Source organism: Tenacibaculum singaporense (assembly GCF_003867015.1).
In the GTDB taxonomy this organism is placed as follows: domain Bacteria; phylum Bacteroidota; class Bacteroidia; order Flavobacteriales; family Flavobacteriaceae; genus Polaribacter; species Polaribacter singaporensis.
In genome coordinates this window covers 1,857,742-2,088,427 of record NZ_CP032548.1, presented here as the reverse complement: position 1 = coordinate 2,088,427, position 230,686 = coordinate 1,857,742, and the positions used below count along the sequence as shown (strand labels likewise).

Annotated in this window: 195 protein-coding genes, 2 tRNA genes, 3 rRNA genes, 1 other RNA gene and 2 riboswitches (2 of these 203 running past the window's edge); of the genes, 88 read left to right on the top strand and 113 right to left on the bottom strand. The window is 32.6% G+C overall.

What is annotated here, in order from left to right:
- The 5 genes from D6T69_RS09220 to D6T69_RS09200 form a co-directional block, all read right to left on the bottom strand.
- Positions 1–858: the 5' end (the start) of a M1 family metallopeptidase gene (locus tag D6T69_RS09220; RefSeq protein WP_125067462.1), read on the bottom strand. The gene continues 1,590 nt to the left of window position 1, outside the view; only the first 858 of its 2,448 coding nucleotides appear in the window; it begins with the start codon at positions 856–858; its stop codon lies off the left edge, out of view.
- 118 nt (positions 859–976) lie between these two features.
- Positions 977–1,537: a DUF4252 domain-containing protein gene (locus D6T69_RS09215; protein WP_125067461.1), complete on the bottom strand. Its 561-nt coding sequence runs from the start codon at positions 1,535–1,537 to the stop codon at positions 977–979.
- Positions 1,538–1,594: 57 nt separating this feature from the next.
- Positions 1,595–2,110, bottom strand: coding sequence for a DUF4252 domain-containing protein (locus D6T69_RS09210; RefSeq protein ID WP_047788704.1), 516 nt, complete (start codon positions 2,108–2,110; stop codon positions 1,595–1,597).
- 40 nt (positions 2,111–2,150) lie between these two features.
- Positions 2,151–2,621 (bottom strand): hypothetical protein, encoded by a 471-nt coding sequence (locus tag D6T69_RS09205; protein WP_047788703.1) that lies wholly within the window; start codon positions 2,619–2,621, stop codon positions 2,151–2,153.
- A complete protein-coding gene (locus tag D6T69_RS09200) occupies positions 2,608–3,117 on the bottom strand; it encodes an RNA polymerase sigma factor (RefSeq protein ID WP_047788702.1) in 510 nt (169 codons plus the stop codon). Before D6T69_RS09200 ends, D6T69_RS09205 begins: the two co-directional genes overlap by 14 nt.
- A gap of 158 nt (positions 3,118–3,275) precedes the next feature.
- Here D6T69_RS09200 and D6T69_RS09195 point away from each other — a divergent pair, with 158 nt between their 5' ends.
- Positions 3,276–4,724 carry a S41 family peptidase gene (locus tag D6T69_RS09195; RefSeq protein ID WP_125067460.1) on the top strand — a complete coding sequence of 483 codons (1,449 nt, stop codon included), beginning with the start codon at positions 3,276–3,278 and terminating at the stop codon, positions 4,722–4,724.
- A gap of 270 nt (positions 4,725–4,994) precedes the next feature.
- Here D6T69_RS09195 and D6T69_RS09190 read toward each other — a convergent pair whose 3' ends face one another.
- Positions 4,995–5,888 (bottom strand): DUF72 domain-containing protein, encoded by an 894-nt coding sequence (locus D6T69_RS09190; RefSeq protein ID WP_125067459.1) that lies wholly within the window; start codon positions 5,886–5,888, stop codon positions 4,995–4,997.
- Positions 5,885–6,844, bottom strand: a complete 960-nt coding sequence (locus D6T69_RS09185) for a patatin-like phospholipase family protein (protein ID WP_125067458.1) — start codon at positions 6,842–6,844, stop codon at positions 5,885–5,887. Before D6T69_RS09185 ends, D6T69_RS09190 begins: the two co-directional genes overlap by 4 nt.
- 150 nt (positions 6,845–6,994) lie before the next feature.
- On the opposite strand from D6T69_RS09185, the gene D6T69_RS09180 reads away from it, so the two are divergent.
- From D6T69_RS09180 to D6T69_RS09110, 15 genes are all read left to right on the top strand, one after another.
- Positions 6,995–8,041, top strand: a complete 1,047-nt coding sequence (locus tag D6T69_RS09180; protein ID WP_125067457.1) for a WD40/YVTN/BNR-like repeat-containing protein — start codon at positions 6,995–6,997, stop codon at positions 8,039–8,041.
- Positions 8,042–8,219: 178 nt separating this feature from the next.
- Complete coding sequence (locus D6T69_RS09175; protein ID WP_125067456.1) at positions 8,220–11,165, top strand: amidohydrolase family protein; 2,946 nt, start codon at positions 8,220–8,222, stop codon at positions 11,163–11,165.
- Positions 11,166–11,184: 19 nt separating this feature from the next.
- Positions 11,185–12,483, top strand: coding sequence for an amidohydrolase family protein (locus D6T69_RS09170; protein ID WP_125067455.1), 1,299 nt, complete (start codon positions 11,185–11,187; stop codon positions 12,481–12,483).
- Positions 12,484–12,875: 392 nt separating this feature from the next.
- Positions 12,876–13,673, top strand: coding sequence for a TrmH family RNA methyltransferase (locus D6T69_RS09165; RefSeq protein WP_125067454.1), 798 nt, complete (start codon positions 12,876–12,878; stop codon positions 13,671–13,673).
- A 282-nt stretch (positions 13,674–13,955) separates the two neighbouring features.
- Complete coding sequence (locus D6T69_RS09160; RefSeq protein WP_125067453.1) at positions 13,956–15,164, top strand: hypothetical protein; 1,209 nt, start codon at positions 13,956–13,958, stop codon at positions 15,162–15,164.
- 184 nt (positions 15,165–15,348) lie between these two features.
- A complete protein-coding gene (locus D6T69_RS09155) occupies positions 15,349–15,720 on the top strand; it encodes a hypothetical protein (RefSeq protein WP_125067452.1) in 372 nt (123 codons plus the stop codon).
- A 180-nt stretch (positions 15,721–15,900) separates the two neighbouring features.
- Positions 15,901–16,917, top strand: coding sequence for a hypothetical protein (locus tag D6T69_RS09150; RefSeq protein WP_125067451.1), 1,017 nt, complete (start codon positions 15,901–15,903; stop codon positions 16,915–16,917).
- A 107-nt stretch (positions 16,918–17,024) separates the two neighbouring features.
- Positions 17,025–17,312, top strand: a complete 288-nt coding sequence (locus tag D6T69_RS09145; RefSeq protein ID WP_125067450.1) for a YciI family protein — start codon at positions 17,025–17,027, stop codon at positions 17,310–17,312.
- 44 nt (positions 17,313–17,356) lie between these two features.
- Positions 17,357–18,388 (top strand): alpha/beta fold hydrolase, encoded by a 1,032-nt coding sequence (locus tag D6T69_RS09140; RefSeq protein WP_125067449.1) that lies wholly within the window; start codon positions 17,357–17,359, stop codon positions 18,386–18,388.
- Positions 18,389–18,693: 305 nt separating this feature from the next.
- Entirely contained in the window at positions 18,694–19,920 is a 1,227-nt protein-coding gene (locus D6T69_RS09135) for an autotransporter outer membrane beta-barrel domain-containing protein (RefSeq protein ID WP_240628293.1), read from the top strand.
- Between the two features lie 708 nt (positions 19,921–20,628).
- The gene (gene bla, locus D6T69_RS09130) at positions 20,629–21,387 is read left to right on the top strand and encodes a subclass B1 metallo-beta-lactamase (RefSeq protein ID WP_125067448.1); all 759 of its coding nucleotides are present in this window, start codon (positions 20,629–20,631) and stop codon (positions 21,385–21,387) included.
- Positions 21,388–21,429: 42 nt separating this feature from the next.
- Complete coding sequence (locus D6T69_RS09125) at positions 21,430–21,882, top strand: DinB family protein (RefSeq protein ID WP_125067447.1); 453 nt, start codon at positions 21,430–21,432, stop codon at positions 21,880–21,882.
- A 43-nt stretch (positions 21,883–21,925) separates the two neighbouring features.
- A complete protein-coding gene (locus D6T69_RS09120) occupies positions 21,926–23,086 on the top strand; it encodes a DKNYY domain-containing protein (protein ID WP_125067446.1) in 1,161 nt (386 codons plus the stop codon).
- Between the two features lie 102 nt (positions 23,087–23,188).
- Positions 23,189–24,019 (top strand): hypothetical protein, encoded by an 831-nt coding sequence (locus D6T69_RS09115; protein WP_125067445.1) that lies wholly within the window; start codon positions 23,189–23,191, stop codon positions 24,017–24,019.
- Between the two features lie 97 nt (positions 24,020–24,116).
- Complete coding sequence (locus D6T69_RS09110; protein WP_206197802.1) at positions 24,117–24,509, top strand: VOC family protein; 393 nt, start codon at positions 24,117–24,119, stop codon at positions 24,507–24,509.
- Positions 24,510–24,540: 31 nt separating this feature from the next.
- Here the strand turns inward: D6T69_RS09110 and D6T69_RS09105 are convergent, their stop codons facing one another.
- A complete protein-coding gene (locus D6T69_RS09105; RefSeq protein ID WP_164506712.1) occupies positions 24,541–25,389 on the bottom strand; it encodes an AraC family transcriptional regulator in 849 nt (282 codons plus the stop codon).
- 99 nt (positions 25,390–25,488) lie between these two features.
- Between D6T69_RS09105 and D6T69_RS09100 the strand changes: the two genes are divergently transcribed.
- The 8 genes from D6T69_RS09100 to D6T69_RS09065 all read left to right on the top strand — a co-directional run bounded on the left by D6T69_RS09100 (position 25,489) and on the right by D6T69_RS09065 (position 31,803).
- Complete coding sequence (locus D6T69_RS09100) at positions 25,489–26,472, top strand: polysaccharide deacetylase family protein (protein ID WP_125067442.1); 984 nt, start codon at positions 25,489–25,491, stop codon at positions 26,470–26,472.
- Between the two features lie 10 nt (positions 26,473–26,482).
- Positions 26,483–27,370: an SMP-30/gluconolactonase/LRE family protein gene (locus tag D6T69_RS09095; protein ID WP_125067441.1), complete on the top strand. Its 888-nt coding sequence runs from the start codon at positions 26,483–26,485 to the stop codon at positions 27,368–27,370.
- A 4-nt stretch (positions 27,371–27,374) separates the two neighbouring features.
- Positions 27,375–27,842: a cupin domain-containing protein gene (locus D6T69_RS09090; RefSeq protein ID WP_125067440.1), complete on the top strand. Its 468-nt coding sequence runs from the start codon at positions 27,375–27,377 to the stop codon at positions 27,840–27,842.
- Positions 27,843–28,265 carry a DoxX family protein gene (locus tag D6T69_RS09085; RefSeq protein WP_125067439.1) on the top strand — a complete coding sequence of 141 codons (423 nt, stop codon included), beginning with the start codon at positions 27,843–27,845 and terminating at the stop codon, positions 28,263–28,265. It begins immediately after the preceding gene.
- A gap of 13 nt (positions 28,266–28,278) precedes the next feature.
- On the top strand, positions 28,279–28,791 hold the full coding sequence (locus tag D6T69_RS09080) for a GNAT family N-acetyltransferase (protein WP_125067438.1): 513 nt from the start codon (positions 28,279–28,281) through the stop codon (positions 28,789–28,791).
- A gap of 10 nt (positions 28,792–28,801) precedes the next feature.
- A complete protein-coding gene (locus D6T69_RS09075; RefSeq protein WP_125067437.1) occupies positions 28,802–29,188 on the top strand; it encodes a cupin domain-containing protein in 387 nt (128 codons plus the stop codon).
- 99 nt (positions 29,189–29,287) lie between these two features.
- Positions 29,288–30,406: an alkene reductase gene (locus tag D6T69_RS09070; protein ID WP_125067436.1), complete on the top strand. Its 1,119-nt coding sequence runs from the start codon at positions 29,288–29,290 to the stop codon at positions 30,404–30,406.
- 113 nt (positions 30,407–30,519) lie between these two features.
- Positions 30,520–31,803 carry an APC family permease gene (locus D6T69_RS09065; RefSeq protein WP_125067435.1) on the top strand — a complete coding sequence of 428 codons (1,284 nt, stop codon included), beginning with the start codon at positions 30,520–30,522 and terminating at the stop codon, positions 31,801–31,803.
- Between the two features lie 41 nt (positions 31,804–31,844).
- Here the strand turns inward: D6T69_RS09065 and D6T69_RS09060 are convergent, their stop codons facing one another.
- Positions 31,845–32,879 carry an RluA family pseudouridine synthase gene (locus D6T69_RS09060; protein ID WP_125067434.1) on the bottom strand — a complete coding sequence of 345 codons (1,035 nt, stop codon included), beginning with the start codon at positions 32,877–32,879 and terminating at the stop codon, positions 31,845–31,847.
- A 16-nt stretch (positions 32,880–32,895) separates the two neighbouring features.
- Positions 32,896–33,477, bottom strand: coding sequence for a PASTA domain-containing protein (locus D6T69_RS09055; protein WP_125067433.1), 582 nt, complete (start codon positions 33,475–33,477; stop codon positions 32,896–32,898).
- Between the two features lie 154 nt (positions 33,478–33,631).
- On the opposite strand from D6T69_RS09055, the gene D6T69_RS09050 reads away from it, so the two are divergent.
- The 6 genes from D6T69_RS09050 to D6T69_RS09025 all read left to right on the top strand — a co-directional run bounded on the left by D6T69_RS09050 (position 33,632) and on the right by D6T69_RS09025 (position 40,781).
- Complete coding sequence (locus D6T69_RS09050; protein WP_125067432.1) at positions 33,632–34,609, top strand: D-alanine--D-alanine ligase; 978 nt, start codon at positions 33,632–33,634, stop codon at positions 34,607–34,609.
- A gap of 5 nt (positions 34,610–34,614) precedes the next feature.
- Positions 34,615–35,067 carry a pantetheine-phosphate adenylyltransferase gene (coaD, locus tag D6T69_RS09045; RefSeq protein WP_047788995.1) on the top strand — a complete coding sequence of 151 codons (453 nt, stop codon included), beginning with the start codon at positions 34,615–34,617 and terminating at the stop codon, positions 35,065–35,067.
- A gap of 21 nt (positions 35,068–35,088) precedes the next feature.
- Complete coding sequence (locus D6T69_RS09040) at positions 35,089–36,837, top strand: M14 family metallopeptidase (protein ID WP_125067431.1); 1,749 nt, start codon at positions 35,089–35,091, stop codon at positions 36,835–36,837.
- A gap of 62 nt (positions 36,838–36,899) precedes the next feature.
- Positions 36,900–37,418 carry an RNA polymerase sigma factor gene (locus D6T69_RS09035; RefSeq protein WP_125067430.1) on the top strand — a complete coding sequence of 173 codons (519 nt, stop codon included), beginning with the start codon at positions 36,900–36,902 and terminating at the stop codon, positions 37,416–37,418.
- Between the two features lie 73 nt (positions 37,419–37,491).
- Positions 37,492–38,412, top strand: coding sequence for a FecR family protein (locus D6T69_RS09030; protein ID WP_125067429.1), 921 nt, complete (start codon positions 37,492–37,494; stop codon positions 38,410–38,412).
- Positions 38,409–40,781 carry a TonB-dependent receptor plug domain-containing protein gene (locus tag D6T69_RS09025; RefSeq protein WP_125067428.1) on the top strand — a complete coding sequence of 791 codons (2,373 nt, stop codon included), beginning with the start codon at positions 38,409–38,411 and terminating at the stop codon, positions 40,779–40,781. The genes D6T69_RS09030 and D6T69_RS09025 overlap by 4 nt, the downstream gene beginning before the upstream one ends.
- 41 nt (positions 40,782–40,822) lie before the next feature.
- Here D6T69_RS09025 and D6T69_RS09020 read toward each other — a convergent pair whose 3' ends face one another.
- Entirely contained in the window at positions 40,823–41,998 is a 1,176-nt protein-coding gene (locus D6T69_RS09020) for a GlmU family protein (RefSeq protein ID WP_125067427.1), read from the bottom strand.
- A 104-nt stretch (positions 41,999–42,102) separates the two neighbouring features.
- Between D6T69_RS09020 and D6T69_RS09015 the strand changes: the two genes are divergently transcribed.
- The 6 genes from D6T69_RS09015 (at position 42,103) to D6T69_RS08990 (ending at position 47,797) form a co-directional block, all read left to right on the top strand.
- Positions 42,103–42,489 (top strand): hypothetical protein, encoded by a 387-nt coding sequence (locus tag D6T69_RS09015; RefSeq protein ID WP_047789000.1) that lies wholly within the window; start codon positions 42,103–42,105, stop codon positions 42,487–42,489.
- On the top strand, positions 42,479–43,027 hold the full coding sequence (locus D6T69_RS09010) for an acyl-CoA thioesterase (RefSeq protein ID WP_125067426.1): 549 nt from the start codon (positions 42,479–42,481) through the stop codon (positions 43,025–43,027). The genes D6T69_RS09015 and D6T69_RS09010 overlap by 11 nt, the downstream gene beginning before the upstream one ends.
- A 2-nt stretch (positions 43,028–43,029) precedes the next feature.
- The gene (locus tag D6T69_RS09005) at positions 43,030–43,722 is read left to right on the top strand and encodes a cyclase family protein (protein ID WP_125067425.1); all 693 of its coding nucleotides are present in this window, start codon (positions 43,030–43,032) and stop codon (positions 43,720–43,722) included.
- A 262-nt stretch (positions 43,723–43,984) separates the two neighbouring features.
- Positions 43,985–45,073, top strand: a complete 1,089-nt coding sequence (locus D6T69_RS09000; protein ID WP_125067424.1) for a hypothetical protein — start codon at positions 43,985–43,987, stop codon at positions 45,071–45,073.
- A gap of 9 nt (positions 45,074–45,082) precedes the next feature.
- Positions 45,083–47,170 carry a M64 family metallopeptidase gene (locus D6T69_RS08995; RefSeq protein WP_125067423.1) on the top strand — a complete coding sequence of 696 codons (2,088 nt, stop codon included), beginning with the start codon at positions 45,083–45,085 and terminating at the stop codon, positions 47,168–47,170.
- 75 nt (positions 47,171–47,245) lie between these two features.
- Entirely contained in the window at positions 47,246–47,797 is a 552-nt protein-coding gene (locus tag D6T69_RS08990; RefSeq protein ID WP_125067422.1) for a hypothetical protein, read from the top strand.
- A 57-nt stretch (positions 47,798–47,854) separates the two neighbouring features.
- Here the strand turns inward: D6T69_RS08990 and carB are convergent, their stop codons facing one another.
- Both carB and rpmH read right to left on the bottom strand, forming a co-directional pair.
- The gene (gene carB / locus D6T69_RS08985; RefSeq protein WP_125067421.1) at positions 47,855–50,707 is read right to left on the bottom strand and encodes a carbamoyl-phosphate synthase large subunit; all 2,853 of its coding nucleotides are present in this window, start codon (positions 50,705–50,707) and stop codon (positions 47,855–47,857) included.
- Between the two features lie 103 nt (positions 50,708–50,810).
- Positions 50,811–50,972: a 50S ribosomal protein L34 gene (gene rpmH / locus D6T69_RS08980; RefSeq protein ID WP_028891113.1), complete on the bottom strand. Its 162-nt coding sequence runs from the start codon at positions 50,970–50,972 to the stop codon at positions 50,811–50,813.
- A 229-nt stretch (positions 50,973–51,201) separates the two neighbouring features.
- On the opposite strand from rpmH, the gene D6T69_RS08975 reads away from it, so the two are divergent.
- From D6T69_RS08975 to D6T69_RS08965, 3 genes are all read left to right on the top strand, one after another.
- Positions 51,202–52,821 (top strand): CTP synthase, encoded by a 1,620-nt coding sequence (locus D6T69_RS08975; RefSeq protein ID WP_125067420.1) that lies wholly within the window; start codon positions 51,202–51,204, stop codon positions 52,819–52,821.
- A 195-nt stretch (positions 52,822–53,016) separates the two neighbouring features.
- Positions 53,017–54,891 carry a membrane protein insertase YidC gene (gene yidC / locus D6T69_RS08970; RefSeq protein ID WP_125067419.1) on the top strand — a complete coding sequence of 625 codons (1,875 nt, stop codon included), beginning with the start codon at positions 53,017–53,019 and terminating at the stop codon, positions 54,889–54,891.
- 126 nt (positions 54,892–55,017) lie between these two features.
- The gene (locus D6T69_RS08965; protein WP_125067418.1) at positions 55,018–57,465 is read left to right on the top strand and encodes a TonB-dependent receptor domain-containing protein; all 2,448 of its coding nucleotides are present in this window, start codon (positions 55,018–55,020) and stop codon (positions 57,463–57,465) included.
- Positions 57,466–57,628: 163 nt separating this feature from the next.
- Here D6T69_RS08965 and D6T69_RS15990 read toward each other — a convergent pair whose 3' ends face one another.
- Entirely contained in the window at positions 57,629–57,805 is a 177-nt protein-coding gene (locus tag D6T69_RS15990; protein WP_164505156.1) for a hypothetical protein, read from the bottom strand.
- 145 nt (positions 57,806–57,950) lie between these two features.
- Here D6T69_RS15990 and fumC point away from each other — a divergent pair, with 145 nt between their 5' ends.
- Positions 57,951–59,351: a class II fumarate hydratase gene (gene fumC / locus D6T69_RS08960; RefSeq protein WP_125067417.1), complete on the top strand. Its 1,401-nt coding sequence runs from the start codon at positions 57,951–57,953 to the stop codon at positions 59,349–59,351.
- Between the two features lie 76 nt (positions 59,352–59,427).
- On the opposite strand, the gene D6T69_RS08955 is transcribed toward fumC, so the two are convergent.
- Positions 59,428–59,676, bottom strand: coding sequence for a hypothetical protein (locus tag D6T69_RS08955; RefSeq protein ID WP_125067416.1), 249 nt, complete (start codon positions 59,674–59,676; stop codon positions 59,428–59,430).
- Between the two features lie 418 nt (positions 59,677–60,094).
- Here D6T69_RS08955 and D6T69_RS08950 point away from each other — a divergent pair, with 418 nt between their 5' ends.
- Together D6T69_RS08950 and D6T69_RS08945 are read left to right on the top strand one after the other, a co-directional pair.
- A complete protein-coding gene (locus tag D6T69_RS08950) occupies positions 60,095–63,283 on the top strand; it encodes a LodA/GoxA family CTQ-dependent oxidase (RefSeq protein WP_164506711.1) in 3,189 nt (1,062 codons plus the stop codon).
- Between the two features lie 8 nt (positions 63,284–63,291).
- Entirely contained in the window at positions 63,292–64,428 is a 1,137-nt protein-coding gene (locus tag D6T69_RS08945) for an NAD(P)/FAD-dependent oxidoreductase (RefSeq protein WP_206197801.1), read from the top strand.
- 239 nt (positions 64,429–64,667) lie between these two features.
- Here the strand turns inward: D6T69_RS08945 and D6T69_RS08940 are convergent, their stop codons facing one another.
- On the bottom strand, positions 64,668–66,173 hold the full coding sequence (locus D6T69_RS08940) for a hypothetical protein (RefSeq protein ID WP_125067414.1): 1,506 nt from the start codon (positions 66,171–66,173) through the stop codon (positions 64,668–64,670).
- A 219-nt stretch (positions 66,174–66,392) separates the two neighbouring features.
- On the opposite strand from D6T69_RS08940, the gene D6T69_RS08935 reads away from it, so the two are divergent.
- The 4 genes from D6T69_RS08935 to D6T69_RS08920 all read left to right on the top strand — a co-directional run bounded on the left by D6T69_RS08935 (position 66,393) and on the right by D6T69_RS08920 (position 69,390).
- On the top strand, positions 66,393–66,866 hold the full coding sequence (locus tag D6T69_RS08935) for a nucleoside deaminase (RefSeq protein ID WP_073184040.1): 474 nt from the start codon (positions 66,393–66,395) through the stop codon (positions 66,864–66,866).
- Between the two features lie 145 nt (positions 66,867–67,011).
- Entirely contained in the window at positions 67,012–67,593 is a 582-nt protein-coding gene (locus D6T69_RS08930) for a Crp/Fnr family transcriptional regulator (protein WP_125067413.1), read from the top strand.
- Between the two features lie 66 nt (positions 67,594–67,659).
- Positions 67,660–68,283: an FMN-dependent NADH-azoreductase gene (locus tag D6T69_RS08925; protein ID WP_125067412.1), complete on the top strand. Its 624-nt coding sequence runs from the start codon at positions 67,660–67,662 to the stop codon at positions 68,281–68,283.
- A 516-nt stretch (positions 68,284–68,799) separates the two neighbouring features.
- A complete protein-coding gene (locus tag D6T69_RS08920) occupies positions 68,800–69,390 on the top strand; it encodes a DUF6624 domain-containing protein (protein WP_125067411.1) in 591 nt (196 codons plus the stop codon).
- A 178-nt stretch (positions 69,391–69,568) separates the two neighbouring features.
- On the opposite strand, the gene D6T69_RS08915 is transcribed toward D6T69_RS08920, so the two are convergent.
- The gene (locus D6T69_RS08915) at positions 69,569–70,975 is read right to left on the bottom strand and encodes a glycosyl hydrolase family 18 protein (RefSeq protein WP_125067410.1); all 1,407 of its coding nucleotides are present in this window, start codon (positions 70,973–70,975) and stop codon (positions 69,569–69,571) included.
- Between the two features lie 577 nt (positions 70,976–71,552).
- Here D6T69_RS08915 and D6T69_RS08910 point away from each other — a divergent pair.
- Positions 71,553–71,804, top strand: coding sequence for a hypothetical protein (locus D6T69_RS08910; protein ID WP_206197800.1), 252 nt, complete (start codon positions 71,553–71,555; stop codon positions 71,802–71,804).
- A gap of 44 nt (positions 71,805–71,848) precedes the next feature.
- Here the strand turns inward: D6T69_RS08910 and D6T69_RS08905 are convergent, their stop codons facing one another.
- Complete coding sequence (locus D6T69_RS08905; RefSeq protein ID WP_125067408.1) at positions 71,849–72,274, bottom strand: DUF3995 domain-containing protein; 426 nt, start codon at positions 72,272–72,274, stop codon at positions 71,849–71,851.
- Positions 72,275–72,323: 49 nt separating this feature from the next.
- Between D6T69_RS08905 and hutI the strand changes: the two genes are divergently transcribed.
- Positions 72,324–73,556, top strand: a complete 1,233-nt coding sequence (gene hutI, locus D6T69_RS08900; RefSeq protein WP_125067407.1) for an imidazolonepropionase — start codon at positions 72,324–72,326, stop codon at positions 73,554–73,556.
- Between the two features lies 1 nt (position 73,557).
- Positions 73,558–74,565: a formimidoylglutamase gene (locus tag D6T69_RS08895; RefSeq protein WP_125067406.1), complete on the top strand. Its 1,008-nt coding sequence runs from the start codon at positions 73,558–73,560 to the stop codon at positions 74,563–74,565.
- Positions 74,566–74,684: 119 nt separating this feature from the next.
- Here the strand turns inward: D6T69_RS08895 and D6T69_RS08890 are convergent, their stop codons facing one another.
- From D6T69_RS08890 to D6T69_RS08875, 4 genes are all read right to left on the bottom strand, one after another.
- Complete coding sequence (locus tag D6T69_RS08890) at positions 74,685–75,473, bottom strand: PhzF family phenazine biosynthesis protein (RefSeq protein ID WP_125067405.1); 789 nt, start codon at positions 75,471–75,473, stop codon at positions 74,685–74,687.
- Between the two features lie 363 nt (positions 75,474–75,836).
- Positions 75,837–76,793: a methylenetetrahydrofolate reductase [NAD(P)H] gene (gene metF, locus D6T69_RS08885; RefSeq protein ID WP_125067404.1), complete on the bottom strand. Its 957-nt coding sequence runs from the start codon at positions 76,791–76,793 to the stop codon at positions 75,837–75,839.
- A 238-nt stretch (positions 76,794–77,031) separates the two neighbouring features.
- Entirely contained in the window at positions 77,032–79,707 is a 2,676-nt protein-coding gene (metH, locus tag D6T69_RS08880; protein ID WP_125067403.1) for a methionine synthase, read from the bottom strand.
- A 3-nt stretch (positions 79,708–79,710) separates the two neighbouring features.
- Positions 79,711–80,727 (bottom strand): homocysteine S-methyltransferase family protein, encoded by a 1,017-nt coding sequence (locus D6T69_RS08875; protein ID WP_125067402.1) that lies wholly within the window; start codon positions 80,725–80,727, stop codon positions 79,711–79,713.
- 50 nt (positions 80,728–80,777) lie between these two features.
- A riboswitch (SAM riboswitch) is annotated at positions 80,778–80,882 on the bottom strand.
- A 374-nt stretch (positions 80,883–81,256) separates the two neighbouring features.
- On the opposite strand from D6T69_RS08875, the gene D6T69_RS08870 reads away from it, so the two are divergent.
- The 3 genes from D6T69_RS08870 (at position 81,257) to D6T69_RS08860 (ending at position 84,656) form a co-directional block, all read left to right on the top strand.
- Positions 81,257–81,685, top strand: coding sequence for a hypothetical protein (locus D6T69_RS08870; protein ID WP_125067401.1), 429 nt, complete (start codon positions 81,257–81,259; stop codon positions 81,683–81,685).
- A gap of 339 nt (positions 81,686–82,024) precedes the next feature.
- Positions 82,025–84,007, top strand: coding sequence for a monovalent cation:proton antiporter family protein (locus D6T69_RS08865; protein WP_125067400.1), 1,983 nt, complete (start codon positions 82,025–82,027; stop codon positions 84,005–84,007).
- Positions 84,008–84,197: 190 nt separating this feature from the next.
- Positions 84,198–84,656, top strand: a complete 459-nt coding sequence (locus tag D6T69_RS08860; protein WP_125067399.1) for an SRPBCC domain-containing protein — start codon at positions 84,198–84,200, stop codon at positions 84,654–84,656.
- Between the two features lie 139 nt (positions 84,657–84,795).
- Here D6T69_RS08860 and D6T69_RS08855 read toward each other — a convergent pair whose 3' ends face one another.
- Positions 84,796–85,299: an ecotin family protein gene (locus tag D6T69_RS08855; protein ID WP_206197799.1), complete on the bottom strand. Its 504-nt coding sequence runs from the start codon at positions 85,297–85,299 to the stop codon at positions 84,796–84,798.
- Positions 85,300–86,001: 702 nt separating this feature from the next.
- Here D6T69_RS08855 and rsgA point away from each other — a divergent pair.
- The 3 genes from rsgA to D6T69_RS08840 all read left to right on the top strand — a co-directional run bounded on the left by rsgA (position 86,002) and on the right by D6T69_RS08840 (position 90,181).
- The gene (rsgA, locus tag D6T69_RS08850) at positions 86,002–87,069 is read left to right on the top strand and encodes a ribosome small subunit-dependent GTPase A (protein WP_125067398.1); all 1,068 of its coding nucleotides are present in this window, start codon (positions 86,002–86,004) and stop codon (positions 87,067–87,069) included.
- A 506-nt stretch (positions 87,070–87,575) separates the two neighbouring features.
- Entirely contained in the window at positions 87,576–88,208 is a 633-nt protein-coding gene (locus D6T69_RS08845; RefSeq protein ID WP_125067397.1) for an NAD(P)H-dependent oxidoreductase, read from the top strand.
- A gap of 242 nt (positions 88,209–88,450) precedes the next feature.
- Positions 88,451–90,181, top strand: a complete 1,731-nt coding sequence (locus D6T69_RS08840; protein ID WP_125067396.1) for a hypothetical protein — start codon at positions 88,451–88,453, stop codon at positions 90,179–90,181.
- 275 nt (positions 90,182–90,456) lie between these two features.
- On the opposite strand, the gene cysM is transcribed toward D6T69_RS08840, so the two are convergent.
- The 19 genes from cysM to msrB all read right to left on the bottom strand — a co-directional run bounded on the left by cysM (position 90,457) and on the right by msrB (position 110,658).
- Positions 90,457–91,341, bottom strand: coding sequence for a cysteine synthase CysM (gene cysM / locus D6T69_RS08835; protein ID WP_125067395.1), 885 nt, complete (start codon positions 91,339–91,341; stop codon positions 90,457–90,459).
- A 20-nt stretch (positions 91,342–91,361) separates the two neighbouring features.
- Positions 91,362–92,105, bottom strand: a complete 744-nt coding sequence (epsC, locus tag D6T69_RS08830) for a serine O-acetyltransferase EpsC (protein WP_125067394.1) — start codon at positions 92,103–92,105, stop codon at positions 91,362–91,364.
- Between the two features lie 22 nt (positions 92,106–92,127).
- Positions 92,128–92,463 carry a 2Fe-2S iron-sulfur cluster-binding family protein gene (locus tag D6T69_RS08825; RefSeq protein WP_125067393.1) on the bottom strand — a complete coding sequence of 112 codons (336 nt, stop codon included), beginning with the start codon at positions 92,461–92,463 and terminating at the stop codon, positions 92,128–92,130.
- 136 nt (positions 92,464–92,599) lie between these two features.
- Positions 92,600–93,655: an NAD(P)/FAD-dependent oxidoreductase gene (locus D6T69_RS08820; protein ID WP_124589042.1), complete on the bottom strand. Its 1,056-nt coding sequence runs from the start codon at positions 93,653–93,655 to the stop codon at positions 92,600–92,602.
- Between the two features lie 126 nt (positions 93,656–93,781).
- Complete coding sequence (locus D6T69_RS08815; RefSeq protein WP_125067392.1) at positions 93,782–94,357, bottom strand: precorrin-2 dehydrogenase/sirohydrochlorin ferrochelatase family protein; 576 nt, start codon at positions 94,355–94,357, stop codon at positions 93,782–93,784.
- Positions 94,357–95,124, bottom strand: coding sequence for a uroporphyrinogen-III C-methyltransferase (cobA, locus tag D6T69_RS08810; RefSeq protein WP_125067391.1), 768 nt, complete (start codon positions 95,122–95,124; stop codon positions 94,357–94,359). Before cobA ends, D6T69_RS08815 begins: the two co-directional genes overlap by 1 nt.
- A 15-nt stretch (positions 95,125–95,139) precedes the next feature.
- Positions 95,140–97,242, bottom strand: coding sequence for a HEPN domain-containing protein (locus D6T69_RS08805; RefSeq protein ID WP_125067390.1), 2,103 nt, complete (start codon positions 97,240–97,242; stop codon positions 95,140–95,142).
- A 37-nt stretch (positions 97,243–97,279) separates the two neighbouring features.
- Positions 97,280–97,630 (bottom strand): 4Fe-4S dicluster domain-containing protein, encoded by a 351-nt coding sequence (locus D6T69_RS08800; protein WP_125067389.1) that lies wholly within the window; start codon positions 97,628–97,630, stop codon positions 97,280–97,282.
- 13 nt (positions 97,631–97,643) lie between these two features.
- On the bottom strand, positions 97,644–98,891 hold the full coding sequence (locus tag D6T69_RS08795) for a sulfate adenylyltransferase subunit 1 (protein ID WP_125067388.1): 1,248 nt from the start codon (positions 98,889–98,891) through the stop codon (positions 97,644–97,646).
- A gap of 79 nt (positions 98,892–98,970) precedes the next feature.
- The gene (cysD, locus tag D6T69_RS08790) at positions 98,971–99,876 is read right to left on the bottom strand and encodes a sulfate adenylyltransferase subunit CysD (protein WP_125067387.1); all 906 of its coding nucleotides are present in this window, start codon (positions 99,874–99,876) and stop codon (positions 98,971–98,973) included.
- Positions 99,877–99,887: 11 nt separating this feature from the next.
- Positions 99,888–100,496, bottom strand: coding sequence for a phosphoadenosine phosphosulfate reductase domain-containing protein (locus D6T69_RS08785; protein ID WP_125069231.1), 609 nt, complete (start codon positions 100,494–100,496; stop codon positions 99,888–99,890).
- 11 nt (positions 100,497–100,507) lie between these two features.
- On the bottom strand, positions 100,508–100,762 hold the full coding sequence (locus D6T69_RS08780) for a DUF2061 domain-containing protein (protein ID WP_073182924.1): 255 nt from the start codon (positions 100,760–100,762) through the stop codon (positions 100,508–100,510).
- Positions 100,763–100,879: 117 nt separating this feature from the next.
- Complete coding sequence (locus tag D6T69_RS08775) at positions 100,880–101,287, bottom strand: RrF2 family transcriptional regulator (protein WP_047789518.1); 408 nt, start codon at positions 101,285–101,287, stop codon at positions 100,880–100,882.
- 23 nt (positions 101,288–101,310) lie between these two features.
- On the bottom strand, positions 101,311–102,477 hold the full coding sequence (locus D6T69_RS08770; protein WP_125067386.1) for an O-succinylhomoserine sulfhydrylase: 1,167 nt from the start codon (positions 102,475–102,477) through the stop codon (positions 101,311–101,313).
- Positions 102,478–102,775: 298 nt separating this feature from the next.
- Complete coding sequence (gene thrA, locus D6T69_RS08765) at positions 102,776–106,174, bottom strand: bifunctional aspartate kinase/homoserine dehydrogenase I (protein WP_125067385.1); 3,399 nt, start codon at positions 106,172–106,174, stop codon at positions 102,776–102,778.
- A 183-nt stretch (positions 106,175–106,357) separates the two neighbouring features.
- Complete coding sequence (locus D6T69_RS08760) at positions 106,358–107,650, bottom strand: O-acetylhomoserine aminocarboxypropyltransferase/cysteine synthase family protein (RefSeq protein WP_125067384.1); 1,293 nt, start codon at positions 107,648–107,650, stop codon at positions 106,358–106,360.
- 131 nt (positions 107,651–107,781) lie between these two features.
- Positions 107,782–107,895: riboswitch (SAM riboswitch) on the bottom strand.
- A 184-nt stretch (positions 107,896–108,079) separates the two neighbouring features.
- Complete coding sequence (locus D6T69_RS08755; RefSeq protein ID WP_125067383.1) at positions 108,080–109,645, bottom strand: protein adenylyltransferase SelO; 1,566 nt, start codon at positions 109,643–109,645, stop codon at positions 108,080–108,082.
- Positions 109,646–109,651: 6 nt separating this feature from the next.
- On the bottom strand, positions 109,652–110,197 hold the full coding sequence (gene msrA / locus D6T69_RS08750) for a peptide-methionine (S)-S-oxide reductase MsrA (protein WP_125067382.1): 546 nt from the start codon (positions 110,195–110,197) through the stop codon (positions 109,652–109,654).
- 14 nt (positions 110,198–110,211) lie between these two features.
- Entirely contained in the window at positions 110,212–110,658 is a 447-nt protein-coding gene (gene msrB, locus D6T69_RS08745; RefSeq protein WP_125069229.1) for a peptide-methionine (R)-S-oxide reductase MsrB, read from the bottom strand.
- Between the two features lie 214 nt (positions 110,659–110,872).
- On the opposite strand from msrB, the gene D6T69_RS08740 reads away from it, so the two are divergent.
- A complete protein-coding gene (locus D6T69_RS08740; protein ID WP_125067381.1) occupies positions 110,873–112,108 on the top strand; it encodes an alginate export family protein in 1,236 nt (411 codons plus the stop codon).
- Positions 112,109–112,113: 5 nt separating this feature from the next.
- A complete protein-coding gene (gene ric, locus D6T69_RS08735; RefSeq protein WP_125067380.1) occupies positions 112,114–112,833 on the top strand; it encodes an iron-sulfur cluster repair di-iron protein in 720 nt (239 codons plus the stop codon).
- Positions 112,834–112,875: 42 nt separating this feature from the next.
- Here the strand turns inward: ric and D6T69_RS08730 are convergent, their stop codons facing one another.
- From D6T69_RS08730 to D6T69_RS08715, 4 genes are all read right to left on the bottom strand, one after another.
- On the bottom strand, positions 112,876–114,159 hold the full coding sequence (locus tag D6T69_RS08730; RefSeq protein ID WP_125067379.1) for an acetyl-CoA hydrolase/transferase family protein: 1,284 nt from the start codon (positions 114,157–114,159) through the stop codon (positions 112,876–112,878).
- 70 nt (positions 114,160–114,229) lie between these two features.
- Positions 114,230–115,807, bottom strand: coding sequence for an L-aspartate oxidase (gene nadB, locus D6T69_RS08725; protein ID WP_125067378.1), 1,578 nt, complete (start codon positions 115,805–115,807; stop codon positions 114,230–114,232).
- Positions 115,808–116,734 carry a quinolinate synthase NadA gene (gene nadA, locus D6T69_RS08720; RefSeq protein ID WP_125067377.1) on the bottom strand — a complete coding sequence of 309 codons (927 nt, stop codon included), beginning with the start codon at positions 116,732–116,734 and terminating at the stop codon, positions 115,808–115,810.
- Positions 116,735–116,830: 96 nt separating this feature from the next.
- Positions 116,831–117,169, bottom strand: coding sequence for a winged helix-turn-helix domain-containing protein (locus D6T69_RS08715; RefSeq protein ID WP_125067376.1), 339 nt, complete (start codon positions 117,167–117,169; stop codon positions 116,831–116,833).
- A gap of 272 nt (positions 117,170–117,441) precedes the next feature.
- Between D6T69_RS08715 and D6T69_RS08710 the strand changes: the two genes are divergently transcribed.
- The 6 genes from D6T69_RS08710 to dsrP are packed head-to-tail and all read left to right on the top strand — an operon-like array spanning position 117,442 to position 123,700.
- Entirely contained in the window at positions 117,442–117,681 is a 240-nt protein-coding gene (locus tag D6T69_RS08710) for a hypothetical protein (protein WP_125067375.1), read from the top strand.
- A 45-nt stretch (positions 117,682–117,726) separates the two neighbouring features.
- The gene (locus D6T69_RS08705; protein ID WP_240628292.1) at positions 117,727–120,012 is read left to right on the top strand and encodes a molybdopterin-dependent oxidoreductase; all 2,286 of its coding nucleotides are present in this window, start codon (positions 117,727–117,729) and stop codon (positions 120,010–120,012) included.
- Between the two features lie 4 nt (positions 120,013–120,016).
- Positions 120,017–120,709: a nitrate reductase cytochrome c-type subunit gene (locus D6T69_RS08700; RefSeq protein ID WP_125067373.1), complete on the top strand. Its 693-nt coding sequence runs from the start codon at positions 120,017–120,019 to the stop codon at positions 120,707–120,709.
- Positions 120,710–121,336: a multiheme c-type cytochrome gene (locus D6T69_RS08695; RefSeq protein WP_125067372.1), complete on the top strand. Its 627-nt coding sequence runs from the start codon at positions 120,710–120,712 to the stop codon at positions 121,334–121,336.
- 8 nt (positions 121,337–121,344) lie between these two features.
- Positions 121,345–122,472, top strand: coding sequence for a 4Fe-4S dicluster domain-containing protein (locus D6T69_RS08690; RefSeq protein ID WP_125067371.1), 1,128 nt, complete (start codon positions 121,345–121,347; stop codon positions 122,470–122,472).
- Positions 122,473–122,482: 10 nt separating this feature from the next.
- Positions 122,483–123,700 carry a sulfate reduction electron transfer complex DsrMKJOP subunit DsrP gene (gene dsrP / locus D6T69_RS08685; protein ID WP_125067370.1) on the top strand — a complete coding sequence of 406 codons (1,218 nt, stop codon included), beginning with the start codon at positions 122,483–122,485 and terminating at the stop codon, positions 123,698–123,700.
- Between the two features lie 451 nt (positions 123,701–124,151).
- Here the strand turns inward: dsrP and rrf are convergent.
- The 12 genes from rrf to D6T69_RS08625 form a co-directional block, all read right to left on the bottom strand.
- Positions 124,152–124,260 (bottom strand): 5S ribosomal RNA (rrf, locus tag D6T69_RS08680).
- 99 nt (positions 124,261–124,359) lie between these two features.
- Positions 124,360–127,230: ribosomal RNA gene (locus D6T69_RS08675) — 23S ribosomal RNA — on the bottom strand.
- Between the two features lie 190 nt (positions 127,231–127,420).
- Positions 127,421–127,494: transfer RNA gene (locus D6T69_RS08670), tRNA-Ala, on the bottom strand.
- A gap of 90 nt (positions 127,495–127,584) precedes the next feature.
- Positions 127,585–127,658: transfer RNA gene (locus D6T69_RS08665), tRNA-Ile, on the bottom strand.
- An 81-nt stretch (positions 127,659–127,739) separates the two neighbouring features.
- Positions 127,740–129,261, bottom strand: a 16S ribosomal RNA gene (locus tag D6T69_RS08660).
- The 16S, 23S and 5S rRNA genes sit together here with 2 tRNA genes alongside, the layout of an rRNA operon.
- Positions 129,262–129,977: 716 nt before the next feature.
- Positions 129,978–130,718 carry a DUF4294 domain-containing protein gene (locus tag D6T69_RS08655; RefSeq protein ID WP_125067369.1) on the bottom strand — a complete coding sequence of 247 codons (741 nt, stop codon included), beginning with the start codon at positions 130,716–130,718 and terminating at the stop codon, positions 129,978–129,980.
- A gap of 107 nt (positions 130,719–130,825) precedes the next feature.
- The gene (locus D6T69_RS08650) at positions 130,826–132,079 is read right to left on the bottom strand and encodes an aminotransferase class I/II-fold pyridoxal phosphate-dependent enzyme (protein ID WP_125067368.1); all 1,254 of its coding nucleotides are present in this window, start codon (positions 132,077–132,079) and stop codon (positions 130,826–130,828) included.
- Between the two features lie 129 nt (positions 132,080–132,208).
- Positions 132,209–134,425, bottom strand: coding sequence for a xanthine dehydrogenase family protein molybdopterin-binding subunit (locus tag D6T69_RS08645; RefSeq protein WP_125067367.1), 2,217 nt, complete (start codon positions 134,423–134,425; stop codon positions 132,209–132,211).
- 12 nt (positions 134,426–134,437) lie between these two features.
- Entirely contained in the window at positions 134,438–134,899 is a 462-nt protein-coding gene (locus D6T69_RS08640) for a (2Fe-2S)-binding protein (RefSeq protein ID WP_125067366.1), read from the bottom strand.
- A 113-nt stretch (positions 134,900–135,012) separates the two neighbouring features.
- Positions 135,013–135,963: a phosphoribosylaminoimidazolesuccinocarboxamide synthase gene (locus D6T69_RS08635; RefSeq protein WP_125067365.1), complete on the bottom strand. Its 951-nt coding sequence runs from the start codon at positions 135,961–135,963 to the stop codon at positions 135,013–135,015.
- Positions 135,964–136,002: 39 nt separating this feature from the next.
- Complete coding sequence (locus D6T69_RS08630) at positions 136,003–136,602, bottom strand: hypothetical protein (protein ID WP_125067364.1); 600 nt, start codon at positions 136,600–136,602, stop codon at positions 136,003–136,005.
- Positions 136,603–136,605: 3 nt separating this feature from the next.
- Positions 136,606–137,559, bottom strand: a complete 954-nt coding sequence (locus tag D6T69_RS08625) for a PhoH family protein (RefSeq protein ID WP_125067363.1) — start codon at positions 137,557–137,559, stop codon at positions 136,606–136,608.
- Positions 137,560–137,678: 119 nt separating this feature from the next.
- Between D6T69_RS08625 and D6T69_RS08620 the strand changes: the two genes are divergently transcribed.
- The 5 genes from D6T69_RS08620 to gldG are packed head-to-tail and all read left to right on the top strand — an operon-like array spanning position 137,679 to position 141,726.
- A complete protein-coding gene (locus D6T69_RS08620) occupies positions 137,679–138,539 on the top strand; it encodes an SAM hydrolase/SAM-dependent halogenase family protein (RefSeq protein WP_125067362.1) in 861 nt (286 codons plus the stop codon).
- A 4-nt stretch (positions 138,540–138,543) separates the two neighbouring features.
- On the top strand, positions 138,544–138,840 hold the full coding sequence (locus D6T69_RS08615) for a putative quinol monooxygenase (protein WP_125067361.1): 297 nt from the start codon (positions 138,544–138,546) through the stop codon (positions 138,838–138,840).
- Positions 138,840–139,367, top strand: coding sequence for a GNAT family N-acetyltransferase (locus D6T69_RS08610; protein ID WP_125067360.1), 528 nt, complete (start codon positions 138,840–138,842; stop codon positions 139,365–139,367). Before D6T69_RS08615 ends, D6T69_RS08610 begins: the two co-directional genes overlap by 1 nt.
- A gap of 6 nt (positions 139,368–139,373) precedes the next feature.
- Positions 139,374–140,093, top strand: a complete 720-nt coding sequence (gene gldF / locus D6T69_RS08605) for a gliding motility-associated ABC transporter permease subunit GldF (protein WP_125067359.1) — start codon at positions 139,374–139,376, stop codon at positions 140,091–140,093.
- Complete coding sequence (gene gldG / locus D6T69_RS08600) at positions 140,086–141,726, top strand: gliding motility-associated ABC transporter substrate-binding protein GldG (protein ID WP_125067358.1); 1,641 nt, start codon at positions 140,086–140,088, stop codon at positions 141,724–141,726. The genes gldF and gldG overlap by 8 nt, the downstream gene beginning before the upstream one ends.
- A 22-nt stretch (positions 141,727–141,748) precedes the next feature.
- Here gldG and D6T69_RS08595 read toward each other — a convergent pair whose 3' ends face one another.
- From D6T69_RS08595 to D6T69_RS08585, 3 genes are read right to left on the bottom strand one after another with little or no spacing between them, the layout of a single operon-like run.
- The gene (locus D6T69_RS08595) at positions 141,749–142,507 is read right to left on the bottom strand and encodes an NAD(P)H-binding protein (protein ID WP_125067357.1); all 759 of its coding nucleotides are present in this window, start codon (positions 142,505–142,507) and stop codon (positions 141,749–141,751) included.
- Complete coding sequence (locus D6T69_RS08590) at positions 142,494–143,159, bottom strand: MIP/aquaporin family protein (protein ID WP_206197798.1); 666 nt, start codon at positions 143,157–143,159, stop codon at positions 142,494–142,496. Before D6T69_RS08590 ends, D6T69_RS08595 begins: the two co-directional genes overlap by 14 nt.
- Before the next feature lie 11 nt (positions 143,160–143,170).
- Positions 143,171–143,665 carry a DinB family protein gene (locus D6T69_RS08585; RefSeq protein ID WP_125067355.1) on the bottom strand — a complete coding sequence of 165 codons (495 nt, stop codon included), beginning with the start codon at positions 143,663–143,665 and terminating at the stop codon, positions 143,171–143,173.
- A 122-nt stretch (positions 143,666–143,787) separates the two neighbouring features.
- On the opposite strand from D6T69_RS08585, the gene D6T69_RS08580 reads away from it, so the two are divergent.
- From D6T69_RS08580 to D6T69_RS08565, 5 genes are all read left to right on the top strand, one after another.
- Positions 143,788–144,630 (top strand): DUF2911 domain-containing protein, encoded by an 843-nt coding sequence (locus D6T69_RS08580; RefSeq protein ID WP_125067354.1) that lies wholly within the window; start codon positions 143,788–143,790, stop codon positions 144,628–144,630.
- Between the two features lie 328 nt (positions 144,631–144,958).
- On the top strand, positions 144,959–145,123 hold the full coding sequence (locus tag D6T69_RS15985) for a hypothetical protein (protein ID WP_164506710.1): 165 nt from the start codon (positions 144,959–144,961) through the stop codon (positions 145,121–145,123).
- A 62-nt stretch (positions 145,124–145,185) separates the two neighbouring features.
- Positions 145,186–145,815: a hypothetical protein gene (locus D6T69_RS08575; RefSeq protein WP_125067353.1), complete on the top strand. Its 630-nt coding sequence runs from the start codon at positions 145,186–145,188 to the stop codon at positions 145,813–145,815.
- A gap of 5 nt (positions 145,816–145,820) precedes the next feature.
- Positions 145,821–146,351, top strand: coding sequence for a peroxiredoxin family protein (locus D6T69_RS08570; RefSeq protein ID WP_164506709.1), 531 nt, complete (start codon positions 145,821–145,823; stop codon positions 146,349–146,351).
- Between the two features lie 2 nt (positions 146,352–146,353).
- A complete protein-coding gene (locus D6T69_RS08565; protein ID WP_125067351.1) occupies positions 146,354–148,513 on the top strand; it encodes a peptidase domain-containing ABC transporter in 2,160 nt (719 codons plus the stop codon).
- Between the two features lie 321 nt (positions 148,514–148,834).
- Here D6T69_RS08565 and D6T69_RS08560 read toward each other — a convergent pair whose 3' ends face one another.
- The 4 genes from D6T69_RS08560 to D6T69_RS08545 all read right to left on the bottom strand — a co-directional run bounded on the left by D6T69_RS08560 (position 148,835) and on the right by D6T69_RS08545 (position 154,552).
- Positions 148,835–149,797: a succinylglutamate desuccinylase/aspartoacylase family protein gene (locus tag D6T69_RS08560; RefSeq protein ID WP_125067350.1), complete on the bottom strand. Its 963-nt coding sequence runs from the start codon at positions 149,795–149,797 to the stop codon at positions 148,835–148,837.
- Positions 149,798–149,807: 10 nt separating this feature from the next.
- A complete protein-coding gene (locus tag D6T69_RS08555; RefSeq protein ID WP_125067349.1) occupies positions 149,808–151,241 on the bottom strand; it encodes an ATP-grasp domain-containing protein in 1,434 nt (477 codons plus the stop codon).
- 181 nt (positions 151,242–151,422) lie between these two features.
- Entirely contained in the window at positions 151,423–152,241 is an 819-nt protein-coding gene (locus D6T69_RS08550; protein ID WP_164506708.1) for a copper resistance protein NlpE, read from the bottom strand.
- A 127-nt stretch (positions 152,242–152,368) separates the two neighbouring features.
- The gene (locus D6T69_RS08545) at positions 152,369–154,552 is read right to left on the bottom strand and encodes a DUF5916 domain-containing protein (RefSeq protein ID WP_125067347.1); all 2,184 of its coding nucleotides are present in this window, start codon (positions 154,550–154,552) and stop codon (positions 152,369–152,371) included.
- Positions 154,553–154,892: 340 nt separating this feature from the next.
- Here D6T69_RS08545 and D6T69_RS08540 point away from each other — a divergent pair, with 340 nt between their 5' ends.
- The 3 genes from D6T69_RS08540 to D6T69_RS08530 all read left to right on the top strand — a co-directional run bounded on the left by D6T69_RS08540 (position 154,893) and on the right by D6T69_RS08530 (position 158,958).
- Positions 154,893–155,855: a sensor histidine kinase gene (locus D6T69_RS08540; protein WP_164506707.1), complete on the top strand. Its 963-nt coding sequence runs from the start codon at positions 154,893–154,895 to the stop codon at positions 155,853–155,855.
- Entirely contained in the window at positions 155,852–156,553 is a 702-nt protein-coding gene (locus D6T69_RS08535; RefSeq protein ID WP_125067345.1) for a LytR/AlgR family response regulator transcription factor, read from the top strand. Before D6T69_RS08540 ends, D6T69_RS08535 begins: the two co-directional genes overlap by 4 nt.
- 86 nt (positions 156,554–156,639) lie before the next feature.
- Complete coding sequence (locus D6T69_RS08530) at positions 156,640–158,958, top strand: type IA DNA topoisomerase (RefSeq protein WP_125067344.1); 2,319 nt, start codon at positions 156,640–156,642, stop codon at positions 158,956–158,958.
- Here D6T69_RS08530 and D6T69_RS08525 read toward each other — a convergent pair.
- Positions 158,951–159,622: a TrmH family RNA methyltransferase gene (locus tag D6T69_RS08525; RefSeq protein ID WP_125067343.1), complete on the bottom strand. Its 672-nt coding sequence runs from the start codon at positions 159,620–159,622 to the stop codon at positions 158,951–158,953. The genes D6T69_RS08530 and D6T69_RS08525 overlap by 8 nt on opposite strands.
- Before the next feature lie 88 nt (positions 159,623–159,710).
- On the opposite strand from D6T69_RS08525, the gene D6T69_RS08520 reads away from it, so the two are divergent.
- Positions 159,711–160,400: an SIR2 family NAD-dependent protein deacylase gene (locus tag D6T69_RS08520; RefSeq protein ID WP_125067342.1), complete on the top strand. Its 690-nt coding sequence runs from the start codon at positions 159,711–159,713 to the stop codon at positions 160,398–160,400.
- 9 nt (positions 160,401–160,409) lie between these two features.
- Here D6T69_RS08520 and D6T69_RS08515 read toward each other — a convergent pair whose 3' ends face one another.
- The 9 genes from D6T69_RS08515 to D6T69_RS08475 all read right to left on the bottom strand — a co-directional run bounded on the left by D6T69_RS08515 (position 160,410) and on the right by D6T69_RS08475 (position 171,337).
- On the bottom strand, positions 160,410–160,883 hold the full coding sequence (locus D6T69_RS08515) for a DUF6495 family protein (protein WP_125067341.1): 474 nt from the start codon (positions 160,881–160,883) through the stop codon (positions 160,410–160,412).
- A 121-nt stretch (positions 160,884–161,004) separates the two neighbouring features.
- On the bottom strand, positions 161,005–161,703 hold the full coding sequence (locus D6T69_RS08510; RefSeq protein WP_125067340.1) for a peptidoglycan DD-metalloendopeptidase family protein: 699 nt from the start codon (positions 161,701–161,703) through the stop codon (positions 161,005–161,007).
- Positions 161,704–161,808: 105 nt separating this feature from the next.
- The gene (locus D6T69_RS08505) at positions 161,809–162,696 is read right to left on the bottom strand and encodes an anti-sigma factor (protein ID WP_125067339.1); all 888 of its coding nucleotides are present in this window, start codon (positions 162,694–162,696) and stop codon (positions 161,809–161,811) included.
- Between the two features lie 76 nt (positions 162,697–162,772).
- Entirely contained in the window at positions 162,773–163,444 is a 672-nt protein-coding gene (locus D6T69_RS08500) for a Crp/Fnr family transcriptional regulator (protein ID WP_125067338.1), read from the bottom strand.
- A gap of 104 nt (positions 163,445–163,548) precedes the next feature.
- Positions 163,549–165,816 carry an aconitate hydratase gene (locus D6T69_RS08495; RefSeq protein WP_125067337.1) on the bottom strand — a complete coding sequence of 756 codons (2,268 nt, stop codon included), beginning with the start codon at positions 165,814–165,816 and terminating at the stop codon, positions 163,549–163,551.
- A 186-nt stretch (positions 165,817–166,002) separates the two neighbouring features.
- A complete protein-coding gene (locus tag D6T69_RS08490) occupies positions 166,003–168,783 on the bottom strand; it encodes a bifunctional aconitate hydratase 2/2-methylisocitrate dehydratase (RefSeq protein WP_125067336.1) in 2,781 nt (926 codons plus the stop codon).
- A 289-nt stretch (positions 168,784–169,072) separates the two neighbouring features.
- Positions 169,073–169,383: RNase P RNA component class A (rnpB, locus tag D6T69_RS08485), an RNA gene on the bottom strand.
- Between the two features lie 184 nt (positions 169,384–169,567).
- Complete coding sequence (dnaJ, locus tag D6T69_RS08480) at positions 169,568–170,692, bottom strand: molecular chaperone DnaJ (RefSeq protein ID WP_125067335.1); 1,125 nt, start codon at positions 170,690–170,692, stop codon at positions 169,568–169,570.
- Between the two features lie 69 nt (positions 170,693–170,761).
- Positions 170,762–171,337: a nucleotide exchange factor GrpE gene (locus D6T69_RS08475; RefSeq protein WP_240628291.1), complete on the bottom strand. Its 576-nt coding sequence runs from the start codon at positions 171,335–171,337 to the stop codon at positions 170,762–170,764.
- A gap of 197 nt (positions 171,338–171,534) precedes the next feature.
- Here D6T69_RS08475 and D6T69_RS08470 point away from each other — a divergent pair, with 197 nt between their 5' ends.
- Positions 171,535–171,726, top strand: coding sequence for a hypothetical protein (locus tag D6T69_RS08470; protein ID WP_125067334.1), 192 nt, complete (start codon positions 171,535–171,537; stop codon positions 171,724–171,726).
- Between the two features lie 64 nt (positions 171,727–171,790).
- Here D6T69_RS08470 and D6T69_RS08465 read toward each other — a convergent pair whose 3' ends face one another.
- The 4 genes from D6T69_RS08465 to D6T69_RS08450 all read right to left on the bottom strand — a co-directional run bounded on the left by D6T69_RS08465 (position 171,791) and on the right by D6T69_RS08450 (position 177,013).
- On the bottom strand, positions 171,791–172,555 hold the full coding sequence (locus D6T69_RS08465; RefSeq protein ID WP_125067333.1) for a DUF6503 family protein: 765 nt from the start codon (positions 172,553–172,555) through the stop codon (positions 171,791–171,793).
- Between the two features lie 134 nt (positions 172,556–172,689).
- Entirely contained in the window at positions 172,690–174,003 is a 1,314-nt protein-coding gene (murA, locus tag D6T69_RS08460) for a UDP-N-acetylglucosamine 1-carboxyvinyltransferase (protein WP_125067332.1), read from the bottom strand.
- Positions 174,004–174,636 (bottom strand): DUF4290 domain-containing protein, encoded by a 633-nt coding sequence (locus D6T69_RS08455; RefSeq protein WP_125067331.1) that lies wholly within the window; start codon positions 174,634–174,636, stop codon positions 174,004–174,006.
- 46 nt (positions 174,637–174,682) lie between these two features.
- Positions 174,683–177,013 (bottom strand): ATP-dependent helicase, encoded by a 2,331-nt coding sequence (locus D6T69_RS08450; RefSeq protein ID WP_125067330.1) that lies wholly within the window; start codon positions 177,011–177,013, stop codon positions 174,683–174,685.
- A gap of 229 nt (positions 177,014–177,242) precedes the next feature.
- Here D6T69_RS08450 and D6T69_RS08445 point away from each other — a divergent pair, with 229 nt between their 5' ends.
- From D6T69_RS08445 to D6T69_RS08435, 3 genes are read left to right on the top strand one after another with little or no spacing between them, the layout of a single operon-like run.
- Positions 177,243–177,860: a SatD family protein gene (locus D6T69_RS08445; RefSeq protein WP_125067329.1), complete on the top strand. Its 618-nt coding sequence runs from the start codon at positions 177,243–177,245 to the stop codon at positions 177,858–177,860.
- Positions 177,857–178,570, top strand: coding sequence for a DUF3307 domain-containing protein (locus D6T69_RS08440; RefSeq protein WP_125067328.1), 714 nt, complete (start codon positions 177,857–177,859; stop codon positions 178,568–178,570). The genes D6T69_RS08445 and D6T69_RS08440 overlap by 4 nt, the downstream gene beginning before the upstream one ends.
- Positions 178,560–179,072, top strand: coding sequence for a DUF7935 family protein (locus tag D6T69_RS08435; RefSeq protein WP_125067327.1), 513 nt, complete (start codon positions 178,560–178,562; stop codon positions 179,070–179,072). Before D6T69_RS08440 ends, D6T69_RS08435 begins: the two co-directional genes overlap by 11 nt.
- A 35-nt stretch (positions 179,073–179,107) precedes the next feature.
- Here the strand turns inward: D6T69_RS08435 and D6T69_RS08430 are convergent, their stop codons facing one another.
- Together D6T69_RS08430 and D6T69_RS08425 are read right to left on the bottom strand one after the other, a co-directional pair.
- Positions 179,108–179,944 (bottom strand): sulfurtransferase, encoded by an 837-nt coding sequence (locus D6T69_RS08430; protein WP_125067326.1) that lies wholly within the window; start codon positions 179,942–179,944, stop codon positions 179,108–179,110.
- 6 nt (positions 179,945–179,950) lie between these two features.
- The gene (locus tag D6T69_RS08425; RefSeq protein ID WP_125067325.1) at positions 179,951–181,276 is read right to left on the bottom strand and encodes a dicarboxylate/amino acid:cation symporter; all 1,326 of its coding nucleotides are present in this window, start codon (positions 181,274–181,276) and stop codon (positions 179,951–179,953) included.
- Between the two features lie 130 nt (positions 181,277–181,406).
- Here D6T69_RS08425 and D6T69_RS08420 point away from each other — a divergent pair, with 130 nt between their 5' ends.
- From D6T69_RS08420 to D6T69_RS08410, 3 genes are all read left to right on the top strand, one after another.
- Entirely contained in the window at positions 181,407–182,057 is a 651-nt protein-coding gene (locus D6T69_RS08420) for a DUF937 domain-containing protein (RefSeq protein WP_125067324.1), read from the top strand.
- An 84-nt stretch (positions 182,058–182,141) separates the two neighbouring features.
- Positions 182,142–182,453 carry a DUF6787 family protein gene (locus tag D6T69_RS08415; RefSeq protein ID WP_125067323.1) on the top strand — a complete coding sequence of 104 codons (312 nt, stop codon included), beginning with the start codon at positions 182,142–182,144 and terminating at the stop codon, positions 182,451–182,453.
- Between the two features lie 148 nt (positions 182,454–182,601).
- Positions 182,602–183,564, top strand: a complete 963-nt coding sequence (locus D6T69_RS08410) for a hypothetical protein (protein WP_125067322.1) — start codon at positions 182,602–182,604, stop codon at positions 183,562–183,564.
- A gap of 15 nt (positions 183,565–183,579) precedes the next feature.
- Here D6T69_RS08410 and D6T69_RS08405 read toward each other — a convergent pair whose 3' ends face one another.
- The 22 genes from D6T69_RS08405 to D6T69_RS15975 form a co-directional block, all read right to left on the bottom strand.
- Entirely contained in the window at positions 183,580–184,446 is an 867-nt protein-coding gene (locus D6T69_RS08405) for a mechanosensitive ion channel family protein (protein WP_125067321.1), read from the bottom strand.
- On the bottom strand, positions 184,446–187,160 hold the full coding sequence (locus tag D6T69_RS08400; protein ID WP_125067320.1) for a DNA gyrase/topoisomerase IV subunit A: 2,715 nt from the start codon (positions 187,158–187,160) through the stop codon (positions 184,446–184,448). Before D6T69_RS08400 ends, D6T69_RS08405 begins: the two co-directional genes overlap by 1 nt.
- Positions 187,161–187,178: 18 nt before the next feature.
- The gene (locus D6T69_RS08395) at positions 187,179–187,376 is read right to left on the bottom strand and encodes a hypothetical protein (RefSeq protein ID WP_125067319.1); all 198 of its coding nucleotides are present in this window, start codon (positions 187,374–187,376) and stop codon (positions 187,179–187,181) included.
- Between the two features lies 1 nt (position 187,377).
- Positions 187,378–189,234 (bottom strand): DNA topoisomerase IV subunit B, encoded by a 1,857-nt coding sequence (locus tag D6T69_RS08390; RefSeq protein WP_125067318.1) that lies wholly within the window; start codon positions 189,232–189,234, stop codon positions 187,378–187,380.
- Between the two features lie 336 nt (positions 189,235–189,570).
- Entirely contained in the window at positions 189,571–190,041 is a 471-nt protein-coding gene (locus D6T69_RS08380) for a thermonuclease family protein (RefSeq protein WP_125067317.1), read from the bottom strand.
- A gap of 3 nt (positions 190,042–190,044) precedes the next feature.
- Positions 190,045–190,959, bottom strand: coding sequence for a hypothetical protein (locus D6T69_RS08375; RefSeq protein WP_125067316.1), 915 nt, complete (start codon positions 190,957–190,959; stop codon positions 190,045–190,047).
- A gap of 6 nt (positions 190,960–190,965) precedes the next feature.
- Positions 190,966–192,228 (bottom strand): ABC transporter permease, encoded by a 1,263-nt coding sequence (locus D6T69_RS08370; protein ID WP_125067315.1) that lies wholly within the window; start codon positions 192,226–192,228, stop codon positions 190,966–190,968.
- 13 nt (positions 192,229–192,241) lie between these two features.
- Positions 192,242–192,637, bottom strand: a complete 396-nt coding sequence (locus D6T69_RS08365) for a hypothetical protein (RefSeq protein WP_125067314.1) — start codon at positions 192,635–192,637, stop codon at positions 192,242–192,244.
- 4 nt (positions 192,638–192,641) lie between these two features.
- Positions 192,642–193,010 carry a DUF6804 family protein gene (locus D6T69_RS08360; protein WP_125067313.1) on the bottom strand — a complete coding sequence of 123 codons (369 nt, stop codon included), beginning with the start codon at positions 193,008–193,010 and terminating at the stop codon, positions 192,642–192,644.
- A gap of 27 nt (positions 193,011–193,037) precedes the next feature.
- Positions 193,038–193,286: a DUF4236 domain-containing protein gene (locus D6T69_RS08355; protein WP_125067312.1), complete on the bottom strand. Its 249-nt coding sequence runs from the start codon at positions 193,284–193,286 to the stop codon at positions 193,038–193,040.
- The gene (locus tag D6T69_RS08350; RefSeq protein WP_125067311.1) at positions 193,286–194,044 is read right to left on the bottom strand and encodes an ion transporter; all 759 of its coding nucleotides are present in this window, start codon (positions 194,042–194,044) and stop codon (positions 193,286–193,288) included. The genes D6T69_RS08355 and D6T69_RS08350 overlap by 1 nt, the downstream gene beginning before the upstream one ends.
- Before the next feature lie 7 nt (positions 194,045–194,051).
- Entirely contained in the window at positions 194,052–194,273 is a 222-nt protein-coding gene (locus D6T69_RS08345) for a hypothetical protein (RefSeq protein ID WP_125067310.1), read from the bottom strand.
- Positions 194,274–194,390: 117 nt separating this feature from the next.
- Positions 194,391–194,726 (bottom strand): YegP family protein, encoded by a 336-nt coding sequence (locus D6T69_RS08340; protein WP_125067309.1) that lies wholly within the window; start codon positions 194,724–194,726, stop codon positions 194,391–194,393.
- A gap of 85 nt (positions 194,727–194,811) precedes the next feature.
- Positions 194,812–195,369, bottom strand: coding sequence for an SH3 domain-containing protein (locus tag D6T69_RS08335; RefSeq protein WP_125067308.1), 558 nt, complete (start codon positions 195,367–195,369; stop codon positions 194,812–194,814).
- 80 nt (positions 195,370–195,449) lie between these two features.
- The gene (yidD, locus tag D6T69_RS08330; protein ID WP_125067307.1) at positions 195,450–195,731 is read right to left on the bottom strand and encodes a membrane protein insertion efficiency factor YidD; all 282 of its coding nucleotides are present in this window, start codon (positions 195,729–195,731) and stop codon (positions 195,450–195,452) included.
- A complete protein-coding gene (locus tag D6T69_RS08325) occupies positions 195,731–195,964 on the bottom strand; it encodes a hypothetical protein (protein WP_099216602.1) in 234 nt (77 codons plus the stop codon). Before D6T69_RS08325 ends, yidD begins: the two co-directional genes overlap by 1 nt.
- A 10-nt stretch (positions 195,965–195,974) precedes the next feature.
- A complete protein-coding gene (locus tag D6T69_RS08320) occupies positions 195,975–196,181 on the bottom strand; it encodes a hypothetical protein (RefSeq protein WP_125067306.1) in 207 nt (68 codons plus the stop codon).
- A 103-nt stretch (positions 196,182–196,284) separates the two neighbouring features.
- Entirely contained in the window at positions 196,285–196,455 is a 171-nt protein-coding gene (locus D6T69_RS15980; protein WP_164506706.1) for a hypothetical protein, read from the bottom strand.
- A 792-nt stretch (positions 196,456–197,247) separates the two neighbouring features.
- Entirely contained in the window at positions 197,248–197,913 is a 666-nt protein-coding gene (locus tag D6T69_RS08315; protein WP_125067305.1) for a response regulator transcription factor, read from the bottom strand.
- A gap of 2 nt (positions 197,914–197,915) precedes the next feature.
- Positions 197,916–198,431 carry a sensor histidine kinase gene (locus tag D6T69_RS08310; protein ID WP_125067304.1) on the bottom strand — a complete coding sequence of 172 codons (516 nt, stop codon included), beginning with the start codon at positions 198,429–198,431 and terminating at the stop codon, positions 197,916–197,918.
- Positions 198,432–198,478: 47 nt separating this feature from the next.
- On the bottom strand, positions 198,479–199,711 hold the full coding sequence (locus tag D6T69_RS08305; protein WP_125067303.1) for a tetratricopeptide repeat protein: 1,233 nt from the start codon (positions 199,709–199,711) through the stop codon (positions 198,479–198,481).
- A gap of 62 nt (positions 199,712–199,773) precedes the next feature.
- Positions 199,774–199,941 carry a hypothetical protein gene (locus D6T69_RS15975; RefSeq protein ID WP_164506705.1) on the bottom strand — a complete coding sequence of 56 codons (168 nt, stop codon included), beginning with the start codon at positions 199,939–199,941 and terminating at the stop codon, positions 199,774–199,776.
- Positions 199,942–200,314: 373 nt separating this feature from the next.
- Here D6T69_RS15975 and D6T69_RS08300 point away from each other — a divergent pair, with 373 nt between their 5' ends.
- Positions 200,315–201,082 carry a hypothetical protein gene (locus D6T69_RS08300; RefSeq protein WP_125067302.1) on the top strand — a complete coding sequence of 256 codons (768 nt, stop codon included), beginning with the start codon at positions 200,315–200,317 and terminating at the stop codon, positions 201,080–201,082.
- A 29-nt stretch (positions 201,083–201,111) separates the two neighbouring features.
- Here the strand turns inward: D6T69_RS08300 and D6T69_RS08295 are convergent, their stop codons facing one another.
- From D6T69_RS08295 to guaB, 8 genes are all read right to left on the bottom strand, one after another.
- Entirely contained in the window at positions 201,112–201,591 is a 480-nt protein-coding gene (locus D6T69_RS08295) for a hypothetical protein (protein WP_125067301.1), read from the bottom strand.
- A 184-nt stretch (positions 201,592–201,775) separates the two neighbouring features.
- The gene (locus tag D6T69_RS08290; protein WP_125067300.1) at positions 201,776–209,593 is read right to left on the bottom strand and encodes a T9SS type A sorting domain-containing protein; all 7,818 of its coding nucleotides are present in this window, start codon (positions 209,591–209,593) and stop codon (positions 201,776–201,778) included.
- An 11-nt stretch (positions 209,594–209,604) separates the two neighbouring features.
- Positions 209,605–211,704 carry a fibronectin type III domain-containing protein gene (locus D6T69_RS08285; protein ID WP_125067299.1) on the bottom strand — a complete coding sequence of 700 codons (2,100 nt, stop codon included), beginning with the start codon at positions 211,702–211,704 and terminating at the stop codon, positions 209,605–209,607.
- Entirely contained in the window at positions 211,697–216,313 is a 4,617-nt protein-coding gene (locus D6T69_RS08280) for a hypothetical protein (protein WP_125067298.1), read from the bottom strand. Before D6T69_RS08280 ends, D6T69_RS08285 begins: the two co-directional genes overlap by 8 nt.
- A 53-nt stretch (positions 216,314–216,366) precedes the next feature.
- Positions 216,367–217,083 carry a hypothetical protein gene (locus tag D6T69_RS08275; RefSeq protein ID WP_125067297.1) on the bottom strand — a complete coding sequence of 239 codons (717 nt, stop codon included), beginning with the start codon at positions 217,081–217,083 and terminating at the stop codon, positions 216,367–216,369.
- 13 nt (positions 217,084–217,096) lie between these two features.
- The gene (locus tag D6T69_RS08270) at positions 217,097–222,418 is read right to left on the bottom strand and encodes a DNA/RNA non-specific endonuclease (RefSeq protein ID WP_125067296.1); all 5,322 of its coding nucleotides are present in this window, start codon (positions 222,416–222,418) and stop codon (positions 217,097–217,099) included.
- A gap of 17 nt (positions 222,419–222,435) precedes the next feature.
- Positions 222,436–224,901, bottom strand: a complete 2,466-nt coding sequence (locus D6T69_RS08265; RefSeq protein ID WP_125067295.1) for a TonB-dependent receptor — start codon at positions 224,899–224,901, stop codon at positions 222,436–222,438.
- A gap of 152 nt (positions 224,902–225,053) precedes the next feature.
- On the bottom strand, positions 225,054–226,529 hold the full coding sequence (gene guaB / locus D6T69_RS08260; RefSeq protein WP_125067294.1) for an IMP dehydrogenase: 1,476 nt from the start codon (positions 226,527–226,529) through the stop codon (positions 225,054–225,056).
- A gap of 254 nt (positions 226,530–226,783) precedes the next feature.
- On the opposite strand from guaB, the gene D6T69_RS08255 reads away from it, so the two are divergent.
- The 3 genes from D6T69_RS08255 to D6T69_RS08245 all read left to right on the top strand — a co-directional run bounded on the left by D6T69_RS08255 (position 226,784) and on the right by D6T69_RS08245 (position 228,529).
- Positions 226,784–227,548: a hypothetical protein gene (locus D6T69_RS08255; RefSeq protein WP_125067293.1), complete on the top strand. Its 765-nt coding sequence runs from the start codon at positions 226,784–226,786 to the stop codon at positions 227,546–227,548.
- A 118-nt stretch (positions 227,549–227,666) separates the two neighbouring features.
- Positions 227,667–228,254, top strand: a complete 588-nt coding sequence (locus D6T69_RS08250; RefSeq protein WP_125067292.1) for a hypothetical protein — start codon at positions 227,667–227,669, stop codon at positions 228,252–228,254.
- A 5-nt stretch (positions 228,255–228,259) separates the two neighbouring features.
- Entirely contained in the window at positions 228,260–228,529 is a 270-nt protein-coding gene (locus D6T69_RS08245) for a hypothetical protein (RefSeq protein ID WP_125067291.1), read from the top strand.
- On the opposite strand, the gene D6T69_RS08240 is transcribed toward D6T69_RS08245, so the two are convergent.
- Together D6T69_RS08240 and D6T69_RS08235 are read right to left on the bottom strand one after the other, a co-directional pair.
- Entirely contained in the window at positions 228,530–229,273 is a 744-nt protein-coding gene (locus D6T69_RS08240) for a LytR/AlgR family response regulator transcription factor (RefSeq protein ID WP_047789510.1), read from the bottom strand. It abuts the gene before it with no gap.
- A gap of 3 nt (positions 229,274–229,276) precedes the next feature.
- On the bottom strand, positions 229,277–230,686 hold the 3' portion of the coding sequence (locus tag D6T69_RS08235; protein ID WP_164506704.1) for a tetratricopeptide repeat-containing sensor histidine kinase. Its footprint extends 18 nt past the window's final position; 1,410 of the gene's 1,428 nt are visible here — the last part of the coding sequence; the start codon falls outside the window, past its right edge — the gene reads right to left on this strand; the stop codon is at positions 229,277–229,279.

The following is a 230,686-nucleotide window of genomic DNA, read 5'->3' as shown; positions in this document are numbered from 1 at the left end:
TACAATTTGCGCATATTTATTCCATGGATATTCTATTCCTGTAATTTTTGAAAAGAACGCTAACATTTCAGGTGTATTTCCAAAAATATCTTTTGCATACGGAGCATACTCCTTCTCTACATAATAATCTACAGGAATATCTTTGTATTTATCTTTAATAACCTCGTACTCTCCTACTCCCATAAAAAACAGATATGGGGCATGCTTTTGAGTAAAATTCCAATAATCGGTACGAGTTCCATCAGCATTGGTAGTTTGCTTTTCTAATTTCCCGTTAGAAAGCGTTACATACTTTTTCGGAACAGTAATATAAATTTCTTGTGATGTCTTTTGGTTTGGAGCATCTATTGTTGGAAACCAACAACTACTTGCTTCTGTTTCGCCTTGAGTCCAAATTTGAGTTGGTTTGTTTTTATCAAAACCTGTTGGATTGATAAAGTACAACCCTTTTGCTGATGTAATAGCAGCACTTCCTTTTTGTTTTACCCTTTCTGGTCGCGCCGTATACTTAATATATAATGTAAACTCTTCGTTTCGCTTATAGGCACGAGGTAAGTTGATAATTAACTCATAGTCGTCATAATTATACTCTAATGGCTGATTATTCATTGTTACTTTATAAATAACCATTGCTTTAGCATCTAACGTAACCTTATCCGTTTCATAAAAATGAGGTGTTAAGGTTACCCATTCTTCCCCATTCATTTCTTTTTCTTGAAAGTTAAAATCTACTTTTAACTTCGTATGAACTAAATTATGAACTTTATCTCTTTCAGCTCTATATACTTTAGTTGATTGGGAAAATAAGCTTGCTGTAAAGAAAACAGCGATAAAAACAAGGAGTTTGTTAAATTTCATATGTTTTTGTTTAGAGTTCAAAAATATGAAATTCTATTGGGAGGCTTGTTAATGAGCCGTTAAAAAGAAAAAGCCACCAGATGATCTGATGGCTTCTCTATATTTTCAATATTAATTTTTATTCTGTTTCTTCAGATGAACGATGCTTTTCATCAAAAAGCATTTTGAATTGCTTTAAGTCTAAATTTCCAGCATCCATTTTAGCTTTTTGCATCATTTGAAGAATTTTTCCTGGATTCATATTTTCTCCCAAAACACGAGCAACTCCCACTCCCATTTCTTTTCCATAACCAAAAGCTACGATTTCGTCAATGGCATCAGCATCTCCTGTGTAGTAAATCGCTGCATTGGCTCCATCTTTTTTAAACTTCATTAACTGTTTATAGCTAGATTTTTTTAAGATTGATTTTAACTTCTCTTTCTCTGCTTCATAACTAGCTTCGTCTAAGTTCTTATAAGGAACTCCTGTTATGTTTATTTTTTTAATACTTTCATACGCTTGCTTATCTTCTTCAGATGCCTTATCCATACTTAACTGTAATACACTAGCTGGTACATCAAACGTAATAAAGCCTTCCTTTTCTTGGCTTTCTACCAAATAGCTTTGTAAAGATTCTGTTTTACAAGAAACTGTTACAAACGCTACTAGTAACATTGAGTATATAAATAGTTTTTTCATTGTTGTTAGTTTTTGATTAAAAGCAGCGTTAATTTGTTAACGCTGCCTTATTTGTTTTTATTTGTTCTTCTTTCCGTCTTTAGAAAACGTCTCTGCTAATTTTGACATTTTGTTGATGTCGATATTACCAGTTAACGAAACTATTACAGATTCTGGTGAGTTACCATTAGAATTTTTGTCTTTTACAAACATTAATACTTCGCTTACAAAGTCTTTGTTTTTTGTAGACTTTACATAGATTTTAACACGAGAATCTTTGTCTTTTACACGCATTAACTCTATTAAATTACTTTTTTTAATGGCAGACTTTACCATGCTTTCCATTTCAGCAGACACTTTTGCGCTTTCAGTTGAAAATACTTTTAATTCTTGTAAGTCTTGAATCATTTTAAAAACCTCCATTGCTTCGTTATCTTCTGACTCTACTTTGAATTTAGATAAAATCTCAAAAGCATCTTTATTTACTACCACTGATGATACCTCATCTAGGTCTTCTAATTTATCGAACATTGATTGTCCGAAACTAACATTAGCTATAAATACGAATGCGAATAATAATATTACTTTTTTCATGATTTTCTTGGTTTATAAGTACTTGGTTTTACTTTCTTAATTAATTTACTGTGTTTATTACTTTGTTTACTGTTTCTTCATAGGCCCCTAATTGTTCAATAGCATCATTTCCTTTTTTTAGGTTGTTTGAAACTGCATATAATGCATCGTTTCCTTTGTTTAGATTGACCGAAACTAGTTGCAACGCTTCTTTAATTTGTGCAAACTGTTTACGTTGTTGATACTTTTTGTACTCTTCATTGCCCATGAATACACTAAATAGTAAGACTACTGACGCTGCTACTGATAACCATTTCCAGTTCTTCTTAGTTTTCTCAGGTTTTAACTGAATGGTTTTCGTAAAGGTTTCGTCTTTACTTTGTTTAAAATAGCCAAACATCATACTATATTCTTGCAAATGCGGTGCCACGTTGTTTGAGGTAAAATACTCTTGTAACGTTTGCTCTTCTTGCAATGTTGTTTCTGCGTCTAGGTATTTATCTAATAACTTCTCTATGTTAGCTAACTCCATAGTTGTGTTGTTTTATTAATTCTTGTCTTATTGCTTTTCTAGCTCTTGATAATGCTACTCTTACAGCTGTCGGTTTCATATCGACCATTTTACATATTTCATCAAAATCATATTGTTCAATATCTCTTAATTGTATGATTATTTTTTGCTGCTCTGGTAACTTCTCTATAAGCTCATGTACTCGGTTTACACTGTCGTTATGTTCTACTCTCTTTTCTAGAGGAGTGTCTTTCTCTTTATAATTACTATGAACCAATGTTAAATTACTTGCTTGTTTAGACTTTAATCTGTCATAACAGTAATTCTTTGTCATAGTCATTGCAAATGCCTCTACATTTTTATAATTAGAGAGCTTCTCTCTATTTCTCCACAATTTAAAGTACAACTCTTGTGTAGCGTCCTCAGCTTCTTCAGTAGAAACCAATAATCTCTTCGCTAAACGAAAGACTTTGTCTTTAAATGGTAATACAACTTTTAAAAAGTCCGATTGGTTCATGGTTTGGTTAATTAGTTCTGTAAGCCTATTAAAACAATTGCGTCTTATTTAACAGGTTTACATATCTACGACGACGCAGTTTCAAGTTTGTTACATCAATAATAAAAAAAATAATATTATTCAGTAAATTGCGTTGTTGTTAGAACTAATATACTCTTATGAAATTACTTAAAGCATCCCTTATTGTCTTATTTTCAATACTACTTGTTTCATGTAGTGAAAAAGACGATGCCCCCAAGAATATTGAAGTCCAAAATTTCGTTTGGAAAGGTTTAAACGCTTACTACTTATGGCAAGACTTAGTTCCTGATTTAGCTGACAGACGTTTTAATAACGATAATGAACTGTATAGTTATTTATCAGCGTATGACGATCCTGCTAATTTATTTTACAGTTTATTATACATGCCTAACGAATACACTAAAGATCCTAACAGAACCTATTCATGGATTGTAGACGATTATATTGCATTAGAAGAAGCTTTTGCAGGAATACGTCTTACAAGTGGGATGAAATTAGAAGGAGCTGACTATGCTGATGGTTCTGGAGGCTATTATATATATGTATACGATGTTGTTGCTGGTTCTAATGCAGATGCACAAGGAGTTACTCGTGGAATGATTATTACTGAGATTAACGGAACAACTATAACTAGAGGTAATGTAAATGATTTATTAGATAACGATACATTCACTATTCATTTAGCTGATTATAATGGAGGGAATCCAGTTAGTAACGGAACAACTATTACAGTTACGAAATCTCAAGTAACAGAAAACCCTATAAAAGTTACCAATGTAATTACTAATGGTAGCCATACCATAGGGTATTTAATGTACAATCAATTCTCTAGAAACTTTGATGGAGAGTTAAATGCTGAATTTGCTAAGTTTCAATCAGCAGGTCTTACCGACTTAATCATCGATTTACGTTATAACGGTGGTGGTTCTGTACAAACAGCTACTTATTTAGGAAGTATGATTACCGGACAGTTTAACAATGAGTTATTTGCGAAACAAGTATGGAATCATAAAGTAATGGAGGTAACAAATCCTGATTTATTGATTAATAACTTTACTAATCAGATTTTAAATAAGGACCAACAAGGTAATGTGGTCTTAGATGAAGCTATTAATAGCTTAAACCTAAATACTATTTACTTTATAGTTTCTGATGATTCTGCCTCTGCATCCGAATTAGTTATCAATGCACTAAAGCCTTATATTGATGTAAAGTTAGTAGGAACTCAAACTTACGGAAAGCATGTTGGTTCTATTACCTTATACGATTCTGACGATTATACTCGTAATGGCGATAACTTAAAGAGTCATACGTGGGCAATGCAACCCATTGTATTAGAAATTCAAAATGTAGATGGTGAAAATGCTCCTGAAGGGTTTATTCCTGAGGTTATCATTGATGAAGACCCAGGTAACTTAGGTGTTTTAGGAGATCCAGCAGAACCTTTACTAGAAAGAACTATTCAATATATCACCACAGGAGCAAAAGGAGTACCTACCATGAAAAAAGGAGTTCAATTTTCTCCATCATGGAATTCAAATATGATGCGCCCTGATTATAACAATATGTATGTGGAGTTGAAATAAAGAACAAAACGATATAAAATAAAATCCAGCTGAGTAAGCTGGATTTTATTTTTAGAAAAAAGAATTAAACGTCATTTCGACCAAAGGAGAAATCTTTTAAATATTTGTAGATTCCTCCTCGTACCTCATTCGGAATGACAATACATATTACTTTTTTATATTAGGCCTCGTCATTTCGAGCGATAGCGAGAAATCTTAAAACCGTTTGTTACTCCATACAAAATATTCCTCCTCATATCTCGTTCGGAATAACTAAACCATCTTACTTTATTACAACAAACTCATTTGTTGGTTATTCTCTTCATTAGGAATCTTTAAGTCTACTCCTAATTCCTTGTTTAACTTTTTTATAAAGTAGGCTGCCAACAATGGTGATTCTACTTCTAAATTTTGATGGATAAAAAAGTGAATGTTATCCAAACCTAAATCATTCCATTCTTTTAAACGAACCACCCAATCATCCAAGCGTGTATAATCTGACGGGTGATTTGCTCCAACATAACGAACAAAAGCTTCGTTATTCGTTAAGCGCATATGCATCATATCTCTTCTACCTGCTGTATCTACTAACACATTGGCTATGTTATGTTCTTCAAACAGCTGTGTAAACTCTTCAAACACCATTATATCTTCAAACCAATCCGGATGGCGTACCTCTATAGCTAATGGTATACCTTTAGGCCAGCTCACTACAAAGTTTTGTAGTCTTTCAAAGTTTTTATTTCCAAAGTTAGCATGTAACTGTAAAAAGATAGTACCTAACTTCTCTTGCAAATGCGAGGCATTGTCTAAATAAACATTTACCGCATCTTGTACACCCTGTAAACGCTTCCAATGGCTTATCTCCTGCCCTAGCTTGGGAAAGAATTTAAAGTTTTTAGGAGTTTTAGCCTTCCACTTTTCAAACTGTTCTGCAGGAAACTGTCGGTAAAAAGTAGCATTAAGTTCTATAGAGTTAAATTGTTTCGAATAATACTCCAATTCATCTTTAGTTCCTCTCGGATAAAATCCTTTCAAATCTGCTTTATTCCATTTTGCACAGCCCACATACACATTAGGTGTACGACTCTTTTCATAAGAGTTTAATAGCTCTATTGTTTTAGGGTGTGTTTCAGGTAATGTAAAATCTATTAACTCTGGTTGTGCTACTTTTCCAAACTTCATACTTCACTATTTTCTATTCCTTCCTCTATTTCCTGATTATCTACCATCTCTGGTCTAAACTCTGTCATTCTATCATCATTCAGCTTTTTCGCATACTTATAGCCCGATTTCCACCATTTCTTCATTTTCTCTTTATCAAAAACTAACGAATTGGTTGTTAATACCGTTGGCGTATAGTATAAATTCAGCTTTACATTATGTTGTTTTGCAGAAAGCTTTCCTATGGTAATATTATGTCGCTCAACATTCTCCAACATAAAATCAAACGTATCCATCATCAGCGAAAAAGGGTTCTTAGCAGGCAATCTGTTCATTTGTGTTACTTCTGTTGCTAAAATAATGGCATCCACCTCCGTCGCACCTCTTGCTATAGCTTCTCGTATAGGTATTAAACTTCCAAAACCACCATCTGCATACTGACAATGATCTTTTTCCAGTAAACTCATAAAAGGCACATAATTACACGACCCCCAAATCCAATCGCAAAAATCTTCATATTCACATTCTAAGATAGACTTGTACTCAATTTGATTCGCTGTTAAATTAGATACTGTTACCACTACCTCTTTATTCAGCCTTCTAATTTCATCGTACATTTCTCTAGTAACACTCTTAGTAATAAGCTTTCGTAAGTTCTTACTCTCACCAAAAGTTTTACGACCATTCAAAAAGTTCCAAAAGGTATTTCTATGTCGTATAGAAACCACCTTTTCTCCGTGTACCGATTTTATTCTAAACGGACTGTTACTAAAAATAGCTTTTTGATCTACCGATGTATATATTTCTTTTAATTCATCAACCATACCCAAAGCCAAATGTGAAACCATTAAACTACCTGTTGATGTTCCTAAAAGCATGTCGTAATCTTTATTTTTATAATTCATTAGGTATTGTGCAACACCGCCCGCAAAGGCTCCTTTACTTCCTCCTCCTGAAATTACTAAGGCTTTTTTCATTGATTTAAGTTTGGTTTTCCTATTTTTAGTTCTGTAAAAATATCAAAAATATGGAACCAACATAGGTAAAGTAAACTTTCTCTACATATTTACTAATTAATTTAAATTCCTAAGGTTACTTGCTCCATTTAAAACAACTAAAACAAACACATGAAACGATTATCATTCCTTTTCTTACTCTCTTTAACAATACTATCTTGTAAGCAAGAAAAGAAAACCCCAAGAACTTTTGAAACTATTAAAATTACCGAGTTAAAACAAGATAGCACCAGTATTAGAGCTATACTAGCTATTAGTAACGATGAGTTAATTTTTGCAGGCTCTAAAGGAGATATTACAACAACAAAAGATGGTGGTAGAACATGGCAAACACAAAGTTTAAAGTATAACGATACTATTATACCGCACTTTAGAAGCATTGCTAAAAATGGTGAAAATATATTTGCCTTATCGGTAGCAAACCCAGCCTTACTATATAAAGGAAATAAAAACAAGTATGAATTAGTATATACTGAAGAACACGAAAAGGTTTTTTACGACTGTATGCAATTCTTTGCCGATGGAAAGCATGGTATTGCCGTTGGTGATCCTACAGAAGATTGTCCGTCTGTTATTCTTACCTCAGACGGAGGAAATACGTGGACAAAACTACCTTGCTCACAGCTGCCTACTTTTGAAGAAGGAGAAGCTTTCTTTGCTGCTAGTAATACCAATATTGCTATTGTTAACAATACTGTATGGATAGGTTCTGGAGGAACCAAAGCACGTATTTTAAAATCTACCGACTTTGGAAACACTTGGGAGATTTTTGATACTCCAATTATACAAGGTGACGGACCACAAGGAATTTACTCTATTGATTTTTATGATGAAAACCATGGAATTGCTATTGGAGGAAACTACTCAAAACCAGAAGACAATAACGCTAATAAAGCAATTACTACCGACGGTGGTAAAACATGGACACTCGTAGCTAATAATATGAATCCTAATTACAAAAGCTGCGTACAGTATGTACCTAATACGAACGGAGAAGAAGTTTTTGCTGTTGGAAAAACAGGAATATCATTTTCTAACGATGGTGGGCATACTTGGAAACAAATAAGCAAGGAAAGCTACTATGCTATCCAGTTTATTGATAGTAATACAGCCTGGTTATCTGGTCATGAAAAGATTGGAAAGCTAGTTCTTAACTAAACTATCTTAGGGTAAGTAAACAAAGAACTATAAGAAAACCTATTTTAAGTCTATTAGGTAAGCCTTGGTGGATTAAATTTTTGGCTATCACCCTGTGATTAATTCTTAATGTTTTGTTAAAAGGAATTGTTTTCCTCTTTAACTATCTATTTTTATGAGCTAATCAACTCAATTTTAAATGAAAAAAATACTATTCTTACTCTTATCCCTGTGTATTAGTAGCTCTTTTGCACAAGAGTACTTTCCTACCAACACAGGAGTAAAGTCATCCAAAAACAGCGTGTATGCATTTACCAATGCTACTATTTATGTTACCCCTACCCAAGTAGTAAAAAAAGGAACACTACTTATTAAAGACGGTAAAGTTGTTGCTGTAGGTAAATCGGTTAACATACCTAACGAAGCACAAGTAATTAACCTAGACGGAAAATCTATGTATCCTTCTTTTGTTGATGCCTATTCAACCTTTGGTATTGCAAAACCTAAACGTGAAAGTGGTCGTGGTAAAAGACCACAATACGATGCTGGTAGAAAAGGATATTACTGGAACGATCATATTCGTCCTGATGTAGGCGCTGCTACCGAGTTTAACTTTGATGCTAAAAAAGCCAAAGAATTATTGTCTTTAGGTTTTGGTGCTGTAAATACACACGTAGCAGACGGTATTATGCAAGGAAACGGTATTTTAGTTGCTTTAAACCCTAATAGTTCTGATGCTTACAGAATATTAGACAAACAATCAGGAAACTACTTATCGTTTTCTAAAAGTGCTAAATCACGTCAAAGCTACCCTACTTCACGTATGGGAGCCATGGCACTATTACGTCAAACTTATTTAGATGCTGATTGGTATGCTAAAGGAAATGCAAAAAACACCGATTTAGCTTTAGAAGCTCTAAACAATAAAAAAGAGTTACCTCAAATATTTAATGCAGGTGGATATTTAGATAATATGCGTGCTGATAAGATTGGGGACGAATTTGGAATTCAATATACCATTGTAGGCGGAGGAAATGAGTATGAAAGAATCAATGATATTAAAGCAACCAATGCTACTTATATTCTTCCTATTAACTTTAGAAATGCTTACGATGTATCAAATCCATTTTTAGCAAATAAAATTGCGCTAAGCGATATGCGCTCTTGGAATCAAGAACCAGCAAACCCTTCAATTTTAGCAAAAAACAATATTCCTTTTGCTTTAACTACCTATAAATTAAAGAAAGTAAAAGAGTTTAATAGCAATCTTCAAAAAGCTATTACTTACGGATTAGATAAGACTACAGCTTTAGAAGCATTAACTACAGTACCTGCCAAGATTTTAAAGAATGATAAAATAGGAAACTTAAAAGCTGGTAGTTATGCAAACTTCTTAATTACTTCTGGTGATATTTTTGACAAACAAACTACTTTATATGAAAACTGGGTACAAGGTGATAAAAACACCATTAACTCAATGGATATTAAAGATGTTACAGGTAAGTACACGTTAACAGTTAACGGGAAATCGTATGATATGACCATTACTGGTAAAGGAGCTAAACAAACAGCTGCTTTAAAAAGTGGAGATAAAAAGGTAAACAGTAAATCGTCTTTTAGCAACGACTGGTTACATATAACTCTTAAAGATGGTGACAACTACACTCGCTTAACAGCATTAGTACAAAACAAGCAACAAATTACGGGTACAGCTACCGACAACGATGGGAATGAAAGCACTTGGAATGCTACTTATACTGGAAAAGCTGATACTAAAAAGAAAGGCGGCAAGAAAAAAGAGACCACTCCTGAAGTAGTAGCTGTTTCATACCCAAATATCGGATTAGGAAACCCAACCGCTCCGCAAAAAGAGACTATTTTAATTAAAAATGCTACGGTTTGGACTTCTGAAAACAACGAAGTACTAAACAATACCGATGTATTAATTAAAGATGGAAAAATAGCTAAAATAGGTACCAACTTATCTTCAAGAGGCGCTACAATTATTGACGGAACTGGTAAGTATGTAACCGCAGGTATTATTGATGAGCATTCACATATTGCTACTTCTGCAGTAAACGAATCAGGGCATAACTCAACAGCTGAGGTTACTATTGAAGATGTTATCAACCCTAACGATGTAAATATTTACAGAAACATTGCGGGTGGTGTTACTTCTATTCAGGTATTACACGGTTCTGCCAATCCAATTGGTGGACGTTCAGCAATTATCAAACTAAAATGGGGAGAGAATGCTGACGGAATGTTATACAACAACACACCTAAGTTTATCAAGTTCGCTTTAGGTGAAAACGTAAAACAATCTAACTGGGGAGATTTAAATACCATTCGTTTCCCTCAAACACGTATGGGAGTTGAACAGGTATATATCGACTACTTCCAAAGAGCGAAAGAATACGATGCTAAAAAGAAAAGCGGACAACCATATCGTAAGGATATTGAGTTAGAAACCTTAGCAGAAATTATTAATAAAGAACGTTTTATTTCTTGTCACTCTTACGTACAGTCAGAAATCAATATGTTGATGAAGGTTGCAGAACAATTCAACTTTAACATCAACACCTTTACCCACATTTTAGAAGGATACAAACTAGCAGATAAAATGAAAGAACACGGAGTTGGTGGTTCTACTTTTGCTGACTGGTGGGCATATAAATATGAGGTTAACGACGCTATACCATACAACGCTGCTATTATGCACAACCAAGGTGTTACCGTTGCTATTAATTCTGATGATGCAGAAATGTCTCGTAGATTGAATCAAGAAGCTGCTAAATTGATTAAATATGGAGGTTTAAGCGAACAAGAAGCTTGGGCTACAGTTACTATCAATCCTGCAAAACTATTACACTTAAACGACCGTACAGGTAGTATTAAAGAAGGTAAAGATGCTGATGTTGTAGTATGGAGCGGAAATCCACTTTCAGTATATTCTAAAGCAGAGAAAACAATTATTGACGGAGCTGTTTATTTTGATATTGAAAAAGACTTAGAAAAGCGTAAAGCTATTAAAGCAGAACGTGCTAAGCTAATCAATATGATGCTACAAGAGAAGATTAAAGGAGGTAAAACACAAGCTCCTAAAAAGAAAACTCAGAAATTATTTCACTGTGATACAGAATAAGAACTTAAAAACACACAACATGAAAATTAAATTAATATATAGTTTATTATGTTTCTTATTCTTAGGAAATATAATAGCGCAACAAACACCAGCACCCAAGCAAACTGAAGCTTATAGTATTGAAGGTGCTACAGCACATTTAGGAAACGGAGAAGTAATTGAAAACTCCTTAATCATGTTTTCTAACGGTAAAATAGCCCATGTAGGAAATGCTAATAGCAGAATTGCTCGTATGGGAACTGTTATTAATGCCAAAGGAAAACACGTGTACCCAGGTTTTATTGCAGCAAACACCTCTTTAGGTTTAGCTGAAATTGATGCTGTACGTGCAACAAGAGACTTTGATGAGGTAGGTTCAATGCTACCACACATTCGTAGTATTATTGCCTATAATGCAGAAAGTAAAGTGGTAGAGACCATGCGTCCTAACGGAGTATTAATGGCACAAATTGCTCCACGTGGTGGTGTTATTTCAGGAACCTCTTCGGTAGTACAATTAGATGCTTGGAACTGGGAAGATGCGACTATTAAAACCGATGATGGTGTTCACATGAACTGGCCTCAGGTATTCTCTAGAGGTCGTTGGTGGATGGGTGAAGATCCTGGATTAAAGCCTAACAAAAACTATCAAAAAAGCATTGATAAGCTTACAAAATTTTTCGCCAATGCAAAAAGCTACCTAGCAGGTAACAAAACACCTAAAAACTTACCATACGAAGCTTTACAAGGCGTTTTAAACGGTACGCAAAGAATGTTTGTACACGTATCAGGAGAAAAAGGAATTACTGATGCTGTAACTATTTGTAAAGAATTAGGTGTTAAAAATATCGTGATTGTTCGCGGACAAGAGGCTGAAAAAGTTGCTGACTTATTAAAAGCAAACAATATACCTGTTATTTTAGAACGTGCTCACCGTTTGCCTAATGGTGAAGATGCAGATTATGACAGACCTTTTAGAGCAGCTAAGATATTAACCGATGCTGGTATTTTAGTAGGTTTAGGTATGGAAGGAGATATGGAACGTATGAGCACACGTAACTTACCTTTTTATGCAGGAACTTATGCTGCTTACGGATTAGGTAAAGAAAAAGCTTTACAATTAATTACTCAAAACAATGCTAAAATTTTAGGTGTTGACAACAACGTAGGAACCATAGAAGTTGGTAAAGACGCTACCCTATTTATTTCTGAAGGTGATGCTTTAGATATGCGTACCAATATTTTAACAACTGCTTTTATTCAAGGTAGAAAAATTAGCCTAGAATCGCATCAAACAAAATTATGGAAGCGTTATGCTAATAAATATAAAAATCAATAAACACCAGCCTTAACGAATGAGATAGCAAAATCTCATTATTAGAACTTAAAAACATCATTCTGTAAAAGAGTGATGTTTTTTTATACATGAATAATAAGCATGCGCTACTGTATGGTAACTTCATACACCACTGTATTATAACACCATACAGTAGTGTCGGGTGACTTCATACACTACTGTATGAAGCTTAATACAAACTAGTACACCCCATATTTTGGTTTTGTTTGAAGATTCAAACAGTAGCATCTGGTGTTAAACAACAGTGGTGTTTGGTGTTGGGTAACAGTACTGTTGTTTGCCTAACAACAGCAATAGCTAGTAATTATTCTTTTAGTAAGATGGTATTTTATTATAAAACAGAATAGTACTTTTGTATTCTGATATAATAGCAGATGAAACAGATTAGTAGTACACAAAACGCCTATATAAAAGAGCTTTTAAAGCTTCAAGAGAAATCTAGAGAACGTAAGAAAAAAGGATTGTTTTTAGTAGAAGGACAACGTGAAATTTCGTTAGTTGTTAAAGGAGGTTATGAAATAGACACCCTGCTGTTTGTTGCTGATATGTTTACCGAAGAAAGTGTAAACAAAATTCTAAATAAGGCTGCTAACCGTATAGAAATAACAAAAGAAGTATACCAAAAGCTTGCCTATCGTGATACTACCGAGGGTATTATTGCTGTAGTAAAAGCTAAAAACTTCGATTTAGACGCTATTGAATTCAACACCACTACCCCACTCGTTTTGGTTATGGAAGGTATTGAAAAACCAGGAAACATTGGTGCTATGTTACGTACCGCCGATGCTGCTAATGTAGATGCTGTTTTTATTGCCAACCCTAAAACGGATTTATTCAATCCTAATATCATACGTTCTAGTGTGGGTTGTGTATTTACCAATCAGATAGCTACAGGTACTTCTGAAAACATTATAGCGTACTTACAGGAGCACAACATAAATATTTACAGTGCTACCCTACAAAACTCAAACGAATACCATAAAAACGATTATACTAAGGCTACTGCTTTGGTAGTGGGTACTGAAGCTACAGGATTAACGCAAATTTGGCGAGACCAAGCTACTCAGAATATCAACATCCCAATGCAAGGGGAAATAGATTCTATGAACGTATCGGTTGCCGCAGCCATCTTAACTTTTGAAGCGAAACGACAACGTAATTTTGTACAATAAGCTTACTTATCAATGTTGAAAAACATCTTTTTAACCGTGCATTTTTGTACGGTTTTTTATTTTGTTTTACCTTAGCTAGCGCTTAATAAAAAAGAATAAAATTGCTATAGAATTCCTTTTTTTTCAAAACTAGTAAGCTTAGCAATAAATATAAAAGAGCAGTAAAGTATTCTTATAACTCCTTTTTGGTTGTATAACGATGTATTTTACATCTATATAAACAGGTTAGCTGCTATACAAAAGAGATTGCAAATAGAGTTGATAGAAATGAATTAATTTAAGATGCCAAGAGATAATTTTACAAAAGATACAATTCTACGATTAGCTCAAAGAGCTGGTTATACTTGTTCAATCTGTGAAAGTTTAACAGTAGGACCTTCGGAGGAAAAAGAAAATTCAGTTAATATTACTGGAGTTGCTGCTCATATTTCTGGAGCATCAGAAGGACGAGGAAGCAGACGATATAGGTCAGACATGACTACAGAAGAAAGAAAAAGTATATCTAATGGGATTTGGCTTTGTGAAACTCACGCAGACTTAATAGATGGTGATGAAGTTACTTATACAGAAAAGCGTCTACATGAGATTAAAGATAGGCATGAAACAAAAGTACAATATAAGCATGCAGGAGTTAATATTGATAAAGGATTGTTTACAGAGATTGAAATATGCAACCTTGCAACATTTACTTCCTCAACCAGAATAAAATTTCAGCAAAATAATTTAATAATTGGTCAAGGAAGTCCTGGTAAAACAATTCTTTGTGAGTTCTTAGCTAGTTTAAAAAATCCAAGTTTACTAAAGCGTTGGGAAGACAATAAAAATAGAGGGAATTCATTTTTTAGTATCAAATACTTTAGGACTGAAGAATTAACCTACAATATTCGAATTGATTCAAAAAGGAAAATTACATATGATTTAAATGGAGTTGGAACTCCAGTTTTAATTCCGTCATCAACAATATTCCATTTGAATAAATGTTTTCGTGATTTTGTTATTGAAAACGAATTGGATTATAAGATTAAGAAATCCTTTATGGAGTACTTCGGATTAAGAGAAATCGAATATTTAAATTTTATAGCAGATGTTGCGACAAAAAAGAAATATATCATAGAGGATTTTGAATACGATACCGAAGAGGATTATTTATCTGTTAAATTAAAAGATCGTACTAATTACAGGAGTTTTCAAAGTTTGTCATCGGGTGAAAAAGATAGGGTTATTCTAGAAATGACCTTGCAATTGGCAATTTTCTATTCAAAATTCAATTCGACAATTACAATAATTGACCAAGAAGCATTTCCAACTATGGACTCCGCAGGTTATTGTAACTTAATAAAGGTTGTTGTTGAAAATTGTTTTGACTTTCAATTTATTGTAGCCACATTCTTCGAAAAGAACGAATTACCATATAAATTATTAAACACGATTGAATTAACAGTTGTTGAAGGAGATACAAAAGTACAGCAGCTAACAATGCATCATAAGTAATACGGGGAATGCTGTATTTATGAAGGTTTCTTCGACATTTGAGTCCCGCCACATCTACGATTTGACGAGCTAATTAAATTTGAAAGTTAACTATAAAATCATAGATTTGGCTACTTAGCAATTTGAGACAGTTGTGGGTTAAATCCCGCACTACTCATATGCGAGCCGTTAAAACATTTAAGGAATGACGTTAAAAGATGAATTAAACGCTGAAAATGGCTCTTTTTTACTTGAGTTAAGGACTTCCTTGAATTGGAATCACGGTTCATTTATTAACCTTCTGACTGAATTAGATAAGGAATGTAAGCGGTCAAAAGAAAAACTGAATTTATCACGAGATACTGCTTCTGGAATTTGGTACATCTCTGATTTTATCAAAAATTGGACTGAACATCAAAATTTTCCAAAAGAATTCGCTGAAGAGTATTATAAAAAAGCCTATGAATTAATAAATGATTTGGCTTACACATACTTTATGGCTGAATCGCCTTATGAATCGGATTCTGAAATTGAAAATAAAATAACCGAATTAAAAACGTTTTACAACAACATATAACCGTAATTACGGCAGATTCATAACTTACTTATTGAGAGCTAAAAAATAAACTACTTTAAACCGTACATTTTTGTACGGTTTTTTATTTTGTTTTATCTTGGCTAATGCTTAACAAAAAGAATAGTAAAGTATCCTAACACCTACAAAATTGTTTGCATAAATAAGCTATAAGACGTTAAAATGAACAAAACATTAAATCTTCAGAAAAAACTAATAATCTTTGGTTTCCCTATGTTAATTATAGGATTGATGGTTATGGTTTCAAAATCAACAGTTTTTAACAAACATCCGGTGAGTCTATCAACTGGAATTACATTTGATTTATTATTGACAGTTCCTTTAATCTACTTTTTACTAATCAGGAAAACAAATATCCCAAAGACTACAGTAGTCCCTTTTTTAATTATTGGAATGGTAATTTGTTCTGTAATACTTCCTGCACAAAATCAACATTATCTTAATCTTTTTAAGACTTGGGTGTTTCCTATAGTTGAACTTTCAATAGTATCTTATGTAATGTACAATCTAAGCAAAGCCATAAAGCGCTATAGGCTAAATAAACATGAAGATATTGACTTTTTCACAGCTTTAAAAAATACTTGCTATGAAATACTTCCAAAAAGATTAGTTATTCCTATCGTAACCGAAATTGCTGTTTTTTACTATGGTTTTATTAATTGGAAAAAAAGAAAGCTGAATGAAAATGAGTTCACTTATCATAAAGATAGTGGAACAGTTGCTCTTTTAATTGTCATAATTTTTATCATTGCAATAGAAACTATTGTTTTACATGTTCTTCTTCAGAAATGGAATGTTACAGTTGCCTGGGGTTTAACTTTTTTAAGCATTTATTCTGGAATCCAACTTCTTGGATTTCTAAAATCTATATACAAAAGACCTATATCAATAAAAAATGAAAAACTGTTTCTTCGATATGGTATTATGAACGAAACAATTATTGATTTAAAAGATATCGAGAGCGTCGAAATTTCATCAAAGGATATAGAGTTAAACAAAGAAACACGAAAATTATCGTTTTTAGGTGAATTGGAAAGTCATAATGTAATTATCAGATTAAAAGAAGAAAACGAATTGACTGGACTATACGGAATTAAACGTAAGTACAAGAACTTAGCATTGCATGTTGATAAGAAAAATGAATTTAGAAATCAAATAAATAATGCTTTACAACATTAACCATAAATAATTACCTCACTTAGGCTACGTATCTACTCATCGCCAAAACCGCTATGATTCATACCCAAACAAACGTAAAAAAACTATAACTGAATAAAAAACTTTAAATGTTTATAATTAATCTGACTTATAAAACAAAACTAAAAAAAATTGACCACTTTCTTAATGAGCATATTGAATTTCTAAATGAGCAATATGAATTAGGGAATTTTATAGCTTCTGGACGAAAAATACCAAGAACAGGCGGAATAATATTATCAAACGTCAAGTCTAAACCTGAATTGGAGAAAATTATAGAAAGAGACCCTTTTAAGAAAAACGGATTAGCAGATTATGAACTGACTGAATTTGTACCGAGTAAAACTTGTGAAGAATTGAAGTTCTTAATGGAATAAAAGAATACGAACACACAATAAGTTTATTATATATAAAAATTACTATGAAATTAATTCTAAAAACCTTCAAATGGATAGGTATATTTTTAGTTGGAATTATACTACTCTTAATAGTATCAGGAGCATGTTACCGATTGTTTAGTTCAAAACCTATTCCTCCAGGAAAATTAGTCGATGTCAATGGAACAAAGCTTCATATAAGAGCTGAAAGTGAAAAAAACGATTTACCAACTGTTATTCTTGAAGCAGGAGCAAACAGCCATACAGATATGCTTCATTGGATTGCGGAAGGATTGAAGAAGAATATGAGAGTAATACGCTATGACAGAGAAGGAAAATGGTTTAGTGAATCAAGTAAAGATAGTATTACACCTGAATTTTATGCGCACCAATTACACGAATTACTTGAGAAAAATGGAGAAAAGCCTCCTTATATATTAGTTGGTCATTCTATGGGCGGACCCTATAATCAAATATTCAGAGATCTATATCCGAATGAAGTAAAAGGAATGGTCTTCTTAGATTCTAGCCACCCTGAACAATGGGAACGACTAGCCCAAAAAGAACTGATTCCAAAAGAACAAATTAACCTCCTAAAAATTACTGCTGCTATTTCAGATATGGGAATAAGAGGAGTTTATAATAAAATAACGAGTCCTAAGGCTAAAAATGATGGTTTACCTAAAGATTGTCATATCCGTAACCTCAATCTTGCTTCTTATTCAGGTAAGGTTTACCATAGATATTTAAAAGAAAACCGCATCAATAAAGATATTCTTAAGCGAGCAGGTCAAGCAAAAAGTTTAGATTCGTTACCTATTTTGGTCTTTACCGCAACAGAACAGTATAGAGAGTCTCAAAAAGAAAGATATAGAAAGAAAGGAATTGATCCTGACAAACAAATTCAATTATGGTTAGATATACAAAAAGAACTGGCAAAACTATCTACTAACAGTAAACAATTTGTTATTGAAGCAAATCATGGTACCATAATTACCAAAAAAGAAAACGCTGATATAATTAATAAAGAAATACTATCAATGGTTGAAAAAATTGAAAAAGAAAATCGTAAGTAAAATATTATATAGCCACATTATAATGGATTCTAAATTCACCTATAACAGCTAAAAAACAATATTTTAACCGTGCATTTTTGTACGGTTTTTTATTTTGTTTTATCTTGGCTAACGCTAATAAAAAAGAACAAAAATTGCTAAAAAATTCCTTTTTTCATTTCCTAAACAAGGTGCTTAGTAATAAAAATAATAAAGGTACTCTTATACTTCCTTTTTGGGGTGTATAACCTACATATTTTATGCTCATATAAACAAGCTATGGGTTATTTGAACTCAACTAGACAAATATTAACAAATTTAAATTAATGATGAAAAAACAATTTTTATTTATTTTAATAACAATTTTAAGCTTTAATAGTTATTCACAAATTTCTTTTGAAAAAGGATATTACATTGATAATACTAATCAAAAAACTAATTGTCTAATCAAGAATGTTGATTGGAAAAATAATCCAACTGAATTTGAATATAAACTATCCGAAAACAGTGAGTCTAAAAAGGCAACTATAAAATCAATTAAAGAATTTGGTATTGATAATATTACAAAATACATCAGAAGTACTGTAAATATTGACAGGTCTAGCGAAAACACCAATAATTTAAGTAATCATAAAAACCCTATATTTCAAAAAGAAGAACTTTTTTTAAAAGTATTAATTGAAGGAAAGGCTAATTTATATCAATACATTGATAGTAACTTAAAAAGATATTTTTATAATAAAGAGAACTCCAATATTGAACAATTAATTTTTAAAAGTTATAAAACCACTGAGAATAATATTGGTGAAAATAATAGATTTAGACAACAGCTATGGCTTGATTTGAAATGTCCAAATTTTAAAACTAGTAAAATTGAAAATGTAAAGTATAAAAAAAATGATTTAGTACGATTTTTTACTGAATACAGTGAATGCTATAATAACGAACTAATTATTTTCGAGCCAAAACAAAAAAGAGATTTATTTAATTTGACAATCAGACCTCGTATAAATAGTTCTTCATTAGCTATACAAAATTCTGTTTCTAATTCTAGAAATACTGATTTCAAGAATAAAATAGGGTTTGGACTTGGATTAGAGGCTGAGTATATTTTACCTTTTAATAAAAATAAATGGGCAATTACAATTGAGCCAACTTATCAAAGTTTCAAGTCCGAAAAAACAACTGAAGTAAATAATGTTTCTGGAGGAATATTAATAGCTAATGTTGATTATAGTTCTATTGAAATCCCTGTAGGTTTAAGACATTATTTCTTTCTAAATAATAATTCTAAAATTTTTATAAATGCTTCTTTCATCTTTGATTTAAACTCAAAATCATCAATTGAATTTACCCGAAATGATGGTTCGAATTTAAATTCATTAGAAATTGAAACAAGAAATAACCTAGCTATGGGAATTGGTTATAAACAAAATGACAGATATAGTTTAGAGTTTAGATATCAAACCAATAGAGAACTTTTAGGAAACTACTCGTATTGGACTTCAGAATATAGAACATTATCAATAATATTTGGTTATTCATTATTCTGAAAAAACTCCCCATAACAACAGGTTCTATAGACCTAATAAACTAAAGGTTATTTAGATAGTAAAAGAGTAGGGATTTACATTATTGACGGAATCTTAAAGTTCCTATGGCTATAATAACCTTACTCTGCCCTTTTATTCTTTATTAATAAAATGTCTAATTTAAATGAATTACAAACTTAGGATGGCTGTAAGTAATTGCTTGTTCTCGCCTACTTCTTATAATCTTAGCGGATTTTAAGTTTGATGTCTACTTGCAAATTAAGTGTTAAACCACGTAAATACTTATTTATAGCCAAACAAACGTAAAAAAAACTATAAAAACTTTATATGTTTATAATTAATCTGACTTATAAAACAGAGCTAAAAAAAAATTGACGCCTTGTACGAATACACAACAACATATAGCCACAATTAAGGTAGATTCATAATCTTACTCATAAAAGCTAAAAAACAACATTTTAACCGTACGCTTTTGTACGGTTTTTATTTTGTTTTATCTTGGCTAATGCTTCCTAAAAAAGAATGAAATTGCTAAAGCTCCTAAATTAGTTGTAACAAAGTAAGTAAACAAAAAGTATTTCAGCTACTCAAGTAAAAATTCAATCAACAAATTCAATAAAAATAAAAAATATGAAGTTCGTGAGTTATAATTAGACGAATACAAGCTATAAAAAACTAAATCAAGAAAACATTAATATCTATACCTAAATGAAAACCACAATAAAAGTTTTATTTATAATTTTAATTTCTTTAACAACATTAAGTTGTAAATATCAAAAGAACGACTCATTTAAACCTAAAGAGGTTTATAAAACTAAAAACTTGATTGTCACTCAAATTTCTGAAAACTCATTTCAACATACTTCTTTCTTACAAACTGAAAGTTTTGGAAATGTTCCTTGTAATGGTTTGATTGTTAGCAACCAAAATGAAATTGTAATTTTTGATACACCTACTACTGACTCAAGTTCAGAAGAATTAATAAAATGGGTAAACGAAACTCTTCATTCAAAAATTAAAGCAATCATTCCCACTCATTTTCATGATGACTGTTTAGGCGGATTAAAAGCATTTCATCAACATAAAATTCCTTCTTATTCATATTATAAAACTTTAGAGTTTGCTAAAGAAAATAACTATGAAACTCCACAAAATAGTTTTAAAGAGCCCCTTGTACTTAAAGTTGGTGATAAAGATATTATTGCAAAACATTTTGGTGAAGGACATACAAAAGATAATGTTGTTGGTTATTTTCCGCACGAAAATATTATGTTCGGAGGATGTTTAATAAAAACACTGAATGCTAACAAAGGTTATTTAGGTGATGCCAATGTTTCTGAATGGTCAAATACTATTGAAAAGATTAAGCTAGAATATCCAAACATAAAAATTGTTGTTCCTGGACACGGAAAATACGGAGATATAAAGTTATTAGATTATACTATTAACTTGTTTAAAACTGAATAAAAAGCTTCTATCAAACACCTTTAACAAAACTCTAAAAATAAAATGAAAGAGACTATACATAAACTAAATCAATTATTAAAATCTGGGAGAGACTACCTTTCCAAAACTTCAGAATCTGAATTGGCTACAAAAGCTTCTCCAGAAAAATGGTCAAAAAAAGAAATACTTGGACATTTAATTGATTCTGGAATTAACAATCTACAACGATTTACTGAAATCCAGTTTGAAAACAAACCCTATAAAATTAGAAAATACAATCAAAATGAGTTAGTGAAAGTAAATGACTATCAAAATTCAGACATTAAAGAAATTCTTGAATTTTGGTGCTCAATAAATAGTAGAATAAAAAAAGTGATGGAGTTACAAACTAATGACTCTTTGAATTATAAAATAGAACTTGAAAAAAATAACATATCAGATTTAAGGTTTTTAATGACTGATTATGTAAACCATTTAGAACATCACCTTAACCAAATAATGGATAAAAACTCATAGTTTTATTACCTTATAAATTATAAAACCCCATTATAGTTACTGAATGAATTTAATTACAGACCATCCTTATATATCAATAATTATAATTATTTTGAATTCTATAATAAAAAAAATTACACGAGCTAAACATTCGCCACTTGCAAAAGTGTTCTTATTTATCATAACTATAATTTCTCAAGCCTGCAGTCCTTTTGATGGACCAGTTGATAAATCCATTTCAGATTCTTATTACTATTCAAAATCAAAAAGTAACATCTGTTATTCCCCTATGGGAAATTGGTTTGAATTGGGTAATACCAAATTAAATGCCGATGTAGAGAGCTTTAAGGTTTTAGGAAGAGACTTTGGGAAAGATAAAAACCACTTATACTTCAAAACTCATATTATTGATGATGAAGTAGACGTTGCTACCTTTTATGTTGATGATGACAATTACATCTGTTTTGATAAAGACCATGTATATAGAGCTTTAAATTATTTACCTCACGGCTTTACTCAAACTAATCAAGAAAAAAAACACTTATGGAAAATAGCTAAAGCAAATCCAAAAACATTTCAAAAAATTAATAACGACTGGTCTAAAGACGATAAACATTACTTTTATAATTACAAACCTGTAGATGTAGACTACAACTCATTTACAATTATAAATAACAATTTTGTTAAAGATCAAAATAAAGTATACTCATTAAAGAGTTATGAATTGCTAGCTTCTTCAATAGATCCTACTACAGCAAAAAAAATCAATAGTAGATATATTGCAGATAAAAACAATGTTTATGATTTTCAAGAATATCAGAATGGTAAAATAGTAGATTCTCTAATCTCAATACCTTACCAAAACATCGATGATTTGACTATTTTAGAGGATAAATTTCTACTATTTGACAATAAAGTTATTTACGATGCGGCTATAATTGAAAATGCGGACGCTTCATCTTTTCAAATAATTCAATTTCCGTATTCAAAAGATAAGAATTACGTATTCTACCACGGAGATATAATCGAAAAAGCCGACCCAAAAACCTTTAGTGTTTTTGAAACATCATATTACTCAAAAGATAAAAATCATGTATTTGTTTATGGAAAGCTACTAAAAGATGCTGATGTAGCTACTTTTGGTCCCATAAACAAGAAACATTCCTTATTATACAAAGATAAAAACCACACCTACCGTGGAGATCAAATTGTAGAGAACAATTAAATATTAGTTATAAACACAATATTAAACACCTTAAAATGAAAACTATAATAAAATGGTTTTCATTTTTTTTTGTATTTTAATATGCCATAAAATTATAAAATCATGAAAAACTTATTAAACTCTACCCCTATTTCAATTTTATCTTTCTTAATTTTATTTTTGTCTTTTTCTGCTACTGCACAGAACAACTCTGATACAGTTATTATGATGGATGGAAAAGAAAGAAAAGGAAAAGTAACAGCTATTAACGACAATGAAATTACATTTATTTATACTGGCGAAACCCTAGAATATAAAATAAACAGAGTAAAAGTCAACAAAATTATTTTTGCTAGTGGACGAACTCAGTTGATTTCTGAAAAATCAACAAAACAAAATACTCAAAGTACCTCAAACCTTGCTATTAGAAAAGGTAAAATGGCTGTACTGCCCTTTAAAGTTATAACTAATATGCCTTCAGTAGATAAAGAGGCTGTTGGAAGACAAATTCAAACTGATTGCTCTAATACTATAAAGAAAGACGCTCCTATGATTGAAGTTATAGACCCAAGAATTGTAAACGCTACTTTAGCCAAAAATAATATTTCTGTTAATCAACTAGAGACAATTCTACCTAGTGAGTTAGCTATTACACTAGGTGTTGAACATGTTGTTTTTGGCTCTTATGATGTTGAAAATACAGGAACTAGAACCTCTGGATCAACCGTTACCTCATACAAATCGAAGAAAAACAGAAAAGGAACTGCTATTAGCTCTGGAAGCTCATATACATCAGACACTTATGACTCTAAGATTACAATGGATATATACAATGATAAAGGCTCTAATATTTATTCTGTTTCTCGTAAACCATTTATGGCTGGTTTAGACAAATACCACAGTACAATTAAGTATTTAGTTAAAAGAGCCCCATTTGGTAGTAAACATAAATAGCAAATCTTATATTAACATCCATAATTCATATCATGAATTAGCTTTTTTGTACAAGATGTCTAAAAATTAAGTAGTTTTACTTATTTAAAAAGCTATAATGAAATACGGATACACTATACTTTATGTTGAAAACGTAAAAGAAACAATTAACTTTTACGAAAAAGCTTTCGGTTTCACCTCTAAATTTATCACTCCTGAAAATGATTATGGTGAGTTAATTTCAGGAGAAACAACCATTGCTTTTGCTTCTTATGAATTAGGAAAATCTAACTTTAAAAAAGAACTTATCAAAGCAAATACATCTAATAAACCTTTTGGAATAGAAATGGTTTTTGTGACTGAAAATATAGAAGCCGATTATAAAAAAGCTATTGATATGGGAGCTATTGAGTTTGAACCAATCAAAGAAAAACCCTGGGGGCAAAAAGTAGGCTATGTAAAAGACATTAATGGTTTTTTAATAGAAATTTGCTCGCCCATGAAAGTTTAAGTACAGTGAGCGACTTTAATGCTACTTCTATTTATTTTGAAGTCTGATATTCGCTCGGATTTTTACCCGCGTACTTTTTAAATGTTTTATTAAAATGACTAGAGTCTGTGAAACCTGTTTTCTCAGCAATTTCACCAATACTCAAACTACTTTGTTTTAACAAGCTCTCTGCCATTTTTATTTTGGTTTCCATTATATAACGCTGTAACGATATACCTGTATGTTTCTTTACAAAAATGCCAACATAGTTTGGGGATAAATGAAAAGTTTCTGCAATAACATCAACCTTAATAAGCTCTTTATTTTGTACATTTTGTCGTATATACGTCAATATTAAATCTACCTTATTCTTATCGTAAACATGTCCGCTATTTTTTAATGTAGACTTTAAGTTTCTAGACAGTATAATCAACAAAGCTCCAAACAATTCAGATAATACATTACGACTGTAAGTTAACGGACTATGCAATTCACTTTTTATTAAATGATAAAGTCTAAAAAGCTGCTCTTTATCTGTTTTGCAACTAATTACACTTTTAGCAACAATATTCTGATGAAAAATTACTGCCTCTAAATTCTTTCTCCAATAAGTACTTGTAGAAAATGTAGCCTTTTCTAAAAACATCTGTTCTGTAAATTTTAGTACTCCAAACCTTGTTGGCTCACCAATAATAAACTCATGTTCATCCTTTGGAGTTAAAAAAAACAAATCTCCCTCTTTATAATCAATAACACTTTCGTTTAAAACATGTTTTCCGCTTCCTTTTAAAACAAAAGTCAACTCAAAAAAATGGTGCTTATGCCTTGGGTAGCCCCACTCCTTCTCTGCATCAAACTCAAATACATCTAAATTCTTGGTAATATAAAAACGTTGCGTCATCAGAATGTTTTTATACAAATATACAATGTATTTATACAATAACATAACTTAAAATAGCCACTAATTTTGCAGTCACAACAGTTAATTAAACAATATAAAATGAAAAATAATAGCATTATAGCACTAGTTATCATAGCGGTAAGCTTAACATTAAATGCTTGTAAAAAAGAGCAAAAGAATACAAGTAAAATAAGTTCTACTTCAACAAAAACTGTAGCAAAAAAAAGCTATTGGCCTAACGGAGCACAATTAGTCATTTCTTTTTCAATGCAGTTTGAAACAGGAGGACAACCTGAAGGAGCTGAAAGTCCTTTTTCAGGAAACCCATTACCTAAAGGAAATCCTGATTTGCCTGCTGAAAGCTGGTTTCGCTATGGAGCAAGAGAAGGAATGTGGCGAATGATGGATTTATGGGATAAACACAATATAAAAGTAACCTCTCATGTTGTAGGCGAAGCTGCAATAAAATACCCTGAAATAGCTAAGGCTATGGCTAGTAAAGGACATGAAATAGCTGCTCACGGAATTGCTTGGGACGATCAGTGGAATTTAAGTTACGAAGAAGAACTTGCCTTTGTTAAAAAAGGAATTGACACAGTAGAAGCAATTACAGGAAAAAGAGGACGTGGATACAATGCCAACTGGTTACGTAGAAGTCCTAACACTCTTAAGGTTTTACAAGAACTTGGTTTTTTATACCATATTGATGATGTAAGTCGTGATGAACCTTTCATTACTAAAGTAAGAGGTAAAAACTTTGTTGTAATGCCTTATACACTGCGTAATAACGATATTGTAAATATTGCTGGTAAAAACTGGTCGCCAGATCAATTCTTATTCCAGCTAAAAACAGAATTCAATCAGCTTTATAAAGAAGGTTCCTCTAAAAGAAGAATGATGAGTGTGAGTTTACACGATAGAATTGGAGGTGCTCCAGCAGTAGTTAATGTTGTAAATCAATTTATTGAATATGCAAAACAACATGAAGGTGTAGTATTTATGCGTAAAGATGATATTGCTAAAATGGTAATAAACGACCCTAATACACCAATTGATAACGCCGAATTAAAATTTAACAAATAAGAATACCAACATGAAACATGCAATCTATTTATACCTTGTATTTAGTACACTAACAATTATTAATGCGCAAAACAAATTACCTTTTCAATTAGAAAAAGATTGGGAATTAAAAGGGTTAAAGAACCCTGAAAGCGTAGTGCTCGATAAAACAAACCAAGTATTATATGTGTCTAATGTAAACGGTGCTCCTACTGATAAAGATGGTAATGGTTTTATATCTAAAATAAGTTTAGACGGAGAAATAATAGAACTAGAATGGCTTAAAGGATTAGATGCTCCTAAAGGACTTACTATTCACAAAGGAAAATTATACGTTACGGATATTAATACTATTGTTGAAGTTGATATAGCAAATAAACAAGTCCAACGATTTACAGCCAAAGATGCTACCTTTCTCAATGATATTGTTGCTGATAAAAAAGGAAATATTTATGCTTCTAACACTTTTGGACTTAGTGGTATTTACAAACTTCCAACTAAAGGGGCTAGAAAAGTTGAGTTATGGTTAAAAGATGATAAATTAAATATGCCTAATGGCTTATCTCTATCAAAAAATAACTTAATAGCTGCTGGTTGGGGTATAGATTTAGATGCTAAAACATTTGCTACTAAAACACCAGGGCATTTGGTTAAAATCAATTTAAAAACAAAAAAAATAAAAACCATAAGTCAACCTTTTGGAAACTTAGATGGACTCAGCGAAACTTTACACGGTTTTTTAATTACTGATTGGTTAGCAGGAAGCCTATTCTACTTGAGAAAAGGAAGTGATAAAGGGCAACTTGTAATTGATTTACCTCAAGGAAGTGCTGATACGTACTTTGACAAAGCTACCAAAACATTATACATCCCTTTAATGTTGAATAATAAATTATTGAAGTATCACTTTAAAAAGTAACATCATGAACATAAAACTAATATTCTTAGGTAGTTTATTAATTTTTTTCGGACAAATAGCTGCGCAAGAGACTACTACACTTCTAGGTAAAAAAGTAGAAAGTATTCAAGTTATAGACTTTGAATCTATGCCACACGATACCATTAGCGAAGGAATTACACGACAATGGTTTCATGGGGCCAAAGGACAAATGGCCTATTTTCATTTAAAAAAAGGTGCGCATATTCCTATGCACAAACATCCCAATGAGCAAATTACTTATATCCTCAAAGGAAAAGTAAAAATTAACACTATTGATAAAGGAAAAAGAAAAACCTATATCATCTCTGCTGGTCAAGTAATTGTTTTTCCAGAAAATGTATCTCACGAATTTTTTGCGCTGGAAAACACACTTGATTTAGATGTACATGTACCCGTAAGACAAGATTGGTTGACTAATGAACTACCAGCATATTTAAAGAAAAGTAAATAAATGAAAGCCACACCTAAACAAACAGCGTATGCATTGCTACGTATTACTATGGGAATTAACTTTTTCGGACATGGATTAGCAAGATTGCCAAAAATCCCTTCATTCCGTGACTGGATGGTAAGTCAGTTTCAAGAAAGCATACTTCCAGAGTTTCTTGTGTATGCTTGTGCTAGCGTACTACCCTTCATTGAATTTTTTATAGGTATCCTACTAATCATTGGTCTATTTACCTGCAGAGTAGCTATAATAGGCGCTATTGTAATTACAATACTTATTCTTGGCTCGTGTTTAACAGAGCATTGGGAATGGGCTGGTGGCCAAATGCTATATGCTTTATTTTATTTCTTTATTATAAGTCAAGTATCAGAAAATAAATGGTCTATCGACAATAAATTATTAACATCAAAAAGTTACACCCCGTAAATAATCAAAATAAATGAGTTCACAATATCAAACTGAGAGGTTAATCATAAGACCAACAAATGCTGAAGATATTAACTTTATCTTCAACTTATTTAACTCTCCTAAATGGATTGAAAACATTGGAGATAGAAACATAACTTCAACTACTCATGCAAAGCAATATATTGAAACAGTTATGCTTAAACAACTCAAGAAATTAGGATACTCTAGCTATACTGTAATTAGACAATCTGATAATCAAAAAATAGGAACTGTGGGACTTTATGATCGTGAGGGAGTTGATGGAATTGATTTTGGTTTTGCCTTTTTACCCCAATTTGAAGGTAAAGGATATGCCTTTGAAAGTGCATCAAAAATAAAAGAAGCAGCTATAAATGAGTTCAGAATTCAAAATCTAGTGGCTATTACACGTCCTAGTAATACTGGCTCACAAAAATTACTTAATAAATTAGGTTTCAGCTTTAAAAAAGACATCATTCTTCCTAAGCATGAGTTTAAAGAATGGTTATTATATGCTATAAACTAATACCTTCCTTATGAAAGTAGAAACAATAAACACCGCTGGTAATTGGTCTGTACATTGGACAGAATCCTTAAAAAAAGCCATTCAATTAGGAGTTAATAGTCATAAAATTGGACAACAATTATTATTAGAAAATAAACGTGTTAAGATATGGCATATTGAATTGGAACCCGGAAAAACTCTTCCGTTTCATAAACATGATAAACCTTATTTTTATGTTTGTCATACAAGAGGTAGCTCTCGTTCCTATTTTTCTAATGGTGCTGTAATTGAAACATCCTACGAGCCTAATGATATTAAGTACTTTAATAATTTAAATACTAAGAATTTCTTTATACATAATCTAGAAAATATAGGTACTACCACCCTACATTTTACAACTGTAGAGTTTACGGAATAACACAATGTTTTTTCACAAGTAAAACATGAAATTATACAACAACTACATCTTCAAACCGTAGTAAATTTGTACTATTAAATAATTAAAACTTTGTAAATCATGGCTTTTAAAAAGTTATATCAACCCTATAATAAAAATGGCTTGACATTAAAAAACAGATTTTTAATGGCTCCTATGACACGTTCCAGAAGTTCACAACCTGGTGATATTCCTAATGAATTAATGGCTGAATATTATGGACAAAGAGCCTCCGCAGGAATAATTATATCTGAAGCTACTCAAGTTTCATTACAAGGAAAAGGCTACGCTAAAACACCTGGAATTTATACACAAGAACAAATTGAAGGTTGGAAATTAATTACTGACGAAGTCCATAAAAAAGGAAGCAAAATATTTTTACAATTATGGCATGTTGGTCGCGTATCTAGTTCTAAAGTAAACGGACTACAGCCTATTGCTCCTTCTAAAAAAGCAGCCAAAGACACCAATGTTTATATTTTTAATGGAGCTCCTAATGGTGATGCTACTTTTGTACCTGTAGAAGAACCTAGAGCAATGACAAAAGCAGACATCAATCAAGTAATTGAAGAATTTAAAACAGGGGCAAAAAATGCTATTAAAGCAGGTTTTGACGGTGTTGAAATTCACGGAGCCAATGGATATTTGATAGATCAGTTTTTAAGAAGTAATTCTAACCAACGAACTGACGAATATGGGGGAACTAAAGAAAATAGAGTTCGATTACTAACCGAAATCACTCAAGCAGTTGCTCAGGAAATAGGTAATGAAAAAACCGGAGTTCGCCTCTCCCCTTTTATTAGTTTTAAAGACATGAATGATCCTGAAATATTAGACACTATAATGATTGCTACCCAAAAACTTGAAAAAATTGGGGTTACCTATTTACATCTATGTGAAGCAGATTGGGATGATGCTCCTAAAATTCCTAATGATTTTAGACAGAACCTACGCAAAATATTTAGTAAAACTATTATTGCTACAGGAAATAAAACACCTGAACAAGGGGAAGATTTATTAAAAAATGAACTAGTTGATTTAATTGGCTTTGGACGTAATTTTTTAACGAACCCAGATTATCCAATAAGAGTAAAACTAAATGCTCCATTAAACAAAATTACTGATACTCATACGTTATTTGGTGGTGGGGATGCTAGAGGATATACAGATTATCCTTTTTTGAAACAAGTAAACGATTAAAAAAGTACAGATAACTTGAATAAAACGCTCCTTTTTATAATACTTCTCATTATCAATCTTTAAAAATAAATAACTATTTTAGTGACTGTTACACTAACTAACAGTCACTAAATATGTCTAAAAAAATAGGATTAAAAGAAGCTATTTCAATAGGAATTGGTGGTATGGTAGGCGGCGGTATTTTTGCCGTTTTAGGTCTTGCTGTTTTACTTGCCAAAGGTGGAACTCCAATTGCTTTTTTACTTGCAGGTATACTAGCTTTACTAACTTCATACAGCTATGTACATCTTTCTAAGAAGTACCCTGATAGAGGTGGAACCGTAAAGTTTATTAATCAAGGTTTTGGAAGAACTATTTTTAGTGGAGCTATTAACAATCTATTATGGATAAGCTATATTGTAATGCTTTCTTTATATGCTTCTGCTTTTGGCTCTTATGCTCCTAACCTATGGGAAATTACTCAAAACAAAACAATCAACTTCCATATATATGCTAGTGCTATTATTATTATAGCTACAGCAATTAACTACTACAGTATTGTTGTAGTGGGAAAAATTGAATCGTACGCAGTAGTTATTAAACTTATAATTCTTATTGGTTTTATTGCTATCGGAGCCTATGGATTAATAGGAAATCCTAATATGGCACAACTATCTATTAGTAACTGGGAGAATCCTATCAAATTATTTGCTGGTGGTATGGTCATTTTTGTTGCTTATGAAGGTTTTGAGCTAATTGCTAATGCTGCTCCCGATATTTTAAATCCTGAAAAAAACATAGCAAAAGCTTATTACTATTCTGTAATATTTGTAATTGTATTGTACATTATCATTGCTCTTGTTACTGTAGGTTCTCTCCCATTTAATCAAATTGCCAAAGCACAGGATTATGTACTAGCAGAAGCTGCTAAACCAATGTTAGGACAAATAGGTTTTACTATTATAACCATAGCCGCATTAATATCTACATTTTCTGCTATTAATGCTTCATTATACGGAGGAAGTAAAGTGAACTATGAAATTGCAGAAGATGATGAACTACCACATCACTTTCTTGCCAAGTTTTGGAATCAACCTATCGGATTACTAATTACAGCTATAGCAACTTTGATATTAGTTAACACCTTGAATTTAGAGAGTATTTCTACCGCTGGTAGTGTTGGTTTTATCCTTATTTTCGGAATTGTGAATTACGTAGGCTTTAAGCTTTCAAAAGAAACAAACTCTAATAAAGGAATTCCTTTATTCGGTTGTATTTTATGTGCTGTTGCCCTAATTATTCTTATAAAACAACAATTAGAATCAAATCTTGTTGGTGTATTTGTTTCTCTTGGTATTATTACCCTATGTTTTATTATTGAGTGGATCTACAAGAAAAATGAAACAAAGGCTATATAAAATGAATTCATTTTATATAGCCTTTGCCTTTGAATAAGTTTTTATTCTTCCAATTTAGAATGTTCAGAATAAGTTCGCCACTTTTCTAAACAAGCGGTAATGTCTTCTGGTACTTCAGAGTCAAACTGTAAAAACTCTCCTGTAGTTGGATGTGTAAAACCTAAGGTTTTTGCATGCAAAGCTTGTCTTGGCAACACTTTAAAGCAATTATCTACAAATTGTTTGTATTTAGTAAATGTAGTTCCCTTTAAAATAGCATTCCCACCATAACGTTCATCGTTAAAAAGTGTATGTCCAATGTGTTTAAAGTGAGCTCTAATTTGATGTGTTCTACCCGTTTCTAACTTACATTGTACCAAGGTTACATACGTAAGTCTTTCTAATACTTTATAATGGGTTACTGCATGCTTACCATGTTCTCCATCAGGAAAAACATCCATTTGTAAGCGATTTTTAAAGCTACGTCCTATATTTCCTTCAATAGTTCCTTCATCCTCTTCAATATTTCCCCAAACTAAAGCATAATACAACCGTTCAGTAGTACGATCAAAAAACTGCTTAGATAAATGAGCCATTGCAAACTCAGTTTTTGCAACAACTAGTAATCCACTAGTATCTTTATCTATTCGATGTACTAAACCAGGACGCTCGTTAGAGTTAGTCGGTAAGTTTTCTATATGATGAATTAATCCGTTCACTAATGTTCCTGAATAATTTCCATGGCCAGGATGAACTACCATACCTGCTGGCTTGTTCACCACTATTACTTCATCATCCTCATATACTATATCAATAGGAATATCTTCTGCTACTAATAAATTTTCGTGAGGAGGGTATGTTAATACAACTCTAACTACATCTTTTGGTTTTACCTTATAGTTAGGCTTTACTGCTACATCATTAACTAAAACATTACCTGCTTTAGCTGCTTGCTGTATTTTATTTCGAGTAGCATTTTCAATAAAGTTCATTAAAAACTTATCTACTCGTAAAGGTACTTGACCATCTGTTGCTACAAACCTATGGTGCTCGTACAAATCATCATTCTCTATCTCTGGAGTGTTATCTTCCTGCATCAATCAGTTATAAAAATTAGTATCCATTACCATCACCTAAAATCAAGTCGATGGTTGTTTGTTTTGGTAACTTAGTACCTGGTTCTATTTTTTGCCCGTTATGTTTCAATCCACGAACCACATCTTTTCCTATATCGTGAACCCAAGTAACATTGGTTCCCACTTTAAATCCTATTGAACGTAAGTGTGTTGTTGCTTGACGCCTTGTACGTCCATTTAAATTAGGTACTTCTACATCTCTATACTTTGACGGATTTAAGGTTAAGTATATTTTACGTTTTTCTTTTACAAAGTCACCAGCCTCTGGATCTTGTTCAATAACTGATTTTTTTGGATATTCAGGATTATAGCTTGCACTATCAATTACCACAAAATCTAAATTTAATTCACTCAGTTTCTGCTCAACATCTGCCAACGACATTTTATGTAAGTTAGGCACTTGTACTTTTTGATTGTGATTTGTTGTAACTCCTAACCACCATTGTAAAACAAATACAAAAACTAGTATTGAAACAACTGCTATAATTACGTTTTTTAAAAAAGATTTACTTTTAATAAACTGAAATAAACCTTTAAAACTTTCTGTAAAATTACTCATATCATTTTTTTGTAAGATCGCACAAATTTACAGTAAAAATATTACTATTTTAAATTCAACAAGTCTTAAACGAGTTTTTTTGGTAAGTTTGTATAATCCAACGATTGGATTTTAGACAAACAATGATAAAAACAGTAATTGAAATACATTTGAAGTGAAAAAAAACATCGCTATTATTATGGGAGGTTATTCCTCTGAAGTAGGAATTTCTCTAAAAAGTGGTAATGTAGTTTACAAACATATTGATACAGAAAAATATAACGCGTATAAAGTTCATATTTTAGAAAATAAATGGGTGCATGTTGATGACAACGAAGAAGAATATCCAATAAACAAAGAAGATTTTTCAACTGAAATTAAAGGTCAAAAAATTACGTTTGATTGTGTTTTTAATGCTATTCATGGTACACCAGGCGAAAACGGTATTATTTTAGCTTACTTCGATCTTATTGGTTTAAAACACACCTCTGCCCCATTCTACCAAATGGCTTTAACCTTTAATAAGCGTGATACTTTAAGTGTAGTAAAACAATACGGAATAGCAACAGCTGTTTCTATATATCTAAACAAAGGTGATGAGATTGATTGTGATGCTATCATAAAAAAAGTCGGACTTCCTTGCTTTGTCAAACCAAACGGAGCAGGTTCTAGTTTTGGTATTTCAAAAGTATATACTAAAGGAGAGTTAATTCCTGCTATAGAAAAGGCTTACGAAGAAGATACTGAAATATTAATTGAAAGCTTTTTAGATGGAACTGAGGTTTCTGTTGGAGTAATTCAATACAAAGGAGAAACAAAAGTATTACCTATAACTGAAATTGTTTCTGAAAATGATTTCTTCGATTACAAAGCTAAATATGAAGGTGAATCACAAGAAATCACCCCTGCGCGTTTAACTGATTCTCAAAGAAATAGAGTTAAAGAAGTAGCCAAACGTGTATATGAAATTTTAAATATGCGTGGTTTTTCTCGTTCAGAATATATTTTAGTTAACGATGAGCCACATTTTATAGAAATGAATACTGTTCCAGGATTAACTGAAGCAAGTATTTTACCACAGCAAGCCAATCACGCAGGTATTTCTTTAACTGAATTATTTGGAAATGCTATTGAAATGGCTTTAAATAACTAAATATAATGAAGAGAGCGATTTTCCCTGGATCTTTTGATCCAATTACTTTAGGACACTTAGATATTATTGAACGTGGTGTTACTCTTTTTGATGAATTAATCATCGCAATTGGAGTGAATGCTGATAAAAAATATATGTTTTCTCTAGAGGAGCGTCAACGTTTTATCGAAGAAACTTTTAAGCATGAGCCAAAAATAAAAGTACTTACTTATAGTGGACTTACTGTAAACTTTTGTAAAGAACAAGACGCTCAATTTATTTTAAGAGGTTTACGTAATCCTGCCGATTTTGAGTTTGAAAAAGCCATTGCACATACTAATAGAAAACTTTCTGAAATTGAAACTGTGTTTTTACTAACCTCTTCAGGTAAAAGCTATATTTCTTCATCTATTGTAAGAGATGTTATCAGAAACGATGGAGACTATACAGGCTTGGTTCCAGATGCGGTTAGAATTTAAACTTTTTAAAACACTATTCTTTTGAAAAAACTATTTGTATTACTCCTAATAATAGCTACTGCTTGTAAACAAAAACCTACAAAAAAAAACGTCGATTTCACCACCCTGTTTGAAACATCAAACGGAACGGAAACTCCTACTTATAAAGAGGTTATTTCTTTTTATGAAGAGTTGGCTAACTCTTATCCTGAAATTTCCTTGTTTGAGATTGGTACTACTGATATTGGCAAACCTTTACACTTAATTGTTTTTAATGCTGATGGAAAAACCAATATTAAAGAGCTCAAGAACTCCTCAAAAAATAGAGTTTTAATCAATAACGGAATTCACCCTGGAGAATCTGACGGAATAGATGCTTCAATGCTTTTATTAAGAGACATCGTTCAAAATGATTCTTTTAAAAAAAACTACAAAAATTCTTTAATTTGTGTTATTCCCGTATACAATATTGGTGGCGCCCTAAACAGAAACTCACACACGAGAGCCAACCAAAATGGTCCAAAAGAATACGGTTTTAGAGGAAATGCTCGTAACTACGACTTAAATCGTGATTTTATTAAACAAGACACTAAAAATGCTGCTGCATTTACTGAGATTTTTCACACTGTAAATCCAGATGTATTTATAGATAATCATGTAAGTAATGGAGCAGACTATCAGTACGCAATTACACATCTTTTTACACAGCACAATAAATTGGGTGGAAAATTAGGTGAGTTTATTGAAACAAAAATGCGTCCTGAAATAGAACAATCCTTAGCTCAAAAAGACATCATCATAACCCCGTATGTAAATGTTTGGGGGACAACTCCAGAAAAAGGATGGTCACAGTTTTTCGATTCACCCAGGTATTCTACTGGGTACACTACCCTCTTCAATACCTTAGGATTAATGGTTGAAACTCATATGTTGAAACCATACAAAATTCGAGTAGAACAAACCTATGAATTGTTGTTTTCTGCTTTAGATTTTACCGAAGAAAACAGCAGCAAAATAAAAGATTTACGAAAAAATGCTGTTGAAGAAATAATAAATAAGAAAACGTATCCCATTATATTTACAGTTGATAAGAATAATCCTACAGCTCTTCATTTTAAAGGATACGAGGGAACTTTTATAGACAGTAAAGTTACCAATGGAAAACGTTTGTTTTATGATAGAACAAAACCTTACAATAAAAAAGTTTCTTATTATAACTACTTTGTTTCCACCAAAGAAATCACCATACCTAAAGCCTATATATTAGAACAAGGTTGGCATGACGTTGTAGAACGATTACAAAATAATAAAGTTGAATTTACTCGTTTTAAGAAAGATACTACACTAACTGTTGAAATTCAACACATAAAAAACTTCAACACTCGAAAAATGGCATATGAAGGTCATTATTTACATTACAATACTGAAGTTACCAAAACAAAAGATCAGCAAGTTAAATTTAATAAAGGAGATATTTATATTCCTACAAATCAAACAGGGATTCGCTATATTGTAGAAACCTTGGAAGCTGAGGCTGTAGATTCCTTCTTCAACTGGAATTTCTTTGATACTATTTTACAACAAAAAGAAGGTTACTCTGCATATGTTTTTGAAGACATTGCCGAAGCTTTTTTACAAGAAAACCCTTCAATTAAAAAACAGTTTGAAGAAAAGCTAAGCATCGATGAGAGTTTTGCCAAAAATCCACAAACTCAACTATACTGGATTTACACAAAAACGCCACATTATGAAAAAGCACACAAGAAATTACCAATTTACAAGTTATATTAATAATTTTTTAACCCCTTAATTACATTTTCATACATTTGTTACCGATTAAGAATTTAATCTAAATGAATAAAGAACCCTTAAAATCTGTTTGTGATCAGAAAAATTTTGAAGAAATTTTTAATCAACATTCACAAACATTAAGAAATTACATATACTATAAGTGCGGTGATACTCAGCAAGCAGAGGATATCGTACAGGAAGCGTATATAAAATTATGGAGTAATTGCGCTAAAGTTTTTTTTGATAAAGCTAAATCTTACCTCTATACAGTGGCTAATAATCATTTTTTAAATGATGTAGCACATAAAAAGGTTGTTTTGGAACACCAAAAACAAAGTGTATCCTCTGGTAATACTAATGAGACACCTCAGTTTCTTCTAGAACAAGAAGAATTTCATATAAAACTAAAAAAAGCAATTGCTGACTTGCCAGAAAAACAGCGGGAAGTTTTTTTACTTAGTCGAATAGACAAGAAAAAGTATAGTGAAATTGCAGTTATAGTTGGAGTTTCTGTGAAAGCAGTAGAAAAGAGAATGAGTAAAGCTCTTCTTACACTAAAAGAGCAAATAGGTAAAGTCTAATAAAAAATAATATTTGTAGTAGGGTAATTAGTCTTTTACCTGTTTTTAATACAAATAGCACGAACAACAGAAAATGAAAATAAATTATAAAGATGAAACCTTTTTAGCCAGATGGATAGCCAATGAGCTATCTGCTGAAGAATTGAAAGAGTTTCAACAAACAGAAGCTTATCATCAATTTAAAGCTATTGATGAAGCTTCTCAGTTACTAAAAACCCCTTCTTATAACAAAGAAGAAGCTTTTAGTAAAATAAAAACAAACTTAGGGTCAATAAAAGCTAACAAAAAAGTAGTAAAATTAATTCCTACTTGGATGTATGGAGCTGTTGCCTCTATAGTTTTATTAATTAGTTTTTTATATTTTAACAACAACACCGTTGACTTCTCTACAAATTATGGAGAACAACTAACAATTACTTTACCTGATAATTCTAAAGCCCATTTATCTCCTAAATCTGAAATAACATACAAAAAACAAAATTGGGAAGATAAAAGAGAGTTGTCTTTAGAAGGAAAAGCTTATTTCGAAGTAGAGAAAGGAAAATCTTTTACTGTAAAATCTACTCAAGGAAATGTAACTGTGTTAGGTACTAAATTTACTGTCAATACTTCGAATAACTATTTTGAAGTTAAATGTTATGAGGGTAAAGTAAAAGTTACTTCAAAAAACAAAGAAGAAGTTATCTTAACTAAAGGAAAAGCTTACAGAAATTACAGTAATTCTAGTGAAAAATGGGAATTTGTAGATAGCGTTCCTTCTTGGTTTAAAGGTGAAAGTTCATTCAGTAATACTCCTTTAGATCAAGTTATAAAAGCTTTAGAAAATCAATTCAAATTAAAATTTGATGCTTCAAGAATAGATACCTCTCAACGTTTTACAGGTACTTTTACACATAAAGATGTTAATATAGCATTACAAACTGTTTTTGCTCCTATGAAAATTTCTTATAAATTAGCAGAAAATAGTTCAGTTGTATTGACATATAGTAAATGAAGATAAACTTAAGTATACTTTTTATATGCTTAGCGATGTCTATTTTTTCTCAGGAAAAGGTAGACATTTCTTTTATTGATGCGCCTTTATTAGATGTATTAAAAGAAACAGAAACCTATTATGGTGTAAAATTTTCTTTTAATACAGAAATAATTAATGGTAAAAACTTTTCTTTTAAAAAGAAAAAATGTGAATTAGTATATCTTATTGGAGAAATTGAACGCCAAACTCCTTTAATTTTTAACCAAATTAATGAACGTTATTACTATATAACAAAAAACTCAAACTTCAAACCTAACGAATACAACCTTTTAAAAGAAGTTCTTGTTACTAACTATATAACCTCTGGTATAAATAAAAAAAGAAACGGAACTATTTCAATTCTACCAAGTCAATTAGGTGTTTTACCTGGTTTAACAGAACCAGATGTATTAGAAAGTTTAAAAATTATCCCAGGTGTTCAGAGTCCTAATGAAACAGCCGCCGGTATTTACATAAGAGGCGGAACACCAAACCAAAACTTAGTTTTATGGGATGGAATCAAAATGTATTATTCTGGGCATTTCTTTGGAATGATTTCAGCATTTAATCCTTATACCACCAAAGAAGTCACTCTTTCTAAAAGCGGTACGGGAGCTAGATATGGAAACAGGGTTTCTGGGGTAATCGATATTAAAACAACAGAAAAAATACCTGAAAAAATCACTGGAAATTTTGGTTTGAATATGACCCATGCTGATGCGCTTATTTCAATTCCTTTTTCAGAGAAAACAGCTCTTTCTTTTTCTGTTAGAAGATCTTTTTCTGATGTTTTAAAGACATTTACTTTTGATAAATTATCTATGCGCGTTTTTCAAACATTTGATGATAATCAAGAAAATCAAATTATAGATAAGAATATTAAGTTTGATAGAAATAATAAGTTTAAGTTTTCAGATTATACTACAAAATTTATATACAAACCTAATGAAAATGAGTCTTTAAGCCTAAGTTTCTTGCATACAAAAAATCAAATGTTTAACGACTTTACTATTCCAATATATAAAGATAAATACAATGATAAATTAGATATTGATAATACTGGTTTAAGCATAAATTGGAAAAAACAATCATCTGAAAAAAAGACGCATAATATAAAAAGTTATTTTTCCAAGTTTCACTTAGATTATGTGGGTAATTACAACTACATAGATGATTACCTCATTCTACTATCAACCAAAAGCAATTCTTTAACCGATTTTGGTATTTCATACAATATGAACTATTCTTTTAATAACAGAACTGATTTATTTTGGGGATATGACTTTACGTCAACTAAAGCAGCTTATGAATTAAAATATTTAGCTGATGTTGAAGGTCAAAATAGATATTCATCAATACAAGAAGATGAAGGTACAAATAACACACATTCTATTTTTGCTGAATATCTATACGATAACGACAATTGGAATATTAATTCTGGAATACGATTGAATTACTTTTCTAAAATCGACAAACTTGTTTTTGAACCCCGGTTATATTTTGAAAAAAAACTTACATCAAATTTAAGCTTCAAAGCTTCTTTTGAACAAAAACACCAAACATTAAGTCAAATTATAGAATTTCAAACCTCTAGTTTAGGTTTTGACTTAGAAAACCAAATTTGGGCGCAAGTAAATAATGACAATATTCCTCTTCAAAAAAGTTTACAAGTTTCTACTGGAATACTTTTTAATAAAGATAACTGGAAAATAGATATCGAACCTTATTATAAAAAGGTTAGTGGGATGACATCACAAACGAGTGGTTATAATGACCAAACTGCTGATTTTTCTAATGGGAAAGGAAAAGTATATGGTATTGACGTGTTAATTAACAAAAAGTTTAATAATTACAGAACTTGGGTCAATTATTCGTACACTAAAAACAGATTTAAGTTTTTAGATTTAGAAAACAAATTTTTTCCTGCAAATCATGACATAACAAACTACTTTTCTTGGTCTCATGCTTATAAGTTAAATAACTACGAGTTTTCTCTTGGTTGGATACATAGAACTGGTAATCCTTATACTGCTGTTAAAGAGTTTTACACTGATGATAATGGAGCTCCTCATATTAACTTAGATTCTGATAACATTAATGCCCTTAGGCTTCCTAATTACAGTCGATTTGATGCCTCAATGACCTACTCTTTTAATTTTTCTAAAAGGTGGAAAGGTAAGTTAGGTTTCTCTTTACTGAACATTTTTAACAAAAAAAATATTTTAAGTAGAACCTATAATGCTATTCCTATTAGAAATTCTGATAACCAGATTGAATATAAATTAAAAGAAGTGAACAAAATATCTCTAGGAATTACACCTAACTTTGTTTTTAGGGTTAATTTTTAACTAAAAAAGACTTTACTAAATGTAAAGTCCTTTCTTTTAGTTTAATAATTTCTGTATTGTTTTGTTTCTTCAAAAACATGATCTAGAATTTGTTTTTCTCTTTCATCAAACTCAATACCTCGTCTTTTCATTACTACATCAGCTACTTCAAAAACTTTATTTGTTTTGTATTCGGTAAAACCTGATGCTCCTCCCCAACTGAATGAAGGAACAAAATTTCTTGGAAATCCACTTCCAAAAATATTCGCAGAAACACCAACGACTGTTCCTGTATTAAACATTGTATTAATTCCACATTTTGAATGATCTCCCATCATCAAACCACAGAATTGTAATCCAGTTTTAGCGAAACGTCCTGTTTCATAATTCCACAACTTAACTTCTGCATAATTATTTTTAAGGTTAGAATTATTACTATCGGCTCCAATATTACACCATTCGCCTAATACTGAGTTTCCTAAAAATCCATCGTGTCCTTTATTTGAATACCCAAATAATACTGAGTTATTCACCTCTCCTCCTACTTTACAATAAGGTCCTAAGGTAGTCGCACCATAAATTTTAGCTCCCAATTTTAATACTGAATTTTCACACATGGCCAAAGCACCTCGAACAACTACCCCTTCCATTATTTCAGCTTTCTTACCGATGTAAATTGGACCAGTAGAAGCATTTAATGTAGCAAAAGTTAGTTTAGCTCCCTTTTCTACAAAAATGTCATTTCTATTAACACAATTAACAGTTTCAGGAATTGGCTCCGATTTTCTGCCTTCAGTTATTAAATCAAAGTCAGCTCTAATTGCTTTGTCATTTAACGAAAAAATATCCCACGTATTTTTTATTTGAATTATATCATCTTCAAACTCTATATGCTCATAAGAAGAAAAATCTACCTCTTCTTGAGTATCGGCAGCATGAAAAGCAATTACATCCTCTCCTTTGAAAATAGCTTGATTAGCTTGCAGGTTTTTTACCATTTCAACCAAAGGCTTAGTTGGTAAAAAAGAAGCATTTAATAATACATTTTCTTCCATTTCAACCATAGGGTATTTCTCTTCTAAATACTCTTCCGTTACAGTTGTAGTTGTTAAACCTAAGTATTTTTCCCATTTTTCTCTAATGGTTAAAATCCCAACTCTAATATCGGCTACAGGTCTCGTATATGTAAATGGTAGTAAGGCTGTGCGTACATCACCATCAAATAAAATATAACTCATATTAATCATTTTTTGAAGCAACACAAACTTACCACTTTCAATTCATTTTACAAGTCAAAATATAAACCTTACTTTTGTTATTATACATTCTTCAATATGTTACTATGAAAAAAATTTTAGGATTAATTTTAATTGGCATTGCTCTTATAGCAGCACTATACTATGCTTTTATTTATTTTGTTCCTTATAGTGAAGGTGTTCGCTCGGGTGAACTTATTAAAATTAGCTACAAAGGTGTGGTAGTAAAAACATGGGAAGGTGAAATTAGCCAAGGTATTTCCGGAGCACAAATTTTTGCCTTCTCTGTAGAGGACAATCAAAAGGAAGTCATAAAAAAACTTCAAGAATATCAAGGTCGTTATGTAAAAGTTACTTACAAAGAACGTTTTGGAACGTTCTTTTGGTTAGGTGACACAAAGTATTTTATAACCCATGTTGAAGAAGAACAATCTCCTCACTTTAGAGGAATAAGAAAAGATAATGAACAATAATATTTATAGAAATATAGAAGATACTCGCATTACTATTTCTGAGTTAATGCTTCCTTCTCATGCTAATTTTAGCGGTAAAATTCACGGAGGGTACGTTTTAAAGCTAATGGATCAAATAGCTTTTGCATGTGCTTCTAAACATTCGGGTACTTATTGCGTAACAGCATCTGTAGATACCGTTAACTTTATAAACCCTATTGAAGTAGGCGAATTAGTTACCATGAAAGCGTCTATTAACTATGTAGGCAAGACTTCAATGGTAGTTGGTATACGTGTAGAAGCACAAAACATACAAACAGGAAAATCCAAACACTGTAATTCTTCTTATTTTACTATGGTAGCAAAAAAAGATAACGGTGACAATGCCAAAGTTCCAGGAATCATTATTAATGACGATAATGAAATGCGTCGTTTTTTAGAAGCTATTCATAGAATTAAAATGAAGAAAAATAGACAAGAGAAGTTTGATAATGATAATTTTACTCCTCAAAACTATATCGAGGAGCTTAAAAATTATAATGTGAAGATTGAGTTATAACTATGACTGAAATTATAGATCTAAGTCAAGATATTTTTGATGGAATGCCTGTTTATAAAAGTCTTCCACAAGTTAAAATGTCTGTGCACAACACCCATGAAGAATGGGATGGAATTGAAAACCCAACAACAAAAACTCCTGCTGTATATAAACTAGAGATGGGAGAACATACAGGAACTCATGTTGATGCTTTAAATCATATGGCTGCTAAACATGAAGGAAAATCTATAGATACTATGCCACTTAGTATGTTTTATACTGAAGGAATTTGTTTAGACTTTTCTCATAAGAGCTTACAGGAATTAATTACTTCTGAAGAAATTAGAGAACAACTAGATAAAGAAAAACTTAGTATTAAGAAGGGCGATACTGTTCTTATTTGTACAAAGCATTACGACAAACATTTTAATACTGAAAACTGGGGAAAAGGTCCTGGTATTACCGCTGAATGTGCTACTTGGCTTGGCGAACAAAAAATTGCAGCTTTTGGTGTAGAAACCATGTCTCCAGGAGTTCCGAAAATTTCCAACAAAGAAGTACATCATATTTGTGGAGAAATGGGTTTTACACACTATGAAAATATGATAAACCTTGACAAACTACTGGGTAGAGGTAGATTTCGTTTTATAGCTTTACCCTTAAAAATTAGAGGAGGAACTGGATCTCCAGTTAGAGCGGTTGCTATTTTTGAATAAAGCATCCTACTTTTTAATTTAACTTCTACTTATCCATACACCTTCATGGCTGTATGGGTAACACATCATTGTCTCTACTTGTTTATAACCATACTTTTACGCTTCTTTTCAAGGAAAAAATATATCATATCTACAATATATAACCTGTAGAAAAAGAGGGAAAACCCCTCCTTTAAAACCATTCTTTTGCATTCTCTCAAAAAACAAGTCTCAAAGTAACTTTGTAAACTAATAATCAACTCATTAACTTAAAAATACTGTAATGAAAAAACTAACAATTGTAGTAATTTGTTTATTTATGACTAATTATTTGTTTTCACAACAAGTAAACATTAAGTATAACGTAAACAATCACACACTATCGGGTAAATTAAACAGAACCTCTATTTCTTCAGTTATAAAAGAACTTTCTAAACAAAACTTTCTTTTATTTATAGTTGGAGATAATAAAAACTTCAATGTCACAGGTCAATTAGCAAACACACCTGTTGATCGTGCCCTTTCAGAAATCATTCCTTCTAACATCAAGTACTTTTATAAGATAGACTCTAAAGAAGGAGAAAAAAATATGGTTTCTAAAACTACCAATAACCTAGTAAGCTTAAAAACTCCAAAGTTACTCTTACTAAAACAAACAAATGATAAAAACAAAAATATAGACAAGAACAAACCCAAACTAGGAGTTAGTACTAACCTACTTCAAGTAAAAAGAATTAACACTTTTAAGAATATAAAAAAAGTAAAAGATCCTTTTAAGCCTAAGAATGTAAGATTTAGAGGTACTACAGCAATGAGTAAATCAGGAGGAATAAAACCTGCCTCTGCTAGGAGTATCAGAAAAATTGACAATCTATCTCCTGAACTTAGGTTACAAAACAAAAAAAACAGAGTCAGTAAAAAACACTTAGTAGTAACATATAAAATTACCAACAACGGAATGACCCCTGTTTCAAAAACTGAAATAGATGGTAGTTACTCTTTACCAACTGAAGAATCTGGAGATTGGGCAATCATTGGTTTAGATGGCAACAATACAGTGCTTGCTGAAACTTTTGAAAACCCACTTAGTTATAGAACAATTTTTGATCCTAAAAAAAGTGATCATAAGGAGTTTACTTCAACAGAAGCATATGTTTCTGTTAAGATGCCTATTAAGTACAAATCTAAAGTAGCTTCAGAAAAATTAGATTTAAAACTAGTTAAGTTTAAAGATGCTTCAAAAGCTAAAAATGTTTTACAAAGAGTAAAAAGGAAACAGTTAAGAAAAAGTGACCTAAACACCTCTTTTCAAATTTTAAGAACAGCTCCTAAAGCTGATTTTTCTAAACTGAAAAAAATTACTAACCAATAATCAGAAAAAATGAAAAACTTACATAAAACATTAATAATATTAATGACATTTCTAGCTGTTACAGCTTATTCGCAAACAAAAAGCACCTTACTTTATAACGGAAGTTCAGCTTCAAAATTTGACATTGTATTCATGGGAGATGGATTTACTTCATCCAACCAAACTGAATTTAACAACTTAGTTGCTGATTATTTTAAAGCAATGTTTACACATGAAAACGGTAATTTAGATAACGTTTTATCTGAGTTACAAGATGCTTTTAATGTATACAGAGTAAACTTAAACTCAAGTCAATCTGGAGTAACTCAATATACATGTGACAACGATGACTGTAGTAGCAATCCTGCTAGCAGTAGAAATACGGCATTAAACTTTAAATATTCAGGATGTTGGAATTGTTGCTGGATGTCAAAATCTAGTAATACTGATAGTAAAATTAACAATGCTTTAAACACTGTTGGTCTATCTGGTGCCGAATTTGTTGTTGTTATCCTTAACGAATCTGGTTTTGGAAGTTGTTCATACGGTAAAGTATTATCTATTACCAAATCTACCAGTAATAATGTATTATTACATGAACTAGGGCATTCTGTTGGTAAATTAGCAGACGAATATACAAGACCAGGTTGTTTTAATGGTACAAATCCTTCTGCCGTAAACGTTGATAAAAATAGCAATCCTAATAAGTGGAATAAATTTGCTAGAAGCACTGTAACTACTGGAGCTCCATCAGAATATAATGTAGATGGTTTTGAAGGTGGGCGTTATAATGAAACGTGTATTTATCGCCCTTCAAACAACAGTACTATGAAAGGCAATACCAACTTATTTAATCCACCTAGTTATAACGAATTTTGGACAAGAAATAAATCAAAAAGTAATTATAACTTCAACAAGCCAATTATAGGCAACTTTCAAGGAAACAGCTATAACGATGTGGTACTTCATTACGGAAATTATATTGCTGCCTACCCTACCGAACACCCAAAAGGTTTTACAGGTAGTGGAGCAAACATAACGCGTCCCGCTAACTCTTATGTAACCACAAAAAGGGTTAAAGGTCCAGGTGGCACATGGTATGTATCTTCAAAAGACAAGTTTTATGTAGGTGACTTTACCGGTGATGGATACGATGACTTACTTGTATTCTATCCTAATAATCAATATTCAAGATTAGGAATATTAAAATCTACTCCTGACGGGTTTGAATGTATTAAAAAGATATATTATAACCTAAACGGTTGGCAGATGCGAAATGGCGACAAGTTCTTTATTGCTGATTTTAATGGAGATGGGAAAGATGACTTCTACATATTTAATGCTACTAACTGGAATCAAGGATATATGGGAATGTATAGATCTACAGGTAGTAACTTCTCTTATGTAAGACGATATGATAAATATTTGCCTGGTCATTATATGAGTTCTACTGACAAGTACTTTGTAGCAGATTACACTGGTGATAACAAAGAAGAATTAGTATTATTCAATACAAGTTCTAAAGTTACTAGAATGTTTAAATCTACAGGAAGCTCGCTAACAAAAACTAAGGAATATTTTGCCAGTTTACCAGGCTGGACAAGCAAGTCTGGAGACAAATATCATATTGCTGATATTAATGGTGATGGAAAAGATGACGTTTATATTTTTAATGGTACCAACTGGGGACCAGAATATCTATTATTACTTAGGTCTGACGGAAACGAATACAAGTATATTAAAAGATATGATGATGCCTTACCAGGTTGGAACATGAATAACCGTGATAAATTTTATGTTGCCGATATTAATGGTGATGGAAAAGACGATTTATATGTTTTCAATAACCAAGACTGGTCTACTCAGTACTTAGGACGTGTAATCACCAATGGAAGTACAGTTAGTGCAAGCTATCAAAGCGATTGGATTGGTGGCTGGAATCTTGGAAGCAGTGATAAATTAATTGTAGACGACCGTAAAACAGGAAGGGATAATTTATTTATACACAATACTAACTGGTTTGCTTATATGTGGCCAGGATCATCTAACATGTATATAAAAGGAATGTATAAAGATTATATTCATGCCTTTAAGTATCATGATTACGGATGGTATTAATATCGTAACTTTATAAAAAGAATAACACGGTTATTTCATAGTCGTGTTATTCTTTTAATTCTAACGTTTTTTATTATGAAACATCTTGCTTTATATCCTTTATTTTTTTTATTTCTTGTTTTAAACTGTAAAAATTATACGACCAAAAAATCTCAAAACGATTTTAATTCATCAGTAAATATCTCAAAAAAACAAGAATACTATTTCACCGTCAACTTTGAATTTACCAAAGAGCGTTATCAACTAATTTCAAAATCTCAAAATGAAGGAAATTTGTTATTTGATATCCAAAACCCTACCGATATGTTTTTGGTAGCCTATCAAAATGAAGATTTATTCTTTTATAGTGAATTAAATGATCCTTTAACCATAAGACCAGTTGGAGGAAGAGAAATAGAAAAAACAGTAGAAAAAGGCTCTGAAAACATCAATTTACCTAAAAAGTTTGCTCAAAAAAACAATGCTAAAAACCTAGATATCTATATTTATAAAGTAAATGGATATATAGAAAATTTTGACACAAAAATTTATTCAAAAGAAAAGATAAAGCAATTAGAAAAAGAAAAACTAATTAAAAAAAGATATACTATTGACGCTAATCAATTAGTTAATTTCTTAAACCAATAAAAAAATCCGAAGTAAAAATTTACTTCGGATTTTTTATATTATAATTCTAAAACGCTTTTATTTACTTAAGTACATTTTACGTCTTGCATATAAATCGTAAAAAGCATCATCTCTAAGTGAATCTATAAATAAAATGCTTTCTCCTGTTGATTTCATCTCAGGTCCTAAGTTCTTATTTACATTTGGGAACTTGTTAAAAGAGAATACTGGTTGCTTAATTGCAAAACCTTCTAACTGTGGATTGAATTCAAAATCAGTTACTTTCTTCTCTCCTAACATTACCTTTGTAGCATAGTTTACATAAGGTTCTTTATAAGCTTTTGCTATAAATGGAACCGTACGAGATGCACGTGGATTCGCTTCAATGATATATACTTTATCATCTTTAATCGCAAACTGAATATTAATTAATCCAACCGTATCAAGTGCTAAAGCAATTGTTTTAGTGTACTCTCTAATTTGCTCTAATACTAATTCTCCTAAGTTGAACGCTGGTAAAGTAGCATTTGAATCTCCTGAGTGAATTCCACAAGGCTCAATATGCTCCATAATTCCGATGATGTATACATTCTCTCCATCACAAATAGCATCAGCTTCTGCTTCAATTGCTCCTTCTAAGTAATGATCTAATAATAATTTGTTATTAGGAATCTTACGTAATAAATCTACTACATGCTCTAATAACTCTTCCTTATTAATCACAATTTTCATTCCTTGTCCTCCTAATACATATGATGGACGTACTAAGATTGGGAAATCTAACTCGTCAGCTAAAGCTAAAGCTTCATCTGCAGTTTCTGCTACTCCAAATCGTGGATAAGGAATGTTATTATCTTTTAATAAAGTAGAAAAACTACCTCTATCTTCAGCTAGGTCTAACGCCTTATAACTAGTTCCTAAAATAGGAATTCCGTAACGTTCTAGTTTTTCAGCTAATTTTAAAGCTGTTTGTCCTCCTAACTGAACTATAACTCCTTCTGGTTTTTCATGTTTGATGATATCGTAGATATGTTCCCAGAAAACTGGCTCGAAGTATAATTTATCTGCTGTATCAAAATCAGTAGAAACAGTTTCAGGGTTACAGTTAATCATAATGGTTTCGTAACCACATTCTTTTGCTGCATATACACCATGAACACAACAGTAATCAAATTCAATTCCTTGTCCAATACGGTTTGGTCCTGAACCTAATACAATTACTTTTTTCTTATCAGAAACTACACTTTCATTTGACACAGAAACTTCACCTTCTGCTGTTTCTATTTCACTTTCAAATGTAGAATAGTAATAAGGAGTTTGTGCTTTAAACTCAGCAGCACAAGTATCTACTAACTTATATACACGCTTTATTTTTAATTCTTCACGCTTTTTATACACTTCACTTTCTAAACATCCTAACATATGAGCGATTTGACGATCACCATATCCTTTTTGCTTAGCTTCTAATAATAATTCTCTATCAAGTGTATCAACAGTATATGTAGAAATTTCTTTCTCTAACATATACAACTCTTCATATTGACGCAAATACCACATATCAATCTTAGTGATTGCATGAATTTTACTTAACGGGATTCCCATTTGAATTGCATCATAAATAGCAAATACTCTATCCCAAGAAGCATACTTTAATTTATCAATAATCTGGTTATAGTCTTTATACCCTTTACCATCAGCTCCAATTCCGTTACGTTTAATTTCTAACGATTGTGTTGCTTTGTGTAATGCTTCTTGGAATGAACGTCCAATTCCCATTACTTCTCCAACCGCTTTCATCTGTAAACCTAATGTTCTATCAGAACCTTCAAACTTATCAAAGTTCCAACGAGGTATTTTTACGATTACATAGTCTAATGTTGGCTCAAATAAAGCTGAAGTAGACTTAGTAATTTGGTTATCTAATTCATCTAACGTATAACCTGTTGCTAATTTAGCAGCAATCTTTGCAATTGGGTATCCAGTTGCTTTTGATGCTAATGCTGACGAACGAGATACACGTGGATTAATCTCAATCGCAATAATATCTTCTTTCTCATCTGGTGAAACCGCAAACTGAACGTTACATCCTCCTGCAAACTCACCAATAGAGCGCATCATTTTAATTGCCATGTCACGCATTTTTTGGAACGTTTTGTCCGATAACGTCATGGCTGGAGCTACTGTAATAGAATCTCCTGTGTGGATTCCCATTGGATCCATGTTTTCAATAGAACAAATAATTACAACATTATCATTATCATCACGTAATAATTCTAACTCGTACTCTTTCCATCCCATCATTGCTTTATCAATCATTACCTCATGAATTGGAGAAATTTCTAATCCTCTAGATAATGATTCTTCAAATTCTTTCTCATCATATACGATAGATGCTCCTGCTCCCCCTAAAGTAAACGATGCTCTAATACATAATGGAAATCCGAATTCTTGTGCTATTTCTTTTCCTTTTAAAAATGATGTTGCAGTAGCTTGAGGAGCCATAGGCACCCCTATTTCTTCCATTAATAAACGAAACTTATCTCTATCCTCTGTAATATTAATAGCATCAATATCTACTCCTATAATTTCAACATCAAAGTCTTCCCAAATTCCTTTTTCATCAGCTTCAATACAAAGGTTTAATGCAGTTTGCCCTCCCATAGTAGGCAAAACAGCATCAATTTGTGGATGCTCTTTTAAAATTTGAATAATAGACTTTGTATTCAACGGCAACAAGTATACATGATCAGCCATCGAAGGGTCTGTCATAATAGTTGCAGGGTTAGAATTAATTAAGATGGTTTCAATTCCATCTTCTCTCAAAGATCTTAACGCTTGAGATCCTGAATAATCAAATTCACATGCTTGACCAATAACAATTGGTCCTGATCCAATAATTAAAATCGATTTAAGGTCTTGTCTTTTAGGCATTTTAGTCTGTGTTGTGTTGTGATGTAAAAATAAAAATTGTTTGGTTATAAAAAAAGGCGATACTTAATAGTAACGCCTTTAAAATATTAACAATAGTTAATCATTATTTCTTTGGTCTTGATTCAGATGAAACAGACAACTTTTTTCTTCCTTTTGCTCTTCTTCTAGCTAATACTTTACGTCCATTAGCAGAAGCCATTCTTTCGCGGAAACCGTGTTTGTTTCTTCTTTTTCTCTTCGATGGTTGGTACGTTCTTTTACTCATTACAGTATATCTTAAATATCTTCTTTAAAAATGTTTTGCTTTTGTGAAATTCCGTCTGCTAAAAGCGTGGGCAAATATACAACAGTTTTTCAGTCTGACAAACCCTTATTTTATTTTTTTTAAAAAAAAGTTCGTTTGGCAAACATACATAATTTTTCTGCACGTTTTTTCTCTTTTTTATTTGTTGTAATTGCCAGACTTCTTACTTTTGCGCAAACCTAACAGTACCATGAACAACACAAAATACGTTTTTGTAACCGGAGGCGTAACTTCATCACTAGGGAAAGGAATTATTGCCGCTTCTCTAGCCAAATTATTACAAGAAAGAGGATACTCTGTAACCATCCAAAAGTTAGATCCATATATTAATATAGATCCAGGAACATTAAACCCATACGAACATGGAGAATGTTATGTAACTGACGATGGAGCTGAAACCGACTTAGATTTAGGACACTACGAACGTTATTTAAACATTCCTACCTCACAAGCTAACAATGTTACTACAGGAAGAATATATCAATCTGTAATTAACAAAGAGCGTAAAGGAGAGTTTTTAGGAAAAACCGTTCAAGTTATTCCTCATATTACTGATGAAATTAAAAACAGAATCCAAATTTTAGGGAATACAGGCGATTTCGACATTGTTATTACTGAAATTGGAGGAACCGTTGGTGATATTGAATCATTACCATACATAGAAGCTGTTCGTCAATTACAATGGGATTTAGGAGAAGATAATGCTATTGTTATACACCTAACTTTAGTTCCTTACTTAGCTGCCGCAGGAGAATTAAAAACGAAACCTACGCAACACTCTGTAAAAACTTTAATGCAAAGTGGTGTAAGTCCTGACATATTAGTATGTCGTTCAGAACATGAAATCTCTGATGACATTAAACGTAAATTAGCCCTATTTTGTAATGTTAAAAAGCAAAATGTAATTCAGTCATTAGATGCTGAGACTATTTACGATGTTCCTAACTTAATGTTTAAAGAAGGACTAGATTACGTGGTATTAGATAAATTAAATTTATCTACACGTAAACAACCTAACTTAAAAACTTGGAATAAGTTCTTAGAGCGTCATAAAAATCCAACTTCTTCTGTTGAAATTGGTTTGGTAGGAAAATATGTCGAGTTACACGATTCATATAAATCAATTACTGAAGCTTTTATCCACGCAGGAGCTGCAGCTACTAATAAAACAAAAGTTAACGTTCGTTGGATTCATTCTGAAGAACTAACTCCTGAGAATGCTGCCAAACAACTAGAAGGACTAAACGGTGTATTAGTTGCTCCTGGATTTGGTGATAGAGGTATTGAAGGTAAAATAGCAGCAGTACAATATGTACGTGAAAACAATATACCTTTCTTAGGTATTTGTTTAGGTATGCAAATGGCTGTTATTGAGTTTGCTCGCAACGTATTAAATTTAAAAGACGCTAACTCTACAGAAATGAATCCTGATGTAGCACACCCAGTAATTAACTTAATGGAAGAGCAAAAAGATGTTACTGAAAAAGGTGGTACTATGCGTTTAGGGGCTTGGGACTGTCAATTAACACAAGATTCTAAGGTTTTTCAAGCTTACAAAGAAGAATTAATTAGTGAGCGCCATCGTCATAGATACGAATACAATAACGATTATAAAGAGCAATTAGAAAACGCTGGTATGAAAACAGCAGGTGTTAACCCAAAAACAGGGTTAGTAGAAATTGTTGAAATCGATTCTCACCCTTGGTTTGTTGGAGTTCAATATCATCCAGAATACAAGAGTACAGTTTTAAATCCGCACCCATTGTTTGTAAGCTTTATTAAAGCAGCTTTAAAACAATCAAAGAAATAAATTTAAAAATCCTGTAATTAAGTTTACAGGATTTTTTATTGTTTATAAAAATTGGAATACTGTTTGAACTACCATTACTAACAAAATTATTCACCGTAAAACCTCAAAAAAACTATAGGGTTTTACTACCTTTGTCGGGTTTTTCAGCTTTTAAGAAAAACTTTAAATGACAAGTTGACATTTTAACATATATCAATGGAACAAAAAAAATTTGATTTAAATTCCTTTATAGGAATGCTTTTATTAGGAGGAATTATGCTTTGGTGGATGAACACTCAAAAGCCAGAAGAAACTCCTGAAGCTACTACCCAGACAGAGCAAACTACTGATGCTACAACAACTAATACTCAAAACAATTTAACCGATAATGTAGTAGTAAACGACTCATTACAACAAATTGCTTTACAAAATAAGTTTGGTGCCTTTGCATACGGAGCTTCAAAAAGCCAAGAAGGAAATACTACACTTGAAAACGATCTAGTAAAGTTAACTATCGATAATAAAGGTGGACAGATTATAGAGGCCTTAGTTAAAAACTACAAAACTTACGATTCATTACCACTTTACTTAGTAAAAGATAATAATGCTTCTTTTAATATTAACTTCGGAACTACCGATAACCGAATTTTAAATACTAAAGATTTATTATTTACTCCTACTCTAACCAAAAATGGAGATACGCAAGTACTTTCTATGAAGTTAAAGGTTTCTGAAGCTAAGTTTTTAGAATACCGCTACGAAATGAAAAAAGGTGATTACCGTGTAGGTTTTGCCGTTCGTTCACAAGGGTTGAGTAATACAATTAATAGTTCACAAGAAATAAATTTAGATTGGAGTTTAAAAGGTTTTAGACACGAAAAGAGTTTGAAAACCGAAAACATGTACTCTTACTACTATTATAAAGCCGATGATGAAGTAGATTACTTACAAATGAATGATGATGATGTTGTGAGTGATATTGATTGGGTTGCTTATAAACAACACTTCTTTTCTTCTATTCTAATCTCTGATACACCTTTTAGTAATGCTACTTTGAAATCTGTTGACTTTGCAGGTGAAGATAAAGATAGTGTGTACACTAAAACTTACGGATTAAAAACTCCATTAGCTTTAACAAACGGAGAATTAAATTATAATATGCAATGGTTTTATGGACCTACAGATTATAATTTATTAAAATCTTACAAAGGAACAAGTTTAGACGAAATTGCTGATTTAGGTTGGGGAATTTTTGGTTTCTTAAACCGTACCATATTCTACCCTGTATTTAATATGTTAAAAGGTTTTATTGGTAACTTTGGATTAATCATCATTTTAATGACAATTGTAGTACGTATAATCATGTCTCCAGTATTATACAAGTCGTACCTATCAAGTGCTAAAATGAAAGTGATTCGTCCAGAAATGGAAGAAATCAATAAAAAGTATCCTGGGAAAGAAAACGCTATGAAGCGTCAGCAAGAAATTATGGCAGTACAGCGAAAAGCTGGAGTAAGTATGATGTCTGGTTGTATTCCTGCTTTAATGCAAATGCCAGTATTCTTTGCGCTATTTAAGTTTTTCCCTACCAACATTGATTTCCGTCAAAAGAGCTTCTTATGGGCAAATGACTTATCATCTTATGATACTATTTTTAAATTACCATTTAAAATTCCTTTCTATGGAGACCACGTAAGTTTATTTCCAATCTTAGCTTCTGTAGCCATTTTCTTCTACATGAAAATGAATCAAAGCCAGCAAGCTAATATGCAAGCTCCTACTCAAGAAGGAATGCCTGACATGAGTAAGATGATGAAATGGATGATTTACTTCTCTCCTATCATGATGTTATTCTTCTTTAATAACTATGCTAGTGGATTGAGTTTATACTACTTTATCTCAAACTTACTAACCATTATAATTATGTTTGTTATTAAGAACTATGTTATTGATGAAGCTAAGATTCATGCTAAGATTGAAGAAAACAAAAAGAAGCCCGTTAAAAAGAGTAAATTCCGTGAGCGTTTAGATGCTGCCATGAAACAAGCTCAAGAGCAACAAGCCGCACAACAACGTGCTAAGAAGAAATAATTTTCTGTATATTTTTAATGAAAAGGGTGCTTTTTAGCACCCTTTTTTTATTTAACATTCTTTTAACTAAACCCCGTTAAACCTTTGGGGAAATTTGCGGTCAAACAAGCTTTATAAATCAACATAATGAAGAAAATTACACTACTTATTTTACTAATTAGTTTTACAGCTGTTGCACAACGTACTACAAAAGGTATCGCTTCTAAAATTACCCTAACTGGTAAAGTATTAGAAACAAACTCTAAACAACCTTTAGAGTACGCAACCTTAGTACTAACAAATACTAACACACAACAAATTATTGGAGGAGTTACTGATGCTAACGGAAGTTTCTCTATAGATGCTTCATCTGGTACATATGATATAAAGGTTGAATTTATAGGCTTTAAAACTAAAAGTTTAGGAAATCATAATTTAACTGAAAATAAAAGCTTAGGAACTATTTTACTATCTGAAGACGCTGAAACATTAGAAGAAGTTGAAGTTATTGCAGAAAAATCTACTGTTGAAATACGCTTAGACAAAAAGATATACAACGTTGGAAAAGATATGACAGTAAAAGGTGGTAATGCCTCTGATGTTTTAGATAACGTACCATCAGTAAATGTAGATGCTGAAGGAGCTGTAAGCTTACGAGGTAATGAAAATGTACGTATTTTAATTGACGGAAAACCTTCTGCTTTAGTTGGTTTAAGTGGTACAGATGCTTTACGTAATTTACCTGCTGATGCTATTGAAAAAGTGGAAGTTATCACTTCTCCCTCTGCTCGTTACGACGCTGAAGGTACAGCTGGTATTTTAAATATTATTCTTAGAAAAGGAAAAGTAAGAGGTTTTAATGGTTCTCTTAACTTTTCAGTTGGTAACCCTGATTTATATAGAATAAGTAGTAACTTAAACTACCGTACAAAAAAATTCAATATTTTTTCTAATCTTGGATACTCTTACAGAAAAGGACCAGGAAATGCTTTTAGCGACTTCACATACTTAACTGATGGAGTTATTGATAGTTTAAGTATAGAAAAAAGAGAATACGACCGAAAAAACAAAAGTTTTAATGGTTCTTTTGGAATGGAATACTATTTGAATGACAAAAGTTCTCTTACTGGAACCGTTTTTTATAGAAATAACGACGGTAAAGACATTGCTACTAACAATACCGATGTTTTCTCTCCTGCTAACGACCCTATAAGAAGTTTGAAAAGAGTAGAAACCGAAACCGAAGATGATATAGATATTCAATATTCATTAAACTATACCAATAATATTGATGATAAGGGGCAAAAATTAATCATTGATTTACAATATAGCGAAAATGAAGAGGATGAGCTTGCTGACATTACCAACAATAACATTTTAGCTGAACAAAATAGTCAAGTTACCAAATCTAAAAACAGGTTATTACAAATAGACTATGTGCTTCCTTTAGGAGAAAAAAGCCAGTTAGAATTAGGTCATAAAGCAGATTTACAGGATTTAACTTCTGATTTTAGAGTTCGTGATGAAAATGGGCAACCTTTTGATTTCGATCCTTCCAATGCTATTGATTTTAAACAATACATTTATGCATACTATGCTCAATATGGTAGTAAAATAGATAAATTCTCTTACTTGTTAGGTTTACGTGCTGAATATACTGATGTTGACTTAGAAGTCTTAAATACAGGTGAGTTTTCTGATAAAAACTATACTGAATGGTTCCCAACCGTTAATTTAGGATATGAATTCAGTGAAACAGATAACTTAACTTTAGGATACGCGCGTAGATTACGAAGACCACGTCACTGGTTTTTAAACCCATTCGAAACACGTAGTTCAGACACTTACGTATTTAAAGGAAATCCAGATTTAAACCCAACATACACTAGTTCTTTCGACTTAGGGTATACTACAAGAGTTAGTAAAGTAACCTTAAACTCTTCATTATACTATCAATTTTCAACTGATTTAATCAGACCTGTTTCTAGAATTGAAACAAGAGATAAAGGAAATGTTTTTGTACGTCAGTTCTTAAACTTAAATGATGAAGATCGTTACGGTTTTGAATTAACAACAAACTATAATCCTGCAAAGTGGGCTCGTTTATCAGCAACTTTTAACTACTTTAAGTTTAGAACAGATGCTTTCGACTACACTTATTCTTATACTAATCCTATCAATGGTGATCTAGTAACCGAAACTGAGTCTTTACCTGAAGTAAATAGTAGCAGTTGGTTTGCTCGTTTTAACTCAAGAATTACTTTACCTGCAAAAATTGAATGGCAAACACGTATTATGTATCGAGGACCACAAGATGATGCACAAGGTAGTAGAGAAGGTATTTTTGTTACTAACTTAGCATTCAGTAAAGATATATTCAAAGACAAGGCCTCATTAGTGTTAAACGTTAGCGATTTATTTAATGAGCGTAAAAGAAAGAGCTATACGAATACAGCTAGAGTAATGTCTTATCAAGAATTTCAGTGGAGAGAACGTCAAATTACATTAAGCTTTACTTATAGATTTAATCAGAAGAAAAAACGTGAACGCTCAGGTCGTAATGGTGACTTTGACGGAGGCGGTGAAGGTTTTTAATTCTTAAACATTATAAAACTTAATAAAAAAGAGAGCTATAATAGCTCTCTTTTTTATTTACTCTAAGGATTAAATCAGATTAAAGTCTCCCTAAACACTAAAACTAAATCATAAAAAAACCACGCAATTAGCGTGGTTTTTAAAATATATTTTAATAAAAAGCTTACTTACCTTCCTCAGCAGCTTTCTTAGCTTCTCTCTTTAACTTCATGTTTTCCCAGATAGTTCCACCAATCCAGTAAGGAACTACAAATGTTAATAAGAAAATTAACAGCCAAAATCCAGCTGTAAAAATAAACATGAATAATACCAATCCTGAGAATTCTGAAAAATCTAACATTTGTTTCTTATTAATAATTGTTATGCCACAAAATTATAACTATTTTTCTTTTCCTCCAATAAAATCTAATAAAAATCACTATTAAAAACTATTAGAATTTGTAATTTTGGACATCATTAATTTTAAGCATTTTAAATCATTCCAAATGACAAAATATAGAATTGAGAAAGATACAATGGGACAAGTAGAAGTTCCAGCTGATAAATATTGGGGAGCACAAACCGAGCGTTCTCGTAATAACTTTAAAATTGGTCCTGCTGCCTCTATGCCATTAGAAGTAGTATACGGGTTTGCATACTTAAAAAAAGCAGCAGCTTACACTAATGCAGAATTAGGTGTATTAGCTACTGAAAAACGTGATTTAATCGCACAAGTATGTGATGAAATTTTAGCTGGAAAGCACGACGACCAATTCCCGTTAGTAATCTGGCAAACAGGTTCTGGTACGCAGTCTAATATGAATGTAAATGAAGTAATTGCGAACCGTGCACACGAAATAGCAGGAAATGTAATTGGTGAAGGTGAAAAAACTATTCAACCAAATGATGATGTAAATAAATCACAATCATCTAACGATACGTTCCCTACAGGAATGCATATTGCAGCCTACAAGAAAATTGTAGAAGTAACTATTCCTGGTGTAGAGCAATTACGTGATACCTTACAAGCAAAAGCTGAAGCTTTTAAAGATGTAGTTAAAATTGGTCGTACGCACTTAATGGATGCTACTCCCCTAACCTTAGGACAAGAGTTTTCTGGATATGTAGCACAATTAAACTTCGGATTAAAAGCGTTAAAAAATACTTTAGCACACTTAGCTCAATTGGCTTTAGGAGGAACTGCTGTTGGAACAGGATTAAATACACCAGCTGGTTACGATGTATTAGTTGCTAAATATATTGCTGAATTTACAGAATTACCTTTTGTAACTGCTGAAAATAAATTTGAAGCTTTAGCTGCACACGATGCTTTAGTTGAGACACATGGAGCCTTAAAACAATTAGCCGTTTCGTTAAATAAAATTGCTAACGATATTCGTTTAATGGCATCAGGACCACGTTCAGGAATTGGAGAAATCATTATTCCTGCAAACGAACCAGGTTCTTCTATTATGCCAGGAAAAGTAAACCCTACACAAGCAGAAGCTATGACTATGGTTTGTGCACAAGTTATGGGTAATGATGTTGCGGTAACTGTAGGTGGTACACAAGGTCACTACGAATTAAACGTTTTTAAACCTATGATGGCAGCGAATGTATTACAATCGGCTCAATTAATTGGAGACGCTTGTGTATCGTTTGATGTAAACTGTGCTGCTGGTATTGAGCCTAACCAAACAAGAATTACTGAGTTACTAAACAACTCACTAATGTTAGTTACAGCATTAAATACTAAAATTGGATATTACAAAGCTGCTGAGATTGCAAACACTGCACATGCTAACGGAACTACTTTAAAAGAAGAAGCGGTACGTTTAGGCTATGTAACTCCAGAGCAATATGACGAATGGGTAAAACCAGAAGACATGACTGGAAGTTTAAAATAATATAAACTCACTTATAGAGATAAAAAAACCACAACAAAATGTTGTGGTTTTTTATTTAACGAACTTTTAAAATAAATTATATCTCTTGATATGTATAGGTTTTAGCTATTTCTTTTATTCTTTCAGGAGTAACAATTCCTTTTTGAACCTCATAATCCTCAGCGGTTTTTCTTGGTATACGAATTGCTCCGTTAGATAATTTTACGGTGTATCCAAAATGTTCGTTTATAAAATGCTCTTTATATGAACCAATATTCTTATCTATTAAACTTGCTTGTCGGGTAATACCTATTACCCCTTTCCTATTCTTTTCTGTCTTTATCATAATTATTTATTTAGATTTTTAGTAGTTACTTTTTTACAATTACTTTGTGTTTCCGAACACATAAACCACGATAATACACTTCTACGCCTATACGTTGTGTACTCTTAGCTCTATTAAAAAAATAAAAGGAATGTAGTAAGGATTACTTTTGCTTTTTCAAAGTTTGAAGGTACAAATAACAAACTACGCTACAAAAACATATACGTTAATTCTATAAAAACTTCTCTTCTTAATTGTTTAAAAAAGCCCTCAACTACTATTGTTACTAACATTGGTGAGTTTTATAAGTGTCCTCTCAAATCTAAATATCAACAACTAATACTCAAAAACCTAACGCTTAAGAATTTCTTAAAACCAATTCTAACTTATATTCCTTATTTTTAAAGGTATATAATGTCAAACTAAAACTAACCAAAAAATGACAAACCCCTCACAAAATCAATCTTCATCATGCTGGAACTGCGATGGAGACATTACCCAAGTTACACAACGTTTAAAAGAAATGTTTGTAGAAATGGGACAAAAAACCCGTATTGAAAACGGACAACAACCTGCAGAGAGAGCTGTATTTAGAAAACAACACGGTATCGCTTACGGTCGTTTTGTAGTAAACAAAGACATCGAAGAAAAATTCAAAATCGGAATTTTTGCCGGTGACGCTTACGAATGTGCTGTTCGTTTTTCAAGTGATACGGGACCCACTTCTCCTGATTTACATTCTACTTTAGGAGTCGGTTTAAAACTCTTTGGTGTAGAAGGTCCTAAGCTATTAGGAGATGGTACCAATGCCGATTTTATCTTTCAAAACATCGACCGTTTTTTTGCACGTGATGCACAACAAATGTGTAGCTTTACCACAGCTGGTGTTATTGACCGTGATTACGACTCATACATAGCAAAACACCCTGAATTAGCTAGTATTTTAAAAGCAATGACCAAAGAAGAAGCTAGTGTATTAAGCGCTAGTTACTGGGCAATTCTACCTTTTAAATTAGGTGATTCTCAAATTGTAAAATATCGTTTAGTACCTGAAGACACTTACAAAGGAACTCCTTTTAACGATAATAATTATTTAGGTATCGATTTACAACAACGGTTGTTAACCAAAGAAGCTACCTTCCGTTTCGAAATACAATTGCGTACCAACGATGCTACCATGCCTTTAGATGATGCACAGGTAGTTTGGAGCACAGAAGAAAGTCCGTATATATGTATTGCTAAATTACATTTACCTCAACAAGATGTGGCTAGTATTGGTCAAGCGGAGTTTGGAAGCAACTTAGCCTTTAATATTTGGAGAACCTTACCTCAACATGAGCCTTTAGGTTCTATTGCGCAAGCAAGAAAAGTAGTATATGCGGCAAGTGCCGAAGCACGTCATCAAGCCAACGGACAACAACTACAAGAACCTAAAGAAATCAATCCTCAATTTGAAGGTAACACCGATGAAAATAGTGACTGTATCGTAAAAGCAGGTATCTACCCTCCTATTGGCGTAATGCGTGTAGGAAATAGTGAAAACGAATACTTTATCGGTCCGTTGGTTGATAATCCTGAACCACAAACCGATCCGTATGCGTATCGAGATAAAACAGGAGCCTTAAAAAGACAAGCAGCACAATTTAGAATCTACGGATTCAATGCTGCTGGAAAAGCGGTAAAGGAATTAACTGCTGAAAATGCCAAAATTACGTGGCATAGCCATTTAGCTAATCAAAAATCGTCTTGGTATCAATTTAACATTGCCTTAGATATTCCCGAAGCAGCAGATATGCCTCCTTCTATGTTACGTAATATTGATGTAAAAGACCGTAACTCTTTATTAATTGATGGAGGTGCAAAATCTATTACCGGAACCAATGTTACCGAAGGCCCTTTCTTTGAAGGAGAGTTTCTTTCAAAAAAAGTATACTTAGGTGAAATGCGTACGGATGAAAAAGGACGCCTAATCATGTTAGGAGGACACGGAAAATCGGAAAACATCAATGGTGATATAGCCATTACATTTGCCAATAACGAAGGTTGGCACGATGATATTTCGGACGGACCTGTTACTGCGGAAGTAGAATACGAAGGAACAAAATTAAAAGTAGACCCAGCCTGGGTTATTTGTGCTCCACCAGATTATGCACCGATGCAAAAATCGGTACGTACGATGTGGGATTTAATGCGCGACGTTGCTGTGAAATCTAAAATGTTGGTGCGTCCTGTAAGACCATCGTTTACCAAGGATATTTTACCAATCTTCCAGCGTATGACTGATTTACAGTGGGTAAATGCTGGTTTTGCCGGAGCTTTTGGTTTTGGAGGTCAGTTTGATTACACCACAAAAGAATGGATTAAACGATTAGGAAATCCATCACCTGCTTATATGGAAATGCGAAGAACGATTTCTAACAACTTCCGTCGTTTTGATGTATCTGGAGCAGAAGCACCTCAACTATGGCCTTGGCTATATGGTGATGCAATCAGCATTCCTTCCACAGGCTCTGTACGTCAACATGCTACCTTATCAGACTTACAATTAGAGTTTTTAGACCAGTGGGTTGAAGGTGATTTTGATGCTGATTATGTAGACATGACTGGATGTCCGCACGTACCTAAACCACCAACGATAGACGAACTTCCTGTTTCAGAACAACCAGATATGTTAACTAAAGCAGCTATGGAGTTTTGTTTAGCTGATGCTTTTCACCCTGGTTGTGAAATGACGTGGCCTATGCGTTCATCTGGAATGTACATGGCTCCTTTTAGAATTAAACATGCACCTAAAACACCGCCTGTTAATACTACGTATTATGGTCCAATGATGAATAACGATATATTACCATTGGCAAAAGGACCTATTTTAGGCGGACAAGTAGCTGGGGGAATTACTCGTTGGATGGCGATTCCTTGGCAAACAGATACCGCTAGTTGTAGAGATGGATACACTAGTGAATACGATCCATATTTACCAACGTTTTGGCCTGCGAGAGTGCCGAATAACATCTTAAACGAAAAGCGTTATAAAGAAACGATGAATACTAATTTATCAGAGGAAACCCGTATTCAAGCCTTTAATTTCCGTTCCGATTGGCTAGATAATCTTCCCTTAGATGGTCAAGCACCAACCTATACGAATCAAATTAATAGCATGATTAAGTATTTTGATAAGTTAGCGGTGGTTCAAAAGCGCCCAGGAGTTCAGCATGATCCAAATTTCCCTGAAGAAATGCAGGTGGGTATTACTCCTACTCCAGAACAAGAGGCAACATTATTAAAAGCTACCATACAAGAATTACAAGGTGTTTTAACCGCTAAACATGCGTTAAAGAAAGGACTTCAAAATACAATAGATGCAGCCGTAGATAAACTATCACACGATAATTTATTAAACGAGCAATTTGTATTGGAAGATGCACAACGTAGTTTATTAAGCTTAACGGAAGATGAACTAGAAAAAGACTTTAAAGCAACACCAAATGTTATTAAAACCATACATTTAATTGCTTCTAAGTTACATCATATGAAACAGTCTGATTCACATCAAGAAGCAGCTCCTAAAAGAGTTGAGGTTGGTATTCCTGAGAAGATGACACGTTTTTCAAGATATATTCCTAAATAATATACGAATTGAAAGAATATAATAGTACTACTGACATACTAATTATAGGTGGTGGCATTGCAGGTTGCATTGCCGCCATTTCTTTAGTTAATCATTATAATGTTACATTGCTAGATAAACTAGTGGAACCTGTTGATAGAATTGGAGAATCACTAGCACCTGCTGCACAACGAATTTTAAAAGAGTTATATTTATTAGAAAACGAATCGGATGCTGTAAAACAAACCATATTTCGTAATAATTTAGGAATGCAATCCTATTGGGGAAGTAATCAACTTCAAATTGTTGATCACATGAGGAACCCCGATGGATTCTCTAGAAGTTTGGATAGAAAGAACTTTGAAGTTTACCTAAGAAAGATCGCTACTGAAAGAGGTGTTAATTGTATTTGGGGAACACGACTTTCTAATAGCTCTTATGAAAATAATTACTGGAAAATAACCACAAAGTCTGATGATTTAAAAAATAGAATCACACATACTATTCAGGCAAAATTCGTAATCGACGCCACTGGTAGACAATCACATTTCACTAAAAGCTTAGGCATTAAGCGTACACAGTACGATAAATTGATTTCTTGTTGGATGAGCTTACCTAATACTCAAGAAAATACTATGAGCACCATTGTTGCTGATGAATTAGGTTGGTGGTATAGTGCTGTACTTCCCGATAATAAAAGGGTCATCGCTTTTCAAACGGATGCTGATTTAGTGGATAGAAACACCTTTAAGCATGTAAATTCGTTTTTACCCTTTGCCAAAGAACACAAACTCTTTCAACCTTTAATTGAAGGTAATGAAACTACTGTTAACTTTCATGGTACGATAAGTGCTAACTCTACTCGTTTAGAACAAGTAACAGGTAAACAATGGGTTGCTTTGGGTGATGCAGCTATGAGTTTTGATCCGCTTTCTTCTCAGGGGATGTTCAACGCTATGGCAAATGCAATGCAGCTTCAAAAACTACTTATTAACTATGATTTTATTAAGGGTTTGGACTCCACTAAGGAGCAACAATTCAATAGATTGTATGAAAATCAACTACAACAAGTTTGGAATCATTATCTAAAGCATAAAAACTTTTTCTATAGTACTGAGACTAGATGGAAAGAGGCTACTTTTTGGAAAAGACGTAGTATTAACTGATAATTTTATGGACAGATTACTTCGTCATATCCTCCTCTTAATGGCGATAAAAAGAAACAAAAATAAAGACTTACAATAAAAGAATAAGAGTAACTCCTTTGAGTGAGATTCCTCACTACCGTTCGGAATGACTGTTCTTTCAGGTAAAACATGCCAACAACTAACAACTAACAAAATAAAACCTCCCCAGTAATAAAACAAACTGGAGAGGCTTTTTTGTAAAGTCAATCTTAAAAACTTTACTTTAAGCTGTTTTTCATAAAGTCTTCTACTTCTTGCTTTGCTTTAATAGCTTCAACTTCATTAAATGTTTTTCCTTGTCCTCTTAATAAGTAAGCGTTAAACACGTGACTTATATACAATGGTGATTTATTATTAGTTGAAAAGTTTACAGCATTATGACAACTAAAACAGTTTGCTAAATTATCTGCTTCAATATCTTTTAAACTACTTTTAAAAGTTTGCGTGTATGTTTCCATGGTAACATTTGCACAGTTTACAGATCCTCTTGCTACTGAAGTACTATCTGGTGTCGCATTTCCTATATTTCCTCCCAAACTATTTATTTTAGCGGTTTGTTCTTCAGGAGTCATTCCATCAGTATCAATCCAAAGAGAACCATTATAAAAATAGTTTTTCCATACATCGGTTAAGTTTTCTTTTACACAAGTATTAAGGTTTTCTATATTATCAAAATTTATAGGTTCTTCTTGACTTGTCTTCATAAAGTTTCCTACGCTATCTCTTGGAACTCCGTACTTAAATAAATCGTACGCCTTATAAGGTAATTTTGCACTACCATTACTCCACACAATACCGTCAATTCCTGTAGTAGTCCCTTCAGCAAATAATAATTTATTGGTAGATGAAGATGCTTTGTTTTCTTTCCAGTTATAGTTTGGTGCTAAATCGTCGTGTTCAAACGTAGCCCAAATAAATTCGGGATGATTTTCTACAATACCTACAACATGCATTCCTAATAAAGCTACCTCAGTATTCGTATATGTTTCTCCATCTCTACTTAAAGCCGCTACTGTAGTATAATAATTACCTATCTCTTCTTCAGCAATTGCAGTTACTGGTGTCCATGATACTTTTAACTCTAAAGAACCTACTGGAAAAGATGCTTGGTTATTTCCACTTAAAGTTTCATTAACTATAGAATCTCTATACTTTCTTGATGACTCCTTCATAGTAGGGCTTACGTGAATTGAGTAAAACACGGTTTCTGAAACTCCATCTTCGTTATACGCAGGATTTGTTTTTAACGTTCCACCCGATCCTGCCTGAGCAGTATCTATTAATACTAAAGCAGCTCCTTCTTTTTGTTTTACATCTTGCATATGAGCCGTTACTTGATGCATTTTCTTTGGATTTAAAAACAATGGTAATATTTCTCCCACATACAAAGGAACCTCTTTCCCATCCTGTTTTACTACTAGTTTTTCTATTTGATGTTCTGGTTTTGTAAGCCATAAAAACTTTTGCCAAGACCATTGGTGAAAAATTGCATTGGTTGTGCTCGATACATCAAACGGACTTCCTTTTCCTTCTGCAGGGGCTGGGGTTTGTGTGTGAGGGAACCAATCACTTTCACATAAACTTTCGGTGGCTGTTTTGTTGTAAGCTACTTCTTCTAATGGCTCTACAGCATCATTTTCTTTTTTCTTCTTTTTACAAGAATTAAAAAACACAACACCCATTACAAGCATTGCATTTAAAATAAGTTTGGTTGTTAATTTCATGATTGATTAGTTTTTATAATAGTTACAAATTAGCAAATATTTTACTAGCCTGTTTAAAAAGATGTCATAAACCCATAAATTACAGTTATAAAAAGCTATTTTTTGATACCAAGTGTATATTACCCTTATAAACAACCCCTAAAAAGTATTTTATTTACTAAATTGAACCAAAGAAAAGACTTAATTTTGTTTCCCCTTTTTTGATAAAAATTATAAATAATGAATACACACGAAGAATATATGAGTGAAGCTGTAAAAGCAGCTTTAAAAGGAATGCAGAACAACGAAGGAGGTCCTTTTGGTTGTATTGTAGTAAAAGATGGTAAAGTTATTGGGCGCGGAAACAACAAAGTTACCTCTACCAACGACCCAACAGCTCACGCAGAAGTAACTGCTATTCGTGATGCTTGTAAAAATATAGGTTCTTTTCAGTTAGATGGTTGTATTGTTTATACTTCTTGTGAACCTTGCCCTATGTGTTTAGGAGCTATTTACTGGGCACGTCCTGATAAAGTTTTTTACGGAAGTAATCAGCAAGACGCTGCTAATATTGGTTTTGATGATGAATTTATATACAAAGAAATTCCGTTACCATACGAAAAGAGAAGTATTCCGTTTGAGCAAATAGGACGTGATATTGCCTTAGAACCTTTTCAGAAATGGTCTGAGAAAGAAGATAAAATAGAATATTAAAATACTAATGATTTACTAAAACACCGTCATTCTGAATAATAATGAGAATTCTTCTCTTTAGTTGGAATGGCGTTTCTTTTTATTCAAAATCTAACTTCTAGCCTAGTTCTTATCTTCCCCCCCTACTAACTTTATTTATTGTATTATGATAGAACCGTTAATTACATCAATTTCAAAATACATTAAGTTAACTTCAGAAGAAGAAAGCATCATTAAAAGTTTTTGGACTGAAAAAACTCTTCAAAAAGGAGCATATCTTCTAAGAAATGGTGATGTGTGTAGAACCGATAATTTTGTAATTAATGGAACCCTTAAAGCCTTTTATATAAACGCTGCTACTGGAACAGAAGAAGTTTTATACTTTGCTATAGAAAACTGGTGGGCAACTGATATTGATAGCTTTCAAAAACAACAACCTTCTATTTACAATATTCAAGCAATAGAAAAAACCAACTTGTTACAAATACGTTATGATTCTTTTCAGGAAATGCTAAAGCAAGTACCTAAATTGGAGCGTTTTTTTAGAATTATACTCGAAAACTATCTTGGTAGCTTGCAAAAAAGAATAATTCACAACAATGTCTATGATGCAGAACAACGGTATCTTGATTTTATAAAAGACTACCCAAAAATAGCAGACAAAGTTCCTCAATACTTAATTGCTTCGTACTTAGGTGTAACTCCTGAGTTTTTAAGTAGAGTTCGTAAAAAACATAAGCCATCTTAAACTAGGTCAATTTTTTTTACTTTTTATACAACGAACTTTGCCATATCATGTAAACTATATTAAGATATGAACAAAGTACTTATTATTAATGCTAGTGTAAGAAACCAAAAATCGCACAGCAGAAAACTAACACAACTTTTTGTAGATAATTGGCAACAAAAGCACCCTGACGATACGTTTTCGTACCGGGAAGTTGGATTAAAAGAAATTCCTCACATTAACGAAAAATGGATTGCTAGTGCCTTTATTAAGCCTGAAGAAAGAACAGCAGAAAATCAATCAGGAGTCGCTTTGAGCAATGACCTAATTAAAGAGTTTAAAGAGCACGATGTATATGTTCTTGGAACACCTATGTACAATTGGTCTATACCTAGCGGATTAAAAGCTTACATAGATCAACTTATGAGAATTAATGAGACATGGAAATTCCGCTCAGGTACACCCGATGGTGATTATGTTGGCTTACTGAAAAACAAAAAAATGTTTATCCTATCAAGCCGAGGCGATACTGGCTATGGTGAAAATGAAAAAAACGAACATATGAACTTCCAAACAACCTATTTAAAATTTGTTTTTGGAATTATGGGTATTAAAGATGTTACTATAATTTCTTTAGATAATGAAGAGTTTGGAGGGGCTATTTTTGAAAACTCTAAAAAGAAGATATATCAAGAAATTGAAGCTATTTAACCCACTATTAAAATGCTGTTTACATTTATCTAAACAGCATTTTTTTATAATCTCTTTATATCCTACAGCACCTAACAAACATTTTTCTACACACGTACCTATTTTTTTATCTTTTTTGTTGTTTGAAGTTACTCCCCTTAGGCAATAAATGACACTCCCCTTACCGAGGGAGTGTCACTCTCCTTAGGCAAGGAGTGTTGACCCGATTAGGCTTCGTGTGTCGACCCGATTAGGCTTCGTGTGTCGACCCGATTAGGCTTCGTGTGTCGACCCGATTAGGCTTCGTGTGTCGACCCGATTAGGCTTCGTGTGTCGACCCGATTAGGCTTCGTGTGTCGACCCGATTAGGCTTCGTGTGTCGACCCGATAAAAAAGTTACACTTTTTTATCTTCCTTTTTTTATATTTGGATGAGTAAAAATTGCTATACCTTCTAATTATTCTACTATTTAAGGCTGTGTTAGTGTTTTTATTACAGATATGAATAAGTTATGTATAATATAAACCAAAAAGAGAAATGAAAAAGAAAAAATTATTCCTAAGCATATTTACCGCTTTTATTTTAATAATATCTCTATTCCTTTATATGAATAAAGATAAATTTGTCTATGTAGGGTCAGTAGACATTATCGAAGTTGATTGTAGTAATAAACATCAAATCCTGAGTGAAGTTTATGAAAGTGACCAAAGGATTAGAAAATCAAATGAACTCATCAAATACGCTAAAGAGGATCATAGGAATCAAGAATTAGTGATTAGCATTATTGAAAAGTGTGGTATGCCAACATTAAATGAGGTTACTCAAAAACATATGAATGCAATCTGGTTGGGGCTGCAACATAGTAATAAAAAAATTAGAAAAAAGTATTTTCCGCAAATAGGGAAAGCGGTAGAAAATGGAGACTTATCTAAACAGCAATATGCATTGATGAAAGATAGGATCTTAATGGATGAGGGTAAACCTCAAATATATGGTTCGCAAATAAAAAACGGTAAATTGTATAAATTAGAAAATCCTGAAACTGTAAATGAAAGAAGAAAAAAAATGGGAATGGGGACAATAGAGGATTATTTAAAGCTTTTCGACATTCAGTTTAACCCGAATTAAAAATACAACACACAACAATGACCATAAATAATTCTTTACTCTAATCTAATTCTTATACTATTTACTTCAAAAAGCTTGTAAGATAAATTGAAATAATAGTAAGGCTATATGCCGCTTTAATAACACATAGCCTATGTTATTTTAAAAGTATCTTATATACTCTTTACTATACTAAAACTTAAAGAGAAAGCGTCTTTTCGTTTAATTTCTGAGCTACAAAAGGCTTAGCAAAAACAGCATTTAAACTGGCAATAACTTCTGTATGACTACCATTAGCCAACGGAACGCTTACAGTAGCACCTTTAAATGCTACTAAACTTTGTCCTGCCTCAGCAGATTGTTTAAAAGGTGTTTGCATAGCTGAACCATTCATAGTTCCGAAAGGACCATAAGAAGCTCCGCTTTTACCTATTAAAGTTATTTGTAATACGCATCGCCAACCATACCACACACCTGTATAACCAGAAACAGCCACAATTGGATCGTTTAACGGAATATCTATCGTTTTAGCTACTCCACTATCTCCACCATGCTGTAACAAAGTAAATACACCTGTATTATTACCCTGAGTACCCGTATTGTAAGGTCCAGTTCCAGTATTTACGGTCTGAATAGCATCTAGTACATCACCCGAACGAATCGTTATTTGCGTAATGTTTGGATTCCCAGCCGCTCCAACTATCGGAGTATCATCAAATGTATTACTTGGTAATGGATTGGCTAACTGATTAAGAATCATAAACTGGGCTTGTTCAAACTGGAAGTTTCCAGAGTTAAAACGCCACATAAAAATATCTTGATAATCATAAGAAGTTCCGTTACTGGTAAAACCATTAGAAACTTTCTTCCAAACTTGTTGAGCACTAGAATTAGGTGCTGCATTTCCTGGTTCAAACTGCGCACCATAACCAATTTTCTCTGGCGATATTCCAGCACTTACAAATTCAGATAATGGCATGCCATCATAAAACTGAGGTGATACAAAATCAAACGCACTATTTACGGTTGGATAATCAATCGAATTAGTTGGCCATGCAGGAGTAAACGATAAATAATACTTTACTGGCTGCTTATCAAACACTGAGCGAATCGTAGAAAACAACGTTTTAAATTGAGATTGAGTCATACGTGTAGACACATTACCTTCCCAGTCAACATCCAATCCGTTCATTCCATTCTCTTTTAAATAAGCTACCAAATTATTAGCAAAATTAGTTGCTTCTTCTTGTTCGTTTCCACCAGGTGAAAAAATTGATGCCAATGTATTATCTCCCGAATATACCATCGTTGCTAAAAACTTAATATTCGGATTCACTTGTCGAGCATCTCTTAATACATAATTTAAATAATCTTGATTCGTAAGCCCACCTGGGTGTGATGAGTCTCCCATTTTAATGGTTGAACCTTTGGTGGCGGGAACCACTTCAAAAAAAGCAATTCCAAGAGATGTTACACTGTCATATACTTTGTATTTAATAAGCGATTGAAAACAGCTGTCAGGACTATTGTAGTTCGTCTTTGGTGGTTCATCTTCATTTAAAAAGATCCAAGCGTTAATGCCGTAGGGGAATTGAGAATTTTTCATAATATATTCTATTTAATGTTTACTAAATTATTTTCGACATCAGATTAAAAACCTAATCAAATACATTGTATATCTAACAAACTTTTAGGCTTTACCTGAGTATGAATGCAGTTTTTTAAATCCCCCTACTGTACTTATTATTTTATGTCATTTGCTATTATAAAGTTGAGAAATTGATAAATACATTTAAAAAAAAAGGTAGTAAACGACTGATAATCAATCACGAACACACATATTATATGTATAAAAGAAAAACACATAACTAACTGATGTACAAGACCTTTAAAAGAATACGCCATACTATGCTAACAAACATTTTTCTACACACGCATCTATTCCTATCCCTATACTTGTTTGAAGTTACTCTCCTTAAACAAGAAGTGTCTTTCCGATAAAAACTGTATTCGCTCTTGTGTTTATTTTTTATATTTGGAAGGATAAAAATTGTTAATTGCCCTATATATAACAGGAACAATATATAAGAGTAACCAGCAAACTAAAAAAATCAACAGTTAACCATATTTACCTTCAAGTAAAACACATATTTAGACAATTTTAAATCGAAAAAAATATTATAATGTTTATAGAAATAGAAGTAAAATTAGGCATCATTGTTCATGGATACGATGATAAAAATAAAGAGATTGAAGAGGTTTTCAATGAAACTGATTATATGAAAAAAATTATCTCTATAGAGCGTATACAATCAATTAGCGAAAAATATATTTTAGTAAAATCTTCTCATGGTAGAGTTATGTATTGGGAATACAAAGGAACTATGGAAGAATTAAAACAAAAGCTATTGGATATTAATATAAATATTGCGTAAAAAGCTACAATACTGTATAAAAATAATTGCTAGTACAAAACTATTTACAAAAACGCTATCAACAACCCAACCACACCTAAAAATAAACATAGTGGAGAAAAATACTTGGTATCGTTTATGGCAAACTCTGTCTCTTTAACTTTCTTAAAAAAGCCTACATACTTAAAATCTCCTATAGCTCTAATGAGAAAAATACTAGCTACCACATAAAGTCCATACTCTTTTAGCCATGTGGGCATTGAATGCAACGTAAATAGTTGTATTTTTTCTGCATACACCACAGCAAAACTACTGATAACCAAAGCTACTACAAACGTTAGTAGTTTAGGCGGATTCATTGCTTTTTCATTGGCTGTTCTGGTTGGTATAACAGCATTTACCCATAAAGTTCCACCAAAAGCCCAATAAACGTGAATTAGCGAGATAAAAAAGAGAATTAAAACACAAATCACTCCTAAAAAATGTACCATAAATTGTAGTTTTTACCGTAAGTTTGTCTAACAAATTTAAGCATTTAACATGACAACTTTATTCATAAACATCAAAGAATTAATCCAAATTAGAGAAACAAGTACAAAAAAAGTATCAGGAGCTTCGATGAACATTTTACCAACTATAAAAAATGCTTTTTTATTGGTTGAAAATGGTATTATTACCGACTATGGAAGCATGAAAAAAGCCCCTACTTCTGCCGATAAAACTGTGGATTGTACTGGTAAAATGATGTTACCTACTTGGTGCGATTCGCATACACATATTGTATATGCAGGCAATCGTGAACAAGAATTTGTGGATAGAATTAACGGATTGAGTTATGAAGAAATTGCCAATCGTGGTGGTGGTATTGTAAATTCGGCTAAGAAGTTACAAGAAACTTCAGAAGAAGAACTATACCAACAATCGGCAAAACGATTAGAAGAAGTGATTGCTTTAGGTACGGGAGCAGTTGAAATAAAATCAGGATATGGTTTAACCGTAGACGCTGAGTTAAAAATGTTACGTGTTATAAAAAAGCTACGCGAAAATTATAACATTCCTATCAAAGCTACTTTTTTAGGAGCACATGCCTTCCCTACCGAATATAAAAACAATAAAGAAGGGTACATCAATTTAATTATTGAAGAAATGTTACCTAAAGTTGCTGAAGAAAATTTAGCGGATTTTGTAGATGCTTTCTGTGAAACGGGTTACTTTTCAGTAGAAGATACAGACAGAGTTTTAACTGCTGCGCAACAATACGGATTAACGCCAAAAGTACACGTAAACCAGTTTACAAGTATTGGTGGTGTACAAGTAAGTATAAAACACAATGCGTTGTCGGTAGATCACTTAGAAGTAATGAACTCAGAAGATGTTGAAGCTTTAAAGGAAAGTCAAACAATGCCTGTTGCCTTACCTTCTTGTTCGTATTTTTTAAGTATTCCGTACACCCCAGCTCGTGATATTATGAATGCAGGGTTACCGTTAGCACTAGCAACCGATTACAACCCAGGGTCTACTCCATCAGGAAATATGAATTTTGTGGTAGCAACTGCTTGTATTAAAATGAAAATGACACCAGAAGAAGCCATTAATGCAGCAACCATTAACGGAGCGTATGCAATGAACTTATCGGATGAGGTTGGAAGTATTACCAAAGGAAAAAAGGCGAATTTAATCCTAACAAAAGAAATTCCTTCGTATGGGTTTTTACCGTATTCATTCGGAAGTAATTTAATTGATTCAGTGTTCATCAACGGAAAAGAGGTGTAATATGCTAACAATATTCAACGAAAAAGATATACAAGAGTTTGTAACCCCACGTAAAGGAGAAACAAAACTAGGAGAGTGCGTTGCTGTAATCGACTCTAAAAAAGAACTACAATCAGCACTTGAAAGTTCAGATGCTTCTTTTGTTATTTTAGGAGTTCCAGAAGATATTGGTGTTCGTATGAATGGTGGAAATGGTGGCGCACATACTGCTTTTATTCCCGCTTTAAAATCATTTTTAAACACCCAACAAAATCAATTTATTGATGGGAAAAACATCTTAGTGTTAGGCTATTTAGACTGTTTAGATGAGGTTTATAGCTTTGATATTTCTGATAGAGAAAAAGGTGATTTATTAGTAAAAGCGATAGATAAAGAGCTTTCTAAACTTATCAGAACAATTGTTGAGAGTGGAAAAACTCCTATTATCATTGGTGGTGGACACAACAATGCTTACGGAAATATTAAAGGGCTTTCTGAAGGGAAAAATCAACCTGTAAATGTGATTAACTTAGATGCGCATACCGATTTACGTCGTTTAGAAGAACGTCATAGCGGTAACGGATTTTCATACGCCTTACAAGAAGGCTTTATTCAAAATTACTTTATGTTCGGGTTGCATGAGAACTATACACCTCAGTATATTTTTGAAATGATTCACGATAGTTTAAACTTAGAGTACAACACCTTTGAAGAGTTAGAAGTATATCAGTCTACTTCTTTTGAAGGTGAATTACAACGTGCTGAAAGTTTTATAGAAAACGCTCCCTTCGGAATTGAAATTGATTTGGATTGTGTGCAACACTTCCCTAGTAGTGCTATGACACCTAGCGGATTTACTCCTCAGCAAACTCGTAGATTTACACATTATTTTGGAAAGCTACAAAATGCTTCTTATTTGCATATTTGTGAAGGTGCTCCTACTGTAGTTAAAGATGATATTGCTAACGGACAAGTAGGAAAGTATATCAGCTACTTAATTTCTGATTTTATAAAGGCTAAAAGCAATTAATTATACGTCATTTCGAACCGAGTGAAACGAAGTGTGAGAAATCTTAAGTAAATGAGTAACTTAACTTAATGAGATTCCTCCTCATACCTCGTTCGAAATGACGATTCCTTAAACACTAGTTATTCTATCCACAAGTTTCCTTCTGAATATGTCTTGGCTTTACCACTAATTATAACCCGATCCTTTTTATTTTGACACTTTAATACTCCTACTCTTTCAGAAACTTGTATTGCGTCAAGATTATCTTTATTCAATCGAGAGCTCCAAAATGGTACCAATGAACAATGAGAAGAACCAGTAACAGGGTCTTCCAAAATAGAAGATTGTGGTGTAAAATATCTTGACACAAAATCGGATTTATCTCCTACAGCTGTAACTACTACACCACCTGGATCTAGATTTATTTGATCAAAGGTTTGTCTGTCTACTTTCACATTTTTTATTTCCTCTTCTGAATCATATACCAATACATAATCTCTCGACTTTAAAACCTCTTTAGGTACTATATTTAAAGACTTCTGAATAATTTCAGGTAACTTAGAAGCAACAGGCATTCGAGAGGGCAAATCCATCGAATAAAAGTCTTCTTGAATGGTAATAGTTAAATCACCACTCAAGGTTTCAAATACTATTTTGTTATGAGGGTAGTTTAAAATTGAGTGCAAACAATGGGCAGTAGCAAGTGTAGCATGTCCACACAAATCCATTTCAATTTCTGGAGTAAACCATCTTAGGTGTATTTTCTCTCCCTTATCAACAAAAAAGGCTGTTTCTGCCACAGCATTTTCCTTAGCTATTTTTAAAAGAACATCATCTGGCAGCCAATTTTGTAACGGAACAACACAGGCAGGATTTCCTCCAAATACTTTATCTGTAAAAGCATCTATTTGATATAATGGTAATTTCATCTTTTTCTTTGTTTAATTATGTAAATATATTGCTTTCAGTTTTGTTTTATAAAAGAGATAACCACGTCATAATAACAATAAAACTTCTTACTCTTTTGGATGAGATTCCTCTCTACCGTTCGGAATGACGTTAGTAATATAACTTCAAAAGAGCTTTTGTTCACGTCATTGCGAACGAAGTGAAGTAATCTGTAAATCGATAAACAGATTACTTCGTCGTATACTCCTCGTAATGACTGTTTGTCATTTCGAACCGAGTGAAACGAAGAGTGAGAAATCTTAAGAAAATGAGTTACTCACTTTAATGAGATTTAGCTTCGCTGAACCTTACGGTTTCTCGTTTCTCTCGAAATGACTATTTATTTAGAAAACAGCCTCCGCAATTTTTTGAATATTAGTTGATCTTCCCATTGAGTAATAATGTAAAATAGGCACTCCTTTCTGTTGTAACTCCTTACTTTGAGCAATGCACCACTCCACTCCTACTTGTCGTACCTCTGCGTTACTCTTACAATTCACAACCTCTTTTACCAAAGCATCTGGTAAGTCAACTTTAAAACGATGCGGAATTAAATTCAATTGTTTTTTGGTTGAGATTGGTTTTAACCCCGGAATAATAGGAACCGTAATTCCCTCTTCTCTACATTTTTCTACAAACTCAAAATACTTTTGATTGTCGAAAAACATTTGTGTTATCACATAGTTAGCTCCGTTTTTAATTTTCTTCTTTAAAAAGTGAATATCAGAATCTAAACTTGGTGCTTCCATATGTTTTTCAGGATATCCAGCTACTCCAATACAGAAATCGGTTTTTGACGAGTTTTGCAAATCATCATCTAAATACCTACCCTTATTTAAGTTCTCTATTTGTGTAACTAGTTCGCTTGCGTATGCATGTCCATCTTTTTCAGGTTTAAAATAAGTTTCGCTTTTTACTGCATCACCACGCAATGCAACAACGTTATCAATTCCTAAAAAATCGAGGTCAATTAAGAAGTTTTCAGTGTCTTCTTTAGTAAACCCTCCACATAAAATATGCGGAATAGCATCTACTTGATATTTATTTTGAATCGCCGCACAAATACCAACAGTACCTGGACGTTTTTTTACTACTTGCTTTTTTAACAGTCCGTCTCCTAACTCTTTATATACGTATTCCTCACGATGATAGGTTACGTCTATAAACGGAGGATTAAACTCCATTAACGGATCAATATTTTTGAATATTGACTCTATTGTATCTCCCTTTAATGGCGGAAGTATTTCAAACGAAAACAACGATGCTCCGTTAGCTTTTTCTAAATGTTCTATTACCTTCATAAGTGTATCTTATAAAGGCGTATTTAACTATACCAATGAAGCTGCAATTAACGATATTGCTGCCATTACCAGTAGCTGTATTGCAAATCGAATCTCTAAATTATACTTTTTCATTTGTCTAATTTTATTGATTTTTTATATGGCAATATTACTACTGTTTTGTAGTTTTTAGTTTACCTAACTTAAAACTTATTGTTAATTAAATACGCTCTTTTGTTTGTTTATTTTAAAGTTATTATTAATTGTCTGATATGTTTGGATGTAACCATTTTCTAGCTTTTTCTAAGGCTATGTTTTTCCGTTCTGCAAAATCTCTTACTTGATCGTCTGTTATTTTACCTAAACCGAAGTACTTAGCTTCTTCATTAGCAAAATAATATCCTGAAACGGCCGCTGCAGGCCACATAGCTAAACTTTCTGTTAAACTTACTCCTATGTTCTCTTCTACCTGTAAAAGCTGCCAAATCGTTTCTTTTTCTAAATGATCAGGACATGCAGGATACCCAGGTGCTGGACGAATACCTTTGTACGCTTCTTTTATCAACTCATCATTCGTTAAGTTTTCTTCGGATGCATAGCCCCAATGTTTCGTTCTCACTCTGTGGTGTAAGTATTCAGCAAAAGCTTCAGCAAAACGATCGGCAATGGCTTGTGCCATAATTGCATTGTAATCATCGTGATTTTCTTTGTATTGTAATGCTAATTCATCAGCACCAAAAATGGCGGTACAGAAAGCTCCTATATAATCCGTTTTATCTGTTTCTTTGGGCGCAATAAAATCTGCCAAAGCAAAACTTGGTTTACCTTCACGCTTTTTTAATTGCTGACGTAAAGTTCTAAATACTGCGACTTCTTTTCCTTTCTTTTGAACTGAAATGTCATCGTCATTCATAGAATTCGCTTCAAACAAACCAAAAATAGCTTTGGGCTTTAATGCTTGTTTTTCTATGATTTGTTGTAACATTTTTTGTGCATCTGCAAACAAATTGGTTGCCTCTACTCCTACTACTTCATCTTCTAAAATATCAGGAAACTTTCCATGTAAATCCCACGAGCGAAAAAACGGACTCCAGTCAAAATACGGTACTAAGTCTTTTAAACTTACTTGCTCTAGCTTTTGTACTCCTAATTCTTTTGGTTTAGTAATGTTAGTAGCCTCCCAATCTATTCTGAATTTTCGCTCTCTAGCTTCCTCAATCGGTATGTAGTGCTTCTGTTTTCCTCGTTTTAAGAATTTATCTCGAAACTCTTCGTAATCTTTCTTCAACTTGGCAACATACTCGTTTGAGGTTTCTTTATTCAATAAATCTCCTACAACGGTTACTGCTCTTGACGCATCGTTTACGTGTACCACTGCATTTTTATACTGCGTATCAATTTTTACAGCGGTATGCGCTTTCGAGGTTGTTGCTCCACCAATCAATAAAGGAATTTCCAAATTTTGACGTTCCATTTCTTTGGCTAAATACACCATTTCATCCAACGAAGGTGTTATCAATCCACTTAAACCAATAGCATCTACGTTCTCCTTTTTAGCAGTTTCAATAATCTTCTCTGGTGGAACCATGACTCCTAAATCGACAATTTCATAATTGTTACAACCTAATACTACGGATACAATGTTCTTACCAATATCATGCACATCTCCTTTTACCGTTGCCATCAATATCTTTCCGATAGCTTGTTGTTCCTCGCTTTTCTCTGCTTCAATAAAAGGGTTCAAATAGGCTACGGCTTTCTTCATTACTCTGGCAGATTTTACAACTTGTGGTAAAAACATTTTTCCAGCACCAAACAAGTCTCCTACTACATTCATCCCTGTCATTAAATGTCCTTCAATTACATGTAGTGGTTTTGCTACACTCAAACGGGCTTCTTCAGCATCCTCTTCTATAAAAGCGTCTATTCCTTTTACTAAAGAGTGTGTAATGCGTTCTTGAAGTGGCAAACTTCTCCATTCTAAAACTTGCTCACTACTTTCTTTTTTAGTTCCTTTTACCGTTTCAGCAAATTCTAATAAGCGTTCTGTAGCATCGTCTCTTCTATCTAAAACAACATCTTCAATATGTTCTAATAAATCCTTCGGAATATCATCGTAGACTTCTAACATGGTCGGATTCACAATTCCCATGTTCATCCCAGCTTTGATGGCATAGTATAAAAATACCGAGTGCATCGCTTCACGAACGACGTTGTTTCCTCTAAAAGAAAATGATACGTTACTTACTCCTCCGCTTACACTTACATGTGGTAAGTTTTCGCGTACCCAACGGGTAGCTTCAATAAAATCCAACGCATTTTTTCGGTGTTCTTCCATTCCCGTAGCTACAGGAAAAATATTTAAATCGAAAATGATATCTTCTGGCGGAAAACCAACAATGTCAGTTAATATATTATACGAACGTTCTGCTATTTCTATTCTTCGCTCGTAAGTATCTGCTTGTCCTACTTCATCAAAAGCCATGATAATTACAGCAGCTCCATATCGTTTTATCTGCGTAGCTTCCCAAATAAATTTTTCTTCTCCTTCTTTTAAAGAAATGGAATTTACTACCGATTTTCCTTGTACTACCTGTAATCCAGCTTCGATGATTTCCCATTTAGAACTATCAATCATAATAGGAACTCTGGCAATATCAGGTTCAGAAGCTATTAAGTTTAAAAAGCGTACCATCGCTTCTTTTCCTTCTATCAAACCATCATCCATATTAATGTCGATGATTTGCGCTCCTCCATCCACTTGATGACGCGCAATCGCTAAGGCTTCATCGAACTTTTCTTCTTTAATCAATCGAAGAAATTTACGCGATCCTGCTACGTTTGTGCGCTCCCCTACATTGATAAAGTTACTTTCGGGTGTTATAATTAACGGTTCTAACCCCGATAATTTCATGTATCGTCTTTCCTCACTCATCTACTAACTATTTTGTACTGCTGCAACAAATTCAGCTTTTCGTGGTTTGTACTTCGCTGCTATTGCTGCGATAGCTGAAATATGTTTAGGCGTGGTACCACAGCACCCTCCTATAATGTTAATTAAGTTTTTCTTTAAATATTCTTCTATTTGCTCCGCTGTTTCTTCTGGAGTTTCATCATACTCTCCAAAGGCATTAGGCAATCCAGCATTTGGATGTGCAGAAATAGCAAACTCTGTTTTAGAGGCAATTGCTTCTAAGTGAGGTTGTAATAAATTGGCTCCTAAAGCACAGTTGAATCCTACAGATAGCAACGGAATATGTGATATTGAAATCAGAAAAGCCTCTGCTGTTTGTCCTGATAATGTTCTACCTGAAGCATCGGTAATGGTTCCTGAAACCATGATAGGAATTTCTATATTTCGTTCCGCTTTTACCTCTTCAATGGCAAATAAAGCGGCTTTGGCATTTAGGGTATCAAACACCGTTTCTACCAACAAAATATCTGAACCACCATCAATTAAGGCTTCTACTTGTTGTTTGTAGGCAATGCGTAATTCGTCGAAAGTTACCGCTCTATACCCTGGATCGTTTACATCAGGTGACATGCTTGCGGTACGGTTGGTAGGTCCGATAGAGCCTGCTACAAAACGAGGTTTATGTGGTTCTTTCGCTGTAAATTCATCGGCCACCTCTTTGGCTATTCTAGCAGACTCGTAATTTAACTCGTATACCAACTCTTCCATTTGGTAATCTGCCATGGCAATGGTAGTTCCTGAAAAGGTGTTGGTTTCTACAATGTCTGCTCCTGCCGCAAAGTATTTTCTATGTACTTCTTTTACGGCTTCGGGTTGCGTAATGGACAACAAATCATTGTTTCCTTGCAACGGTGTTGGGTAGTCTTTAAAACGTTCTCCACGAAAATCTTCTTCAGTAAATTTATATTCCTGAAGCATGGTTCCCATAGCGCCATCGAGTACGAGGATACGTTTTTGTATTTCTTGATAAATGTTTGACATTCCTGATATTTAGTGTACTGTTATCAGGAAAAGAGGAAATAAAATTCTTTTCGTTATCTCTCTGCCGAAGCAGTAGAATGTAGCACCTTCTTTGTTTGCACAAAGGGTTGCTAAGGTTTCAAAGGGTCTATTCCCTCCACCTTTCTTGATAACATCAATACGTTAATGAACGGGGCAAAGTTATAGTATTATTTTTTATTTACCCAATTTTTATTTTCATAATTAAATAACTAAATAAAAAAGAGCCTTTTGCTACTAGTCAACAAAATAATTTTGTTTTATCTTGGGTACTTGAAACAAGAAAAGTGAAAATTGCTAAAAACTTCTACTAATCACTTTTAATTGCATCGATAAAAGACGTTTTAGTTCTTTTGTAACAAGTTAGCCACCATTTAAAAAAAAATTACTAGCATATAAAAAACTGATTAACTGATTTTTAAAAATAAATTTAAAATAATTACGTTTTCAGTTCGGGAGTTTTATCTACTTAGTTGTTTTATAATAAAGTGGAATAACAAAAATGAATAAAATGAAAACCTCAAATTTTAAACTACTTACAATTTTTACTGCAATGGTATTATTTATTGGAACATTCTCATCTTGTTCAGATGACGATGGACCTACTGCGAATATAACCGTCAACGAAGGTCCATCAGGCGACATTGGTGGTGATTTTACTGGAGACGGTGGAAATGCGTCGCGAACAATAAACTGGACTAATAATTTGGCTACAGCTGACTATAATGCTGATATAACTGCTACTACAACTGGTACATTTAATATAGTAGTTGCGGATTCAGAAGGAACTGTAGTACTTGACAGAACTCTGGATGGCGGAACTGAACCTGATACTATCGACGGAGTTACACAAGCTGGTGAGCCTGGAAATTGGACGGTAACAATTACAGTTATGTCATTTAATGGAGACGGAAGTTATTCTTTAAGTGCTGGAAACTAATAAAGAATTGATAAATAAATTATTGAAAAGGCTGTCTGAATTGATAGCCTTTTCTATTTGAAAATAAAAACTACAGCAAACGCTGGCTATAATTCATTGTAGCTAAATTTTCTACCAAAAATTTCTAACAAATTTGTTATCTTCGGTTTACGGCAGAAAATCATACCCCAACACACGTTGCATTTCCTTGTAAAGGAGACAGAAACTAAGACAGTTAGACCATTATACTTGACTTAACAGGTAATATTATGAATCGTAATAAAATTAGCTATTGCAATTTTGTGGACAAAGGTGAGTACAAAGGAAAAAATATAAACAACTCAAAGAGAAAGTAAACAGATGCATATACCATTATTACAAGACATACTTATACTTCTCGGGTTCTCTGCCATAATTGTTTTTGTGCTTCAAAAACTTAAACTCCCATCTATTATAGGCTTTCTGCTCACAGGAATAGTAATTGGTCCTTATGGACTTAGCCTTATCAATGCTGTAGAAGAAGTTGAAGTTTTATCTGAAATCGGAGTAATTCTTCTGTTATTTGTAATTGGAATGGAGCTATCTATAAAACAATTGGCTTCAATAAAGAAAACCATCTTTATTGGAGGGTTTCTTCAAGTTGGCATGACTGCAATAGTAACAGGAGTCATCTATTATTTCCTTGGATACTCATGGAATGAATCTGTTTTTGTTGGCTTTCTTTTTTCATTGTCAAGTACAGCAATTGTTCTAAAAACGCTTCAAGACAGAAAGGAAATTTTAACACCACATGGTCGAAATGCACTTGCAATCCTAATCTTTCAAGACATTATTATTGTTCCCATGATGCTTATTACACCGCTTATTGCAGGTGAATCAACAAACGTTGGAATGAGCATTCTCTCATTGGTTGTAAAGTCTGTTATTGTGATAGTAATTACATTAATAAGTGCTCGCTATATCGTACCCAAATTGATGCATGCTGTAGCAAAAACCAATAGTAAGGAATTATTCCTTTTGGTAACATTTACGTTATGTTTCGCTATTGCTTTTTTTACCTCTGAAATTGGCTTATCCTTAGCTTTAGGAGCTTTCATTGCAGGTTTAATCATTTCAGAATCCGAATACAGTCATCAAGCAACCAGTATTATTCTACCATTTCGAGAGCTATTTACCAGTTTCTTTTTCGTTTCAGTAGGTATGCTGCTTGACCTAAGTTTTTTTCTTGACAAGATTCCAACAATAATGCTTTTAGTGCTTTTGGTATTTATAACTAAATCCATTATTGCAAGTATTGCAGTTGCTGCACTACAATATCCTACAAGGACAGTTTTACTTACAGGTCTTTCCCTTTTTCAGATCGGTGAGTTTGCTTTTATATTATCCAAAGTAGGTATTGAGTACAATTTATTAAGTGCGGAAACCAATCAATATTTTTTATCTGTATCAATTGTTTCAATGATGTTAACTCCATTCGTAATCATTTTTTCTGAAAGGATAGTTAACAATTTTATTGGAGTTTCTAAAAAAATGGGGGTTGCCCCTACATTAGTCTTGGATAAAAATATATCAAAAATAGGAGATCTTAATTTGGAAAACCATCTTATAATTATTGGTTATGGCATAAATGGTAGCAACTTAGCGAAAGCAGCCGCAGCAAGCAATATTCCTTTTGTTGTAATTGAAATGAATGCTGAAACAGTTCGTCAGGAAAAATTCAAGGGACTTCCAATCATTTTTGGTGACGCTACTCAAGATCATATACTAGAAGCTGTTCACCTTTCTGATGCCAGAGCAGCAGTGATAGCGATTTCAGATAATACAGCAACTAAAACAATAATTAAAAATATTAGGTATCATTCAGAATCACTTTATCTTGTGGTTAGAACAAGATATGTAAAAGAAACTTCGGAACTTATCGCATTGGGTGCTGACGAAGTGATACCAGAAGAATTTGAAACTTCTGTACAAATATTTACTCACGTGCTTCAAAACTTCCTTGTTCCTGAAGATGATATTAACCTACTTGTGGATAAAGTACGTGCTGACAACTATCAGCTATTTAAAGGAGAACTTAAACACCCAAAAACTTATCGACCCAAAAACATTACCGATTTCAATATAACATGCTTAAGACTAAATTCTGACAGTAATATGTTTTTAGGAAAACCTTTAAAAGAATTGAATCTGAGGGCAGTTCATGGAATAAATATCTTGGGTATTAAGCGAAAAAATGAAGTACTAGATTCTATTCACCCAGAAGAAGTGTTAAAACAAGGTGATATTATCTATGTTCAGGGAAATCAAAACAAGATTGAGCAATTTCATAAAATAATTAAATAAAAATCAAGACAGAGATAACACTGGCTAACTATGAAAAAACAATTCTAATATTAATTCAACCATAAGTTCCCAAATAAAAAACAGAAAATCACTAACTTTAATCCCATAACTAACAGTTATACAAAACCGTTGGTATCTATTACCCACTTGTATAGACAAGACTAAAAAATCTTTAACCAATACACTAACCATGAAAAAGCTACAATTTAAAAAAGACATTAATGCTTCTGCTGAAAAGGTATACAATACAATGCTTGGTATTGATACTATTGAAACCTATGAGCAATGGACAGCTGAATTCAATCCAACTTCAACCTATGAAGGAAGCTGGGAAAAAGGAAGTAAAATCTATTTTGTAGGAACGGATGAAAATGGTAAAAAAGGTGGAATGGTCTCTGAAATTGCAGACAATATTCCATTTCAGTTTGTTTCCATTCGCCATTACGGGATGTTAGATGGTGAAAACGAAATTACCGAAGGTCCTGAGATTGAAAAATGGGCAGGCTCCCTAGAAAATTATTCATTCCATGAGCAGAACGGAGTTACAACGGTAACAGTAGAATGTGATACAGCGGAAGAATACCTTGATTATTTTAACTCAACTTGGGATAAAGCCTTAAATAAACTTAAAGAGCTTTCGGAAAAATAGCACATAGATAAAATCTCATATAAAGCAGTACCTATTAAAGAAAAAAAGTAGTGTAGTAATTCTATAAAAAAGAAAAGCAGCAAATAGTATTTGCTGCTTTTATTATATAAATCTGGAATAAATCACAGTGCTATTAAGTTTATTTTTGTTTTACCTCACTTGCATGATACACATCATCTTCTGCCTTGAATATCTTAAACTGAACATCGTAACCTTCTGGAATATAAATAACAATTGGTAATTTCCCGTTGTATCTTACTGTTGTTGGTTGACTGGCAACAAACTTTCTGACTGTACTACTTTCAAAACAAGCTTTTCTGGTAGATATAACTCCGCCATCAGTAGTAAAATTATAATACGAATATCCCCATCCTTTAAGGTCCTTTTTTTCTATACTTCCTACAAGACCGTGTTTATTACAAGTATCTACTTCCATCCATTTTCCAATAACAAATTCTATTTTTTTATTACTATCGTTAGCTGAATGAGGAACTTCTATAACCATTTGTTTAAATCCTTTCTCTGGTTTAGGATATATTGATGCATCTACTTTTTTTAAAGATGTTTGTCCTACTGACATAGAAGTAATAGTTAAGAATGCTATTAAAAATAATTTGTTGATTTGCACTGAAATTGTTCTCATAATAAAATAATTTTCCTAGAGCTTTTCAATATGCATGCCAAAAGTTCATCTAACTAAGACTTTTGTATTCATTGTTAAATCATTTACCATTCTTTTAACAACTATGAAAAGTGATGTTAGAATACAAACACATTCTCTGCTCGTTTAAAACCTTATGCTAAATACTTAATATTTATTGCTATGGTTACCACTTTTGATGCTATCCCTAGCAAAGAAAAACACTTGTAAATAACATATTATTTTTATGCCTTACTTTTTTTACATGCGTTTATGAGTGGTTCGACTAAAATCATGTACGACGTCACCACTACGAACAGAAGATATGCTATTCCAATTAAGGTATAGAGAGTTCTCATGTAATCATTTTTAGTAACTTACATTAAAGTTACTAAATATTTAAGAGTTCTTAAAACAATAACGTAAAGCATTCTTTTTTTCTGTAAACTTCAAAAAGATATTTTTTATAACTTTGTCTTCTAATATAATTTTATGTCTACTACATCTATATCGTATTCGGATATTGTAAAATAGATAGTCAATTTTCTTAAGGCTATCACCACTATTTACTTCAGATATCATCTGGAGTATTCTTATTTATTTACATTTTACATATAAACACATTAATTGTGAACGCTTATATATTTAAATTCATTTCATTAATGAAGAATTTAAGTGTTTGCTATATTTTACAATACTTAAAATATGAAACTAGAAGATTTCGGATATAACGATAAGATAGAAAAACTAAAGATTGAACATAACTTAGAAGACTTTGAAATTGGAAGAATTATTTCGGAGCATAAGGAACGGTATGTTGTTACAACAGAAGAAGGCGAATTTGACGCAGAAATTACAGGAAACTTAAGATATACTGCAAATACCCGTGAAGATTTTCCTGCTGTAGGAGATTGGGTTGCATTAATAATATATGATACTTATAGTACTATAATTCATAAGGTACTTCCTCGAAATTCAATTATTTCAAGAAAAGCAGTTGGTCATTTTGGCGATTTACAAATAATTGCGACAAATATAGATTACGCCTTAATTATGCAGGCAGTTGATAGAGATTTTAGTATCAATAGAATTGAAAGGTACCTTACCATTTGTAATACATCAAACATTCAGCCTTTTATTATTCTCACTAAAATTGATTTGATAAACGAAGTTCTACTAAATGAATTGATAGCTACCTTAAAAAAGAGGATTAACAAGGTACCTGTAATTGCAATTAGTAATACCTCTAAACAAGGTTATAAGAAGCTAAAAGAAGTTATAGTAAAAGGTAAGACATATTGTCTTTTAGGTTCCTCTGGTGTTGGTAAATCAACCCTCGTTAACACACTTGCAAACAAAGAATTGATGGATACTAAAAATGTTAGTAGCTTTTCTAAAAGAGGGAAACATACAACTACACATCGGGAACTTATACTTCTTGATAACGGCGGCATTTTAATTGACAACCCAGGAATGAGAGAAGTTGGAATAACAGATACATCGCATGGTCTAGAAAAAACATTTGAAACAATTTTTGAACATTCTAAACATTGTAAGTTTAAAGACTGTACACATACTATAGAAATTGGATGTGCGGTTATTGAAGCTCTTGAAATTGGAGAAATCGATGATTCTTCTTATAATAACTATTTAAAAATGAAGAGAGAAAAAGAGCATTTTGAAGCTACTGTTGCTGAAAAAAGGAAAAGGGAGAAAGATTTTGGAAAAATGGTCAAACATTTTAAAAAAATTAAAAAGTCTAGTAAATACTAAACAGAACTAGATGCATAGATAACAGCGGTTTGAGTTCCTATTCAAACCGCTTTTTTTATGTAGTAAAAGCTTTGTAACTAAAAACCTGTAGCTCAATTATTACTTGTTTACACACAGTAATTTTTACCTGTTTAATAGAAAACTGTTTGTTTACATTCAAAACTTAGTTTATTTGTTCTTAGGAAGGTTCAGCGTGACGCGCTGACGGTTCCGTTGTATTGAGGAAAGTTCAGCGTGACACGCTGACGATTCCGTTGCCTTGAGGAAAACTCAGCGTGACGCGCTGATGGTTTCGTTGCATTGAGGAAAGACCAGCGTGACGCGCTGATGATTCCGTTGTGTTGAGGAATGACCAGCGAAACTCGCTGACGGTTCCGTTTACTTAGATTTTCACCCCTAACTCCTTTGAGAAAGAAAAAGTACGTTAAAAATTGTGGAATCAACATATGTAAAGGCGTTGTAGCTACTCCTCTTCTACTTTTGTCATATTCTTAAACAATTATAGTATGACTTTAATAGACAACCTAGAATGGCGATATGCCACTAAAAAATTTGATGCTTCTAAAAAAGTTTCAGCACAGAATATAGAACTTTTAAAGAGAGCGATTCAATTAGCTCCTTCTTCTTACGGTCTGCAATTGTATACCGTTTTGATTATAGAAGACAGTGCAATAAAAGAACAATTAAAAGCTGTTTCTTACGGACAGAGTCAAATTACTGATGCTTCTCACTTGTTTGTGTTTTGCAATTATTCAAAGGTTACCAATGACCATATAGATGCTTATTTTTCTTTAAAATCTGAAATAGAACAAGTAGACATTTCTAATTTTAAAGAGTATGCTGATTTTATTAAGTCTGACGTTACGAGCAGAACTTTGGTTGAAAAAAATAGGTGGACTTCTAACCAAGTTTACATTGCTTTGGGCAATTTGCTAAATGCTTGCTCAGAACTTAAAATAGATGCTTGTCCTATGGAGGGATTTGATGCCGAAGCTTATAACAAAATATTAGACTTGGATAAGTTTGGGTTAAATGCTGCTGTAGTTGCTCCTGTTGGTTATCGTTCTGACGAAGATAGTTCACAAAACACTCACAAAGTAAGAAAGCCTATAGAGAGTCTTTTTATAGAGTATAAGTAATTACAACTCTTGAAATACAATAGTATAACCGTACATTTTTTGTACGGTTTCTTATTTTGTTTTATATTGGCTAGCGCTTACTAAAAAAGAATAAAATTGCTGCCACTTCCTTTTTTAATTTCTTTAACAAGGAGATAGCAACAAAAATAAAAAACAGCAAAGATGCACTTATACCCCCTTTTGGTTGTATAACGATGTATTTTATGCGTATATAAACAAGTTCGACATAATACATGAACTGAATGGATAATCGAATACCAAATATCATTAAAGATTTTGAAAAGACAAATCTTAATAAATCAGAAATTGATTTTTTATCCTTTAATGATTGGCTTTCTGAAAATAACAATGTTCAAAAGGATTGGGTTGTTTTTGCCCAAAGTAAAGAAACAGAAAAGCTTGAAAGTTATTTTATAACAAGTTGTTTAATAAAGGTAAATGAACAATCATTAAATCAATTTCTATCCGATTCTCATTGGTTCATAAATACTGAATTTGGTATTCCAGAAAAATACCAAAAACCTTATGAGAACAAAGAATATGATGATGGACTTAAAGCTAAACTAAACGGTGTTATATATACCCCTTTTGTATTCAAAAGATACTTTTATGGTTATGTCCCAGACCGTTTTCAAATCATTGAACATTTTTTATTGTATTATAATTGCTTTTGGGTAGAAGACAAAAATGAATATCAAACCATTAATGATAAAGGTGAAATTAAAACAGTTATCAAACACATAAAAACCCAAAAGGAGGAAACTTTTTTAATAGACACACATACATTAAAAGATTATCTAGCTGTTAAAGGTGTTTATTTAGCTCGATTTCATGACCATCGAAGACAATCAAAAAATGATATTTCAGACTTCTTAAAAAAGAAGTTTAAAACGTTTGAGCTTTCAAACACAATGTCTTTTTTTGAATTAGATTTAAGAACTGACATTCAATACGATAATATAAAAAGTACTTCAAGATTACTTGGAAAAGATATTGTTAAACCATACTCTGAAGCAGAATCACATGAATGTTCTACTGAAAAAGACCAAAATGAATTTCTTGATTTCATAATTGGAAGAGATGAAAATGGTAAGGAAATCAAATCAACCTGTCAACCAAATAAATTAAGCAGTTATTTTGAAGACAAAGGAACTCCACACTTTCTAACCCCTGTATATTTTAAAAGAGAATTGCTTCAAAAATATTATTCTGAACCAAAAAAATATGACACTTCTGAAAATTCAATTAAGTATTTGATTTTTTGGCGAATAGAAATTGACTTGACACAAGAAAATTTAATTCAAGTCTATTTAGGTGACATTGGTCGTAACCTTACTTATAACGAACAACTTCATTGGAGACAATTTAATGTTGTTCCTAAAGGAAAAATATCGGGTCATCGATATAAAAGAGATTTTCTCGCTGAGTTTGCTTCTCCTAAAATAGAAGAAGCTCCAATCCTACATTTTAAACAGTCTTTTGAAAGGCTTCAAAAAAGCTTTATATCTTTAAACGGAGAAGAGTTATTTAAAAGTTTAGCCAAAGACGACCTACATCTTTTCACTACATTACATATTCCTGTAACTGATGAATGGAAAGAATTAGATGAACAAATATTAGCCTTAGCTAAAGTTACTACTGACTCATTTAATTACAAAATTCTTACTAAATTAACAGGAAAAAAAATAGGAGATATAGGTATGAATGACAAACCTATTAAAGGTTTACTAGCTCTTTTTTATGAACTTTTATCGATAACTATTGAAAATGAAGATTATATTAATTCACTAATTACTCCGTTTAATATGATACAATCATTACGTTCCTCTAGTGTTGCTCATAGAAAAAGTAAAGACTTGGAGAAAACGCTAAAAAAATATAATTTAGATAAATTGAGTAATGAACAAAAATTTAAGACTATAATAGTAGAATTAACCAGATCAATAGAATCCATTAATAAAGAATTAAAATAAAGCACTATGCCAAACACAATGTATATTACAAATAAAAATACTACAGACAGTCTTTATTTTCTGGAATAACAATCCAAGATTCAAGCTAGAAACCCCGAATAATTACACTAATTTTAAAGTATTAATTACAATACTATATATACACAATGTAGCCGACTTTCAATGAAAAACATGAAAGAATTATATAGAGCTTATTCAATACAATAAAAATATTTAACCTAATGATTAAAAATGTATCAGACTCCTAGAACTGATACATTTTTTTGTTTTTTAAGTTAAAACAAATCCGAAGATAAATAACGATCGCCTCTATCACAAATTACCGCAACAATTACCCCTTTATCAATAGTTTTGGCTATTTCAAGCGCTGCATGTACTGCTCCTCCACTACTCATTCCTGCAAAAACTCCTTCTTCTTGTGCTAACTTTCTAGTCATGTTTTTAGCATCATTTTCATCTAACTCTACCACTTGATCTACCTTACTTTTATTAAAAAATTTTGGTTGGTATTCTGGCGACCACTTACGAATTCCTGGTATTCTAGCTCCGTCTTTAGGTTGTGCTCCTACAATTTGTACTTCAGGATTTTGTTCTTTTAAATAGGTAGACACTCCCATAATGGTTCCTGTGGTTCCCATCGCTGAAACAAAATACGTTATTGTTCCTTCGGTATCGTTCCAAATTTCTGGGCCTGTAGTTTTATAGTGTGCTTTCCAGTTATCAGTATTTTCAAACTGGTTCAACATAAAATAGCCTTTTTTGTAACGTAATTCTAAGGCTACATCTCTAGAACCTTCAATACCTTTTTCTGCATCCGTTAAAATAACCTCAGCTCCGTAAGCACGCATAGTTTTTACACGTTCTTCAGTAGAGTTTTCTGGCATTACCAATACCATATTTACTCCTAAAACTTTTGCCATGAGTGCTAACGCAATTCCTGTGTTTCCACTAGTTGCTTCTACTAAATAATCTCCATGACGGATATTTTTCCTTTTAATAGCTTCCGCAATCATATTAAAAGCTGCTCTATCTTTTACACTTCCACCAGGGTTATTTCCTTCTAGTTTTAATAATAGCTTTACGCCTTCTTTTTGAAGAATGTTTGAAACTTCTATTAATGGCGTATTCCCTATACTATCTATAATTGTTTTAGTTTTCATGGTTGATTTTCGTACCTACATCACTTAACATAGGATTTTCTAGTGGTTATTTTATTTTCTGACTCATAGGTTACAATAGATCCTTCGGGTACAGAGGTGGTTACGCAAACATTAGCGCCAATTATACTATCTCTTCCTATCACTACATCGCCTCCTAAGATAGTTGCGTTGGCATAAATGGTTACATTATTTTCAATGGTTGGGTGCCTTTTTGTGGATGCTAATTCTTTCTTTACTTGAATTCCTCCTAGGGTGACTCCCTGATATATTTTTACGTTTTCTTTAATAATCGTGGTTTCTCCAATCACAATTCCTGTTGCATGATCTATAAAAAACGAATCGCCAATGGTTGCTCCTGGATGGATGTCTGTTCCTGTTAATCCATGCGCATATTCGCTCATCATTCTTGGTAAAATCGGAACTTCCATTTTATACAATTCATGACTCAATCGATATACAGCAATAGCGTGAAACCCTGGATAGGCTAAATACACTTCTCCTAAGCTTTTACAGGCAGGATCGGTCTTTTCAAATGCTTTGGCATCTAAATCTAACTTTTCTCGTATTTCACAAAACGTTTGTTGGTATGCTGTCCATACTTCCGAAGCATTTTTAACAGCTAACCCTTTTAAAATTTTTTCAAACTTTTCTTTTAAATGATTTGCTTTTTCTTGGCACGCATCATTAAACAATGCATAAAATAATTGTTTGGTAAAAACTTCTACATCATCTTTTAATGATAAATCGTATTGTTTGAATTGCATCTACTCTTTTTTACTAAAATAACTAATTTTCAGGTGCTAATACTACTTCTAACCCTTCTAATTCAGGAGTTATATGAATTTGACACCCTAATCGACTATTCTCTTCTACATGAAAAGCTTCTGCTAACATTGCATCTTCATCGTCATTCATTTCTGGCAATTCATGGTTCGATTTTACATAACATTGACACGAGGCACACATCGCCATTCCTCCACAGATTCCAATAGTTCCTTCAGGAGCTAATTCGTATGATCGAACTACTTCCATTAAGTTCATTGCCATATCTGTCGGAGCAACTACCTCATGCATTACACCATCACGGTCTGTTATTTTTATATTGATGTCTTGATTATCCATTTGTAACAATTTCTTAAAGGAATCAGTAGTTAGGTAGGCTATTTTAGTTTTGTTGGTGAAGGAGTTCTTACTTAAAACTTGTAATTACAACAAACTTATCCGCTCAGTTCCTAACTACTTTCATCCTAATCCCCAATTATTGAATTGCTTTTACTACCGCTTTTGGTGCTTCTTTTCGGGTTCCATCAAAACCGTCTACACCGCCAACAGTGGTATATTTCATTACATATTTTTTATCTGGATGAATACGTTTGTAAGCACTTTGACACATGAGTGTTGCTTCATGGAATCCACATAAAATCAATTTTAGTTTTCCTGGATAAGTATTCACGTCTCCAATGGCATAGATACCTTCTACATTCGTTTGGTAATCTAGCGCATTGTTTACTTTTATAGCATTCTTTTCAATTTCTAATCCCCAATTGGCAATCGGCCCTAACTTAGGAGCCAATCCAAATAATGGAATAAAATGATCGGTATCTATCATGTAAGGTTCTTTCCCTTTTTCTTCTACCACAACTCCTGTTACATGATTTTCTCCTAATACTGCTTTTACCTCAGCAGGTGTAATTAAGTTTATCTTTCCTAAATTCTTTAATTCTTGAACTTTTTCTACAGAGTCTAACGCTCCTCTAAACTCGTTTCTTCTATGAATTAAGGTTACCGATTTTGCTACATCTGTTAAGAAAATAGACCAATCTAAGGCAGAATCTCCACCTCCAGCAATTACTACATCTTTGTCTCGATACAGTTCTGGTTCTTTAATCATATACTCTACTCCCTTATCTTCAAAATCAGCAATGTTTGGAATCGGTGGTTTACGAGGTTCAAAACTTCCCAGTCCTCCTGCAATAGCTACAACAGGTGCTTGGTGTTTGGTTCCTTTATTAGTGGTTACAATGAATGTTCCATCATCTTGCTTTTCAATAGTATCTGCACGCTCACCTAAGGTAAACCCTGGTTCAAATTGCTTGATTTGTTCCATCAAATTCTTAGTTAAATCTCCTGCTAAGATCTCTGGATATGCTGGAATATCGTAAATAGGTTTCTTTGGATAAATTTCTGAACACTGCCCTCCTGGTTGTGGTAAGGCATCAATTAAATGACAACGTAATTTTAACAATCCTGCTTCAAAAACGGTGAATAGCCCTGTTGGACCTGCTCCAATAATTAATATATCTGTTTGTATCATGTTCTCTTTATTTTGTCACTTCGACTACGCTCAGTGACCTCTCTCTATTTTATAAGTTTATAGATTTCTTCATTTTAGCCTGTCTTGAGCCTTTTGACTTCTCTCAAGATAAACTTAGGCGAAAGATTACTTTACTAAACTCTCAGTTAGCTTATTTAATGTTTCTACTTTTTGTTCAAAGTTTCCTTTGATGGTTTTTCTATAACTATTTAAGTTTTGTACTAATTGATTGATGTCTTCTGGAATTACTTCTTCAAAAAACTGACGTAATCTTTTAGCAGTTGTTGGCGATTTTCCATTGGTTGAAATGGCTACTTTTACATTTCCTTTGGTAACTATTCCGCCCATATAAAAATCACAGTATGGTGGATTATCTGCTACATTCACCAATTTATTTTGACTCCTACAATCTTTATATACTTGTATATTTACTTCAGGAACATCTGTGGTTGCAATCACCAAATGTTTTCCCTGCAAATAGGTATCACTATAGCTATCTATTATCCTATTTACCTTACCTTTTTGGGCAATGGCAATGGTTTCTTCTCTAAAAAAAGGAGCGACCATCGTTACCTTAGCATCTGGACTCGACTTTAATAAAAAACGTAGCTTTTCTTCTGCTACGAACCCTCCTCCTACAATTAGCACTTCCAGTTCTTTAGTCTTTAAAAAGATTGGATATAGATTATTTCTTTCTTCCATTATACCACCTCTTTTAAAGCTACTTCTTGTTGTATTTGTAGTAATTGCTGTCTGTGATTTACTACATCTCCTAACAGAATAATAGCAGGGTTACTCAAGTTGTTTTTAGCCACTACTTCTTCTATCGTATCTACGGTGCCAATTCCTATTTTTTCTTCAGGAGTTGTTCCATTTTGAATAATAGCAACTGGTAATTCATTCTTTCCTTCTGCCTTAAAAAGCTGAATGATCTCTGAAAGTTTACCCATTCCCATTAAAATAACAACCGTTGCATTGGATTTTGCTGCCAAAGCAACATCATTTGATAATTGATGCTGTTTTGTAGTTCCTGTAATTACCCAAAAACTTTCTGAACTTCCTCTTTTTGTCAACGGGATATTCTGATACGCTGGTACTGCTAACGATGAAGAAATCCCTGGCACTACAGCAACCTCCAATCCGTGTTTAGCTGCATATTCCATTTCTTCTGCCCCTCTACCAAAAATAAAAGGATCACCTCCTTTTAAACGTACTACATGTCCGTGAGAAAATCCTCTAGCAACAATCAAGTCATTGATTTGTTCTTGTTGATATCGATAGCATCCTCTGCGTTTTCCCACAAAAATTAATTCTGCATCCGGATTCACATATCCTAACAGTTCATTATTCACCAATGCATCGTACAATACCACATCAGCTTGTTCTAATGCTTTGATGGCTTTTAAGGTGATTAAATCAGCATCTCCTGGTCCTGCACCTACTACGGTTAATTTCGGTTGATTTTTCATTGGACTCTCCTTTTTTTAACTTTCTACGGCTGCCTTTCTATAAACATCTACTGTTTTATAAAATGCTGTTGCACTTTCTAAATATGCTTTTGCAAAAGCTTCCGTAGGTTCATTCTTATTAATTTGATAAATCAATTCTGCAAATGAACTTGATAATTCTATTTTATTTGTTGCTACAAACAGTTCATCAAAATTGGTGATGATTCCTGCTTGTGTATTGGTTTTTGCTCCTTCTGCTATCAACAAGGCTTTAGCAGTGTTTACCATGGCTGCATAAGCGTGATAAATACTATCTGACCACTGTTGACTATTCAAGGCTTGTGTTGCATTTTCTAATTTTTCTTCACTTTCAAATAATAACGTGGCTACTAAATCAATTACAACTCCAGCACATTCCCCTACTCCTATGGCTTTTACATAGTTTTTATCGTGACCCCAATCAATAAAATCATCTTCCTTTAAATTGGTGGTGTCTGATAATTCTTTTAATAGCTCATAGAAATATGTTTTTCCTTGTCTATCGTAATAGCTTAAGAAGTCTTCATCTGCTTGCTTATGACTTTCGAAATCGTTTAATAAGATTCGTAAAGATTCTGGTCCTCTTTTACTTGGGATTTTAATCAACTTATCAGCAAAACGTCCATTTCCGCCACCTAAAACTCCTCCTCCAACTAATACTTGTAAAGCCGGAGCTAATAACTTCCCTACTTTTATAGACATTCCTTGAAAACCAATGTGTGCCATGTTGTGTTGCCCACAAGCATTCATACATCCACTAATTTTAATGGTAATATCTTTGTTATTTACATACTGTGGATATTCAGCTTTTAACACACGTTCTAACTCTGCTGCAATTCCTGTACTGCTAGCAATACCTAAATTACATGTATCGGTTCCAGGACATGCAGTAATATCATTCAAACTATTATATCCTGCGTCTGCAAAACCTAACTTTTGTAGTTCCGCATAGAAAAATGATAAAAACTCCTCTCTCACGTGACGAATCAAAATATTTTGACGTAGCGTAAAGCGTAACTCGTTTGCTCCATACTTCTTGATTAAATCAGCTAACAAACGTGCTTTATCGGTATAAAAATCTCCTAAATGTACTTTAATACCTATCGCGTATAATCCAGCTTGTTTTTGCTTGAAAACATTGGTTGTTTTCCAGTCTTGATAGGCTTCTTCATCTTTTAGTACTACAGGTGGAACTTCGTTGGTTTCAAAAACAATACCTTGTTCAAAATCGGTAGTATTTATCGGATACGTTTTATACGCTAAAGCAGCTCTTTCTGTTGCTACCAATTCTAAGAAAGCTTCTACTCCTAAATCTTTTACCAAGAATTTTAAACGGGCTTTGGCTCTTTTAGCACGCTCTCCATAACGATCGAACACTCTTAAAACACCTTCGATAGTTGGTATTAATAAGTCTGCTTCTAAAAAGTCATAAATTACATCTGCATGACGTGGTTGTGAGCCTAATCCTCCTGCTAATAATACCTTGAATCCTTTTACTTCTTTACCTTCTACTATTTTTGTTTTAGCAATAAATCCTAAATCATGAATAAAACTCAATGCGGTATCTTCTTCTGTTGCAGAAAAAGACATCTTGAACTTCCTTCCCATTTCTTGACAGATTGGATTACGTAAGAAGAATTGGAAAGTAGCATGTGCATACGGTGTTACATCAAACGGTTCTTTCGGATCGATTCCCGCAGTTTCTGAAGCCGTAACATTACGTACGGCATTACCACATGCTTCTCGTAACGTAATATCGTCTTTCTCTAACTGTGCCCATAACTCTGGAGTTCTGTCTAAACTTACGTGGTGAATTTGAATATCTTGACGTGTCGTAATGTGTAAACGACCACGAGAATATTCATCAGAAACATCTGCAATTCTGTGTAATTGTTCGCTTGTAACTTTACCATACGGCAATTTTATACGAATCATTTGTACCCCAAACTGACGTTGCCCGTAAATTCCTCTGGCTAAACGTAAGCTTCTGAAACGTTCTTCATCTATTTTTCCTTCGTTAAACAAACGTATTTTACGCTCTAACTCTAGGATATCCTTTTCTACTAAAGGATTTTCTATTTCTGATCTAAAACTTTGCATGTGGTTTTTTAATAGTTGTTTGCTTGTAAAAGCGTTGTTATTCGTTATGTAAGAACTCTTGTTTTGCTAACAATTGTTCTTCTGTTTCTACATGTGCATCATCTGGCACACAACAATCTACCGGACATACTGCCGCACATTGTGGTTCTTCATGAAATCCTTTACACTCAGTACATTTATCGGGTACTATAAAATAATACTCATCTGACACCGGTGCATTCTCCTCATTTGCATTTACCGAAGTTCCATCCAATAAGGTTACATTTCCTTGTAATGAAGTTCCTTCGCTATATTTCCAGTCACTCGCTCCTTCATAAATGGCTGTATTTGGGCATTCTGGTTCACAAGCCCCACAGTTGATGCATTCATCTGTAATGATTATTGCCATAACTTTTTATTATTTACTTGATAAAACCAACTCCTGACGTATTGTTCGTTTTGGGGTTGATAATGATAAATGCTCCGTTTGCCTTATTTTCTTCATATGAATCAACAAACAAAGGCTTGCTTACTTTTAAACTTGCTTCGCCTATTTCGTTTAATGATAATTTGGCAGGCGCTTCTTCTACTCCAGAAAAATCAGTGCGAACAATTGTTTTTAACTCCGTTATTTTCGCTTGTACATCGTTTACTCCATGTTTGATGTAATACTTTTCTGAAGCTTGTAATGGTGCCTTATCCATCCAACAAATGGTAGCTTCTAACTGTTTTACCACATATGGTTCTTCACCCGTTTTAACCAACATATCACCTCTACTTACATTTACATCATCTTCTAAAGTGATGTTTACAGAGCTTCCTCTTTTTGCTCTTGCATATTCTTTATCAAAAAATCGAATGCTTTTTATGGTAGATTCTGTTGCTGATGGTAATACTGTTACGCTATCTCCTACTGCTAAATCACCTCCGTACAATTTCCCTGCATATCCTCTAAAATCGTGATATTCATCCGTTTTAGGTCGGATAACTGTTTGCACTGGGAAACGTGCTTTTGATACTTCTTGCGTATCTTCAGATCCCAAGTTTTCAAGGTAATTCAGTAATGTTTCTCCTTTATACCAAGGGGTGTTTTCTGAAGACTTCACAACATTATCTCCTTTCAAAGCTGAAAGAGGTATGAATGTGATATTTTGATTTTGATAGTCGCTCTTCTTAGCTAGATACTCTATTTCTCCTTTAATCTGATTGAATTTTTCTTCTGAAAAGTCTACCAAATCCATTTTGTTTACAGCTACTATCACATCTTTTACTCTCAATAAATTATTGATAAAGAAATGACGATAGGTTTGTTCTACCACTCCATTTCTGGCATCTACCAAAATGATAGAAGCTTGTGAATTTGATGCTCCAGTAACCATGTTTCTGGTATACTCAATATGACCAGGAGTATCAGCTATGATAAAACTTGTTTTTGGTGTTGAGAAATATATGTGAGCTACATCAATAGTAATTCCTTGTTCACGTTCTGCTACTAATCCGTCAGTGGCTAAAGAAAAATCTAAGTAATCAAATCCGCGTTGCTTACTTTTTTCTTCTATTGCTTCTAATTTATCTTGGGTTAATGATTTTGTATCGTATAAAATTCGCCCTATTAGTGTGCTCTTTCCGTCATCTACACTTCCTGCTGTTGCTATTTTTACTACGTTCATGTTGTTTTAGTATTGAGTGATTAGTATTGAGTTTTGAGTATTTTTTCTCATTACTCTATACTAAATACTAGGTTTTCTTTTAAAAATATCCTTGTTGTTTACGTTTCTCCATTGCTGCTTCTGAGCGTTTATCATCTATCCTTGCTCCTCTTTCTGATATAGTTGATTCTCTAATTTCGTCTACTACTGTATCAATGTCTATTGCATCTGATAAAACTGCTGCCGTACAACTCATATCTCCTACTGTTCTAAAACGAACCATACGCTCTTGTACTTCTTCTTCCTCTTCTCTATACACAACTTCATCATTTGCAGACCAGATTAACCCATCTCTAATAAAAGTGGCTCTTTTATGAGCGAAATAGATGGATGGAATTTCAATTTTCTCTTGTTGTATATACGACCAAACATCTAATTCTGTCCAGTTAGAAATTGGAAAAACACGTACATTTTGACCTAAATCAATTCTTCCATTTAGCATATCAAACAACTCTGGACGTTGATTCTTTTCATCCCATTGTCCAAAATCATCTCGTACTGAAAAAATACGCTCTTTAGCTCTCGCTTTTTCTTCATCTCTACGCGCTCCACCGATACATGCGTCGAAACCAAATTCTTCAATGGCATCTAATAACGTTTCGGTTTGTAACATGTTTCGGCTAGCGTACTTTCCTGTTTCTTCTTTTACTTTACCAGCATCAATATTGTCTTGTACTTCTCTTACGATTAACTCAACACCTAATTCTTCTACCAAACGATCTCTAAATTCAATCGTTTCAGGAAAATTATGTCCTGTATCGATATGCAATAAAGGGAACGGAATTTTTGCTGGATAAAATGCTTTTTGAGCAAGTCGCACCAGTGTTATGCTATCTTTGCCCCCCGAAAACAATAACACCGGTTTTTCAAATTGCGCGACTACTTCTCTTAATATATATATGGCTTCACTTTCTAAAGCTCCTACTTGTATCGTTTCTATATTCATAATCATGTTCTTTAAATATGTAAACCACATTCTCTATTACTTTCTACTTTTGTGGGATCGAAGTACTTAAACTCGTTAGGTAATTGATGCTCTTCTAAATAAGTATCTAACTTCTCATCTGACCAATGGTAAAACGGACTCACTTTTAATACTCCGTCTTTACTTTTTGAAACAATATCAATACTATCTCTAAAAGCTGTTTGTCCTTTTCTTAAATTGGTAAACCAAACATCTGGTTTATGCTCTTTCATTGCTCTTTTAAAAGGCTCTAACTTCACTTGCTCAGTAAATACCGCATGTTTTGGATCATCAACTGTTGGTAATCCTAAAGTGATATTTCTGTGTGCAACCGTTTGTTTAGGTACATACAACTGAATGTTTAATTGTAATTTTTCAATTAACTCTTCAGCATGTTTATAGGTTTGTGGAGTATTATATCCTGTATCACACCAAATAACATCTATACTATTTTTTACTGATGCTACTGCGTGCAAAATGGCTCCTTCATAGGGGCGAAAGTTTGTGGTTACTACGGCTTTATTTGCTTGTAATAATGCCCAAACAATAATCTCTTTTGGAGATTTGTTTTTTAACTCTGCGTTTACGGTTTCTAAATTCATTGTTTCTATACTCATTTTTTGCCCCATTTAATACTGTTCCAAACTCTTTCGTGAAAAAAATACAATAGCATTTTTGTTACTAATTCTACAGCTCCAATTGAAAAAGCTGTTTTTACTTGTCCTGTAATTACCCATGATATTAATATTGTATCTATGGTACCAACAACTCTCCAACTTATTGACTTTATAATGCTTCTTAGTGGTTTTTCAGAAAGCTTATCTTCTTTATAATTAGCTTTATTTTCTACTACTTGTTCTACAATCATTTTTAAAATACCATTACCCTATCGGAATACTAGGTTTTAAGTCGACAAATATACAGATGCTTTTTAATTCTCCAAGGGGAAATCAAAAAAATATTTGAATTTTACAATTTGTTAATACTACACTAAATCTGCAAGTGTGTTATTACGAAGTACTTGTAGCGTATTATCTCTTACTTGAATCATTAATTTGTGTACTGAGCATGCTTCTTCATCTGGACAGTCATCACATTTTTCATAATAATTCAAACTAACACAGGGTACCATAGCTATGGGGCCTTCTAGTGTTCTAATAACATCAGTCATTTTAATTTCGCTCGCAGGCTTTAGCAAATAATAGCCTCCACCCTTTCCTTTTTTTGCTCCTAAAATCCCTGATTTTCGTAAGGTAAGTAATATGCTTTCTAAAAACTTGTGTGAAATATTTTCGTTTTCTGAAATGGTAGCTATTTGTACCATAGTGCCCTTTTCTTGTTTTGCAATAAAAGTAAGCGCCTTAATTCCGTATTTTGTTTTCTTAGAAAGCATATCACAAATATATGCTTTACTTCTTAATTATTTAATGCTTGATTTAAATCGTTAATTATATCCTCTACATTTTCTAGTCCTAACGAGCATCGTACCAATCCATCTGTTATTCCTACTTCTAACCTATCCTCTTCACTTAACTTACTGTGAGTGGTTGATGCCGGATGTGTTACAATCGTTCGTGTGTCTCCTAAATTTGCTGATAATGAGCATACTTTTATACTATTTAAAAAGTTGCGTCCAGCTTCAATACCTCCTTTTACTTCAAAAGCGACAATGTTTCCTCCCAATCGCATTTGCTTTTTTGCAATTTCATGCTGCGGATGCGATTTTAAGAATGGATACTTTACCAAGTTCACCTTTGGGTGCTCTTCTAAAAACTGCGCCACCTTCAACGCATTCTCGCAATGTTTTTCCACTCGTATCGATAAAGTTTCTAAACTCTTAGACAGCACCCAAGCATTGAATGGTGACATTGTAGGTCCAGTGTTTCTTGAAAACAAATAAATTTCTCTTATCAGTTCCTCTTTTCCTACCACAACACCTCCTAAGACACGACCTTGTCCATCTATTAGTTTTGTAGCTGAGTGAATAACCAAATCTGCTCCAAATTTGATAGGATTCTGTAAGTACGGAGTTGCAAAACAATTATCTATCACTAACAATAAATTGTGCTTCTTTGCAATGCTTCCTAACAACTCTAAATCTAAAATATCAACTGCTGGATTTGTTGGAGTTTCAGCATACAATATTTTTGTATTCGGCTGAATTAAACTTTCAATCCTATCTATCTCATTAATTTTAAAATAACTCGTTTCTATATTCCATTTAGGTAAATACTTTGTAAACAAACTATGAGTTGACCCAAAAACAGAGCGACACGACACAATATGATCTCCCGCATTTAACAGAGCTCCAAAAGTTGAAAATACAGCTGCCATACCGGTTGCAAACGCATATCCCGCCTCGGCACCTTCCATAGCCACTATTTTGTCGACAAATTCTGTGGTATTCGGATTTGAAAATCTACTGTATAAATTCTTCTCCTTTTCTTCGGCAAACGATGCTCGCATGTCTTCAGCATCATCAAACACAAAACTTGAGGTTAGGTATAAGGGTGTAGAATGCTCTGAAAATTGTGAACGTTCTGTTTGCGTTCGTATGGCTTGTGTTTCAAAATTTTTGCTCATGTTGTTTTTTTAGATGTTTGACCGCTTTGCTTCTAGATAAAAGAATCAAGATTTTTGAGTCTTAATTCTTGTATCTTTTTTCTCTGCTCTATTTTTGAGGTTCTTGTTTCTAAGTTTTCTATTCCTTTTTTCTGATGTCACTTCGAGTAAAATTATTGAAATGAAATAAAATAATTTTGTATCGAGAAGTATTCTAATCGTTCTCGATACAATTTTTACTTCGTTAACACTCCATAAAAATCACTCGAACTGACAAAGGCTTTAGCAAATCTTATCTCTATTTTCTTTGTTCTCTTTTCTAGTTATTATTCTTTGCTAATCGTAAGATGTCTCCAAATACACCCCTAGCAGTAACTTTTGATCCTGCTCCTGCTCCTTGTATTACTATGGGTTGTTCTCCATAAGACTCCGTATAAATTTCAAAAATGGCGTCAGAACCTTTTAAACTTCCTAAAGGTGAGCTCTCTAGCACCGAGACTAATTTTACATCTAACTCTCCTTTTGTTTGTTGTAAATCTCCATGTAAATCTCCGATATATCTCAGTACGTGTTTCTCTTCTTGTGATTCTTTTTGCTGTTGAAATGTAGCATCTAGTTTTTCTAAGTTTCCTAAAAACTCATCAGAAGAAACTTCTCTAAACTCCTCTGGAATCAAGTTTTCTATCTGAATATCATCAAACTCGTTTTCTAAATCTAATTCACGTGCCAAAATCAATAGTTTTCTGGCAACATCATTTCCACATAAATCTTCACGAGGGTCTGGTTCTGTAAACCCTTTATCAATAGCTTCTTGTAACACCGTTGAAAATGTTACGTCTTCCGAAGAAAATTTATTGAATAAATAACTTAATGATCCTGAGAACACTCCTCGAATTCTGGTTATATTCTCTCCTGAATCGTGCAATAATTTAATCGTATCAATCAATGGTAAACCTGCGCCAACATTGGTTTCATACAGGTAACTCTTCTTATTTTTATCTAAGGTTTTACGTAGTTCTTTATAAAAATCGTACGAAACAGTATTCGCTATTTTGTTAGAAGAGACTAAGTCAAACCCAGCATCGACTAACGGAATGTAATTTTCTATAAAGTCTAAGCTAGCTGTATTGTCTACTGCTATTAAATTTTCTAAATGATGTTCTTTTGCATAGTCAATTACACTATCAACTGTATGCTTATCTTCTACTGCTTTTTCAAGCTCATTCAGCCAATTAGTTCCAACTCCATTTTTTTCTAATAATACTTTTTTAGAATTAGCAATCGCAAAAATATTCAAGTGAATTTTACGTCTTTCTAAAATTGATTTTGAATTCTCTAGAATTTGTTCTATCAAAGTTCCTCCAACTAATCCCTTACCAAAAACAGCAATGTTAATCTTTTTAGCAACTCCAAATACCTGACCGTGAATCACATTCAACGCCTTGTGTAATTGCTCTTTCTTCACTACCAAGCTTACATTTTTACCTGTAATCGTATTGTTGAATAACAAGGGAACTATTTGGTTCTTAATTAAAGCGTTGTATGGCTGATGAAACTCACTTAAATCTTGCCCAATAATTGAAATTACAGATACTTCTTCCTGAATTGAAATTTGATTTACATCTTTTGTTTGTATGTCATTTTCAAACTCTTGCTCTAAGGCTTTTACAGCAGCAGTTGCATTCGATTTGTCGACCACTAAACCAATTCCTCTTTCTGAAGAACCTTGCGAAATAATGCTCACGCTAATTCCATGATTACTCAATGCTTTAAAAATACGTGCATCAACCCCTACTTTACCTAATAAACCTCTTCCTTCAAAATTGATTAAAGCAACCTTGTCTAAAACCGATAATGATTTGATTCCTTTTAAGGTTGATTTTGCTGTAATCAATGTACCATTATCGTTAGGATTGAAGGTATTTAAAATTCGTAGATTGATATTTTTCTCTAACAACGGAATAATTGTTTTAGCATGTAAGATGTTCGCTCCAAAGTTTGCCAATTCATTTGCTTCTGAAAATGATAATACCTCTATTTTCTTAGCATCTGCCACCAAATCAGGATTTGCCGTGAAGATTCCATCAACATGCGTGTAGTTTTGCAACTCTTCAGCATCTAGATAGTTCGCTAACAACGAGGCGGTATAATTACTTCCGTTTCTACCCAACGTAGTAGTTTCGTTTTTTAGGTTTGAAGCTATAAACCCTGCTACCACATTCACAGTTGTTCCGTTATATTGTCTAAAGTGATTTAATACATTTTCTTTAGAAATTTCAACAATCGATTGCCCTTTGCCAACTATCTCATCCGTTTTTAACAACGTTCTTGAATCTGTAGCTAGGGCATTGATCCCTTTTTGTTGCAACAAGTCGGTTACCGTTTTTATCGATAATAACTCACCTTGAGCTAACACTTCATCTTTTATCTTTTCGCTATAATCTCCTAACAAACTAACTCCCTCAAACAACTTTTCTAAGCGATTAAATTCCGTAGAAAAATCTACTAACGGAGTTAATTTCGTTTGCTCATATCGAAATGCTTCTAATTGTTCTTTAAAAGTTTCATTTTTAGCAGCTCTTTCTAAGAGTTCTTCCAGTTCATCTGTAGCATTTCCTCTTGCTGATACTACCACTGCTATCTTCTCTCCATTATTAATTTTCTGTTCTATGATAGATACTACATTTTGTATCCCTTCATTCGACAAAGATTTTCCGCCAAACTTTAAAATTTTCATTCTCTTACTTGTTGATTTTTGATTGAATATAGGTTCAATAATTTTTTCTAATTGCTTGTATTCTATTAAGAAAGCATCATGCCCATGATCTGAATTAATTTCATTGTAGGTTACATTCGCATGGGCAGATGCCAGTTGTTTGTGTGTTTCTCTGTTTTCTTCCGCAGTAAAAAACAAATCGGAATCTACGCCTACAATATGGATGTCTGCCTCGATTCTCTCTAATACATCTAGCTCTTCTCTTCCTTTTGTTACATCAATGGTTTTTAATAACTGATTCATCAATTTGTAAGAGGCTAATTGGTAGCGTTCTTGTAACTTTTTTCCATGGTGCAACAACCAACTTTCTACATTAAAAAGCGCTGATTCTTCATTTTTTGAACGCTGAAAACGTTTTTTAAACGATTCTGGTGTTCTATAACACAACATTGCATGCATACGTGCATCATGCACAGGATTACTAGAATTGATTAAAAATTGCTCTTGTATTTGACAATTCGCTATCAACCAATCGGTCGATTTCCAATCAGTTGCTACCGGAATTAAATGCTCAGTAATTTTTGGATTCAACACAGCCATTTCCCATGCAATTCCTCCTCCTAAAGACCCTCCTATCAGCGCAAATAGTTGTGTTATGTTGAGTTGTTCTAGCCCTTGTAGAAAAATGTTTGCAATATCACGTGCTACGAAACCTTTGTAATCATCTATTAAGAAATTATCATAACCATTTCCTGGAATGTTAAAGCATAAAATGGTATATTCATTAGTATCTATAACCTTATCTTCTCCTATTAAATCTTGCCACCAACCTTGGCTTCCAGCAACATTGCTATTTCCTGTGAGTGCGTGGTTAATAAGTACCACAGGAGCGGTACTCAATGCTTTTCCAAAAACTTGATAGCTTAACGGAATTGTATCGAATTGTGTACCGCTTAATGTGGTATAACTAAGAATATTAATATGTTGCAAATCACTTTTCATTATTGATGTCTTTATGGGCGTTCCCTTAAAGGGTCGGGCTTTCCGTTATATCTTTTGTTGGTTCTCGATACTTGCTTCGCAAACTCGAACTGACAACAAAAGGATGCCACCGCAAATGCGAAGCATTCAACGAAACCAATAAGTAAATAACCTATTATGAGTTAATCCCTAACGCAAGTTGTTTTAAACCAATACTTCTTTAGGAATTTGAGCAAATGCTTCTTGTAAATCGGTTTTTAAATCTTCAATATTTTCCAAACCAACTGATAAACGGATTAAGTCTTTAGTAACTCCTGTGCTTTCTTGAGCTTCATCACTCAATTGTTGGTGCGTAGTACTTGCTGGATGAATAATTAAAGATTTAGTATCTCCAATATTGGCTAGTAATGAAAAGAGTTTGGTATTGTCAGCAATGGTTTTAGCAGCTTCGTAACCTCCTTTTACTCCAAAAGTTACCAATCCACTTTGACCTTTTGGTAAGTATTCATCTGCTAAGTTTTTGTACTTGTTGTCTTCCAACCCTGGATAATTTACCCAAGCAACTTCATCTTGCTCTTGCAACCACTTTGCTAGTTTCAATGCATTTTCACTATGCTTTTGAATTCGTACTTCTAAGGTTTCTAATCCTTGAATAATGTTGAATGCGTTTGTCGGACTTAATGCCCCTCCAAAATCACGTAAGCCTTCTAAAATCAGCTTAAATGTATACGATGCTGCTCCTAAAGTTTCGTGATATACCAATCCGTGATATCCTGCTGAAGGTTCTGTAAATTCAGGAAACTTCCCATTTGCCCAGTTAAAAGTTCCAGCATCAATAATAGCTCCTCCTAACGAGTTTCCTTGTCCTCCAATGTACTTTGTTAAGGAGTGAATTACAATATTTGCTCCATGCTCTATTGGGTTTAATAAAGCTGGCGTAGCTACTGTATTATCTACAATAAAAGGCACTTCTGCTTTTTTTGCATGTGCAGATATCGCTTTTAAATCTAAGACATCTAATTTCGGATTTCCTAAAGACTCTACAAAGAAAGCTCTGGTATGCTCTTGTACAGCTTCTGCAAAACTATCTGGGTTAGATGCATCTACAAACGTAGTAGTAATGCCTAATCTTGGTAAAGTAACGTTTAACAAATTATAGGTTCCTCCGTACAAACTACTCGAAGCTACGATATGATCTCCTGCTTTTAGTAGGGTTAGTAAACCTGTTGAAATGGCTGCCGTACCCGAAGCAAACACTACAGCTCCAATACCACCTTCTAAAGCAGCTAAACGATCTTGTAAAATTTGATTGGTGGGATTGTTTAATCGGGTGTAAATAAATCCCAACTCTTTTAAAGAAAATAGGTTTGCTGCATGTTCTGCATCATTAAAAACATACGAAGTAGTTTGATAAATAGGAACTGCTCTTGTTCCTCCGTTTTGTGTTACATCGTGACCTGCGTGCAACGCGTTTGTTGCGAATTTTTGTGTACTCATTTTTCTTGTTTTTGAGTTAATAAAAAATTAAACCAAAAGCCAAAACACATCTATTTTTAGATGTTGCTTACTAGAAAAATGTTATTAAGAAATTATAAGAAGCTTCTTGTAGATATTAAAGAAACTTCTTTGGGTTATCTATCCACGAGTTTGTACACTCTGGTAGAATTTAGCACCTTCTTTGTTTGCACAAAGGGTTGCTAAGGTTTCATAGGGTCTAATCCCTCCACCTTTCTTGATAACATCGTCAATAAGTGTTTGAACTTTTACGAGCACAAATATTCAATTATAAAAATGGATTTTCCAAATTTATTTTGATTTTTATTTAAAAAAGTATTTTGAATTATTTTTAACAACAAAACATAAACAACTATAAATCAATATGTAAAAATATCTTATTTAAACTAAAGATTTACACCTGTTTTTATCTTAAGAACTACAAGATAACATAGAGCATCCTACTTTATTTCGAGCCCATTCTGGTCGTTTTGCGAACCATTTTTCATATTTTGGTTGCTCATTGTAAGGATTTTTGAGCAGTAAATATAACTCATTTAACAATACAAAGTCATTTTTATTTGCATCATCAATGGCTAATTGTGCCATATAATTTCTGAGTACATATTTCGGGTTTATAGCATTCATTTTTTCTTTTCTGTCTTCATCTGAAACAGTTTCGTTTTGTAATCTATCTATATAACTTTGGAACCAGTTTTCCCAAGATTTTTTTATTTCGTCTACAACTTCTGAAGGCGTATAAAATGCTTTTTCTATTTTTTTGATTGCTTCCTCTATGCTATCATCTTTTGAAATGCTTGACAACAATCGAAAAAAAATAGTCATGTCTGTTTCTATTTTTTGAAGTACTTCTTCAAGGTTTGAAACTAACGTTCCATCTAATTCTTGCGAAGAAAAAAGTCCTAATTTTTCTCGCATCATTTGCATATACTTTTCAGGAAACTGCTCTTGGTAATTTTCCAAAACTGCTTCTAAAGGTTCTGCTTCTTCAATTAAAGGATATAAAGCATTTGCCAACTGATATAAATTCCATAAAACCATCTCTGGTTGCGAACCATATCTGTAACGCTTATGGGTATTATCCGTTGTATTTGGTGTCCATCCGTGGTCATAACCTTCTAACCATCCATAAGGCCCATAATCAATAGTTAAACCTAAAATCGACATATTATCGGTATTCATTACTCCATGTACAAAACCTACACGTTGCCAGTGAATTACCATTTCTAAACTACGCTCTGCTACCTCTTTAAAAAAGGAAACATACGTTTCTTTTGAAGGTTCACCTAAATGAGAATAATGATGTTTAATGGTATAATCAACTAATGTTTTTAATGTTTTTACATCTCCTCTGGCAGGAAATATTTGGTAACTACCAAAACGTAAAAAAGACTCGGATGTTCTACATACAATGGCTCCTTTTTCATACGCAGCGTTTCCGTCGTATAGTACATCTCTTAATACTTCATCTCCCGAAAAAGCTAAGGAGAGAACTCTTGTTGTAGGAACTCCTAAATGATACATGGCTTCACTACACAAATACTCACGAATAGAGGAACGTAACACTGCTAGTCCATCCGCAGTACGTGAATACGGTGTTTCTCCAGCTCCTTTTAACTGCAAAGCCCATTTTTTATTATCATAGACTGTTTCAAACAAATTAATTGCTCTGCCGTCTCCTAATTGTCCTGCCCAATGTCCAAATTGATGTCCGCCGTAGCACATCGCATACGGTTGTGTGTTTTTATATACATGATTCCCTGTAAAAATGTTCTTAAACTCCTCTGAAGCTATTGCTGTTTCTGAAAGCCCTAATGACTTCGCCATTTCATCCGAAACATGAATCATTTTTGGATTGGATGTTTTTTTAGGTGTTACATACGAAAAACAAGCTTCTGTAACCTGTCTTCGAGTATTTTCTTGAATTGGGTCTGCTGGTAATTCTTTAGTAAAGGTATTTTGTATATTGAATTTCAACACGTTCTATTGTTCTTTTAATTTACTTGCGTACAGCTTTTTCAATTTTGCCAATTTAGGCGAAATCACTACTACACAATACATTTGATCTTTATTTTTTTCATAAAAATCTTGATGACTCTCATCTGCTTTATGAAATGTAGATGCTTGGCTTATTTCTGTTACAATTTCATCTTTATAATAAGGAGATAACTTTTCTACTACTTTTTCAGCAATTTGTTGTTGTTCTTCATTGTGATAAAAAATCACTGAACGGTATTGCGTTCCTACATCAGCTCCTTGCCTATTTAAAGTTGTTGGATCATGACTTGTCATAAACATTACCAACAACTCTTCATAGCTTATTATTTCAGGATTAAATGTTGCTTGTACTACTTCTGCATGCCCTGTTAAACCTGAACAAATTTCTCTATAAGTTGGTGTTCCTGGTATGGTTCCTCCCATATAACCAGATACAACTTCTTCTACTCCTTTTATTTGATTTAAAACAGCTTCTACGCACCAAAAGCAACCGCCACCAACGGTAATTAGTTCTAATTTATTATTTGTCATTTATATACTTTCTTTTATTCAGTATCTAAAATCATTGATGCTGAGTTAATACAATAACGTAATCCACTTGGTTCTGGTCCGTCAGGAAATACATGTCCTAAATGAGCATCGCAAGTATTACACATTACTTCCACGCGTACCATACCAAAAGTAGTATCTTTTTCATATTGAATAGCATTCTCTTTTATAGGTTGCGTAAAACTAGGCCAACCAGTACCTGAACTAAATTTAATCGTTGAATCGAACAAAGGTGTACCACAACATACACATTTATACTTACCAGCATCATACACACTACACAATGCTCCTGAATTTGGTCTTTCTGTTCCTTTTTGTCTGGTAATTCTAAACTGTTCTGGGGTTAAAAGTTCTTGCCACTCTGCTGCTGTTTTTTCCACTCTTTTATCAGGTGTTGGATTACCATTAACTGCAAAATTAATTACGTCTTTCCAAGTTAAAATTTTGTCGCTCATCCTGCTCTTACGTTTTATTTAACTTATTAGTAGTTTCTTTTCTATCTTACTTACAAAACTACAATTCATTATCAACTATACTCATTTTAATTCTCACTATTTATAAAAGATATTTTCATCCTTTTTTCATCTAACTGATTTTTATCATGTTTTATACTAGCATTTATCTAGAAATTTGGGACAATGTTAATTTAAATGAATCATGAAAAAATCAAAAATTATAATAGCATTACTCTTTTTTGCTACAACTACAATTTTTGCTCAATTAAAAATTGATGCTGAACTTCGTCCACGTGCTGAATACAGACATGGATTTAAAACTTTATTCCCTGATAATACTAACCCAGCCCTTTTTGTTTCGCAAAGAACCCGACTGAACACTACCTATAAAACTGAAAGGTTAAACTTTTATGTTAGTTTTCAGGATGTAAGAGTTTGGGGAGATGTTCCGCAACTTAATAATGCTGACAACAGTGGTTTAAGTGTTCATCAAGCATGGGGAGAAATATTTTTAGATTCTAATTTTTCTGTAAAATTAGGACGTCAAGAAGTTATATACGATGATAGCAGGATTTTTGGTAATGTAGATTGGGCGCAACAAGCTCGTAGTCACGATATGGCTATGCTTAAATATCAAAAAGATGATTTTAAATTTGATATTGGTTTAGCTTTTAATCAGTCGAAAGAAAACCTAACAGGAACAAACTTAACTACACCTAATACGTATAAAGCAATGCAATATGCGTGGTTGCATAAAGATTGGAATGACTTTTCTGGTAGTTTCTTATTTTTAAATAATGGAATGCAATCTCCTAATGGCCTTACATACAGTCAAACTGTAGGAACTCATTTAACTGCCAAAAAGGATAAATTTAATATTACTGCTAATTTATATTATCAATTTGGGAATGATGCTTTGGATAGAGAGTTAAGTGCTTACTTACTTGGTTTAGAGGCTATGTTTAAAGCTTCAGAAAAAACAAAGGTTGGTTTAGGTGTTGAGTTACAAAGTGGTAATGACTACAATACTCCTGCTGATGAAAACAATGCTTTTACTCCTTTCTATGGAACTAACCATAAATTCAACGGTTTTATGGATTATTTCTATGTGGGTAATCACATAAACAGTGTTGGCTTACTAGATTTATATGCGAAAGCTAATTTTAAATTAAACTCTAAATCTGGTTTAACAGCTTTTGTTCATAATTTTTCTGCTGCTGCAGATATTAATGATACTGTTTCTAATCAATTAGGAACTGAAGTAGATCTTGTATACGGATATAAGTTTACAAAAGATATTGGTTTTAAAGCTGGATATTCTCACTTATTTCCTTCTGAAGGAATGGAAGTTTTAAAAGGAAATTCAGATGGTAACACAAATAATTGGGCTTGGGTTATGGTAACTATTAAGCCAACTTTATTTTCATCAAAAAACTAGAAATTATGGTAGTATCAAGTAACAAAACTGTAGCTGATTATGTTACAGAAAATATAAAAACAGCACATATTTTTAAGAAATACGGAATTGATTTTTGCTGTGGTGGAGGTATTTCTGTTGAAAAGGCTTGTGCAAAAAACAATGTAGATCAAGCAACTCTTGAAAAAGAACTAGCTGAGGTTGATGTAATAAAAGATGTTATTGAAGATTATGATAAGTGGGAATTGGATTTTTTAATGATTTATATTGAAAATGTACATCATACCTATGTAAGAGAAAGTCTACCTATCATTTCTCAATATGTTAATAAAGTTGCTAAAGTACATGGACACCATTATGCTGAAGTCGTAGAAATAAATCAATTATTTCATGAAGTTGCTAATGAGCTTATATCACATATGCAAAAAGAAGAACAAGTACTGTTTCCTTTTATAAAACAATTAGTGCAGGCAGAAAAAGAAGGAATAAAAAATACAACACCTCCTTTTGGAACTGTAAACAACCCTATACGAATGATGGAGCACGAACATGAAAGCGCAGGAAATATTTTTAAGGAAATATCAAGACTGTCTAACAATTATACTCCTCCAGAAGGAGCCTGCAATACTTTTAGAGCTTTGTATGCTAAGCTAGATGAGTTTGAACAAGATTTACATAAACACATTCATCTCGAAAATAATATTTTGCATCCAAAAGCAATTCTTTTAGAAAAGAAAATGTCCTAATCACTAAAAAAGGAGTAGTTAATTAACTACTCCTTTTTTATTTTATAACTTGGTAAACCTATTAAAGGCTTCTCGCTCTAGTTCTTCTCTAAAATTAGGATGTGCTATAGAGATTAAGGCTTTTGCTCGTTCTTTTAAGCTTTTTCCAAACAAATTAACTACTCCATACTCGGTTGCTACGTAATGTACATGTGCTCTTGTGGTTGTAACCCCTGCTCCTTCTTTTAAAAACGGAGTAATTTTAGAAACTCCTTTAGCTGTTATCGAAGGCATTGCAATAATAGCTTTTCCTCCTTTTGATAACGATGCTCCTCTAATAAAATCCATTTGCCCTCCTACTCCTGAATATTGATATTTACCAATAGTATCAGCACAAACCTGTCCCGTTAAGTCGATTTCAATAGCGCTGTTTATGGCAGTTACTTTGGGATTTAGTTTGATGATAGATGTATCGTTCGTATACCCCGCTTCTTTAAAGTGCACTAACGGATTATCATCAATAAAATCATACAGCTTTTGAGAACCAACAGCAAAACAAGTAACAATTTTACCTGTTTTTATTTCTTTTTCTTCTCCAGTTATTACGCCTTTTTCTATTAAAGGCAATACACCATCAGAAAACATTTCTGTATGTATTCCTAAACGTTGATGATTTGTTAAGTTATGTAATACAGCATTAGGGATGTTTCCTATTCCCATTTGTAAAGTCGCTCCATCTTCAATCAATCCTGCTACGTTTTCCCCTATTCTCGTTTCTATTTCCGAAGGGGTTCCTGTAATAGATTCATGTATTGGCGAGTTGACTTTTACCGCATAATCGATATTGCTTATATGAATAATACCATCTCCATGAGTTCTTGGAACATTAGGATTAACTTGAGCTATTACTGTTTTAGCTGTTTGTATAGCTGGTAAAGTAATATCTATCGAGGTTCCTAAAGAACAATATCCGTGTTTATCAGGCGGAGAAACCTGGATAAATGCTACATCTAATGGATAAATATTACGACGGAATAACCAATGTATTTCACTTAAGAAAATAGGAATATAATCTCCGTTATTCATATTTACTCCTTTTCTTACGTTATCTCCAACAAAACAGCTTATCAGTTTGAATGATTCACTGTAAGGCTCTTCTAAATACTTAGCTTTACCATGAGTGTGAATTTGAATAATCTCCACATTAGTTACCTCTTGATAACGTTCACACAAAGTATCTATCAATAAATTAGGAGTCATTGCAGCTCCTTGGAAAAATATTTTATTATTTGATTTTACAATAGCTACCGCTTCTTCAGCAGTTACAATCTTTAAATTTTCTGACATTTTACTCATTGTTTTATCTATACAAAAATCACAAAAAAGTACTGTTTAATTAATGATAAAAGTCATGGGATTAGACTAATTTACAAACCTGATTAGTAGTATTATCAACATTAAAAAAACCACCTCTATTCTCCTTTCTTTCTATGGATTGGTTAATGATTAAATATGCTACATTAATCATATTTCTTAGCTCACATAAAGCAGTCGTTACTTTAGATTCTTTATATAACTTTTCTACTTTAGTATAAAGTATTTCAAGTTTGTTTTTTGCTATCATTAGCCGTGAATTACTTCTAACAATTCCTGCGTAATCTCGCATTAAAGTTTGTAACTCTTTTAAGCAGTTATCAATTACTTCAGTCTCTTTATTTATCAGCACTCCCTCATCATTCCATTCAGGTATGTCAACAGGTAAGTAAGGTGAATTATTTTCTGATAAAAATTTAAAAATATTATGAGCATACACCAATGCTTCTAACAAAGAATTAGAAGCTAACCTATTAGCTCCATGTAACCCTGTTCTTGAGGTTTCACCACAGCAAAATAAATTTTGAATAGTTGTTTTTCCATATTTATCAACCACAATACCTCCACATAAATAATGTGAAGCAGGTACTACTGGTATCCAGTCTTTTGCGACATCAATACTTAAACTCTTGCATTTTTCATAAATAGTTGGAAAATGCTTTTGAAAAGCTATTATATCTAGATGTGTACAATCTAAAAACACACAAGAGTCTCCTGATTTCTTTAGTTCTTTGTCTATAGATTGAGAAACAATATCTCTTGATGCCAATTCTGCTCTAGTATCATAGTCTAGCATAAAGCGATGTCCCTTTTTATCTCTTAAATAAGCCCCAAAACCTCTAACTGCTTCGGATATTAAAAAAGATGAACCTCCTTCTTTGTTATACAATACAGTTGGATGAAATTGAACAAACTCCATATCTTTTATTAGTGCTTTGGCTCTGTACGCCATTGCTATACCATCTCCAGTGGCAATTATAGGGTTTGTGGTATGTCCGTACACTTTCCCTATTCCCCCAGAAGCTAGTATCGTATTATCCGCTTTAATTGTAAGAATTGTTCCTGATTTCTCATTTAGCACATAAGCACCATAGCATCTTGTTTGTTTCTTTTCTATTGACGTTACCTGGGGTTCAGTAATCAAATCAATAGAAAAATGATGCGGCAAGAGTTTTGTATTTTTTAATTGATGGATGCGTTGTAACAAAGCTCTTTCTATTTCATATCCTGTAATATCTTTATGGTGCACCACACGATATTCTGAATGACCTCCTTCTTTACCTAAATCAAATTTTCCTGCTGTATTTGTATCAAAATTAGCTCCCCAAGTAATCAATTCATTAAACCGTTTTGGACCTTCATTAACAACCATTTCAACAACTGCTTCATCACACAAACCATCACCAGCTATTAATGTATCTTGAATATGTTTTTGAAAAGAATCTTCTTCTTTATTTAAAACAACTGCAACACCTCCTTGTGCATACTTGGTGTTTGATTCATCTTCATCTCCCTTAGTTATGATGGTTACTGTTTTATTAGGAAATTTTTCTCCCATCTTAACCGCAAAAGTAAGTCCTGCCACACCAGACCCTATCACTAAATAATCGGTTATTATCATTTATTTTGAAAGTTCTAACATACGTTGAATTGGTACTAATGCCTTTTCTCTAATATTTTTTGGCACCTCAATTTTGGGGCTTTCATTTAACAAACAGTCGTATAACTTTTGCATGGTATTCACTTTCATGTAAGCACATTCACTACACGCGCACGTATTATCTTCTTTAGCTGGAGCAGGAATTAATTCTGTATTTGGAACTTCTTGCTGCATTTTATGTAAAATTCCTGCTTCTGTTGCTACGATAAACTTTTGATCGGAATGTTCTTTTACATACTTAATCATTCCTGCAGTAGAACCAATGTACGTTGCTGTTTTTAAAATATGTTCTTCAGATTCAGGATGTGCAATTATTTTATAGTCAGGATATTTTTTATGTAATTCTATCAGTTTATCTATAGAAAAAGCTTCATGTACCACACAGCTTCCATCCCACAATAACATATCTCTTCCTGTTTGCTTGATAATATATTTTCCTAAATTTCTATCAGGAGCAAAAATAATTGGAGTTTCTTTAGGTATAGAGGCTACTATTTTTAATGCATTTGAAGAAGTACACACAATATCTGTTAATGCTTTAACTTCTGCACTACAATTTACATAAGTTACTACTTTATGATTAGGGTGCTCTTTTATAAATTTTTCAAACTCTTTAGGTGGACATGATTCTGCTAAAGAACAACCAGCATTTACATCAGGTAGAACAACAGTTTTTGTTGGATTCAAAATCTTAGCAGTTTCTGCCATAAAATGTACTCCTGCAAATACAATTAAGTCTGCATCTGTTTCAGCTGCTTTTTGTGACAATCCTAAACTATCACCTACATAATCTGCTACATCTTGTATTGCCGTTTCTTGATAATAATGAGCTAGTATAACTGCATTTTTTTCCGTCTTTAAACGCGTAATCTTTTCTTTTAATGTCATATGTATTAATAATTCTTGATGCGAAAGTAGTAGGACAGTAAAATTTAAAACATGATATTAATCATGCTTCCCAACACTAGGTATTCTCACTTATAATCAATCCAATGAGTATTTCTTTAGCTGTTTATCCAAATACTTCCAACAGTTAGTATTGATCGTGTCATACATTTCAATTAGTTCAAGACCGCGTTCTGTTAGCGTTGTACCACCACCTCCTGAACCTCCAGATTTTCTTACAACCACAGGCATATCTGCTTTTTTATTAACAGAATCAATTAAATTCCATGCTTTCTTATAGGATATACCTAATTCTCTTGCCGATTTTGATAATGATTTTGTTTCTTTGATTGATTTCAATAACCTAACTCTTCCTTCTCCTAAAAAAGTAGTATTATCTACTTCTATCCATATCCTACTTTTAATTTTATACGCCATAAATTTAACTTCAACTAAATTGCAAAATTAAAAGCTAGCTCACTTTCAGATTATGAGGCTAATCATAAACAATAAATTATTTAAAATAATTATAAATTACATTCTTTCATTATTTCAAAAAAAGACACAAAAGTCTTTAATCACCTCACTTTCAATGCTATTCGTTATTACTTTAAAAATATAACGTATTGAAAAACTACAAGTTATGATAAATATCATTTTTTCCGTATCCATATATTTATTAATTTGTTAAGGAAATTAACAACTATTTTATGCCTATAAAAAGTTATTTAGCCCATCCACACGATGGCAAAAAAGAAGAACTTATCAAAGCTTTATCATCATTAAATGAATGTGAAGTAATACCTGCTGAAAATAAAGATGTTTTGGTAGTAGTAACCGAAACAGAAACCAAAGCAGCAGAAGAGATTTTAAAACAAAAATTAGAAACCATTAGCAGTTTAAAATTATTAGCAATGGTATCAGGATTTAATACACCCATAAAGAATTAGCCCATGTACACTTCAACAACAAACAGACGAAGTTTTATAAAAAAGATGGCAGTATTATCTGCCATGACAGCAGCAGCTACTATGTTTCCAGGAATTATGTTTGCTGGCGAACAAGAAGAACAATTACCTAAAGGAGGAAATTTAGATTGGAAAAAAGCACCTTGCCGATTTTGTGGTGTAGGTTGTGGTGTGATGGTAGGTGTCGAAAACGGTAAAGCTGTCGCTGTAAAAGGTGATCCTAAATCTCCTGTTAACAAAGGTCTATGCTGTGTAAAGGGATACCATTCAGTAATGGCAATGTACGGTAAAGACCGTCTAACAAAACCACTAGTTAAAAAGAATGGTAAATATGTAGAAACCTCAATGAAAGAAGCGTTAGATTTAATTGCTTCAAAAATGAAAGAAACCATTAAAGATTATGGTAAAGATGCAGTATCTATTTATGGTTCAGGTCAGTGGACTATTCCTGATGGATATGTAGCTTCAAAGCTTTTCAAAGGATGCATAGGAACAAATAATGTTGAGGCCAATGCACGTTTATGTATGGCGAGTGCTGTTACTGGTTTTTTAACTTCTTTCGGAATTGATGAACCAATGGGTTGCTATGAAGATATTGATCATGCTGATGTTTTTGTTTTATGGGGAAATAATATGGCAGAAATGCACCCTGTATTATTTTCAAGATTACTAGATCAACGTTTAAAAAGAGGAGTAAAAATTATCGATTTTGCCACGCGTACCACGCGTACCAGTATGGCAGCAGATAAATCTATTCTGTTTTTACCTCAAACTGATTTAGCAGTTGCCAATGCTATTTGTTATGAAATTATAAACAATGGTTGGGTAAATACATCTTTTGTTGAAAAACACTGTAATTTTAATAAGGGCTTAACCAATATGGGCTATGGCTTAGAAGATAAGTACAAGTTTAAAGACAAGCCAGAAAAAATTAGTTTTAAAGAATACAAAAAGTTCTTAGAAGATTATACTCCCGAAAAAGTAGAGAAAATATCAGGAGTATCTGCTAAAGACATTAAATATATGGCTGCCTATTACGGTGACCCTAACAAAAAAGTAATGTCACTTTGGTGCATGGGACCTAACCAACACAGTAGAGGTACCTGGATGAATAACTTAATTTATAATATTCATTTACTCACAGGAAAAATTTCTACTCCAGGTAATAGTCCTTTTTCATTAACAGGACAACCATCTGCTTGTGGTACTGTTAGAGAAGTTGGAACCTTAACCCATAAATTACCTCATGGTGTGGTAATGAACAAAAAACATCGTGAATTTGCCGCTAAAATTTGGGACGTTCCTGTAGAAAATATCGCCCCAAAACCAACCTATCATACCGTAGAAATGTTTAGAGCCCTAGACAGAGGAGACATACGTTTTATGTGGATTCAGGTTACCAACCCAATGGTTACCATGCCTAAGTTAAAACGCTATAGAGATGGAGCTGAAAAAGAAGGTCGCTTCATTGTAGTATCAGACATTTACCCTACTCCAACTACAGATATTGCCGATGTAATTTTACCATCTGCCATGTGGGTAGAACGTGAAGGTATGTATGGTAATTCTGAACGTAGAACGCAATACTTTGAACAAATGGTACAACCTCCAGGAGAAGCCATGAGTGATACCTGGCAATTAGTAGAAGTTGCAAAAAGATTAGGGTACGAAAAACAATTCTATTATAAAGAAGATTCTCATATCGAAGAAATTTATGCTGAATATCGTAAACACCACGATAATAAAAAGCATAACATGGCTCCTTTAGAAGTTTTAAAAGAAAACCCAGGAATGCAATGGCCTTATGTTGAAGGAAAGCCTACTAAATGGCGTTTTAATTCAAAGTATGACCCTGCTTGTAGCAATGGAGAAGATTTTCATTTTTACGGAAAACCAGATGGTAAAGCGGTAATTTGGCAACGTCCTTATGAACCCGCTGCCGAAGAACCAGATGCTGAATATCCATACTGGTTAAATACAGGTCGTGTTGTTGAACATTGGCATACGGGTTCTATGACAAGACGTATTCCTGTATTACATAGAGCAATGCCACATTCATATGTCGAATTAAATCCAGACGATGCTAAACGCATGCAGATTAAAACAGGTGATATGGTAAAGCTAACCACTCGTCGTGGACAAATAAAATTACCTGCTTCTGTTAATGAACGTGGTGTACCTGCACCAATGCAAGTGTTTGTTCCTTTCTTTGATGAAAACATGTTAATTAATGAAATAACACTAGATTCTTTTTGTCCGATATCAAAAGAGCCAGACTATAAAAAATGTGCCGTTAACGTAGAAAAAGCTTAATATTATGAAAAAACGTTTAGGTATCATATCGCTTTTTATTATTCTATTCATCGCCTTTATTACTGTGTGGAATTATAGTTATTATCAAGGTCAAGAAGAGGCATATATCCCCATTGAAAATAACCAACCTACACCTATAATTCCTTCTGAAGCTGGGGTTTTTGAAAGATCAAAGTATGCTTTAGATTATACGAAAATGCCAGTTGACGAAATACATCAACGAACTATGAAAAACTATTATGATAATAGAGCTTTTCATGGAGCACCTCCAAGCATACCTCATGAAGTAAGTAGTGGTGAACGCAGTATGGGTGAAAATAATTGTTTAAAGTGTCATGAAAATGGTGGATATGTAGAAAAGTTCAAAGCATATACGCCTGTTACTCCTCATCCAGAAAAAATTAACTGTCGTCAGTGTCATGTTCCTCAAAAAACACAATCATTGTTTAAGGAAACAAACTTTAAAAGAGGGACTATTCCTGTGGTGGGGACAAATAATGCTTTAGCAGGAAGTCCTCCTATAATTCCGCATCAATTACAACTAAGAGAAAATTGTTTGGCTTGTCATGCAGGACCAAGTGCCCCTAAAGAGATTAGAGTTACACACCCTGAAAGAGTTAATTGTAGACAATGTCATGTTCCTAATAATAAAGTAACTGAAGACATTGGTAATTTTATTAGAAAAATTGAAAACTAAATGAGAAATCATACGTATATAAAGTTAGTTTGCTATACTGTTTTATTCGTGGTTATAACTGTTTCTTGTAAACATAAAGAACATGAATATCATAGCATTACAGATAAAATAGAAGCTGAAAGCAAAAATTATAAAGGTGTTTCTATCTCTTCTAAAAAGTATTTAGAAGGAATGAAAATGATGGAAGTAACAGAAAATGAAATTACATTTTTAATTCCTACTAGAAAAGATAAAATCAAATCATACAAATGTACTGAGTGCCACACTCAACCTTTAGCTAAAATGCAAACTAAAGATATTAAAAAGGCGCATTGGAATGTTAAATTAGAACATGCTTCATTAAATACCATGAACTGTATTACCTGCCATGATGGTAATAACATGGATAATTTAAAAAGTATAACAGGACATTCAATCGATTTAAATACGAGTTACAAACTATGCAGCCAATGCCACCAAAAACAATACAAAGATTGGACAGGAGGTGCACATGGAAAACGAATTGAAAGTTGGGCTTCACCAAGAGCTTCTATGACCTGTGTTAATTGTCATAATCCACATTCTCCTAGTTTTGATACCAAATGGCCCGCACGATTTAATACTCAAAAAATAAAAGAACGTAAATAAATTTAGGCATGAGCAACAATAACAAAAAATGGTTTACGCTAAACCTAAATAGTAGGCATAAACAGCAAAATAGTTCTTGTGGTTGTGGAAAAACATCCGAAGGATGCAATTCACATGCTACAAACGATGAGTTAAGTGAAAAAGCTTTTTTTGAAAAAGCAGTAAATGCTTCAATAGGAGAAGAAAGATACAAAGACGGTTTTGAACAAGTCTTTGATGTAAAAATGGACCGTAGGTCTGCCTTTAAAAAACTAACCGCCAGCTTATTAATTGGAGCTGGAGCCATGTCTTCTTGTACAAGTATCACTTCTAGTGACGAATCTAAAGAAAAAGCGCAAATAGATTGGGAAGAGCAATTTAAAGGAAACTATAAACTAATGACAGATGAAGAAAAAGAAGCTACTGTAAATAGATTAATGCGTTCCTATCAGCTGCGTACAGGAAAAACAATCAATATGTCTTCAAAGAATGCAGAAGAAGACGTGTTATTTGGTTATGCTTTTAATATCTCAAAATGTCAAGGATATATGGATTGCGTAAGTGCTTGTGTTGAAGAAAATAACCAAGACAGAAATTCACAAATGCAATACATACGAATTCACGAAATGAAAGATGGTAAAGGATTCAATTTCAATGAAGCTGATGATAATTACTACCATGAAGTACCTGCGGAAGGACATTTTTATATGGGAACCCAATGCTTTCATTGCGATAATCCACCTTGTGTAGAAGTTTGTCCTGTACAAGCTACATGGAGAGAAAAAGATGGATTGGTTGTGGTTGATTACGATTGGTGTGTAGGTTGTCGTTATTGTATGGCTGCATGCCCATACGATGGTCGTCGATTCAACTGGAGTAAACCAGAAGTTCCAGAAGAGGAAATTAACCATAATCAACATTATTTAGGAAACCGAATGCGAAAAAAGGGAGTTATGGAAAAGTGTACTTTTTGTGTGCAACGCTCTAGAGCAGGTAAAAATCCTGCATGTGTAGAAGCTTGCCCTACTGGAGCTCGTATTTTCGGAAACTTGCTCGACCCTAATAGTACCATCCGATGGGTATTAGAAAACAAAAAAGTATTCAGATTAAAAGAAGATTTAGGCACCGAACCAAAGTTTTGGTACTTCATGGATTAAAAAATATACAATGAGAAGACTTAAAGTTTTTACAAGTTTAGTTAAAGACAGTTTAGATATTATTACTAAAGGTTCAAAAAAATATCACCTTTGGATGGCTTTTTTAACCCTGGTCATCCTCGTAGGAATGTATTGCTATTCAATTCAGTTAGAACACGGATTAAGCGTTACAGGAATGACAGATAGAGTAAGCTGGGGATTATATATATCTAACTTCACGTTTTTAGTAGGAGTTGCAGCCGCTGCCGTTATGTTAGTAATGCCTACCTATGTATTAAAAGATATTGACTTTAAACAAGCCGTTTTAATTGGTGAAGGTTTAGCCGTTGCAGCACTAATTATGTGTTTAGCCTTTGTTGTTGCCGATATGGGAGGGCCTTCTGTTTTATGGCATATGATTCCTGGTTTTGGTGTTTTTAATTTTCCTAATTCTATGCTTACCTGGGATGTAATTGTATTAAACGGATATTTGTTTCTAAACATCACCATTCCTTTTTATATCTTATTCAGACATTATCAAGGAAAAGAAGCAAAGGCTAGTGTGTATGTACCGGGAGCCATATTATCTGTTTTTTGGGCGGTAGGTATTCACTTAGTTACAGCATTTTTGTATCAAGGTTTACAGGCGCGTCCTTTTTGGAATAATGCATTATTAGGGCCTAGGTTTTTAGCTTCAGCATTTGCTGCTGGTCCAGCTTTAATTATTTTAGTTTTAGCAATCATTAGAGCTTTTACAGCATTTAAAATTGAAGATAAAACTATCAAGAAAATAGCAATGGTAGTTACTGTCGCTGCTCAAATAAATATTATCATGCTAGTCTCTGAATTGTTTAAAGAATTTTACGCTCCAACTCACCATAGTGAGAGTGCTTATTATCTATTTTTTGGTTTAGATGGAAAAACAGCTTTATTACCTTGGATATGGACTGCTATATCTCTAAATGTTTTAGCAACTGTTATTTTAACATTCCATAAACTTCGCAACAACTTAAAAGTGTTATACTTTGCTTGTTTCATATTATTTATAGCAATATGGATTGAAAAAGGATTCGGTTTGATTGTCCCTGGATTTATACCTGGTCCTTATGGGAAAATTGCTGAGTATACCCCTACAGGTATAGAAATAGGAGTTACTTTAGGTATTTGGGCTTTAGGAGCTCTTATTTTCACCATTCTAGCTAAAACAGCTATTGGTATCGAAACTGGTAAATTGAAGTATAAAAAATAAAATCATTTCAGATATAATAGAAAAAGACTAGCATACTTTATGTTAGTCTTTTTTATTTGCAGTTATATATACTATCGATAAATCTATCTTAAAATAAAATTACTAGGTATTAAAAATTTTAAAAACACAATATAAAATGCTAATAAAATCACCTCTCCTCCTTTAAAACTAGCTGCATAATTATATTTTAGATTCAAATTGATAAAACTTTATTGTTTACTTTTTCATTCAATGTACAAATCTCATTTACGTTAATACTTCTTAAATTATTTAGTTATTTAAGACTCATACAACAACGATTAAAAGATATACAGATTTTCCTGTAAAGAGTTTTATTGTGAGTAATAAATGAACTCTCTGTATATAAGCTCTACACATTAGTAATAAAGCTTTCCCAAAAAATAAGAGCAAAAAAAAACCTCAATCTAATCAAAGATTGAGGTTTGTTAAAGAAAGGCAACGACCTACTCTCCCACCTGTGGCAGTACCATCGGCGCTAATGGGCTTAACTTCTCTGTTCGGAATGGTAAGAGGTGAGCCCCATTGCGATAATCACCTTAAATCGTTTCAGTATATCTCAACTGTAAAAGTTAACATATTAGTAAAATCATATCCTAAATCATCAAAGAGTTTGCTCCCGGCCACTAGGACCGGGATACGTACATAAGCCTATGGGTTATTAGTACTACTCAGCTACATACATTACTGCACTTACACTTATAGCCTATCAACGTGGTGATCTTCCACGACCCTTTAAAGAAATCTCATCTTGTGGTGGGTTTCGCGCTTATATGCTTTCAGCGCTTATCCCTTCCCGACGTAGCTACTCTGCAGTGCCCCTGGCGAGACAACAGATACACTAGAGGTCAGTCCAACTCGGTCCTCTCGTACTAAAGTCAGATCCACTCAAATTTCTAACGCCCACAGCAGATAGAGACCGAACTGTCTCACGACGTTCTGAACCCAGCTCGCGTGCCACTTTAATGGGCGAACAGCCCAACCCTTGGGACCTTCTCCAGCCCCAGGATGTGACGAGCCGACATCGAGGTGCCAAACCCCCCCGTCGATGTGAGCTCTTGGGGGAGATCAGCCTGTTATCCCCGGAGTACCTTTTATCCTTTGAGCGATGGCCCTTCCATGCGGAACCACCGGATCACTATGCTCTACTTTCGTACCTGATCGACCTGTATGTCTCTCAGTCAAGCTCCCTTATGCCATTGCACTCTACGCACGGTTACCAAGCGTGCTGAGGGAACCTTTAGAAGCCTCCGTTACTCTTTTGGAGGCGACCACCCCAGTCAAACTACCCACCACGCACTGTTCTCATTGCTGAGTTAGGCTCTAGATAAGCAAAGGGTGGTATTTCAAGGATGACTCCACAACGCCTAGCGACGCCGCTTCAAAGTCTCCCACCTATCCTACACATTACTTATCCAAAGTCAATACGAAGCTATAGTAAAGGTTCACGGGGTCTTTTCGTCCCGCTGCGGGTAATCGGCATCTTCACCGATACTACAATTTCACCGAGCTCATGGCTGAGACAGTATCCAGATCGTTGCACCATTCGTGCAGGTCGGAACTTACCCGACAAGGAATTTCGCTACCTTAGGACCGTTATAGTTACGGCCGCCGTTTACTGGGGCTTCATTTGATTGCTTCGCCGAAGCTAACAACTCCACTTAACCTTCCAGCACCGGGCAGGTGTCAGGCCTTATACATCATCTTTCAATTTAGCAAAGCCCTGTGTTTTTGATAAACAGTCGCCTGGATCTTTTCACTGCGGCCAACATTGCTGTTGGCGACTCTTCTCCCGAAGTTACGAGTCTATTTTGCCTAGTTCCTTAGCCATGAATCTCTCGAGCACCTTAGAATTCTCATCCCAACTACCTGTGTCGGTTTACGGTACGGGTTCTTATAATCTGAAGCTTAGAGGTTTTTCTTGGAAGCCTTTAGGCACACTATCCACGCATCCGAAGACTTGTGGTACTATCGTACTTCAGCTAGATCTGCGGATTTGCCTACAAATCTAATACCTACATACTTCAACGAGCTATTCCGTCAGCTCGCGGTGCTTTCATTACTCCGTCACCCCATCGCAATTATAAGAAGTACAGGAATATTAACCTGTTGGCCATCGACTACTCCCTTCGGATTCGCCTTAGGTCCCGACTAACCCTCAGCTGATTAGCATCGCTGAGGAAACCTTAGTCTTTCGGTGAGGGGGTTTCTCGCCCCCTTTATCGTTACTTATGCCTACATTTTCTTTTCTATACGTTCCAGCATACCTCACAGTACACCTTCAGCACATATAGAATGCTCCCCTACCACTTTAATAAGTCCATAGCTTCGGTAATATGTTTATGCCCGATTATTATCCATGCTCGACCGCTCGACTAGTGAGCTGTTACGCACTCTTTAAATGAATGGCTGCTTCCAAGCCAACATCCTAGCTGTCTGGGCAGTCAAACCTCGTTTTTTCAACTTAACATATATTTGGGGACCTTAGCTGATGGTCTGGGTTCTTTCCCTCTCGGACATGGACCTTAGCACCCATGCCCTCACTGCTGAGAAACATTTTATAGCATTCGGAGTTTGTCAGGAATTGGTAGGCGGTGAAGCCCCCGCATCCAATCAGTAGCTCTACCTCTATAAAACTTTTAATCAACGCTGCACCTAAATGCATTTCGGGGAGTACGAGCTATTTCCGAGTTTGATTGGCCTTTCACCCCTACCCACAGGTCATCCAAAGACTTTTCAACGTCAACTGGTTCGGTCCTCCACTGTGTGTTACCACAGCTTCAACCTGCCCATGGGTAGATCACTCGGTTTCGCGTCTACTACTACTAACTATAATCGCCCTATTCAGACTCGCTTTCGCTTCGGCTCCAGACCTTAAATCTTTAACCTTGCTAGCAACAGTAACTCGTAGGCTCATTATGCAAAAGGCACGCCGTCACACAGTAAATGTGCTTCGACCGCTTGTAGGCGTACGGTTTCAGGTTCTCTTTCACTCCCTTACTTAGGGTTCTTTTCACCTTTCCCTCACGGTACTAGTTCACTATCGGTCTTTCAGGAGTATTTAGCCTTACCGGATGGTCCCGGTGGATTCATACAGGATTACACGTGTCCCGCACTACTCAGGGTACTGCTATATCCTCTTCGATTACCTGTACGAGACTATCACTCTCTATGGTTCGTCTTTCCAAACGATTCCAGTTCTCTTAGATTCTAATGTCGCAGCCCTACAACCCCAATATTGCCGTAACAACATTGGTTTGGGCTAATCCGCGTTCGCTCGCCACTACTAACGGAATCACTTTTGTTTTCTCTTCCTATGGTTACTTAGATGTTTCAGTTCACCACGTTTGCCCCCTTGCGGGTAATACATCTTCAATGTATTGGGTTGCCCCATTCGGAAATCTACGGATCGATAGGTATGTGCCCCTCCCCGTAGCTTATCGCAGCTTATCGCGTCCTTCTTCGCCTCTGAAAGCCTAGGCATCCTCCATACGCCCTTATTTAGCTTATTGTACTTTTTGCTGTAGTATCTCTACTACAACGAGCTCTTTATAATTCTTGTTCTTATAAAAATATGTTGTTAGATGTTATCTAACTCTCTATCTTGATTCTTTACGATATCATTTTACCAATATGTCAATGAACTTGTGGCGTGTCGCCACTGACAAGTATTTAAACTTCGTGGACAACTTAATGCCGTTGTGGAGAATATCGGAGTCGAACCGATGACCTCTTGCGTGCAAGGCAAGCGCTCTAGCCAGCTGAGCTAATCCCCCATACTTCTAGTGATGAGTTTTTAGTACATGAGTGAAGCATTTAATCACTCACTCAACCTCTAGAATTTCCTTTACTAAGTCTTAAAATTGTAGTCTCGGGCAGACTCGAACTGCCGACCTCTACATTATCAGTGTAGCGCTCTAACCAGCTGAGCTACGAGACTATTAAGATCTTAGTCTATTTTTTAAAATTAACAGCAAAGAGTAAAATAAAACCTCTTATGTAACTCACCATCTTTCTCTAGAAAGGAGGTGTTCCAGCCGCACCTTCCGGTACGGCTACCTTGTTACGACTTAGCCCTAGTTACCAGTTTTACCCTAGGCAGCTCCTTGCGGTAACCGACTTCAGGCACCCCCAGCTTCCATGGCTTGACGGGCGGTGTGTACAAGGCCCGGGAACGTATTCACCGGATCATGGCTGATATCCGATTACTAGCGATTCCAGCTTCACGGAGTCGAGTTGCAGACTCCGATCCGAACTGTGATATGGTTTGTAGATTCGCTCCAACTCGCGTTGTGGCTGCTCATTGTCCATACCATTGTAGCACGTGTGTAGCCCAGGACGTAAGGGCCGTGATGATTTGACGTCATCCCCACCTTCCTCACGGTTTGCACCGGCAGTCTCGCTAGAGTCCTCAGCTTTACCTGCTAGCAACTAACGATAAGGGTTGCGCTCGTTATAGGACTTAACCTGACACCTCACGGCACGAGCTGACGACAACCATGCAGCACCTTGTAAAGTGTCCGAAGAAAAAGCTATCTCTAGCCCTGTCACTCTACATTTAAGCCCTGGTAAGGTTCCTCGCGTATCATCGAATTAAACCACATGCTCCACCGCTTGTGCGGGCCCCCGTCAATTCCTTTGAGTTTCAATCTTGCGATCGTACTCCCCAGGTGGGACACTTATCACTTTCGCTTAGTCACTGAATATAAACCCAACAACTAGTGTCCATCGTTTACGGCGTGGACTACCAGGGTATCTAATCCTGTTCGCTCCCCACGCTTTCGTCCATGAGCGTCAGTATATACGTAGTAGACTGCCTTCGCAATCGGTATTCTAAGTAATATCTATGCATTTCACCGCTACACTACTTATTCTATCTACTTCCGTATAACTCAAGTCAACCAGTATCAAAGGCAGTTCCATAGTTAAGCTATGGGATTTCACCTCTGACTTAATTGACCGCCTGCGGACCCTTTAAACCCAATGATTCCGGATAACGCTTGCACCCTCCGTATTACCGCGGCTGCTGGCACGGAGTTAGCCGGTGCTTATTCTTACAGTACCGTCAAGGAACTACACGTAGTTCTGTTTCTTCCTGTATAAAAGCAGTTTACAACCCATAGGGCAGTCTTCCTGCACGCGGCATGGCTGGTTCAGAGTTGCCTCCATTGACCAATATTCCTCACTGCTGCCTCCCGTAGGAGTCTGGTCCGTGTCTCAGTACCAGTGTGGGGGATAATCCTCTCAGACCCCCTACCTATCGTCGCCATGGTAAGCCGTTACCTTACCATCTAGCTAATAGGACGCATAGTCATCTTGTACCGATAAATCTTTAATTATAAACTGATGCCAGTTCACAACACTATGGAGTATTAATCTTCATTTCTAAAGGCTATCCTCCTGTACAAGGCAGATTCTATACGCGTTACGCACCCGTTCGCCGGTCGCCGACATCTAGCAAGCTAGATTCGCTGCCCCTCGACTTGCATGTGTTAAGCCTGCCGCTAGCGTTCATCCTGAGCCAGGATCAAACTCTTCATTGTATAATCTTTAATATTATAAATGTTAAGTTCCAAAAGAATTTCTAACTTCGTAGAAGTTATGGTCATTCTACTCTTTGTTTTACGCTGTCAATTTCAATATTTTCAATGAACTTGTGGCGAGTCGCCACTGACAAGTTTTTACTTATCTTACGACTCATCCTCTTGTAGAAACACTAGACTCGAACTAGTAACTTATCGTCTTCCAAAATTTCTGTGATCGTGTCGCTTTGTGAAAACGGATGCAAAACTACAAACTCTTTTTAATCTGACAAAACTTTTTTTGAAGTTTTTTTCGCTTGTTTTTGCTACACTATTTTAATGAACTAATTCCCTAAAAATCGGACTGCAAAGATACTCACTTTATTTATTAATAAACAAGAAAAATTTAAACTATTTTTTAACCTTTTCCTTTAAATATCTTAAACCCTATTTTAATGAACTCTCACCAACTTCCTAGCTTACCGCTTATCCGTTTGCGGGTGCAAATATAGATACCTTTTTCTTTACAACAATGACTTTTTTTGCCTTTTTTTATCACCTTCTTTTAATCCGCTATAATCTAATACTTTATATCTGAAAGTTTTTTCTAACCAACCCCCTCTCCTTCCTTTGTTTATTATACTTATTACTATTTTAATACTTCTATATGAAGAGTACATACAGCTGTTATAGTACTTAATTATGAACTCTAGTAATAATTCTAAACCCTAATCTGTTTACTTTTTCTTTCGTTTTCGCTTCTTTCGCATCTTAGCAAACATCTCTTTATACTCGGATACATCAACATATCCTCTACTTTTCGATACAATTACTAAATAGTTCTTACGTAATTTAGGCTCTTGATACTCTAACTTTTCTTCTATATATGCTCGCTGTATAATGTCCTCTACTAAATAATCTTCGTTTTCCGTTTCAGGTTTATACTCTGACTTTAATGATAGTTTAAATAAATTTGCTGTAGTATTGTACCAAAAAGCTTTCCAACCACTTCTTAATTCTTTTACATTATCAAAGGCTGTTTTTCCTGTTTGACGATGAATTAGCTTTAACAAAATCCTTCCTTCTGTTCTTGTTAACTTTTTTAAGGGAGCTGTTAACTCTTCTTCTAAATACTTTTGAATTCTTTTTATGTATTTTCTTTTTTTACTTTTTGATTTAATTCTAGCTAAACGTGAATTTACACTATCTACTCTTTTTGCTGCTAAAATTGCATAAGGATATGCTTTGAATACTTTTTTTCGAAGCCAATAATAATAAAGAATATCTTTTTTTTCTTTAAACTTATGTTTTGGAAGTACCGTTACTTCATTTAGCTCTATCATTAAACTATCACCTTCTCTTATTAAGATATATTCATCGTTAAAATTTGGTAATGTATCTTTAATTTGTGCATTTAATCCTGCTACAAATAATAATAATAATAATAATAATAAGTATATGTATAGTAATTTTTTCATTTTATTTTGATAAGCAAAAAGAATTCCAAATGTATCATTTCTCTTTTAAAACAAAAAAACTCATGAAGTATTTCATGAGTTTTTATCTATTTTTTTGCAGCTTCTTTCTATTCTGCCATAATTGAGGCTGCTACTTGTTTATAAGTTCCATTCTCTAACTTTTCACGAATTGCAGAAAAAGCTTCAATTGTTTCATTTACATCTTCAATTGTATGACGAGCTGTTGGAATTAGTCTTAATATTATCAATCCTTTTGGTATTACTGGGTATACTACAATTGAACAAAATACTCCATGATTTTCTCGTAAATCATTTACCATTGCCATGGCTTCTGGAATTTCCCCTTTTAAGTATACTGGTGTAATACATGTTTGCGTTGTTCCTAAATCAAAACCTGCTTCACGTAAACCTGATTGTAATGCATTGGTTATTTTCCAAAGGTTTTCTTTTAATTCAGGCATAGTACGAATCATATCCAAACGTTTTAATGCTCCTTTTACCATTGGCATTGGTAATGATTTAGCAAACATTTGTGATCTCATATTATATTGTAGGTATTGAACAACATCTTTGTCTCCTGCAAAAAAAGCTCCAATTCCTGCCATAGATTTTGCAAATGTTGCAAAATACACATCAATTCCGTGTTGTACTCCTTGTTCAAATCCTGTTCCTCTTCCTCCTTCACCCAATGTTCCGAACCCGTGAGCGTCATCTACTAATAAACGGAAATTGTATTTTTCTTTTAAAGCTACTATTTCTGCTAAACGTCCTTGCTCTCCTCGCATACCGAAAACACCTTCTGAAACTAGTAAAATTCCTCCTCCAGTTTTTTCTGCCATTTTAGTAGCACGTTTCAAGTTTTTCTCGCAACTCTCTATATCGTTGTGACGATACACAAAACGTTTTCCAGCATGTAAACGAACTCCATCAATAATACATGCATGTGTATCCATGTCATATACTATGATATCATCTTTACCTACTAAGGCATCAATTGCCGATACCATTCCTTGATATCCGAAGTTTACTAAATAAGCTGCTTCTTTCCCAACAAATTCAGCACATTCTTGCTCTAATTGTTCATGGTATTTTGTATGACCTGACATCATACGAGCTCCCATAGGGTATGCCATTCCGTCTGTAGCAGCAGATTCTCCATCTACTTTTAACACTTCTGGATGGTTTGCTAATCCTAAGTAGTCGTTAATACTCCAAGTTATTACTTTTTTTCCATTGAAAGACATACGGTTAGAAATTGGTCCTTCTAATTTAGGAAACACATAATATCCTTCTGCTTTATCTGCCCATTTTCCTAAAGGTCCTTTATCTCCTTTAATTCTTTCAAATAAATCTTTAACCATTGTTATTTTTGATTTTTATAGGTTGCGAAAGTAGTGCTTTTTTAACAGATTTTCAAAAATTACCGAGTGTTTCATTTTCAATAAATAATAAAAACACTACTTAATTATACCTACAAAGTTCTTTAGTTTTTAGGATAAAATGTTTGAATTTAGTTCTTCTACAAATGGTTGTTTATATAGTCTTTTACCTATAGCTTTATGAATTGCATTTGCTACTGCTCCTCCTGCTGGTGGTAAGCCTGGTTCACCTAACCCGGTTGGTGCAATTTCGTTTTCAACAAAGTGCACTTCAACTTTTGGAGTTTCATTTATTCTTATTAATCGATAGTTGTCAAAATTTCTACTTGATGGTTTCCCCCCGTTAAAGGTTAAATTACCATACATAGCATGTCCAATACCATCAATTACCCCTCCTACAACTTGATTTTTAGCTCCTGTTGGATTTACAACGATACCACAATCAACAGCTGCTACTACTTTTGTTACAACTGGTACTCCATCTTTTAACTCTACTTCTGCTACTTCTGCTACATGAGTATTATGACTGTAATACGCTGAAAACCCTTGATAAACTCCTTGCTTTGATTTTCCCCAGTTTCCTTTCTCTGCAGCCAATCTAATTGCATCTTGCATACGCTTTCCTGAATACTGTATCTTTTCGTCTTTTGTTTCTTTTACATTTTCTAGTAAGTCTAAACGTAATTGCACTGGGTCAATATCTAGTTCTTGTGCTAATTCATCAAAAAATGATTGTTCTGCATATCCTAAAAAGTTAGTGTAAGGTGCTCTCCATGCTCCTGTACTGATATTACTTTTGTAGTTTCCTGTGGATACTTTATAATTTGGAATACATCCCGCTGGGAAGAAATGTGGGATTAATCCATACATATTGTCATTAATTGCTGCTTCTTTTAAGTGGTATCCTGTTATTTTTCCATCTTTAATTGATGCTGCTATTCTATATTTAATAGCTGGTCGGTAAATACCTGCTGTTATGTCTTCTTCTCTTGTTGAAACCATTTTTATTGGTTTCTTAATTTTATCAGATATTTCAAGAGCTTCATATACAAAATCACCATACAACCTTCTTCCGAATCCTCCTCCCATTCTTGTCATTTCTACATGTATCTGCTCTAAATTACGATCTAACATTTCTGATGCTACTTGAGCTGCATACTCTGGTGTTTGCACAGGACCTACTAAGTGTACCTTTTCTGGTGTTACATTTGCAAAAAAGTTCATCGGCTCCATACAGTTATGTGGTAAGAAAGGCGAATGATATGTGCGCTCTATAACTTTATCTGCTTCTGAAAATGCTTTTTTCACATCGCCATCTTCTCTTCTTACATCAAGTTTACCTCCATCTAATAAGCTTAATAGTTTTTCATCATGAAGCTTTGTGTCTTCAAGTTCTGAGGCTGCTCTCCATGTAGCTTTGATAGCTTTTGCTCCTTTTATTGCCGCCCAAGTATTTTCTGCAAGCACTACTACCTTGTCTGATTTTGACAATTTGAAAGTCCAGTTATCTTTACCAGATTCAATAAAATTTCTTGCTTTTTCTCCGATGGTGATAACATCTATTACCCCAGAAACTTTTTTTGCTTCAGAAGCATCAAACGATTCCAATTCTTCACCAAAAGAAGGTGGTCTTACAACTGCAGCATATACCATCCCTTCCTCTTTATAATCTAATCCAAATAATGGTTTTCCTGTTACTATTTTTTCTACATCAACATTAGTGACATTTTTACCTATAATAGAAAAGTCTGAAGGTTTTTTTAATGTTACTTTTTCTGGTATTTCTAAAATTGCTGCTTCTTTTACCACTTCTCCATACCCTAACTTATCTCCATTAGCATTGGTAATGATTCCTTTTGAAGCTGAGCAAGTGGTTGCATCCACTCCCCACTTTACTGCTGCAGCATTTATTAGCATTTGCTTAGTTGTGGCTCCAGTTTGTCTTAATGCAGTCCATCCTTGGCGTATAGATTGACTTCCTCCAGCTAATTGACGTGTATAATTTTTTGTATCTAGTGGTGCTTGTACCACATGTACTTTATCCCACTCTACATCTAATTCTTCAGCAATAATCATTGGCATAGAAGTTTTTACGCCTTGACCTATTTCTGGATTTGGTGAGTAAATAGTTACATAACCTTCATCAGATATTTTTATAAACGCATTAAAATCGTTGAAATTTAAGTTTTCAACATCCACAGATGGTTTTACATTAGGCTTACATGCTGTAAACAAATTAAACCCAATCATAATTCCTCCACTTGCTAGCGCAGAGGCTCTTAAAAAATTTCTTCTACTAAATGTTACTTTGTTTTCTTGTGTACTCATGATTGAAAAATTTTAAGACATTTTTTCGGCAGCTAAAGCAACTGCTTTTTCTATTCTATTATAAGCTGCACAACGACAAATATTTCCTTGCATTGCTTCTCTTATCTCTTCTTTTGAAGGGTTTGGATTTTCCTTTAGAAATGATGCAGCCGTCATAATTTGACCTGCTTGACAGTAACCACATTGTGGAACATCTACTTCTTTCCAAGCTTCTTGAAGCGGGTGATCTCCTTCCGTCGATAGTCCTTCTATCGTGGTAATTTCTTCATTTTCTAGCATAGAAACTTGTAATTGGCAACTTCTCATTGCTGTTCCGTCTACATGAACAGTACAGGCTCCGCATTGTGCTATTCCGCAACCGAATTTAGTTCCTACCATATTGAGTTCATCACGTAAAACCCATAACAATGGTGTATCTGCATCTGTAGTAAAGGATACAGATTTTCCGTTAATCTTTAATGTATAATTTGGCATTTTAAGGTAGTTTTTAGAATCCGTAAAAGTTACGAAAAAAATAAATGCCTATATATTGATGAAGTTCTTTTAAGACAACTTTAAATAAAAAGAGAGGCTTGAGCCTCTCTTTTTTATCTATTTTGTAAAAATGTTTTTACATTTTTCTCTATTCTTTCAAGTACGTTTTCTGTATTCGCTTTTACAAAAGTTTCCCCTGTAATTTGTTCGTATAGTTCAATGTATCTGTTTGAAATTTCAATAACTTTTTCATCAGACATTTCAGGAATTCCTTGTCCTTCTTTTCCTTGAAAACCGTTCTCAATTAACCACTGACGCACAAACTCTTTTGACAATTGTTTTTGCTTCTCTCCTTTTTCTTGACGCTCAGCATACCCATCAGCATAAAAATAACGAGAAGAATCTGGTGTATGGATTTCATCTATCAATACAATTTTACCATCTTTAGTTTTTCCAAACTCATATTTGGTATCTACTAAAATCAAACCTCTTTTAGCAGCTAATTCAGTTCCTCTCTGAAATAGTTTTCTTGTATAATCTTCTAATACTAAATAATCTTCTTCAGAAACAATTCCTTTTGCTAAAATATCTTCACGAGAAATATCTTCATCGTGTTCTCCATTATCTGCCTTTGTTGATGGTGTAATAATTGGCTCTGGGAATTTATCATTTTCTTTCATTCCTTCAGGCATTGCTACTCCACAAAGCATTCTTTTTCCTGCTGCATATTCACGAGCTGCATGACCAGATAAATATCCGCGGATTACCATTTCTACTTTAAAAGGTTCACATAAATGACCTACTGCTACATTTTCATCTGGGTTTGCTAATAACCAGTTTGGAACGATATCCGCAGTATCGTTCATCATTTTTGTAGCAATTTGATTTAGAATTTGTCCTTTAAAAGGAATTTGACGTGGTAAGATTACATCGAAAGCGGAAAGACGATCAGAAGCTATCATTACCAATAAATCATCATTGATGTTATATACTTCTCTTACTTTTCCTTTATAAACTTCTTTTTGCCCTTGAAACTGGAAATTTGTTTCGTTAATTGTATTCATTAGTATGTTGTTGTGTTGTTGCCCGCAAATGTAAGTATTCTACTCTTCTTTTTGGATAGTTTTTATTTGTTTTATATTTTCTAAAATAGGTGTTACAGTTACGAATGTATTCCCTTCTTCTACATAAAAAATATAAGCACTATTTTGACCTATTTTTTTAGCTTTTAGTTGAGAATCATCTTTAAAAACTAATGTCATATTATTCTTAAGCCTACCTTCTGCTAAACGTTTTTTATAATTTATCCCCATTCCTAGCCTAAACCCTAACAATAAAGAAAACACCATAATAAAAACAGAAACTATAAAAGCTGACTTGTTGTCGTACTCTTTTCTTTTTGCTTTTTTATTTGCTTCAATTCTCTTTTTCAACCATTTTACTCTCTTTAGTATTTCTTCTATTTTCACTGAGTTTTTAATAAGGAAATACAAAGACATGGAAAATACTATAAGAATTACTGACAACGCCCAATTGTTAGCTAATAATGAAATAGGTGACAAAAGTGTATCTGTGATAGTTATGTATTGTAAATAATCTATATCTAGATAACGATAAAAAATGGTATCACTAACTAAGCCTAAAGCAATCAAAAATATATACCCTACCGATAAATATTCTTGAAATCCCAAGTTTTTAAACATACTTTATTCCGTTTCTATACTTTTATAAGCTGTAATGATCTTTTTCACTAATCGGTGACGAATTACATCTTTGTCATCTAAATACACCTGTGCAATTCCTTCAATATCTTTTAACGCTAATAACGATTCTTTCAATCCAGAAACTTGTCTTCTTGGTAAATCTATCTGACCTGGATCTCCGGTTATAATAAACTTTGCATGCATTCCCATACGTGTTAAAAACATCTTCATTTGTGCATGAGTGGTGTTTTGTGCTTCATCTAGAATTACAAATGCATTATCTAAGGTACGTCCACGCATAAAAGCCAAAGGTGCTATTTGTATGACTCCTTTTTCAAGATGTGATTCTAATTTTTCATGTGGAATCATATCTCTTAAAGCATCATATAAAGGTTGCATATATGGATCTAGCTTCTCTTTTAAGTCTCCAGGAAGAAACCCTAAGTTTTCACCTGACTCCACCGCAGGTCTTGTTAAGATAATTCGTCTTACTTCTTTTTCTTTTAATGCTTTCACGGCCAAAGCAACCGCTGTGTATGTTTTACCTGTACCTGCGGGACCTACAGCAAATAACATATCATTTTTTTGCATTAACTCAACCATTTTACGCTGATTAGCTGTTTGCGCTTTTATTAGTTTTCCACTAACACCGTGTACTAAAACGTCTTTTGCATTTCCAGATTTTCGTATTTCTTCTTCCTTACCTGTTGACGTTAAAATTCGCTCAATACTATTTTCATCTAGCTTGTTGTATCTGTTAAAGTATTTGATAAGCATCTCTAGCCGCTTTTCAAATTCATTTAACAATTCAGGTTCTCCAAAAATTTTAAGTTTATTTCCTCTAGCAACTATTTTTATTTTAGGAAAGAAGCTTTTTAACTGAGTAATAGTGCTGTTTTGAGCTCCAAAAAAATCGTTTGGGTTGATTTCTGTTAATTCAATTACGCGTTCGTTCAAATGATAAAAGTTTTAATATTATTCACACTAAAAATAATGATTATTTTTCTTGAATTACGTAGTTTTGTTTAAAATTTCAGCATAATTTTTCACAAATTAATTAACAAACACCTAAATTAATGTCTCTTATTACATTAACTACTGATTTTGGAACGAAAGACCACTTTGTAGGGGCTGTAAAAGGAGCTATTTATTCTGAGTTACCTAATGCTAAGATTGTTGATATTACGCATGAAATTTCTCCTTTCAACATTACTGAAACTGCTTATATTTTAAAGAATGCTTATAAAAGCTTTCCTGATAAAACAATTCATGTTATTGGAGTAGATTCAGAGTTAAGTGTGGATAATAAACATATTGCCTTAGAATTGGATAATCATTATTTTATCTGTCCTGATAACGGACTAATTTCAATGATTGCTTCTGAAATTAAACCTACTAAAATTGTTGAAATTAATATTCACGATCGTATTGAGAGTAGCTTTCCTGTGTTAGACGTTTTTGTGCAAGTAGCTTCTCATATTGCTCGTGGTGGTAGTTTAAGTGTTATTGGTAGAGAGGTTGACACGTATAAAAAGATTGTTGAAATTAAGCCTAAAGTAAACGAGCAACAAACTATTATTGCGGGTGGTGTTATTTACATTGATAATTATGGAAATGTAATTACTAACATTAGTAAAAAACAATTTAATACTATTGGAAAAGGTCGTGATTATAAAGTTACGGCTAGACGTTATACTTTTTCTAAAATTTACAGCAGATATAACGAAATTGTTGATTTTTCGGTAACTGATAAACGACAGTATGATGGTGAAAAGCTAGCTATTTTTAATTCTGCTGGCTTTTTAGAGATTGCTATTTACCGAAGTAATTTAGAAACGGTTGGTGGAGCTTCTACCCTACTTGGTTTAGAATATCGCGACACCATTACTGTTGAATTTGAAAATCCTATTAAACCAGAGTTTACTCCTATAAGTTAAATTTATGTTTGTACGAATTGTAAAAATGAGCTTTAAGCCAGAGAAAATTGAAGAATTTTTAAACAACTTTAATTCCAAAAAAGAGTTTATACGAAATTCACCTGGTTGCCGTTTATTAGAATTATACAGAGACAAAACAAACCCAAACATTTTTTTCACTTATAGTTATTGGAATACTGAACAGGACTTAGAAAACTACAGAGATTCTGATTTATTTAAAGGGGTTTGGGCACAAACCAAAGTGTTATTTAATGATAAGCCTCTTGCTTGGAGTGTAGATAAAGTTGAATCGTTATCTTAATGAGTTTATTCAGTCCTTTTCCTATTTTACATACGCAGCGTCTTGTTTTAAGAAAACTTATTGTTAGTGATAAAGAAGCTCTTTTTAAAATTAGATCAAACGCTATTGTAAATAAATTTATTGATAGGCAAGTTCCTGAAAGTATTTCAGAAATAGAAGATTTTATAAAGCTAATTGAAAAATTAGTCAGCAAAAATGAAGGTATTTACTGGTTAATAGAACACAATAATGAGATTATTGGCTCTATCGGTTTGCGCCACTTCAATGATGATTTTTCTTATGCTGAAGTTGGTTATGAATTACACCCTAATGCTCACGGAAAAGGTTTTATGAGTGAAGCTTTAAAAAAGGTTCTTCAGTTTGGGTTTAGTTCTCTTAACTTAAACGAAATAGAAGCCTATACTCACAAACACAATAAAGATTCTATAAATTTGTTAAAAAGGTTTAACTTTCAATTACGTCCTGATAAAAAAGATAACGACTTCGAGAATAATGTTATTTTTGGGCTACTTAAAAACGAACAATAGTATTTTATGCTACCACTACTAAAGAAAGAATTTAACTCATTTTTTGCCTCACCTATTGCCTATTTGGTTATTGGGGTGTTTTTACTTGTAAACGGTTTATTTTTATGGGTATTTAAAGACAATTTCAACATTTTAAATGCGGGGTTTGCCGATTTAAATAGCTTTTTTTATTTATCTCCATGGTTATTCTTATTTTTAATCCCTGCCATTACCATGAAAAGCTTTGCTGATGAATTTAATAGCGGAACTATTGAAATTCTAAAAACTAAACCACTTACCGATTGGCAAATTGTATTAGGTAAGTTTTTCGCTTCTCTTTTGTTAGTTGTCATTGCATTATTACCAACATTAACCTATGCATATACTGTGTATCAATTAGGAAGTCCTATTGGAAATTTAGACCTAGGTAGTACTATAGGTTCGTATTTAGGTTTGTTATTTTTAGCAGCAACCTATACAGCTGTTGGATTATTTACTTCTACCCTTTCAAAAAATCAAATTGTGGCATTTATTTTAAGTGTATTTATCACTTTTGCTTTATTCTATGGTTTTGACGCTGTAGGTTCTTCTTTAGGAAACTCAGGGTATACCTTACAACAGTTTGGTTTTAATGAACATTTTAAAAGCATTAGTCGTGGTGTGGTAGACACTCGTGATGTAATCTATTTTATCAGTGTTACATTCTTCTTTTTATTCATCACTAAACAACAGTTAAAAAATGAATAAGAAATTACAACATATTGCATTAGCTCTTATCGGATTGTTAATTGTTAATTACATCGCTAATTCAGTTTACAAACGTTTCGATTTAACACAAGACAAACGTTATACCTTATCTGAAGTAAGTGAACGTCTTATTGATAAAATTGACACCCCACTAACGATTCATGTATTCTTAGAAGGTGATTTCCCTGCAGAATTTAAGCGTTTGCAAATAGAAACTCGTCAGTTTTTAGAAGAGCTACAAGCTAAAAATGCCAATATTCGTTTCCGTTTTATCAACCCTGATAACATTCGTGAACGTTTGGTAAAAAGAGGAATGATGCCAAGTCAGTTAACTGTGGAAGAAGATGGAAAGTTATCTGAAGCTATTATTTTTCCTTGGGCTGAAATTACTTATGGTAAAAAAGTAGAGTTAATTTCTTTACTTCCTAACTCAATTGCTAAAACTCAAGAAGCTCAGCTACAAAATGCTGTTGAAAAATTAGAGTATTCTTTTGCTAATGCACTACATAATGTTACTTTAAAAGAAAGACAAAAAATAGCGGTATTAGCTGGTAATGGTGAGTTGCAAGATATTTATCAATATAGTTTGTTAAGTGAAATTGGTAAAAAATATCGTTTAGCCAAGTTTACATTAGATAGTGTTGCTAATAATCCGCAAAAAACCTTAAAAGACTTAAGAGCATACGATTTAGCAATTATTGCCAAACCTACTGAGCGTTTTACAGAAGAAGAAAAGCTTACCGTCGATCAATTTATTGCCAATGGTGGTAAAAGTTTATGGATGTTAGATAATAACTATGCGGATACTGATAGTTTGTATAATGAAGGAAAAATGTTAGCATTTCCTCGTGATTTGAATTTAACGGACTTATTGTTTGGGTATCAAATTCGTGTAAACAATAAACTCATTCAAGATTTATATTCTGCTAAAATTCCACTAGCTACAGGAAATGTAGGCAACCAAACACAGTTTCAACACTTAAATTGGTTTTATCATCCGTTAGTTAATGGAAATCCAAACCACCCGATTACTAAAAATGTTGCGCCTGTTCGTTTTCGTTTTACCACTCAAATAGATACGTTAAAAGGAAACTTAAAAAAAACACCTTTATTGGTTACTTCTGTATTGACTAAAAAAACAGGAACTCCCAACTTTATTGAATTACAAAGTATTGCCAAAGAACCTAAAGAAAATGAATTTGCTTCAGGCCCACAATTATTGGCTGTTCTTGTAGAAGGTAATATTCCTTCTGCATATAAAAACAGAATAAAACCTTTTGACACTCCTGATTTTAAAGCTGAGAGTACAAACAATAAAATGATTGTAATTGCTGACGGTGATGTAGGTAGAAATCAGATTTTAAAAGGAAAACCTCACGATTTATCACTGGATAAATGGACAGGAGAACAGTTTGGTAATAAAGAGTTTTTAATCAATGCTATTGATTATTTGTTAGACGATTCTGGATTGATTCAACTACGTAATAAAACCATTCAAATTAATTTATTGGATAAGCAACGTGCTTTTACTGAAAAACGTTTTTGGCAATTTATCAATATTGGTATTCCGTTAGTTTTGTTAGCTCTGTTTGGTTTTGGATTTAATTACTGGAGAAAGAAGAAGTATCAGTAAGTGGTTAGTGGTTGTTAAAACATCAAATATTTAATAAATCATTGTGTAGAAACTGATAGCTCAATACTTTTTGAAGTTTTTCACTATTAATTATTTTATATTCCAATGGTTTTGAATTATCGAACTCAGGAATTGGTTTTCCAAGACTTTTTCTAGCATTTATATAAAAATCTTCTCTGGTTGGATGGTGATTTATACAAGCATTAAATACTTCTCCAAAAACATTTTGTTCTACAATTTCTTGTATAATTGCGATACAGTCCTCACGGTGAATCATGTTTACATAGCCTTTTGGATGTGGTATTTTTCTATTCGCAAACCAATTTCCTGGTTGCCTTTCCCCTCCAAATAATCCAGCAAAACGAATTATAGTTGTTTGAAAATTATTATTATTTCTAAATAGGTTTTCTATTTCTACTAGCGGAGAATTTACAGTTTCATCTTCTTCTGTCATTTCCTTATTTATACTAGGATACACCGAAGTGGAACTAATAAAGATAACTTTAGTTATGTTTGACTTTTCTATTGAAGTTATCAACCATTTAAAGTCTTCTACTTCTTTAGAAGTTATTGCAATTATCAATACATCAGCATCTAAAAATTCTGATGAAATATGTTCCTTTGAAATATCAACTAAATAAGGGGGTATTGCAACTGATTCTAATTCTTGAAGTTTCTCTTTAGAAGTTGTTGAACCTTTTACTTCATATCCTTTCTCAATAAAATTTACTGCTAATTCTTTTCCTAGCCAACCACAGCCTAAAATGCTAACATTTTTCATCACAACAATTATCGTCTTTTACAAGTTTACATGAAACCACTGCTAATAAAGCTCCTAAAATTGGAGCTAGTATATACAGCCATAAATGCTCTAAGTGACCAGAAACTAATGCTGGTGCTATAGAACGAGCTGGGTTCATAGAAGCTTTTGTTATAGGGCCTGCAAACATAGCTTCCAATAAAACTACTCCACCAATAGCAATACCTGCCATTACTCCTACTTCTTTACTTCCTGTAGATACATTTATTATCGTTAGCATTAAAAAGAAAGTTAATAAAAGCTCTAAAATAAAGGCTCGCCAAGGCACTACTGAGGGTAATGTTGCTCCATAGAACTCACTCGTTGGAAATAAAATCCAGAGCATTACACTTGCCAGTATAGCTCCTACTAATTGAGCTATTATATATTTAGGCACCTCTTTCCATGAAAATTTTTTAGCATAGGCAAAAGCAATTGTTACAGCTGGATTAAAATGTGCTCCTGAAATTTCTCCAAAAGCATAAATCATAGCCATTACTATCAATCCCCAAGTAATTGCCACCCCAGTATGTGTTAGATCAGCACCGTTGGTTACTTCATTTACTGTCATTGCTCCTGTTCCGCAGAAAATTAAAGCAAAGGTTCCTATACCTTCAGAAATGTATCTTTTCATTTTATAAATTTCTATCTACTAATTTTGTTTTTAAATAATTCTATTTGTCTTCTATGTCTTAGTATATGTACAATAGCATGTTCAAATAATTGTTCTACATCATATTTCTGTCCCCACCTAACATGTACTTTCTTATTTGGTTCTAATTCTTCTAGTTTTATATCAGGATAATCATCAAAAAGTTGTTCATTATAAGCAAACATTTTATCCAATGCTTCATTATACTCTAAAATAGAATTTAACGTCTCTTTCTCTTTATACTTTATATCTTCTCCTAACCATCTTCTTATCTCAATAACATACGTATATCCTGCTCTAACTACATGTGTTATTATTGTTTGAATTGATTTACAATCTTCATCTTTCGTTTCACTATCAACTATTTGAATCAATTCTTTTGAATTTACATCCTTAATAACTTCTTTAAACTCGGTTATTGATTTTTCATATTCATCTAACAAAGCACCAATGGCTCCATTATTTCTATATATTCTATTTTTTGTCATTCGTAATTTTGGTTGCAAATATCTATTAAAACAGCTCTTAGCTATTTTAAGTTTTTGTTAACATTAATCCAAGGAATTCCTTGTAATTTTAACAAAACTAATTAAAAAACAAATCTATCAACATGAAAAAAATACTTTTAAGCTTGTTTGTTGTTGCTTTATCAACAAACATCAATGCACAATTAAAGACCCCAGCCCCTAGTCCTGCAGCTAAGTTAGAGCAAACTGTAGGTTTAACAGATGTATCAGTTGAATATTCTCGTCCAAGTATGAAGGGAAGAACCATTTTTGGCGATTTAGTTCCTTACGGAAAAGTATGGAGAACTGGTGCAAATGCAAACACAAAAGTTACTTTTAGTGACGATGTTACTATTGACGGTAAAACCTTAAAAAAAGGAACATACGCTTTATATACTAAACCAGGAAAAGATTCTTGGGAAGTAATTTTTTATTCAGATGCTAACAACTGGGGAACTCCAAGAAAATGGGATGATGCTAAAGTTGCTGTATCTACTACTGCCAAAGTTGAAGCTATGCCTATGAAAATTGAAACGTTCACAATGAGTATTGATGACTTAACAAACGATTCTGCTGTGTTAGGAATTTTATGGGAAAATGCTTACATAGGTGTAAAGTTTAATACTCCTACTGATAAGGCTGTAGAAAAAAGCATTGCGCAAGTAATGGGCGGACCTTCTGCCAATGATTATTTTTCTTCTGCTGTGTATTACTTACAAGAAGGAAAAGACATTAACAAAGCTAAAAATTGGATTAACAAAGCGGTTGACATGACTAAAGACCAGCCTCGTTTTTGGTATTTACGTCAACAATCATTAATCTTAGCGAAAGCTGGCGATAAAAAAGGAGCAGTTAAAGCAGCTAAAGCTTCATTAGCTGGTGCTGAAAAAGCTGAAAATGCTGATTATGTAAAAATGAACAAAGAGTTTCTTGCTGAAATAAAGTAATTTTTTCTGCTAAACTTTTTTAAAAGATAAAAAAACTTGCCAATTGGCGAGTTTTTTTTGTATAATTGCTTCTCAAAAATAATTTAACGCTATGAAAACATATAATTATATATTCTTGTTATTAATATAACTCTCATATACTTCCTTTTCAAAGTTTTTATCAAATTTAAAAGCTTTGGTAGAAATATATAGTTTATTCTATATAATACTAAAAAACTAAACTTTTAGTCAATGTTTTTGTACATAAGTAAAACTAAAGTGGTTACTGTAACCATTCGTGACTACTTTAGTAAATATGAATAGAATGGTAATAACTTAATTTTTTTTTATGGAATCATTAGATTTAAAACAAATGGAAAACTTAATTGGAGGTGGTCATTGTGATGCTGCTGAAAATCTTAAATGGGCTAAACTAGTTAGTCCTGCAGCCTTAGTTTTATGGTTATATGAGACAGCTGCTTGTGAAGCTTCTGGAAACGGTGATACTTTTTAGTATTAAAAAAAGTAAGAATTTACCTATATAGGTAAGTTCTTACTTTAAAGATTTAAATAAAAATGAAAAAACTTCTATTTCAAGTCCTTTTATTACTTTTTACTTTCTTTTTTCTTACTTTTCTCTATAATGAAACCCTAAATACCGATAGTTTATTAATTAATTCTTTTAGTGATCAATTAACTAATCAACAACTAATTGATTTATTAAATTTTAAAGAAAAGTGGGAATGGTTAGGATACCTTTCTTTTCCCTTTATACTATTACTCAAATTACTTATAATTTCAGCTATTTTAGATGTTGGTTGCTTTTTTTTTGAGAAAAATATAAAGTTCAATAAATTATTTGATATTGTCATTAAATCTGAGTATATTTTTTTATTGGTAATATTAGTAAAAACGTTCTGGTTTTATTTTTTTGTCAAAAATTTCTCTATAAACGACCTAGAATACTTCTATCCTTTATCAATTCTAAATATTATTGACTATGAGGAAATACAGCCTTGGTTTATTTACCCCCTACAAGTAGTCAATTTATTTGAGCTAGCTTACTGGATTATTCTTACTTATTTTATAGGTAAAGAATTAAATACATCCTTTAATAAAAGTTTTTATATAGTAGCAAGCAGTTATGGAATTTCTTTATTAATATGGGTTATATTTATAATGTTTTTAACCTTAAATATGATTTAAATGTTATGAGTAAAAAATTAATTAAGCTGTTTATTTTTTCTTTAACTCTTGGCATAATTATATTTTTAATATATAATATTATTAACAAGAGTAAAGAAATTGAAATTATTGAAAAAAAAATTAAGTCAATTCCTGAGTTTTCTTTTAACACTCTCGAAAAAACAAAATATACAAAAAACGACTTAACCCCCTATTTACCTACTATATTCTTATACTTTAATAGTGAATGTGATATGTGTCATTTTGAAGCGCAGAATATTTCTGAAAATATAGGTAGGCTTGAGAGTATACAATTAATTTTCATTTCTACAGAGTCTATAAAGAAAATTAAAGTATTTTCAGAACAGCACAATTTAAATAGCAAACAAAATATTACTTTTTTAAGTGATAATGATAATAGTTTTTCAACATTATTCAATGTGACCTCGATTCCTTCCTCAATTATATATGATAAACAACAGAATCTGATTAAAATTCATAAAGGTCAAATAAACCAACAAGGCATATTAAATTCATTAACAAGTAAAAATTATTAAATATCAAAAATTTACAGAAAACTTTTATTTTTCAACAAGGGCAATCTGATTGTGGAGTTGCATGTCTTTTATCTCTTATACAATTTTATGGAGGGAGTAACTCTTTAGAAAGGTTAAGAGAGTTGAGTGGTACAACAAAAGAAGGTACAACTCTTTTAGGCTTATACCAAGCAGCAAACCAACTGGGATTTACAGCTAAAGGAAATAAAGCTAGTATAGATAGTTTAATAAAACATAAATCTCCATTAATATTACATGTTGTTATTAATGAATATATGCAACATTATATCGTCTCCTATGGTTATAAAAATAAAAAATTCATAATTGGAGATCCTGCAAAAGGTATTGTTAGTTACACAAAAAAAGAATTAGAAACCATATGGAAATCTAATACATGTTTAACTCTTGAACCAAATAAAAACTTTATTAAATCAAAAAAAAAATCCGAATATAAAAGAAAATGGTTTTTAACACTTATAAAAGAAGATTATAAACTTATCAGTTTTAGTATTATTCTAGGCTTATGTATCGTTACTTTAGGAATGGCAATGGCAATTTTCTCTCAAAAATTAATTGATGATATTTTACCTTCTAAAGACTTTAATAAATTAATAACTGGTATCATTTTAGTTTCCTTCTTACTATTTATAAAGGTATTCTTTACTGCATTACGAGATTATTTTTTAATCCAACAAACTAAAAGCTTTAATAATCGTATTATTAATAAGTTTTATTCAGCATTACTAGATTTACCTAAACCTTTTTTTGATACTCGTAGAGTAGGTGAATTAGTTGCTCGTTTAAATGATACTCAACGAATCCAACGTGTTATAAAAACTTTTATAGGAAATATCGTTATTAGTGCATTGACAACTATTGTTTCTTTAATATTTTTATTTTACTATTCTTGGCAAACTGGTATGATTGCATTTATAAGCCTACCTTTTTACTTTTTTCTAATATATGGCTTTAATAAAAAGATTATTAATGCTCAAAATGAAGTAATGAAAGGCTATGCTACAAATGAGAGTAACTATATAAAATCAATAGAGGGTATATCAACTATAAAAAATAATAATAAACAAAATTTCTTTAAAAAAAGAAACCAAATTATTTATGGAGATTTTCAGGAAAAAACTTTTAATCTAGGTAAAGTTAATCTTCGTTTATCTATATTATCAAGTACTTTTAGTGTCTTATTTTTAATTAGTATTTTGGTTTATACATCTATACAAGTTTTTAAAGGTAAAATGGAACTAGGTGAATTAATGGCTATACTTGGTATCGCTGGTTCATTATTACCTTCAGTAGGTAATTTAGCTCTTATAATGATTCCTTTTAATGAAGCAAAAGTAGCATTTAACAGAATGTATGACTTTACTTCTATCGATAAAGAAAAGAAAGGAAGTATAGCTATATCCTCTTTTGAATCTATTGAAGTTAAAAATTTATCGTTTCGTTTTCCTGGTAGAAGTGAGCTTCTTAGAGATATAAATTTTCGTTTATCTAAAAATGAATGTATAGCTATTGTCGGTGAAAGTGGCTGTGGAAAAAGTACTTTAAGTCAAATTTTACAAAAATTTTACTTTTCAGAGAAGGGTGAAATAATAATTAATAATAATATTAACCTAAAAAACTTAAAAACACATTATTGGAGATCTATTTTAGGAATTGTACCTCAAGAGGTTACTATTTTTGATGGAACCGTAATTAATAATATTATTCTCCAATCTAAAGAGGATCCAAATAATATTATTAAATTTTGTCAAAAACATGGTTTTGACAATTTTATTAATTCATTACCTCAAGGTTATGCCACTATTTTAGGGGAAGAAGGTGTTAAGCTTTCTGGTGGTCAAAAACAAGTTATAGCGTTAATAAGAGCTCTTTATAAAAAACCAAAATTACTATTATTAGACGAGTTCACTTCTTCAATGGATAGAAAAACAGAACAGTTTATTTTAACTCTCTTAAATAAACTAAAGTCTAAGTTAACTATTATTTTTATTTCACATAAATTATATACCCTCCCAAAAATTGCTGACCGAATTTATGTCATTGAAAATGGTATTGTGTCTAATTATGGTAATCATAATGAGCTTATGGCTTTTAATAATTTTTATAGTAATTTTTGGAACGAATTAAAGCTTGAGACATTTTAATTACATTTAAAAAAATTTATTACTCACTAATTTTTATGTGACAAATTACATTATTTCTCTACTAATACATTAGAAAACAGTTTTACTTGAAAAATTTATATCGTAAAAAATCATTGATGTTATTATCAATAGGAATTTTAATCATTGCCGCTTCACAAATACTTACTCATTATTTAAAAGTATCTGACTTAATGTAAGGATTAAGTTTTGGTGTGGGAATTGGTTTGCTGATTATGGCGATTGCCAATAGTAACCTAAAAGCTAAAAAAGTAGGCGAATAAATAGTTTACTGAATTAAAAAAGACTGTTAAAAACAGTCTTTTATTTTATAATTCCTAAGTGAATAATGCGTCCCCCTGATTGATTTACGGGGTTTACACTCTTCCCTACCACAATTCCTCTTTCTGGAGCATAGTATTTCTTAATTCTATTACCAAACACATCTCGTAGTGTAGCAATATGGTCTCCTTCTTCTACAATATCTCGTAAATCAACATGTACTGTAAGTAACCCTCCTTCTTGGGTATATAACCAATACGATTTTTCACAAACTACTGTATTTCTTTTCGAGGTTTCATATTCATCATCGGTAATTCCTAAATATGCCAATACATTGTGTACTCCTGCTACTCCACTTTTAATAATTTTCTTTTGAAAACTATGCGGATTACCCACTTCGATAGTAATAGATGGGATTCCTAACTCTTCTGCAGCTCCTCGTAAAGTACCGTCTGATGGTGGTGTATGTACTATAATTTCAGCATCTTGTAATAAGGCTAATTTTTTGGTGACTTTATTGTTCATATCACTTCTAATGTAAAATGAATTCACTCTACCAAAACTAGCTGTATGTAGATCTAGTAAGTAATCAAACTTCTTTACCACCAAATTCAAAAAACGATTGGCATATACTTCGCTTGTATTTCCATTATCTTTTCCTGGCATTATTCTGTTAATATCAACTCCATCGCTAAAAACTCTTGTCCCTCGAACAAATGAAGGCACATTAACCACTGGAATTCCTACAATTGTTCCTTTTAAATTTTCTGTATCTAAATCTTTAAACAATCGCTGGATAACTGATATTCCGTTTAATTCATTTCCATGAACTGCTGCTGTAAGCCCTAATACAATACCATCTTCTTTCCCTCTAGCAACCATAATAGGAATACACGTGGGAATTCCCATTGCGTTAGAAGTAACCTTTAACCAATAATTTTTAATAGAATTTTTAGGTGTTTGATTCACATCAAACTCGGTAATATATTCAATCTGGTGTCCCATACTCATACTTTTAATATAATTCGTTTAACAGCGTACTATCGTTATTTAATGAAGTAAATAGTTTCTTTTTAAACTTTTTATTCGAGTTTATTAAACTAATACACATTTTGTCGATAGCAATGGTAGAAAGTACAGTTTGTATAAAAGTTTCTATTAAATCGTCTATACCTAAACCTAGTTTGTTATAATCTCTTCTGTCCATAATTAACAAACGATTAGTGTCTGACGTCCATTTATTTTCACCTAACTTAACCGATAAGTTAGTTCCTAACATTTGCCAAGAATCTTTACTACTTTCTAAGTTGTTTTCCAATGGTAGCAATGCTCTTCTCGAGTACATACACAATGGTTTTATTCCATCTTTTGTACTACTAATCATCATACGAATGTCTGATACAAATGTTTCTCCTTTAGCATTTGGCATTGTACCAACATGATAATATTTGCCTTTTGTGCTTACTGAACTCCAATTATAGTTACCTATTAAACTTTGTACAATAAAACGTTCATATTCGATTTCTAACTTCATAAACTCTTCTAGTTCTTGTTCGTTAACAATCGTAAAAACTCCTTGTCCTGCATTACTATAAGGTATTTTTATAACTGCTTGCCCTCCCATTTTTTTTACCCACAACGGAATTTCATTCTTGCTAACATCCCAAATAGTATCTGGGATATTTATTTTCATTCCATATTCTTCTAATTCCGTGTTGTAAATATCATATGCTTTGGCAGCTACCATTTTATTTCTTCCTCCAGCCAAACAAGTAATAATAGGGTTTAAAATCTTTGTTTTACTATTAATTGGAAATCTATTCCAAGGCTTTTGAGTTACATATCTAAAAATACCTCGTAACGGAATCCATTCTTCTTCTTGTTTTAGATAAAAGATTTCATTTTCTATTTTTATATGATCGTTATCTTTGTTTGAATAATAAGGTACAAGAAAAACATCTTCTTTAAAAACATCAGCTATAACGGCTGCATAACCTGATGTTTCCATATAATTTTTATCATAAAGTACCGCTAATCTACCATCTTTAACAAGTTTTCGCTTTTTCTCTAAGATAGGCTTAAACGTTCTTTCAATTAACAAGCGATATACTCCGTCTTCTTTATTATCATCTAACAAAGGCATTGATTTTTGACCTGATGGGCATGAGTTATTCTCTATAATAACCATATTTTTATCTCCATCTGCTGATGTTGAATTAATCAAATCTGCTCCTCCCCATAAAAAGTACTTACATTCATACGATAAAATTTCTCTAAGTTTATCTGCATTTACTTTTGGATGTAAGTGACAATACCTAGCAATAATTCGTTCCTTATCAAGATTTAAAAAAAAGTTTACCATTGGATGAATTGTGGCATTCAGTACCTTAGGATACCAATGGTTCTCGTTATTAAATGTATTAGGTTTTATAAGTTCTATTGTTTTCATTATTCTTTTAAAAATTTATTATCTCTTGTAAATACTTATTTCTACACAATTAAAAATAATAAAAAAACAAACTACCATACTTTTACCCTCGTTAATTTATAAACATATTTTAGGTTTTGTTTAAAAGTAAAAAACGTTCACCAATGGTGAACGTTTTTCTTTATGTTGCATATAAGTTGATTTACTTTTTCTGTAAAAAATATAATTTCGCTAACTCTCCTGTTATTTCTTTCCCTTCAATATCTAATTTCTGAATGGCTCCTTCTACAACTTTTAACTTATAAGGCTCTTCTTCATCATTTATTAGTGTAACCACTGTACCTGTTTTATCCCATTCAAAATTTCCTTCAACTGTTTCTTCTTCTCCTTCTCCTAAATATTTTGTAGTCATTACATAAGTACCATTATCATTTAACTGAATAGTGGTTTTAATCCCTTCACAATCTGCACATGGTAGTACCCCTTCATATTCTCCATTCCAATCTAAAGAGTTTTTTGCATTATGCTCGTCAACCACTACTTTTATTGGGTTTACATTTATATTACCTTCGATTTTCTTTGAAACAATTATAACCAATGTAGGTCGTGAAGTATAACTAGTTTCTCCACCTTCAGTAACAGAATAGTCAAAATTAATTTCTTCTCCTGTTTTAGTAAGAGATATTGGTTGAAGTTCTATTAATTTGTTACTGGCTTCAACAGTTACTGCAATTATATACTCCTTCTCAAAATCAATTGGAGTTGGTTTTCCATCTTCTCCCATTACTGTTGCCGCTCCAAAATACTTTTCAAACTCCTCTCTGCTATTTATTTTACTAGGCAATTTAGTTACATCATTTTTAATAAAATATCTTGACGCTACTTTATAAATCACTACTTTAGACTCATTCATTTCATTAGCCTCTTCTTTAACCTCCTTCGATTTCTTATTATTAAAGTTGCATCCTACTAATAAAGAAATAACTAATAATAATGTTCCTAAAAATTTTAATGTTCGCATTTTTTTATCATAATTTAATTTAACAATTAAAACACTGTATTCAGTGCTGTTTTCAGTATAAATACTGGACATATTCGCAAACAAATATTGTACCAATAAAGTTGGGCTTCTTTTCTTTTATGTCTTCTTAAAAATCAAACCTATAATTTGCTTTTAAAGCTATCCCCCAATTTTTACGTGATATATCTTGATTGTAATTATCTGAAACTACTAAGTATATATAAGATAATGGTTTATACTCCCATTGTAAACGGCTATTGATATTAAAATTATCAAACTGAGTATTGTACTGTATATAAGTAGTCCAGTTTAACCGATTAGAAAAGAATACCTCTCCTGTAAAACGCGCTAAATGAAAGGTTTCTTTTCCTAATTCGTTTAAATTTATTCTATTTCTTTCATACCTAATTTGTAAACGTGCCAAAGGCATTAATCTATACTGAGCATTTATGCTAATACCATTTTTATAACCACTGTAATAGCTACCATAACTAATATTACCTCCATATTGAAACTTTTTATTATCGGCTGAAGCATACCCAAAACCAGCATCAAAATAGCTATACTTATCTGCTATAATAGCTTTTCCATTATTTAAAGGATCAAATGCATATTTAAGGTTTACATATTCATGACGAAATCCACCATACAAAAACGATTGATCTTTAAACACTAAATCATTATTCAATACTGTAGTTGATTGAGCTACATTTCCCTGATCGTCCCAATAGGTATCGTTAGACAAATTTAAATAACGATGATTATCAAAGATCTTAGAGTTTTTATAAAACTTGGTTAAACTAATACGCCCACTGGCTTGTGTATATCCTTCACGTATAACTTCATCTAAAATGGCGTCATAGTTATATAAACGTGGTACAAAACCAACATCAGCTATATAGTTTTTTTCAACTTTTTTAATTCCTGCGTAAGCAGAAACGTTTATATTGTTATACCAAACTTCTGTATTGTAAAATTTATTATCTCCAGAAACATTACTTGTTGAACTACCTGCAAAATTTGCTAATCCTGTCCATTTATTATTTTTCGATTGATAATTTAAGTTAATTCCTGTAATTCTATTATAATCATCCTTAAAAGAGAAACCATCTGTTTCTTGCCTATTAATAAGATACCCTGTTGCTGTAAAAAGTTTTGATAATTGTTGCTGCACCACCAATGCTCCGTAATTCTGAGCTGCCTTATCGTCTTTGGCTTTTGTAGCGACATTTAATATTCCTAGTCGTGTTTTTTTAGTAATATTTCCAGATAATTTCAATCCAAAAGAAATTTCACTATCTGCTCCTATACGTCTGGAGTAAAAAGGGTTTACTCCTCTTACTCCTAAACTTGTAAATAAGTCACTGTTCTCTAAGAAAAAGTTACGGCGTTCAGGGAAAAACACGGAAAATCTACTTAAATTAGTTACTTGTCTATCAACATCTATTTGTGAAAAATCAGGATTTATAGTAGCATCTAACTTTAAAGAAGAACTTACATTAAATTGTACATCTACACTTGGTTTTACCATAGTATCTTCTACATTATTTATTACATCTTCCGAATAGTTCATAGTAACAGATGGTGTTATAACAAATCTGGATGACTTATTCTCCGACAACTTTTCTACTTCGAACACTTTGGTAAATCGTAAATCAAATTGCGTATAATTACGATCTATTAACGTGCTAGTTGTCCACTCATTTAATTTAATATTTCTTGTGTGAAACATGACTCCCCATTCGGCAGAATCAACCTTATAACCTAAGGCTTTTAAAGGAATTTCTATTTCAAATATTTTTAAATTTCCTTTTACTGAAGTTCTTGCATTCCAAACAGTATTCCAACTAGTACTTACTTTAAAACCATCTCCATTTCTAGATACTAATGCATCTACTAAAGCACCTCCCATATTGACAATGAAAAAATAACCTGATTGTTGTTGATTATAGGTGTCTAAAATTATAGCAAAAGAATCGCTATCAGCTCCTGATGTTCCAATATCATCCCTTTTTAAAGACCCTATTTGAACAACATCAGTTATGTCTTCATATACAGCACTTATATATAACTTTTTACCATTATGAAACATTTTTACCTCAGTTTTGTTAGAAGCTAAATCTCCATTATTAGGTATATAATTAAGAAACTCTCCTTCTGGAGTTAATTTGTTCCATATAGGTTCATTTAATTTTCCGTCTAATTGAATACTACTATCACTGAAAATTATTTTGCTTGTTTTTTCTTCGGACTGAGCCTGAACGCACAACACTTCAAAAGCTAACATTAAAAAAAATACAACTCTCTTCATTTACATAAATTAAAAATTAATAAAGTGCTATAATTTTTATAGCACATTTGGTAAACAAAACTATCTTAGAGATATACTTGTATTAAAAAAATAGACTAATAAGTTGCTTTTACAGTCAGAAAGTTATATTTAAAAGAAACTAAGTTTAGTCTATTATTTTTTTATTTCTAGCTACAAAAAACCAGCTTTAAGCTACTTTTAATTTGTCTCTACTTTAAAATTGTATTTTAGCGCACACATGTATATTTTAAAAAACATAGTACAATTTTTTAAGGCTCCTGTAGTAAAACAGTTTTTGTTTTGGCTAGGAGTATATATCTATTTTATTGGCACTGTAAACATGAATTATTACAGTGGTTATCCTGAAGTTTTAGAACATTTTGCTATTTATGTTTTATGTCAATTTATTGTCGCTTACATTTGCCTTAACTTTTTAATTCCTAATTTTTTAATTCCCAAAAAAAACATTCAATTTACAATATACCTTTTGCTTTTATTAGTTGGTGTGTTTGTTATTTTTGTAGGACTTCATGAATACTCCCACATTCCTAAATATTTTAAACCTAAAAATAGTAGTGTATATGATTCTAGTAAGATGTTTTGGGAAAAATTATTGGATCTTCGAGTATTTCTAGGAAAGTCTACAATAATTTTAACCCCCACTATATTATTAGTTATCGCTAAGTTTTACAAAGACCAACAAGCTTACTTACAACTTAATGAGCAAAAAATGTTTACAGAACTATCTGTTTTAAAACATCAATTAAATCCGCATTTTTTATTCAATACTTTAAATAATTTGTACGCTTTATCTATAGAAAAATCTGATGAAGCTCCTGAGGTGATTGCAAAACTCTCAGAAATGTTAGATTATATGTTGTATGGATGTAACGACAAATATGTGTCGTTAAAAAAAGAAATTGAACTAATAGAAAACTATCTCACTTTGGAAAAAGTTAGATATGATGAACGTGTAGAAATTAGTTTTAATAAAGAAGTAAAACCTGATGTTAAAATTGCCCCATTAATTCTTCTTACCTTTATAGAAAATGCCTTTAAACATGGAGTTTCTCAAGAGTTGAAGAAAGCTTTTATACACATAAATGTTTCTGCGGAAGAAAAATTTATAACCTTTAATATTGTAAATTCTAAAGCAAAAAATAGTATAGCTGGAAATAAAAAAAGTATTGGACTAAACAACGTAAAAAAGCAATTAGAATTATTATATCTAAACAACTATTCTTTAGAGATTAAAGAAGACTCTTATAGTTTTAATTTATACTTAAAATTACCTATAAAATGACGTACAAATGTTTAATAGTTGATGATGAAAAATTAGCGAGAGGTCTTATAAAAACACACTTATCTCAATTGGATGATTTTGAGTTAATCGCTTCTTGTAGTAGTGCCATTGAAGCCAGTAATATACTTCAAAATGAAACTATTGATTTATTATTTTTAGATATTGAGATGCCTGTTTTAAAAGGCACTGATTTTTTTAAAAACCTAGTGCACAAACCCAAAGTTATTTTTACCACAGCTTATAGAGATTATGCTGTTGAAGGGTTTGAGCTAAATGCAATCGACTATATTTTAAAACCTATAACTTTTCAACGCTTTTTTAGTGCTATACAAAAGTTTAAAGCTTCACAAAAAGAAAATATTTTTAATACTTCAGTTTCTATTCCAGAAAATAAAAACTCTTTTATTTATATAAGAAAAGACCGAAAGCAAGTAAAAGTTCATTTAGATTCTATTTTGTACATAGAAAGTCTAAAAGACTACATTAAAATACATTTAGAAAAAGAAAAGCATGTTACCAAATCTAGTATATCAGCTTTTGAAGAAAAGTTAGATCATCGTTTTGTAAGAATACATCGCTCATATATTATTAATAAAGGCAAAATTACTGCATATACTAAAAACGACATTGAGATCGGAAAAATTGAAATTCCTATTGGTGAAAACTTTCGAAATAACCTAACTTTTATTGATTCATAATTAATTACAGTTGTTAAACCTTCATCTAAGAACATCGTTTAACATTCACAAATAATTTAGTAATTTCGGCTTTCTAATTTATGTAAATGAAAGTTTGTATCGCCGAAAAACCGAGTGTAGCCCGTGAGATTGCTAATATCTTAGGAGCCAATACCAAACGAGATGGATATTTCGAAGGGAATGGCTATGCAGTTACGTATACATTCGGTCATTTATGCACACTTTTAGAACCTAAAGACTACAAACCTCACTGGAAAAGCTGGGATTTAAATAACCTCCCTATGCTTCCTGAGCGTTTCGATACTAAGGTTACCAACGATAGTGGTATTCAAAAACAGTTCAAAATTGTTAAGTCTTTATTTGAAAAAGCCGATGTGGTTATCAACTGTGGGGATGCTGGGCAAGAAGGAGAACTCATTCAACGATGGGTAATTAATCAAGCAAACTACAAAGGTAAAATCCAACGATTATGGATTTCTTCCTTAACCGAAGAAGCTATAAAAGAAGGTTTTGAAAACCTAAAAGACAACGACGATTATAACAATTTATATTACGCGGGATTTTCTCGTGCTATTGGTGATTGGCTATTAGGCTTAAATGCTACTCGTTTGTACACTGTAAAATTTGGCGGTTACAAACAAGTGTTATCTATTGGTAGAGTACAAACTCCTACCCTAGCTATGTTGGTAGATCGTTATAAGGAAATTCAAAACTTTAAACCTGAACCTTATTGGGAGCTACAAACGCAATACCGTGAAACTTTATTTAGTTGTGAAGAAGGTCGCTTTTTAAAGAAAGAAGACGGACAAGCTTTTGCCGACAAGGTAAAAGAAAGTGATTTTGAAATAACCTCGGTTACTAAGAAAAAAGGGAAAGAATATGCACCTAAACTGTTTGATTTAACAGGCTTACAGGTATACTGTAACAACAAATTTGGATTTTCAGCAGATGAAACCTTAAAAATTGTTCAGAAACTATACGAAATGAAAGTAGTTACGTACCCTAGAGTAGATACTACTTTTTTACCGAATGATATTTACCCTAAAGTTCCAAATATTTTAAAAGGATTAAAACAATATGCTTCATTAACACAACCTTTATTAGGAAAGAAAATACGTAAATCGAGTAAAGTTTTTAACGATAAAAAAGTTACCGATCACCATGCTATTATTCCTACAGGAATAGAAATCAATCTGCAATACAATCAACAACAAGTGTATGATATCATTGTAAAACGATTTATTGCTGTGTTTTATCCTGATAGCGATATTTCAAAAACCGAAGTTAAAGGAGAAGCTGATAAAGTACCTTTTAGAACTTCAGGAAAAGAAATACTTACCAAAGGTTGGCGAGCTGTTTTTGAGTATGGAAATGATTCTAAAAAAACAGAAGATAAGGATGTGCTTCCAACTTTTGAAAAAGGAGAAAAAGGTCCGCACGAACCTTCTTTTTTAGAAAAAGAAACCAAACCACCTCGTAATTATACCGAAGCTAGTTTATTACGTGCCATGGAAACTGCTGGGAAGCAAGTAGATGATGATGAAATGCGTGAATTAATGAAGGAAAATGGTATTGGACGACCATCTACACGTGCAAGTATTATTGAAACGTTGTTTAGAAGAAAATACATTGAGCGTCAAAAAAAATTGATTATTCCTACCCAAACTGGTATCGACTTGATTGATTTAATTGATAATGAGCTTTTAAAATCTGCTGAATTAACAGGACTCTGGGAAAAACGTTTGAAAGAAATTGAACGTGGTGAATACCATGCTGCTACATTTATCAATCAGATGAAAAAAATGGTAGACGATTTAGTCTACGAAGTACGTTCAAGCTCTAAAACCAAACGAATTTCTTACGAAGCTCAAAAAACTAAACAAAAACCTAAAAAAACAACTTCTAAAAAGAAAACAGTTGTTGGTAAAGAATGTCCAAAATGTAAAAAAGGTCAATTATTAAAAGGAAGTGCTGCTTATGGCTGTTCTGCTTATAAAAATGGTTGTGATTTTACATTGTCTTTTGAATTTATGGATAAAAAAATATCCGAAAACCAACTAATTCGTTTACTTGACAAAGGTTGTACTACCAACTTAAAAGGGTTCAAACAGGAAGATAAAAAAGTAGAAGGTTTGGTTCGTTTTGATGATCATTTCAATTTAAAATTCGAACCTAAAAAAACGAGTTCTAATGTCATTTCGAGTGATAACGAGAAATCTCATTCTGACACCTTAACCTGTCCTAAATGTAATAAAGGAACTGTTTTAAAAGGAAAGTCTGCCTATGGATGTTCTGAATACAAAAATGGTTGTGACTTTGTGTTTACTTTTGAAAACATCAAAAAAATGGCTAACGGACAACCGTTAACCAAAGAGTTAGTATATAAATTTTTGACTTCTAAGTAAGTTCTTTATAGTAGTACTCTATCAGCTTCTCTGGATTTTTAATCGTATTTTTTATCCATTTAAAGTACAATACTTTCTTTTCTTCTTCTGAAAGTTGCCAATGCATATCTGTTCTTTTCAAACGTGTAGTTACATCTTGTAAAGTAATAGCTGCTGCTACTGAAATATTTAAACTCTCAGTAAAACCTACCATTGGAATTTTTAAAAACCCATCCGCTTCTTGTTTGATATAATCTGAAATACCATCTTTTTCAGCTCCAAAAACAAATGCCGATTTTTTTGTCACATCAAAATCGGGTAAAACGCAAGAATCAGTATGTGGAGTGGTTCCTATAATTTGGTATCCTTTTGCTCGTAAATCTTCTAAACAGGCTTTGGTATTATCTCCATCTTCTTTATACCGATGAATATCTAACCATTTCTGACTTCCTTTCGCCACATGCCTTGATACTTTATTGGTGAATTTGTTCTCAATTGCATACACATCTTGCACTCCAAAAATATCGCAACTTCTCACCACCGCACTGGCATTGTGTGGTTGGTAAATATCTTCTAACACTACCGTGAAATGACGTGTGCGCTCGTTCAGTACTTTTTCAAACGTTTCCTTTCTTTTCTCTGTAATATACCCTTCTAAATAGGCTAATAATCCTTCATCAATCATATAACAAACATAGTAATTTTTCCTATTTTTAGTCGCAGGGCGACAGCCTAGTATTTATTTTCTTAAACTTGCAACAAAATTTATATCTATGAAAAAACGATTGGTGGTATTAACAGGAGCAGGAATTAGTGCCGAAAGCGGTATTAAAACTTTTAGGGATGCTGATGGCTTATGGGAAGGTCATGACATTTATGAAGTGGCTTCTCCACAAGGGTTTCGTGCTAATCCTGAGTTAGTGTTAGATTTTTATAATCAACGTAGAAAGCAACTTTTAGAAGTTTCTCCTAATAAAGCACATCATAACCTAGTTTCTTTAGAAAGTGATTTTGAAGTTGACATTATTACGCAAAACGTAGATGATTTACACGAAAGAGCAGGAAACAAAAATGTAATACACCTACATGGCGAACTATTAAAAGCTCGCAGTACTAAAAACAAACATCTTGTTTATAATTGGAATAAAGATATTGTTATGGGTGATGTATGTGAAGAAAATGCTCAATTACGCCCACATATTGTTTGGTTTGGTGAAGATGTCCCTTTATTGGAAAAAGCTGCTGAAATCACCTTACAAGCAGGTATTTTGGTAATTATTGGTACATCTATGCAAGTATACCCTGCTGCTAGTTTGGTTAATTATGTACAGCATAATACACCTATTTATTTTATAGATCCTAAACCTGCTGTAAATAAAAACGCCTTCAATAACTTAACTATTATTGAAGACGTTGCTAGTTCTGGTACTGATAAATTAATTACAATACTTAAACAAGCTTAATATAAGGCTTTATGAATTTGATGTTAATCGATCAAAATACTCGTACAGTTCTCCTTTAGAAATAGTACTTCCTTTCTCAATCAAGTCAAAAATTTCAGCATTTCTTTCTTCTTGATATGCTTTTGAACCTCTTAAAAACTCAATCGCTTCATCATTTGGATTTTTTAATAGCCATTCAAATCCTTCTTGCTCTAAAACATTAATCTCTTTATATATTTTTATCACAATGCGATGCATTTCATTTTCTTCGCATTTAAATAGGTTTACTAAATTTGGAGAAAAATGTTCTAAGTACTCAGTTCTCGTCAATACATCATCCCAAACAACATCGCTAAATACATTCATTTCATCTTCTGCTACATGTGGTTTCTCTTTTTTTAGTTCATCCCATTCTTTTTTATCAATGTTTTGTGATGCTAAAAAACGTGCAAACTCTTCGTGTAATCCTTCAAACTGCTCCTTTGTAAGTTGTCTATATTTCAAACGTTTTAAGTTTTTTAATTAATTGATTTATTATAATTATAAAATTAAGAACGTTGGCAACCACTCGCTACACTAGTTCTCTCATTAAAAATTTTAAACAGATTCTTTTCTGAAGAAGTTTTTAAAATTTATTAATGTTCGTTTCATTTGACAATTTTAATAATAAATTGGGGTTAGGACAATTTTCCTTGTAAAAATCTAAGGTCTTTTTTGAAGACACTCCTGGGTAATCTCCTTTGTAATCTTCGATGTCTATTATTAATTGGAAATGCAAATGCGGAGCGTAGTCTCCGTTTACAGAACTATCTCCTAAGGTTCCAATCTTCTCTTCTTGTTTAACTTTTTTTCCAACTGATATATCTTCTAAAGATTCTAAGGATAAATGACCATACAATGAATAAAATTCATTTCCTTCTATTGAATGTTTGATAATAATTGTAGGTCCATAATCTCCATAGTTTACATTGTTTTTAAAACTATGAATTTCTCCATCTAATACTGCTAAAATATCTGTACCTGCATCACACCATAAATCCACTCCTAAATGAATATTTCGTTGATTTTCTTCTGATAATTTATTGAAATGTTCACTTCTACTATAAATATCTCTTATTTCTAGATATCCTCCAAAAGCAACTGTTTTTTTATGTTTTAAAAAATAATTTTCTAAATATGCTTCCCATTCTTTTGATGAAGAAACGTCAAAAGTTAACTCTTTGTTAGATGCAGCTATTGAAATTGGAATGTACTCACTAAAAGGAATACTGGCATCAATTACATACAATGGTTTTTGAGAAATATTACTTAAAAAATCTGTCATAAAATAGTTTTATATAAAAATAAGAGTAACCAAAAATAATTGATTACTCTTAAAATAAGGGGAATTAAGCGTATTAATTAAATTTTAAACGCGATACAATTTTTGTTATCTTGAAACTGTTCCTGTAATAGCTACCAATGGTCCAGCTCCTAAATCAATAGCTACATGATCTTGAGCATCATCAGCTACTTTTTTAGCTAATGGTTTAAGAGCAAAGGGTGTTGGACTATTATCTGGGTTCGGTTCTACTGTAATTACAATAGTTGAACCTCTTAAATCAGTTGGAAAAGTTACTCCACTTGGGGCATTCACTAAGAAATCTTCACCTGGAAAAAATCCATCAGCTCCATTTGGCGCTGGTAAATCCATAGGACCACTAAAACCATCAAACTCATCTGTTGCAGCAAGCTTTGTAAATTTACCTGTAGTAACAGGTACTCCATTTATCACAGCCCATCCTTCATATTTCCATCCTTCATCTAGTTCTGGTAATCCTAAACCTACTTGTGGTGGCATCCCTGGCTCTAAAAACCAAACACCACTTCGTTCATTTGTATTTTCTCCATCTGTTGGAGTTGCTAAAATAAATTTACCCCAAGAGCTACTAAAATCTCCAACAATATTCGAGTTTATAGAGGCACTATTTCCTGAAAAATCTCCTGCTAAAATTTTAGTCTTTGATGGTGCTGGGTCTGGGTCGTTTGTTGGTTCAATAGTTAAAACAAAAGTTGATGCCGCTGATAACATATCTGAATCAATCACAAAAGAGCTTCGTGATAATTCTCCTGAATCATTTACATTAAAAGTTCCTGTTGATTCTGGCGAACCTCCTACAATTATCCAACCTTCATACACATAATCTGCTCCTAAATTTTCTAAACCGCTAACACTTAAACTTAAGTTTGATGTTTTTGGTGTATTGTCGTCGTCATCGCTACAAGCAGCAAAAGTTAACATGCTTACTGCTGCTATTGTTAAAAGTATTTTCTTCATTGTTTTTGTAATTTTGAATTTGTACAAAAACAAAGTTACTTGCATGTTTTCTATTAAAATGTTAGCTAGCTTACACTTACGCTACTTTTTTAAGTAAACGTATTTCTTTTCTGTTAAAATCAATAACTTTTTCTTGCTTTAACTCATTCATTAAAGTATTTAATGTAGGTCTTGAAGTTCCTATTAGAGTTGCAATATCTTTTTGTGTATATGGGTGTTCTATTACTTGATCTCCTGTTTTTTCACATTCATGTCCATACTCTTCACACAACTCTTTGAAAAACTCTAATAGACGAGTACGTGTGTCTTTAAATAATAATAACTGAAGTCTTCTTTCTAACTTTTTCATTCGCAATCCAATAAATTTGTAAATCTTAAAACTTACAGATACATTATCTTGCATTAATGAATACATTGTTTCTTTGGATACAGGACAAATTTCCGTAGCATTATCAATTGATTGGGCAAATTCATTTCGCTTTTCAACTCCCAAAATAGCTTTTTCTCCAAATATTTCTCCTTTGGTTAATATCGCTTTGATTACTTCTTCGCCTTCTTCTGTGTAGTATCCTATTTTTACCTTTCCTTTATCTATTAAATAAATTTTGTTAGCGGCATCTTCTTCAAAATAGATATAGTCTTTCTTTTTATACTTATTCAGTATATGATTTTCCTTAAAAGAAGGATATTTATGTGGGCATAATATTTTAAATAAGTTAACATCCTCAAAATACCAAAGTGCACTCATAGTTTTTACTTTTAAATTTAGGTCGAAAGAATAGAGTATTCTTTACAAAAAAAAGCTCTGGAGTTTACCAGAGCTTTTACTATTTATTGTTGAATTATATTCAACTAAGCATTTTGTTTTTTAATTAAATTTAGAGCAGAACCTTCTTTATACCATTCAATTTGCCCTTCGTTATATGTATGATTCGCAATAACTATGTCTTTTGAACCATCAGCATGAACCACTTCAATAGTTAATGGTTTATTTGGAGCAAACTCATGTAAATCTATAAAATTAAACGTGTCATCTTCTTGAATTAAATCGTAATCTGCTTCATTATCAAATGTTAACCCTAACATACCTTGTTTTTTCAAGTTCGTTTCATGAATACGCGCAAATGATTTTACTAATACAGCAGCCACACCTAAATGACGAGGCTCCATAGCTGCATGCTCACGCGAAGAACCTTCACCATAGTTATGATCTCCCACAACAATTGTTTTGATTCCTTTCGCTTTATATTCACGCTGTACTTTAGGAACAGCATCATATTCTCCTGTTAATTGATTTTTCACGAAGTTTGTCTTCATGTTAAAAGCATTTACTGCTCCAATTAACATATTGTTAGAAATATTGTCCAAGTGTCCACGATAACGTAACCAAGGTCCTGCCATAGAAATATGATCAGTCGTACATTTACCATGTGCTTTGATTAATAGTTTAGCATCTTTAATAGTATCTCCTAGCGGTTCAAATGGAGTTAACAACTCTAAACGTTCTGAATTTGGATCTACCACAACTTCTATATGACTTCCATCTGCTTCTGGTGCTAAATACCCATTGTCATCAACTTCAAATCCTTTTGGAGGCAATTCCCAACCTGTTGGTTCATCTAACATTACCTCTTCTCCATTCTCGTTGATTAGTTTATCTTTCAACGGATTAAAATCCAAGCGTCCTGCAATGGCAATGGCAGCTGTTAATTCTGGTGAAGCTACAAATGCATGCGTGTTTGGATTTCCATCGGCACGTTTTGCAAAGTTTCTATTAAATGAATGCACAATAGAATTTTTAGGAGCATTCTTTGGGTCTTCATAACGCCCCCATTGACCAATACATGGTCCACACGCGTTGGTAAATATTTTTGCATCTAAGTTTTCAAAAACTTGTAAGATACCATCTCTTTCAGCAGTATAACGTACTTGCTCTGACCCTGGGTTAATTCCAAACTCTGCTTTCGTTTTCAATCCTTTATCTATTGCTTGTTGTGCAATAGAAGCAGCACGTGATAAATCTTCATAAGAAGAGTTTGTACAAGATCCTATTAATCCCCATTCAACTTGTAATGGCCAATCATTTGCTTGTGCTTTCTCCGTCATTTCTTTTCCTACTGGAGTAGATAAATCTGGCGTGAAAGGTCCGTTTAATAATGGCCCTAATTCTGATAAGTTAATCTCAATTACCTGATCAAAATATTGCTCAGGGCTTGCATATACTTCAGCATCAGCTGTTAAGTATTCTTTAATTTCATTTGCAGCATCTGCTACATCGTTTCTATCTGTAGCACGTAAATAACGTTCCATAGAGGCATCGTAACCAAAAGTAGAAGTTGTAGCTCCAATTTCTGCTCCCATATTACAAATGGTTCCTTTACCTGTACATGACATCGCTGTAGCTCCTGGACCAAAATATTCAACGATAGCACCTGTTCCTCCTTTTACTGTTAGAATTTCTGCTACTTTTAAAATTACATCTTTAGGTGCTGTCCAACCAGATAACTTCCCTGTTAATTTTACACCTATTAACTTAGGGAATTTCAATTCCCATGGCATACCAGCCATTACATCTACTGCATCAGCACCACCTACACCAATAGCTACCATTCCTAACCCTCCTGCATTTACTGTGTGAGAATCCGTTCCAATCATCATTCCTCCTGGAAATGCGTAGTTTTCCAATACTACTTGATGAATAATTCCTGCTCCTGGTTTCCAAAAGCCAATTCCATATTTATTAGAAACTGATTCTAAGAAATTGAATACTTCATTTGAGTTATTTAACGCAGTTTGTAAATCTGTTGAAGCACCAACTTTTGCCTGAATTAAGTGGTCGCAATGTACTGTTGTTGGTACTGCTACTTTATCTTTTCCTGCTTGCATAAATTGTAACAATGCCATTTGCGCTGTTGCATCTTGACAAGCGATACGGTCTGGAGCAAAATCAACATAATCCTTTCCTCTTTCGAAAGCTTTCGTTGGTGTTCCATCCCAAAGATGTGTGTATAAAATTTTCTCTGCTAATGTTAAAGGTTTTCCTGTAATTTTACGGGCAGCATCTACTCGTTCAACTACTTTACTGTACACCTCTTTTATCATATTAATATCAAAAGCCATATATGTAATTTTTTTGTTGCTGTACGAATTTACCAAAAAAAACAGTATAAAAGATGGAGTAACTATATAATTATAATAAGTTCAAATAAATTTTTTCTATAGTAGTTTTATTAAATAAGCTGAAAATAATAAAGCCCGAGCTTTAACACTCGGGCTTCTATATTATAACAAATAGTTTTATTTAATTTATGAAATTACTAATTGTTTTTGAGACGGTTTAAATTTCGTTAAAACAATACCGTCCACTGCCTTTTCATATTCTTCCATAGTTGGAGTTCTTCCTAAAATAGTTGATAATACCACAACTGGAGTAGATGATAATAAAGACTCTCCTTTTTTCTCATTAGAATCTTTTACAACTCTTCCTTGGAATAAACGTGTTGATGTAGCCATTACCGTATCTCCTGGTTCTGCTTTTTCTTGGTTACCCATACATAAGTTACAACCTGGACGCTCTAAGTATAACATGTTTTCATACTTCGTACGCGCTAAACCTTTAGGAGCATTATCGTCAAACTCAAATCCTGAGTATTTTTGTAATACTTCCCAATCTCCTTCAGCCTTTAACTCATCAACAATGTTGTATGTTGGTGGCGCAACTACTAACGGAGCATTAAACTCTACTTTACCTTGTTGTGCTTCAATGTTCTTTAACATTTGAGCTAAGATTTTCATATCTCCTTTGTGAACCATACAAGATCCTACAAATCCTAAATCTACCTTTTTAGTTCCTCCGTAGAATGATAATGGACGAATAGTATCGTGAGTATAACGCTTAGAAACATCTTCGTTATTTACATCAGGATCTGCAATCATTGGTTCAGCGATTTCATCTAAATCAATCACAACCTCTGCGTAATAGTTAGCATCAGTATCAGGTTTTAACGCTGGTTTAATTCCTGTCTTAACCTCTTGAATTCTAGTATTTGCCTTATCAACTAACCCTTTTAATACTTGCTTTTCGTTATCCATTCCCTTATCAATCATGATTTGGATACGATCTCTAGCAATCTCTAATGATTCAATTAATGTTTCATCTTCAGAAATACAGATAGAAGCTTTTGCTTTCATTTCTGCAGTCCAGTCAGTAAATGTAAAGGCTTGATCCGCTGTTAAAGTACCAATATGTACTTCAATCACTCTTCCTTGGAAAACATTCTCTCCATCAAACTGCTTTAACATTTGTTGTTGTGTAGCATGTACAACGTCACGGAAATCCATGAAACTTCTCATGTTTCCTTTAAAGGTTACTTTTACAGATTGTGGAATTGGCATAGTTGCCTCACCAGTTGCTAAAGCTAAGGCTACCGTACCTGAATCCGCACCAAAAGCAACACCTTTTGACATACGTGTGTGTGAATCTCCACCAATAATAATGTCCCAATCACTTACTGTAATATCATTTAATACTTTATGAATCACGTCTGTCATTGCAGGGTATTGTCCTTTTGGATCACGACCTGTAATTAAACCAAAGTCATTCATAAACTTCATTAACCTTGGAATGTTAGCTTTAGACTTATCATCCCATACAGAAGCTGTGTGACAACCTGATTGGTAAGCTCCGTCAACTATTGGAGAAATAACTGTAGCAGCCATCATTTCTAACTCTTGAGAAGTCATTAATCCTGTAGTATCTTGAGAACCTACAATGTTAACTTCTACGCGTACATCAGAACCTGCATGTAATGTTTTTCCTGGAGTTGTTCCTACTGCATTTTTATTGAAGATTTTTTCAACCGCAGTTAAGCCTTGTCCTTCAACAGAAATTTCTTTAGAAGTAGCATATACTTGAGGAACTTCAATTCCTAATACCTTAGCTGCAAAGGTTTGTAATTTCTTACCAAAAACAACAGCGTAAGAACCTCCTGCTTTTATAAACTCCATTTTTTGCGGAGTTAATGCTGCTGAGATATCTTTTAATTCTTTATCTCCGTTGTATAGTTTTTTAGTCTTTGTATTAATTGTAAGAACAGTTCCTGTTTCTACAGAATATTCTTGCTTTAAAACTGGCTCTCCATCTTCATCTACAATTGTATTTCCTTCAGCATCTTTTTGCTTTACCCAGTTTTTAAGATCGATACCGATACCACCAGTTACCCCTACTGTAGTTAAGAAAATTGGAGAAATCCCATTAGTACCTGCAATTACTGGTGCAATATTGATAAATGGAACGTAAGGACTTGATTCAATACCTGTCCATAAAGCCACGTTATTAACACCTGACATTCTTGAAGAACCTACTCCCATAGTCCCTTTTTCAGCAACTAACATCACACGTTTATCTGGATGCTCTTCTTTCAATGCTAACAATTCTTGTTGCATGTCTTTATTATGCTCAAAAATTGACTGTCCGTGTAATTCACGATCAGATCTTGAGTGCGCATCTGCTCCTGGAGATAATAAATCTGTTGAAATATCTCCTACTCCAGCAATGTAAGTAACTACCTTAATTTCTTCTTCTACTTCTGGAAGTTTTGTAAAAAACTCTGCTTGCGCATAACTTTCAATTAGTTCTTTTGCAATTCCATTACCTTCTTTATATGCTTTTTCTAAACGCTCAGTATCAGCTTCATATAAAAACACTTGTGTTTTTAACACTTTTGCAGCTTCTTCAGCAATAGCAGCATCATTACCTAATGCTAAATCAAGTAAAACTTCTATAGAAGCTCCTCCCTTCATATGTCCTAATTGCTCTAAGGCAAAAGCTGGAGTTATCTCTTCTACTACAGATTCACCTAGAATAATTTCTTTTAAAAAGTTTGCTTTTACACCTGCAGCACTTGTTGTACCTGGTAAAACATTATAAATAAAGAAATTAAGAGAATCTTTTCTGTGAGGATTGTTTGCATCTTTAATTTGTGAGATGATTTCAGTTAACAATTCACTTCCATCGATAGGTTTAGGGTGAAGACCTTGACCTTTTCTTACTTCAATCTCCTTTAGGTAATCTGAGTATGTGTTCATAAAAAGTTTTGTTTTTAAATATTTAGAAGGAAATAGTAAAAGTTACTACGTATTAAAACCGTTCTTTTACAGCTTTATCCCTTTATTTTTGCTTAGCAAAAGTAATATTTTAACCTCAATTTTAAAAATAAACAACAAAACAGTCAAAAAAGCAAATTAATTTAATTAAAAAGACCTATTTTTAAAAATATCTCAAAAAAACAAATATAAAAACACCTAATAATTATCAAATTGATAATTCACTATTTTTAAGTGTATTAAAAAAAATGCTATAATGATTCTAAATAGGAAAAAAAGCAGACCCATAAGCTGGATTCTGTTCCTCAAAAAATGAGGCTCTTATCATTTATCTAGTTCCGAAATTACTTACGGAATCAATCTGCCTACCCCTTAGAATCGCGCGAGTAACGCTCAAGCTCTAATGTACATGGCATTGCACCGCATAGAGTTTACCTGGTTTCACTACAGCATTACCTGTACATTCTTTCTGTTGCACTTGTCCTCGGTTTACACCGGACGGATGTTATCCGCTATGCTACTCTATGGTGTCCAGACTTTCCTACTTATATTTTCTACAAGTCGATAAGATAGGTCTGCTATTATAGGTTGTCAACTAAAAGTTCACACCTCTATTCATAAAAAAACCCACTCAAAAGAATTGAGTGGGAAAATTGCTATGAAAAAGAAAAAGTGTCTAGAACGTCTCCTAGACACTGCAAATATATAACTGTTTTTCGTTTTAAAAAAATTTTATTTAAAAAAAATTCTCTTTTTTAAGATTTTTTTAAGAAAACATATCTTTAACCTTTTCAAAGAAAGATTTGTCCGACTTCTGTGGGTTTGGGCTAAAGTTCTCATCTTCTTGCATTTCCTCAAAAAACTTACGCTGATCTTTAGTTAATTCTTGAGGAGTCCATACATTTATGTGAATTAAGAAATCTCCGTGACCATAACGTTCAATACTTGGTAATCCTTTTCCTTTTAAACGTAAAATCTTACCAGATTGGGTTCCTGGCTCAATCTTAATCTTTACTTTTCCTGTAACAGTTTCTATTTCTTTTGATACTCCTAAAACTGCTTCTGAAAAATTAATATATAAATCGTAGTGTATATTACTTCCCTCACGCTTTAAGTTTTCGTGTGGTACTTCTTCAATTAACACTAATAAATCTCCTGGAATTGAGTTTTTACCTGGAGCTTCATTCCCTTTACCACCTACTTTTAATTGTACTCCTTCGGTTACACCTTCTGGAATATTGATAGAAACGGTTTCTTCTTTTACTACCATTCCTTGTGCATCTGCTCCACTTGGTTTTTTGTCTAGCATCTCTCCTGCTCCATGACAAGTACTACAAGTAGTAGCTGTTTGCATTCTACCTAAAATAGTATTAGTAACACGCATTTGTTGTCCGCTACCATTACATGTTGAACATGTTTTATAAGTAACTCCGTCTGCTTGAACTTTTCTACGAACTTTTACCTTCTTTTCTACACCTTTGGCAATTTCTTCCAGTGTTAATTTTACACGAATACGTAAGTTACTACCTTTAACTCGTGCTTGACGGTGACCTCCACCACCAAAACCACCGAAACCACCTCCGAATGCTCCTCCGAAAATATCTCCAAACTGACTAAATATGTCATCCATATTCATACCACCGCCTCCAAAGCCTCCGTGACCTCCTTCAAAAGCAGCATGACCATACTGATCGTAACGAGCTTTTTTATTGTCGTCACTTAATACCTCATAAGCTTCTGCGGCTAGTTTGAATTTTTCTTCAGCATCTTTATCATCAGGATTTTTATCTGGATGGTATTTAATTGCCATCTTACGATATGCCTTTTTGATTTCAGCTTTTGATGCCGATTTTGATATTCCTAATATTTCGTAATAATCTTGTTTTGCCATAACTTTCAATGTTCAACTATTAGTAAGTAATTATCTTAGTGACTAATAGTTGTATTAATGATGATTGTTTTACGCTTGCCCCATTACTACTTTAGGGTGACGAATAATTTTATCTCCTAGCTTATATCCTTTCTCCACACAATCTATAATCTTTCCTTTTAAATCATCTGAAGGTGCTGGTATTTGTGTTATTGCATCATGAACTTCTGCATCAAAATCATCTCCTGGTTTTACTTCTATTTCAGTTAACCCTTTTTGAGTTAAGGTATTTTTAAACTTATTATTAATAAGCTCCATTCCTTTTAATAACTCAGAGTCTTCTGTTTTTTTAATTTCTGCCAAACCTCTATCAAAATCATCCATAATTGGCAGTAAAGCTGTCATTAATTCTTGACTTGCAGTTTTAAAAAGTTCAATACGTTCTTTTGAAGTACGTTTTTTATAGTTTTCAAACTCTGCAAATAATCGCAGATATTTATCTTTCTCTGCTTGAATTAATTCTTCTGCAGTTGGCTCTTCTTTTGCCTCAACCTCTTTATTTTCCTGAGTTTCTTCTTGATTCTCTCCTAAGTCGCCATTTTTAACAGCGTCGTTAATTTCGTCTTCTTTTGTATATTGATCTTTACTCATTGTAAATCGTTTCATGTATTTAACACTTTTTGATTAACAATAATACTGCCAATAAAAGAAATGTGTCATAATGACATTGTAGCATAACTTCTCAAAGAAACTCATGGTATAAGGTGCAAAAAAATACATTTATCTTTTGTTCAAAGATTTCAAAACTATATATTTAAGAAATTTTTATTAATTAATTTATAACATAAAAAAAGTCCCTCATTATGAAACAGAATTTTTTAAACATTTCAGGAGTTACCGTTCTTTCAAAAAACCAACAAAAGAACTTAACAGGTGGTGCTGCTATTGATCTTAGTAAATGTGGATGTGATTGCTCTGGAAGCGTTACAGGTCCTATTTATTGTCATCAATATTTTGCTTGTACGCAAGAATATACATGTAATGAAGAAATGTAAAAGTTAAAGCATAAAGAAAAGCTGTTATCTAAACGATAACAGCTTTTTTATTTCTTCTACTTAATTAGTTTGATAACGTCTTAACTATTTTAGCCTTGGTAGGCACAATAAATTCTGCTTCTTTAATAAATTTTATATTAGATAATTTTGCTTCCCCAATTTGCTCTTCATATCCGTTTTTTAACGACCACATATGAAATGTCCAATTTGTAGCGATTGATACTGAGTTTACTTGTTTAAATTGATTGTACTTAATAGCATGAGGTTCTTTTTCTGCTTTTTCTTTCCCTTTTCCAAAGGTCACAATATATGCTGCTCCTTCCAATACGTTTGTTTCAGTATTTTTATATATCACATACCAATCATCTGGCGCATCTCCAGTTCCTGATGCAAAAGTTAACTTTCCAGTCATTAACTTTTCTTTTCCCCATTTATTCTTATTAAAATCAGACCAAATAGTACCCTGATCATTTAATTTATATGGTAAACCTAGGAAATAAGACCATGTAAAAATATCAAAACGAGCTGTTGCCATATCCTTTTCTTTTATTCCTAGCGAATACACTTCTTTTCCATCAAAAATAATAAGCGAACCATCTTCTTTCTCTATTTTTATTTTTCCTCCTCCTGGTTCTTGCGTAATAACTCCTTTTAAATGCTTTTTCCCTCCAAAAGTAACGTCAATAGTATATTTAAGATATTTATGACTCATAAACATATCCTTTTTATGAGCTTTTTCTATTGAAGATGTAAAAGTTTGAGAGTTTTCTTGCGCTGTGAAAATTGTTACTTGAAGTAATAATATTACAAGTATTATTCTTGTTTTCATAATATTGATTAAAATTAAATGCCTTAGTCGAAACATGTTTCTTTTAATTACACTGTGTTTTTAAATTTTTTCGTCATAAAAAAATCCCAAATCAATTGATTTGGGATTTATATTTATTTCTTGTTGCTTTTTTATTAGCTATCAATTCTCTCAATCTTTGCTCCAATTGACTTTAAACGTGCTTCAATATCTTCGTAACCTCTATCAATTTGTTCAATATTATTAATAATACTCGTTCCTTTAGCAGAAAGCGCTGCTATTAATAGCGAGATACCTGCACGAATATCTGGAGACGTCATTTTAGTTGCCTTTAACTGTGATTTAAAATCATGACCGATTACAGTAGCTCTATGAGGATCGCATAAAATTACCTTAGCCCCCATATCGATTAATTTATCAACAAAGAATAAACGGCTTTCAAACATTTTTTGGTGAATTAGTACGGTTCCTTTTGCTTGTGTGGCAACTACCAATACAATACTTAACAAATCTGGTGTAAACCCAGGCCATGGCGCGTCTGCTACAGTTAATACTGATCCGTCAATATAACTTTGAATTTCGTAGCTTTCTTGTTCTGGTATGTAAATATCATCTCCTTTTCTTTCTAACTGAATTCCAAGTTTTCTAAATACATTAGGAATTTGCCCTAAATCGTCCCAACTTACATCCTTAATTGTCAATTCAGAACGTGTCATAGCTGCCATACCTATCCAACTACCAATCTCAATCATATCTGGTAATATGGTATGTTCACAACCTCCTAGAGTTTCTACTCCTTCAATCGTAAGTAAATTAGAGCCTACTCCCGAAATTTTTGCTCCCATTGAATTCAGCATTTTTGATAATTGCTGAATATATGGCTCGCAAGCTGCGTTATATATTGTTGTGGTTCCTTTAGCCAATACTGCAGCCATAATAATATTTGCTGTACCAGTTACCGAAGCTTCATCTAACAACATCTCTGCACCTACCAATCCTGTTTCTGTTTCTACACCGTAGAAATATTCTTCACGATTATATCGGAATTTTGCCCCTAAATTGATGAATCCTTCAAAGTGAGTATCTAGACGACGACGTCCAATTTTATCACCTCCTGGTCGTGGAATATATCCTTTTCCAAAGCGAGCCAATAACGGACCAACAATCATGATAGAACCTCTTAAAGAGCTTCCATCTCTTTTAAATTCTGGTGACTCTAGATATTTTAAATTGATATCGTCTGCTTGAAAACTATACGAGTTTTTAGAAAGTTTTTCTATTTTAACTCCTAATTCTCCTAAAATAAAAATCAGTTTATTAACATCAATAATATCAGGAACATTATTTATAATTACTTTTTCTGACGTTAACAACACCGCACATATTACCTGTAATGCTTCATTTTTTGCTCCTTGTGGTGTTATTGTTCCTTTTAATTTGTGACCTCCTTCTATTTTAAATGATGCCATTTACTTTTTTCTGTATTTAGTATTTGTTTTTCCTTTTGATTTGTGTTGCCCTTGACCTCCTCTTTTCCTTAACAAACTCTTACTATCTGTAAGGTCTTCTTCTGTGTTACGTATATCTATTTTTCCATCAGATAATTCATATAAATGGTCAAAAATAACGCTATCTTCAACTGTATCTTTATTCCAGTTCAAATAGCATTTTTTCATATGATTAGCAATGGTAAATACCAAAGCTTCTTTCATATCTCCTTCTTCCCATGTTAAAGCAACATCAATCATGGTTTGAATATTTGTACCATAAAAACGATACTTTGATGCTGATTTTGGATATGGTAATCGCTCAGGAGATTCTTGTAACTCTTCCTTTGAAGGTGTTTCATATGGAGAATCTACATCTAACTGAAAATCTGCCATTATATGTAACTGATCCCAAAGTTTATGCTTAAAATCAGGCACATCACGTAAGTGAGGTTGTAAATTACCCATTACATCAATAATAGCTTTAGCCATTGTATTTCGTTCTTCTTTATCTTCTAAAGCGATACAATGATTCACTAGCTTTTGTATATGCCTCCCATATTCTGGGATGATTAATTTGGATCTTTTCGAATTGTATTCTAAATCAAACGTCATTTCTCTATATTTTATCTATGCAAAATAGGTAATTATTATGAATTAACTACCCGATTACTTTCAATTTTGCAAATTGTAACAATAATTTCTTTTTACCTACGGTACTAAACTCTATTTCTGCTTTTTTATTGGGTCCTTTACCTTCTAAAGCTAGTACTTTTCCAGTACCAAAACGGTTATGCTCTACTACGTTTCCTACTGTGATTTCTCCATCAAACAAATTCATTTTCGGACTCATTTCTGAAACCTTCTTCATTTTACTTTTTGGAGGAACCATATTTGGTTTTTCCTTCTTTGCTAAGAATTCCTTTCTCTTTTTTTGAATTGGTTTCTGAAAACGTATTTTTTTGGGTGAATCGTCTTCAAACAAACTAGCATCTATAAACCTATTTGCTGACGGTTCAGGTACTTTTGGCGTTAAGTACTCTAAATACTGATCATCAATTTCTTCTAAAAACCTACTTGGTTCACCATCAGTTAATTTTCCCCAACGATAACGTGTTTGTGCATAGGTTAAATAAGCTCCTTTTTCTGCTCTTGTTAACGCTACATAAAACAAACGACGTTCTTCTTCTAATTCACTGCGAGTATTCATACTCATTGCTGAAGGGAATAAACTCTCTTCTAAACCTACAATGTATACGTAAGGAAACTCTAATCCTTTTGACAAGTGAATCGTCATTAGTGAAACTCTAGGTTCTTCATCTTGTTTATCGGAATCAAAATCAGTGGCTAGTGCGACGTCTTCTAAAAATGAAGTTAACGATGCGTCTTCTCCTGTTTCTATTTTATCGGTAATAAAGTCTTTTATTCCGTTTAAAAGTTCTTGAACGTTTTCAACCTTATTAACGCCTTCTGGAGTTCCATCTTTTTGTAAATCTTTAACTAATTGCGTTTGCTTCACCACCAAATCAGCAATTTCAAAAGCATTTTTTGTTTGTGCTTCAATTTGAAAACGCTGAATCATGTTTACAAAATTCTGCAACTTTGTTTTAGTTCCAGAGTTAAGATTAATATCTACTGTATTGATATTCTTTAAAATATCAAACATTGATTTTTTATAATGATTCGCTGCAATTGTTAGTTTATCTAACGTTGTAGCTCCAATTCCCCTTGCTGGGTAGTTAATAATACGCTTTAATGCTTCCTCATCATTCGGGTTGATTAAAATTCGTAAATACGATAGTAAATCTTTAATTTCTTTACGTTGGTAGAATGAAATACCTCCGTAAATTTTATACTTAATATCTTTTTTACGCAATGCATCTTCTATCGCTCTCGATTGTGCATTGGTACGGTATAGAACGGCAAATTGATCGCTTGTTAACTGATGATTCATTTGGTTTTCCCAAATAGATTGAGCTACGAAACGTCCTTCTTCTCCATCAGAAATTGTACGCATTACCTTCACACTATCTCCTGCATCGTTAGCTGTCCAAATTTCTTTATCTAGCTTCGTTTTATTCTTATCAATTACACTATTCGCTGCACGTACGATGTTACTTGTTGAACGGTAATTTTGTTCTAACTTAAACGTTTTTACATCTGGGTAATCCTTCTGGAAGTTCAAGATATTTTGAATATTCGCTCCACGGAATCCGTAAATACTTTGCGAATCATCTCCTACTACACAAATATTCTGAAAGCGATCTGCCAACGCACGTACAATTAAATACTGCGAATGGTTGGTATCTTGGTACTCATCTACCAAAATATATCGGAAACGATCTTGATATTTTGCCAACACATCTGGGAAACGAGCTAATAATTCATTGGTACGCAATAATAAATCGTCAAAATCCATCGCTCCAGATTTAAAACATCTATCTACATATTCTTTATAGATATCACCTGTTCTCGGTCTACTTGCTTCTAAATCGGCTTGTTGTAAATCAGAGTTATTAAAATACGCTCTAACCGTAATTAAGCTGTTTTTAAAAGACGATATTCTGCTTAAAATTTGTTTTGGTTTGTATCGATCTTTATCCAAATTCATTTCTTTGATAATCGCCGTTATCAATCGAACTGAATCTTGTGTATCGTAAATGGTGAAGTTTGATGGATAGCCTAACCGATCAGCTTCAGAGCGTAAAATACGTGCAAAAACTGAGTGGAAAGTTCCCATCCAAAGGTTTTTAGCTTCGCTATAACCTACTACTTTACCAATACGATCTTTCATTTCACGGGCAGCCTTGTTGGTAAATGTTAACGACAAAATGTTAAAAGCATCCACTCCTTGCTCCATTAAATAAGCAATTTTATAAGTCAGCACTCTCGTTTTACCCGATCCTGCTCCTGCTATAATTATCATTGGGCCGTCTTTTTGTAAAACAGCTGCTCTCTGTGGTTCGTTAAGTTGCTCTAAATAAGTATTCAATGGAAATTATATTGAAAGTATTTTAAAAATGGAAAATTAACCAATCTTTTAGGTTTTTTAAAGATTCTACCCTTTTTTTTATTCACTAATTTTTAATCCTATAAATTCAAGCTAAAACCCGAATCAACAATAATTCGTCTTATAACCCTTATTTTTTAATATTCGTTTTAAAACCCGAATTGTTTGGGATTTTCAATTTGAAAGCCTATTTTTACTAAAAATTGAATACATGACAAGTGTAATTACTGGTGATATTATAAACTCTAGAGGTGTTTCTGCTGAAACATGGCTTCCTGTACTGAAAGAATCCTTCAATACTATCGGAAAAACACCGAAAACGTGGGAGCTTTTTCGCGGAGATAGTTTTCAAATTGAAATTGAAAATATTGCAGAAGCTCTTCTTTTTACTTTTAAGCTAAAATCTACTATTAAAAAAATAAAAGATTTAGACATTCGTTTAGCTATTGGTATCGGTAATAAAAGTTTTGATACAGAAAAAATTACCGAAGCCAACGGTGAAGCTTTTATAAATTCTGGATATGCTTTTGATTATTTACTTAAAAAGCAAAATTTAGCTTTGAAAACTCCTTGGGAAGATATTAACGACGAGTTTGAAGTTTCTTTAGGCTTAAGTTTGTTAATAATGGACAGTTGGACAACCAACTCAGCTGCTTTTGTGAATATGTCTCTACAGAATCCTGAGTCTACTCAAAAAATCATCGCTAAAAAGCTAGCTATTTCAGAAAGTAGCGCCAGTGAACGAAGAAAACGTTCCGGTTTTGATGAAATTATGAAACTAGAAAAACGTTATAGAAAACTTATGAATCAGAAACTAACTAAACTATGATACTGTTTTTAAAACTACTCGTTGCTCACTTACTGGGTGATTTTGTATTTCAACCTAAAAATTGGGTAAAAGATAAGGAGAAAAAGAAAATAAAATCTATTAAACTCTATGCTCACATAGTTGTTCATGCTATTTTATTACTATTATTATTACAATTCAACTCTACATACTGGAGTGCTTTTTTACTTGTAATTATTTCTCATTATTTAATTGATCTTGGAAAACTATATTTTCAAAAGAAAAAGAACAAACGTCTATTTTTCTTTTTAGATCAAGCTTTACATATATTCTTTTTGGTTTTAGCCACATATATATACTCTCCTTTTAAAATTAGTACAGATGCTATTTTAACCCAACAAAACTTATTACTTTTTGCTTGTTTAATTTTTGTCACTTATACTTCGTCTATTATTATAAATACATTAATTTCTAAATGGAATCCAGAAAAAGGTAATAAATCAACAGAACAATCGTTAGCCAATGCAGGTAAGTATATTGGTTTTTTAGAACGTATATTAATTTTTGTTTTTATTGCAATTAACCAATGGGCTGGTGTCGGATTTTTACTCGCGGCAAAATCTATATTTAGATTTGGAGATTTAACAGCATCAAAAGACAGAAAACTTACTGAATATGTACTGATTGGAACTTTACTAAGTTTTGGATTGGCAATTTTAACAGGACTCGTATATTCGCATTATGGAAGATAAAATTATTGAAGGGCTTGCTTATGCCCTACCAGCATTAGTAACTGGCGGTGTAGCTTACTTAATTTTAGGCCGCTTTATTGAACAAGACAATAAAGAAAAAACATTCAATGCTTTAGTTGAAAAAAAGCGTGAAAGTTTACCCACAAAACTACAAGCTTATGAGCGTATGTTATTGTTTTGTGAGCGTATCAACCCATCAAAATTACTGTTAAGAGTAAATCCTATAGGAGATGATACTGATAACTACCTCCAACTTTTAATTGGTAATATAGAACAAGAGTTTGAACATAATTTAGTACAGCAATTATACATTTCTGATGATAGTTGGAAAGCTGTTTTAGCAGCTAAATTAGCTATTATAGCTAAACTTCGAAATACAGCAGAGAATTCTGAAACTGCTAAAGATTTACGTGAAAATGTATTAATTGACTACTCGCAACAGGAAAGTCCAGCAAACACAGCTATTTCCTTTTTAAAACAAGAAGTCAAAAAACTGATATAAAAAAAGCCTCAATATTGAGGCTTTTTAAATGTTTGTTATTTTTCAACAGGCAATTCTAATCTACTTGCCCATTCTGTCCAAGAACCGTCATATACACTACAGTTAATATTTCCTGATTCTTCTGCTCCTAAAGCTAAAATACATGCTGTAATTCCTGAACCACAAGAAAGAATCATTTCTTCTTTACTTGGATTCACTTTTGAAAATATTTTCTGAAGCTCTTCTTTCGATTTCATCTTACCATTTGATTGCAATTCTACATAAGGCAAACTCACAGAATTTGGAATATGCCCTCCTCTTAAATCTTTTCTTGGTTCTGGTTCCGTAGCATAAAACCTTCCTTTGGAACGAGCATCCAATATAACTTTATTATCAAGAGAAGCTTTTAACACTTCCTCTGTTATACTAATTTTATCTCTATTAATGGTGGCTTTGAAGTTTCCTACAGGCAATCTTCTTTCATTTTTAGACTCAACCATATAACCTGCCTCTTTCCAAGAAGGTAAGCCTCCATTTAAAACTGCTATATTTTCAAATCCAAATGCTCTAAACAACCACCAAACTCTTGGAGACGAATACACTCCTAAATCATCGTAAACAACAATACAGCTATTATTATTTATCCCTAATTTTTGAGCCTCAGTTTCAAAATATTTTTCTGAAGGAATCGTATTAGGGTATTCCGCTTCATCATCTAAGAAAACATTCTTTAAATCAAAGAAAACAGCATTTTTAATCTGCTGTTTTTCTTTTTTATTATCTGTTTTGGCTCCTACTTTCTGAATAGTTGCATCAAGAACTATTAAGTTATCTGCACTTAAATTATCGCGCAACCAATCAACAGAAACTATAGGTGATTTTACTGTAAGCATATTACTTTATTTTACTTCATTATAATGCTCATCCCATTCATGTGGATGTGGCTTCCCTAACTTACCTACAGATTTCGCCACTAAAGTAGAAACTGTGGCATCACCAGTTACATTAATAACTGTTCTACACATATCTAATGGTCTATCAACCGCAAAAATCAATGCTAAACCTATAGCTAATTTATCTGCTGGAAAACCAACTGATTCTAATACGATTACTAACATTACCATTCCTGCTCCTGGTACAGCTGCTGAACCTATTGAAGCTAGTAAAGCTGTTAAAATAATTGTCAATTGATCTCCAAAAGTTAAACCGAAACCTAAAGCCTGTGATATAAAAACTGCCGCTACAGCTTGATACAAGCTCGTACCATCCATATTAATAGTAGCTCCTACTGGTAATACAAAACTCGATACTTCTTTATCTACTCCAATATGTTCCTCTACTCTTTCCATTGTTACAGGTAACGTTGCAGCACTAGAACTTGTTGAAAAAGCCAATAATTGTGCTGGACTTATTTGTTGTAAAAACCACAGCGGATTCTTCTTGGCAAATACACTTATTAAAACCATGTAAAGTGCCACCATTAATAACAATCCTCCTATAACTGTTAATCCATATTTTAATAATGCGAATAATAAATCTGGGTCATTAGAAGATACTACAACATTTGCTAATAATGCGAATACTGCATAGGGAGCAGTTAACATAATTAGATCCACCATTTTTAATACAACTTCATTTAATGAATCAAAGAAATTTTTTAATGGTTTTGCATTTTTCTCTCCTACTAACAACATTGATATTCCTAAGAAAATAGTAAAGAAAATTACTTGTAACATTGCTTTATTATTACTCATAGCCTGCATAGCATTATCAGGAACCATATCTTCTAAGAACTGAAGCGGCCCACTTTCCTTTTGCTTACTAGCTTCTGCTATTTTAGCTTGTACTCCTTCACTATTTGCATAGTCTGCTGTTAGTTTGGCTATGGTATCTTCTGAAATTCCATCTCCAGGTTGCACAACATTAACCAATAGTAAACCTACTGTAATAGCTATTACTGTGGTACCTATATAAATTAAGATCGTACGCAAACCTATATTTTTAAATTTAGAAATATCTTTTAAATCAGATATCCCTTTTACCAAAGAAGCAATAATTAATGGTACGGCTATTAGTTTTAATAATTTTACGAAAATAGTTCCAAAAGGCTTTATCCAGTCAGATACGAATGATGCTCCTCCATCTATAAAAGTCATCCCTAATCCAAATAAGATACCTAAAATCATTCCTATTAAAATTTGCCAGTGTAGTGCAATTTTCTTCATATAATCTATTAATCTATTAGTTTTTTTCTGGCCGTAAGGTATAAAGAATTATTTAAAAAAAAGTGACCTTGAGTCCGTATCTTGTGTCCCATAAATTAGAAACTTAGTACTAACCTTATAAAATTAAAAAATGACGGGAATTTTAGATTTATTAAATAGCGACACCGGAAAGGCAATTATATCTGGGGTTGCTGGCTCTACGGGACAAGACACAAATAAAACTAGTAGTGTTTTAACAATGGCATTACCTGTTTTAATGAAAGCAATGCAACGAAATGCTGCTACACCTCAAGGTGCTGAAAGTTTAAAGAGTGCATTAAATAAACATGATGGTGGAATCTTAGATAATTTAGGAGACTTATTTAATGGTGGTGTTAACTCTGATGTTTTACAAGATGGCAGTAAAATTTTAGGTCATGTTTTAGGAAGTAAACAACAAGGAGTTGAAAAAGTTATTGGTCAAAAAGCAGGAATGGATACTGGTGCCGTTGCTGACATTTTGAAAACTGCTGCTCCAATTTTAATGGGATTACTTGGTAAGCAATCTCGTCAAGAAAACGTAAATAATCCAAGTGATTTAAGTAGACTCTTAGGTGGTTTACTTGGTGGTAGTTCAGCTCAAAAAGAACAAAGTTTCTTAGAACAAATATTAGATGCTGATGGTGATGGTAGTATTGTTGATGATGTAGCTGGAATGATTTTAGGAAACGCTAGTAGCAGCCAACAAAAGTCAGGAGGGTTACTAGGAGGGCTATTAGGTGGAGTATTTGGAAAAAAATAACTTTGCTGATTTGCAATGTAATGAAAGGGTAAACATTTGTTTACCCTTTTTCTTTTAATTACTTTTGCCCCGATATTAGGATTTATGGAGAAACTTAAACAACGTTGGGGTATAGAAAACAATTGGGCATTAGCTGCTATTTTTATTGTTTTTGCTATAAATGGTTCTTTTGCTGCTTGGGTTGCAAGACCTGTTACTAATCTATTAGGGTTATCTCCTGATACCATGACTCCTTGGTTATATTATCCTTTAAGAATTTTACTTATATTTCCTATTTATCAAACAACTTTACCTATAGTTGGATGGCTTTTTGGTCAATTTAAGTTCTTTTGGGAGTTTGAAAAAAAGTTCTTAAGTCGTTTAGGACTAAGTTTTTTGTTTAAAAAAGCCAACTAAAATTCACCTATTTAAAAACCAGTTATTTGCCTATACTTTTTCTCTGAAGTATTTTTTATTTTTACATTATTATTAGTTAACTAATAATAATTCCTCTCTTTTACTTCCCTAGTTTTAAAATAGAATTACTAACTAAACTCTTTTCTATATGAAAACTTTACTTAAAGAGATACTAACTCTCATAATTATATGTTGTTCATTTTTAATTTTTCAATCTTGTAAAAAAGACAAAAAGCAAACTCATAATACTACCCAAACTAAAAAAGAAGTTATAAAAAAGAAAAAGGTAATTGAAATTATTACGGAAAGTATGGATTTTCAAATATCTGACACTATACCTTCTGGATGGAATACATTTCGTTATATTAATAAATCTACACAAACTCACTTTTTTCTAATTGATAAGTATCCTGAAGGGAAAAATTCAGAGGATGCAAAAGAGTATGTAGCTCCTGTTTTTGATAAAGCGATGAAACTTATTAATGAGGGTAAAACTAAAGAAGGGTTTGCTGAATTTGCTAATTTACCTGAATGGTTTAGTGAAGTTATTTTTTTAGGAGGTAGTGGATTACTTTCTCCTGAAAGCACAGGTGAAACTACACTTTATTTAAATCCTGGAAATTACATGCTTGAATGCTATGTAAAAATGAGTAATGGGGTATTTCATACTTCTATGGGAATGGTTAAAGATGTTGTTGTTTCTGACAAAGATTCTGGAAACTCAGAACCAAAAGCAGATGCTAACATAACTATTTCTAGTACCGATGGTATTGTTTTAAAAGATTCAGTTTTTGCTGGAAAACGTACTTTCTCTGTACACTTTAAAGATCAAATTGTATATGAAAGTTTTGTAGGACATGATATTAACTTAGTAAAGCTACAAAGTAAGACTGATCTTAAAAACTTAGAAAATTGGATGAATTGGGCTGATCCCAAAGGGCTAATTGAACCCGCACCTTCTGATGTTTCTTTTTTAGGTGGAGTTAATGACATGCCTACTGGTAATAAAGCTTATTTTACTGCTATAGTAAATAAAGGCATCTATGGGTTAATATCAGAGGTTCCTAATCCTTCCGAGAAAAACTTATTTATAACTTTTGAAGTATATTAAATAAAAAGAGCAAACCTAGTTTGCTCTTTTTATTATTTCATTAATATTAATTGGTATTGGCAAGTCCACACCTTCTTCAAGAAAACGTTTATGTACCGCTTCTTTTAAAGCACATTTAGTCTTAAATTCTTGAAATGGTTCATTTAACCATACATAAGCACGCATGTGAATATGATCTGGGTAGACATCAATAACACGAACATCTACTTGATGTATATCACTCATCACTTGATCTGGTGTACGATAATCAATAACAGTTGGTAACTTAACTGCCTCTTCTTGTATAATTCTTCGTGCTAAATCAATATCTGCTTTTAATCCTATTTTAAAGTTGTTAAAACTCAAGACGTGAGAGTCTTCTATAGTATGGTTTAAAATAGAGTCTGTACTAATTACCGAATTGGGTATAATTAATCGTTTATTTTCAAAGTTATTTATTACGGTATGCCTCAATGTTATATCTTCAACAATACCAACCCGAGTGTCATCCAACTTAATATAGTCTCCCACTCTAAATGGACGGAATATAACTATGAATGCTCCAGCTATTAAGTTAGATAGTGCTGCTTGTGCAGCAAAACCTATAATAGCGGCTAAAATACCGGCTCCAGAAAAAATTAAGGTCGCTTTACTTCTAAAAGCAGGCACGGTCATAATTACATAAATGACACTTAAAAGCCCTATTACAAACGATACTGAATTACGTAAAAACTGAATACTTGTTCTACCAAAACGATCTTCTTTCTTACTCTTAATTAGTTGCCAAATAATGGCTCTTACCAATCTAGAAATAACCCAAGACACTAGAAATACAACGATAATGTATCCTAAAACACCAAAAAAGGTATCTAAATTAAAACGATATGGTAAAAGCTTATCCATTAAAACAACGCTGTTTGACTTTCGTCATCCTTATCTTTCTTCTTCTTTTGAAGTGCTCTTTCCAACGCTTTCTTTGCTTTGTCTTCTTTAGACTCTACAAACTCTTTATCTTTAGGCTTAGCATCTTCTACTTCCAAAGGTAATGCTTCTTCTTTAATTTCTTCTTCATCATTTACCTCTATATCCTCCACTTTTTCCTCTTCTGGCTCTTCATAAGGTAATGATTCTAATAAATTAACTGTTCTTATTTTGTCTGTTGTTAATTGATTTCCTTGAGCTTTAATTCCTTTTATTGCTATAAAGTCTTCAAAATTAACTTCTATTTTATCTAAACTTCTTTTTGAGAAAATTACCTCAGCCATAGGACGATAATCTGTAGCAATAATTTCTAACTTTGATTTTTCGTCTTCTGATATAAAAAGCTCTTCTTTATCTGGTGTTTCTATTAAGAAACGTTTTACAAAATAACGTTCTTTTACACCATCAAAATAAATTGCTGAAATTGGCTTGTTAGGTTTCCATTTTTCTAACACAATCATATCATTTTCAAAGTGCATCGCTAAATCTGGTGATACTGCTTTGATTTTTCCTGATTGAGTTGCTATTAATATTTTATCTTCTGCTTTAAACTCACCTAACAATTCTCCTCTACTATCAACATTTAAACGTTGTACCGTATCGTCAAACCAAATTTTTCTAGGCTTTAAAGTTGAAACTCCTGCTTCTTTAAACTCTACTTTTTTAATTGAGTACTTGGTTACTAAGTTTCCTCTAACACTACGTCCTTTTATGGCTAAATCTGCAAAATCAATATCCCATTTTAACTTTTTCACACTTCCTACTGCTCTAAGTAAAATAGTTACTACCTCAGCTTCTCCATTGGAGTTAGCTGTGAAGTATAATACTTTTGATTTTGAATCTCCGTTGGCTAAGTTATACTCTTTATCACGAGTAACTGATGTTACGTTAAAACGCTTCATATATGAAGGTCCTTTCGCTCCATCACGATATATCATGTTGTAAACTGTACGTTTATCTTTTTTCTTGAATATAGCAACATGAATAATTCCTTTTCCTACAAAAGTTTTAGAATCTACTTTCGTCACTAACATTGAGCCATTGTCTCTAAATACTATAACATCATCAATATCGGCACAATCGGTAACGTACTCGTCTTTTCGTAATGAGGTTCCTATAAATCCTTCTTCTCTGTTTACATAAAGTTTTGAGTTACGCATTACTACTTTGGTAGCTACGATATCATCAAAAATTCGAATTTCTGTTTTACGCTCTTTTCCTTTTCCGTATTTTGCTTTTAACTCTTTAAAATAGTCTATTGCAAAATCGATTAAATTGTCTAAATGGTGCTTAACCTCAGCTATTTTTTCCTCTAAACTTTCAATAAATTGTTTCGCTTTGTCAATATCGAACTTAGATATTTTCTTAATTCTTATTTCTGTTAAACGAACAATATCTTCTTCGGTTACTTCTCTTTTTAAATGCTTAGTATGCGGTTTTAATCCTACGTCAATTGCTTCAATTACTCCTTCCCAAGTTTCTACTTCTTCAATATCACGGTAAATTCTATTCTCAATAAAAATACGTTCTAAAGAAGCAAAATGCCATTGCTCTTCTAATTCGTGTAATTGAATTTCTAATTCACGTTTTAATAACTCTACTGTGAAATCTGTCGACTTTCTTAATACTTCAGATACTCCAATAAACACAGGTTTATTATCCTCAATAATACAACACAGTGGAGAAATTGAATTTTCACAACTGGTAAAAGCGTACAAGGCATCAATTGTTTTATCTGGCGATACATTAGCTGGTAAGTGCACTAAAATTTCAACATTAGCCGCTGTATTATCTTCAATACGCTTAATCTTTATTTTACCTTTATCGTTTGCTTTTAGAATACTATCAATTAATGATGATGTGGTAGTACCAAAAGGCACTTCAGTAATTACTAACGTTTTTTTATCAAGTGCTGATATTTTTGCTCGCACTCTTACTTTTCCTCCTCTTTTACCATCGTTATAATTGGTAACATCTGCTATTCCTCCAGTTAAAAAGTCGGGTACAATCGTAAAACTTCTCCCTTTTAAGTACTTTACAGAAGCATCTATTAACTCGTTAAAGTTATGCGGTAATATTTTTGTTGATAATCCTACCGCAATACCTTCTGCTCCTTGAGCTAATAGCAAAGGGAATTTTACAGGTAAGTTTACAGGTTCTTTTTTACGTCCGTCATACGAGGCTTGCCATTCGGTAGTTTTAGCATTGAAAACAACATCTAACGCAAATTTAGATAAACGTGCTTCAATATAACGAGAGGCTGCTGCACGGTCTCCTGTTAAAATGTTACCCCAGTTACCTTGCATGTCTATTAGCAGCTCCTTTTGCCCCATTTGTACCATGGCATCGGCAATTGATGCATCTCCGTGAGGGTGGTACTGCATTGTATGACCAACAATATTCGCTACTTTATTATAGCGACCATCATCTAAGTCTTTCATTGAATGCATAATACGACGTTGCACGGGTTTAAATCCATCTTCAATAGAAGGTACTGCACGTTCTAAAATTACATACGAAGCATAATCTAAAAACCACTCTTTGTACATTCCCGTAACCTTGGTTATGGTTTCTGTATTTTCAAGGGGTTGATTTAGTTCTTCGTCGTGTTCGTAATTGTTATTTTCTTCACTCATGTATGAATGTTTAAACGTTTATTTTTTACGTTTTTCTTGATTATTTTTTGCAAACCGCATTACGAATATGAATAATAATGCTGTTACAATTCCTAAGTAAGGTGAAATATTGTTTTTAAATGATAAATCGCTGTAGTCTATTTGCGTAAACCAAGCCACTAATACAATTCCAAAAAGAATTGATACAACGTTAAAAAACTTTGTTGTTATTTTCATTTTAAACTTCTTCTACAATATCTAACTCAACCTTTAAGTTGTTGATGATAAACTTTTGTCTGTCTGGAGTATTTTTACCCATATAGAATTCTAACATTTGTTCTATCGACATTTCTTTGTCTAACATTACTGGGTCTAAACGAATATCATCTCCTATAAAATGGACAAATTCGTTAGGAGAAATCTCCCCTAATCCCTTAAATCGAGTAATTTCTGGTTTTCCTCTTAGTTTGTTTATCGCAGCTTGCTTTTCTTCTTCTGAATAACAATAAATAGTTTCTTTTTTATTTCGTACTCTAAATAACGGAGTTTCTAAAATATACAGGTGTCCTTCTTTGATTACTTCTGGGAAGAATTGTAAGAAAAAGGTTATTAATAACAAACGAATATGCATACCATCAACATCGGCATCGGTTGCTATTACGATATTATTATAACGTAAGTCCTCCAGTCCGTCTTCAATGTTTAAAGCTGCTTGTAGTAGGTTAAACTCTTCATTTTCGTACACTATCTTTTTAGACAACCCATACGAGTTTAATGGCTTTCCTTTTAAACTAAATACTGCTTGTGTATTTACATTACGTGATTTGGTAATCGAACCACTTGCCGAATCTCCCTCAGTAATAAACAAGGTAGTATCTAAATATCCATCTTTTTTAGTGTCTCCAAAATGTATACGGCAATCGCGTAATTTCTTGTTGTGTAAACTTGCTTTTTTGGCACGTTCACGAGCTAATTTTCGTATTCCTGATAATTCTTTACGCTCTTTTTCTGCCTGTAATATCTTCTTTTGAAGTTTGTCGGCTACTTCCGTGTTTTTATGTAGGTAATTATCTAGCTGCGTTTTAACAAAGTCATTAATATACGTTCGAACGGTTGGTAGGTCTCCTCCCATTTCTGTAGAACCTAATTTTGTTTTTGTTTGACTTTCAAAAACTGGTTCCATTACCTTGATAGAAATAGCACCGATAATTGATTTACGTACATCGGAAGCATCAAAATTCTTCCCAAAAAATTCTCTAACTGTTTTTACTACTGCTTCTCTAAATGCGTTTAAGTGCGTTCCTCCTTGTGTAGTATTTTGTCCGTTTACAAATGAATGGTATTCTTCTGAATATTGTGTTCTACTGTGTGTAATTGCTACTTCAATATCGTCGCCTCGTAAATGGATTATTGGATACAACATATCTTCTTTGTTGTTGTTATCTTCCAATAAATCTTTTAAACCGTTCTCTGAATAAAACTTTTCTCCGTTAAAAACGATGGTTAACCCTGGATTTAGGTACACATAGTTTTTTAATAATTTGGAAATGTATTCAGGACGATACTTATAATTCTTAAAGATGGTTTCATCTGCAATAAAGGTTACTTTAGTACCTCTACGACGAGAGGTTTCATCCAACAATTCTTGATTGGTTAAATTCCCTTTTTCAAACTCTGCTGAAGCTGATTTACCGTCACGATTAGATTCCACCCTAAAATAGGTTGATAACGCATTTACTGCTTTCGTACCAACTCCATTTAATCCAACTGATTTTTTAAAGGCTTTGGAATCGTACTTTCCTCCTGTGTTCATCTTCGAAACTACGTCTACTACTTTTCCTAGCGGAATACCACGTCCGTAGTCTCGCACAATTACCTTATTCCCTTGTACAGAAACTTCTATAGTCTTACCTCCTCCCATGACAAATTCGTCAATAGAGTTATCTAAAACCTCTTTAACCAAAATGTAAATTCCGTCGTCTGGTGATGATCCGTCTCCCAGTTTACCAATATACATCCCAGGTCGCATACGGATATGTTCTTTCCAATCGAGCGAGCGTATATTGTCTTCGGTATATTGTGTTTCTTGCGTCATAAAAAATCGTGTGAATTGAAGTCTGTGCTAAAATAGTACTTCGCCAGAAAAAATAAAAAACTCTGTTAATATAGTTATCAACAGAGTTCGTTTTATTTCTTTTTTAATGCTTTCTTCTCCCATTTACAGAGCAATCTCCCATATCTCCTCACTTTTTTCTCTGTACTTTCCTTTATCGTTGCTTTACATTGCGATAACCCTCTACAGTTTTTTTTAAAGTGATATTTTGTGCTTGCTACACTGCTACAGATATACACTTTTTTGTCTTCTACTTTTTGAAATGCCACTAACACACCTACTGATAGTAGCATTATTATGACTTTTTTCATTTGTTATTTAGTTTAGTTGTTTTCTATATTGCCAGGGTGTAGTTACATTGGGTAATGACCACATACCTATTTTAAGTTGTTTTGCTTTGTTTTCTAACAGGGCATATTCTTTACTTTTTGAATATTTTTTAAAGTGCATTGCCAACCCTTTTTTAACTAAGCTTTTATTAATGTTTTGATGGTTATCAAAATATATTTCGGCGATTAAACGGTTCCAATGCCACTTCCCTTTGTTCACTACTTTAACTGTTTTTCCAAATATTTTGTTGGACACGAATTGTTTTGCTTTGGTACTGTATGGCTGTCCTTTTTCTGGACAATCAATATGTTCTAGCCTTATGTGTATTGGTTTATTTTGATATAACACCTTTACGGTATCTCCGTCTACTACCCCAATTACTCTTGCACTAAATTCTTTCGGTACTTTTGCCCCTGTTAAAGTTATTAATAAAAATAATAGTATTGTTTTTAGGTACATATTTTACTTGGTAAGAATAAAATCGTTGATAACATCATTTATATGAATAGGTAAATCTGCTCTTTTTATTTGAAACTTCTTTACATTCATTTCTGTTAACCATTTTTTCCAATACTCTTTTATTACATCTTCTTCGTAAGGGTTCTTTTTATCTGGGTTTACTCCCAAAACTAATACTTCTACATTTTGTAAATTTTTATGTAAAGGTAAAAAACCATAATCTTTTGATTGAAACTTCTCTTTCCAATTACCTTTATTTAGTTTAAAACTTCTTATTGTTTTTGGTACTAAGTACGATGTTCTGTTTTGTTCTCTTGTAAGGTTATCTTTATGGTACACATACCCATCTGTTAAAACCACTACCACATTCTTATATCCTTCTTCCACACAATAATCTTGGATCTTATTTTTAAAGAAACCTCTTATGTCTGACCCAACATATTTATCATCTGTAATAGCCGTTTCATAAATATTATTACATATCTCTATATACTTCTTTGCGGTTTTTAGAATTTCTTCTTTGGTTGCATTAGTTTTATCAAACTGTGTTTTGAGTGTTGCTATTTTCTGATTTAATTCACTATCTGATGGTGCTGGTTCAACAAACAGTTGTATTTTATCATTAATTTTATTTGTTCTCTTCCCTCTAATATGATTTTGAAAAGTCTTCGCGACGGATTCGATGTAACCTAAATCTCTTTGATAAAACTCCATTGAAGGTTCTGGATACTTCTTTGGATTTATTCTATCTGATAAATCTAATACGATACTAATATTTAAATTTTCTTTGCTCTTTTTTTTACTTGTACTACTTATTTCTTTTGATACTTCTGCTACTGGGTCTTTTTCTTTTTTATTTGAACAAGAGTATGTAAGTATAATACATAGAGTTACTATTATAAGTTTATATGCTTTCATTTTTCGTTATTTTAATTGAGATTTATAAATTATTCCTTCCGTATTTTCATCTGTTAAATCATATTTTGTCAGGTGTTCTTTTTCTACTTCATCACATTTAGAAAGTAATTCATCTCTCCTTTTTAAATCTAAAAAATTGTCTGTTATAGCTAAATACCATCCTTTTACATATTCTGCATGGTAGGTTAGGTAACGTTTATTAGGGAATACAAAGCCATCAATTGTTCTCTGTAAATTGGCTATTCTTGCTTCTATTCCTGAGATTTCTTCTTTTACACCGTTTAATTTTTCTATGGCTTCAGTTATTGATTTTTGTAGGTTAACAATCGTTTCTCTTTTACTTCTTATAAAGGCTTTTATTTTATCAATGTTCTCATATTCCTTCATAATAAAATCAAACACCAGTCCCCAAATTATATATACGACAAAGCCCGCAAAGATGATTCCCCAAAACTCTACTTTACTAAAGGCTATTGACAAATCAAACTCTGGTGAATCTGGTGTTTTATTATAATCATAAATCTTCATTTCTATCTGATATGCTAGTATAGCATCGAAAATAAAAGTGATAATAAATAGCGCTCCTATTTTTACATAAGACAGCCAGTTTTTATGTTTTTGAAACATATGTATTAAATACCCTAAGCCCATAAAAGCAAATGGTATGGTAGCTACAAAAATCGCTTCTAAAACTCCATGTTCTAAGGCTTTAGAAAATGATTTCCCGTCAAAAATAGCCGCTGATAACTCACTATTTTCAAAGTTTTTAAAAAAAGCTGAATATGAGGCTGATATATAAAAAACTAATAGGTAGAATGTTATTGGAATAAGCACTATTAGCCCCAAATAAAATTGGGCTTTTGGTTTTTTATCTACTTCTTCTACATACTTCTCTGGATTCTCTCTAACTTCAACTATTTGATGTTCACACTCTTCAATCTTTTCTTCATCTGTTTTAATGTTTTCTTCTAAGATTGCTTTGGCTGTTTGTCTTTTCTTTAACTCAATTCCTTCTCTTCCTTTTTCTTGTATATGAGGATCTTTTAGTTTTTTTTGTAGCTCTTCATCTTCTGCGCATTTTCTTTTATAGTCCATATAAACATCGTTTAAACAAGCTCTAAAGACTTTATGATTCCCAGAGGCTTGCTTTGATGATCCATAACCACTTTCGAAAAAAGTTAGTTTGACATCTTTTTTTTCTTCCTTTACTACTACTTCTTCTACTGGGTCTTTCTCCCTTGTAGTAAATATTTTTTTTAAGGCTTCCATACTTGTTAGTTGATTAGGTTAGTTGTTTTAACAATGTTGTTTTAGGTGTATGCTTTTTTGCATTTTCTATCAAAAAACTAGTCAATTCTTCTAGGTTCTCTTCTAAAAACCCGAACTTTAAACAATACTTTTTTAGAGTTATCAGTTCATCTTCTGTTACTTTTCCATCTGCCCAAATCATTACTGCTAAATCATATAAGTATTCAACTTTAAGCTCCAAGCTTTCGGGTACTAAGCTTTCTTGTTGACTTGATAGTAAAATATTATCTAACTCTTGTTTAGATATATTTCTCTCTTCTGCAAATTTGTATAGCATTTGTGTTTCTAACACATCAAAATCATTGTCAGCAAAAGCCATTTCATATAGTCTTAAAAAGTGACTTTTAAGTTCGGTAGTTATTTCATTCATTTTTTTAATATTTAACATTATACATGTCTTTATTTTTAGACACTTGTTTTTTTATTGTTCGTTGTTTTTTTATGCTTGAGCTATACCCATAAAATACGAGCAGTAGAAATAAGATTCCGCAGAGAACATCTAAAAGAACCCAATATAATTTTACATATAAATAGATAGGAAATATGGGGTTAAATAATAATGCTATTGTTATAAATAACAACCTCCAAAGCTTCTTTATTTTCTGATTAAAAACTACCAATAAGCATCCTGTAAAAACAATTACTCTTAAAACATTGTAATATTCAATTGGTAGTGCTGTTACTGCTAAAAACAATGCTATGGCGCAAATAATATTTACTGTTTTTTGTATTCCTACTTTCATTTGATTAGAGTTTAACTACGAGTACATTTACTTTCTTTTGATTAACAGTGCTACAAAAACACTAACTATAGCAAAGACAATTCCTAGGCAGCCTATTCCTTCTTTTTTAGAATGTCTTTTTCTATACTGCAACCCTTTTACACCAGTTCTTATAGAGTGCCCTTTGGAGCTTACTGCTCCTATTTTAGTTCGTAAGCTTGGAGAAATACCCGATTTACTAATATTCAGTCCAAAACCTTTTCCTAGTTTTATTCGTCTGTAAAATTGAAATCCCATTAGTTCTTATCTATTTTCACCCCACAATTAGGGCAGTTACTACAGTTACTCTTTTCTTCTTTTACTTTATCTATTAAAGCTGAACTTATAATTCCTGTAGGCAATGCCACAAAGCCAATTCCTATAACTCCTATTAAAGCGCTAAAGAATTTTCCTAAGGGAGTTACAGGATACATATCTGCTACCCCTACAGTGGTTAGTGTTCCTAATGACCACCAAAAGGCTTCTATAATACTTGAAAACTTATCGGGCTGTGCTTCGTTTTCTGCATAAAAGATTAAAGTAGACGAGAGCATTACTAATATCAATGCTATAAATGCTGTTATTAAAAGTTCTGGCTTGGTTTCTTTTAGTATTAAATTAATCGTTTTAAAGGATTTTGAATACCTACCTAGTTTAAATATTCGTACTAACCTTAACAGCCTCAACACCCTTAATACTCGTAAATCAAACGGAAAAATTAGTGGTAAGTAAAAGGGTAATATTGACAGTAAGTCTAAAATCCCGTAACCAGAAAAAACGTAAGTACTCCACCCTTTATTATTTTGCTTTTCTGCAATTACAATTCTTGTTATAAATTCTATTGAAAAAACCAGAATAGAGAATCCTTCTATAAACTGAAAGAACTGTGTATAGTTAACTCTTAACGTTTTAAAAGACTCCAGTACTAAACAGATTATATTTATAATGATTAAACCATAAATAAACCTTGATAAAAACAGGTTGTAATTGAATACTTTTAATGCTCTTGTACTCATAGCTCATTTAACAATTACATTCCGATCTGTCTACATATGTTTTATTTCCATTACTGTTATAGTAATAACATCCTCCTTTGGGTCCTGTCCATAATTGCTTTCCATTGTGAACTCCACACTTCCATTCTGTTTTTGTTTCTTGCTCTTCTATTCCATCCGTATCAGTAGAACATTCTGTTAATAGTACTGAAATAAAAAAGAGACCTACAATTTGTAATCTTTTTATCATTATGTTTTAGTTTGGTTATACCCCAAATCTAAACCTACTCAAAAACAAAACCTTACGGATTTCCGTAAGGCTTCTAAATACTACAATATAGAATTTTAATCTCCTATAAATAATTTTTTATGTTAAATCAACTGTGTCTGCAGATGGAGCATTATTTTGTACCGATTTAATACCTTTATCTCTTGCTGAAGCTGTGGTATACATTTCGCTTTTACCTATAACTTCTCCATTTTGCGCTTTTAGTGTAAAGTAGTATTGCTCATTTGAAGCTACTTTTCTTTCATAGTTATCATCATCAGGTGCATTCGTTTTTACAGAACTTATACCGCTTTTACATCCTTGTTTACTAGCGTAGCCTTCACTGGTTAAAATAATTTCTCCATTTCCTGCTTTCAGGTTAAACATGAATTCATTATCCTTTCTCTTTTTGATTTCAAATTTTGGTTTTCCCATTTTATATGTTTTTTAATTAGTATTACATCAAAACTATACTTTCTAATACAGAAAACTCTACGGAAACCCACATCTAAGCTTTCTTTTATTCCACCAATAGTACACCACTCACATGAACAAACCCTGTTACTTTTGTTCTTTGTACTTTTACTTTAATCCATTTTGCTTGAGTGGCTAATATGGTTAGTTTTTCTCCAAAGTTTAATTGTTGAATTACATAATAAGAAGTACTTGGGCCACTTCTTAAATTTAAAAGGTTTTTGTTTACCAATAATGTTTTTAAATAATATGGTTCTTCTTTTAACAATGTACTATTGTTTTTACGTCCGTCAAAAATAGTTTGTTTGGTTTGTGGCTTCTTTGAGTAGCTTTTATAAGAGTTGGTATAACTTTTTGTGCTACTTCTCTTTCCGCAAACACCGCAAGAGCCTCCACTGTTACAATATTTACAATACTTACAGTTTTTACATGCTCTACAGTTAACAGAACCTGTACACCTAGCTTTAGGTGGAACATAACAGCCTACTAAAGCTTTGTTATATAAATTTTCTTTAGAATTGTTTTTCTTCGTTACAACTACCGTAGCAACTATTACTATTAATAATGATGTAATTAGTAATACTTTTTCATATTTCTGATTCATAATATTTAAGGGATTAAGTTTATTATATCAAATCTAATTTCTATAAAACAGAAAACCCTACGGAAATCCGTAGGGTTTAATCAATATAATAATCGTTTTGCTATTTCCTCTTCTTCTAACACTTCTCCATTCTTTAGCAGCATCTGTTTTTTCTTACTAATCGGGTTTAAATACAGTTCATAACCATAAGTACAGTTTTTAAACCGATATTTTAATGCTTTTGCTCCTGCTAACAGTCCTTTTCTTTTTGTTTCTTCATATACGTAATGTGAACAGGATTTTCTAAATATACAGCGTGCTGGCTTATTCTTTGGTTTAAACTTCCAATACGCCTTTATAGAAAGAAGTAACAAATGTTTCATTATTCTTTACTAAAAACAATCATTTGCCTGTATGCTGTATATCCTGGTTGAGAACCTATTCCAAAACAACCTGAATCAGGGAGAACATGAGTTTCTACACTTTCTAATCGAACATATCGCCAACCTTGATCGTTGTAATTACTAATAATAGCTTCTAATTGTTGTGCTACTTTTGCTGAGTTTCCTTTATTTCTATCAATAGACGGTGTAAAGGGTATTACTTTATATTCCATAATTTATAAATTAGCTTTTGTGACACTCTTCACTACAATGTTTACAGCCATCAGCTTTTGCATAATATTCTTTTGCTTTTAAAACTGCTGAATGGCAAGAAGAATGATAGCCTAAGTCTTTTTTGGAAAGAACAAAAGGCAACCAATTACATCCTTCTTTATGTACTTCATGATCTCCATTTGGTTGTGCTGTATTATTTACATAATATTTTGGCATTTTCTATATTTTTTTGGTTAATATCATTACAAACCTACCTTGATAAAAACACAAAACCCTACGGTTTCCCGTAGAGTTCCCTATAAAATTATACTATTTAATATTAAGCATAAGATATAAGTTTCCAGTCAACTGAACTCCCTCTATGTGGAGGAAATGTTTCTCCTTCTGATAATGGAATTGTTCCTGATGGGTTTGCTTGTGCTTCCCATACTCCTGACTCAGGACACTTTTGTCCCGTTTTTCTAATTGTTCCTAATTGTGTTTTTGCCATTTTTTTTATTTAATATTACTACAAACTTATTCTCCTTAAAGCACAAAACTTTGAGGGTTTCCGTAGGGTTTACTATTATATTAGAGGCTATACAAAAATGGCTTCCATAATTAGAACTTTGTTAGAGGTTATATTGATTTCCTTAACTTTTAAAAGAGTAATAAGAAGATTGTTGGTCAAGCTCCTGCCCTTGCTGCTGGTAACTATCGTGTTAGGGTTTAAACGCAGGCAACAGGAAACTCTGAACGCTTTTTAAAGGACATTATGGTAGGTGATTCTACATTTAGTCTCACTGTTGCTTAAGTAATAACAGTACTGTTGTTTAACGCCAAACACTACTGTTATGTAACAGGCAACAGTAGTGTTTGATGTTTCAAACAAAATTTTATAACGTAAAAAGTACGAGCATATAGCTCGTACTTTTTTATGTTATATACTCTTTTTGTTATGGTTTTTAATGGGTATGAGGTATTTACTAGTATAACTAACAAAATTCTCAATGTTTTATACGGTGTTTTTATTGTTCTTCGTTATGACGCCATTGCGAGCCTTTCGACTTAAGTTTATCTTGCGCGAAGTCGAAAGGCTCAAGACAGGCTAAAGCAAAGCAATCTTTACTTTTGGAGTTCTCTACAGAAAGATTACTTACTCATATCCATCTTGTAATGACGATAAAAAAGTCTTATATTCTTTTTCTTGATAAAAAGAAACAAAAATCAAGACTTACAATAAAAAAATAAGGGTAACACTTTTGAGTGAGATTCCTCTCTATCGCTCGGAATGACATTTATTTTAGATGAGTCCAAAATCTTTGGTGATGGCAATCAGTTGTGTAGGGTTATTGGCGTTAAAGTTTTCTTTTAATAGCTTTAAGCGTTTTTCTACCGAACTAACACTACTGGGCTTTATGTCTTTGTTTTTTAATGCTTCGCTAATTTCTTTTTGATCTAAGCCTTCTGCTAAATGTTTTAATAAAAACACGTCGTAGTCTGTAACTTCGAAGGCTTCTTTATCTCGTAAGGCATGTGCTAATTGTGGGGTGATAAAAAACTCACCGTTAAACACACTTTGTACTGCTTTTTTTAGCTCTCTTTGTCCGTGGTTAGACTTCCATACATACGCATTCACTGCTAACTCATTACATAATTGCTGAATTCGGTAGGGTTTATCTTCTACAGAAAATACGACTGTTTTTAAAGTAGGCTGTAGTTTTTTTGCTTCGGCTATGAGATCTTCTCCTGATTCTAATCGTTGTTCATGTATGTTGTCTTTAAATGATAAATCGCTTACCAATAAATCAAACGGCTCATTGTCTAACCATGCTTTTTTTAGCTTTAAAAAAGCCTCGTCGCAATATTGTGCATATTCAACATTAGGAATTTGCATGTTTTCTAAGGCTACTTTTATTCCGCTTGACATAAAATCAGCATCTTCTGCTATCAATACTTTTTTGAACATAACTACTTTTTAAATTGAAACTTTGCTTGAAATCCTTTTTCTTGCTTTGATTCAAAAGTAATAAACCCTCCTACTGATTTAATACGGATTTCCATATTTTGCAAACCATTTTTTACAGAGAGGTTTTCTACACCTATTCCATTGTCTTGATACGCTATCGATAATTTGTTTTTTTCTACTGAAAAAGTGATAAGCACCAACGTTGCTTCGCTATATTTTTTCATGTTTACTAAGAGCTCTTGTAAGGCTCTATATACTACTATTTGTTTTTCTTTGGCTAACTGGTTTATGCTTACTTCTTGTAATCCTTTGTGAATTACCTTGCAACGATCGTTTGTAAAATCTAAAAACAGTTGTTTTAAGAAACTCTCAAAGTGCTCTCCTGTGAGTACAGGACTGTTTTCGTGAGAAATATCTCTGGTTTGTGCATATATTTTCTCTACTCTCGTGAGCAACCTTTCATCTGTTATTGATGTATTTTGTAGTGTATTCATTACCGCGTATACATCGTTTGCCAATTCATCGTGTATTTTTTTAGCTAAGCGGGTTTCTGTGTTGTAGACTTCTATGGCTTTTTCTTTTTATTTTTTTCTCTTTTGTAAAAGAAATAAACTATTGAGGATAGAATGGTAAGAATTACTGTGAAAATCCAGAGTTGTTTTTGCGATTTTTGTTGTTCTGTTTTAATTTCTGCTTTTAATTTCTGCTCTTTTAAAAGATCAAAGTTATATATCGTTTTAACTAATTTGTTTCTTGACTTTCTTCTAGCATCAATTATACTATCTTTTAAGTAACTTCTTTCAATTGCATACTTTCTAATCTCATTTCCTTTTACTAGTTTAATTAGCTTATCTATTGCTTCTATTCTATCATTAGGCCTTTCTCTTTCCTTTGATAAATCATACATCTTTTGAGCGTAGAATAGAGATTTATCAGAGTTTTTATTATAAAAATAATCTGATATGTATGAGTAATTAGTTATTAATCCTTCATAATCTTTAATACTATCTTTTAACCTTTGAACTTTGAAAAAATCTCTAGTATTAATCTCTTGTCCTAATAAATGCTTTGTATAGGTATAATTATCTATTATTTTAAATTTCAGCTTTAAATCTATTTCATCAAAAAACTTATTCTTAATTAACTCTTCATATATTTTTACTGCTTCTCTATAATTCTTTTCATATTTATAAACAACAGCTTTATTTGCTATGTACCTTACTCTTTTTAAACTATCATTTGTTATTTGTATAGCTTGATTATAATAATCTATAGCTTGATTGTAAACCCTTTGTTTTCTTGAATTTATTCCTAAACAATTATATGTTGAACATTCAATCTCATTAAATTTCGGGTTATTATTTGAATATTTCAACACCTCTATAGCTGTAGAGTCACTTTTTAAAAACAAATCAAAATTAGACTCAAGTTTTGCTAAAGCTAATAATCTGCTCGCTACATTAAGACTATCATTTAACTTTTTATAAACTGCTTTCGATTCTTCATAATTTTTATATGCTTTATCATATGCTTTGTTTCTATAATGTAAATAACCTACTCTATTGTACGCCAAAGCTAATTCTTGGTTCTCTTTTCCTTTTTTTAACAAATTAAGTATACTATCTGCATAAATAATTGTCTTTTTATTTAAACCTTTTCTTTTATAAAAAGAATATTTTTTTTTTAGTTTTTTTAATAAAACAGAGTCTAAATCTATTCTAATTTCATCTACGCTATTAGCTGTTATAGTTAATGGTAAAAAAAGCACACTAAAAAATAATACCTTGATCTGTTTCATTTTACTAAAATATGAAATTAGAAAGAAAAAAACGGGTGTAGTTAACTACACCCGTTTTTATATTAATTTCCATCAGGATCTACTTCTGGATCTTGATCTTCTTCTCCTCCAGTATCACTGGTTGTTGTCTCTGTAGAGTCTGTTTGCGGTACTACAGTAGTTGAGTTTGTATTTATAGTATAGATTCCATTTGTTACTAAAAATGTTATAATTAATAAAACCTTGTTCATTTTGTTACTTTTAAAAATTGATAATATTTATCCTGTCCAAGCACTTTGCTTAGCTACAGTTACACCGAGTTTGGGTGTAGAATTTTTAAAAGAGTCGCGCGCCTCTTTCGCGGGAAGTAGAGATGAACATCGGTATTATTAAGTAGCTTCCCCCTAAGAAATTCTACCGATATTTCATCTTTTAATTAGAACCAATCAATTTGTTTTCTTTTTTATTTCTCGATCAGTGCCACTGCAAAGATTCTGAAAATCCAAGTTTTACCTTTTATCAAAACTTGATCAATTGGTTTTTGTCTAGTTTATGGATAACCGTAATCAATTTTTGTACAACAGTTTTACTTTTGACCGCAACTTGTCTAATAATTGATTAACCATGATTGAAAAACTAATTGTTGATTTTTTTAAAAAGATTGAGACAGATGAAGGAATTGATAGTCGAAATGGAAAAGCTGTGTTTTTCGTACAAGAACTACTAGAAAGAAGGCATGATATATTTAATCATGTGAGTGTACAAACAATTAGTAGGTTGCATAAAAAGTATGTAGAAAAAGAAGAGAATATCCCCGTTGGAGTTCCCGATCTTTTTGTAAAAGATGTAATGGCTGAATATTTGGGTTTTGAGGACTTTGAAAACTATAAGGAAAGTATTACTATAGATTCTGTAAAGCCTTTTTCAATAAGTGAAGAAAATAACTTAACTGGTAAAAAAATAAAAGGAAAAAATAAGTTAGAAATTTCAACTATTCCCTTAAAAAAGAAAGCACCTATTTTAATTGGTGTCATTCTTTTAGTTTTTGTATTTATTTTTTATAAAGATATTTTGTTTGAAAAAAGTAATTGCATTGTTTGGGAAAAAGACCATTATAAAGAAGTCCCATGTTATTATCTAAATTCAATAGATAATACAACTTACCATATAGATATTGATCGTTTTAAAAAAGTAACACTTACCAAGGATATGGAGTTTTTTACAAACGGTAAGGAGAATTTTTGGTACGGAAGTAATACAAAAGGAGAAAGAGAGTTTTTTACAGCTAGAGGCGTACATCCTGAAACGTTAAAAGAATTAGATCCTATTACACCTTACATTTTGGAGAAAGAAGGTTTTTCTATAGAAAGTAAAAACGCCGTTAATAATTAAATTAACGGCGTTTGATATTTTAGATTGCTTTAACCTTCGTCTTCATCTTCTACTGGAGTTTGACCATCCTCACCTCCCGTGTCAATACTTTCATATCTTCCACCTTTTGTGGGTACCTCTTCATCTTCATCAGGATCTTGGTCGGTTTCTCCTCCTGTATCAGTACTTTCAAATTTTTGTGTTTTTGGTGGATTAGGATCTTCCTCTTCTTCATCTATTAGATCTTCTTCACCTCCCGTATCAATACTTTCTTTTCCACCTTTTATTGACACTTCATCATCCTCTTCATCAGGGTCATGATCATTTTCCCCGCCTGTGTCAATACTTTTATGTTTTCCATCTTGTGTCGGTACTTCCTCGTCTTCGTCAGGATCTTGAGTTTCTTCTCCCCCCGTACTTTGAAGCTCGCTTTCTATTTTATTTGGTACAATATCTTCAGATACATCTGTACAAGATGTGAAGACTCCACTTACTAATAAAAGTGCTACTGATAAAATTACTTTTCTCATATAAATAAATTTTTCCGCTAATATAAAAAGAAGGTTTTAAAAGCCTTCTTTTATTACTATCTACCTTTACCTCCTCTTATACTACTTATCGTTATCTCTATAGGTTCTTTTGCGATACTGTATTTGTTACTAAAAATCCGTTAATAATTAAATTAACGGCTTTTTTATAATCTCCAATTCTTATTTAGTTAATTATTAACTTCTGAATTATTCTTTGTTCTTCTGTTTCTATTAAGATAAAATATACTCCTGAAACTAAACTCAAATCGTAATCAACTTTATACTTATCAGAGCCATTCATAGTTTTTGCATCTACTAAACTACCTCCTAGCATTTCTAAAATCTTCATACTAACTATATTTTGTTCTTTTAATTCTATATCAACAGTAAACTTACCTGAAGATGGGTTTGGATATATTATTAGGTCTGTAATCATTGGTGAAGCATTCCTTTGGTCTTCTTCTGTTGTTGTCACTTCTCTATCGATAACAATTACTTTCTTTGTTATCATTGCTTCACAACTTCCTATTCTAGTTACCATCGTTACTTCATACTCTCCTTCTTTTGCAAACTTTATTTCTGTATAACTATCATTACTTTCATTAATAATTGCTTCGTCTGGTAATATCCATACTACTTCATCAGCTACTACACTACTAATATTTACTACCACAAAACTTTCATCTGTAAACACTTGTGTTGATACTGCTATATCTGCAGATATCTCTTGTTTTGAGCGTATAATTTCAATACTATCTTCTACCACACATCCTTTTTTATCTGTTGCTATTACAGTATAAGTTCCTTCTTCTTTTACCTCAACAATAGCTTCATTACTTGTAAATCCGCTTGTTGAACTCCAACTATATGTTACACCATCAATAATAGTTGCATCTAAAATATATGTTTGATCTACACATAACGTTACATCTGTTCCTAAATCTAGCTCTATTTGCTCTGGATCTTCAACTATAAAAGATTTTGTTATAAAACATCCTTTACTATCTTTTACTTCAACAGTATATTCTCCTGAAGTTAGTCCAGTGGCTACCTTACCTTTTCTTGAATTACTCCAAGTATATTCATAAGGTGGAGCTCCTCCAGTAACCTCTAATGCAATGCTACCATCATCACCTTGAAAACAAGTTGGTTTTGTTATTGTTTCACTTACTATTGATATTTCTGGTGGTAGTGTTAATTTTATTTCGCCAGATATCCTACAACCATTAGCATCAACAACCGTTACACTATACTCTCCAATAGGTACACTTTGTAGCATAGCTTTGTTACCTCCTGTACTCCATAAGTAACTATATGGTGCTGTTCCCCCTGTTACTTTTGTATTTACTGTCCAATCATTTCCTGTTCCACATAAAGTATAGTCTGAACCTAACTCTAATCCTAACATTTCTGGTTCTTTTAAATTATATAAGTCACTCTTTACTATGTTTCCTTTTGAATCTTCAACGACTACATAATATACTCCCTCGCCTAAACCTGATACTGATTGTGAAGTTCCTAACAGTAATGGACTACTTGATTCTTTATACCACTTATAGGTGTACCCTTTTACTCCTCCAACAACTTGAGCTGCTAAAGTTCCATCTTCTTCTCCATTACAACTAATCACTGAAGTATTTACAATGGTTGCTTCTAATTTTAATGGTTGACTTATTACATACTCTTTAATTAAAGTACACCCTTTACTATCTGTTGTTATTAATTGATAATTGCCTGCCGAGATAGATGTAATTTTATTACTGCCTGTTAAAATCGTTGTACCTGAGCTATCTTTCCATTCATAAGCATAAGGTGGTGTTCCTCCTTCTATTCCCACAGAAATTGATCCGTTTGATAATCCAAACCCTGTAACTTCTTCTATCAATACATTTGAAACTGATAGTGGTAATGGCTGAGTGATTTCTATTGTAAAGTCTGAACCTCCATCTGTATTTATAGCTAAACAATTGTTTGCATCTCTTACTTGAAGTGTGTAAGTGTTCTTCTTTAAGTTATTCACTTTTATAGTATTTCCTGCTACATTTATCCAATCGCTAAAGCTTGATACATCTCTATATCTAAATTGATAATTACCTGTTCCTCCTTGTACTTCTACCTCAAAACTTCCATCATTGGCATTGAAACAACTTAAATCAATTTCTTTGATTGCTAACTGAATTTCTGTAGGTTCAGAAACTGTAAAAATTGAACTTTTTTCTTCTATTCCTTCTGCATTATTTACTATCACATAGTAATTACCTGCTGAAATATTTTTAAGTTGTTTTTCTGTTCCTATAAGCTCATTGCTATCTGCATTATACCATGCATAATTGTTTCCTCCAACTCCACCAACGGTAATTACATCTAAAATACCGTTTGAAGCATCATGACATTTTACTTCTTGTACCTGTGTTATCTCTACTAATAATTCTCCTGGACTTGCTAAATTGTATGTTTCTTCAATTACACAACCTTCAGCATCTTTTATTGTAATTGTATAGATTCCTTCTGGTAAGTTCTCTATTTTATCGGATAAGTCACTAGATGCTTTTGTAGAAACTATATTTCCTATTTCATTTTTCCACTCAAATGAATAAGGTGCTACTCCTCCGACGAAAATAACTTCAATACTACCATCATCTACTAAGTTTGATGAAGGCCTTATTAATTTCACATTCGTTATATCATATTTTTCTGGTTGATTGATTGTTACCTCTTTCGTTGTTTTACACCCGTTCTTATCAGTAACTACAACTGAATATGTACCTGAAGATAAGTTTTCCACTTTTTGAGCGTCTAAACTTGTATGATTCCAACTATATGTATAAGGTGCTACTCCTCCTGAAACAGTAATGTCTATGTATCCATCAGTACCTCCATAACATGCAACATCAACTTTATTTACTCCTGTAATTTCAAGTAATGATGGTTCTGTTAATTCATATTCTTTAATGGCTATATTTCCGTTTTTATCTGTAATTGTTACTACGTAAATTCCTACTCCTACATCCTCAAGTGCATTAGTAGTACTTACTACTGTAGCATTTCCTTTTAACTTCCATGAATATGTATACGGTATTACTCCACCACTAACTTCAGCTGTTAGTGTTCCTACTCCATTTTTACATAGAATTGAAGTCTCACTTACATTTACAGTTAACAATTCTGGTTCATTAACTGTATATGTTTTTTCTACTAAACACCCTTTGGTATCTGTTACTTTTACCGAATATTCTCCTGCTTTAACTCCCGATAATTTAGAGGTTGTACTGCTTTGTACAATTCCGCTTGAATTTTTCCATTCATAAGTATAGTTTGGTGTTCCTCCAACAACATTTATACTTACCTCTCCATTTGATAATCCAAAACCTGTGACATCTTTTATCACTGAATTATCTATGGCTAAAACTGTTGGTTCTTGAATTGTAATTTTTCTTGTTACTTCACATAAGTTTTTGTCTCTAACAACCACTTCATAGGTTCCAGCTTGTAAAGAGTTTAAACTTTTCCCTACTACTCCATGCTTCCAACTATATGTATAAGGCACTGTTCCTCCTGAAACACTTACATCTATGGAACCATCTGCTCCTCCATTACAAGACACGTCTACTTTAGTTATTCCCGTAATTTCTAATTGTAGTGGTTCTGTAACTTCGTACTCTTTCGTAGCAATATTGCCATTTTTATCTGTTACTGTTATTACATAAGTTCCTGCACCTATAGTACTAAGTGTATTGTTAGTACCTAGTTCTACTGCACCTCCTTTTAATTTCCATGAATAGCTATATGAAAGCACTCCACCACTAGCTTCAACAGTTAAATTTACAGTGTTATCTCCATAACAAAGAATATTACCTTGTTGATTTATGGCATCAATTACTAATAACTTTGGTTCTGTTACAGTATAACTTCCAGTTGTAATACAACCATTAGCATCTTTAACAGTTAATTCATATTCTCCTGCCGCTATATTTTCAAATGGATTGGTTGTTCCTAAAATAGTAGTGTTTCCTTTTTGTCTCCATTCATATGTATAACTTGGTGTTCCTCCAACAACATCAACAGATATACTTCCATTTTTTGTTTCAAAACCTGTTAAGTTATTTACCATATGATTAGATATCTCCAACACTGCTAAAGGTTGTTCTATCGTAAGGTTATTTGAAGTAAATGTACATCCATTACTATCAGTAATTTCTACATAATAAGTTCCCTTTTTTAAACCTGTAATATCTTCCGTAGTCTCACTAAAGGTAGGGTTATTCGTACTTTTCCAAGAAAAATTGTAGGGTTTAGTTCCTCCTAAAGTAGTGATATCTATATTTCCATCTCCTCCTCCAAAACAACTCACATTTGTACTCGACGCTAAATTGACTTCAATTTTAGCTGGTTGATTAATTGTGATCTCTTTTTGGGTAGTAGCTCCTTTTATATCATTTACTACCACTCTATAACTTCCTGCTTTTAGGTTGTTGATTTTATTTTGTTTTAAATCTGAATTTAATAAAACTGGCGTCCCTGAAGTTATATCGTACCATTTATAATCAAAATCAATTGGAGTTGAATATATTGGGTATCCTCCTGATACCTCAGCTAGCAGTTCTCCAGTTTCATCACCATTACATAAAATAGTTTTTGTTAGTTTTATAACCACTTGAATAGGTTGTGGTTCCTTTACTTCATATGACTGGGTTATTTCACAACTTTTAGCATCTCTTATAACTACATGATAAATTCCTGCAAAAAGATTATTTATGTCTTTCGTATTACTAGTAAAAGAAGCATCTCCTTCTTTTGTCCATTTATAACTATGCGCTCCTTCTCCTCCTGAAGTTTCTATTGTTATAGCTCCTTCATTATTTCCTGCTACTTCACAGTTTGTTATAGAAAAGCTATTAATAATTATTTGTGTTGGCTGTGTTATTGTAGTAGTCGCTGGTGTATTAACTATACATCCATTACTATCTTTAATCCAAACAGTAAAACTTCCAACTGTCAATCCATCAATGGTATTATCAACTAAGCTATTTACTGCTTGAAATGATGTTTGATCATCAATAGAATATTGGTATGGTGGAGTTCCTCCTCCAATGGCAAGTTTTATTTTTCCATCCTCAGCTCCATTACAAGAAATATCTGTTTTAGTTATGTTTAACGTAATAGCACTAGGCTCTGTTAATGAAATACTTCTTGAAATACTCGTAAATCCATCATTGATAGTTACAGAGTAATTACCCTTACCAATATTTACCAACTGATTGGTTGTCTTCCCTATTAATTCTGTACCTCCTCTAAACCATTTATATGAATAACTATTTGATCCTCCTGATGGATTCACTATTAACGAACCTACACCACCATTACAACTAATGGCTTTGCTAACAGTAAGAGATGCTACTAATTGAGGATTTTCTCTAACTTGTATTTCATTAGAAGTTATTGTACATCCATTGCTATCTTTAATAGTAGCTATATAAAATCCTGCTCTTAGCCCTGTAATTATGCTTCCTGTCCTAGAAAAAGAAGTATCATATTTCTTTCTCCATGTTATAGTGTAGTTTGGAACTCCTCCATCTATGGTTAATGATATTTCTCCTTTAGCCTCTCCAAACACATTATTATGTTTTACAGAATTACTAGTAATTTCAATAGGCAAAGGTTCTGTTATAAGTATTGGCGAAGAAACTTTAGACCTACAAGTCATAACGTTTCTATCTCTTACTATAAACCTATACCCAGTACTACTTGCTGGTAACGAAAACACATTACTATCTTGCCATAAAATTCCTGAGCTCTTATATACTGCATATTGATATGCATTTGATTTACCATCTGTAGCCATAATACTAACAGAGGCTCTACCTCCATTACATTTTATAGGAGCTGTCAAGTTTACTTTTGAAATAGTTACCTCTGATTGTTCTATTACTGCAATAGATTTTTCTAAACTACCTTGTTTACTGTCTTTAACCAAAACAGAATAGTTTCCTGCCTCAATATTAAAAGAAGCACTATTTGTTCTTCCCGTCAATGTGCTTAGTACTGTTGAACCTCTTTTTAAAATAACAGTATAATTAGGGTATCCTCCTGTAATACTTGTTACATTTATTTTTCCTTTGCCTTGAAAACAATCTGGTTTTACTGAACTAACAGAAAATGTTATTGGTTTTGGGTCTATAACCTTTGGTAGTGTATACTCTTGTGTACAGTTATTTTTATCTGTGTATCTAACTTTGTGTGTTCCTGCTGGTAAATTAGGTATTGTAAAACCTCCTACATAGGCCCTACCACTTTTAGTATTGGTAGTACTTCCATTGAGTAAAACTGTATAATTGTAATAGTTGCTAAAAGGCGTACCTCCGCTTACACTATTTATTTTTATGGATGCATCAGCACTTCCTACTGTGCTAGGATGCGTAACTGCATTGGACGGTAAAGTATGTGTTATTTTATTTTTCCCAATTATAGTTATAGCGTCAGAAGTGTTATCTTGATCTATACAACCTTTAGTATCTTTTATTTTAATAATATAATTTGCAGAGGTTAATCCACTTACTGTAGTTACTCCTGAAAAAGTTGAAGTACTCCAGGTAACTCCATTATTTAAACTATAATAAAAGTTTCCTGAACCACCTGATCCTTCAATTTTTATTTTTCCATCTTTATTATTATAACATGTTTCATCTTGAGTTTTGGAGGCTTTAAAAACCACTTTTGGTGGAGACTTTATTTGGAAATCATATGAGTATTTTTCACATAAAGGAGATCCTGTACTTCTATTAAATCCAGTTACCTCAACCCTATAATCTCCTGATGTTAATATTCCTGAACTTGGCTTCCAATCATGCATCCAATACCCTCCTGACCTTACAAATGAAGTAATTCCTGGGTTATTATCAACAGCTATATATTCATTTGTTAATGTTTTCTTTAAAAGATTAAAATCTATTTTTTCATAACTTAAAATTTGTCTTGTGAAATACAGTTTAAAGTCTGCATCTGTACTGTAAGAACAAGTAGGTTGTTTTATTGTTGGCGCTTTTGCTATCTGTGGAGCATCGGGTAAAAATTGTACTGTAACAGTATTTGTTGTAAAAGAACTGTTACAACTTGGCTTTACACGTATATTTATATTTTTTGTCAAGGCCTCTTCTCTATCTGTTGAAGAAGAATACAAATTAGCTAGTTTTAAATCAATTGTGGATTGCCCCGTTTTATTCGTGATGATCCTCCAAACACTTACCTGAATAGTTTTAGGACCTGTATAATTATTTAAATTTCTCTTTGCTTCAAATACAGCCATCATAAATCCTTCACATCTATCAATATCCCCTGTTCTTCTTATACAGCTATTATATTCTGCCTCTGCCGAAGATACAGCATTTAATAAAGCTTGATAATCTGGGTGTGTTCTAGTCTCCGTATTTACAGGATCATAAAATTCCCAAACATACACACCTGAAGTTGGAGTAAAACCTGAAGTTGCTTTAATTCTAACTGAACTACTTGCACAAACCGTTTTTACTCTTGAAGTACTTGATCCATCTGGATATGATAGAGATATATTAGGTTTTATGGAAATTTCAGCCCAACCTCTATTTATATCACTTCTATATACTTCATCCTTTTGATATCGCCTTAGAAAACATGGTGAAGCTACATTTACTTTAATCCAAGATTCTCTAGATCTTTCACATCCTTTCCATGAATTTTTTCTCGTAATCGTATGAAACTCTACCTTAATTATCTTTTTAGATACATTAAAAGTAGCTTCATGTGAATAACTTTGATTAATAAACCGTAATCCGTAAATAGCTGGATCTCTTAAATATTTTGTGGTTCCATCAGAGAAAAGTATTTTTATTCCTCCTAAACCATTTTTGTTGGAACCACAAGAAGACCTTCCTTGACCTATATATCCCTCAACTTTAATGGTGTACGTTTGAGCTTGCGATATAATCGAAAAAAATAAGAATAAAATTAAGAGTATATTTCTTTTCATATAGCTTCCTTTTAATAGTTTATTTCAATTTTATTAAGCGGAGATTTAGCTCCTGACTCAAAAATTGCTTGAATTAAAAATGTATATTTTGTGTTTATTAATAAGTTTCTATCTTTAAACTTATTAGTATCTACTTTAAAAACTTTATACATCGTTGGCTTTTTCTCCTCTTCAGCTTTGTACAAAACAAACTCCTTAACCTTTGTTTCTTTGTAATTCCACTTTAACTCAATATATCTCTCTTCTCTATTTACGTATCCTGTAAATTTTTCTATACTTGGTTTAGGTGAATTGTCTAAAACTGTTATTTTTAAAGGTACTATAGGTTCTGATTCAAGCCCTGATTCATCTATAGTCAAAGCTGTATACAAATACGTTTTTCCTACAATTCCTGTTTCATCTATAAACTTGTTTTGTAATAATGGTAAACTCTTTAACATTTGCCATGGCTCTTTTACTCCCTTTTCTTTTCTATAAATTACGGTAGATTGAGCATCATTACTAGTACTTGATATCCACTCTATTTCAACTCTACCTTTATCTGATTTAAAAGAAGTGAAAACGGGTGCAGTTGGAGGTACTATATCTGGTCTATTTAACTCTAAAACTTCAGAAAATTCTGATGGATTATATCTTTTATCAAAAGCTTGGACCTTATAATAAATCTTTTTATTTAGTATCTTTATGTTTACCGTATCAATAAAGGTGCTATTAGGTATTGGCTCAAAAGTCATTTGAGTAAATTCATCTGTTTTTAAATTCGCTTTAAATACTCTATACCCTAAAAAATCTATCTCTGTATTTTGTTTCCATTGTAATCTTACTACTCCAAGGGAGTCTATAGTTCCGTTTAACATAGTTGGTACTGCTGGAGGAGTACTATCATCTGGTTGTACCATTTTTGGAAACGATTCTCGGGTGCCTCCATTGTTACCTACAGCCACAATTTTATAATAGTTTATGGCTTGTAAGTTTTCTATCTTAATAGATCTTTTGTTTTTTGATATATTATCTATTACAGTAAGAAACTTACCTTTTGGTGTATTAGATCTTACTAGTTTAAATTTACTAAGTGTTCTAATTCCTTCAGAAGGAAATTCCCAACTTAAAACTCCTCCTTGACTATTCAGTTTTACATCTGTAATAAATGGTGTGTGTGTTAATGGTTTTATTCCTTTACCTGAAACAATTTTTGAATAAGGTCCTTCAATACCAAAAGGAGATATTCCTTTAATTCTATAAGAATAGGTTTTGTTGTTTTGTGAAAGACTATCTATATACATCATTCTATTTGATGGATTCTTTTCTTTTTCTCCTAAAGTTGCTACTGGTGTTCCTCGTAGTTTTTTAAAAGTTTTTCCTTCATCCTCCGATTTTTCAATAATGTAATTAGTATAGTACTTTTTTAAGATTACTTGATTCCAACTTAGAATAACTGTTTTATCTTTAAAGACCCCAACAAATTCTTGTGGCTCAGGTAGCGTTTTTTTATCTAGTAATCCTAAATATACTCCCCCTGCTTTGATCAAATCTTTCTTCTCTTCTGGCAAAGCTACTCGTATAGTATATAAATAACGTTCTGTTGGTTTTACAGTATTGTCGACAAAAGCCAATCCTGAAAATTTTGCTACTTTAAAATCTTGATCGGCTGCATACAAAGCAAAAGTAAATCTCTGTTCTATTACTTGTGCCTTATTTATAATACTCAGTAATCCATCTCCTCCTTCGTTCATTTCTACATCGAACTCCTCTCCATATAATGCTTGTGCAGCTAATGCTGCGTAATTGTTTTCTTCCGAAAACTCTTTCCATTCCATCATTGGATAAGGTTTTAAAGGAATGGGAATTAATTGTTTTATTACAGGTTTCGTCAGTATTTCTTTATCTACCGCTATTGTTTTTCTTTCAATTATATAACCGTATTTATTAGCATATTTCCAAGCTGTTGGAGTTGTTACTCCCCAACGTAGTAATATTTTATTTTCAGATACTGTTGCTATTGCTTTTACTTCTGCTTTAATATTACCTATTTCTTTTTGGGCATAGGTTTTTATTGTAATACCCAACATCAGAAGCATAAAGATGATAGGTGTACTTTTCTTCTTAATCATTTAATGGGTTTAAATATTTTAATGAATTTATTCTGCTCTTTTTTACCTGACCTGGTAATACGTATTGTAACGTTGCTTTATATTTTCCTTGACGCATGTAAGGAAAAGCTTCTGTAATTAATTTTATATACTGTGACTTTGCATTCCAGTTAATATTTGAATTAACTAATTGATATCTTAAATCTTCGTAATCTTCTAAATAATAATACGTGAGATTATATCTGTACGGGTTGTATAAATTTATTTCTCCCGAATAATTATTTTCTAAATAAGTTACATACCAAGTCATCGGTTCCACTCCTTCTACTGGTGGTACTCCTACTTCATCAATTTCTCTACTTACCGAAATACTTCCTTCGTATGGATAGTTATTATAGATTAATGGATAAATCTGATTTCTATAGTAACTATCATCTAAAGTTGCTCTTGATACAACTAAGGGTTGATATCCTGTATACTCATTTCCTCTCAACTCTGCCAAATCAAATGCTTCTTGGTAGTCAATACTTGATAATAATGTTAATCCATAAGGATAAACAATGTGTTGATATAAATCTTTATTCTTATTCATATCTCGCATTTTACCGCTGAATGTTTCGTACTTACTTGTTCTAAAATTATAGACTAACAATTCTTTCTCTCCTTCTTTGCTTACATTTCCTTCTGCTTTCCTTGATTTTACTTCAACTGTATTTTCAGAACTACCTCCTATATTTTTAGAAGTATATGTTTCTGATACATTATCATCTAAATCACTTGCTTCTGATGTTAGTTTTAAGCTTACATCATATTGTGTTTGTGTTTGCATTTGATTTACTGGCAGCGAATAAACTAACTGCTTTTTAGCAGAGTTATATGTGAATTGTTTGTATAAATTTTCACCAGATGCACTGGTCATTATCATTTCTTTTTTCCAATCTGGCGCAGCTTCAAACAAGTATGTTTGACCTCTTTTTAATTTTACATAAGCTGTGCTATACTCATCAATAAAGAAGTTTTTTTGCCCTAGTACAGGGTACATATAATCTATATTTGTTAATGGTATTGTTTCTGGTGCTTCTCCTGTTGTAAAGTTTACTTCTTTTACTTCTGTAGCTACCTTACCTCCTGATTTTATTTTTTGCCAGCTTCCTCCTTTGTATTCTTCAAAGTGTAATTGAACTTTAGCTTTTAATTGAGCATGTGGTGGTAAAATTTCATGTGAATAAAATACTGCTACATCATTTCTATCATTCCATTTTATTTCTCCTACAATATTTTGTCCATCTTTTGTTACGGAAAAATCATCTAATAAAATTTTATACTTTCTATCTCCTGTATCATCAGGAATTTCAAAAATTTTATTAATCTGTAAATTGAATACTGCCTGGGGAGCTGCAAACACATCTATATCTGTACTTCCTTCTTTTGGTGTTAAGTCGCTAATTACGACAATACCATCTATAGGGCTTCCCCCCACTATTTCACATTTGTCTCCAAACTCAATTTTAAACCTAAATCTCCCTTTAATTAGACCTCCTAACAAGTTATATTTTCCTGCTAAATATCCTCTAAACCATGCTGGATTTGGCAATCTTGCTTGTAATAATACAGCTCCTCCTCCTGCTATAATAGGTAGTTTCTTTTTTATCCCAAAGAGTTTAAATTTTACACCTAAAACTCCTTGTAAATAAGCATACGCTTGTCCATTAGCGTACCAACCATTCATTCCTATAACTTCTGAAGATCCTTTACAATAAGCTTCTCCATAGTCTTTTAACATAATATCAAAACCTATTCCTGCATCAAATCGAGCATAGAAGATTAAAAACTTCAAATCTCCTGTAGAAACACTCATGCTAGATCCAAAAGCTAAACCTTTTCCAGATTCCAACATATTAGCATCTCTCATATAATTGAGCTCAGCAACATCAACTCCTAAAATATCTGCAACAATTGGTGGTGGTGGCGGACTTCCTGGTAAGTTTTCTCCTGTCATGAAGTAACTATCCATTTTTATTTTTAGAATTCCTAAGTCTATTTTTACTCCTACTCTATCTTCTGGAGTTCCAACGAGCATGTGCCATTCATCTGGAGCTACATAAAAATCTAGCCATCCCGCTCTACCAGAAGGACCTACTCCTTTTAAAACTCCGAAATTTATATATACTTCAGATGTAGAGTGGAAAATATCATTCACAAAATCAAAACCAATAAAAACATTTGCTGAAATAGCTGCTGTTGGACTTTGTGCTGGAATTCCTTGTCCTCCTACCACTGCAATGCTAGACAAGTTACTATTTACTGTATCGAAAAAGTCCCCTGGTAAAGAGGCTATTAGTTCACCAAAACCTTTCATGTATATTTCTTGTAGTCCTCCTGACTTTCTAAATGCCATACCAAACTCTACGGTAGCATGAAAAAGTTCTTCTGAATTTTGAGTAATGATTCCTACAGACGCTTTCATTCCAAATGAGTTTTGCTCATATGGTTCGTAGATTACTCCTGAAGTTGAAGCTCCAATTTCTGTAAAAGCAGCATCTTGCGCATTTGAATTACCTGCCATACGCATTTTATTGTAGAAACCTCCTCCAAAAGCATTCAATGCAAAACCAGGGAAAATTGGAATTCCTTGTGGCAGTGTTACTTTGGCGTCCGCATACCAATATCTAAAGGATTCTGTTCTTCCAAAAAGCGCTTTTGCTTCTACTTCTAACTTTATTCCTGTAGAAAACTTAGCTCCAACTGCACCTGCAAATCCAGTTCCGTAAGTTGGATCATCTTCAAAAATGAAAATTGCCCCTTTTAACTGCATACCGGCAACGTCCATTTTTATATATAAGTGTTCTAATCTTACTCCATCAAACTTCCATTTGTTTCCGGAATCATCCATTTTAGCTTTAAAAGCTAATTTTGAAGCTCCTCCATTTCCTCCATCTGACTCTGATGTTAAATTCACTGCAAAATCAAAAACTAATTCTGCTTTATTATCTGCAGGAGTTCTTAAACCTATTTCATTAATTACTATAGGGAAATTAGCCAATTGCAACTTTCCTTTAACACCAAAATAATCGACTGAAAACTTAGGAGATTCAGTTTGTAATACCATTTTTTGGAATGTTATTCCCTTAAAATTTATGATACTTTTTGATGTGTCATTAGATTCTTTTTCATCCTTTTTTAATCCAGATGCAAGACTCATTGATCCGTTTAAGTTTGCTTTTGGTCTAAACTCTCCATCTTTAACCTTCATCTCTACATAAGAATCCTTGGTCAAATGAACATTTGCCTTCCAAACATTAAACTTGATATCTTTTTCAGTTTTTACAGCCAATTTATATTCTCCTGGTTGAAAAACTGCATTGTATTGTAAACTATCTAATTGAGAAACTGGAAGTACTAGTTTTCCATCAAACTCTCCTGCTCTTAAATGATTTGTTTCTATATCTAACAAAAAGTAGTCTAATGAAAAATCCCACCCTGAGGCAGTCCCTTCATTTAAATCGATTACATTTTCTCCTGTAAACTTACCTGTTACTCCTTGTCCATCTATAATTAAATCTGTAGCACCAAAAGCAACTCTTTTATCTTCATTTTTCTTTTTAAACTCAGGTGGTAAAATAACTTGAAGTGATTTTACATATACTCCTCTCCACAAATTCGGCTCCGTACTATAAAACTTATCTAGGTAAGCCTTTGGAGTTGCTTCATCATTTCTTAAATCACTAAAATCAAATACGGCTGTATTTAGTTTGAACGTAGTTCCTTCTATACCTTTAATTCCGAATTCAGGTAACGATATATTCACAACCATATCATTCCAATCAGAAATCGAGGTTTTAAAATTTGCTTCTACATATCCTATTTTCTTTTTCCCTTTTTCATCAACAGGGTGTAATAAGCCATTGGCAAATTTTACATTTGCATCTAAGCCCATTTCTTTAAAACCAGAGCAATCAATAATTGCATAGGTTCCTGGTTCTTCCATACTTCCATTTAAGGTAAGTAGTAATGTTCCACTATTGAAATTAACTGTAAATTGCGATATTAAATGTAGTCTCGCATCTCCTATAATTCCTCCTTCATGAGATAACTTTACATTGGAAGCTCCTAAAATTAATACCTGTTCTCCCCTATCAGGATTTGTATTAGGTAGCTCTACTTTTAAAAAAACTGTTAGTTCTGAATACGCTGGTTTAAATACGGCTTTTGCTATTCCTACTGTATATTTTACATTACTAATGCTAACAGGTTTAATTGCTACAGGAAGCTGACTTAATCCGTCTTTTGTTAAAACATCGATATAGTTTTCTGACTCTTCAATACTTTTAAATGTATTGGTAGCCATATCTAACCACTTTTTATTGATTAGTGAATCAGCTGTATTAAACTGAAAGCCTTGCTGTGTAAACCGTTGTTGTATTTCTGGTTTTAAAGCTTCTTCTATCTCATCAAATTTATCAAGCGAAGAAAAGTTACGAAGTGTTTTACTTTTTGCTATTAAGTTCGTTTTATCAACATACTTATTTGTTACAGCTGTGCTGTCTCGCTCTGTAAAGTTTGGTGTGGCGAACAACGAAACACTTATAAATAATAGTATTAAAAAACTTAGGGGTAATTTTTTATTCATTTAGTTTGGTTGGTTAATTGTTTTTTCTTCTTTTCTTTACAATATCATATTAATTAAATTTCTTCATAAGTATAAAATACATATTGCTCCCATTCTTCATAAGGAATAGAGTTATGTAGAGAGTTAATTACTAATTTATTCCAAGGTTTCCATTCTTCTTTTAGTTCTTTATTCGTTATTTGATAATGCTCTAAAAGTCCTTTAATCAAATACTCTGGTAAAGGCATTGATAGGTTTCTAGAAACATTATCTTTTGTCAATTTTATAGAGTAATCTACAGTCTTATTAACTATTTTAAATGTAAACACACCTGAATCCCATGATTCTTTATAATCTATAAAGTCTCCATCCTCATCATAGTTTGAAATTAATAAGTTGTTTTCTTTTTCATACTCGAAAATACGATTCATCATTGTCTCATTTAACCACTGGAAAAACACATTTGCTGTATCTATTTTATTTTTTAATTCTTCAACATCATCTAAATAATATCGTACTGTACTTTTTCCATTTAAAATAAAATTAACTTCAACTTTATTAAACTTCTCATTAGTTTCTTTTTTAGAATTATATAATTCTCTGATAAAATCTATAACTTCTTTTATTTTTTTAAACGGTATCCAATGCTCTTCTATTTGATTTTGAGATGTTACGTATTGAATAGATTCATAACCAATACTCCCGTTAGTAACATCAAATATGACTTTAATTGATTTCCAATCTAAACCATTAAAACCATTTTTTATTAGGTCTAAAAAATTGTTTTTCATTTTATTTTATTTTTTAGAGAGGGTTATCGTAACTTCTAGATAACTGTGTATCTATTTTTCCATCAACTTTGACAATTACATCAATAGAGTCAGGTCTTTTAGAACCTCCAGTAAAATTAAATTCCATTTCTATTTTAACATTAGGCGGGGTATCTGACTTTAACATTTTCGAAATTTTATCCTCCATTTTATACCATTCACCAGTTCTATTTTCAGAGGCATTTTGAGAGAAATAATTAATCTGTTCACTTGGTCCTCCCCATTCATTTCTAAATATATGACCACCATCATCTACATTTACTGTTGATCCGTCTTTTACCTCTTTTGCTCTTGCTTGAAACTCTTCATTCCTTTTAATATTTTTATTAATTTCTACAGGATCCATAATAGCTTTTGAAACCCTTCCAAACTGATCTGTTTCAAACACAAATTTTCCCCCATCAACTTCATACCTGAAATTTTTCATTAGAGGAGGATCTACATTTAATAAATGATTCCATCCATCACCTGTTCCTCCTATTTTAGCTTTAATAATTCCTTCAGAAATTTCCGCCCAAACTGTACCATTCCTATCTATAACAGTAAGCTTTCCCTCTACGTTCTTGATTGTCCATGTACCTGGTAACTTACTTCTTGTTAGCATATCAATAAACTCATCATACTGATTTCCAAGAACCTTCTTTAAACTGGTTATCACCTCAGGTGACAAATTATCAACAAACTTTTGTTTTAGAATTATAAAATCTCCTGATGGAGTTGCAGAGCTCATGTCAATATCTTCTACCTTTCCATTTGATCTTGCTACATACCAATTATCTGCTTCTATTACATTATTACTGTAAATTTTCATTTCTCCTGTTGATCCAATTATATCTCTATCTAATACTTTAGCTATCTCACTAGCACTAGATGAGTTATTACAGCTTAGTAATCGAATAGTTTTATTAGATGGTATTGATGTAAGTGCTTGACCAAATTCAGCTGCAGTAAGTGTTATATTTTCTGTCTTTCCACCTAACTCAATAATCACTGAAAAGTTATCTCCCGTATTATCTGAATGTACAATTATATCAATATAATTATCATTGGTATTAATATATCCTTTTACAGCTCCAATTTTATCTCCTGTTAAATTAATATTACCTCTGAAGAGCTGTTTAACTTTATCTGCAATACCTACCTGAACTCCAGCCACTCTTGCCAACTCCTCTCTAACATTAACATCAATTGTTTCATCAGCTTTTTCGTAGGCTTCTTTAGCTGTTTTCTTTATCATTTGTTCAGTAAAAATGTCTAATCCTAAAGACCCCATTTCTAACCAGAACAAATGTGTTCTTAATTTATTACAAAACTCTGTTTTACAATCAGACAACGTGAGCATTGCATTTAAAACTCCCGCTGATATCTCTGCCCCTGCAACTGTATATTTAACCGTTTTTGCTCCTTTAGATAAATGCCTTAAATGTCTAAGTTTAACTAAATTCCCTACACCAGAAACAGTCGTTACTGCATCAAAGGTTAGATTAAATGCTGTTTCTAAATTAGCTGTTTGATTTACTTCTTTTATAGCTTTTAAGTAAAATGCAGGGATTTCTTCTGAAGGAATTTTCAAACCTTCTACTGTTTGTCCTGTATTAAGGATATTTAACTTACTATAAAAACCAAATGACCCTACTACCTTATAACTTACACTATTATACTTTGAGGTGATAAAAATCTCATCTTCATTAGTTTTAAAAAAAACACCAAAATCATCGGTATAAAAGCCTAATGTTTTCTGAGAATTATACGGAATAAACAGCTCTGTTTCAAGATTAGCATAATTACTCTGTAACCAATTTTTATAAACTATTTGAATAAATTTGGTGAAATTGTCTTCTCCTCCGTAGTTATCAATTTTCTCATAAAGCACTTTGAACAACTTCTTGTCATCTACTTTATGAGTTAGCAATCCATCTAAAAGTTTTTGAGAATTGTCTCTACCTATAGCATCTATTAATTTTATTACTGCTTTTTCTTCATCTGATCCACCTTCATTAATTGAGCAAGAAGCGAGTGATATAAGATCACTCCAGTGTTCTGTTTTTCTTTCGTCAATTACAAAATTAGGTGCATGTTCATATAAAAAATCTAGTTTATTACAATCTTCTCCGGCTTTTTCAAATTCCTTATTAAACTTTTCTAATATGTAGTTCTTATTTAACCCAATACCTACATACTCTGAATACTCTACATAATCCTTAACATCTCTAATAGTTAAACGAATCGCATCTTTTCTAGAATGTGTTTCTCCATTTATATAATTAATTTTATCTGTATAAGTATGCTTTTCATTTATTTCTAAATCTAAATACCTTTCAATATTAGAGACATCTACAATTCCTTTTTCTGAAGATAAGCTACCCCATAATTTCAGTTTACGATTTCCTATTTGAAATTGAACTGATATTGGTATTTTATCTCCTAGTATTGATATGGTTGAATCTGTAAGAAAAAGATTAGGGTTATACTCTACTTCTTTTTTTCCTTTATTTACTTTCAACCAACTCATTAAAGCATTGTAGTCTATACCAGTATGAATATACTCTCCATCTTCATCTCCTTGGAACCAATACAATTGCACACCCGGAGCGTGCATTTTTTTCCAATCTAAATGGTTTAAAACTGTTCCGCTACCATAATCCATTAAGAAGTTAGTAGCTCCTTGTCCAAATTGGTACTCATCCCAAGTATGTTCTAATCCAAAAATTCCGTGCCCTAATTCGTGTGCTAAGGTTCTAGATTGTTTTGTTACTGTAGTCGCATTTTGAGTGAACACAAAACCAAACTGCCTTTTCAATGGCATAAAACCTGATACATTGGCGTTAGTTATAGATATATTCGTAACAAAAACATAATATGTTTTATCTGTGTAATACTCTTGTTGTTTAACATAGTTATTAAACATCAATTGTTCATCCGTATAATGTGATAATATAGAACTGTCTCCTACTTTTAATCTTTTGTTTCCATCTTTATCCCAACCATACACCTCATCTGGCAAAATACTTTGTCCTATTTGAACATTTAATCGAACCCCTGCTTTGCTATATATTTCTGCTGTTTTTTCTTTTAAAGCATCGTTAATTACAACACCATCTCCTACTGGTATTAAGGTTACATTTATAGGTTCTAATTCTTTAGATGCTAAGTGTGTTGTTATTAAACTACCTGCTATATCATATTTTTCATTATTCTCTTTAGACTTTACAACCGCAAAAATCTCTTCATCTGCATAATCAAACTTTCTTTTTAATTTTAATGTTGCTTCTGTACTGTTATTATTCCAGTTAACCTCTACTTTTGCCCCATCCTTTGTTTTAAAAATGATATCATCTTTTGAAATACTAGCATCGTTGATAGTAACTTTAGCTGTAATAAAATCTTCGCCTTGTATATCTGATATTGCTTTATAAGGTACTTTATACTTTGTACCATTTGCTTCTAAAATTTTGTATTCTTTTTCAAAAGTTACAGAAGTATTTTCTGGTAATGCATCAAAATAATAATCACCAGATTCTTGAAAAACAACTGTAACCCCTGCTGCTGTTATTGCATTTACATTGCCTTCTTCATCAATACCATTTGTTGTATTGTCTGCAACAGCTCCTCCTTCTGCTCCTTCTTCTTTTGTAACAGTCCCATCTTCTCCTACCGACCACACATCTCCATTTGCGCTTTTTATACTTATATCATCATCACCCGGTATGATGGCTTCTTCTCCATTTGTTCCAGTTACGACGATAGCTCCATTTGCATCTATTTTTACTTCATCTATTACAAAATCAACTTCTACTAAATCGTCCTTAACTCCATCGTCTCCATTAATTCCATCAGAAATATCCACATCTACATCCACATCAGCCGATGCTCCCTTGCCAAATTCTGGATCATACAACGTTACTATTTCTCCTTCTGCTAATTGATTAGCTGTGTTTATTAAAATATTTGAGAAAGTTACACCGAACTTAGCAAACTTTAAATATGGAATAGCTACATAACCTTTTCCTGAAATTCTTCCATTAGATTGGCTTTGAATTTCTGTTATAATCACTTTAAAATCTCCTGCAGTAACCTCATCTCCTATAGTTAAACCTGCATGTGGATTTCTATTAGAAATGGCAATTTCATCAGGAACTATTCCACAATTATAATTAGCATCTTCATTTTGTATCAAATCTGTTGTTACGTATTGTAATTCAGAATAGTCACTAAACTGATAGCTACATTTTCCCTTTACTTTATATTCATAAGTAGTTCCAGGTTTTAAGTTCCATATAGTTGCCCAACTACTGTTTGTTCTTTTAGTAAACCAACTAGCATTCGTCTTTCCATTTTCTCTATATGCTATGATATATTCTGAAAAAACTGTTGGGTCTTGTTCCCAGAAAACATTGATTTTTGAAGTTCCTTTAGCTTCTGCTGATATCCCTTCTGGTACCTGACACGGTACTGTTCTTGAAAACCAGAAAACCTCACTGTATCCTTGGTTTTTGAACAATCCTATTTCTTCTAAGCCTTGTAGCGCTTTGGCTCTTACTCTCCAAGCATATTTTCTCCCAGGTAATAGTAAAGGCTTATCTGGCCCATAAATTAAGGTTGTTCTTCTAGTTGTTTCCTGATGAATAGGAAGTTGTGATAAAAATGCTGTTTGAGGGTTTACTGAGTTATCCCAAACTTCAACAATACTAAACTCATACTCTACATTGCTAACATTGATATGACGAGGTGTCCATTGAAAAATAATGTTTTCAAAATCTGTGGGTTCAATATTACTTCCTGTTAAAGGAATATTTAATATTGGTGGTTCATTTTTAAATATAAATACGGTAGCACATTTTTTTGCTGATAGTTTTGCTCCTGAAATGTAATCGTACACCTCAAAACAAAAATTATAACTTCCTTCAGGTATTGTTTGTCCATAAACAGAAGAGCTTATTCCTTGTATATTTTCAAGTCTATAATATGGTGCTAGTTCTGTATTTCTTAATGTTAAGGGTATTCCTCCTTCTAAAAACAAGTCTTGTGCTCCAACTACAAAGTCCTTACTTGAAAAACGTATGTTACCTCCTTCGAAATACGTTTTTAATCTTATTTGACGACTTGGTATAGTTAAATCATTTAAAAAAATTTGAACCGTTATAGGGCTATTTAAACTAGTATCATCTGCATAATTATAAAAATTAACTGGTGCTGGTGCTTTTACTCTTGGAATAATGCTAACTGGAAACTGTTGAGCAAAAACACTATTAAAAAAAACTAATAAAAATGTAGCAAAGAGTAGCTTTCTTTTCATACAATAGGGTAAAGGGGTTAGTCCATATATTTTAATTCATATTGACTCTCATCAATATGTTTTTCTGATTCTTTCGCTAAAAACTCTATTACGAGTCCTTGCAAATATAATTTTATTTTCTTTTTTTTCTCACTCATTTTAAACATCTTATAAATTTTAGATGCATTTGCTTCTCTAAATTTTCTGAGTACACCTGTATCTTCTTTTACCCTCTTTAAAGTTTCATATTCTTCTATTTTTGAAACAATCCACCTGTGAACAAGTAATTTTTTATGAGACCTTCTCAGTACTTGATTCATTTTGTTAAATTCAATTTGTAATGTTTCTGGGTAAGTTGCTCTTTCTTTTAATGTTTTATACCATAAAACATGCTTTCTTATTTCTTTTTTATTTTTCAAGTAATCTTGTTCTGTAGGATAATCCAAATACACAGCACTTTTATAAACACCTATTAAAGCTTGATATATTAACTCATTATAATCTTTTAAATATTCTTTAGACTTATATATATCATCAAGTAATTGAATCGCTTTTATCTTATAAACTCTATTACTTTTTTCTTTAGCAATTTGTATTCTCTCATCCTGTAACTTCTTACTTATCTTTTTGGGTACGTCGTTAAAACTTTTTGATTCTATCAATTCTTTAATCCTAAAGCTTATTTCAGGAATTGTTCCTTCGTATAAAGAGTCTTTGTAAATAAATCTAATAGGCTTTTTAATCTTCTTTACTTTTTTCTCTTTTTTTGCCTTTGGTTTTCTTTTAAACTTGATATTTTTAGAATTAAAAATTCCAAAATCATATGTGTATCCAAATGTTACGGTAATACTATTATTCGAAATATTAGTTGAGCTTCTTAATTGAAGAAGTCCATTTAAATTAAAATTATGCCTTTTATGGTATACATATCTTGCTCCTGTCCTTAAATTAGTTACTTGACCTTCTCTATCTCCATTAATAATGCTTTCGTTATAACTTAACGAGCCATTTAACTTTAGTTTTTTTTCTAAAAACCCTTTAGTTGCAGAAATTGTAGGTCCAAAAATTAGGTTCTCATCTGTTATTCCTAACTCACTATAACTAGCATTGATAGCTCCTGAAATCATTAAATCTGAATCAGGGTACCCAATAGTATATGCTCCTGTAAAATTATAAAACGAAGATGTATCTTCTTCTCTAACTTCATCGCCTATTTTGTTTACAGCATCTTGAAAAGACAAACTAAAGTTTAAATTTTGTCTAGTACTTGGAGTTTCTTCTAAAGTATAATTTACATTCACATTTGCATTTTGTGAAATCTGACTTATATTATCTTGGTCCAGCTCTTCCTCTATTTGAGATACACCATTTATAAAGTCGAATTGGTTTTTAATATTAGTATAAGATTGAAAATTAGAATACCCCGCACTAACATTTAATTTTTCACTTGCATTATACCCTAAGTTTATGGAACTAACCAATCTACTTAACCGTGTAGCTTTTGTATTGTCTATATCGTCATTTTGTAAACCTGCGTTTAAGTTTATAGATAACTTATCTTTAAAAATGGTTTGAGAAGCGTTTACAGTTAAGTTTTCTAAATCATTATTAAAAAAATACCCTCCTAAAGTTCTATAATTAGGGTCAATTAACTCATACCCTAATCCAATTGCTCCCCTTCCTACTTTATAAACAAAGTTTAAATTATATGCTTTATAATATTGAGTTGTTGGATTACTTGATAACAAAAAAGAGGCAAAATGATTGCTTTCTCCTTCAACCCTTGTATCTTCTGTTAATGCTGATAAAGCTACTTCTCCCTTTAACTTTAAGTCTTTAAAAAAATCTAGTTCTGTATTAAAGCTTATTACTGTATTATCTTTAGGCAGTACATCTTTTTCTATTGGAATTGGGTTATTTAATGACTCTATATCATCTTTTGCTCTAAAAAAAATAACTCCTGCTGTTAACTTATCAAACTTATAAGAAGCTTTAATTCCATATCCAATTCGTTTGTAATTAGCTTCTCCATTTAAATTATCTTCACTAAACTCTCTTTCTTTTAATAACCTACCATACATTAAACTTATTTTTAATTTATCTTTAGGAGACAAATCAAAACCGACACCAGTAAATTGATGTCCGTTTAATGTATAAGGTGAAAAGCTCATATTTACATCTCCAACATGTGCTGTTACCCACTTATAGCTTGGATGAATACTTAACCTATTAAAAGTAAATGGTGTGTTAGCTTGAAACTTACTATTTGAATATGAAAAAGAAACTGGAATATTATAAATGTCACTAACATTTAAATTGACATTTCCTGATAAAAAATAAGTAAAAGGTTCTCTATTAGAATTTCCGTTATAATATACTGTGTTTACCCCAACTCCTCCTGTTACTTTAAATAATGGCGACTTGCCTATCTTATCTAAATTTTGACTGAAGATAAAAAGAGGGGACAACAAAAAAAGTAGTAGTGTATTTTTTTTACTATTCAAAAAACAATTTTAATTTGATAGCAAAAAAAAGATTTTTTAATTCAAAAAACAATTTTACTTCTTACTTTTTAAAATATAATTAAAAAAGCTGTTAATATTTAAATTAACAGCTTTTACCTTTACCTTAATTAAGGTAATAATACCTTTATATTTTATCGTCTACTATAGTTAGGTGCTTCTTTAGTAATAGCAACATCGTGTGGGTGACTTTCGTTAATTCCACTTGCAGTAATACGAACAAATTTCCCCGTATTTTTTAAGGTCTCAATATCTTTTGCTCCACAGTATCCCATACCTGCACGTAACCCACCTACAAATTGGTGAATGCTTTCTTGTAATTCTCCTTTATAAGCAACACGTCCTACAATTCCTTCTGGAACTAACTTTTTAATGTCGTCTTCTACATCTTGGAAATAACGATCTTTTGACCCTTGTTTCATGGCTTCAACAGATCCCATTCCACGATACGATTTGAATTTTCTTCCTTCGTAAATAATCGTTTCTCCTGGAGATTCTTTGGTTCCTGCTAATAATGATCCTAACATTACACAGTCTGCTCCAGCTGCAACAGCTTTTGGAATATCACCTGTATAACGAATACCTCCATCAGCAATTACAGGAACTCCACTTCCTTTAATAGCAGCTGCTACTTCTAATACTGCTGAAAATTGTGGGAATCCTACACCTGCTACCACACGTGTTGTACAAATAGATCCTGGTCCTATTCCTACTTTTACTGCATCTGCTCCAGCTTCTACTAAATATTTAGCTGCTTCTGGGGTTGCAATGTTCCCTACAACAACATCTAATTCAGGGAATTTAGCTTTTACTTCTTTTAATACAGAAACCACTCCTTTGGTATGTCCATGAGCTGTATCTATGATTACAGCATCTACTCCAGCATTTACTAAGGCTTCTGCTCTATCAACTGCATCGTGCGTTACGCCTAATGCAGCAGCTACGCGTAAACGTCCATATGAGTCTTTATTAGCTATTGGTTTTTGTGTAAGCTTTGTAATATCTCTAAAAGTAATTAGTCCTACTAGCTTATCATCATCATTAACAACAGGTAATTTTTCTATTTTGTTTTCTTGCAAGATAACTTCAGCATCTTTTAAAGAAGTTCCTTCTGCAACTGTTACTAAGTTTTCAGATGTCATAACTTCAACAATAGGACGCTCGTTATTTTTTTCGAAACGCAAATCACGATTCGTTACAATTCCTACTAATTTTCCTGCTTCATCAACAATTGGAATACCTCCAATTTTATGCTCACGCATTGCTTGTTTAGCATCTAAAACGATTGCACTTAACGACAAAGTAATCGGATCGATTATCATTCCGCTTTCAGCACGTTTTACCTTACGAACTTCTTGAGCTTGTTGCTCAATTGTCATATTCTTATGTAACACTCCTATTCCTCCTTCTCTTGCAATAGCAATTGCCATAGCAGATTCAGTTACCGTATCCATAGCTGCAGATACTATTGGAACATTGATTGTTATGTTTCTTGTAAATTTTGTTTGGATTGAAACTTCTCTTGGAAGTACTTCTGAGTAGGCAGGAACTAATAAAACGTCGTCGTACGTTAATCCTTCCCCTAATATTTTAGCTTGATGAGCTTGCATATGCAATCAATTTAGTGTGTTGTTAATTAATTGCATGCAAATATACTACAAATAATGCAAAAACAATCTTTAATTTTAAGTTAAGTAAATCACTTTTTTTAATGTTAATAATTAAAGCTATCTCTTTTTAGTCTTTTATCTACCACGTTAATAATCAAGTTTTATACGCTAAAGGTTTTTAGCCTATTTTCTTCTTACTATTTTTTTACATTTATGTTGCTTTTGCATATATTAGAACTCACAAAATCAACGCAATGGAAAACAATACCCTTCAAAAAGATAATAAAAAAATTGTTAGCACTAATAGTAATGGTGTTTACCCTAAAGTATCTAAAGAATTGATTACTGAAATTAACAACATGCTATCCTATGCTATTTATAATGGTACTGTTATTAATACAGAGGTAAATTCTTTAATTGAAAGTAAGAATTTAAACGATTTGATAAATGCGCATAACATTCTTGTTAAAAACATTGCTCCTGCAACACCAAAATCGATAGAATACACAAAAGCTCTTCGTGATGAAGGAGAAAATAAATCTATTTTCAGTAAACTTCCTATAGTAAGGAATCTTATTTTCTTAGCGCTTTTCTTTTTGGTTTTATTCATTGTTACTGCACTTTCTCCTGATGTAAATAATAACTCATTAGATAAAGGTTTAATGAATAACTCTGGATTACCACTCCTTTTAAACCTCTCCTACTTAGCATCTGTTGCTGGTTTAGGAGTTATTTTTTATTTATTGAAAAGAGTTAGCGATTCTATTAGAGAATCAACCATGGTTTCAGAGGAGTCAATTTCTTATTTGGCTCAAATAGTACTTGGTATTATTGCTGGACTTATCATGTCGGAAATTATTTCATTTTACACCAAAAGCCCTGAAGATATCAACCTTTTTAATAAAGGAGTTTTGGCTTTGATTGGAGGGTTTTCTTCGGAAGCCATTTTTAGCATACTACAAGGCATTATAGATAGAGTTAAATCCATTTTTATCATACCAAAAACCAATACAAAATAACTAAAAAACAAAGAGGTTGTTACGTTAAGTAATTATTTATAATAGAGCTTACAGCATACTAACCGAACTTAGCTCAATACTGTAGCAACCTCTTTTTTATTATAAATTAACTATACTTATGAAATACTTTTACGTATCTGTTTTTTCGTTTTTTCTTTTTTCCTGCGCCAGTATTCCAAGCTCTACTGTAACACTTACTAAAGAAGTTATTAAAGAAGCTGATAATATGCATCAGCTAAATGTATCTTTAGTCAACAGACTTTTTGATGAGCGAAAAGAAAAAATCAATTTATTTATTGAAAATAAGTACACCCCTACGCTATTAAAAAAGTTTGAGGGTTTATTACCAGATTCTTTAGATTATAAAAAAGAACTACCTAATATTCTAAATAGTATTGTTCCTATTATTAATCACAAAAAAGATTCACTTCAAAGTATTTTGGATTCACAAAGACAAGATATTTTAAACCAGCTAAATTCTAATTATAGTGATTATAGTAAAGCGACTACTTCGCTTCAAAACTTAATTAACTCTGCAGTGAAAGTAAAAACTACGGAAAGTGATGCTTTGTCAGCAATAAATCAACTTACAGGTGATAAAATTAATATAAAAAAGGTTGAAAACACCATTAATCAGAGTATTGATAAAACTGGAAATGCATTAAATAAATTGATAACCATTGAAAAAGTAATTTCTGAAAAATAACGATTATGAATTCTATAGACTGGAACAATGTAGCTAAAGAAGCAGCTTCACAAACTGATGCTGAGTTTAACAAACAATTGGCTAGTTTAACTAATTTAAAACTTAGTGAAGTGGATGCTTTTATTAAGGAAAGTAAAATTACCAATGCAAACGCCATAAAAACACTTAAACTGATTGATGACGCTACTATTAGTAATAATGAAAAAGCCAAAGCTATTTCTAATATCGAAAATGGCCTTGGCTTTGTAATAAGTTTAGTTTCTAAAGTGGTATAACTACCTAAAAATTGTATTGTCTTTTATAAATGCTGTTTTATAACGCTCACTAAAGAGTATTTTTTCGTCATTATCTAAGACAATAAGATTATCTTCAAAGTAAATTTCTTTGATTTTCTTTACGTTAACTAAGTAATTTCTATGTACTTGTCTAAAATCTGGATTAGACAGCATATCTTTTAACTTAGTTAACGATAATTTTATTAGGTAGTTTCCTGAGTCGCAAATTATACTACAGTATTTTTCCTTTACTTCTACATAATTTATAGCAGCTACATCTACTTTAACCACGCTTCTTTTTTTCTTTATGAATAAAAAAGATGGACTTATTACACCATTGTTTGATGCTAAACTAATACTGTTGTTTTGCTGATAACACGACTCAATTGCCAATTCTAAAGAGAATAACAATTCTAGTTTGTTATACGGCTTTAAAAGATATACTAACGGATTGGTTAGTTTTGCTTCATCAAAAATTTCTCTTCCTTGCATACTTGTTAGGAATAAAAACGGTACGTTAATTCCTTCTTTATTCAAACGGTGTGCTAACGAAATTCCGTCTGGTCTTCCGTTTATCATGATGTCTAAAATAATAACATCAAAAAAGCGATTTCTAATTAACTTTTCTGCTTCTACCGCATTTTTTGCTAATGATACCTCATAATCATTATCTTCTAAAAAAGAAGAAAGTTCTAAAGCTTCTTCTTCTAAGTCTTCTAGCAATAGTAATTGTAGTTTTTTCATAATTTATGCGCTTGCGTTGGGTAACAAAATTCGTATAGTTGTCCCCACTTCCAACTCACTATCTATGAGTAATTTTCCATTATTCTTTTTAATAAGCGTTTGACACAGTAACATACCTAACCCTACGCCCTCAGATCTGTTAATTTTGTCAATACTTAAGTCTTCTAATCCTTTTATTTTTGCTAGTTTTTCTTCTGAAATTCCAAAACCTGTGTCTTTAATCTCAATTGTACTAAATTCTTCAGAGTCGTTATAGGTTTTTACTTCAATCTTGCCGTTTTCTCCTGTGTATTTTAGTGCATTATCTAACAAATTTCTCAATACTATTTTTAAGGATTCCTTGTCTGCTTTTACTAAAATAGTAGCTTCCAACTTTGTAGTTAGTACAATGTTTTTAGCTTCTGCAATTTCTTCAAAGTTATAAACAGCCTGTTCTACCAACGGTTTTAAAGGATATTCTTCTGCTTTAAACGATAGCTGATTGTTTTGCTCTAACGACCAATGCAATACATTGTTTAATAAGTGACTCGTGCTTTCAGTTAACGCAATAGCATTGTTCGTCGTTTCACTTACCGCATCATACTCTTTGTTTTTTAACTGTCGTTTTAGCTTTTCGTGTTGTCGCTTAATTGTATTAATTGGTGAACGTAAATCGTGAGATACTACAGAAAATAAATAGTCTTTCGTTTTGTTAGCTACGTTTAACTCCTCTTTTTGCTGAGTTATAAACCTATTTTTACTTTTTAACTCTCTATAAAAATAGCCTAAAAACCCCAGAAAAACTAATAAACCCGAAGCTCCAATTACTAAACTCTTTTGCACTACTGCTTGACGTTTTAATTCTTCTTCTTGTAATGCTATTTCTTGTTGCTTTTGGGCTACAGCTAATTGTTTGTCTTTTTCTGTCAGCTCCCAAATTTTATCACGGTTCCAAATAGAGTCTTTCCAACGACCATACTCCATATAATATTCTACACTTTTTTGGTAGTTTTTTCTATTCTTCTCCACAACCGCCATGTTTCTAGCTGAGTTTTGCTTCAATTCAAAATCAGAAAAACTTTTTGCTAACTCATATGCTTCTTTAAACAACGGAATGGCTTCATCATCTAAATATTGATTATAATATACATTTGCTAACTCCATTTTAGTTGTTATTAAAGCTGCTGTATCTTCTTCCTTTATAAGCAAATATTCTTTTGTAAAATATTCATTTGCATTTTGATATTCTTTTTTATGAATATAATTTAGTCCTAGATTATGATAGGTACTTTTTTTAACCTCTAATACTAAATCTTCATCAAGTTTTAGAAATTTATTGTAATAGAGAATAGATTTTTCATAATCTTTCATTTCTAAATAAATTCTACCTAGTTTCTCATACTTTAAGCTTTTATATATACTACTATCTGGAAC

Bases quoted from the DNA above. Each gene is read 5' to 3' on its own strand.
- D6T69_RS09215 (WP_125067461.1), bottom strand. From the start codon at position 1,537: ATGAAAAAACTATTTATATACTCAATGTTACTAGTAGCGTTTGTAACA.
- D6T69_RS09210 (WP_047788704.1), bottom strand. From the start codon at position 2,110: ATGAAAAAAGTAATATTATTATTCGCATTCGTATTTATAGCTAATGTT.
- D6T69_RS09205 (WP_047788703.1), bottom strand. From the start codon at position 2,621: ATGGAGTTAGCTAACATAGAGAAGTTATTAGATAAATACCTAGACGCA.
- D6T69_RS09200 (WP_047788702.1), bottom strand. From the start codon at position 3,117: ATGAACCAATCGGACTTTTTAAAAGTTGTATTACCATTTAAAGACAAA.
- D6T69_RS09195 (WP_125067460.1), top strand. From the start codon at position 3,276: ATGAAATTACTTAAAGCATCCCTTATTGTCTTATTTTCAATACTACTT.
- D6T69_RS09190 (WP_125067459.1), bottom strand. From the start codon at position 5,888: ATGAAGTTTGGAAAAGTAGCACAACCAGAGTTAATAGATTTTACATTA.
- D6T69_RS09185 (WP_125067458.1), bottom strand. From the start codon at position 6,844: ATGAAAAAAGCCTTAGTAATTTCAGGAGGAGGAAGTAAAGGAGCCTTT.
- D6T69_RS09180 (WP_125067457.1), top strand. From the start codon at position 6,995: ATGAAACGATTATCATTCCTTTTCTTACTCTCTTTAACAATACTATCT.
- D6T69_RS09175 (WP_125067456.1), top strand. From the start codon at position 8,220: ATGAAAAAAATACTATTCTTACTCTTATCCCTGTGTATTAGTAGCTCT.
- D6T69_RS09170 (WP_125067455.1), top strand. From the start codon at position 11,185: ATGAAAATTAAATTAATATATAGTTTATTATGTTTCTTATTCTTAGGA.
- D6T69_RS09165 (WP_125067454.1), top strand. From the start codon at position 12,876: ATGAAACAGATTAGTAGTACACAAAACGCCTATATAAAAGAGCTTTTA.
- D6T69_RS09160 (WP_125067453.1), top strand. From the start codon at position 13,956: ATGCCAAGAGATAATTTTACAAAAGATACAATTCTACGATTAGCTCAA.
- D6T69_RS09155 (WP_125067452.1), top strand. From the start codon at position 15,349: ATGACGTTAAAAGATGAATTAAACGCTGAAAATGGCTCTTTTTTACTT.
- D6T69_RS09150 (WP_125067451.1), top strand. From the start codon at position 15,901: ATGAACAAAACATTAAATCTTCAGAAAAAACTAATAATCTTTGGTTTC.
- D6T69_RS09145 (WP_125067450.1), top strand. From the start codon at position 17,025: ATGTTTATAATTAATCTGACTTATAAAACAAAACTAAAAAAAATTGAC.
- D6T69_RS09140 (WP_125067449.1), top strand. From the start codon at position 17,357: ATGAAATTAATTCTAAAAACCTTCAAATGGATAGGTATATTTTTAGTT.
- D6T69_RS09135 (WP_240628293.1), top strand. From the start codon at position 18,694: ATGATGAAAAAACAATTTTTATTTATTTTAATAACAATTTTAAGCTTT.
- bla (WP_125067448.1), top strand. From the start codon at position 20,629: ATGAAAACCACAATAAAAGTTTTATTTATAATTTTAATTTCTTTAACA.
- D6T69_RS09125 (WP_125067447.1), top strand. From the start codon at position 21,430: ATGAAAGAGACTATACATAAACTAAATCAATTATTAAAATCTGGGAGA.
- D6T69_RS09120 (WP_125067446.1), top strand. From the start codon at position 21,926: ATGAATTTAATTACAGACCATCCTTATATATCAATAATTATAATTATT.
- D6T69_RS09115 (WP_125067445.1), top strand. From the start codon at position 23,189: ATGAAAAACTTATTAAACTCTACCCCTATTTCAATTTTATCTTTCTTA.
- D6T69_RS09110 (WP_206197802.1), top strand. From the start codon at position 24,117: ATGAAATACGGATACACTATACTTTATGTTGAAAACGTAAAAGAAACA.
- D6T69_RS09105 (WP_164506712.1), bottom strand. From the start codon at position 25,389: ATGACGCAACGTTTTTATATTACCAAGAATTTAGATGTATTTGAGTTT.
- D6T69_RS09100 (WP_125067442.1), top strand. From the start codon at position 25,489: ATGAAAAATAATAGCATTATAGCACTAGTTATCATAGCGGTAAGCTTA.
- D6T69_RS09095 (WP_125067441.1), top strand. From the start codon at position 26,483: ATGAAACATGCAATCTATTTATACCTTGTATTTAGTACACTAACAATT.
- D6T69_RS09090 (WP_125067440.1), top strand. From the start codon at position 27,375: ATGAACATAAAACTAATATTCTTAGGTAGTTTATTAATTTTTTTCGGA.
- D6T69_RS09085 (WP_125067439.1), top strand. From the start codon at position 27,843: ATGAAAGCCACACCTAAACAAACAGCGTATGCATTGCTACGTATTACT.
- D6T69_RS09080 (WP_125067438.1), top strand. From the start codon at position 28,279: ATGAGTTCACAATATCAAACTGAGAGGTTAATCATAAGACCAACAAAT.
- D6T69_RS09075 (WP_125067437.1), top strand. From the start codon at position 28,802: ATGAAAGTAGAAACAATAAACACCGCTGGTAATTGGTCTGTACATTGG.
- D6T69_RS09070 (WP_125067436.1), top strand. From the start codon at position 29,288: ATGGCTTTTAAAAAGTTATATCAACCCTATAATAAAAATGGCTTGACA.
- D6T69_RS09065 (WP_125067435.1), top strand. From the start codon at position 30,520: ATGTCTAAAAAAATAGGATTAAAAGAAGCTATTTCAATAGGAATTGGT.
- D6T69_RS09060 (WP_125067434.1), bottom strand. From the start codon at position 32,879: ATGCAGGAAGATAACACTCCAGAGATAGAGAATGATGATTTGTACGAG.
- D6T69_RS09055 (WP_125067433.1), bottom strand. From the start codon at position 33,477: ATGAGTAATTTTACAGAAAGTTTTAAAGGTTTATTTCAGTTTATTAAA.
- coaD (WP_047788995.1), top strand. From the start codon at position 34,615: ATGAAGAGAGCGATTTTCCCTGGATCTTTTGATCCAATTACTTTAGGA.
- D6T69_RS09035 (WP_125067430.1), top strand. From the start codon at position 36,900: ATGAATAAAGAACCCTTAAAATCTGTTTGTGATCAGAAAAATTTTGAA.
- D6T69_RS09030 (WP_125067429.1), top strand. From the start codon at position 37,492: ATGAAAATAAATTATAAAGATGAAACCTTTTTAGCCAGATGGATAGCC.
- D6T69_RS09025 (WP_125067428.1), top strand. From the start codon at position 38,409: ATGAAGATAAACTTAAGTATACTTTTTATATGCTTAGCGATGTCTATT.
- D6T69_RS09020 (WP_125067427.1), bottom strand. From the start codon at position 41,998: ATGAGTTATATTTTATTTGATGGTGATGTACGCACAGCCTTACTACCA.
- D6T69_RS09015 (WP_047789000.1), top strand. From the start codon at position 42,103: ATGAAAAAAATTTTAGGATTAATTTTAATTGGCATTGCTCTTATAGCA.
- D6T69_RS09010 (WP_125067426.1), top strand. From the start codon at position 42,479: ATGAACAATAATATTTATAGAAATATAGAAGATACTCGCATTACTATT.
- D6T69_RS09005 (WP_125067425.1), top strand. From the start codon at position 43,030: ATGACTGAAATTATAGATCTAAGTCAAGATATTTTTGATGGAATGCCT.
- D6T69_RS09000 (WP_125067424.1), top strand. From the start codon at position 43,985: ATGAAAAAACTAACAATTGTAGTAATTTGTTTATTTATGACTAATTAT.
- D6T69_RS08995 (WP_125067423.1), top strand. From the start codon at position 45,083: ATGAAAAACTTACATAAAACATTAATAATATTAATGACATTTCTAGCT.
- D6T69_RS08990 (WP_125067422.1), top strand. From the start codon at position 47,246: ATGAAACATCTTGCTTTATATCCTTTATTTTTTTTATTTCTTGTTTTA.
- carB (WP_125067421.1), bottom strand. From the start codon at position 50,707: ATGCCTAAAAGACAAGACCTTAAATCGATTTTAATTATTGGATCAGGA.
- rpmH (WP_028891113.1), bottom strand. From the start codon at position 50,972: ATGAGTAAAAGAACGTACCAACCATCGAAGAGAAAAAGAAGAAACAAA.
- D6T69_RS08975 (WP_125067420.1), top strand. From the start codon at position 51,202: ATGAACAACACAAAATACGTTTTTGTAACCGGAGGCGTAACTTCATCA.
- yidC (WP_125067419.1), top strand. From the start codon at position 53,017: ATGGAACAAAAAAAATTTGATTTAAATTCCTTTATAGGAATGCTTTTA.
- D6T69_RS08965 (WP_125067418.1), top strand. From the start codon at position 55,018: ATGAAGAAAATTACACTACTTATTTTACTAATTAGTTTTACAGCTGTT.
- D6T69_RS15990 (WP_164505156.1), bottom strand. From the start codon at position 57,805: ATGTTAGATTTTTCAGAATTCTCAGGATTGGTATTATTCATGTTTATT.
- fumC (WP_125067417.1), top strand. From the start codon at position 57,951: ATGACAAAATATAGAATTGAGAAAGATACAATGGGACAAGTAGAAGTT.
- D6T69_RS08955 (WP_125067416.1), bottom strand. From the start codon at position 59,676: ATGATAAAGACAGAAAAGAATAGGAAAGGGGTAATAGGTATTACCCGA.
- D6T69_RS08950 (WP_164506711.1), top strand. From the start codon at position 60,095: ATGACAAACCCCTCACAAAATCAATCTTCATCATGCTGGAACTGCGAT.
- D6T69_RS08940 (WP_125067414.1), bottom strand. From the start codon at position 66,173: ATGAAATTAACAACCAAACTTATTTTAAATGCAATGCTTGTAATGGGT.
- D6T69_RS08935 (WP_073184040.1), top strand. From the start codon at position 66,393: ATGAATACACACGAAGAATATATGAGTGAAGCTGTAAAAGCAGCTTTA.
- D6T69_RS08930 (WP_125067413.1), top strand. From the start codon at position 67,012: ATGATAGAACCGTTAATTACATCAATTTCAAAATACATTAAGTTAACT.
- D6T69_RS08925 (WP_125067412.1), top strand. From the start codon at position 67,660: ATGAACAAAGTACTTATTATTAATGCTAGTGTAAGAAACCAAAAATCG.
- D6T69_RS08920 (WP_125067411.1), top strand. From the start codon at position 68,800: ATGAAAAAGAAAAAATTATTCCTAAGCATATTTACCGCTTTTATTTTA.
- D6T69_RS08915 (WP_125067410.1), bottom strand. From the start codon at position 70,975: ATGAAAAATTCTCAATTCCCCTACGGCATTAACGCTTGGATCTTTTTA.
- D6T69_RS08910 (WP_206197800.1), top strand. From the start codon at position 71,553: ATGTTTATAGAAATAGAAGTAAAATTAGGCATCATTGTTCATGGATAC.
- D6T69_RS08905 (WP_125067408.1), bottom strand. From the start codon at position 72,274: ATGGTACATTTTTTAGGAGTGATTTGTGTTTTAATTCTCTTTTTTATC.
- hutI (WP_125067407.1), top strand. From the start codon at position 72,324: ATGACAACTTTATTCATAAACATCAAAGAATTAATCCAAATTAGAGAA.
- D6T69_RS08895 (WP_125067406.1), top strand. From the start codon at position 73,558: ATGCTAACAATATTCAACGAAAAAGATATACAAGAGTTTGTAACCCCA.
- D6T69_RS08890 (WP_125067405.1), bottom strand. From the start codon at position 75,473: ATGAAATTACCATTATATCAAATAGATGCTTTTACAGATAAAGTATTT.
- metF (WP_125067404.1), bottom strand. From the start codon at position 76,793: ATGAAGGTAATAGAACATTTAGAAAAAGCTAACGGAGCATCGTTGTTT.
- metH (WP_125067403.1), bottom strand. From the start codon at position 79,707: ATGAGTGAGGAAAGACGATACATGAAATTATCGGGGTTAGAACCGTTA.
- D6T69_RS08875 (WP_125067402.1), bottom strand. From the start codon at position 80,727: ATGTCAAACATTTATCAAGAAATACAAAAACGTATCCTCGTACTCGAT.
- D6T69_RS08870 (WP_125067401.1), top strand. From the start codon at position 81,257: ATGAAAACCTCAAATTTTAAACTACTTACAATTTTTACTGCAATGGTA.
- D6T69_RS08865 (WP_125067400.1), top strand. From the start codon at position 82,025: ATGCATATACCATTATTACAAGACATACTTATACTTCTCGGGTTCTCT.
- D6T69_RS08860 (WP_125067399.1), top strand. From the start codon at position 84,198: ATGAAAAAGCTACAATTTAAAAAAGACATTAATGCTTCTGCTGAAAAG.
- D6T69_RS08855 (WP_206197799.1), bottom strand. From the start codon at position 85,299: ATGAGAACAATTTCAGTGCAAATCAACAAATTATTTTTAATAGCATTC.
- rsgA (WP_125067398.1), top strand. From the start codon at position 86,002: ATGAAACTAGAAGATTTCGGATATAACGATAAGATAGAAAAACTAAAG.
- D6T69_RS08845 (WP_125067397.1), top strand. From the start codon at position 87,576: ATGACTTTAATAGACAACCTAGAATGGCGATATGCCACTAAAAAATTT.
- D6T69_RS08840 (WP_125067396.1), top strand. From the start codon at position 88,451: ATGGATAATCGAATACCAAATATCATTAAAGATTTTGAAAAGACAAAT.
- cysM (WP_125067395.1), bottom strand. From the start codon at position 91,341: ATGAAAACTAAAACAATTATAGATAGTATAGGGAATACGCCATTAATA.
- epsC (WP_125067394.1), bottom strand. From the start codon at position 92,105: ATGCAATTCAAACAATACGATTTATCATTAAAAGATGATGTAGAAGTT.
- D6T69_RS08825 (WP_125067393.1), bottom strand. From the start codon at position 92,463: ATGGATAATCAAGACATCAATATAAAAATAACAGACCGTGATGGTGTA.
- D6T69_RS08820 (WP_124589042.1), bottom strand. From the start codon at position 93,655: ATGATACAAACAGATATATTAATTATTGGAGCAGGTCCAACAGGGCTA.
- D6T69_RS08815 (WP_125067392.1), bottom strand. From the start codon at position 94,357: ATGGAAGAAAGAAATAATCTATATCCAATCTTTTTAAAGACTAAAGAA.
- cobA (WP_125067391.1), bottom strand. From the start codon at position 95,124: ATGAAAAATCAACCGAAATTAACCGTAGTAGGTGCAGGACCAGGAGAT.
- D6T69_RS08805 (WP_125067390.1), bottom strand. From the start codon at position 97,242: ATGCAAAGTTTTAGATCAGAAATAGAAAATCCTTTAGTAGAAAAGGAT.
- D6T69_RS08800 (WP_125067389.1), bottom strand. From the start codon at position 97,630: ATGGCAATAATCATTACAGATGAATGCATCAACTGTGGGGCTTGTGAA.
- D6T69_RS08795 (WP_125067388.1), bottom strand. From the start codon at position 98,891: ATGAACGTAGTAAAAATAGCAACAGCAGGAAGTGTAGATGACGGAAAG.
- cysD (WP_125067387.1), bottom strand. From the start codon at position 99,876: ATGAATATAGAAACGATACAAGTAGGAGCTTTAGAAAGTGAAGCCATA.
- D6T69_RS08785 (WP_125069231.1), bottom strand. From the start codon at position 100,496: ATGAATTTAGAAACCGTAAACGCAGAGTTAAAAAACAAATCTCCAAAA.
- D6T69_RS08780 (WP_073182924.1), bottom strand. From the start codon at position 100,762: ATGATTGTAGAACAAGTAGTAGAAAATAAAGCTAATTATAAAGAAGAT.
- D6T69_RS08775 (WP_047789518.1), bottom strand. From the start codon at position 101,287: ATGCTTTCTAAGAAAACAAAATACGGAATTAAGGCGCTTACTTTTATT.
- D6T69_RS08770 (WP_125067386.1), bottom strand. From the start codon at position 102,477: ATGAGCAAAAATTTTGAAACACAAGCCATACGAACGCAAACAGAACGT.
- thrA (WP_125067385.1), bottom strand. From the start codon at position 106,174: ATGAAAAGTGATTTGCAACATATTAATATTCTTAGTTATACCACATTA.
- D6T69_RS08760 (WP_125067384.1), bottom strand. From the start codon at position 107,650: ATGAGTACACAAAAATTCGCAACAAACGCGTTGCACGCAGGTCACGAT.
- msrA (WP_125067382.1), bottom strand. From the start codon at position 110,197: ATGACAAATAATAAATTAGAACTAATTACCGTTGGTGGCGGTTGCTTT.
- D6T69_RS08740 (WP_125067381.1), top strand. From the start codon at position 110,873: ATGAAAAAATCAAAAATTATAATAGCATTACTCTTTTTTGCTACAACT.
- ric (WP_125067380.1), top strand. From the start codon at position 112,114: ATGGTAGTATCAAGTAACAAAACTGTAGCTGATTATGTTACAGAAAAT.
- D6T69_RS08730 (WP_125067379.1), bottom strand. From the start codon at position 114,159: ATGTCAGAAAATTTAAAGATTGTAACTGCTGAAGAAGCGGTAGCTATT.
- nadB (WP_125067378.1), bottom strand. From the start codon at position 115,807: ATGATAATAACCGATTATTTAGTGATAGGGTCTGGTGTGGCAGGACTT.
- nadA (WP_125067377.1), bottom strand. From the start codon at position 116,734: ATGACATTAAAAGAAAAGATTACGCGTTTAAAGACGGAAAAAAATGCA.
- D6T69_RS08715 (WP_125067376.1), bottom strand. From the start codon at position 117,169: ATGGCGTATAAAATTAAAAGTAGGATATGGATAGAAGTAGATAATACT.
- D6T69_RS08710 (WP_125067375.1), top strand. From the start codon at position 117,442: ATGCCTATAAAAAGTTATTTAGCCCATCCACACGATGGCAAAAAAGAA.
- D6T69_RS08705 (WP_240628292.1), top strand. From the start codon at position 117,727: ATGGCAGTATTATCTGCCATGACAGCAGCAGCTACTATGTTTCCAGGA.
- D6T69_RS08700 (WP_125067373.1), top strand. From the start codon at position 120,017: ATGAAAAAACGTTTAGGTATCATATCGCTTTTTATTATTCTATTCATC.
- D6T69_RS08695 (WP_125067372.1), top strand. From the start codon at position 120,710: ATGAGAAATCATACGTATATAAAGTTAGTTTGCTATACTGTTTTATTC.
- D6T69_RS08690 (WP_125067371.1), top strand. From the start codon at position 121,345: ATGAGCAACAATAACAAAAAATGGTTTACGCTAAACCTAAATAGTAGG.
- dsrP (WP_125067370.1), top strand. From the start codon at position 122,483: ATGAGAAGACTTAAAGTTTTTACAAGTTTAGTTAAAGACAGTTTAGAT.
- D6T69_RS08655 (WP_125067369.1), bottom strand. From the start codon at position 130,718: ATGAAAAAATTACTATACATATACTTATTATTATTATTATTATTATTA.
- D6T69_RS08650 (WP_125067368.1), bottom strand. From the start codon at position 132,079: ATGGTTAAAGATTTATTTGAAAGAATTAAAGGAGATAAAGGACCTTTA.
- D6T69_RS08645 (WP_125067367.1), bottom strand. From the start codon at position 134,425: ATGAGTACACAAGAAAACAAAGTAACATTTAGTAGAAGAAATTTTTTA.
- D6T69_RS08640 (WP_125067366.1), bottom strand. From the start codon at position 134,899: ATGCCAAATTATACATTAAAGATTAACGGAAAATCTGTATCCTTTACT.
- D6T69_RS08635 (WP_125067365.1), bottom strand. From the start codon at position 135,963: ATGAATACAATTAACGAAACAAATTTCCAGTTTCAAGGGCAAAAAGAA.
- D6T69_RS08630 (WP_125067364.1), bottom strand. From the start codon at position 136,602: ATGTTTAAAAACTTGGGATTTCAAGAATATTTATCGGTAGGGTATATA.
- D6T69_RS08620 (WP_125067362.1), top strand. From the start codon at position 137,679: ATGTCTCTTATTACATTAACTACTGATTTTGGAACGAAAGACCACTTT.
- D6T69_RS08615 (WP_125067361.1), top strand. From the start codon at position 138,544: ATGTTTGTACGAATTGTAAAAATGAGCTTTAAGCCAGAGAAAATTGAA.
- D6T69_RS08610 (WP_125067360.1), top strand. From the start codon at position 138,840: ATGAGTTTATTCAGTCCTTTTCCTATTTTACATACGCAGCGTCTTGTT.
- gldF (WP_125067359.1), top strand. From the start codon at position 139,374: ATGCTACCACTACTAAAGAAAGAATTTAACTCATTTTTTGCCTCACCT.
- gldG (WP_125067358.1), top strand. From the start codon at position 140,086: ATGAATAAGAAATTACAACATATTGCATTAGCTCTTATCGGATTGTTA.
- D6T69_RS08595 (WP_125067357.1), bottom strand. From the start codon at position 142,507: ATGAAAAATGTTAGCATTTTAGGCTGTGGTTGGCTAGGAAAAGAATTA.
- D6T69_RS08590 (WP_206197798.1), bottom strand. From the start codon at position 143,159: ATGAAAAGATACATTTCTGAAGGTATAGGAACCTTTGCTTTAATTTTC.
- D6T69_RS08585 (WP_125067355.1), bottom strand. From the start codon at position 143,665: ATGACAAAAAATAGAATATATAGAAATAATGGAGCCATTGGTGCTTTG.
- D6T69_RS08580 (WP_125067354.1), top strand. From the start codon at position 143,788: ATGAAAAAAATACTTTTAAGCTTGTTTGTTGTTGCTTTATCAACAAAC.
- D6T69_RS15985 (WP_164506710.1), top strand. From the start codon at position 144,959: ATGGAATCATTAGATTTAAAACAAATGGAAAACTTAATTGGAGGTGGT.
- D6T69_RS08575 (WP_125067353.1), top strand. From the start codon at position 145,186: ATGAAAAAACTTCTATTTCAAGTCCTTTTATTACTTTTTACTTTCTTT.
- D6T69_RS08570 (WP_164506709.1), top strand. From the start codon at position 145,821: ATGAGTAAAAAATTAATTAAGCTGTTTATTTTTTCTTTAACTCTTGGC.
- D6T69_RS08560 (WP_125067350.1), bottom strand. From the start codon at position 149,797: ATGGGACACCAGATTGAATATATTACCGAGTTTGATGTGAATCAAACA.
- D6T69_RS08555 (WP_125067349.1), bottom strand. From the start codon at position 151,241: ATGAAAACAATAGAACTTATAAAACCTAATACATTTAATAACGAGAAC.
- D6T69_RS08550 (WP_164506708.1), bottom strand. From the start codon at position 152,241: ATGCGAACATTAAAATTTTTAGGAACATTATTATTAGTTATTTCTTTA.
- D6T69_RS08545 (WP_125067347.1), bottom strand. From the start codon at position 154,552: ATGAAGAGAGTTGTATTTTTTTTAATGTTAGCTTTTGAAGTGTTGTGC.
- D6T69_RS08540 (WP_164506707.1), top strand. From the start codon at position 154,893: ATGAATTATTACAGTGGTTATCCTGAAGTTTTAGAACATTTTGCTATT.
- D6T69_RS08535 (WP_125067345.1), top strand. From the start codon at position 155,852: ATGACGTACAAATGTTTAATAGTTGATGATGAAAAATTAGCGAGAGGT.
- D6T69_RS08530 (WP_125067344.1), top strand. From the start codon at position 156,640: ATGAAAGTTTGTATCGCCGAAAAACCGAGTGTAGCCCGTGAGATTGCT.
- D6T69_RS08525 (WP_125067343.1), bottom strand. From the start codon at position 159,622: ATGATTGATGAAGGATTATTAGCCTATTTAGAAGGGTATATTACAGAG.
- D6T69_RS08520 (WP_125067342.1), top strand. From the start codon at position 159,711: ATGAAAAAACGATTGGTGGTATTAACAGGAGCAGGAATTAGTGCCGAA.
- D6T69_RS08510 (WP_125067340.1), bottom strand. From the start codon at position 161,703: ATGACAGATTTTTTAAGTAATATTTCTCAAAAACCATTGTATGTAATT.
- D6T69_RS08505 (WP_125067339.1), bottom strand. From the start codon at position 162,696: ATGAAGAAAATACTTTTAACAATAGCAGCAGTAAGCATGTTAACTTTT.
- D6T69_RS08500 (WP_125067338.1), bottom strand. From the start codon at position 163,444: ATGAGTGCACTTTGGTATTTTGAGGATGTTAACTTATTTAAAATATTA.
- D6T69_RS08495 (WP_125067337.1), bottom strand. From the start codon at position 165,816: ATGGCTTTTGATATTAATATGATAAAAGAGGTGTACAGTAAAGTAGTT.
- D6T69_RS08490 (WP_125067336.1), bottom strand. From the start codon at position 168,783: ATGAACACATACTCAGATTACCTAAAGGAGATTGAAGTAAGAAAAGGT.
- dnaJ (WP_125067335.1), bottom strand. From the start codon at position 170,692: ATGGCAAAACAAGATTATTACGAAATATTAGGAATATCAAAATCGGCA.
- D6T69_RS08475 (WP_240628291.1), bottom strand. From the start codon at position 171,337: ATGAAACGATTTACAATGAGTAAAGATCAATATACAAAAGAAGACGAA.
- D6T69_RS08470 (WP_125067334.1), top strand. From the start codon at position 171,535: ATGAAACAGAATTTTTTAAACATTTCAGGAGTTACCGTTCTTTCAAAA.
- D6T69_RS08465 (WP_125067333.1), bottom strand. From the start codon at position 172,555: ATGAAAACAAGAATAATACTTGTAATATTATTACTTCAAGTAACAATT.
- murA (WP_125067332.1), bottom strand. From the start codon at position 174,003: ATGGCATCATTTAAAATAGAAGGAGGTCACAAATTAAAAGGAACAATA.
- D6T69_RS08455 (WP_125067331.1), bottom strand. From the start codon at position 174,636: ATGACGTTTGATTTAGAATACAATTCGAAAAGATCCAAATTAATCATC.
- D6T69_RS08445 (WP_125067329.1), top strand. From the start codon at position 177,243: ATGACAAGTGTAATTACTGGTGATATTATAAACTCTAGAGGTGTTTCT.
- D6T69_RS08440 (WP_125067328.1), top strand. From the start codon at position 177,857: ATGATACTGTTTTTAAAACTACTCGTTGCTCACTTACTGGGTGATTTT.
- D6T69_RS08435 (WP_125067327.1), top strand. From the start codon at position 178,560: ATGGAAGATAAAATTATTGAAGGGCTTGCTTATGCCCTACCAGCATTA.
- D6T69_RS08430 (WP_125067326.1), bottom strand. From the start codon at position 179,944: ATGCTTACAGTAAAATCACCTATAGTTTCTGTTGATTGGTTGCGCGAT.
- D6T69_RS08425 (WP_125067325.1), bottom strand. From the start codon at position 181,276: ATGAAGAAAATTGCACTACACTGGCAAATTTTAATAGGAATGATTTTA.
- D6T69_RS08420 (WP_125067324.1), top strand. From the start codon at position 181,407: ATGACGGGAATTTTAGATTTATTAAATAGCGACACCGGAAAGGCAATT.
- D6T69_RS08415 (WP_125067323.1), top strand. From the start codon at position 182,142: ATGGAGAAACTTAAACAACGTTGGGGTATAGAAAACAATTGGGCATTA.
- D6T69_RS08410 (WP_125067322.1), top strand. From the start codon at position 182,602: ATGAAAACTTTACTTAAAGAGATACTAACTCTCATAATTATATGTTGT.
- D6T69_RS08405 (WP_125067321.1), bottom strand. From the start codon at position 184,446: ATGGATAAGCTTTTACCATATCGTTTTAATTTAGATACCTTTTTTGGT.
- D6T69_RS08400 (WP_125067320.1), bottom strand. From the start codon at position 187,160: ATGAGTGAAGAAAATAACAATTACGAACACGACGAAGAACTAAATCAA.
- D6T69_RS08395 (WP_125067319.1), bottom strand. From the start codon at position 187,376: ATGAAAATAACAACAAAGTTTTTTAACGTTGTATCAATTCTTTTTGGA.
- D6T69_RS08390 (WP_125067318.1), bottom strand. From the start codon at position 189,234: ATGACGCAAGAAACACAATATACCGAAGACAATATACGCTCGCTCGAT.
- D6T69_RS08380 (WP_125067317.1), bottom strand. From the start codon at position 190,041: ATGTACCTAAAAACAATACTATTATTTTTATTAATAACTTTAACAGGG.
- D6T69_RS08375 (WP_125067316.1), bottom strand. From the start codon at position 190,959: ATGAAAGCATATAAACTTATAATAGTAACTCTATGTATTATACTTACA.
- D6T69_RS08370 (WP_125067315.1), bottom strand. From the start codon at position 192,228: ATGGAAGCCTTAAAAAAAATATTTACTACAAGGGAGAAAGACCCAGTA.
- D6T69_RS08365 (WP_125067314.1), bottom strand. From the start codon at position 192,637: ATGAATGAAATAACTACCGAACTTAAAAGTCACTTTTTAAGACTATAT.
- D6T69_RS08360 (WP_125067313.1), bottom strand. From the start codon at position 193,010: ATGAAAGTAGGAATACAAAAAACAGTAAATATTATTTGCGCCATAGCA.
- D6T69_RS08355 (WP_125067312.1), bottom strand. From the start codon at position 193,286: ATGGGATTTCAATTTTACAGACGAATAAAACTAGGAAAAGGTTTTGGA.
- D6T69_RS08350 (WP_125067311.1), bottom strand. From the start codon at position 194,044: ATGAGTACAAGAGCATTAAAAGTATTCAATTACAACCTGTTTTTATCA.
- D6T69_RS08345 (WP_125067310.1), bottom strand. From the start codon at position 194,273: ATGATAAAAAGATTACAAATTGTAGGTCTCTTTTTTATTTCAGTACTA.
- D6T69_RS08340 (WP_125067309.1), bottom strand. From the start codon at position 194,726: ATGGGAAAACCAAAATTTGAAATCAAAAAGAGAAAGGATAATGAATTC.
- D6T69_RS08335 (WP_125067308.1), bottom strand. From the start codon at position 195,369: ATGAATCAGAAATATGAAAAAGTATTACTAATTACATCATTATTAATA.
- yidD (WP_125067307.1), bottom strand. From the start codon at position 195,731: ATGAAACATTTGTTACTTCTTTCTATAAAGGCGTATTGGAAGTTTAAA.
- D6T69_RS08325 (WP_099216602.1), bottom strand. From the start codon at position 195,964: ATGGAATATAAAGTAATACCCTTTACACCGTCTATTGATAGAAATAAA.
- D6T69_RS08320 (WP_125067306.1), bottom strand. From the start codon at position 196,181: ATGCCAAAATATTATGTAAATAATACAGCACAACCAAATGGAGATCAT.
- D6T69_RS15980 (WP_164506706.1), bottom strand. From the start codon at position 196,455: ATGGCAAAAACACAATTAGGAACAATTAGAAAAACGGGACAAAAGTGT.
- D6T69_RS08315 (WP_125067305.1), bottom strand. From the start codon at position 197,913: ATGTTCAAAAAAGTATTGATAGCAGAAGATGCTGATTTTATGTCAAGC.
- D6T69_RS08305 (WP_125067303.1), bottom strand. From the start codon at position 199,711: ATGAAACAGATCAAGGTATTATTTTTTAGTGTGCTTTTTTTACCATTA.
- D6T69_RS15975 (WP_164506705.1), bottom strand. From the start codon at position 199,941: ATGAACAAGGTTTTATTAATTATAACATTTTTAGTAACAAATGGAATC.
- D6T69_RS08300 (WP_125067302.1), top strand. From the start codon at position 200,315: ATGATTGAAAAACTAATTGTTGATTTTTTTAAAAAGATTGAGACAGAT.
- D6T69_RS08295 (WP_125067301.1), bottom strand. From the start codon at position 201,591: ATGAGAAAAGTAATTTTATCAGTAGCACTTTTATTAGTAAGTGGAGTC.
- D6T69_RS08290 (WP_125067300.1), bottom strand. From the start codon at position 209,593: ATGAAAAGAAATATACTCTTAATTTTATTCTTATTTTTTTCGATTATA.
- D6T69_RS08285 (WP_125067299.1), bottom strand. From the start codon at position 211,704: ATGATTAAGAAGAAAAGTACACCTATCATCTTTATGCTTCTGATGTTG.
- D6T69_RS08280 (WP_125067298.1), bottom strand. From the start codon at position 216,313: ATGAATAAAAAATTACCCCTAAGTTTTTTAATACTATTATTTATAAGT.
- D6T69_RS08275 (WP_125067297.1), bottom strand. From the start codon at position 217,083: ATGAAAAACAATTTTTTAGACCTAATAAAAAATGGTTTTAATGGTTTA.
- D6T69_RS08270 (WP_125067296.1), bottom strand. From the start codon at position 222,418: ATGAAAAGAAAGCTACTCTTTGCTACATTTTTATTAGTTTTTTTTAAT.
- guaB (WP_125067294.1), bottom strand. From the start codon at position 226,529: ATGCAAGCTCATCAAGCTAAAATATTAGGGGAAGGATTAACGTACGAC.
- D6T69_RS08255 (WP_125067293.1), top strand. From the start codon at position 226,784: ATGGAAAACAATACCCTTCAAAAAGATAATAAAAAAATTGTTAGCACT.
- D6T69_RS08250 (WP_125067292.1), top strand. From the start codon at position 227,667: ATGAAATACTTTTACGTATCTGTTTTTTCGTTTTTTCTTTTTTCCTGC.
- D6T69_RS08245 (WP_125067291.1), top strand. From the start codon at position 228,260: ATGAATTCTATAGACTGGAACAATGTAGCTAAAGAAGCAGCTTCACAA.
- D6T69_RS08240 (WP_047789510.1), bottom strand. From the start codon at position 229,273: ATGAAAAAACTACAATTACTATTGCTAGAAGACTTAGAAGAAGAAGCT.